Here is a 224,549-nt window from a genome sequence, read left to right as displayed (position 1 = left end):
GCCGGGCGTTCTCCTCGAGAAACGTCGCGAGGTCCGGGTGCTGGTCCGACCACCGGAGGAGCCCTCGCGGGTAGAGCGGCCCGTCGAGGATCAACAGGTCCGAGACGTTCTCGGCGTGAGCGAGGGCGTGCTCGCTCTCGGCGAGGTAGAGCGCCAGTGCGTGGACGATGCCCTCGGCGAACCGCGGCAGCCGTTGCTGGACCTTGATCGCCCGCGAGCGACTGTACCCGTCGTCGAAGTCGTCCCACGTTTCGTCGACGTGGGCCGTCTGATCGCTCGAGTGGACCGTCGCGATCATCGTCCGCGAGCGGTGGAGGTCGAGTGAGGAGGGCGTCGCACTCATCGCTGCCTGGGCGATGTCGATCACGAGGCCGTTCTTGAACACCGTCGGATTGATCGTCCCGGCGTCCAGGCCGTGTTCGGTCGCGAACGGCCGGTCACAGAGGGCGATGGCCTCCCGGTCGACGAGGTGTTTCGAGACAGAATCGAGTGGCTCGAGGACGAATCGGCCGTCGCCGTCGATCAGGGGGTCGAGAAAGTCCGCCCAGACCGTCTCGGCGAGCGCCCGGTGGTCGCGCTCGTCAGCCCCGTGATCGATCCGTCGCGCGAGTCGCGCGATGCCGTCGAAGTGGACCGGATCGAGTGTCATGCTCGATTCCACCGAGGCAATCAGCAAAAAGCCAGTGGTCGCTCGCGCGAGTAGCCGCATCGACAGCGGAGACAGCAGCGGTCCAAAGCGTGTCAACAAAACAGCTATGAACGGTGCTAGAGAGGTCGGTTACCCTGTTTTGAAGGGAACGGCGGTACTCGCCAGTTCGTACGTTACACACCTATCTGTGTAACGCTCGAGCCACGACCGACCATCGTCGAAGACACCGAAAGCGATCCTCGTCGGACGCGAACGCTTGCTGGAGTTCGGCTTCGCGTTTCGTGACGCAAGAAGATGGGGTGAACCAACCCCCGGTATCCGGTTCGGCTCATCGGTCGACGCTCGACGAAGCCCGAGTGTCCCGAAACCGCTAGATCGACGTGATCCGCGTGTACTCCTCGTCCAAGGCGGCCGCGTCCTCCGGAAGCAACGCCGTCACGAGCGTCTCCGCGTACTCGCTGAAGTAATCGACGAGCCGGGCGATCCGATTCGAGTCGATGGCCTCGAGCGAGTCCAACAGCATGAACGGCACCTCGTCGTACACCTCGTGGACGAGGTAGCCAGCCAGCGCGAACACGAGCCCCGTCACTTCCCGTTCGCTCTCGCTCAGGTGATCGATCGTGTCCTCGTAGGTCCGTCCGTCGTCGGCTTGACGAACGATGTGTAGCTCGAAGACCGGGCGGTCGACGCGCCGTCGTCCCTCCTTGACCGTCCGCTCGGTTCGCTCGATCCAGATGCGCTCGAGGTTCTCGTACTCGAGGACGTCGAGCACCGAGGCCATGTGGTCGTTGAACGCCTCGACCGACTCCCGCTCGATGCGGTCGATCCGAGTCCGGAGGTCGGTGAGTCGTTCGGACGCGCGCTCTCGCTGTGATCGCAGGTCGTCGATGCGGCCGATCTCGGTCTCGGCTTCCTCGATCTCGTCCTCGACGTCCGCGAGGTCGTCCTCGAGCCGATTCAGGCGGAACTCGAGTTCGGTCACCTCCTTCTGGTGATCGAGTGTTTCGCTCTCGCTCTCCTCCTCGAGTTCGTCGACCGTTTCCTCCAGGTCGTCGATGCGCTCCTGGAGTTCGTCCTCGCGCTCGTCGAGCGTCTCGAGCCGGTCGCGCCGTTGCTCGAGTTCGTTCTCCGTGCTCTCGATTCGCTGCGTCAGCGTCTGTCGGCGCTGGTTCGTCTCCCGTGCCTCTCGTAACGTCGATTTTCGGTCGTCGATCTGGCGCCGGAGTTCGTTGCGTTCCTGGACGTGTTCCTGCCGGAGGGAGCGAAGGCGCTCGATCGTCGACTCGATCTGGTCTGTTTCGACCGTAGAGCCACACGTCCAGCAGATGGCCGTGTCGTCCTCGAGCAACTGTTCGGTCACTGCCCCGCCATCGGTTTCGGATTCCTCACCCTGCAGTGCCTGCGTGATCCGCTGGTTCGTCCCCTCGAGCATCTCCTCGTTGAACTGGATGATGCTCTGCAACTGGTTCGTGCTCGAGTCGAGCGTCGACCGCTGGTCGCGAAGCGTCTCGAGTTCCCGTTCGAGCGCGTCGGGATCCGTTTCGAGGCCGTCGGGAAGCTCCTCGAGTTCGTCCTGCATCTCCTCGAGCTCGGACTCGAGGGTTTCGATGCTCTGTTGTTCGGTCTCACGCTGGAACTGGACGTCCTCTAGGTCGTTTCGTGCCGACTGGAGTTCGTCGAGTTTGGCCTCGAGTTCGTCGTCGTCGGTCTCGGATTCGTCCGCGCGCGAGGCCTCGAGGTCCGCGCGACGTTCCTCGAGTTCGGCTTCCGTTTCCTCGATCTCTTTTCGGAGCGACTGTCGACGTTCCTCGAGCGAGGGAAGCGACGATTTGAGCGACGTGAGCCGGTCGATCTCCTCGTCGAGGCGCCGTTTGTCCGCTTCGGCCTGGGAGATTTCGGCCTCAATCTCTTCGACGTCGATCGGCCGCATGATGACCTCGCGGAGGTCGTCTTTTTGGCTGACGGCCTGCCGTGCGGTGTTCGACTCGAGCAAGAACGCGAAGAGGTTCGCCAGCGTCGGATCCTCGAGATAGGGGTCGCCCGAACTGACGATCCCCCCTTCCCGCCGTTCGAAGTGGCGTTCGTAGGTTTCGCCCTCGAGCTCGAGCGTCACCGAGCCGTGGTCGGCGTCCGCCTTCAAGGAGACGCGGTCGCTCCCGAGTGCGCCCATGATCGATCGAAGGAAGGAGGTTCGGTTCGTCGCGTTTCGGCCCGTGAGGACGTTCACGCCTGTCGTCAGTTCTACCGTCGTCGAGTCGATTCCGCCGATGTTTTCGACGGACACTCGTGGCTGTCCAGTCGTCTCACCTGCGCTCATTGGCCCCACTTGGGGCACCACGTATTTATATGCCATCGTCTATCGCTCGCTTCAGCTGGCCAGCGATCGTTGGCTCTGGACCCTGGTCACTCGAGCAGGTTGCTCACTCGAGCAAGCTTGTCACTCGAGCGGGCTGGTTACACGTCAGAGAACCGGTCGATCACTCGCGACGGATGATCGATCACTCGCGACAGCGACAGCCGCCGCGGTCGAGGAACGTCGCGACGTCGTACTGCTCCCCGCACTCCTCACAGAGGACGTTCACGTCGACGAGCACCGACACGGACCCGCTCTCGAGGAGGTCCGTCTCTCGGTATCGCTTCACGGTATCCTCCGTGACCGCGGTCAACCGACTCGAGAGTCGCTGGATGGACGCCGCATCCCGCTCGAGGCGATCCTCCGGGGTCGTCTGGCTGGAGGGCCCCTCGAGTTCCCGGTCGCTCGTCAGGTAGGTGTGAATCGCCTGGTGGGAGACGAACTCGCGCCGGAGGGCGTCGACGTCGATGCCGGCCCGCTCGAGTTCGCGTTCGGCCTGGGTTCGCATCCCGGCGCTCACGTCGTCGTCGGTGAGGAGTCGGTACGTGTTCTCGACCTCGCCGTCGAGCGGCGACAGACCGGCGCGAGTCATCCGCTCGCCGAGGAGCCGTTCGTTGAACCGTCTCGCCAACTTGCGAAGGCTCTCCCGTTCGTACCCCTTCCCGAGCCAGCGCTGCTCGAGTTCGAGTCCGAGGCCCTCGAGGTCGTAGGTCTCGAGCAGACGTGCGACTTTAGTCGGCATACGTTCTCTGCCTCCGGACGAGTCGGTCGATCATTACCGGGTATGGGTGTGTCCGGTACGTGAAAGTATCGGCTGGGACGGGTCCGTGAGATTGCGTAGCTGAGACGTGGTCAGTGAGCCGACCGAAACTAGAAGCGTTCCAGACGGAGACGTGTGAGAACGTAGAGACGTACGTGAAACGAGGCGATTGCTGACAGTTAGTCCCGGTCCGGGAGTCGGTCGGAGAGTCGGTCGAAGCGATCCTGCAATCGGTCGCGGCGGTCGGCCTCCTCGTCGGGGCGGTACCGCATCTCGCGAACGGCTCCGTCCTCGAGAACAATCTCGAAGACGGCCCCCTCGTGGCGACCGTCCTCGGGGAGTGACTCGAGGTCGAGTTCGAGTTGCCGGCGTTTCGTAGCGTCTTCGCCGTCATCGGCTTCGGTGGCTCCGCCGCTGTCGGCTTCGGTGTCTTCGCCATCGAGTGTTTCGTATTCGATGCCATCGACGTCGTTGCCGTGTTCGTCGTTGTCTTCGCCTTCGTCGCCGGCCTCGGTCTCGAGCAGCAACACCGCGATCGATTCGTCGACGATGCGGTCGAGGACGGCAGTGACAGTCGCACTAGTCATGGGAGTGAGAGTACCTCCGTTGGGAATCCGGTCAGGCGTTGGGCCAATCGCTCGGACGTCTCCGTTTCATCGGTCGAGAACTCCTCGAGGAGGACGTGTCCGTCCGTTGGACCGGACCGCTCCGTCTCTACCGCGATCGATTCGCCATCCGTGGCGACGACCACGTGTCCGTGGACGCCCGTCCAGTAGGTTTCGGTTCCGCGCTCGCCGAAGGCCGCGAGCACCTCGTCGTGTGGGTGTCCGTACTGGCTCTCGAGGGGAGCCGAGACGACCGTCACGTCGGGATCGACGACGTCGAGAAACGGCGACGACGAACTGGTCGACGACCCGTGGTGGCCAGCCTGGTAGATCTCCGCCTCGAGGTCGTCGCCGTGGCGTTCGACCAGACGCGATTCGACCGCGCGTTCGGCGTCACCAGTCGTCAGGTAGGAGACGTCGCCGTAGGTCACCGTCAGGACGACGCTGTTGTCGTTGAGTCCGTCCCCGTCGTCCGGGCCCTCAGCAGGCGGGTTGTAGAACTCGATTTCCGCCTCGCCGAAGTCGACGGCGTCCCCTTCCCGAACCTGAAAGAGGTCGACGTCGTGTTCCTCCACGGCGTCCAGGTAGCGCTCGTAGGTCTGGCTCGTCGAGACGACGCCGGAGTCGTAGACGGCGCCGACGCCGTCGCCGTTCGTCTCGACGTGCTCGATCACCGCGGCGTGGCCGCCGATGTGATCGGCGTGGGCGTGGGTCGCGACGAGGTGGTCGACGCGGTCGATTCCCCGCTCCTCGAGGTAGGCGATGACCTGCTCACCGTCGTCTCGCCAGTCGCCACTGTCGACGAGCATCGTCTCCCCCGATGGCTCGATCAGCAGGGTTGCGTCGGCCTGTCCGACGTCGATGTGGTGTATCTCGAGTGTGCCCGTCTTCCGATCCGTTTCGCTGTCGTTGGAGTGATCGTCGCTGTCGTCAGTGTCGCCACCGTCTTCGAGTTCGCCGCCGTCTTCGAGTTCGCCGCCGTCGTCACCGTCTCCACCATCGACGTCTCGAGGACCCGTCGACGTCCCGAAGTCGAGACAGCCGCCGGTAACGAGCACGACGACGACGAGTATCAAAAGCAGGAGACGAACAGATCGCACGCGTCACCCTTCGATTCGAACGCATATGGACCTTGTCGTCACTGCAGGATGGTTCCGCGGCGACTACCAGTCGACGCTCAGCGTGCCGTCGCCGTGTGGATCCGGCGCGATCTCTTCGTCCGTCCGGCGGTCGATCACGTGGATACAGCCCTGGTCTTTCTTCGCCGGGCAGACCTCGGCCGCGCGGACGTTGTCCTCGAGGTCGTCCTCGCCGATGAAGTACGAATTCGGCCGCGCGAGACTCGTCTGGAGGTCCATCTCCCAGTTGTCGCTCACCTCGGCGCACTTGCCCGCGCCGAAGCACTTGTTCGCCTCGAAGATTATCTTGTACGGCTTCTCGTCGACCGGCGGCCCATCGCTCGAGCCGACGTCGCTGGGGCGTGGCCGTCCTTCGGCCTCGTCGGTTTCAGCGGTCTCCTCGCGTGCGTCGCTCATATCGTCACCTCGGGAGGCGACAGTCTTTCGCGTTACGGTTTCGAGGGGTGCGATCGACCCCGCGATCGATCTTACCGATCGACGGACACCGACTCGAGAACGATGTCGCGTTTTGGCTTGTCGTTCCCGTCCGTTTCTACGGAACCGATCTCGCGGACGACGTCCATCCCGTCAGTCACTTCGCCGAAGACGGAGTGGCGCCCGTCGAGGTGGGGCGTCGCGTCGAGGGTGATGAAGAACTGCGAGCCGTTCGTGTTCGGGCCGGCGTTAGCCATCGAGAGGGTGCCGGGGCTGTCGTGGGTGAGATCGTCGTGGAACTCGTCGTCGAAGGTGTAACCGGGGCCGCCGCGGCCGGTGCCGGTCGGGTCGCCGCCCTGGATCATGAACCCCTCGATGACGCGGTGGAAAGGGACGTCGTCGTACAGCGGTTCGTCGGTGACGCGCTCGTCGGTCTCCGGGTCGGTCCACTCGCGCTCGCCCGTCGCGAGGCCGATGAAGTTCCCGACCGTTCGGGGCGCTCGCTCTTCGAACAGTTCGACGGTGATGTCGCCTTCGCTCGTGTGAAGCGTCGCTGTCGGATTTGCCATACCACGGCCGACGAGGGGCGCGGTGAAAACAGTGGTGGTCTCGACTCGAGGCGTCGAGAGTCAGAACGCGCGCAACTCCTCGAGCACCGCCGCTGCGCTCCCGTCGTCGACGACCGCGCGGGCGCGATCGAGGCCGACCTCGAGATCCTCGACGTCGTCACGGGCGAGCATCCGGAACGCAGCGTTGAGCGCGACGGCGTCGGCGAAGTGGTCGTCGCGCTCGCCAGCGAGAACCGCCTCGGTGATCGCCGCGGAGTCGGCGTCGACGTCGTCGACGGCGAGGTCGTCGTTTTCCATCTCCATGCCGTACTCGGCGGTCTCGATTTCGAAGTCGTCGAACTCACCGGCTCGCCAGTCGGCGACTTTCGTGTACCCGGGGCGGATGTCGTCGTAGCCCTCCATCCCCTGGAACATGACGACGCGGGAGAACTCGAGCACCTCGCTCTCGGCGACGAGGTCGCACATTTTCTTGGCGAACGCAAGGTGGTAGAACGAGCCGAGGTGGACGTCGGCGTTGGCCGGGTTGGCGACGGTCTCGATGGTATTGACGAACGTGCGAACGCCCATCTGGTCGCGTCGGTCGTACAGCGCGTGAACGCCGGGGTTGAAGGCGGGCTGGTAGTAGAAGCCGAAGCTGGTCTCGTCGACCATCTCGGCCGACTCGGCGGGCTCGAGCTCCGTCCGGACGCCCAGTTCGTCGAGGACGTGCTTGTACGCCGTGCCCTTCTGGGTCGGGACGCGGTCGCCGGAGTGGGCAACGACGGGCGTTCCCGTGGCGGCGGCGACGATGCCGGCGGCAACGCCGAGGACGGCCGTGGTGTGCTTGCCGTCGTAGTTCGCCCCGCAGTCCACGGGGTCGCAGTCGGGTTCGGCTGTCACGACGCTCTCCTCGCGCATGACGTCCGTGAAGGCTGCCAGCTCCTCGGGTGTGTTCTTCTTCCAGCGGTTCGCCAGCCAGAACGCCCCCAGCGTAGTCGGGTCGGGTTCGTCGGCGAGAATCCGTCGGAACGCCTCTCGAGCCTGCTCGCGGGTCATGTCGTCGGCGGATTTGGGACCGGAGCCGACGATTTCGGTCATCAGGCGTTTCAGCGGCCACTCGCCGAAGTCCTGGGTAGCCTGGGCCATGGATCGAGGTTGGGATGGGGCGGGGAAAAACCTCCCGTTTGGTCCGGTCGAAGCGGCGTGGTGGCCGACTAAGTTAGAAACGAAAGCGATCCGAAGCCGCTCACGGCGCCGTGCTCGACTCCCGACGACCCGTGAACGCCGTCGGCTCGAGGCGACAGAACGCAAAGTCAATCTCTCGGGGATGAGTCCCGAAGATGTCGATCAACGGAATCTCGACGCGTTCGAGGCCCTCGAGGGCGTCGGTGCCGACGTCGTCGCGCTCGATGACCTCGAGGCGGTCCTTCGCGACGACGCTCCACCACTCGTCGTTGGCGTCATAGGTGACGAACGAGACGGCGTGGCCGTCGAACGTCTCGAGCGGGTGCTCCGGTGAGGTCGCCAGCCGGAAGTAAAAGGTCTATTCGACAGGGTCGTAGCCGTAGGACACTGGCACCGTCCGTGGCGGTTCGTCGCCCTCGGTCGAAAACGACAGCACGCCCGTGCCGCCGGTGCCGAGCGCTGACGTCCGTTCGGCCTTCTCGAGTTCGGCGACTTCGATGCGGGACATACTCCCAGTTCGTGCTCCGAGGGGATAATTCCCGCGTGGTCTGGGTGTCTCGCTCGACTGCGGGACGAGTCCGGAGAAACCGGTCTCGAGTACCTACCAACCCACACTCGAGAAACCCGAAAGCGATAGGTGCGGGTCGTCCCTACTTCGACCAATGAGTTCCACTCGATCGGCCGCGGACGACTGGCGCGAGACGATCGACGAGACGGACGCCGCCATTATCGACGGCTACCAGAGCGGGTTTCCGATCGCCGAGCGTCCATTCCGCGTCGTCGGCGACGCCCTCGAGATCGACGAGGACGAGGCCCTCGAGCGCGTCCGAGGCTTGCGCGAGGCCGGGATCTTCCGTCGCTTCGGTGCCGTTCTCAACCCGCCTGTGATCGGATCCTCGACGCTCGCGGCCGTCAAGGCGCCCGAAGATCGATTCGACGAAATTACCGAGGTGATCAACGACTACCGCCAGGTCAACCACAACTACGCCCGCGACCACGAGTGGAACATGTGGTTCGTCGTCACCGCCGGCTCCCGGGAGACGCGGGACCGCATCCTCGAGGAGATCGAGGAGCGAACCGGCTGCACTGTGTTAGTGCTCCCGATGCTGACGGATTACTACATCGACCTCGAGTTTCCCGTGGTGAACGCGGACAGTTTCGCACGGGAGAGCCTCGAGGACGGCACCGACGCCTCCGCAACTCGGATCAGCGAGGACGCCGCGGGCGATCTCTCGCCGTTCGACGCTGCGCTCTTGCTCGCGATCCAGGACGGGTTCCCGCTCTCGAGGACGCCCTACGGTGACATCGCGGCGGAACTCGCGGTCGAGCTCGAGCGCGACGTGTCCGTCGAAGAGGTGCTCGAGGCCGTTTCCCGCCTCCAAGACGAGGGCTGCATCAAGCGGATCGGCTGCATCGTCAACCACGTCGTCACCGGTTTCGACGCCAACTGCATGGTCGTCTGGGACGTTCCAGACGACCGGCTGGACGAGTGGGGCGAGCGCGCTGGTTCGCTGCCCTACGTGACCCTGTGTTACCACCGACCGCGACGACCCGACCTCGAGTGGCCCTACAACCTATTCACGATGATCCACGGGCGCGACCAGGCCGCCGTCGACGCCAAAATCGACGAACTCGCCGGGGAGTACCTGCCGGTCACCCACGAGCGCCTGTACTCGACGGAGACGTTGAAACAGACGGGAGCGCAGTACGAGGCGTTAGTCGAGACGTCCTGAGTGAGAATCTCCGTTTGGAAATCGTGGTTTTGGAGAGTTCGGTTTCCTTCTCATCGAGCATCGCCAGACCTCGAGCGACGGTCAGACGCCCTGGCCCATCAGGTGACTTCGCAGCACGTCGGCGTCCTTGTTTCCGGCCCCCGTGTTGAGGATCACAACCGTCGCGTCGTCGTCGAACGCCCCGCGCTCGCCGAGCTCCCAGGCCCCGCTGGCCGCCGCCGCGCAGGTCGGCGCCATCTCGAGGCCCTCGCTCTTCGCGACGGCGACGGCCGCCTCGAGGATCGCGTCGTCGTCGGTCGCGACCGCGCCGCCGTCGCTCTCGCGCAGGGCCTCCAGGATCCACGGGCTGGCGCCGGGATTGGGGATCTCGATGCCGCCGCAGATGGTGTCAGGATACTCGACGGGATCGTGGCGCTCGCGGCCGTCCTCGAAGGCCTCGACGATCGGCTGACAGCCCGTCGCCTGAGCGGCGTACAGCGCCGGCACGTCGTCGATGAGCCCCAGGTCGCGGAACTCCTCGGCCGCCTTGTACATTCCCACGAGGCCGACGCCGCCGCCGGTCGGGTAGACGATGGCGTCGGGGACCGCCCAATCGAGTTGCTCGACGATCTCGTACAGCATCGTCTTCTTGCCCTCGTGGCGGTAGGGCGTCACGAACGTCTTCACGGAGTACCAGTCGTCGTGTTCGGCCATCGCGTCGGCGTAAGCCGCGCCTGCGTCGCCGATTCGCCCGCCGACGACGGTCATGTCGCCGCCGTGGACGTTCACCATCGCCTTGGTCGTGAAGCCCGCTCGAGACGGGAGGAACACGTGCGAGTCGATGTCGGCACGGCCGGCGTACGCGGCGGCGGCCTGTCCGGCGTTGCCCGCCGACGCCAGCGCGACGTCGCTCGCACCGTGCTGGTTCGCGGCCGTCATCGCCAGGGTCTGGCCGCGGTCCTTGAACGTCCCCGTCGGGTTTCGGCCCTCGTCCTTGATCAAGACGCGGCCGACGCCGAGTTCGTCCGCGAGTTTCGGACAGTCGACTAACGGCGTCGCACCCTCGTCCATCGTCACCGCCGACGCCCGGGTAAAGGGGAGCAGTTCCTCGTAGCGCCACATCGAGTCGAACGGGCGAGCCTCGAGTGTCTCCCGGTCGAGGTCGACCGCGTCGTAGTCGTAGGTCGGGTCGAGGATGCCGTCGCAGTCGGGACAGCGATGGGTTCCAGTTTCGGCGTCGAACGACGCCCCACAGTCGATGCACTCGAGGCCGACGAACGCGTCCGTGGTGTCCATACCGGCCCTTGTGACGGCGAGACCAAATCCCTGTCCATCGCCTCGGGTCTCGTCTCTTTCCTGCGACCGGTAGCGAGCGAGACAGTCGGTCGAAGTCGGACGAACCTCATTCGTGCTCGTCGATAGAACTAAGTATCTGCCAATTGAAAGTATAAATAAGTGGTAAATTCAATATAAAAACAAGAATTTTCACGGAGAACCATCTATCGTCAAACGCTATGCGAGCCAACGACGTCACACTCGAGGTCGGCGAGAGCAGCTATCCTGGGCGGTTTCACGTTCCGGACGCTTCCACCGACCAGGGGGTACTGATGGTTCCCGGTGCGGGTCACGGGCCGTTCGGCGATATATTTCGGGTGTTTGCCGAAGAAGCCGCCGATGCGGGATACTCGGTGGCCAGATTCGAGACGTGGCCGTTTCCGGACGACCTCGAGAAGAGCGACGCGGAGTTCGAGGCTGAACTCGAGGCAAGCGTCGAATTTCTCCGTTCACGCGGTTGCGAAACGATTACCGTAATCGCGAAGAGCTTCGGGGGGCGAGTGGTGCTCCAGCACCGTCCAGAAGCGGTCGATCGGATGGTACTCTGGGCGCCCGCAATCAAGTTCGGCGAGCACGACGAGTACCCGTCGATAACCGCCCCAGAGTTGGCAGAATTCGACAGCCCGGTGCGGCTTCTGCGTGGCGACGAAGACGACGTCATCTCGAAAGAAGACGCCGAAAGCATCGCCGAACACGTTCCGGACGGAGAACTGGTCGAATTACCCGACGAGGACCACTCCTTCCTCCGTGATCATCGTCACGTTATTGACGAGACGATGGCTTTCTTACCGGCATCCGACTCCTGACCTGGTGGATCCCGCGAGATGGTGCTCAAATGTGCTGTCTACAATCTTCGTCGAACGGTTAGACATCCGTAAAATCGACCACAGTCTCTCGGTTTCCCCTCCTCGACCGAGTGAGTGAAAACGCCGAAATCAAGCCCCGTCTAGCGATCCTACGAAGCACTGTATTCAGCACGACCGCTGAAACGTATCATCAATCACGGCTTTCAACAGGTCACCGATAGTAAATAGTTTGACAAACAACTAATTTTAGGCGTCGCTTCCCGAGCCGAGCACCATCCGCACGTCCTGCGGATCGATCAACCCGCTGGCGAAGGCGAGTCCGGCCCAGACGACCACGCCGACGGCGATGCTCGCGAACAGCATGCCCAGACTCGAGATGAATGGCTCGAGGACGACGACCAACAGTCCCATCACGCCGGTGATGGCGACGATTTTCCCGACCGTCGCGGCGAGTTCCTCCAGGTGCAGCGAGAGTTCGGCGTGGACGACGTAGAGGTTCACGCCGACGTAGATCGAGTGGGTGGCGATCGTCGCGATGGCCGCGCCGACGACGCCGAGGGTCGGGATCAGGGCGACGTTGAGCCCGAAGTTGGCGAGGGCGGTCCCGCCTTTGGCCATCGCTCGAGCGCGGGCACGTCCGAGATAATCGAGGCTATCGCTCGTGAGGTTCGTGATCGCCTGCAGGACGACGAAGGCACAGAGCACCTGCAACACGGGGACGGCGCCGGCGTAGTCGCCGCCGAAGACGAGGGTCACGAACGGGTCGGCGACGATGGCCAGGCCGACGGCCGCGGGCACGTAGAGCAACAGTGTGTTCGTCAGCGCCGTCTCGTAGAGCGTTCGGGCGTACTCGATGTCGCCAGCGGCCTTCTGTTCGCCGAAGTTGGGCGAGATGGTGAAGCCGAGGGAATCCGCGGGCGCGAGGACGAAGTCGACGACCTGCTTCGCGAGGGTGTAGAAGGCGACGGCTACCGGGTTGAGGAAGAACCCGACGAGGACGATGTCGATCTGTTTGTCGATGACGTTCGCGCCCCGCGTCGCGGTGAGGGGGACGCTGTACTCGAGCACCCGGCGGGGGAGCCCCGGTTCGAACGACGACGCTCGCTCGAAGGTACGATAACACTGCAAGTAGAGGACGGTGATCCCGAAGACGGCGGCGACGGCGTAGCCGACGACGTAGCCGAAGAAGGCCCCGAGCGCGCCGAAGCCGGCGACGACGAACGCGACGGCGAACAGGAGCCGCGAGACGCCGCCGATCGCCTGGACGGCGGCGCTGTACCCGAGCATGTTGAACCCCTGGAAGGTGATGATGGCGAGACCGTGAAACGACATGGCCAGGACGTAGACGGCCCCGGCGGCGAGAAACGGCGCGACGGCCCCGTCGCCGAGCACCGCGGCGATCCGATCGTGGCCAACGAGCAGGATGACCGAGACGGCTGCGATACAGAGCACCTGCACGGCGACGGTCAACTCGAGGACGCGAGGAATCTGGTCGGGGGCTTTCTCTCGGTACTCGGCGAGGTAGCGGGCGGCGGACTTCCCGAGCCCGCCGCCGGCGATCAACTGGACGACGCTCAGCACGCCGATCGCCCAGAACAGCGTTCCGTAGCCGTCGGGATCGAGGAGGAATCGCGCCAGAACGACCATCAACAGCGCGCTCGAGCCCATGTAAATCGCTCGAGCGACGAGCATAGCCCTGAAGCCGCGGACGATGTGATCCAGCGTGCGTGAACTCATTGTGTGGGTCGTGATAGTGGGAGACGATGTATGGCTGGTGACAGTGGGTGGGAGACGGTGTATGGGTCGTGACTGCCGGGGGAGACGGCAGCGTCGCGAGGCGACCGTCGTTCGTTCGACTGGTCGATTCTGACTCTGGTTTGTGGCGGTCGACGGTCACCACGAGGCGACCCAGCGATCGACAGTCGGCGTCGAACCCACCGGTCGCTCGAGTCCAATGCCTGGATAGTGGTTTGTAATGCGGTCCGTTCGCCCTCGAACGAACGGACTACCGCCGGGGGGTTCGAGAACGCCTCTGGCCGTCAGTGGGGGCTCGAAACCGACGCTCGACTCCGAACGGTAGCCAGTAAGCGGATCCTATACGGAGACGTCGACGAGCTGACGACCGCTTGGCGGCTGATCGTCGCGAGAATCTGAGAGGTCCGATTACTCGAGGTCGACGTCGCCAGGACGGACGACGTCGAGAGAAACTCCCGATGGCCGAATCACGTTCGTCTCCGGATCGTACTCGAGTACGTGCATATCGGCCATCTTGGGAAGGTGATGGTGGTGGAGGGTAGTCGCAACGCGGTCGGCGCCCCCCTCGTCGGGTGCGTCGACTCCATCCTCGCGAGTGGCAATACCGGCGGCCAACTCCTCGAGATCGACTGGTGTAGTCGTTCCGGCGAGAATGTCGAGCACCAGTCGTCGTCTGTCGTCGGCAAGCAATCGATGGCGATCGCTCGTGGTGAGATCGATCGAGCGTGCATGTTCGTCCATCATATTTGGCTGTGACATTGATTCGCTCCAGCCGGCCAGCAACGCAGTTGCCAGCACGTATCGGGCAAACGGCACCGACGGCTGTAAGGTCACACTAGAAGTGATTAGGTTCCAGCCGGCCTCGGTCCCGGCGGCGTAATTCACGTCTCTCTTTTCGACGTGAACGTTACAGTCGGAACCGTCGCTCCCCGCAATTGCTTGCCGGTGACGCGAGAGACTCCATCGACGGAACATTGATGCACGTCACGCTGGTAACCGGTTGCATGCAGCCGAAGCCGCTGACCGACAGCCTTCGCGAGACGCTCGCCGTCTTCGATGGGTCGGGCGAGCCGTGGACGACCCCCGAGGTCGCCGCGGCACTCGATCTCGGTCGGCGAAGTACGTACGCTAGACTCGAACGGCTCGCGGAGCGAGACCACCTCGAGACGAAGAAGGTCGGTGCGAACGCTCGTGTGTGGTGGCGACCGACGCAGACGTCTGCCACCGACGAGCCGCCCACGGACTGGCCGAGCGGTAGCTCTGGCGCGATCGAGACGCTCCTCGAGTCGGTCGAGGAACCCGCCGTCTTCGCGCTCGACGCCGACGGCGTGGTCCGGTTCTGGACGTCGGGCGCCGAACGCACCCTCGGCTACGAATCCGACGCGATCATCGGCGAGCCCCTCTCGATACTCCACACCGACGACGACCGGGAAGCGGGCGTTCCAGAGCGTCACCTAGAGCGGGCGTTCGAACGCGGCTTAGTTCGGGACGAGGGCTGGCGCGTCCGTGCAGACGGGACGCGATTCTGGGCGGCCGTCAAGCTCGAGGCCGTTCGGGACGACGGCTCGCTTCGGGGGTACGCGGTGGTCGTCCACGACATTACCGACCGTCGCGAGCGTGAACGAGAACTGCGCCAGGAGCGAGACCTCACGGAACGACTCCTCGAGACGGCGCCAGTCGGCCTCGCGGTCGCTCGAGCGGACGGGACGGTCGAACGGATCAACACTCGAGCGAGAACTCACCTCGACGTCGAGACCGCCGACGTCTCGAGACTTACCGTCGACGACTTCGGCATCTCCGACATCTCCAATATCTCCGACGCCGACACCGACACCGACGGAAACCCGCCCGCGGCCACGGACGAACCAGTAGCACGGGCGGTCGAGACCGGCGAACCGGTTTCGGATCGACTCGTGACGCGCGAGCGCTCGGACGGAACGCAGCAATGGATTTCGGTCACGGCTACGCCGCTGCTCGAAGAAGGGGCCGTCGAACGGGTCGTGCTCGCCGGGCGGGACGTCTCGAGACTCAAACGAAAGCAACGCCAGCTCGAGCGCCAGCACGAAGAGTTACGAACGGAACTCGACGAGGTGTTCGAACGGATCAGCGACGGGTTCATGGCGGTCGACGAGCAGTGGGAGTTGACCTACCTCAACGACACTGCGGCGGCCACGTTCGACGCCAGCGAGGAGGTGCTTCTCGGCGAACCGATCTGGGAGGCGCTCCCCGGCCTCGAGGGAAGCGACTTCGAAGCCGCGTACCGCGAGGCGATGGACACCCTGCAACCGACCACTGTCGAGGCCTACTATCCGCCACACGATGCGTGGTACCGGGACGTCGTCTATCCGTCCGAATCGGGGCTGTCGATCTACTTCCAGGACATCACGGAGCGAAAGGCGGCCGAAACGGTGCTTCGTGACAGCGAAGAACGCCTCCGTCTCGCGCTCGAGGCCGGCGAGTTGGGTGCCTGGGAACTCGACCTGCAGACCGAGGACTCTCCCGAACGGTCACCTCGCCACGACCACATCTTCGGCTACGAAGAGCCCGTCGACGACTGGAGCTTCGAGCGGTTCCTCGAGCACGTTCATCCGGCCGATCGCGACCGCGTCGAACGACAGTTCGAGGCCGCGTTCGAGAGCGGCGAGTGGTCGTTCGAGTGTCGCATCCTCGGTGCGGACGACGAACGGCGCTGGATCAGGGCCCGCGGGGAGTTCTTCTTCGAGGACGGCGACCCGGTTCGCGCGGTCGGCGTCGTCGCCGACGTCACGGATCGAAAGGAACGTGAGCGGGAACTCGAGCGGTACGAACGCGCCGTCGAAACGATCGACGACGGCGTCTACATCCTCGACGACGATCGCCGGTTTACGATGGTGAACGACGGGTTCGCGTCGATGGCAGGGTACGATCGGTCGGATCTCGTCGGAGAACCCGCCGAAACCGTCTTCAGTTCGGAGTTCGTCGACCTGGCGGACGAGAAGCAGGCCGCACTCGAGTCGGGTAACCGGGAGTTCGCCGTCCTCGAGGAGGACGTTCACCGGGCCGACGGTACCTCGGTGATCGTCGAGAGTCGATTCGAGGTCTTCGAGTTCGACGACGGCTCGATAGGGCGCGTTGGAACCGTTCGAGACGTCAGCGAGCGCGTCGAGCGCGAACGGGAACTCGAGGAAGTGCGCCGGCGCTACCGGACGATCGCCGATCACTTTCCCAACGGTGCCGTCGCCCTCGTCGACGAGGATTGCCGCTACGTCACCTTCGGTGGGACGCCGGAAGGATCGACGGACGTGACCAGAGCGGACCTCGAAGGAGCGCTGCTCGAGGACGCACTTCCCGAGCAGATCGCCGAGGTCGTCGTCCCTCGCTACGAGGCCGCACTCGAGGGCGAGCACTCCACGTTCGAGGAGACGATCGACGACCGTGTCTACCAGTTTTTCTTCACTCCAGTTCGAGACGACGACGGCGACGTGTTCGCGGCCATGGGGATGTCCCAGGACGTCACGGAGCGAAAGCGCCAGCGCGACCAGCTCGAGGCGCTGAACAGTCTGAACGAGGTCGTCAGGGAGATCACGGACGCCGTCATCGACCAGTCGACGCGTGACGAGATCGAGACGACGGTCTGTGAGCGCCTCGCCGCGTCCGATTCGTACCGGTTCGCCTGGATCGGCGATGTCGACGCCAATCAGACCGTCTCCGTGCGGACCGAAGCCGGGGTCGAGGGCTACCTCGACGACATCGTCATCTCCGTCGATCCGAAAGACACCCGGAGCGAGGGGCCCACCGGCCGCGCCCTCCGAACGGGCGACGTACAGACGATGCGAGATATCGAATCCGATCTCCGATACGAGCCCTGGCGAAACTCGGTCGAGCGCTACGACTTCCGGTCGTCAGCGGCAATCCCGGTCTCGAACCAGGGGACGATCTACGGAGTCCTCAACGTTTACGCCGAACGCCCACATGCGTTCGAGGGCCAGGAAGCGGCGCTGATCGAGCAACTCGGCGAAATCGTCGGTCACGCGATCGCTGCCGCCGATCAGAAGCAGGCGCTCATGAGCGACGAACTCGTCGAACTCGAGTTCCGGATTCAGGACATCTTCGCGACGGTCGACGCACCCGTCGAGACGGCGGGAACGATCACGCTCGACCAGGCGGTTCAGATCGAAGACGACGAGTACCTCGTCTACGGTACCGCGACGTCGGACGCGGTCGACGCCGTGACCAGCCTCACCGAAGCCCTCCCCCACTGGGACGACGTAACTTTCCGCTCGGCGGGCTCTCCAACGGGATTCGTGCTCCGCCTGTCCAGCCCACCGGTGCTCTCAGTGATCGCTTCCCTCGGCGGCGTCGTCGAGGGGGTCGTCATCGAAGACGGCGAATTTCGGATGACGATCCACCTCGCCCCGACCGTCGACGTGCGTCGGGTGATCGACGCCGTCGAGGCGTCCTACCCGAACGTCGAAATGGTTAGAAGGCGACAGATTACCCGATCGCACGACGACCCACAGCGTATCCGGCGCCGGCTCGTTGCGGACCTCACCGACCGACAGCGCGCCGCCTTAGATGCTGCCTACCACGCGGGTTACTTCGAATGGCCGCGCGAATCGTCGGGCGAAGACGTCGCAGCGTCGCTGGACGTGGCGGCCCCGACCTTCCATCAACACCTCCGAAAGGCCGAACGGAAAGTGCTCGATTCGCTGTTTTCAGACGAGAGGCGAACCGAAGCGTAACCGATCCATCTCGAGGTGGCGTGAAGTCACGATCGGGCCGTCTGGTTTGGGTGAAAGAGGGCGACCGGTGGCTGGAATACTCGGCGGTCGGTTGCGGGGATACACGACGACGGCTGCACTCGAGCCAGGGTCAGAACGAGTACGAGAACGCGAACTCGATCAGAGGTACGACGCGTCCCAGCGCGTCGCCTTCCGCCGGTTGTCGCAGGAGTTGCAGATGATTCGTCCCATCGAGTCCATCGCGTTGTCCAGCGAGTCACAGTTGCCACAGAACCAGCCGTAGCGCTTGCTCGCCGCCTCGTTCTCGTACACCGTGTAGAAGGGCGCCTTCGATCCGCGCGCTGGCTCCCCGTAGCTCACGTAGCGCATCTGCCCGTCGTCATCGATCGTCTCGAGCGCGCGCCACGCGTCGTCGTCGTGGTCGCTCTCGACGTAGACGTTCTCGGTGTGGGTCTCGTCCCCGACCTCGAGTTCGCGGGAGCCGACTCGATCGAACCCGTGGGTGGCGTAGAACTCGTTGCCGACTTCGTTCGCCTCCAAGACGACGCTCTGAATCTGGTCCGCCCCGGCGTCGAGGAGGGTCTCGCGCGTGCGAGCCAGGAGCCGCGGGCCGATTCCGCTCCCGCGGTGGTCCGGATCGACGTGGATCCACTCGATGCGCCCAACGCCGTGGCTCTCGCCGACGAGTTCGCTCTGGGAGAACCCCACGGTTTCGCCGTCGTCCTCCGCAATGATATACACCTCGTGTTCGCGTTCGACGGCGTCCTCGAGGTCGCCGTACCAGTTCCCGACGGCCTCGTCGATAGTTTCGTCGTCCAGGAAGTGGGTGTAGGACTCGGCGAGCGAGTGCTGTGCGACCGACCGGATCCTCTCGCTGTCTGCGGACGTGGCTTCGCGTAGGTCCATACCCGCCGCTACCACGGCCTCCATGAAAACTTCTTGCTCGAATGACGGCGCGCGAAGGTGTCGAGATGGGAAGACGCAGGAAGGTGTCGAGGCGGGAAACGCGCGAAGGTGATTTACCGAAGGCTGACCACCGGGAGACCGCCGCGAGCGGAAGCAGGTCACATGAGTTTTACCAGTCCCCCTCTTTTTGCCGACTATGAGCGAGGATCGCGCCGACTCGAGTTCGGCCGATGGCGGGCCCGGCGAGGACGTGTTCACCTACAACGGTGGGCGCGTCGACCCGGGTGAGTCGGCGAACATTCGATACGGAATCAGCGAGACCTACCTCGGCGACCCGGTTCGCATCCCCGTGACGGTCATCAACGGCATCCACCCGGGGCCAACGGTCTTCCTGTCGGCGGCCGCCCACGGCGACGAACTGAACGGTATCGAGGTCGTCCGCGAGGTGGCACACGACTGGGACCACGCCGACCTCCACGGGACGCTGATCTGTCTCCCCGTGATGAACGTCCCCGGCTTCCTGGCACAGGAGCGGTACCTGCCGATCTACGACCGGGACCTGAACCGGTCGTTTCCCGGCCGGGAGGACAGCACCAGCGCACGCCGGATGGCCCACCGGATCTTCACGAACTTTATCGAGCCCTGCGACCTCGGCATCGACTTTCACACCTCGACCCGCGGGCGAACGAACATGCTCCACGTGCGGGCGAATATCGACGACGCCGACGTCGAACGGCTCGCGAAGGCGTTCAGTTCGAACGTCATCATCGCTGGACAGGGACCGTCCGGCACCCTCCGCCGGGAGGCGACCGACGCCGGCGTCCCGACGATCACCGTCGAGATGGGGGAAGCCCACCGCTTCCAGCGACGCCTCATCGACCGGTCGCTCACGGGCGTCGCGAGCGTGCTCGCGGAGTTCGGGTTCCACCCCCACTCTTCGGTCCACTGGCCCGGCTGGCGCGTTATCATCGACGACGCGGGCGAGAAGACCTGGCTCCGGGCCGATGCCGGCGGCATCGTCGACATGAAACACTCGAGCGGCGACCTTGTCAGGGAAGGAGAGACAATCTGCGCGATTACCAACCCGTTCAAGGAAGAAGACGTCATCGTCACCGTCGAAGCGCCGTTCACGGGACTGCTCGTGGGCGTGCTCGAGAATCCGGTGGTCTACCCCGGCAATCCGCTGTGTCACCTCGTCAAACTGGACGACACCATCTTGAACGCCCTCGAGCGCGAAATCGAGCGACAGGACCCGTTCTTAGAGACCCTCGAGTAGCCGCTTCTCGGGCGCACCCGAACGTATTCGGTTTCTCGACCGAACCGTCGCGAACGTAGCCAGGCGACCCGCCGCTCGCGGCGGCCAACGCGGCAGGATAAAAGTAACTTCTATAGCCCCACAGTCCAACCCTCGAGATGAGCGCATGAGTCAGTCTTACAATCGCGGCCTCATCGAGGACTTCGGTCGCTGGAAGGAGTTCTCGGCCGGGATGTGGGCGTGGATCTTCCACAAGTTCACCGGGTGGATCCTGATCGGTTACCTGTTTACCCACATCGCGGTGTTGAGTAGCGCCATCTCGGGAGAACAAGCGTACAACAACACCCTCCAGGGACTCGAAGCACTGTTCCTCGTCCGACTGCTCGAGGTCGGCCTGCTGGCGGTCGCCGTCTTCCACATCCTCAACGGGATTCGCCTGCTGATGGTCGACCTGAACGTCGGACTTGAGGTCCAGGACAAGACGTTCTACCTCTCCTTGCTCCTCACGGGCGCAATTACAGTCGCCAGCGTCCCGACGTTCATGACGGAGGTGGGCTTCTAATGGCGGAACGTTACTCCTCGTTCGCACCGGGCGGGACCGCGTGGTTCCTCCAGCGCGTCACGGCGGCGTTCCTGATCGTCGTGTTGGCCTTTCACTTCTTCCTCCTGCACTTCGTCAACCACGCGTGGGAGATCGATTTCGCCGGGACCCAGACGCGTATGCAGGACATCGGCTATTTCCTCACGATGGTCCTGTTCCTGATCACGGCCACGTTCCACGGCGTCAACGGCGTCTACAACGCGCTGGTCAACCAGGGACTGACCGGCACGTCGAAAAGGGTCGTCCTCGCAATCCTCGTAATCGCCGGGGGCGCGCTAATTGCCCAGGGTATCTGGGTCGCACTCGTCATGCGGGGGTTCATGTAATATGAGTACACAACAACAAGAGCAACCGGACGAACCGGAGACGCAGGAGGTACCGGCCGACCAGGAGATGAGCGGCCTGACCTCGCCACAACAACAGCGACTCCAGCGCAAGGACTCTGCACGAGTCGACCGTGAGCGGGCCGCCGAGACCGAAGACTTCGAGGAGGACTCCGTCCACCTCAAGGTATTCCGGTACGACCCCGAAGTCGAGGCCAAGCAGGAACCGCGCTTCGACGACTTCCACGTCCCCTTCACGAAGGGGATGACCGTTCTCGACGCGCTCATCTACGCACGCGACGAGTTCGACTCCTCGCTCACGTTCCGCCACTCCTGTCGCCAGGCGGTCTGTGGCTCGGACGCCTTCTTCGTCAACGGGCGTCAGCGTCTCGGGTGCAAAACGCAAATCTCGGCGCTCGAGCAACCGGTCCGCGTCGAACCCCTGCCCCACCAGGAGGTCGTCAAGGACCTGGTCGTCGAGATGGAGCACTTCTACGAGCAGATGCACGCCGTCGAGCCGTACTTCCAGCAGGAGGACCTGCCCGACGGCGACCTCGAGGAGCAACGCCAGACCCGCGAAAACCGCGAGAAGATCAAGATGTCCAGCCGGTGCATCTGGTGTGGCGCGTGCATGTCCTCGTGTAACATCGCCGCCGGGGACAACCAGTATCTCGGTCCCGCGGCCATCAACAAAGCATACAAGTTCGCGATGGACGACCGCGAGGACGAGGAGATCAAGGAGCACAGACTGCGCATCCTCGAGCAGGAACACGGCGTCTGGCGCTGTCAGACCCAGTTCTCCTGCACCGAGGTGTGTCCGAAGGACATCCCGCTCACCGAGCACATTCAGGAGCTCAAGCGTGAAGCGGTCAAGAAGAACCTGAAGTTCTGGTAATATGTACGAACACGACGTCATCGTAGTCGGCGCCGGCGGTGCCGGCCTCCGAGCGGCGGTCGCAGCGCACGAGGCGGGAGCGGACGTGGCCATGGTCACGAAACTCCACCCGGTTCGCAGTCACACCGGAGCCGCCGAGGGCGGCATCAACGCCGCTCTCCGGGAGGGCGACGACTGGGAACTCCACGCCTACGACACCATGAAGGGGTCCGACTACCTGGGCGACGCCCCCGCCATCGAAACGCTCGCCAAAGACGCCCCCGAGGACACGATCAAACTCGAGCACTGGGGGATGCCCTTCTCCCGCGAGGAGGACGGCACGGTCTCCCAGCGGCCGTTCGGCGGCCTCTCGTTCCCACGAACGACCTACGCGGGCGCGGAGACTGGACACCACCTGCTCCACACGATGTACGAGCAGGTCGTCAAGCGAGGCATCCAGGTCTACGACGAGTGGTTCGTGATGAACCTCGCCGTCAGCGACGAACCCGATCCGAAGGACCGGACCTGTCACGGCGTCGTCGCCTACGACGTCCAGTCCGGCGAGATCCAGGGCTTCAAGGCCCGCCAGGGCGTCGTCCTCGCGACTGGCGGTCCCGGCCAGGCGTTCGATCACACCACCAACGCCGTCTCCTGTACCGGCGACGGCCAGGCGATCGCCTACCGCGCGGGCGTCCCGCTCGAGGACATGGAGTTCGTCCAGTTCCACCCGACGACGCTCCCGTCGACGGGTGTCCTCATCTCCGAGGGGGTCCGCGGCGAGGGCGGTATCCTGTACAACGAAGACGGCGAGCGGTTTATGTTCGAGCACGGCTACGCGAACAACGCCGGCGAACTCGCGAGCCGCGACGTCGTCTCCCGCGCCGAGTTGACCGAGGTCAACGAAGGACGTGGCGTCAACGACGAGTACGTCCACCTCGACATGCGACACCTCGGCGAGGAGCGCATTCTCGATAGGTTAGAAAACATTCTGCACCTGGCTGAGGACTTCGAGGGCGTCGACGGCCTCGTCGAGCCGATGCCGGTCAAGCCCGGCCAGCACTACGAGATGGGCGGCATCGAGACCGACGAGAACGGCCAGACGTGCATCTCGGGACTGTATGCGGCGGGCGAGTGCGCCTGCGTCTCCGTCCATGGCGCGAATCGCTTAGGCGGGAACGCGCTGCCCGAACTCATCGTCTTCGGCAAGCGCGCGGGCGCTCACGCCGCCGGCGCGGACCTCGGCGAAGCCGAGATCCAGACGGGGTACGCCGACGACGTCGAGGACGAGACCGACACCGACCTCCCCGTGACGCCCGGCGAAGCGGGGCTCGAGCCCGCCGGTACCAGCGAGAGCGAGGACGTCGCCGCCGACGGATCCGGTCAGGTGACCGACGCCAACGGCCTCCTCGAGCGCGCCGTCGAGGCCGAGCGCGAGCGCGTCGCGCACCTGATGGGGCGCGACGACGGCGTCAAACACGCCGATATCCGCGCGAAACTGCAGAAAGCGATGACCCGGGACGTGAACGTCTTCCGCGAAGAGGAGGGGCTCAAACGCGCCCTGAAGGCGATCAAGGAGTGCCGGGAGATGTACCAGGACGTCTACGTGGAGGACCCCTCGCGGACGTTCAACACGGACCTGCAGATGACCTACGAGACGCGCAATCTGATCGACGTCGCCGAGACGATTACCCTGGGTGCGCTCGTCCGTAACGAGTTCCGCGGCGCTCACTGGCGCCTCGAGAACCAGATTCGCGACGACGAGAACTGGCTCAAGCACACGCTGATCTCCTGGAACGGCGGCAAGCCGTCGATCTGGTACAGGCCCACGATCCTCGAGGGCGAGGACAAGACCTACGAGCCGAAGGTTCGCAGTTACTGATCGGCTTTCGACTCGCCTCCGCCGTTATACCCTTCTCGCTCGACGACGGTATCCAGGACGCTATCGAAACCGGGTTTTGCTCTCGACTTCGACCTCGGCTTCGACTCCGACCTGCTGCTACGGACTCGGTGCTCCCGTTTCCGGTTCTGGCCGCTCGCCCAACGTGACGGTAACCGTCTCCTCCTCTCCGCCGCTACGCACCGTGAGCGATACTTCGTCTCCGGGTTCCGTCTGGGAGACGAGGTAGCCAACGAGTTCTTCGCCGCTCCTGATCGGCTGCTCGTCGATCGCGACAATCACGTCGCCGCCGACGGGGACGACGGTCCCGTTGACCGTCTCGCCCTCAGTGGTTCCCTCGAGTACCTCGGCCGCAGGCCCGTCGGGAACCGTCTGGTGAACGTAGGCGCCGGTAGTCGACTCGAGGTCGTTCGCCGTCGCCAGTGATGGGGAGACGTCGACGGTCGACACGCCGAGGTACGGGTGGGCGTAGTCGCCGGTCTCGATCAGGGACGGGGCGACCCGCTCGAGCAGATGAGCGCCGATAGCAAAGCCGATGTTTTCCCCGCCGCCGGCCCGGTTGACGCCGACGACCTCGCCGTCGCAGGTGACGAGCGGACCGCCGCTGTTACCCGGGTTGATCGGTGCGTCGGTCTGAATCGCGTTCGGGATGGTAAAGCCCCCCTGGAGCGGCATCGATCGATCGACTGCGCTGACGATACCTTCGGTGATCGTCCCTTCGAGACCGAACGGGCTCCCGAACGCGGCGACGCGCTCTCCCGGGGGCGGGAGTTCAGACGCGACGGGTAGGACCTCTGCCGACTCGGGTGGATCAGAGACGGCGACGACCGCGAGGTCGCTGTAAACGTCCGTACCGACGACCTCGCCGTCGCGAGACTCGCCGTTTTCGAACTCGACGGTTACGGAGGTCTGGTCCGTGACGACGTGCTGGTTCGTCACGACGTAGATCGTCTCGTTTCCGTCGGCCGTCGCGTTCGATTCGGCGTAGACGAAACCGGATCCGAGTCCACCGCCACCGCCGCCACCACCGCCGGGGCTCTCCCCGCCGGTCGCGTTCGTCGGTCGAACCCGAACCTGGACGACTCCGGGCGTCGTGTTCTCGTACAGCGAGACGTAGTCACAGGTCGCTTCCGTCGCCGTCGATTCGTTTCGCTCGTCCTGGGCGTCCTTTGTGAACACCGAAGTGGTTGCTGGCTCCGTATCCGACGTACCCCCGCTCGCCACTCCGCTTGCGGGGGCAGTGAACGCGACGAGCGACGTCACCACGACGACTACGACGACGGTTCGAACGGTCGATGGCATACCGGTGAGGGTTCCGGGAGACGGATAAACCGACACGACCGTTTCAGCGGAACGGTTCGTTCACGACCGACCTTAGCGGACGCGTCCGAAGTCGGTGTCGTAAGCGCACCAATCGATCGTTTCGACGCACTGGCTTCGTGGTCGTTTCACAGCGTTTGAACTTCCCCGTTCCCCCTCCTTCCCGCGGTAAGGGGATCTTGTACCGGTCGCACGCTCGACGGAGATTTATCGATGGCGGCCCGAAGATGGACGGTCCCACGGGTCGAAGCGATCTGGTATCGATCGGTCTCGATACGGACTCCTCGAGGCGGTTGTCTGGTCGCCGGCCACCGATCGCCGACCGGCACCCACGGTACCCCTCGTTCCGCGCGTCCTGCAACTCGAGGTGGCCGACGACGAATCGTCGGCACGTCGCCCTCGAAGCCGCTCCGTTCCACGTCGACGTTCCGAACGGTACTGATAAACCCACCCCGGCCAGTACTCGAGTCATGGACGATCCGCAGACGACAGAGAGGACGCTCCACCTCGCGTCCTGGGAGGATCGCTTCTGGGCGTGGCTGATCGACGTGCTCCTCGTCGGGGCGGCCCTCTCCGGCCTGGGCGAAGCGGTCGGGACGCTCTCGCTCGTCACCGGCGACCTGTCGTTTTCGACCTCGTTTCTCGGCGTCAACGGTCTCGGGATCTGGCTCTACTGGACCGCCCTCGAGGGGTACAACGGTCAGTCAGCCGGAAAGCTCGTGATGAACATCGCGGTCACCGACGAACGCGGCGATTCGATCGACTACCCCACGGCGGCTGTCGAGAGCTTCGGGAAGGCGTTCTTGCTCCCGCTCGACGCGCTGATCGGCTGGATCGCCATGGAGGGCGAGTACGTGCGACTGTTCAACAGACTCTCCTCGACGATCGTCGTCGAGGCTCCGGATGACGACGAACCCTCGGGTGTGACGTACGTTCCGCCCGAGTGATCCGAAACGCGAACGACATCGATCCCGACGCGATTTTGCCCCTCGAGCGCCAGCGGTAGCGTATGAGTGCCGTCCGTTTCGTCGAGCGCGATTGTGGGCTCGAGGTCGAATGCAAGTGCAAGTGCAAATCCGAGGGCGAGGGCAATGACGAGGACGAGAACTGGTTCGGATGGGGGAACGAGTGCGGAATCCGCCGATCGGCTAACCGGGTGCGACTATGAGCGGCCCGCGCCGACGACCGCGCCGAACTGGCGACGTGTCGGGTAGTCGCCGCCTCAAACTCGGATTTTTACTGCTCGTCGCCCTCTCGGGAGCCACGATGGCATTTCAGGGTGGAGCGTCGCTTCCGATCGTCGCCCTCGCCACCCTCATCGGCGGGCTGGCGGGCGGCGCGCTGCTGTGGTACGTTTCCTGGATTACGCGGTGAACTCGAGACTCTCGTTTCAGGATTTCCAGCCGAGTCACCACGGCTCGCCGGACGCCAGGTCGATCTCGCTGTCCCCTTTCTCTGACGGACAGATGTCGGCGAGGACGCACGCCTCGCAGTCGGGCGACCGGGCCGAACACACCGCGCGCCCGTGATCGATGCAGAGGTGGGTGAACTGCTGCCAGTATCCTTCGGGAACGATCGCCATCAGATCCTGCTCGATTCGCTCGGGGTACGCCTCCTCGGTCAGGTCGAGTCGTCGCGAGAGTCGCTGGACGTGCGTGTCGACGACGATACCCTCGACGACGTCGTGACCGTGCTGGAGGACGACGTTCGCCGTCTTCCGACCGACGCCGGGGAGATCGGTAAGTTCGGCCATGCTGTCGGGGACCTCGCCGTCGTGCTCGTCGACGATTTTCTCGCAGGCGGTGCGGATGTATTTGGCCTTGTTGTTGTAGTACGTAATCGAGTTCAGCGCCTCGGCGAGTTCCTCCTGGGGAGCGTTCGCGTAGTCTTCGGGCGTCTCGTAGGTCGCGAAGAGCGCCTTCGTCTCCTGGTTGACGCGCTCGTCGGTACACTGCGCCGAGAGGATCACCGCGATCAGCAACTCGAGGCGGTTCGAGTACCGAAGCGAGATGGTCGAGTCGGGGTACTCGTGCTCGAGGCGGTCGACCACTTCGGCGGCCTGCTCCTGGCGGGTCTCGAGAGGGGTTCCCATCGCCTGTGGGTTTCGAGAGCGATCATTTCAGGCGTTCGGTTCCGCGGCGGGAGTTGCAGAAATGCAAACTGAGGGACACTCTTATCATCCTCCACTTCGAGTCTCTCGAAAAGGCTCCGGGGGGAGTCCTCCAGGTGGCGGGTCCGCTATACCACCTGGCACGCGACAGACGGGGAACTCAGGTCATGACCGAAGCAAACGATCCGCTCACGATTTCGGACGAACCGTACGACAGATTCGGCGACGACTTGCTCGACGCCCTGCTCGCCCAGCTCAGCACGGACGAGGGCGGGGCCAGGCGTGACGCGCTCCGACGCGCCCTGAACATCGATACCAGCACGAGCAACGAGGTTCGCCTCGAGCACGTCGAGTCGTCGCTGACCGAACTCGAGGCCTACACCGACGCCATGCGCGAGTTCTTCGACGAGAACGGGACCGCCGAGGACGTCCTCGAATCGATCCAGGACGGACTCGAGTCGGCCCGTGCGGACCTCGAGGCGCTCGAGTCCGACGTCGGTGCCCTCGAGATATCGGACGAGGCACTCGAAGAGCGTGTCGACGACCTCGAGGAGGCGCTCGAGCGCCTCGACTCCCGGTTCGAGTACGTCGGGACGGAGACGGCGGAACTCCGTGGCGACTTCGAGGCCGCGCGGGACTCGCTCGAGGATTCGGTCGCCGAGATTGGGGCGACCACTGACGGGCTGGCCGACGACCTCGAGGCCCAGTTCGAGACCATCCAGAACCTCGACGCGCGTCAGGAGGACCTGGTCGACCGACTCGACTCGATGGCAGAGCAGCGGGAGGCCGATCGTACGGCGCTCGAGGCGCGGATCGACGAGCGAGCGGTCGAACTCGAGGCACAAATGGACGACCAGGTCGACGACCTGGAGGACCGAATCGACGAGCGAGCAGACGAACTCGAGGAGCGAATCAACGCCGTCGAACGGCACGTCGACGACCGGCTGGCGTCGCTGCGTGAGGACCTCTTCACGGAACTCGAGTCGGTGGACGCCTCGCTGACCGAGGACGTCGAGGAACTCGAAACGGACGTGAGCGACCTCGAGGAATTCGTCGACGACTCGATCGCCGACGTGCGGACGGCCGTTGCGGACGACCTCGAGTCACTCGAGTCCGACATCGGAACGCTCGAAGAAACGACCGGCGGCCGGATCGACGACCTGCGGTGCGCGCTCGAGACCGACGTCGACGACCTCGAGAGACGGGTCGACGAACTCGAGGCGACAGCGGCCGAGGCCGAGGAGTGGCGCCAGTCGTTACAGCACGCCTTTCAGTGAGCGAGGCACCCTGCCTTCCAGTGAGCGGGGCGTCGATCGGGACGGCTACGGACGGGCGCACCTGACGACCACTCCGATGCCGTGACCTTTAAGCGGTCGTCACACACCTGTGGGGGTATGAAAGCGACGGCGATGGCCCACCCAATCCAGGGCCTGATCAAGTACCATGGGATGCGCGACGACATCGAGCGACTCCCGTATCACGACAGCATCAGCGTCTGCACCGCCCCGAGTCACACCCGTACCACCGTCGAGTTCTCGATGGACTACGACGAGGATGTCTACGTCGTCGACGGCGAGGAAATCGAGGGACGGGGCTTCGAACGCCTCGAGGCCGTCGTCGACAAGGCCCGCGACATGTCGGACGCGGCTCACACCGTCTACCCGGTTCGCATCGAGAGCGAGAACAGTTTCCCCTCCAATGTGGGGCTGGGCTCGTCGTCGTCGGGCTTCGCGGCCGCGGCCCGCGCCCTCGCGGAAGCCGCCGAGCTCGACGCCTCCCTGCAGGACATCTCGACCATCGCCCGCGTGGGATCCGCCTCGGCCGCCCGATCGGTGACGGGAGCGTTCTCCCAGCTCTACACCGGGATGAACGACGAGGACTGTCGCTCTCGGCGCGTGCCGAGCAACCTCCACGAGGAGTTGAAGATCGTCGTCGGACTCGTCCCCTACCACAAGGAGACTGAGGACGCCCACGACGAGGCCGCCGACAGTCACATGTTCCAGGCGCGAAACGCCCACATCCACGGCCAGATCGCGAAGATGCGCGACGCGCTCCGCAACGACGACTTCGACCGGGCGTTCGAACTGACCGAACACGACTCGCTGTCGCTGGCGGCGACGACGATGACCGGCCCAGAGGGGTGGGTCTACTGGCAGCCGGCCACCCTCGCCATCTTCAACAAAGTTCGCGAACTCCGCGAGGAGGAAGACATTCCGGTGTACTTCTCGACTGATACCGGCGCGAGCGTCTACGTCAACACCACCGAAGAACACGCCGAAACCGTCGAGGAGGCCATCGCCGAAACCGGCGTCTCGACCACCAGGTGGGGCGTCGGCGGTCCCGCGCGGCTGCTCGAGGACGAGGACGATCACTTGTTCTAAAGAACCACCTTCTACACCCACCTTTTGCGCTGCGGTCTAACGCGCTGACGCCAGCGTAGCTGGCGCACAGCGCGTCGTCCCTCGGCAAAAGCTGGACCAAAAGCACTCCTCGCTCCCGCTGGTCGCTCGTCGGCCCGCTCGCACCGTCGGCGCTCGCGGTGAACGTCGGTGTACCGCCTGCCCTTCCCCGAGTCGCCAGAAGTCGCCGCTACGGCGACTTCTCGCTCCCGGCCGTTCGTTTTTGTAACGAAATCACGCGTGTTTACCGCTCTCACACACAATTGCTCGAGATTGTTCGAAAATACCGGTGTTGCCACTCGTCTCCTCGAACCGAGCGACGGGCTGTTACGGGTATGCGCCGCTATCGGGGTGTCTCAACAAAATGGGGTCGTCTGATCGATCACGCTCGGATAGCGCTGAACGACACTGCTCGGAGCGCCGCTCCCGTGAACAGGAGGACGACGAACGCGATGGCCAGCCACATGCCGACCTGCGTTCCGAGCGCGCCAGCGATAACACCGAGGAGATCGACACCGAATGCTTGCCCGAGCGCGAACAGCACGATCGTCAGGCCGACGACGGCGACCGCCGTCTGCAGTGCCGTCGAGGCGGCCCAGGCCCCCGCAGCGCTCTCGTCGTGGCGCTCCGCGGGTGGTCGCTCGTCACGAGCACGTGTTTCGGATCGATCGGCAGTGCGGTCTCGAGTCATCGGTCTAGTACCCCATCTGAGGCCACAAGACGGCTACACGTCAACGCTCACCCGGCAGGTGCATGGCGTACTTTATCTGGCGGACAGAAATCGCCGAGGTACCAATCCGGAATTACCGGTGGAAAAAGGTGATTACCCCTGAATCTCACGTCCACTTGTCCAGTCCGGTCTGGGTGACGCTCTCCTCGATCCGTTCGAAGCCTCGTTCGACTTCGCCGGCGTCGACGCCCCACTCGTCGACCACGTAGGCGCGGGCCGCCTCGAGGTCCGGGTCCAGGCTCGTCTCGAACTCGTAGTCGTCGGTGACGTCCGGGTCCCGGAAGAGCTGTCGAACCCGGTCGCCGTGCTCGACGTGGTCGCCGCGGGCCTCGAGGACGCTCCAGAGGTCGCCGTGTTCGGCGATCTCTTTCAGGGCCGTCTTCGGGCCGATTCCGTTCACACCCTCGTTGAAGTCCGTCCCGATCAGGATAGCCGCGTCGATCAGTTGTTCCTGCGTCAAGTCGTGTTTCGCGAGGGTCGCCTCAAGGTCCATCAGTTCGGGGTCCCCCTTGCTCGTCAGTTGCCGGAGCGTGTAGGGGGCGCCGAAGAGGAGTGCGTCGTAGTCCTCCGAGCCGACGTAGTCGGCGTCCCCGCGGCGGGCCATGTGCGCCGCCTGCGCCTCGCCCTCCGCGGGCGCCTCGACGATGGGGACGTCGAGCAGTCGGAGCAGTTCACGACTGGTCTCCTGGATCGTCGTCGTCAGCCGCTGGGTTCGGGACTCGAGTTGGGCGATAGCGACCGTGTCGCCCTCCTCGCGGGCGCGCTCGAGCTGGGCCTCGTAGGTCTCGCGCTGGTCACGCCGGGATTCGATCTCGTCGGCTTTCAGCTCCGAGGGGCCGCCGTCGAAGACCATTACGGGGGTGATGTCGTGTTCGAAGAACTTCGGCAGTCCCTGGACGATGCCGATCAGGTTCGCGACTTCGGTGCCGTCGGCGGTCGTGTACTTCCCGCTCGCGGTCCACTTGACGGTCGTCGTCAGGTACCGGTAGAGCCAGTTGTGGGCGTCGACGGCGACGATGCCCTCGACGTCCGAGAACGGAATCGACTCGATAACGGCGATGTCCCGGAGTGCTGCGTTTCCCATTGGGTGTTCTTGGAAGGAGAGGGATTTGAAACGTTCCCTCCTGATTTCGTCTTCTGTCGATCGCCGTTTGCCGTCCACCGTTCGCTGTTCGTTTTCCGTCTATCGCTCGTCACCCTCACCAGGGACTAACGGGGCCGTTTCGACCACCACGCTACGGCGAATCGATTCGCGACGGCGGCCCCACTTCGAGTCGGTGCTCCAGAAACGCGCGCTCGCCTCCGGTGAGGTCGCGCTCGAGGAAGCTCTCGAGGCCCCGGCGATACGTCTCCGTGGTCGCCCGCGTCGGATGCTCGAGGACGAGTTCGGCGATGCCGGTGGTCTCACCGGTGAATCCGAAGTCGGCCTTCCAGAGGGCGTCGTAGGCGTAGGGGTTGTTGACGGCGATCTGCAGTCGATCGTAGCCTCGCTCGAGGGCTGCGTCGCGAACGAAGGAGACGAGCTCCGGGCCGAGACCTCGGCCGCGGTGGGCGCGATCGACGGTGACGTACCGGAGCCAGAGCGTCGAGGCGTCGGTCCGGTCCTCGTTGAACGCGACGGCGGCGAGGACGTCGGTCGCGTAGGGGAGGTCGGCGCGTTCGCTCGAGTCGAGGCCGGCCGACACGATCCCTGCGTCGGCGTCCCCGGACTCGTACTCGTCGTCGTCCGTTCGAGCGCGCGCGACCGCTTTCCCGGTCGACGACATCACGAACTTGCCCGCGTAGCTGAACCGCTCGTGGTGAAGCCTGAGCGTGGGGCCGTCGGGTGGCCAGCCGAGCAGCTCGAAGGTGACCGCCGGCGTGTCGGGCATCGACCGCAGTTCGCGCGCCTCGCGGAAAAGTCCGCGCTTTCGGCGAATTGCCCGTCGTCGCTCGAGTGTCGTCTCTCCCAGACCGGGGATCGACGGGAAGTCGCGAGAGGTCTGTGACCGTCGAGTCGACCCCGACTTCAACGACCGGGCGGGCGCCAGCCGTTCGCTTTTGTCGCCGTCCGTGCTAGCACACGACATGAGTGCGAACACAGACACGACCAGCGGGTTCGGCATCGGCGGGCGCATCGGCTGGCCCATCGGTGGCGCGATTGGCGGTGCTGTCGGCGCCGCCGCGTTCGGCCTGCTCGTCTGGTTCTTCAGCCCCGACGTCATCGAGGCGACGATACCGACGGCGTACGGCCTCGAGGCGGCGGGCACGATCGGCTGGGCGATCCAGCTCGCACACGGGGCCATCCTCGGCCTGATCTTCGCGTTCGTCGTGACTCGCCAGGCCGTTCTGGGGCTGCTCCGAACGGACGTCGAGACGGACGCGATCGCTCGAACCGGCCTGACGGGTCGCTTCGTCGCTGCGGGACTCGTCTTCGGATTTGCCGTGTGGGCCATCCTCCCGATGCTCATCCTTCCCGTCTGGCTGAACGCCGTCGGGGCTGGCGAAACCACGCAGTTCTCCGCGCTCGCGACCAACGGCCTCGTCGGACACCTCCTGTTCGGGACGGTCCTCGGCGCCGTGTTCGCGCTGCTGGTCGACGTAACCAAACGCACGTCGCAAGACGTGCTCCAGGAGTGATCTCGACCGCTTACGCCGCCGGCTCGAGGGTCACCGACTTCGTCTCGTAGTCCTCGACGAACGCACCCTCGCCGCCGAGGGTGACGGTGCGGTTGCCGCCGTCCTCTCCCTCGCCCTCGTCCCCGTCGTCACCCGAACCATCGGCGGCCTCGATCTCGACGATCAGCGCGTTCTCGACCGCGAACGTGTCCCTGGTCGGCTCGAGGAGGCTCTGTCTGACCCCGACGAGTCGCCCCTCGACGGTGGCATAGTCGTCCGTCCGAACGGGACGGGCCTCGGCCCTGACGGCGATCTCGCGGCCGTCCTCGAGGTGGAGCGTCGATTGCAAGACGGCGTGGCGGAAGTCGGTGTAGGTCCGCGGAAGGTCGTCCGGGTCCGTGACGTACACCTGCTCGGCCATCGGCCAGTAGTTACCGAAGAAGGAGCCGACGATGATCGGCACGAGCTGGGCCTGCGAGATGGCGATCCCCTGGGCTCCGGCGTTCGAACGGACGATCATCTCGTTCGGGGCGAACAGGCCGAGACGGCGCTCGGCGGTCACGATGAGCGGCGCGTTCTCTCCCCAGACCCTGACGACGCTCGCGATGCCTTCGAAGCGCTCGGCAGGGAGGGTGTCGTCGCCAGTCACGAGCAGGATGACCAGCACGCCGCGATCGACCGTGCTCCGCAGTTCGTCCTCGACTTCCTCGAGCAGCGAGGCGGGAATCGAGAGGGTCACCTCCTCGGTGGCGCGCTCGAGCAACCCTTTGATTCGCTTCATGATCGTCGTCCGGGTCTTGATGACCTCGAACTCCCGTTCCTGTTCGGAGACGTTGCCGTACCGGGTGGTGAGTTCGGGTTCGAGCGACTCGAGGTCGCTCGTGAGCGCCGCGACGACCTCCTCCGGCGGGTTCGCCCGGATGGTCGTCGGCACGACGTGGTCGATGACGTCGACGAAGCCCCGTTCGTCGAGCTTCTCGCTGACGCTGTAGACGTAGCGCTTCGAGACGCCCGCGTCCTCCGCTACCGTGCTCGCCTTCGCCTCCCCGTGCTCGAGAATAGTGAGATACGTGTCGATTTCCTTCTCCGACAGGCCTAGCTGTCGGAGGTTGTCCGCGACCGTCTCGTCGTCCATACTGACTGTTGGTTAGTCGGGTACAATGAGTGTTCTGCTCGGCGGTAGAGTGAACGAGGGTGGGAAGGGTGAGGGACTGAGGATCGGCCCGTGTCTCACCTCGTCTCGAGGACGACCACGTCGTCCACGGTGATCGTCGTCTCGCTCCCATCGGTCTCGCAGTCGACCGGGGTCCTGGTGACGAGGTCCGTCGGGTTGACCGGGACCGTCGCGTCGAACGTGATCGTCGCGGGTTCCTCGCCGAAGTTCAGCGCCACGACGACGCGCTGATTCTCGTGGTCCCGAACGAACGCGGCGGCCGCGTCAGTATCGGCGTCGTACGTGAGATCTCGGAGCGTCCCTCGGGAGAGGGCGGGTTCGGATCGACGGGCGGCTACGAGCCGCCGGTGGAACGCAGTGGACTCGCCGTCGCCCTCCCATGGCATCGGTTGTCGGTAGCCGGTCGCACCCCGCTCCTGGCCGTAGTAGATCATGGGGACGCCAGGGAGCGTGAGCACTGCCGCGGCGGCCGCGCGCTGGGCGTGTGGGCCGCAGGTCTCGAGGTAGCGATCCTCGTCGTGGTTCTCGACGTAGCGCATGTGGAGCGACCAGTCCGGGAACCCCTCCCGATCCGGTGCGCGGGCGGCCTCGAGGATCGATTCGGCGGGCACCTCGCCCTTTCCGACGTCGACCAGCGTCCAGTAGAGGGTGGTGTCGTAGTGAACGTCGAACTCGGCCTCGGCGTACGCCGGATCGCGGGGAATCGTCTCGTCGAGCAGGAGGAACTCGGGGTCGCGACCCTCGAGCCGGTCGTGGACCTCCTTCCAGAAGCCGTGGGGGACGCCCCAGGCGACGTCACACCGATAGCCGTCGACCACGTCGGCCCACTCGTCGACGACGTCGAGCATGTACCGTCGAACCGCGAGCGAGTCGTAGTTGACGTTCGGAATGTTCCGCCAGTTGAAGTAGTACTGGGCGATCTCGGTGCCCCGGTCGGGGAGGTACCGTCGCGGCGGGCCGTACTCGTCTCGTCCCTTCTCGAGGTCGCGCTCGGTGAGGTGACTCTCCTCGAACGGCTCCCAGACGTACCAGTCGGCGTAGTCGTCGACCCCGGCGGCGCTCAGGTCGAAGTTCGCGTGTTCGCGGGCGGTGTGGTTGATCACGAGGTCGAAGACGACGCGGATGCCCGCCTCGTGACAGCGGTCGACGAACGACTCGAACGCGTCTCGAGAGCCCAGGTCTGAAGCCGTGTCGAAGTAGTCCGTCGTGTGGTAGCCGTGGGTCGTCGGGCTCTCGAGGACCGGCGTGAGCCAGACACAGTCGACGCCCAGCGACTCGAGGTAGGGGACGCGACGTTCGAACGACTCGAACGTCCCCTCGTCGGTGAACGACCGGACGAACACCTCGTAGACGACGGCGTCGCGAATCCACGCCGGCGGGTCGTTCACGCGGTCGACCGACCCGTCCGGCGAGACGGCGACGCAGTCCGCGACGCTGTGGCGTTCGCCGACGGCGACGGCGTGGACGCGAACCGGGTCGTCCACGGCTACGGACTCGAGGGCCCGAAGCGGAAGGCGGGCCTCGTGGCCGTCGACCTCGAGCACGCCGTCGTCCAGCCCGTCCCGGTCGTCGACCAGGAACTCGACGGCCAGGTCGTCGTCCGCGAACTCGCTGCCGGTGCCGGCCCTCGCATCGGCGTCGATTACGACCGCGTCATCCTCGACGCGGCTGTCGAGGCGAATCTGCGGGCGGGCGGGGCCCGGAACCGTCGTCTCGGTCCAGACGTCGTGTTCGCTTCCCTCACCGAGGACGAACCCGTGGCGGTGGTCGCCCGGCGGCAGTTCGACGTCGAAGACGTAGGTGCCGTCCTCGAGCCTGGGCCGATCGCGGCCGGCGAGGTGCTCGTTGAACGGCCCGATGACCGACACGTCTCCGGGGTCGTGCTCGGGGAGGTCGTCGCGCTCAAGTTCGAAGGTCGTCTCACGGCGAACGTCGGGAAACGCCCTGACGCGCTGGACCGCGGTACCATCGGGCCCGGCGCACTCGAATCGGTAGGTGCCGGGTACGTCGGGTTCGGCGTGCCAGACCGGCGCGCCGGGCGCTTCGAGGTCGCTCCCGTTCGGTTTCTCGAGGACGCGCCACCGGTAGGCGGCTGTCGGCTCGGGATCGCGAGGGGAGAGTTCGACGGATTCGCCAACGGACGCGAAGCGAGGTGGTCCGGGGTGTCGCATACCAACGCCATTTGGGGCCCCGCTCTTACGCCTTTGGTCTCCGGCCGATATCCGGTCGCCTCCGACCCGCTACGCCATGATCAACTGTGAACTAATTTTACAACATACTTTTGTACCCACCGTTCGTGGTGAGAGTCAATGACGCTACGCGCCGCGCTCGACGACTACAAGCGATACCAGGGGGCCCCGACCGCGTTCCCCGGCGAGCGCCGGACCACGAGCGGCCGTTTCTCTGGACTGGCCGGCCGAACCGTCCACGTCGGCCGAGATGGAACGCTCCGAGACTTCTCCTATCCGCTCACTGGCTGCTACGGAATCGACCGCTCTCGATTCGGCGTCCGGGTCGACGGCGAGATACGGTGGCTCGACGAACTCGAGACGACGTCCCAGACCTACGTCGACGACACAGCGCTGGTCGAGACGACCTTCGCCGGTGAGGACCGCGACCTCGAACTCGAGCGCCTGGACCTCACGCTCGATGATTTGCACGTGACCCACGTCACCGTCGCCGAGGGGAGCGCCGACGCGCTCGCGGCGTTCGTCTCGTTCGCGCCAGGGGGACGCGACGACCGGATCGGGCAACTCGTCTACGACGACCCGGGCGTCGTCGAGGTGTACCATCGAGCGGAGCACGACTTCCTGGTTAGCGAACCCCCCTTCGAGACGGTCGCCGGTCAGCTTCCCGAACGACTGGCGGACGTTCTCGACGACGAACCCGTGGACTTCCCCCGAGGCGAGGAGACGGGCCAGTACGAGGACGGCCGACTCGGCGGGTACGTGCTCGGCTTCGTACCGTTCGAGGACGGGAGCGCGACGGTCATCAGCCGTCTCACCAACGCGCCCGATTCGTCGGCCGTCGTAGAGGACCTCGTCGAACGAACGACCGCACTCGCTGACGTCGAATCGATTCGGGCGGCGGCGCCCTCGATTTCCGCGGGTCGGGAGGGAAGCGCCGATGCCGGGACAGGGACCGGGACCGGAGCCGGGACCGAGACCGAGACCAAGACGGCGGACCTCGAGCACGCAGCCGTCGTCGACGACCTCCGCGTCCTCGGCGTCCTCTCGAGCGAACGCGGCAGTCGCATGGCCGGCCCCGACTTCGACCCCCACTACGAGTACTCCGGGGGCTACGGCTACACCTGGTTCCGCGACGACGCCGAAATCGCCCGCTTCCTCCTCGAGAGCGCGGATACCCTCGACCTGGACCTCGAGACCGTCCACGAACACAGCGCGGCGTTCTACGCCGACGTCCAACTCGAGGACGGTACCTGGCCCCACCGGGTCTGGCCCGACGACGGTTCGCTCGCGCCTGGCTGGGCGAACGACCATATCGGTGGCGACGGCGTGGACTACCAGGCCGACCAGACCGCCAGCGTCCTCTCGTACCTCGCGACGTACGCGGAGACGAGCGACGAGCGAGCCCGCGAGGCTGAACCCGTGATCGAGCGGGGTCTGGCGGGTCTCGACGCCACCCTCGCCGAGGACGGCCTGCCGATCGCCTGCCAGAACGCCTGGGAGAACATGGCCGGCCGATTTACCCATACCGCCGCGACCTTCCTCCACGCCTACGCCGCCGTCGCGGGGGCCCCGATCGACGAGGAGTTGCGAGTACACGCCCGCGAGCAGGCGCGGGCCGTCTACCGCGGCCTCGATCGACTCTGGGACGACGACCGCGGCATCTACGCCCTCCGGGAACGCGACGGCGACCTCGACTCACGGCTGGACTCGAGCACGTTCGCGCTCGTCGACGCCCACGCGGCCTACGACGCGCTCGAGTCGATCGACGACGAGCGCCGTGAACGCCTGCGCCAGCACGTCGACGCGACGCTGGACGGACTCGCCCGGGAGACCGACGCCGTCTCCGGGTTGATCCGGTTCGAGGGCGACGACTGGCGCACCCGCACACAGGCGGACGAGAAGATCTGGACCGTCTCGACGGCCTGGGGGGCGAACGCCGCCGTCTCGCTCGCTCGGCTCTTCGAGGACGACGCGTACCTCGAGCGCGCCCGCGACCTCCTCGCGGAGCTGTTCCCCGGGGGGAGTCTCTGCCTCGAGTCGGGCTACCTGCCCGAACAGGTCTTCGACGACGGCACCCCCGACAGCGCGACGCCGCTCGGGTGGCCCCACGCGCTTCGGCTGGCGACGGTGGCGCAGTTGCGCGAGCTCGACGAGCCGGTTCGACGGGAGCGCTCGACGCCGGTCTCGAACTGACGGTGACGACGTCCGGGCGTGCTCGCCTCGATAACTTTTTTCTTCGGGCTGTCCAACCGCGAACGAACTGAGTCTCGATGAGCGAATCGAAGCCGATCCGCGTCTGCCCGTCCGCAACGTCGACGAACCCGTCGCCGACCAAATCCTTCGCGACCGGGGTCGATCGATCGTGAACGGGTTCGTCCTCGCCGGTACGAGTTCCGGCGTCGGCAAGACTGTCGCGACGCTCGCGACGATCCGGGTCCTCGAAGACGCCGGCTACGACGTCCAACCTGCGAAAGCGGGCCCGGACTTCATCGATCCGAGTCACCACGAGGCCACAGCGAGTCGCCCCTCGAGAACGCTCGACCCGTGGCTCGAGGGCGTCGAGGGGACGCGCCGAAATTATCACCGCGGCGAGGGGGATATCTGCGTCATCGAGGGAATGATGGGGCTGTACGACGGCGACGTCTCGAGTACGGCGAGGCTCGCCGAGGCGCTCGACCTCCCCGTCGTCCTCGTGGTCGACGCCGCTGCCGGGATGGAGAGCATGGCTGCGACGGCGCTCGGATTTCGCCGCTACGCCGAGATCGCCGACCGCGACGTCGAGGTGGCCGGAATCGTCGCCCAGCGCGCTCACGGCGGCCGTCACGAGGACGGAATCAGAAATGCACTCCCGGAAGACCTGGCGTACTTCGGCCGCGTCTCGCCGCATCCGGACCTCGAGATTCCCGACCGGCACCTCGGGTTACACACCGGGGAGGAGGCGCCGCTCGAGGCGAATGCGCTGCGAACGGCCGCCGACCTCGACGTCGACCGGTTGGTTTCGCTCGCTCGCTCACCCCCGAAACCGCCGTCGGTCGACGAACCCGCCGCCGGGGGCGACGCCCGTATCGCGGTCGCGTCTGACCGGGCGTTCTGCTTTCGGTATCCGGCGACGATCGAGCGGCTGCGCACACGTGCTGCCGTCCGAACCTTTTCCCCTGTAGCGGGCGACCCGGTCCCCGACTGCGACGGCGTCTACCTCCCCGGCGGCTATCCGGAGCTCCACGCCGCCGACCTGTCCGCCGGGGGAACGCTCGCAGAACTCGAGGCACGGGCGAGCGAGGGAGTTCCGGTATTCGGCGAGTGCGGCGGGTTGATGGCGATGGCGGAGTCGTTGACGACGGTCGACGGCGAACGCCACCGAATGGCCGGGATTTTGCCGGCGAACGTGACGATGTGCGAGCGCTACCAGGCCCTCGATCACGTCGAACTCGCGGCCACGCGCGACGGGCTCACCGCCCGGGCCGGCGACACCCTCCGCGGTCACGAGTTTCACTACTCCCGGACCGACGCGGCCACCGACGCACGGTTCGCCTTCGAGGTGCGACGCGGCGAGGGGATCACCGGCGACGCCGACGGCCTGCTCGAGTACGCGTCCCTCGGAACGTACGCGCACGTCCATCCAGAGAGCGGCGCGTTCGACCGGTTCCTCGAGGCTGTTGCGGCGAACGACGGCGGTTACAGCCGCTGAGGCCCCTGGCATCTGCGGACACTCGACCCGTCAGTGCCGGTGATCGTGGAGACCGGAGACGTCGGGCATCAGGTATCTTCGAGCAGCTGAGAGAACGCGTCCGGTTCGGGAACGGGAAACGCCACCATTTTGCGCCCGCCAGCCGAGCGAGTCAGTAATGCGTCGGACTGTGCCACCGAACGGTACGAACGTGGGCGTCGGACGACCACAGGTGCGTGCTGCCCCGTTCTCGAGGGGGTCGAACACGAATGACTGAAACCGTCCTCATCGCCGGTACCGCGAGTCACGTCGGCAAGAGCACGCTCGCGGCTGGACTCTGTCGACTCCTGGCTCGACGGGGCGTCTCCGTGGCCCCATTCAAGGCCCAGAACATGAGCAACAACGCTCGAGTGGCACTCGCGCCCGACGGGACGTGGGGCGAAATTGGGGTATCCCAGTACGTCCAGTCGCGGGCGGCCGGCGTCGTTCCGTCGACCGACGTCAACCCAGTTCTGCTGAAACCGAGAGGGGATGGCGAGAGCCAACTGATCGTTCACGGCGAGGCGGTCGCAAACGTCAGTGCCGGGGAGTACTACGACGACCACTGGTCGGTCGCCCGACGCGCCGCCGAGGAGTCCCACGAGCGTCTCGCGGCGGATCACGACGTAATCGTCGCGGAAGGGGCCGGAAGCATCGCTGAAATCAACCTCCACGACCGGGACCTGGCCAACGTCGAAACCGCGCGGTTCGCCGACGCCGACGTCGTTATCGCGGTCGATATCGAACGCGGCGGCGCGTTCGCCAGCCTGTACGGGACGCTCGAGCTCGTCCCAGACGACCTCCGGGAACGGGTCGCTGGTGCGATCATCACAAAGTTTCGGGGCGATCCGTCGCTCCTGACCTCCGGCATCGAGGAACTCGAAGCCCGGACCGGCGTGCCGATTCTCGGGGTGGTCCCCCACGACGACCCCGGGTTGCCCGCGGAGGACAGCGTCTCCGTCCCCGACCTGAACGCGAACGAGTCGCGTACCGTCGGCGACGACGATCCCGCTGGTCGATCGGTGACGATAGCGGTCCCACGGCTCCCCCGGATCTCGAACTTCACCGACCTCGAGCCCCTGAGTAGCGAACCGGGCGTTCGCGTGGAGTACGTGCCGCTCGAGGCAGATCTGACCGACGCCGATGCGGTGATCGTTCCGGGCTCGAAGAATACCGTCGACGATCTGCAGGCGCTCGTCGACGCCGGGTTCGACGACCACCTCCGGGCCTTCGAGGGACCGATCGTCGGCCTGTGTGGCGGCTATCAATTGCTCGGCGAGCGCCTCGAGAATGCCGCCCTCGAGAGCACCCGAGACGTCGACACCGCTGAGGGTGTCGGGCTCTTACCGGTCGAAACGCGGTTTTCGTCCGAGAAGCGTGTCGAGCGCGTCTCGCGGTCGGTAAGCGGCGACGGACCGTTCGGCATCGCGGGAACAGTCACCGGTTACGAGATCCGGATGGGACGAACCACGCTCACGGCACCGGCCCCCCAGCCGTTCGGTCCGGAGAGCTGTGCCTCGGGGCTGGTGGTCGGAACCTACCTGCACGGCCTGTTCGAGAACGATTGCGTCCGCGAAGCGTTCCTCGCGTCGGTGTTCGAGTCGGCGAGTGTGCCTCGGCCGCGTTCCCGGGTCGACGACGAGGAGTCGCCGTACGACCGAGCGGCGTCGCTGCTCGAGAGGCACGTCGACCTCGGACCGATCGGGTTCTGATCGACGACGGTAACGTCGAACCGTTCGACAGCACTGCGGAAACGGGGTGAGTGATCGGAAAAAACGCGATCAGGCTTCCGGGGTCGCTGGTTCACGTCGCTGAGGATGGAGCAACGACTCACCGGTATCACGGTCGAAGAGTCGGATCTTCGACTCGTCGAAGGTGATCTCGATGGTCTCGCCCACGGCGGGCTTGACGTCGGCGTTGACGCGAGCGATGAAGTCGTCGTGGACGTCGAGGTAGAGGTAGTTGTCGCTCCCGATCGGCTCGAGGACGTCGACCGTCGTCTGGATGCCGTCCGAACCGGGATCGGCCGTGTAGACGTCCTCGGGGCGGATGCCGAGCGTGACCGGCTGTCCGTCCTCGACGTCGATATCGGCGGCGTACTCGGGCGATAGCGAGTAGCGGAAGTCCTCGCCGTCGGTGAGGACCAGCGAGTTGCCGGACGTGCGAGCGACGATGTCGAGGAAGTTCATCGACGGCGAACCGACGAAGCCGCCGACGAACGCGTTCGCGGGTTCGTCGTAGACGTGAGTCGGCGCGCCGACTTGCTGGAGTTCGCCGTCGTTGAGGATGACGATTTTGTCACCCATGGTCATCGCCTCCTCCTGGTCGTGGGTGACGTAGACGGAGGTGATACCGAGTTCGTCCTGGAGGCGCTGGATCTCGGCGCGCATCGTGGTCCGGAGCTTCGCGTCGAGGTTCGAGAGCGGTTCGTCGAACAGGAAGAGTTTGGGTTCGCGGACGATCGCTCGCCCGAGGGCGACGCGCTGTTTCTGGCCGCCGGAGAGTTCGTCGGGCTTCTGGTCGAGGAGTTCCTCGATGTCCATCATCTCGGCTGCCCACTGGACTTTCTCCTCTCGCTCGGCTTTCGACAGGTCCGTGCTCATCCGCAGGCCGAAGGCCATGTTCTGGAAGACCGTCTTGTGCGGATACAGCGCGTAATTCTGAAACACCATCGCGATGTCTCGATCCCGGGCACTCTGGCTCGTGACCTCCTCGTCGCCGAGGTAGATCGACCCGGTCGTCGGTTTTTCGAGGCCAGCGATCATTCGCAGCGTCGTCGTCTTCCCACACCCCGAGGGCCCAACGACGGTGACGAACTCGCCGTCCTCGACCTCGAGATTCAGATCGTCGACGGCGACGATCTCTCCGCGGTCGTACTCCTTCCGGAGGTCCTCGACTCTCAGACTCGCCATTTCCTAGGTGTGGGTGAATCGCACATATAATTCTTTTCCTCGATTTCAAACGAATGATGCATTATTTCGTAGTATTTTTATCTGTGGCCGGGTGAGATTCGGTATCGTATTCCAGTGGCTGCTGGCACTTTCGGTCGAGACTCGCTTCACCAGTCCTCGAGAGCGGCCGCGGGTAGGTCGTCCATCGACCGACGACGCGCACGCGAGCAGACCGCATTGAGATACCCATGACGACACCGAATTCGACCCACGACGACTCGAATCGATTCCCCGCCGTGAACTGGGCGAGCGGCGAAACGTACGGGCTCGAGACGCCCCAGGACTACGACACCGACGATCCAACGCGTGTCTGGTGTACTCTGACCGACGGAGCGATCACCGAACCGCGGTTCCCGCGCGTGGACGTGATGAACCTGCGAACGCTGTCGTTCGTCGTCACCGACGGTGACGGCTACGTGGCACGAACGAGTCGACCAACCCAGCGCGCGAGCGATTCGCTCGAGCGCACCGTGACACCGACGGCCGACGACGCACTCGTCTACGAGCACCGGTTTCGTGAGACGGCGGCGGGCCACGACTGGACGCTGACCGTCGAAACCGCCGTCGATACCGAGAGCGAGGCCCTGTGCTGTTCGCTCGCCTTCGACGCGGCCGACGCGCCCACCGAGTACGACGTCTACGTCGTCGGCCAGCCGACGCCATCCGCACGAGGCGTCCACACCCGCGCCGAACGCGTGGGCGAGACTAGCGACCACGGCCTCGTCGCGTACGACACGGAAGGCGGGTCGACCGTCATCCACGACCAGGACGGCGAGCCCTACCGCGTTGCGCTAGCACTCGAGGCCGCGGACGGCTTCGACTGGGCCGCGGTCCGCGAGGGCGGCGAGAACGGGACGGAACCGCTCGAGGGGGACGACGGGGCCGCGGCTTCGGGCGAGGGAATCGTCTCGCTCGGCGCTCGCGTCGAGACGGGTGTTTCTACCCTCGAGACCGAGGTCGCGCTCGGATTCGCGACCGAGGCGGATACGGACGCGGCACGGGCGGAATCGAGGCGCGCACTCGAGCGCGGCTTCGAGACGATTCGCGAGGACTACGTCGACTCCTGGCGGTCGTATCTCGCGGACCTCGACGTCCCCGCGAGCGTCGCCGACGATCCGGACCGACGCGTCCAGTACGGCTTCGCGGCGATGACTCTCAAGGCCGTCGAGGACAAGACGTTCGCCGGGGCGGGCCTCGCGTCTCCCTCGGTCCCCTGGGGGACTGGTGTCGAGGCCACCGAAGCGGCGGACTACGGCTACAACTTCGTCTGGTCGCGCGACCTCTACCAGGTCTCGACCGCCTTCGAGGCGATGGGCGACGTCGAGAGCGCGATCGACGCCACGGCGTACCTCTTTCGCTACCAGCTCGAGGACGACGGCTTCCTCCCCCAGAACACCTACCTCGAGGGGACCACGCGATGGGGTGGCGAGCAACTGGACAATATTTCGTTCCCGGTCGTGATGGCCTACCAGCTCGCGAACCGCCACGGCCACGGGCTCGATCAGGCCAGCTACGACTACGACGACGTGCGGACCATCGCGGAGTATATCCTGCGAAGCGGGCCCGACAGCGAACAGGAGCGCTGGGAGGAAGAGGTGGGCTACTCTCCGAGCACGATCGCCGCCGAGATCGCGGGGCTCGTCTGTGCGGCGTGGTTCGCCGACCGCGCGGGCGAGGACGAGGACGCCATCCGCTACCTCGCGGTTGCCGACGACTGGTCGCGTGGCGTCGAGGAGTGGTGCGCCACGGACTCCGGAACCGACGAGCACGACGCGCCCTACTACGTTCGCGTGAGCGTTGACGGCCGGCCCGACGAGACGAGCGAGCGGACCCTCGCCAACGGCGGCCTGACGCTCGACGAGCGCGAAATCGTCGACGCGGGCTTTCTCGAGCTGGTCCGACTCGGAATCCACCCCTGGGACGACGAGGTCGTCCGCAACTCGCTCGCCGTCGTCGACGAGACGATCCGCGTCGACACGCCCCACGGCCCCGCGTGGTACCGCTACAACGGCGACGGCTACGGCGAACAGACCGCCGACGGACCGGACGGCGCGGGCGCACCCTGGTCGCTCACCCACGCGGGCAAGGGGCGACTATGGCCCATCTTCACGGGCGAACGTGGCGAGTACGAACTGCTCGCCGACGAGACCGACGCCGACCTCGAGCCGACGGCCCTCCTGGAGACGATGACCGGCTTCGCCAACAGCGGCCGAATGCTTCCAGAACAGGTCTGGGACAGCGAAGACTCGACCGAGTTCGGCTGGACGTTCGGCAGCGGAACGGCGGCTGCGACGCCCCTCGCGTGGAGCTGCGCCCAGTACGTTCGGCTCGCTCACTCGATCGACGCCGGTCGCCCAGTCGAAACGCCCGAAATAGTCGCGGACTTCTTCCGCAAACGAGGTCGTGGTCGCACCTCGAGGGACTCGGCGACCCCGACGCTCGAACTCGAGGCCGATGGCGAGACGGTGTCGGGTACCACCGATGGCGACTACGTCGTCGCGCAGACGGATGCAGGAGTCGAGACGAAAGCAGTCACGGACGGGCGGTTCTCGCTCGTGAAGGACGATGCACCGTCACCGATGCGTGTCATTGCCGTCAGCCTCGAGGAGACCGTCTGGGACCTCGACACGGCGACCGTGGTCCTCCGACCGAATCGGGACGCGCCGTGACCACGGGTGTGGTTGGCATCCGCATCCAAAGGACTAAATAGGTGAAGTCATAATTCATCACGTATTCACCATGACAATGGATAGGAGGACGCTGGTGAAGTATCTCGCGGGTGCCTCGGCGGCAGGCGCCCTGGCAGGATGTATCAGTACCGAAGATCCCAGCGGCAACGGCGATGGGAACGGGGACGGCAACGGGGACGGCAATGGAAACGGCAACGGGAACGGCAACGGAGACTACGAGGAGGACGAAGACTGGCCGACCGTCGAACCCGAGGGCGTCTCCGGCGAGGCCGAACTCTGGCACGACCTCAGCGAAGGCGAACAGGACTCCTTCACCTCGTACGTCGAGGAGTTCAACGGCAGCTACGACATCACGATCAGCCCGAACGCGGTGTCGGAACTCGAGGATCAAACGACGGCGTCGATCCCCGCCGGCGACGGCCCCGAACTGTTCGTCTGGGCCCACGACTGGGTCGGGAAGTACTACGAAAACGGCTTCCTGAGCGACCAGAGCGACAATATCAACATCGATCCCGAGGAGTACTTCGGGGAGAACGCGAACTCGGCGCGCTACGACGGCGCGACCCTCGGCCTGCCCTTCGCGGCCGAAACCGTCGCCCTCGTCTACAACAAGGAGTACGTCGACGAGGCGCCCGAAACGTTCGAGGAAGTGCTCGAGATCGCCGAGGAGCACCACGCTCCCGAGGACAACACCTACGGGTTCACTTGGCCGATGGACGCTTACCACGTCAGCGCGTTCCCACACGGCTTCGGCGGCTACTACTACGACGAGGAGTCGGGCGAACTCGGCCTCACGAACGACGAGACCATCGCCGGCTTCCAGTACGTCATTGACAACGTCTGGGACTACATGCCGGCCGATCCCGGCGGAGAGGCCCAGCAGTCGGTGTTCATCGAGGGCAACTCACCGTTCCTCATCACCGGCCCGTGGAACCTCGGCAACTTCGAGGACAACGACCTCGACTACGGCATCGCACCGTGGCCCGAGGTCGAGGGCAACGAGCCCAGCCCGTTCACGGGCGTCCAGCTGTTCTACTTCGCCGCCGCGATGGACGAAGACCAGGAGCGAGCCGACTCGGCAATCGGCTTCGCGGAGTGGTACACGACCAACACGAGCCTGATCGCCGAACAGGCGGACAAACACGGGTTCATCCCGGTCCACAACGCCTTCGCGGACGACGGCGAGGAATCGGATGCACTGTCCGACAACCTGCAGGGCTTCTCTGCGGCCGTAAACCAGGGCAACCCGATGCCGACCGCCGCCGACTTCCAGGCCGTCTGGGAGCCACTCGAGACCGAGTGGTTCGAGGCTCTCAACGGCAACAAGTCCGTCGAGGACGCGATGGCCGACGCCGAGAGTCAAATTCAGGACGCCTGGAACTGAACGTCTGACCACCAATGAGCCTTTCTTCAGTCGGAGCGCGCTCACGGGACGGGTACCGTGCGGTAGTACCGGAGTCAATGCGGGAATGGATCAGTGACAACAGCGCGTTGTTCCTGGTCTTGCCGGGCCTGTTTTTCTTCTCGCTTTTCATGTTCTTCCCGCTCCTTTTTACGATCTACCTGTCCTTTACGGACGCCGAACCGGCGACTGTCTTCCAGGACGGCCCCGGCGGAATAACCGGCTTCTTCGGCCTGCGTGGGGTGGAGAACTTCGTCGGTCTGGAAAATTACGTGTCGGTTCTGTCCGACCCCGCCTTCTGGAACTCGCTCGGAATCACGTGGCTGTTCGTCGCGATAAGCGTCACGCTCAAGGTGGCCTTCGGCATCTTCCTCGCGATGCTCGTGACGAGCGACCGTGTCCGCGGGAAGCGGTATCTCCGGTCGATCATCATCATCCCGTGGGCCCTGCCGCCGATATTCACGATCACCATCTGGAGGGGGGTGTTCAGCTCGGCTCGGTTCGGCCTGGCGAACCAGGCGATTGCCGTCTTCGGCATGGCACCGAAATCGTGGTTCAATGACCGATGGCTCGCGTTCGGGACCTACCTGCTGACCGAGATGTGGCTGGCGTACCCCTTCATGGTCATCATCACCGTGAGCGCGCTCCAGGCCGTCCCGGACGACCTGATCGACGCCGCGAAAGTCGACGGCGCCGGCTTTGTTCACCGGTTCCTGAACGTAACCGTGCCGTCGATCAAACGACCCGTAATGTTCGCGGCAATCTTGACCGCTGCGGCGTCGTTCACCCAGTTCCTGATTCCCTACGTGTTCAACCGGGGCGGACCGGGTCGAGCGAACGAACTCATCATCCTGTACGGCTACCGTGAAGCGTTCACGTTCGACGCCTACGGGGCCGGGGCCGCGATCATGATGACCGCCGTCGTCTTCATCGGCATCTTCATGCTCGCCGCGGTCTGGAAGGGACAACTGGCGGAGGGGGTGAACTAACCATGACGATGCTCGAAAGCATTCGCCGAAAACTCGCACGCGACGTACGCACGGCAATCGACAAACCAGCCGAATTCAGGGCCGACGTAGAGTACACGATCGAGGGGGTCAAGCGGGGAACGATCTCGCCGCGGGACGTGTTGATTCCCGCCCTCTCGACGCTCGCAACGCTCGTCTTCGTGTTCGTGCTGTTGATCCCCATCTACTGGGTGCTCATGATCGCTCTGCAAGGAGACGGGGCCACGCTTTACTCCACCGACAGCGCGGGCTTAATCCCCAAGGAATTCAGTCCGGAGGCGTTCGTCTGGGTCGTCGGCGACCTGTACATTCCCGGTGCAATCGTCCGGATCGCCGTTCCCTTCACCGACGTCGTGTACTACCTCGAGTGGCCGCGCATCGTCTTCCTCGACGCGAGCAACTACGTCGACACGACGTCTGACTTCCCCAGGTACTTCTGGAACAGCCTGTACATCGGCGTCGCCACTGTCGTGATCGCCATGTCGCTCATCGTCCCGGCCGCCTACGCGTTCTCCCGCCGGGAGTTCGCCGGCCGGATGAAACTGCTCTACGGCTACATTCTGTTCACCCAGATCGGCGGTGGCCTCGGCATCGCGGCGCTGATCGCCCTGTACACGATCTTCTCGAGCACCGGGCTCACCAACAACAAACTCGTGTTGGCGGTCTACTACGCGGCGATGGCCGTACCGTTCAACACCTGGCTGTTGAAGACGTACATGGACTCGATCCCGGTCTCCTACGAGGAGGCGGCGATCATGGACGGGGCCTCCCCGTTCCGCGTCGCCTGGGAGATTGTCCTGCCGCTGGCCAAGCCGGGGCTGGCGACGATCTTCATCTTCATCTTCCTCACCGGGTGGATGGAGTTTATCGTCGCCCAGCTGGTGTTACGCCCCGAGAACTACACGCTCCCAGTCGGGCTGTTCAGCCTGGTCGACACCTACACGGTGCCGTGGGGACGGTTCTCGGCGTTCGCACTGGTGTACGCCTCGCCCATCGTGTTCGTCTACATGTTCGCCCAGCGCTACATCGAGAGTGGACTCTCCTTCGGCGGCGTCTCGGGGTAGGGGTAGCCTGACCTCGAGCGACGTTCTCCAGTTTTTCACGTTCCACGGCGTCCTCAGTTTTCACGGCCCACAGTGGGACGCTCACGTGAGTTGGTTCCGACATTGTCGCCACCTGGTGGGCCTCGAGACGACCACCGCCGGCGAGTGGCGTATGCAAGTGTAGCGACTACTCCCGTGGCCCGTGAAACGAATGGACATGACCCAGTTCGGGTACACGCTCTCGAGCGAGGAACAGGGCCCCGACCGACTCGTCGATCTCGCGGTCGCCGCCGAGGAGGCCGGCTTCGACTTCGTCTCCATCTCGGATCACTTCCACCCCTGGATTAGCGCCCAGGGCGAGTCCCCGTTCGTCTGGAGCACGCTCGGCGCGATCGCCCGTGAAACCGAGGAGATCGAAATTGGCGTCGGCGTCACCTGTCCCATCGTCCGCATCCACCCGGTCAACGTCGCCCAGGCCGTCGCGACGGTCCAGGAGCTGGCCGACGGCCGGTTCACCTTCGGGGTCGGAACCGGCGAGAACCTGAACGAGCACGTCGTCGGCGAGCGCTGGCCCGAGCACTCGGTTCGCCTCGAGATGCTCGACGAGGCCATCCACGTCATGCGCGAGCTCTGGACGGGCGAGCCGATCAGCTTCCACGGGGAGCACTTCACGGTCGAGGACGCGAGGCTCTACACCGTGCCCGACGAGGACCCCGACGTGGTGGTCTCGGCGTTCGGTCCGAAAACTGCTAGGATGGCCGCCGCGGAAGGTGATGGCCTCTGGACCGTCGGCCCGCAGGAGGAGGTCATCGAGGCCTACGAGGACGCCGGCGGAGACGGACCGACCTACACCCAGCTCGACGTCTGTTACGCCGACAGCGAGGAGGAGGCGGTCGACACGGTGTATGAAATGTGGCCGAACGGCGCGCTCCCGGGCGAGTTGAGCCAGGCGCTTCCGAGTCCGGCCCACTTCGAGCAGGCCACCCAGATGGTCGAGAAGGAGGACATCGCGGAGGGATCGACAGTGACCGATCCCGACCCCGACGCACACGTCGACTCGCTCGAGGAGGCGGTGGAGGCCGGATTCGACCACGTCTACGTCCACCAGATCGGCGACGAGGAAGAGCGCGCGATCGAGTTCTACGCGGAGACGGTGCTGCCGGAAGTCAGGTAGATTTGGGTCCGAGGGCGGTGTCGGGTCGCGCTCGGTGCGATCGGTCACACCCTCGAGACGCCTCGACCGTCTCGCTAGGCAGACACTGTCAGCGAGCACCCTCGGCCGTCTCCGCTGATGGACGCCGTCACCGGGAACCTTCGGCCACGTCCACTCCGGCTGCGGTCGGCGTACGGCTCCCGGCGTAGGCGACGTAGCCGGCGAGCAGCGCCGTCAGGGCACCCGAGACGATGGTGCTCCAGTAGGCGCCGCCGGTATCGGTGCCGTACGCGAGCACGAACGGCGAGAGCAGCATCCACAGTCCCAGGATCGTCACGAGTGCCATGGCGGGCGTACTCGAGGGGTGAGCCGTCTGGATCCGGTAGTAGTTGTAGCCGGCGAGCAGGAAGATCGACGCGCCCACGAGCACGTTGTTCCAGATGGCCGTCTCGGACGTCCCGTAGACGAACGGTGAGACCGCGATCCAGAGGCCTATCAGCGAGACGAACCCGCTGAGCCACTTCTGGCCGCTCGTGTCCCCTCGCGTCGCTGTTCGTGTCGATCGGTCGTCGGCTCTCGGATCCGTCGAACCGCGTGATGAGTCGCTCATGATTGTCCTCGAGTCGGCTCCAACCAGGGCGCCAAAAAAGGCGGTCGACCGTTCGAGCTGCTAGTTCGCGGCCTCGAGGCTACGCTCTGCCGGCTACAACTACCACACGAGTCGGCGATCGGCGGTCTGGACGACTAATCCAGGATTATCGGCGACTCGAGGTACCACGAAAACGGAAGGCTCGGCGTAGACAGTCGACTGGGGCGCGTCGGGATCGATAACGGCGGGTTACTGTCCCTGGGATCACGCGCCAACGGCGACGAGCGCGTCGACCAGAATCGCCACGAGGACGGCCCCGAGGAACGCGTTCGAGGCGTGGAACGCGCGGAACGCGGCCCGTTCGGTCTGCTCGAAGTGGAGGTCGACGGCGAACCAGAGGAAGAGGCCGCCGAAGCACACGACCGTGACAGAGTAGAGCGCACCGAGGTCCGTGAGCCAGACGAGCGCGACCGCGCCGACGAGCGTCGCCCCGATGTAGTAGAGGATGTGCTTTCGCGTGACGGTTTCGCCCCGGACGACGGGCATCATCGGGAAGCCGCCGCGGGCGTAGTCGTCTCGGTAGGCCAGCGCGAGATTGTAGAAGTGTGCGGGCGTCCAGAGGAAGATCAGGCCCGCCAGCGCCAGGGCGGGGACGCCGATCTCGTTGGTGACGGCGGCCCAGCCGATCAGCGCCGGGAGTGCCCCAGCGAATCCGCCGATGACCGTGTTCTGGACGGTGTTCGGCTTGAGCAAGAGCGTGTAGACGACGCTGTAAAAGAGGATGGCCACGAGGCCGAGGGCGGCCGCCAGCGCGTTGATCGACAGGAAGACCGTCATCGAAGCGGCCGTCAGGAACAACCCGAACAGCAGGGCGTTCCGGACCGGAATCAGGTCGGTCGCCAGCGGGCGGTCGGCTGTCCGGGACATTCGCTGGTCGACGTCGCGCTCGAGGACGTGGTTGAACGTCCCCGAGGCGCCGATGGCAAGGACGCCGCCGCCGAGGGTCGCGACGATGGTCGAGGCCTCGAGGTCCGGGCCAGCGGCCAGCGCCATGCCGGCGGCGGCGACCAGGCACAGCAGCCACATGAGCCGCGGCTTCATCATCTTGAAGTAGGCATAGGCGGTGAGACGGGCTCTGGCGAGCCCGCCGTCGGGAAGCTGTCGGGGCGGGGCGTCGCCGGTGTCGATCGGTTCCGGCGGCTCCATCCGGTCGTCGCTCGAGCCGGTGGTGACCTCGAGCTCCCACGCGAGTGCGAGGACGACGAACGCGAAGATGGCGACGCCGATGGTGAGGTGTAATCCGGGGATCAGCGCCTGTGATCCCATCGTCGCCGTGAGCGCGCCGACGGCGACCTGGACCGGGTACAGGGCGACGGCGGCGTACAGGGTGTAGCGGACGCGCCGGGTGGCGTCGCCGATCGCGGCCACGAGGGTCGTGCCGATCAGCAGGAGGCCGACGAGAACGGCGGCGACGCGGTGGCCCCACGCGATCGCAAGTTCGGTCTGGCTCAGCGGGTCGGTAGGCGGGGCACACACCGGCCAGGACGTGCACGCGGTGACGGCGTCCGTCAGCGACGTGGTCGCGCCGACGATCACCAGGAGGTAGACGCCGACGGCGGTCGCTGCCAGCAATCCGGCGAATCGCGAGCGCGTCTCGATCGGACGAGGGAACGGCGGCGATGACACGTGTCTCTAGAGGAGGGTTCGTCTCCGCGTATTTAGGGGTCCCGCTTTTTCCGCTCGCCCGTCCATCGTTCGCACTCGCTCGAGTCGGCGCTTTCGCTCGAGTCGGCGCCTCCGCTCGGCCGTCCGATTCGTCACTCGGCTGTCTGTCCACTCACCGCGACGACCGTGCGTTCGACGAACGGTACTCGATATCGGGACGCATTTGCCCCTCGAGATGCCCCGTCGAGACACGTATGTTCACTCGACGAAACCCTCGCTCCTCGAGATCCGTAGCAACCGGAGAAGCACCCCGAACGGAGGCCGACCATCGATGAACGTCCTCGCCGTCATCGGCGCGGCGCTGGTGATCAGCGGCGTCGCCGGGATTCGGATGGCGCCACGGATGGTCGACGCACAGGCCGAACGCGGGCTTGGCGCCGCGGCCTCGGCCGGCGTCTCGAGGGACGACCGGATTCGCGTGATGAAGGGGTCGGGCGTGGTGATTACGCTCGTCGGATTCGGACTGGTTCTCCTGGGAGTTACCTGAGCTCACCGCAAACAGGCCGCCACGACCTCGAGCATCGACTCGCCCTTGACCTCCTCGGCGAACAGCGGCACTCGCCGCACGTCGGTCGCGCGAAAGAGGTCCTGGGCCTCCATCAGCGCGTTCTGCTGGACGTCCCAGCGGCGCTGGCAGAACGCACAGGAGTCGAGATCTGGCTGCAGAAACTCGCCCTCGACGTCGTCGGTGACTTCAGCCAGCGGCTCCATCACGCGATTGACGACGACGGTGCCGACCGGAATGTCGAACTCGTTCAACTGGGCGCGCAGGCGCTTCGACTCGAGGACGCTCATCTCTTCGGGGACCATGACGATCCGGAAGTCGGTTCGCTCGGGGTCCTGCAACACGGCACGAAGGCGTTCGATGCGCTCCCGGAGGATCTCGAGGTCCTGGAGGTCGTTTTCCCCTGCTTCGCCAGCGCCGCCGAACATTCCCTTGATCCCGTCGACCATGCTCCCGACGCGCTGGCGGAAGCTGATGATCCGGCCCATCATCGTGTCCATGATCTCCGGCAACTGGAGCAATCGGAGGGTATGGCCCGTCGGGGCGGTGTCGACCACTACGCGGTCGAACCGGTCGTCGTCGAGGTACTCGAGGAGGGTCTGCATCGCGGCGGCCTCGTCGGCGCCCGGCATCGTTCCCCCGAAGAGCATGTCCATCGGCGTGTCCTCGCCCATGAACTGGCCGAGGCCGCCCAGCGCGTCGGGGCCGCCCTCGGCCATGAACGCGGCCTGGCCCTCCTCGAGGGCGGCGTCGGGGTCGATCTCGGCGGCGAACAGCGGGATATCCTCGCGGAGGCGCTCGGGTCTGGTTCCAATCTCGGTCTCGAAGGTATCGGAGAGGGAGTGGGCCGGGTCGGTCGAGACGACGAGCGTCGCGGTTCCGCGTTTCGCGCTGTCGAGGGCCGTCGCGGCGGCCATGGTCGTCTTGCCAACGCCGCCTTTCCCACCGTAGAGGACGTACGCGGGGCCGTCGACAGGTTCGTCGGATGGCTCGACGTCGATTGTCCGTCGGCCTGTGTCCGCGCTCGCGTCCACATCCTCGTCGGCCCCGTCGTCGACCGATTCCGTCGGCGTCACTTCGATCGTGTTGTCCTCGTCTTCGGCCGCGTCGGTCTCGTCGACGGGATCGACATCGAGTCCGCTCATGCTCGAGGCTATCGGTCGGAGCCACGAGTACCCGTCGGTTGCGAGTGCTCGAGTTGAGTAGCGATTAGCGAGTTGCGAGCAGCGAATACGGAGCAGCGATCAGCCGAAGTACTCGGCCAACCGATCGGCGGCCTCCTCGAGTCGCGGCGTCACGAGCGCGAATCGGAGCCAGTCCTCGCGGGCGGTGCCGAAGGCCTCGCCGGGCATCCCGGCGACGCCGGCCTCGTCGATCAGGCGCTCGACGTTCCCGAGCGTGCCCGGATACCCCTCGAATCTGGCCAGGACGTAGAACGCACCGTCGGGACGGGTGTACTCGGCGCCGGCCGCCTCGAGCGCCGCGGTGAATGTGTCGACACGCTCGCGGAGCAGTTCGCGATTGGCCTCGTAGTACTCCGGGCCGGTCTCCCGGAGCGCCTGGAGGACGGCGTACTGGGCCGGAGCGCTTCCGGCGACGTTCACCAGCATGTGGCGACTTTTGGCGTCCTCGACGAGATGGGGCGGGAAGATGGCGTAGCCGACGCGAAAGCCCGTGATCGCCAGTGACTTCGAGAACGCGTTGGTGACGATCCGGTGGTCGGAGTCGACCTCGAGCGCGCTCGAGAACGTCCCGGAGAGGTCGTAGTGATCGTACACCTCGTCGGCGACGAGGATCGCGTCGTTCTCCTCGGCGATGGCGACGAGTTCGCGAACCGTGGACTCGGGGTAGACCGCGCCGGTGGGGTTGTTCGGGGTGTTGACGACGATGGCGGCTGTCTCCTCGTTTGCCACCTCGCGGACCGCCTCCGGCTCGAGTTGGCCATCTTCGGCCGCCTCGACGTAGCGGGGTTCGCCACCGAGCATCGTCGTCTTGCCCGGGTAGTACGAGTAGACGGGATCGGTCAGGATCACCTCGGATCCTGCGTCGCGCTCCAGCGCCCGGGCCATCGCCAGGTAGTTCGCCTCGCCGGCCCCATTCGTGACGACGACCTGCTCGAGGTCGACGCCCCGGCGGGTCGCGATCTCCTCGCGGAGGCTTCGAAGCCCTTCGCTGGGCGGGTACTGAAAATACTCGCTCTCGAGGTCGGCGTACTCGTGGAGGCCGTCCCGGAGGGCCTGCGGCGGTTCCCAGTCGGGGTTACCGCTGACCATGTCGACGACGTCCCGGTCGGCCTCGGCGGCGTAGCCCATGACGTGAAAGAAGAGGGGCGTTTCGTACTCCATGTGCGCTCGTGCGCCGTCGGAGATGGTGATTCTTTCGTCACGCGGTTCCGACCGGGGGCCGATGCCATAGAACCATTGCCCTCGAGTGCGTGTGATGTGCCATGCCTCCGCTGGATGACACGCCCAACGGCATCGACCCCGAGGCGCTCGTGCGGCGCTACTACGACCGCGTCGACGCCGACGACGTCGAGGGACTGCTCGAACTCTTCTCGGAGACGATTACCTACGAACGCCCCGGACAGGATCCGATCGAGGGCCGCGAGGAACTTCGAACCTTCTACGAGCGCGACCGCCCCCTCGAGGACGGCGAGCACCGCCTCGACGCGGTGATCGTGGACGCCAGCGATACTGGAGACGACCCTGGGGATGCTGGAGACGACGACAGCGGCGGCAATCGGGTGGCCGTCCGCGGACGGTTCTCGGGCGTTCAGGACGGCGAGACCGTTTCATTCGGCTTCGCGGACTTCCACGAACTGAGCCCCGAGGGCGTAATCGAGAACCGATGGACGTACACGGACCGCGACACGGTATAGGACCCTTGCAGGCATCGACTGATGCGTGAAACCGGACGAATGCTATCGGTTTCACCCATCAGTTCAGGCTTGAAACGCCACTAACCGTCGAGTCGCAGTCTGGCTCGGGCTCGAGCGCCTCCCGCCCTCGTCTCGACTCGTCAACCCCACTATTCACGGCAGTGGCTCCCATCTGGTAAGACATGAGCAACGCCAACGTCGATTCGGACCGACCTGCCGAATCGTCGCCGACGGATCCCGCTACCCGAACCGGTTCGGCGTCTGGAGCGGTGCAGTTCGACCCACCGCTCGACCTCGTTTCCGGGGTGGGCGAACGGCTCCGCGAGCGCGGTGACACCCTCGCCGTCGCCGAGTCCTGCACGGGGGGCCTCCTCGGGGGCGCGATCACGGCGGTTCCCGGTTCGAGCGACTACTTCGACAGCGGGCACGTCGTCTACGCCTACGACGCGAAGCGCCGCCACCTCGGCGTCTCCCGGGAGTCGCTGGACGAACACGGCGCCGTCTCCGAACCCGTGGCCCTCGAGATGGCACGGGGGGTTCGCGACGTTACGGACGCCACGTGGGGACTCTCGATCACGGGCGTCGCCGGTCCGAGCGGCGGAACCGCGGAGACACCGGTCGGGACGGTCTTCATCGGGGTCGCCTACGCTGGCCCCTGGGGGACCGAAACCTCGTTCGCGACGGCGACGCGCCACCAGTTCGACGGCGACCGACACGACGTTCGCATGCAGACGGTTCGAACCGCTCTCGAGCGGTTGCAGGCGGTGCTCGAGTCCGGGCCCGAATCCGACTCCGAATCGACTTCGTGATATAACTATACTATCGATACTGATATAGTATAGATTCTATAGTAAAGGCGAACCGCCCGGCGATGGGGACGATCCCTCGAGCGAAGGGTACGGAAACACCTGAGCGAACGGGGGCAAGTCTACTTGGCGTCACTCGTGGCGAGACGGCTTGCGATCGCCCGAACGCGAGGTCGGTTCTAACCCCGCTGACCGTCACGAAGACAGGTTTTTCTCCCTCGGCTACACAGACCGAGTCGATGAACAAGAAAGGACACGTGCTCAACGCCGCCCTCCTGGGCATCGGGCTGGCGTACCTCCTCGAGCCGACCGGGGACGAGATGACCTTCGCGACTGTGCTCGAGGTGGGCGTGCCCGTCACGCTCGGGGCACTGTTCCCGGACGTGGACACGGCGTTCGGCCGCCACCGCAAGACGCTGCACAACCTACCCATCCTGGTGGGGTTCGCCGCCTTCCCGTTCTATTTCGGCAACCTCGAGTGGGTCTGGCTCGGCATCCTGACTCACTACGTGCTCGACGTCGCCGGGAGCAAGCGCGGCATCGCCCTGTTCTATCCGGTCTGGAAGCGGGAGTTCGGTCTCCCCGTCGGCGTCGCCGTCACGAGCCGGCAGGCGGACCTGGTGACGGTCCTCGTCACGGCCGGCGAACTGCTGATCGCCGCGGCCGTCATCTACCGGGCAGACGTCTGGGCGAGTGAGACGGCGCGCGCGATGCTCGGGGTGTAGCCGGTTCTCGAAACTCGGCGCTGCTCAGAAACTCGGTGACAACGCGCATCTATGCACGAACGCGCATATTCTATCGATCGAGAACGCGGATGCGAGCACGAACACGGGGGATTTTTATCGCCCTGGCCCGGTAGGTTCAGCCATGACTGATGGGCGGGGCGAGACACCCCGGCGAACAGGGATGACCGAGAAGTGCGGCGTCGTCGGCGTCGCACTCGCGGACCGCGACGTCGCGCGGCCGCTCTACTACGGACTCTACGCGCTCCAGCACCGCGGCCAGGAGTCCGCCGGCATCGTCACCCACGACGGCTTCCAGCAACACAGCCACGTCGAACTGGGACTCGTCGGCGACGCCTTCGACGAGGACGACCTCGAGTCCCTGACCGGGTCGGCGGGCATCGGTCACGTCCGCTACCCCACCGCCGGGAGCATCGATACCTCCTGCGCCCAGCCGTTCTCGGTCTCGTTCAAGTCCGGCTCGCTCGGACTCAGCCACAACGGCAACCTCGTCAACGCCGACGAGATTCGAGACGACCTCGCCGCGCTCGGTCACGCCTTCACCTCCGACGGCGACACCGAAGTGATCGCCCACGACCTCGCGCGCAACCTGCTCGAGGAGGACCTGATCCGGGCGGTCAAGCGGACGATGCAGCGGATTCACGGCTCGTACTCGCTGACGATCATGCACGACGAGACCGTGATGGGCGTCCGGGACCCCCAGGGGAACCGGCCGCTCTGTCTCGGCGAGCTCGAGGACGGCTACGTGCTCGCCTCCGAGTCGGCAGCGATCGACACCCTCGGCGGCGAGTTCGTCCGCGACGTTCGACCCGGAGAACTCGTCGTCCTCGAGGAGGACGGCTCCGGGTTCGACTCCTACCAGCTGGTCGAGGCCGAGGCGACCGCTCACTGCTTCTTCGAACACGTCTACTTCGCCCGTCCGGACTCCCAGATCGACGGCACGCTGGTCTACGAGGCCCGACGCAGACTCGGGCGCAAACTCTGGGAGGAAAGCGGCGTCGAGACCGACGTCGTCATGCCGGTCCCCGACTCCGGGCGCGCGTTCGCCTCGGGGTACGCCGACGCCGCCGACGAGACGACTGCCCAGGGAGAGCCCCGGGAGGAGGACGACGACGGCGTCGAATTCGCGGAGGGTCTGATGAAGAACCGCTACGTCGGCCGGACGTTCATCATGCCGACCCAGGACGAGCGCGAGCGCGCCGTGCGACTCAAGCTCAACCCGATCACCTCGACGGTCGAGGGCAAGACCGTCACCCTCATCGACGACTCGATCGTCCGCGGGACGACCTCGAACCAGCTCGTCGAACTCCTCAAGAACTCGGGGGCTGAAGAGGTCCACATGCGTATCGGCGCGCCACCGATCGTCGCCCCCTGTTACATGGGGATCAACATGGCGACCCGCGAGGAACTCATCGCCTCGGACAAGACGATTCCGGAAATCGGCGACGAGATCGGTGCCGACAGCCTCGCGTACCTCTCGCCAGACGCCGTCGCCGAGGTGCTCGAGACCGACCGGGACGACCTCTGTCTGGGCTGTGTCACCGGCGAGTACCCCTACGACATCGACGGCGAGGCGACAGACCGCGACGTGACCCGCCCGCAGATTGGGCAAGCGACCGTCGACGCGGACGACTGAGCGGGCGGCTGTACTCGAATCGAGCTGTTGTGTCGGGTGTCGGTCTCGAGTGAAGCTGGTGTGCGCGTTCGTCGGGCGCCGGTCAGTAGATCACGTGCAACAACACGTAGACGACGACGCCGAGGCTGAACGAGACGAGCCAGAGCGCCGCGGCGATTCGCCCGACACGTGCGTGAGCGGTCCGTCGAAGCTCCGGCACGCTATGACTTGCGGCGAGCAGGAGGACGTAGTACAGCAGAGGAATGCAAACGATCGCCAGCAGGATGTGGATCGCCAGGACGGGCAGGTAGACGTACAGTCGGATCGCGTCCGGGCCCGGAAACGGCTGGGAGCCGCCGAGGACCACCAGCCGGTACAGGTACAGGACGAGAAAGGTCGCGAACAGCACGGCCGAGGCCATCATCAACAGGCGGTGGCGGTCGACGTTCCCGCGCCTGATCGCCCGCCACCCCGTCGTGATCGTCACGATGGCGGTCAGGCTCACGAGAACGTTCACCGTGGGAATCGCCTCGAGGAGCCACGCGGGCGGCCGCGGAACGGCCGTCTGTGGAATCACGCCGCCAGCGGCGCCGAACACGAGCGCCAGGGAAACGACCGAGAGCAGGGCCGTCAGGTGGGGAACCCGATCTCGAGAAACTGCAGTCATAGTCGGGAATCTGGCCCGAATCCCCAAATCGCTACCGTTCGCACGCCGGTGACGGGACGCACGGCTGGCGACGGGCGATATCGATCACAGACCGAGGCCGAGAGCAGGGGCCAACTATCGGCTACTCGCCCAGCGCCGCAATCTCGTCCTCGAGCCACTCGCGGAACCACTTCACCCGTTTGAGTCGGCGGTGGGCGATTCCGTCGGCGGTGTCGCTCCGAACGCGCGAGGCGGCGTCGAGGCCGCGCTCGAGGACCCGATCGACCATCTCGTCGGCGTCCATGTGCGTCCGCGCCTCGTACCCCATCCGCAACAGCATCAGCGCCGTTCCGTTGGCACCGATCTTGTCGAGCAGGTCGGCCTCGATGACACACTGACTCTCCATCGAGAGGTCGGTCACGTCCCCCTGGTAGGAGTGGTACTCGATGGCGCGAGTGACCTGGGCGATGAACGACTCCGGGTACTCGCCCTGGGCCTCGAGGTACTCGCGGGCGACGCGAGCGCCGGCCTCGGCGTGGAGCTCCTGGTCGGTCTCGAGTTTCGCGACGTCGTGAAACAGCGCGGCCACGCGCGTGACGTCGACGTCGGCGCCCTCCTTCTCGGCGATCTCGGTTGCCAGGTCGACGACGTTGAGGATGTGGTTGTGACGGTACTCGGCGGAGTGCCAGGGGTACCACCGCATCCGGCCGCCCTCATCTTCCTTCTCCACGCTGGCGGCGAGGTACTCGAAGACGAACTGTTTCATGGCCTCGAACTCGGTGTCGGTGACCGTGGTCTCGGTTATCTCGACACCCACGATAGATCCCTCCGCAATATACGAACGATAGTCATTACACGAACATTAGCGTGATTCACTCTTTAGCCTTTGGTTCGGGGCGATGGACAGACGTTGGGTTTTGTCACGATCGACGACACTCGCCAGCATATATCTCCCTCGAGCCCCTGGGCTCGCCTATGACCGACCTGTTGTATCTCGAGGACTCGAGCGTCCGAACGTTCGACGCCACCGTTGAACGGATCTTCGAGGATGGCCGCGTCGTCCTCGATCGAACGCACTTCTACCCCGAAGGTGGAGGTCAGCCGGCGGACACGGGGACCCTCCGCGTCAATTCCAACGGAGCGACGCTCGAGTGGCCCGTCGTTGACGTTCAGAAACGCGATACGGTGTACCACGCCCTGGATCTCGAGGCGGGTACGGATTCGACTGACGGGCCGATCGCGGACGTCCTCGAGCCCGGAACGACCGTGACTGGCGAACTCGACTGGGATCGACGATTCGCGCACATGCGCTATCACACTGCCCAGCACCTCCTCTCGGCGTACCTGCTCGAGGCCTACGACGCGCCGACGACGGGCAACCAGCTCTACGCCGACCGGGCCCGCCTCGACTGCGCGTACGAGCGCTTCCAGGATGACGACCTCGCGGCGATCGAGGCGGCCATTAACGACCTGATCGACGACGACCTTCCCGTTCGCTGGTACGAACTCGAGCGCGACGTCGCCGAAGCCGACCTGGACCTCGAACGCACGCGCATCGATCTCCTGCCCGCCAGTATCACGGAGATCCGAATCGTCGAGATCGGGGACGAGAACGGCCCACTCGACCGGGTGGCGTGCGCCGGCACGCACGTCCAGTCGACCGCGGACCTCGGCACGCTCGAGATCACTGGCCGCGAAACTGCCGGAAGCGGGGAGGAACGGGTCAGGTTTCGGCTCCTCGAGTAGCCGCCCAAATATTTTTGGCGGAATTATTGAGGGGGAGAGGGTGCCGATAGTAGTTATGTCAACCGTGCGAACCCCGTCGGTGGAGCCACTCTTCGAGGCGCTTGCGGACGCCCGGCGCCGGTACGTGCTGTCGCTGCTGCTGGCCCGTCCGGCGGTGAGTCTCGAGGAACTCTGCGGCGAGGTCGTCGGCTGGGAGCGAGCAGGGACCGACGGCGGCGTCGTGCGAGACTCGGTGATCACCGTTTCGCTGGTACATACCCACTTGCCGAAACTCGACGAGGTGGGGCTGGTCGACTACGACGCCGAGGACGGACGCGTCGTTCGAGCGGATGTGGACCTCGAGACGCAGCGCATCGTCGAGCGAGCGATCGAACTCGACGAGTCGGTACCGGTGGCACCCGCGTCGCCGGTCGGCAGCGATTACCGTCCGGAATCGTCGCTCGCGCTCGACGACGAGTGATCGTTCGAGCGGGCGACTGTATCCGCAGCCGCGCCGTCGGTCAGGTCTGCCTCAGTATTCGCAACTGCATCCGCGTCGTCGCTCGCAACTTCTTCAGCATCCGCACCCGAAGCCGCACCATCGACCGCATCCGCCTCAGCGTCCACGTTCGCGTAGACCACGGCGTGGTCGGCGCAAAACGCCGGCTCCACTAGCTGCGCCCGAACGACGCCCTCGTGGGTGTGGGCGTTGTACAGCCGACAGGTCGGCTCCGCACAGAACGGCTCGCCGGTCTCGAGATAGTGGACGGCTTGAAGCACGTACCCGCACATCGCGTCGGTCGTCCGGGGGTCGTCCTCGAGGAGGAAGTCGTCCGCGACGTCGCGCTCGAGAATCTCTCTCAGGGGCACGTCGCCCGAAACGAGCGCTCGACGCTGTTGTTCCTGGTAGTACGATTCGGGTTTGGCCGGCGCCTCGTACAGTCCGGGAACCGAGACGAGCGCCGGCTGGCCGGGAACCGTCACCCGTTTGTGCCAGCGCCCGTCGTGGTCGCCCCACGTCGCGAGTGCCCGATCGAGGAGGACGACGTGAGCCCACTCGAGCCCTCGCTCGTCGGCCGGCAGTTCCCGGTTGAGCGCGCGAGCGATCTGGGCGCCGTCGTAGAGCACGCCGCCTTCCCGCTCGGGGTGCTCGAGTGCTCGCTTCTCGTAGCGAACGGTTCCGAGCATCGTGTTCCCCGTCTCTCGCTCGCGCGGCCCTCGAATTCGGGCAGCCGCGAACCGCTCCGCCAGTTCGTCGGCGTCAACGTCGTCCAGAAACCGTTCTCGTACCGTTACCGACGCTTCGAGTCGCGACTCGAGCCATGCGGTGACGGCGTCGGCGTCGACGGCGGTGGTCGGTGCGCGATAGATGGCGACGTGCTCGACCATGGTACAATGTAGTGGTACCATCGGGTGTAACCGTTGTGGTCGATCCTCGAGCGGGCCGAAATACGAACCTGATCGCGTCGCTCACTCCAGAAACAGCGGTCCCGGCACCTGCTCGAGTTCGGCGTCTTCCCACGTGTGTTCGGGCCGCCAGTCGAGTTCCCGCCTCGCCTTCTCGGTGCTAAACGCCGACTGGTCTCCCTCGAGGGCACAGGAGTCGGGCAGGTCGCCGAAGACCGTCTCGATCACCTCGGCGGTCGGACGGTCGAGGAAGTTGTTCTCGGCCGCTGCGAGGTACACCTCGTGGTTCCCACGGTCGTGTCCGTCGAGTCCGGCCTCGGGGTCCGCCTCGAGCACCGCTCGAACGATCGAGACGACGTCGCGAACGTCGACGTACGACCAGAAGTTGCCGTTCGGGTCCGCCGTCTCCGGGTCGAACGTCTCCCGGCCCCGGGCCGTCCGCTGGCTCCCCGGGTACGTGATCCAGGAGGGCCGGATCGAGGTCACCGAGATGCCGTGTTTGCGGGCGGTCGCCGCGGCGAGGTCCTCGCCGACGAGTTTCGACGTGGCGTAGGGATCCTCCGGTCGTAGCGGGTGGTCCTCGTCGATCGGAAAGTACTCGGGGAGCCACGGTTCGTCCGCGAAGACCGACCCGTAGATGCTCTCGCTCGAGGCCCAGACGACGTCCGCGCCGATTTGACCCGCGGCCTCGAAGACGTGGTAGGTGCTCTCGACGTTCGTCAGGAAGGTCTCGGCTCCTGGTTTGATCTCGTTTCGCGGAATCGCCGCGAAGTGGACCACAGCGTCGGGCTCGTACGTCTGAAGAAGTTCCCACGTCTGGCCCTGCTCCCTGAGATTGGCCTCGAGGAACGTGACGTTCTCGCGGGCCCGAGGCGGACGCTCGAGGTCGACGCCGACGACGTCGTGGCCGTCTCGAGCGAGGTCCTCGACGATCCAGCTACCGGCGCCGCCGGTCGCGCCGGTGACGATGACGGTCATATCGACCGTTTCTCGAGCGGGGCCTAAATGCTGTAGCTTTCGGCGTCGATCACCGGCTCTGGAACGGGGCGGTGACCAACCGTTTCAGTCGTCCGCGGGGACTCGGCTCGTCAACTCCACCGGTTCGGCGTCCACCTCGAGTTCATCGAGGGCGACCTGGGCGGCGCGCTTGCCGGAGACGAGCATGGCGCCGAACGTCGGACCCATGCGCGGCAGGCCGTAAGCGGTCGCGGTCGCCATGCCCGTCGCGATGAGTCCGTCGTGGACGAGGCCGGTGTGTTCGACGACGGCGTCCTCGCTCTTGCCCACCCACATCGAGTCGTGACCGGGTGAGTCGTGACCGGGGGCGCCGTAGGTGTCGCCATCGGTCTGATCCATCACCGTGCCGCGCTCGCGAGCGTCCCGAATGCCGGGCGCGTCGAGGACGCCGCGCTCGTCCAGTTTGGTGATCGCCATCGCGTCGTGACCCGTCGCGTCGATCACCAGGTCCGCCTCGACGGCGATGGGGTCGACGCAGGTAATCTCCCGGGGCAGGGCGTGGACCGGCGTCCAGTTCATCACAATGCCGGCGACACGGTGGTCCTCGCGGATGACGATGTCCGTGAACTCCGTCATGTTCTGCATCTTCGCCCCCGCGTCGCAGGCGGCCTTGATCAGCGCGGAGCAGGCGTGGGGCCCGTTGGCGACGTACAGCCCCTCGGTGTCGGCCGCCGGCTTGTACTCGACGTCCAGTTCCTCGAGCACCCGCTGGGCGGGAGAGCGAACAGTGACTTTGTTCATCAGGAAGCCACCGAGCCAGAAACCGCCGCCGAGGTAGTTGTTCTTCTCGACGACCATCGTCTTTACGCCGCGCTCGGCGAGTTCCTTCGCGGCGGTCAGCCCGGAGGGGCCGCCGCCGACGATGATGACGTCCGAGTCGGAGAAGTCCATGAACTCCTCGGTCCACTCCTGTCCAATCGCTCGGGTTACGTCTGCTTCGCCAACGTCACTGAACGGTTCGAACTCGCTCATATTCACAAGTGGTACGACCAGGTAGTAAAACGTATCGAATCAGCTCTGTTACGAACCGGTTGCCGAGGAGCCGTTTGTTCGCCTCGAGACGTTCGATGGCCGCGTGGTCGGCGTCGTTCACTCGACGTGGCCGTTCCCGAAGGCTGAAGAGTCGACCCGTCGAACTGGTAGCTGACTCGCGTATGAAACGCCGCGCGCTCCTCGCGTCGACCGCCTTCGCCTCGCTGTCCCTTTCGGGGTGTCTCGACCTCCTGACGGACAACGGCGAGGACATCCTCCAGCCGACAGACCTGGTGGTCGTCTGGTCCGACCTCCTTCGGGAGAACCCCTGGACCGACGACGAGCGCGTTTCCGTCTGGGGGCTCGTCCGCAACGAGGGGGAACGTGAACCGACTTACGTCGAGATTCGGGCAACGTTCTTCGACGATGACGGCGAGGAACTCGACACCGTCATCGAACTAATCGACGACACGACGGAGGGAACCGACTGGCCGTTCGAAGTGGAGTTTCCCCACTTCGGCGAGGCGGCCAGAGAGGTCGCCAGCTACGAACTCGAACCAGCGACGAGCGTCTAAGCGAGTCGATATCTACTCCAGGTACCGACTCGAGCCGAACCGCCAACCCAGCAGTCGACTCAATACACGACTCTCGAGGACATGACCGAACACGATTCAGGGGTTTCCACGCTGGCAAAACAGGGGAGTATCACGTTCGTCGGGAACGTACTCAACGGCGTCCTCGCGTTCGCCATCGTGATGCTGATGACGCGGTTCGTCAGCCCCTCTGTCTACGGCCTGTGGGTACTCGCGACGTCGGTCATCCTCTTCATGCAGGTGTTCGCGAACCTCGGATTGCCGCTGGCCATCGATTACTTCGTCCCGCAGTACCTCGAGGCGGACGAACCCGGGAAGGCCAAGGGCGTCATCGTGCAGGTGACGGCGACCGTCCTGGTCACGTCGTCGCTGGTCGCGCTCGCCCTCGCGATGACGGCCGAGCGGTTCGGGGTCTTCTTCCGAGAGCCCTCGCTCGAGGTCGCACTCCTGTTGCTGGCAGTGACGATTCCGATGCTCGCGATGTACAACGTTCTGCTCAAATCCTTCTACAGCATCAAGAAGCTCCAGTACCGGGTCGTGATGCGCGACATCGTGCGCCCGGTGGTTCGGTTCGTCGTCACCGCGGCACTCCTCCTGGCCGGCTTCGGGTTACTCGGGCTCGTGGGCGGCTACGTTGTCGGGCTCTTCGTGTGCATCGTGGTCGGCGCCCTCCTCTTTACCTACCGCGCCTGGGAGATCATGTCGGCGACGTTCGAACCCGTCGCGCCGGGGCCGATGATCCGCTACTCGGTGCCGCTGGCAATGACGAGCGTCGTCTTCGTCCTGATGGGCCACGTCGATTACTTCGTGCTCGGCTACTTCCTCGACTCGGGCGAGGTCGGCATCTACCGCGTCGGCTACATGCTCGGCTCCGGGTTGATGATCATCTTCAACTCCCTCTCGCCCGTGTTCAAACCCCTCATCGCCGAAACGCGAGACGACACCGCTCTCGTCCAGGAGCGCTTTCGCGTCGCCGCTCGCTGGATCGCTGGCATCACCCTCCCGTTCGCGATCATCATCTCCCTCGGCGCGGAGGCATTTCTCTCCGTGATGTACACGCCCCAGTACGGCGAAGCCAGCGCCGTCGTCGCCCTTCTCGCGATGGCCTTCCTGTTCAACGTCACCTTCGGCGGTCCCGACGGCACCCTCTTGCAGGGGATGGGGTACTCCCGAATCGTCTTCGCCAACACCCTCGCACTATTCGGCACCAACCTCGTCGTCTCGTTCCTCCTCGTCCCGATCTTCGGTATCAATGGGGCGGCCGTCGGGTCGGCGTCCGCGCTCGTGGTCGTCGGCCTCCTGACCCTGGGCGAACTCCACGTCGTTGATGGCATCCACCCCTTTACTCGAGATTTCGGCACCGTCGTGTTCGCGGGGATCCCGGCCGCCCTCGCCGGGCTTCCGATCGTCCTCCTCGTCGATTCGCACCTCCTCATCGTCGCCACGCTCCCGCTCGTAGTTCTCTTCGTCTACGTGGCGACCCTCGTCGTCACTGATGCGTTCACGGACAAGGACATCCAGCTCGCCAACGAGTTCGGGTTCAATCTCCGATCCTGGTTACCGAGGCGGGGCGAACAGTGACGGATGGCGAACGTGACCGCTCGAGCCGATCCGTCTCGAGCCACTGATTCGAGCCAGCGACTCCGAACCACTAGCTCGAGCCACTACTTTTGACCACCGACCTGAGCCACGACGAGTACCAGCGTAACCGACGGTAGCCGTCCTCGAGAACGCAGACGCTCGATGAACAGATGAACAGGAAACCGAGCGGGAGCCGGAAAAAGACGCGACGAGAGATGGTTCAGTTGTTCTCGGCGTAGTGGGTTCGTACGCGCCGGCCGGCCGGAATGAGCGCCCAGAACGTGATTGCGCCCAGGATACCGAAGTAGAATGCCGCTTCCTTGACGACCAGTGCCAGCGTCGTGTACGTGCCGGGGTCTTCGGGGTTCGGTCCGACGAGCTGGGTGTCGTAGAACGATGGCGTATTGTACCAGCCCGCGAACGTCATCCACACCAGTAACCCGAGTGACAGGATTACGAAGCCCTTGACGAATTCGTCAGCCATTGTGTGATCCTTCGTCGGCGTCGTCTTTAGCGTTTCCCATTCCCGCCGTTCGAAATCGGGTCGAGAACGCGTAGGCTCCGGCACCGCACGCGATCAGCGCTACACCAAGTAACGCCAATCCGATGCTCACGTCCGAAGCCGCCGCTTGCGCTCGATCGGTCGCGACGTCGAGCACGATGAACCCGCCGAGAATCCCGACCACCGCGAGAAGCGTTGAGAAGACGGTGATCGTCTTGTACAATCGCATGGGAACGACGACCTCGCGCTGTCCCGAGGCGCCGACTCGAGGTCCCTCTTCGGCATCGTTTTCGCTCCTGTTCTCGCCGTTACTCCCGTCATCGGGGCCACCTTCGTGCTTCCCAGTCCGCGCCTCCTCCGTCGGCGGGTCCGACCCCGATTCTGAGCCGCTCATAGGCTGGCTACGCGGCGACGGAAAATGAGTACTGTGACTTCACTCGGCGGTGCGTGTCGAGTCGAGCGGCTCGATTGAATGGGTAACGCAGCGATTGGATAGGACCACGGCGAAACAGCGGTCAACGAAACAGCGAACAGGAAAACCAGCGCACGCAACAACCTACCGCGGCGGTCGTAATCGATAGTACCGTTTGTTGAGGTTGTACATATACCCCTCCCGCATCGTCTTCAACACCGCGTAGGTGATGATCGCGCCGATAACGGGCAGGAAGAACGCCATGTCGAACGTGATGTGGACGTCCCAGGGGAACATGGCCTCGATCGGCAGGAGCGATAGCGTGAACGCGAAGATGACGCCACCCACACCGATCGACGCCCAGAACGGCTCCTCGACGGGTCGCCGTGCGTTACCCTTGTTCAGGAACGGGAGGATCGCGATCGCCCCGAAGACGACGCCGTTCGCCAGCACGCCGTAAAGCTGGTCGGACATGATCTTCTCGCCTCCGGCGAGCGCCAGTTCGGGGTTCAGCGACTCGAGGTGCAGCAGACCGAACGACCAGTAGAGGTACCAGTCGGGAAGGATGACCGAGGGCGTCTCGGATGGATTTGCCGGGTCCTCGATCGTCGGCGGCAACAGCGCCGCGAGGAACAGCAACATACCGACGAAGAAACTCGCGAGTGCGAGGTTTCGGATCGTCTCGTGGGGCCAGGCAGGGAAGCCGAGCACGTCGCGCTCGACGTAACTCGACTCCTGACGGAGGTCCTGGTCCTCCCGGCGGGCCCGCTCGAAGTACTCGTAAGTGAGCCGGGAGAGCCCGGTCGTTCGCTCTTTGCGTTCGCTCCAGGTCGGCACCTCGTCGTCGGGGGCGACGATTCCGGTGCCGCTTCCGTCGGTTCGGACGTCGTTGTTTGCGTCGGTGTCTGTATCAGTCATGGTGGATCAGTGTGGTTCGGCGATGCCCTGCATCCAGACGATGCCAATGTGGAGTGCGATCAGCGCCGTGACGACGAACGGCAAGACGAACACATGCAGGATGTACATCCGTTGGAGCGTCGGTTGCCCGAGGCTGAGACCGCCGAACAGCAGGTTCGCGGCCCACTCGCCAACGATGGGGACCGAAATCGCCATCTCGACGCCGATCTGTCCCGCCCAGAACGCGAGCTGGTTCCAGGGCAGGAGGTAGCCAGTGTACCCGAAGAGGACGGTCAGCGCCAGAAGTACGACGCCGAGCAGCCAGTTGACCTCCCGGGGTTCCTTGTACGCGCCCGTGAAGTAGACGCGAAGCATGTGCAAGAAGACCGCGGCGACCATCACCTGGGCGGCCCAGCGGTGGATGCTCCGGAGCATGAACCCGAAGTTGAGATCCGCCATGATTGCCTCGACGGTCTGGTACGCAACCGGCGTTTCGCCGGCCGTCGACGGGGAGTAGTAAAAGCCCAGCAGCGCGCCGCTTATCGCGGCGACGATGTACGCGAGCAGCGAAAACGAACCCAGTGCGTAGAGCGGATACCAGTACCAGAACTTGTTGTCGAGGTTGTACTGTTCGGTGTGGCTCTTTGGCATCTGAAGGTTGATCTTGTAGTACATGTCCTCCAGCAACTCGAGGTAGTCGACGAGCCGGAGCCGTCGGTCGAGCCAGATCAGCATCGTCAGGTAGGATTTCTCGATGAGCGAGAGGTCCTTCTCGGCGAGCCACGCGCCGTGGTCGTGTTCGTCTTTGCGCTCTAGGCTCATTCTTCATCACCCGACCGCGGGAGAGCCACGAACTCCTGTTCGTTGATGCTGAACGGGTCGTAGACCGAGTTGTGGCAGTTACAGAAGATCTCGTTCGCGGCGCCGAAGGCGGCCGCGTCGTCGAGGGACCGGTACCCCGGTGCACAGCAAAAGTGCGTACACTTGTTGACGTAGCCGAGGTAACGGCCGCCGTCTTCGTCCTCGGGACAGGACGCTTCGACCCACTCACGGGTGCGGTCGTCCATGCTGTCGACGTCGAGTTGATCCGTCTTGATCACCAGCACGGGAACGGTCTGTTCCGGGGGCACGTTCTGTGACCGCCAGGTTCCCGTCGCGGGTTTGCCCTGGCCCGGTTCGCCGATGTCGTTGGTCCACTCGTCGTAGTCCTCGAAGTCCTCGGTGAGCATCGGGTCGCCGTTCTCGACGTCCGACATCCACTCGTAAGAACCGGCGTCGTAGCGAAGGACCGCATCCTCGCCGTCTGCATCGGGGACGAGTCCGCCGAAGGTCTGGAGGCCACAGTACTGGTACCACTCGGTCGTGTACTCGACACCGCCGAGTTCCATGCTCGCTTCGGTAAATTCGGACCCGTCGGGGAGCGTTTGCGTTTCCGGTTCGGGCCACACCCCGAGCAGTTGTCCCTCCTCGTCGATCTCGATGGGGATCTGCGGCAGGCCGCGGGGAGCCGGGCCAGCGAGCCGTTCTGCACCGAAGTAGTTGACGAACCCGCCGCCGCCGCTCGAGGGAGCGGTCGCGCTCGAGACGGCGACTGCGCCGGTCGTCAGCACGCCGGCGAGCACGGAGCCACCGACGACGCCCTTGACGAAGCGGCGACGATCGGATTCGACTGGATATTTGTCGTCGTTAGCCATTGGTTATCGTTTGTAGTAGGGGTAGATTGCGCGTTTGATCGTGTCCCATGCACCGGTATCGTCGGCCAGCGTCTGTCCTTCGACGTCCGATTCCCGGACGTAGAGGTCTTCCCACTTGCGACGGCGCTTCTTGACGATCATCACGTCGGGCAGGAACTCCTTGCGGTACAGCAGGAGGATGAACCCGAGGTTGAGGAAGATCGCCGACAGCAAGAAGCCGAGGAACGTGTTCCCGACGCCGGCGTCGAGTCCAGCGATCGCCCAGTTCGCCGAGAGACCGTACACGAACAGCGAGACGAAGATGATCTGGACGAACGTCAACAGGACGATCGCGATCGCCGCAGCGGTGCTCTCACGCGGGGGTTCGTAGCGGTGAATGTCGCCGTAGGTGCTTCCTGACGATGACATGGTTACTTCCTCCCTGGGCTGCTGGTGTGAGCCGATTCACCGTACTTCAGCAGGTAGAACGTGAAGACGAGGGCGATGAAAATCGCGAAGAACGACGCGACGCCGACGAAGTGCTTCTGAATCGGGACGCCGAGGTCGTGGATGTCGACGTCGGCGGCCGCTGCGCCTTCGCCGCCCGCGTCCTGGGTCACTTCGATGGAGCCAGTCATGCCAACGCTCACGTGAGGCTCACAGATGTAGTCGTACGTCCCTTCGACCTCGAATGTGTGTTCGTACGTCCCATCCGACTGGAGATCGGGGTGTCCCTCCCAGTCAGCGTCTTCTGGAATCTCGCTCGGGGCGACGTTGTGATCCGCGTCGCCAACCCACTCCCAGACGACCGTCGTGCCGGGTTGAACGGTTAGATCTGCGGGAACGAACTCGTTGTCGTCGACTTCGACGGTTTCGGTGCCGCCGCCTCCGCCACCTCCGCCACCGCCGTCGGCCGACTCGTTGCCGCCTTCTTCGCCGCCTTCGCCATTTCCGCCGGCTTCGGTGTCGTTTCCGTCGCCACCGTCACCTGTTTCGGTGTCGTTACCGTCCTCTTCTTCCTGGGCTACGACGGGTGTCGCAGCAGTGGCGGCTACGGCACCCCCGGACACGCCGCTGGCCGCTACCATAAACTCCCGCCTCTTCATACAGTGTGGACTCAGGAACGTGTTCGCTTAAACCCACCGATGCAGCCGCTGACCGTGTCCCGCGGTATCGTGGGTTTACTCCTCGAGCGGCGACCGGTTTCGGGGTGGTGCGTCGCGCTCGAAGGCCTCGTCGTCGATGGGGAGAAACGAGGGCCGGTCCCCGGAGCCGATCGTCCGCAGGCGCGACTCGTACGCTTCGGTCCGGAATCGATCCGAGAGTCGGGCGTTCGCCACCATCAAGAACAGCACGAGCGAGATGACGACGAGCACGATGCCCACGATACCGAGGACGAGCTGGGACTGGAGTCCCTGCACCAACCAGGCTCCGATCGCGACGACTCCGATGACGAGCTGGGCAGCCGCCAGCAACTGGAGCATCCAGTTGCCGAGTTCGCTGTGTTCGCCCTCGAGGTCGGCGGGTTCGGGGAGGTGCCAGTCTGCAGGCGGTTCCTCGACGTCGTAGTTCTCCATCGAGCACAGGGCGACCGTGGGTTTGACGTCGCGAACGACCGTTCCGCGACCTTCGACGGTCCCGTTCGGGAAGATAATCGCGTAGTCGGTGTCGGAATAGGCCACGAGACTTCGTCGGCCGTCGACGACGGCGTACTCGAGCATCGCGAACACCTCCCGGTAGGCGATTCGGGATTTGAGTTCCCGTTCGACGCGCTCGAGGAGTTCGTCGCCGGTGATCCAGGTGTCCGGGTCGAAGGCGACGTCCCACTCCTCCGGGGTCATTTCGGCCATGTCCGCCTCCCCGAAGTCCTCGAAGTTGTACTTCGCCTCGACCTGCCGGCGGAGGTCCTCGACGGACTGGTCGTCGTCTTCCGTCGCCGAAGTGTCGGCCGACGGCTCGGTCGTTCGGTCGGCGGGCGGTTCGTCCGAAGCGTCGGTCATCGTTCGACGATGAGACCCGTAGCCGCATAAGCGCCGCGACGTGCGCTGACGAGCACCGCCTGTGGCGCCGAGGCCCCTCTGGCCGGTAAACGGAGAGCGGAATCAGGCAACACCAATACGTACGTGGCCGTCGTACCGTCGGCTAGCAATGAGTGTCACGCTGGAGTTTACCGTCGAGAACGACCAGTTCACCCTCGGGCAGGTGCTGTCCGGGCCGCCGTCGATGCGCATCGAACTCGAGCGGATCGTACCCACGGGAACCTCCGCGATGCCATTTCTGTGGGTGTCCGGCGAGGACTACGCCTCGTTCGAGGAGAAGGTCGTCTCGCACCGCTTCGTCGACGACATCATCGCCATCGACCGCGTCGAGAACGCGGTTCTGTACCGCGTCACGTGGCACGAGGATCACACCGACCTGATTCGGGGGATCACGGACGCGCAGGGGACGGTGTTACAGGCTTTCAGCAACGGCAGCTGGGAGTTCCACGTTCGATTTCCGGACCACGACAAACTCTCGCAGTTTCACAACTACACCACCGACAGCGGCATTTCTATCCACATCAACCGAACCTACACGGTCACCGAGCGAACGGAGAGCGTCCACCAGTTCGGCCTCTCGGACGAGCAACGCGAAGCCCTCGTCCTCGGACTCCGTCGCGGTTACTTCGACACGCCGAGCGAGGCGAGCCTGGACGAGCTCGCCGACGAACTCGGCATCTCCCAGCAGGCCGTCTCCAATCGCGTTCGTCGAGGTACGAAGCAGGTGCTCAGTGAGATGTTACTCTCGACTGCCGCCGACTTCGACTGACCCCCGTCTTAAGAGGGTTGTCTCAACAATAATGACTCCTTTCTCGATGGATCAAATACGGCTAGCCAGGCCATGTCGAGACCAACCCTCGAGGACGAGTTCGACCCCGAGACGGTAGACAAACTCCAGTCGATACTCTCGAACGGGTACACCCGCGGAGTGGTAGAGTATCTCCACCGCTGCACGGACGACGTCGCCTCGCTCGACGAACTCGCCGACTACATCGTCGACGGCCAGTTCGACTGTGCGGCGGAATCGTCGCGAGATGCCGAGATCTACCTGCACCACGCCGGGCTCCCGAAATTAGCCGACGTCGGTCTCCTCGAGTACGACGAGCGGAGCAAGCACGTCAGACGGTGGGACCATCCCGTGTTCGAAGCTTCGAAGGCGTTCCACGGGTACGCCGAGTGTGACGAAAACGCCGGCGTGGCGTGATGGCGATTTCGGTCCGCGAGGCACGTTTCACACCCGATGAACGCACGTTTCGTTCACGAAGGTCGGAATCGACCTCCCTCTCGAGGGCCCTGAATCCGACGAGTCAACCCCTGCCCGCGCCCCGGTACGCTTTCGCTTCGTTTATTCGTTCACCCTCCCGACGTCCAGTATGGTCTCTGAGCTGGCGACGGCCACCGTCGCGCTCGTGATGGTCACCGCCAGTTTCCCCTTCTATCTCTACGGCGCCTGGATCATGATCGACGCGGAGATAGTCACCTGGGACGTCCTCGTCTATCATCTGAAGGTCATCGCCGTCGGCCTAGTCCTGAACACGATTCCCGTCCTCCTCTGGATGGCGCCGCGGGTGTTCGAGCAGATAAGCGGGCTGGCGGCCGTGCACGCGTTCTTCGGGCTACAGGCGTACGCGATGTTACTCGTCGCGTTGACCGGTATCGTTCGCATTCTACAGGTCAAACTCACCCACGACCTCTACGGCAATCCCGACCAAGACGTCGACCTCGACGACCTCCACGAGCACATGGGTGCCTGGCGACGGCGACTTCGCGTGGGCGTCTTCGGCTACGTGTTCTTCTGGCTGGTAGCATACCTGCTCGGGGTGGTTCGCTATCTCCTCCGGTACGACGTGTTTCGCTGATCGAAGAACGAATAAGGGTGCGTACTCAGATTTCGTCGACGATCGACGCGAAGTCGTCGGTATCGAGAATCTCCATCGTCTCGCAGTCCAGTCCGTGGCGGTGGAGGGTCAGTGCCGACGTAAATGCCTTCTCGTGGTCCGGTGCCTCGAAGATAATCAGAAAGTCGTGACTCCCGAGGACGGCGTAGGACTCCCTGAGCTCGGCGTTGTGTTCCTCGAACTCCGACTGTACCTCCCCCCAGATGGACGCGAGTTCCTGTGCGTTCTGGACGTCGCGGTCGCCGACGTCGACGAACGATGCGTAGAGCGGCATGTGTCCGACCACTTTCCCATGGAAGAAAACCGTTTGGCAGGCAGGTGCCACCGCGACCTACCCCTCGATCGCCGTCCAGGACGTGCCTTTTTTCACAGCGCTCGGCTAACTGACGGCCATGCGAAACGCGAAGATCGTCTGTACCCTGGGGCCGGCGACGAACAGTCGCTCGGCTATCCGGGAGCTCTCGGAGGCAGGGATGGCCGTCGCCCGGTTGAACGCCAGCCATGGGTCGCTCGAGGATCGCGCGGAATTGATCGATCGGGTTCGACGCGTCGACGAGGCGACCCCGAATCCCGTCGCCGTGATGCTCGACACGAAGGGGCCGGAGATTCGGACGGCGCCGCTCCCCGGCGGGGAGACGGTGACCCTCGAGAGCGGGAGCGAGATCCGGTTCGTCGAAGGGACGAACGCCTCCGCCGAGGAAGTCGGCCTGTCCGTGCCGCTCACCAGCGTCGAACCCGGCGACCAAATCCTGCTGGACGATGGGTTGATCGAGACGACCGTCACCGGGGTCGACGGGGAGGCGGTCCTCGCCCGCGTCGAGACCGGCGGCGAACTCGGCGGGCGAAGGGGAGTCAACCTCCCGGGCGTCGCCCTCGACCTCGACGTCGTCACCGAGAAGGATCGGCGCGACCTCGAGTTAGCAGCCGAGAAGGAAGTCGACTTCGTCGCGGCGAGTTTCGTCCGCGACGCCGACGACGTCTACGAGGTCAGCGAGACCCTCGAGTCCTTCGGGGCCGAGATTCCGATCATTTCGAAGATCGAACGCGCGGGCGCGGTCGAGAATCTCGACGAGATCATCGAGGCCTCATACGGGATCATGGTCGCCCGCGGGGACCTGGGCGTCGAGTGTCCGATGGAGGACGTCCCGATGATCCAGAAGCGAATCATCCGGAAGGCCAGGGAGGCGGGGCGGCCGGTCATCACGGCGACGGAGATGCTCGACTCGATGGTCCACTCCCGCCGACCGACGCGAGCGGAGGCCTCCGACGTAGCGAACGCGGTCCTCGACGGGACCGACGCGGTCATGCTCTCGGCCGAAACCGCCGTCGGCGACCACCCGACGGCCGTCGTCGAGGCTATGGACAGCATCATCCGCCAGGTCGAAGGCTCGGGGGAGTACGCCGAACTGCTCGAGCAGCGCGTACCGACCGCCGGCGAGGCCCGGACGGACGCGCTGGCGCGCTCGGCGCGATACCTGGCGCGCGACATCGGCGCCGACGCCGTCGTCGCGGCGACCGAATCCGGCTACACGGCACTGAAGACGGCGAAGTACCGGCCCGGCGTCCCCGTGGTCGCCTCGACGCCGAGCCACCGCGTCCGGCGACAACTCGCGCTCTCCTGGGGCGTGACGCCGCTCTACGCCAGCGTCTCGGACCAGGGGGCCGACGCTGTCGTCTCGCGGGCGGTTCAGTCGGCGCTCGACGCCGGGGTCGCCGAGAGCGGCGACACCGTGGTCGTCCTCTGTGGCATGATGACCGAACTCGAGGGCGCGAACACGACGAACATGATGAAGGTCCACGTCGCGGCGGACGCCCTCGAGACGGGCCGCGTGGTCGTTGACGGTCGTGCGACGGGTCCGATCGCCCGCGTCACCGACGGCGACCTCGAGGCGATTCCCGACGGTGCGATCATCGCACTCTCTGCGGACTTCGACGCCGAGTTCACCGGCGACGTCGGGAAGATCGGCGGCATCGTCGACGCCAGACCGGGCATGACGGGGTATCCGGCGCTCGTCGCGCGCGAGACCGGCGTCCCGATGGTGAGCGACGCCGACGTCACCGACCTCGAGGACGGGCGGACGGTGACGATCGACGGCGAGCGGGGCGTCGTCTACGATGGCGACGTTCGCGGACGGTCGGCGCGGGATTAGACAGGCTCGACGTCGAGAACGAAGCGAGGTGTCGAACCGCGGCTTTTTGCCTGTCGCGGTCGAAGACGGGGTATGGACGACAGGGACTCGGATCGCGGCTCGGACCGATCGAGCGAGCGAGACGAGCGTGCGCAGGTCGGGCCCGATGGACTCGAGCGAGGAGGCGACAGGGACGGCGACGCCAGCGGCGAAAGCGAAGACGAAGACGCGTGGGGCCGCATTCCCATCTCGGACCCGGCCTCGCGACGCCAGCGAACCGAGGACGACGACGCCGTCGATCCCGGCGATTCTGTCGCCCCTGGCGATCCGTCCGCCTCCGAACCCGAGCCAAACAGCCAGCCGGTCCGCTCGGGTGATCCGTCCCTCGAGGGCGCCGTCTTCGTCTTGCTCGGAGCGATCGCCATGGTCCTCGTGATGGTGAGACTCGGCTCGATCTTCGCCATCTGAGTGGCCAGCCGCGGTAAACCTTTAATCGGACTGAGACCTAACCCTCACGCATGGTCGAATTCCTCGTCGACAATCTCCCCGTGGTGCTCCTGGCGGCCGGGCTCGGATTGATGGTGCTCGAGGCGATCTCACCGGGCGCACACCTCATCGTCATCGGCGTCGCCCTCGCCGGTGCGGGGCTCGTCGGGATGCTTCTTCCGTTGTCTAGCCCGTTCATCCTCGTCGCATTGACGCTGGTCATCGGCGTGATCGCGACGTACGTCTACCGCGAGTTCGACTTCTACGGCGGGAAGGGGACCGCCCAGACCCGCGACTCGGATTCACTCGCGGGGTCGACAGGCTACGTCACCAAGACGGTCACGAACCGGAGCGGCGAGGTCAAACTCGAGGACGGCGGGTTCGCCCCATACTACTCCGCGCGGTCACAGGACGGGACGATCGAGGAAGGCGAGGAGATCATCGTCCTGGACCCCGGCGGCGGGAACGTCCTGACCGTGGCGTCACTCGAGGCGCTCGAGACAGACAGCATCGACCGAGAACTGGCCCGGGAAGCTAGGCGGGCGGACGCCGAAAATTCCTCGTCTCGAGATACCGTCTCCGAGACGGAAGGGTCAGGCTGAGGAAAATGTTAGCGAAATAAGGGAACGCTTTTAGTCCCACCGACATAAGTTCCGCGTATGGTTCCGGAGCTGATACTCGCACAAGCGGCAACGGTTGGGCTCTTCATCGGCGCCCTCCTCCTGATCGTAGTCCTCGCGGCGCTCCTGAGTGCCATCGAGATCGTCAACGCGTACGAAAAGCGCGCGCTGACGGTCTTTGGGGAATACCGAAAACTGCTCGAGCCCGGCATCAACGTGATTCCGCCGTTCGTCTCCCAGACGTACACGTTCGACATGCGGACCCAGACGCTCGACGTCCCCCGCCAGGAGGCGATCACGCGCGACAACTCGCCGGTGACCGCCGACGCTGTCGTCTACATCCGCGTGATGGACGCCAAAAAGGCGTTCCTCGAGGTCGACAACTACAAGACTGCCGTCTCGAACCTCGCCCAGACCACCCTGCGGGCCGTGCTGGGTGACATGGAACTCGACGAGACGCTGAACAAGCGCCAGGCGATCAACGCGCGCATCCGGACGGAACTCGACGAACCCACCGACGAGTGGGGGATCCGCGTCGAGTCCGTCGAGGTTCGCGAGGTCAACCCCTCGAAGGACGTCCAGCGCGCGATGGAGCAACAGACTTCCGCCGAGCGGAAACGCCGTGCCATGATCCTCGAGGCCCAGGGTGAACGCCGCAGTGCCGTCGAGAAGGCCGAAGGTGACAAACAGAGCCAGATCATCCGCGCACAGGGTGAAAAGCAGAGTCAGATCCTCGAGGCCCAGGGTGACTCCATTTCGACCGTCCTTCGTGCCCGCTCGGCCGAGTCGATGGGCGAACGCGCCGTCATCGACAAGGGTCTGGAGACGCTCGCGGAGATCGGACAGAGCGACTCGACGACGTTCGTCCTGCCCCAGGAACTGTCCTCGATGGTCGGGCGCTACGGCAAGCACCTCACCGGCAGCGACGTGAAAGCCGACGGCGAGAGCCTCGATAGCCTCGAGTTCGACGAGGAGACGCGCGAACTCATCGGCCTCGACGACATCGCCGAGATCATCGGTGAGATCGACCAGGAAGCCGAGATGGACCTCGAGGCGATGGAACAGCAGGCCCAGGCGATCAAGGAAGGGAAGGACACCGGGGCGATATCGGAGGCCGAAACCGAGGAGAGCATCGGCGGAATCGACAAGGACTTCGACTCCTCGAGTGAGGAGCCGACCTCGCCGGAAAACGACTGAGTCGAATAATACGCTCGGTCGACGGCCTTCGCCGGCCAGATGCGAACACCGCTCGATTTTCTCTACACGCGGTGGAGCGAAACGCGTTTTACCCTCCGCCGCTTTTCAAACGATACGCAGCATATGACGGGTTCCGATGGGGTCGACGAGAAGAAACGAGCCACGCTTCGGCGGTTCGCCGCCGTCGGCGCGGCTTCGCCGCTCACGCGGTTTTCGGAGTCAGCTGCCGCCGATACTGGCGAGAGCGACGCCCGAGACGCAATCGTCGGCTACCTCTCGACGACCCCCGGTGCCCACTTCTCGAAGGTCAGAGACGACCTCCAGCTGGGAACCGGCGAGACCCAGCACCACCTGCGCCGACTCGAGGACCTGGACCTCGTCGAATCGTACAGCGACGGCGACTACAAACGGTTCGTCCCCGCCGCCCGGTTCGACGGCTTCGAGAAGAACGCCCTCGGGTATCTCCGGCGAGCAACCCCCCGGGGTATGCTCGTCGAACTCCTCTCGAATCCGGACGCGACGGCGAGCGACCTGGCGGCCGCCCTGGAGGTGTCCCCACCGACGGTGAGCAAGTACGCGGGCGAACTCGAGGAGGCCGGTTTGCTCTCTCGGGAAGACGGATATGCAGTCGAGCGGCCCGAAACCGTCCTGTTGTTGCTCGTTCGCTACGCCGATTCGTTCGGTGAACGAGCGGTGACGCTGGCGCGGGACGCGGACGCGTTAATCAGCTACGACGGGTAGTCTCGCTTCTGGATTCGAGATTCGAGACTCGAGACTGAGCGACATCGCCGATCTCGATCCACTTGTCGAGAGAGTCGAATACAACGAGCAGTGTCGCTTCCGTATACGTTCGGTGAAATACAGGCGAAGTGGCGCGAAAACCGATCTATCGGTATCGAACCCGGTTATAGGAGCACTTTCCAGGTCGTACTCGAGGAGTAGCCCCACTTCTCGATCTCGATGTCGTAATCGCCGTCCTGTATCGCCGTGATGTTCGCACCGACTTCCTTCGCGGTCATCCCGAGTTCCTCGCCGATTAACCGGGACTTGAAGTACGTCTTGGTCGTGGCGTGTTCGCGGAGGTATCGCAGGATACGGGTTTGTTTGCTCGTGAGGTCGGCGGCGACTGCTGTGCTCATACCCCACTCGAGGTCGGGTGTCGACTTAGAGGGTTTGGTACACCCGGCTAACCCGCCGCAGTCTCCTGGTTTTTGGGCCGTCGATCAAGCGACCCCCCGACCCGGCGGTCGCTCTTGGTACGGCCGGTTAATACGTTCTTTTACGTGACGATCACCGGTAATTGAACGATACCCGCGTTCGCGAAGGGAGTGTCGGTGTCGGCCATCGAGTCAGCCGGTGAACCGACTCGAACGTCTCGAGATTACGCGAGCGACGGGTAATCGTGGCTTATCCGACTACTCGTAGTACGGCGTGACGAACGGCCCCGCGGCACAGGAGACGGCAGCCGCGAGCGCCGCCGTTCGGTCAGTCAATCCGTCAGTGAGTGCGCCGGCAGCGCCCTCGGTTTCGGCGATGTCGGTCGTCCCCAGCAGATCGTTCATCACGGGTCCGAGTTCGGTACCCCGCTCGAGACGCTCTGCGACGACGGCCGGGAGTCGAAGGCTGGGCCCGCTTCCGAGGCCGACTCGTTCGCCGTCCGTGACGGTTGCCCACATGATCAGGAACAGACCGTCGGTGCCGTCGATTTGGGCGACGCCGCCCTCCAGGCCGACGCCCCAGTCGGCGTCGGATCGCTCGAGGGCGCGCCTCGCTCGCGTTTTCGCGCCGGTGACGGTCTCGCGCTGGCCGGTCGGTTGTTCGGACACGCCGGAGTCGACGGCGACGCCGACGACGGACGGATCGTACCGCTCGAGGGCGTGTTCGGTAGCCTGGACTTTGACGGGGTTCGTGCTGCCCACGGCAACGTGCATTGGCTCGACGGTGGCGTTCAGCGCCTAAAGCCGGTCCGGAAATCGTGCGAGTGGGGCGCACGCACATATTTTAATGTTTGGATTGATAATGCCATTCCCGACGAATAACCAGGTTTTGCGCACTCTCGGCATATGTTTTCGAAATGTTTATATATAACACCTCTGAACCCAGTAGGTAACGAATCCGTCCGAGCTTTTCCGATTTCGTTCGGCCGGGGAGAGTTATCATCGTATGACAAACGCCCGACTATCCGCTAGAGCCCGACGCACCGAGACCGAAACCGAGACCGAAACCGAAACCGAATCAGAGGACGTTGCAGACAGCGACCTCGCCTGTCCGGAGTGTGCCGGCCAGCTGGTCGTCGACGACGAACACGGCGAGACTATCTGTGAGGACTGCGGCCTCGTCGTCGAGGAAGATTCTGTCGATCGCGGGCCCGAGTGGCGCGCGTTCGACTCCGCCGAGAAGAACAAGAAGTCCCGCGTGGGTGCGCCCACGACGAACACGATGCACGACAAGGGTCTCTCGACCAACATCGACTGGCGAAACAAGGACGCCTACGGCAACTCCCTGGGCAGTCGCCAGCGAGAGAAGATGCAGCGCCTGCGCAAGTGGAACGAGCGGTTCCGCACCCGCGACAGCAAGGAGCGCAACCTCAAGCAGGCCCTCGGCGAAATCGACCGCATGGCCAGCGCGCTCGGCCTCCCGAACAACGTTCGCGAGACCGCCAGTGTGATCTACCGTCGGGCGCTCAACGAGGACCTCCTGCCCGGTCGATCCATCGAGGGCGTCTCCACCTCCTGTGTCTACGCCGCCGCCCGCCAGGCCGGCGTCCCGCGCAGCCTCGACGAGATCGCCGACGTGAGCCGCGTCGAGAAGAACGAAATCGCGCGCACCTACCGCTACGTCGTCCGCGAACTCGGCCTTGAGGTCCAGCCAGCCGACCCCGAGAGCTACGTCCCCCGCTTTGCCTCGGGACTCGAACTGTCCGACGAGGCCGAGCACCGCGCCCGCAGCCTCCTGCGAAACGCCAAGGAGAAGGGCGTCCACAGCGGCAAGTCGCCGGTCGGCCTCGCGGCCGCCGCGGTGTACGCCGCTGCCCTGTTGACCAACGAGAAGACCACCCAGGCAGCCGTCAGCGACGTCGCCGACATCTCCGAGGTCACGATCCGCAACCGCTACCACGAGTTGCTCGAGGCCGAGGAGACGCTCGGTCTGGCCTGATCGCGGTTCCGGTTTCATTTCTCCCGTCTCAATTACTCGACGCGCGAGCATCGCCGCCGACGCGTCTTTTTTCACCGCTGCCCTCGAGCGACGCACATGGACACGAACAGGGACGGGGACGGAGACGGAGGTGGGGACGAGAACAGGAACCTCGCGTTCGAGACGTTCACGCTCGCCGCCTCGACGGTCGATTTGAGCGAGGAGCCGGCGGCTCGAGGTCGTGCGGACTGCCTCGAGTTCCGGATGGACCTCGCTGACGCACCGGTCGCGGCGCTCGAGTCTTACGACGGCGAGTTGCCGGTCCTGGCGACGAATCGAGCGGCTTGGGAGGGTGGCGAAGCCGACGACGAGGGGCGACTCGAGGCGCTCGCCGAGGCCACCGCCGTCGATGCCGTGGGAGCGATCGACGTCGAACTCGAATCGATACTCGCAGGGGAGGCGGACGACCTGCTCGAGGTGGCTCGCGAGCGCGGCGTCGCCGTCGTCGCCTCGACGCACGATTTCGAGGGCACGCCGCCGCGATCCGAGCTGGTGCGAACGCTCACCGAAGCGGGGAAGTACGCCGACGTGGCGAAGCTGGCGGTGACGGCGGAGACGAACGCCGATGCGCTGGCGCTGCTCTCGGCGACCGAACAACTGACGGCGCACGGGGATTCAGTGGCGACGATGGCGATGGGCGAGGTCGGCCGGCACACCCGGGCCGTGGCGCCGGTGTACGGTTCGAACATTGGGTACGCGCCGGTCGACCCCGAACGGGCGACCGCGCCGGGACAGTACGACCTCGAGACGCTTTCACGGCTGGTCGCGGCGCTCGAGCCGGTAACGTGAGAGACCCGGTCGAGCGCGTCGAAAGTGCGGATCAGGGGTCCGGTGTTGCAGCGACGATGGTGAGCGTCTCCTCGTACGAGTCGACTGACGCATCGAACGTCTCGATGCGAACCCCGACGTCGACGGCTGTCCCCGGCGAGAGCGTTACCGGAGCGTCTCGTAACGCCGTTCGATCCGGATCGGTCACGTCGAAGAGTTCGATCTCGAGTTGGGAACTCGTCTCGTGGTCCGCGTGTACCTCGACCGTGTTGGTCCCCTGGTTTCCGATTCGGAGCAGTCCCTTCGTTCCGCCTTCGTTCGCATCGTAGACGAACTCGTACTCCGAGTTCAGGCCCAGACCGAGGTCGGGATCGTCGACTCGTTCGACGAGCGACGGGAATCGGAATCGAACCCGTTCGGGTGTGCCATCCTCGAGGGACCGCTCGCCCGCACCGAGCTGGCGAAGGGAGAGGTAGGCGTCGTTGTCGTGGACAACCTCGACTTCGAACGGTCTGTCGGCCTCGATGCTCGAGAAGGCGCCGGGGGTCAAGATCGAACCGGACGCTATCGCCGCGCTTCCGAGACCAACGATGAATCGTCGCCGGTTCATGGTGAGGGGATCAGCGGCTGGTCACCTACGGGGAGACCTGGTTTGCCGTGTCTCCGTCGAGCGCGTTGATGGTGAACGTACCGTCGAAGTCCCACTCTTCCCCGTTGTTGGTGAAGTAGATCCCGACGGGCAGTGATTCGCCGGGCTCGAGGACGCGGTCGTCGTTACTGGGACTGCCGTAATCCAGTTCGCTGTCCATGTCTTCCTTGTCGTAGGCACTGAGCGTCTCGCCGCCGTGTTCGCCGACGAAGAAGTGGACGTGGTTCGTCGCGCCTCCTGGAAGATCCGGCCTGTCGATCTGAATTCCGACGGTGTTCGTTCCCTGATTTTCGATCGTAAACACGTGGAGGAACATCGTCGTCGCGTTCCTGTTGACGCCGGTTCCCCCGGACGACGTCGGATTGTCGCTGCTGAAGTCCAGTTCCAGCATTCCATCGGTTACTTTCGCGTAGTCGCTCGCAGACGACAGCGCAAGGTACGCGCTCGCGTCGTTCGCCGTCTCGACGGCAAACCCTCGCTCGGCCTCGACGCTCGAGAACGCGCCGCTTCCGATGAGAGTACTCAGTCCGATTGCGGTACTGCCGACACCGATCATGAATTTTCGTCGTTCCATGGGTCACTCCTCGCTCGCGGCGATTCCGGTCGGGCCTATCGTGGCGGCCGTCGGGTTCGCCGCGACAATACGTCAGCACGGGCCCACCCCTGTTTTGTATACGCCGCCAGTCGTTCCGACACGCGGTACCTGCAGTGCGATAACGGGAAGATTCGACCCGTAACGGTCGTGGGAATCGCGACTTACGGACGAAACGGTCGATCGTCGAGAGTAGGCTCTTCAGTCGCACTCGTCCGGGACGACTATCGAGCAGGTTCGTGGCGGTCACCACGCTCGTTGCCCTCATCGCCCTCTCCGGTCGATGCCGACGGCCGGTACCCGTACAGGACCCGCCCGTCGACGACGTAGTACCCATCCGAATCCTCGAGGACGCGTCGGTCGGAGTCGATGGCCACGTCCACCAGACCCTCGAGCGAACCCACATCGATCAGCGGATACTCTTTGACGCGTTCCGGGAGTGATCCCTCTGAGACCCAGTCGTCGAACTGGGCTCGTTCGTGCGATGCGGCCAGACGAGCGCGCTCTTCCGGCCCAGGAGCAAGCACGCCTCGCGATCTGGCCGTGACGATCGTTCCGAGCGCACCGAGTGCACCGACGCCAATACCGAGGGGGACGAGAACTCCGAGGAGGCCGCCGGAACTCGAAGCTTGCACGGGTTCGGGCCGCTCCTCGACTCGCCGGTCGGGGCCGACGCCCGCGAGTGCGTAGGTGTCGCCGCTCGAATCGATGCGCAGTTCGTACGTTTCGGTTCGGTCGACGCCCTCGCCGTCGATCGTTCCCGCCATCGCGACGTGAGCGACGATCACGGTTTCGACGGTCCCCGGCGACTGTCCGACGCTCGCTTCGATTCGATCTCGCTCGTCCTCGAGTGCCGAGACGTTGAGGTCGTACGCGGCCGCCTGTCCGTCGCCGGGGCCGACCCCTTCGGCACTCGTTGACTCGAGGGGTTCCGAAATCGACCAGTGCACCTCGCCCTCGTCTCCGACGGCACGGACGACACGAACGAGTTCGATGTTGACGGTCACCTCGCCCGCGGGAGCGTCGTACCGGTGGCGGAACTCCCCTTCTAGTTCGGGCGAGACGTCGGTGAAGTAGACCGGTCGATTCTCGAGCGTCGTCCCGACCTCCCAGACTTCGTTTTCCGTCTGCACGACGGCACCGTGAGTGAACTCGCCCGTAGTCGACCACGCTTCGACCGTTCGCTGAGCCGACTGGGCATCGTTCGATCCGGCAAGCGCACCGTAGGTTAGCCACCCGCCCAGGAGCGTCAGCACGAGTAAGGCGACGACGACGACGATGAATCGCTCGTCGGCAATCGTGCGTGCGCGCAGTACGAGTCGATCACTGTTCATGGCCGATTCCCCCTCCAGACGTGTGTCGATCCCTAATCATCCCGATCACCAGTCGAATCTCCTCGAGCGCGTCGTCCGTCGCGCTCGCCTCCGCGTTCTGATCGTCCCGGTACCGATGAGCAACGCGAACGGGAGCACGAACAGCGCGACGGTGACGCCGGTCACTGCGACCATCGCCACCCACGGATGGACTGCGTGCAGGGCGAGAACGATCGAGGTCGGAAGAACTGCGAAGTACCGATACTCCGCGAACGACCGCAGGTAGTAGCCCGTCTCCGGTGGTGCGGTGATTGCGACGGTCGCTTCGACCGATTCCCCGCGGTGGAGCCGATCCGGTGGGGCGTCCACCGCGATACCGTCACTTGCTGGTTCGAGCACCGTGACCACGGGCAATACGCCTGCGTTGTGTAGTTCGTAGGTGGCCACTTCGGTCTCGCCCATCGGGATCACGTTCGAGTGCTCGGACTCGAACTCCGCGCTCACGATGCCGATTTCGGTCGTTCCGGCGGACGCGGCCAGCGTACCCAGCGTGACCAGACAGAGCACGACTGCGAGTCCGAGCACGAGCGTTCGTCCGTCGAACACCCCGGAGCGCGAGCGCGTCCTCGTTCGATTTCGATTCGTTCGATCCGCTCCAGTGCCAAGCGAGAGGCCGATGCTCACGATGCCAACGCCGAGCAGGAGGAGTGCCAGGCCCTCCGTGCCGACCACTGCGGTCGTTCCGAGAACCGTCGCCAGTCGCCACTGGATCGACTCGAGTCCACTCTCGAGTGCCATCACCGTCGTGCCCAACTGGGGTATCGTGACCACGTCGCCGTTGACCTGCCAGGCTTTTGCGACGACCTGACCGTCCGTGACGTGTGGCTCGCCGCCGTCCTGGTCGGTGAACGGGTTCGCGTCGCCTCTGGTGACGTACCCGTGTTCGCGCTCCTCGACCACGCGGTGCGTGGTGAGCCCACCGCCCTCGACCGTTCTGGCCTCGTAGACGACGACGTCGCCGGGTTCGACCGGGCCGGCGATTGCGGACGGAATGGCGACGAACCCGTCACCTGCCTCGAGTGCAGGCGCCATACTCCCGGTTTCGACGTACCCGAACGCGACGGGAGTCCCGATGAGGTGCCCGACAACCATCACCGCCGTAAGTAACACCACGAGAGCCAGCACTACCCGGCCTCCCCTGCCCCATCCCGTTGCGTTCGATCCTCCCATCGTTTCGTCGCGCACCCCTGAAGCCGAGCTAGGCTCGGTCGGGGTACGTTCGTAAACACCGCTCTCGGTCGCCGGATATTGCTATGTGCCGATTTCCACCCCTGCTGGCGGTGCGTGTAGTCGCGGTACGCCGAGCCAGTCGGGTCGGGGGACTCCGTCTTCGTTCGATATCTCGACAGTACACCTCGAACGCAGCGATCTGAATCGGTAACTCTCCTCGTCGGCCCGTATCGAACGCGTTACCGAACGATAGTTTCCGATTAATTAAATTACTGTACATTGACATGCGATCGTGTTCACATCGTGGGGGGTTTCCGGATGCGAAATCGATTACCAGTAGTCGAAACGGTACACGAGGGGGACAGTATCTCTCGAGACGAGATTTTCACCGTTCTGAGTAACCGTCGACGGCGGTGGGTACTGCACTACCTCAAGCAACACGACGGACGACGAGTCGCCCTCCGAACGCTGGTCGACTCCATTTCGGCGTGGGAGTACGAGACGCCGCCAGACGAACTGCCGTGGAAGAAACGCAAGCGCGTGTACACGGCATTACGACAGTCACACCTGCCGAAGCTTGACGACGCGGGCGTGATCGAATACGACAAAAACCGCGGCGAAGTCGAACTCACCGACGACGCGCGCGAGGTGCAGATGTACCTCGAGTACGTTCCGCGCCACGATATTCCCTGGAGCCAGTGTTATCTCGGGCTTTCGGTCGTCTCGGGGGTGATCACGTCGCTCACCTGGCTATCCGTCTATCCGTTCGCGGAACTCCCCGGACTCGTGCTGTCGACGGTGCTCGTCTCGATGTTCGCCGCATCGTCGATCGTACACACGGTGTACACGCGTCGCAACCGTCTCGGGTCCGAGGCGGGGGTGATTTCGTGAACCCTCGCCTGGGGATCGCAGGCGTCACTGCCATTGCGCTCGGTCTCACGTTGCTCGTCGTTTCGAGCGGGGCTGGCTCCTCAGTCGCCCTCGAGCGACCGATCGACGTTCGAATCGGAGACGTCTCCCAGGATGCGTTCGAAGTCGGTGTCCGCGAGCCCAGAATAGCCGCCGGGTCCTCGCAAACTGTCGACCTCCTCGAGGTGACGAACCGGGAGACCGAGGCGATAACGGTTCTAATCGAGGTCGACTCGTCTGCACACACGAATGCGACTGAGATCGAGGCCGATCCGCCGGGCGAGATCGCGGTCGGACCGCACGAGACGGTCGCCGCCACGGCGACGGTGGCGTGTCCTGATCGTGGCGGGAATTTCGACGTTCCCATAACCGTCGTAGTCGAATCAGCCGGCACCGTCGTCGAGACCGATGACACCCTGGAAGTCACTTGCGAGTTGCCATCAGAAGAAACCGCACGTGACCACTCCGTTCCGTAATCGGATCGGCCGGTGCAGCACTCGTATTCTGTGCGGTCACGCTCCTGCGCTCTCGTCTCCGAGGTCGTCAAAACCTCGAGCGAAACCGGAATGTTAACGGAGTCGACACCGAACGCACACACGAATGACGCTGGTTCGTGCCCTCGTCGCCGCCGCGTGTTCGCTGCTGTTCCCCGGGATCGGCCACGCCGTTCTCCGCGAGTGGGTGCGTGCGCTCTTCTTCTCGGGGCTGTTCGTCACGGCCGTTGCGCTCTCGTTCTCGACGGACCAGCTAGCCGCGATGTCGTCGCTCGAGGGGACCTGGACGGTCGTGACCGAGGAGACGAGCGCGGTCGATCGGTTCGTCCTCGTGTCGATCGCCCTCTTCACGGCGACTGACGCGCTCTTTCGCGGGCTCGGAGCGATCGGCCGCAACGACAACGAGGGGCCGACCTGTCCTCACTGCGGCCGCCCGCTCGATACGGACCTCGAGTTCTGTCACTGGTGTACGACGCGTCTCGAGCCAGTGGAGCCGGATTCGGCGCCGTAGCTCGAGTGGAGCTCGTCACTTCTCGATGATGCTCTCCTCGACGGCCTCCCCGAAGTGGCGTGCCGTGTCCTCGTAGTAGAGGAGGAGTTCGTCGCCGGCCGAGAGGTCGGTCACCGCCCGGCGCCCGTCCCTGGTCGCCACCTTGATCGTCTCGGCGTTCTGGAGGAGCGTCTCGATCCGGTCGCCGGAGCCGGTCTCGAGGGCGACGCGGAACATCGGACGCTTCTCGATCTTTACTCGGCCGACGATCGCCTCTCGAGTGTGACCGTTCGTGTCGACGACCTGTACTTCGTCGCCGCTGGTGAGTTCCGAGAGGTACTTCGTGCCGCCGTCGGGCGTCCGGACGTAGGCGTGGACGGCGCCCGCGTTGACTCGGAACGGACGGGAGGCGACGTACGGCGACTCGGCGGTCTCGGCGTGGACGAACACGAGACCGCGGGCCATCGATCCGACGAGCATCCCCTCTTCGTGTTCGAACAGGTTTCCGGTGTCGACGCAGACCCGGTCGGCCGAGCCGACGGGTTCGATTTCGACGACGGTGCCCCACTCGAGGTCGAGCGACTCGCGCTCGGACTCGTCTCGAACCTCGACGGTTCGACGGATTTCGTCGGGATCGTCCGAATCGAGCAGGACGGCGTCGGCGCCGCGCTCGAGGGTCTCGAACGCGGTTTTGGCCTCTGCGGCGTCCGTGACGCCCGCCACGAGTTTCGTCTCGTCGCCGATCCGGGCGATCAGGTTCTCGAGGGGGATGATCGTCCAGTCGTCGCCGATGACGATGGTGTACTCCGCGGTCTCGGCGGCGGCTTCGGCGAACGACTCGTAGTCCGTCCCGAGGATGCGAACGTAGGCCGCCTGGTCGACGGCACCGTTTCGACGCAGCGTCGAGAGGTCGGCCGATCCCGAGAAGTCGTTGGGGAGGTCGATCGTGCCGTCGCCCTCGCCGTCCTTGCCGGTGACGTAGGCGTCCGGCCGTTCCTCGCGCTCCTGATTCTCGGCGTCGTCGATCAACGTCACGTCGCCGTCGGTTCGAAAGGCGGCGACCGAGACGTCGCCCAGTTCGCGCACGCGGGCGACGTCGCCCTCGTCGACCAGTACCCAGTCGGCGCCGGCCTCGAGGGCGGCGGTGATTCGTCTTCGGCGGGCGTCCCAGTCGCCGACGGTGCCGTCGGCTTTCACCCAGACTGCTCTCGTCATGGCTCCACCCTCGAAGGGAACTGGCTTCAACGTGGCGGATTCGTCAGTGCTCGCCTTCGCTCGCCGTCACGGTCACGGTGATCGATTGCGACGGTCGAGTCGAGACGGGCTATCCGGATGCGTTGGATTATGATGAAGGTAAAGAAAGTACCGATAGTTACGATGGTAACGATACTATCAAAGATATCAATAATATACGGTGGAAACGAGATGCAGATATGCTGTGGAATACCGAATTGGTGCCCACGGACGACTCGACCGTCGAACGCATCAGCCGGGACCTGGGGTGTGCCGGCGTCGCCGACGACGCTCGAGCTGTCGTCGCCCGCGCCGAAGCGGTACTCGGGTGTCAGTACGATCGCGAGGTGCTGACCGTCGCCGCGCTTTCACTGCTCACCCGCCGCAGCCGGGGTTCGCGTCCGCCCCTCGAGCGAGCGGCCGCCTGCGAAACGCTCGCGATGGACCCCGAAACGGTCGCGGAGGCCGAAGCCGTCCTCGCGGCGGCCCTCCAGTCTCCCGCTGACGAAACCGAAATCCGCGCCCTCCGACGGACGGTCGTGACCCTCCAAGAACTCCTCGCCGCGGTCGAGGCCGGTCGGTCGTGTGCCCCCTATCGGCCGGGCTCGAACCTGGTCGGACTCGATCCCGCGCTGGCGAGACTCCTCGAGCAGCCTCTCGACGAACTCGACGCCGACGCCCTCGAACGCCACCTCGAGCGACTCGAGACGGACCTCGAGGTGGCGCAACTGGGCGTCGAGCTGTACGCGTTGCTCGAGGGTGAGTCGGGATCGGCTGACGACGAGAGCGACTAGCAGAACCGAACGTCAGGGGAAGGTGCCGCCTTCCTCGAACGCGTTGACGACCCGTTGCATAGCGACGACGTAGGCCGCCGTCCGGAAGTTCTCGAGGTCGTTCGCCTCGTAGGCGCTCGTCAACTCGTCGAAGGCGTCGACGATCATCGTCTCGAGTTCGTCGTTGACGCGCTCCTCGGACCAGTAGAACCGCTGGCGGTTCTGCACCCACTCGAAGTACGAGACGGTGACGCCGCCTGCGTTCGCGAGGATGTCGGGAATGACGTGGACGTCGCGCTCGGCCAGTACGTCGTCGGCGCCCGGCGTCAGCGGTCCGTTCGCGGCTTCGACGATCAGGTCGGCAGCGACGTCGCGGGCGAGGTCCTCGTCGATCGCGTTCTCGAGGGCGGCCGGGATCAGCACGTCGACGTCGAGCGTGAGAAGGTCCTCGTTCGAGAATTCCTCGTCGGCGCCCTCGTACCCGTCGACTGTTCCGGTTTCGTTCTTGAACGTCTTGACGGCCGCCGTGTCGAAGCCGTCTTCGGCGTAGATCGCCCCGCTCGAGTCCGAGACGGCGACGACGCTCGCTCCGAGTTCTTCGAGCAGGTTCGCCGCGATCCAGCCGGCGTTGCCGTACCCCTGTACCGCCACGGTGGCGCCCTCGATGTCCCGACCGAGGTAGTCGTAGGCCTCGCGGGTCGCGAGCATCGTCGAACGCCCCGTCGCCTCGACGCGGCCCTCGCTGCCGCCCGATTCGAGGGCTTTTCCGGTGATCACGCCCGGTTCGGTCGTGTTCTCGAGGGTCTCGTAGGTGTCCTTGATCCAGTTCATCTCGCGCTGGCCGGTGTTCACGTCGGGCGCTGGAATGTCCCGGTCCTCGCCGATGAACGGACGCAGTTCCGTCGCGAACGCGCGCGTGATCCGCTCGAGTTCGCTCTCTGAGTAGTCGGCGGGGTCGATGACGATCCCCCCCTTCCCGCCACCGTAGGGGATGTTGACGACGGCACACTTGTAGGCCATCCACCCCGAGAGCGCCTTCACCTCGTCGCGGGTGACGCCGGGGTGATAGCGGATGCCGCCCTTGTACGGCCCGCGGTCGCCGTTGAACTGCGACCGGAACGCCTTGAATCGCTCGAGTGAACCGTCGTCGAGTTCAACGGTGAGGTTCGTCTCGAGGACTCGCTCGGGGTGTTTGAGGCGGTCGAGTACGTCGTCGCCGATCTCGAGGTGGGCCGCGGCATCGTCGATCTGTGACTGGAGGCTCTCGAATGGATTCACGGATTCGGTCATACGATCATATTCTGGTGAAGCCGGTAAAAGCGCGTCGACAAGGGAGAATATTAGGCGAGTAGACGGCGCCTGTCACCGATACCCGTGCCCTAGCACGGGACGGCGCCTGCACGTGCGCCCGAGACGGATCACTCTCCGCCGGCGGAATCGGCTGCCGCCTCCGCGCGCTCGAGGATTCGCTCGGCCTGGGCGATCAGCGGGGCGTCGATCATCTGCCCGTCGACCTCGAAGACCCCTCGACCGTCTGCGTCGGCTTCGCGTTTTCCCTCCAGGACGGCCTCGGCCCACTCGACGTCCACGGGTTCGGGGGTGAACGCCTCGTTGATCGGCCCGACCTGGGCCGGATGGATCGCCATCTTCCCGTCGTAGCCCAACTGAATAGCGAACTCGGTTTCCTCGATCAATCCGCGCTGGTCGCCGAAGTCGGTGTAGACGGTGTCGATAGCGTCGACGCCGTTGGCCGCCGCGGCGATCACCACGCGCTCGCGAGCGTAGAGCACCTCGAGGCCCTCGTCGGTCCGCGTCGCGCCGATGTCCGCCGAGAGGTCCTCGGCGCCGAAGACGAGGGCGTCGGTCGCCGACGCCGCAGCGACGTCAGGTGCGTTCAGGACGCCGGCGGCAGTTTCGATCAGCGCCAGGATCGGGACGGAGGCGTCGTACGTCTCTAGTACGCTCGCCAGCCGGTCGACGTCCGTCGCCGACTCGACTTTCGGCTGCATGAGAGTGTCGAGTCGCGGATTTCTATCCGCGTCGTCACCGTCACCGTCACCGCCACCGTCACCGAGGACGGCCCCGAGGTCCGCTCGCGCCTGATCCGGCGCGGCGTTGACTCGCACGCACACCTCGCAGTCGGGATCGAAGTCCGGGTCGGTGAGTACCTCACGAACGATCGTCCGCGCCTCAGCGATCCGGGCGGGTGAGACGGCGTCCTCGAGGTCGAAGACGAGGACATCGGCGCCGGCGGTCGGCGCTTTACGCAGCATCTCGGGTCTATCCCCGGGCGTGAACAGGACGCTTCGACGTGTCATACCCACCGTTTCGAAGAGAAAGAACGTGAATCTGCGGATCCGGTCAGGGCCAGAGACCGCGAGCGTCGTGACCCTCGGCGACCCGCTGGAGAGCGACGATGTAGGCGGCGTCGCGCCAGGTGACGTCGCGAGCTTCGTACTCCCTCCGAACGGCGTTCCAGGCCTGAAGCATCTCGGTCTCGAGTTCGTCGTGGACGCGTTCGAGCGACCAGGTACGGCGGTTCGTATTCTGGAGCCACTCGAAGTACGAGACGGTGACGCCCCCGGCGTTCGCGAGGATGTCTGGAATCACCGGAATCTCGCGCTGCTCGAAGACCGAGTCCGCTCGCGAGGTGGTCGGCCCGTTGGCACCCTCGACGATCATCTCCGCCCGCACGGCGTTGGCGTTATCGGCCGTGAGCACGTTTCCGATCGCCGCGGGAATCAGGACGTCGACGTCTAGCTCGAGCAACTCGGCGTTGGTGAGCTGTTCGGGGGCGTTGTATCCCGAGACCATCCCCGGACGGGCGTCGTGGTCCTCGACGTCGTTGGTGTCCAGCCCGTTGGGGTCGTAAATCGCACCGTCGACGTCACTGACGGCGACGACCCTTGCGCCGTGGTCGTCGAGGTAGCGGGCGGCGTAGGCACCGACGCTCCCGAAGCCCTGGACGGCGACGGTCGTGTCCGTGATGTCCCAGCCGTAGTGTTCGATCGCTTTCTCGGCGATGATTCCGACGCTCCGTCCGGGCGCTTCCTCGCGTCCTTCGCTGCCGCCCACGGCGGGCGGCTTCCCGGTGACGATTCCGGGCTGCGTCTCGCCTTCTTGCATCGAGTATGCGTCCATGAACCACGCCATCATCTGCGGGTTCGTGCCCATGTCCGGCGCGGGGATGTCCTTCATCGGTCCGATGACGGGGCGCAACTCTTCCGCCAGGCGTCGCGTGAGTCGTTCTTCTTCCGTCTCGCTCAGGTCCTTTGGATCGACGACGATGCCACCCTTGGCGCCGCCGAAGGGGAGATTCATGACGCCGCACTTCCAGGTCATCCACATCGAGAGCGCGACGCACTCCTCCTCGGAGACGTCCGGGTGGTACCGGATACCGCCCTTGTAGGGGCCGCGGACATCGTCGTGGTGGGCTCGGTAGCCGGTGAGGATCTCGGTCGTTCCGCTGTCGCGCTTGAGCGGAATCGCCACCCGGTAGACCGAGTCGGGGTGCCGGAGTCGCTCGATGATGCCGTCGTCGACGTCGAGGTGTGCGGCGGCGCGTTCGAGTTGCGCACGAGCGGTTTCGACGGCTGACTCTGCCTCAGATTCGTGTTCTGGTTCGGACGTGGATTCAGCGGTTACCATGGTATCTCTGGGAACGGACACGGTCCGGCCGCGGACGGTGTCTGGACCAACCCGTCGACGGCCCCGTCGAGAGCGGACGGGTGCGTCGACGCATTCGTTCGGATTTCCCGAGGCCGACGCTTAACCCTTGCTATTACTCCCCGGATAGGGCAATACTTGCACCCCGATGGCGGCCACGGTATCGACCAGGGACCGATCGGTGACATTTTACTCGCCCCCGTCGACGCTCGAGACGATGACTGGCCTGTACTACGAGGAGTTCGAGGTGGGCGAAACGATCGAACACGAGCGCAGGCGGACGATTTCCGAAGGCGACAACCAGCGGTTCTGCGATATGACGATGAACCAGCAGCCGTTGCACCTCGACGAGACCTTCGCCGCGGAGACCCAGTTCGGCGAACGACTGGTCAACGGCATCTACACGATGGCGCTGGCCGTCGGCATCTCGATTCCCGAGACGACGGACGGGACGATCGTTGCGAACCTGAGCTACGACGACGTCGAGCACCCGACACCGGTGTTTCACGGGGACACGATCCGCGTTCAGTCGACGGTGACGGACAAGCGCGAGACCAGCGACGGCGAGCGCGGCGTCGTCACGATGGACGTCGAAGTGTTCAACCAGGACGACGACCTCGTGTGTTCGTTCTCCCGAACCGTCCTCTCGCTCAAGCGCGAGTTCGCGGACGCATAACTCCGAACTCGGGCGGCGCTCGAGTTCGATTCGATTCAGTTCGGGAGACGGCTATCCAATACGCGAGTCGTCCGTCGACCGACGTCGGCCGCTATCGCGATCACTCCTCGGAGACGGTGGATGGCTGCGGACGTTCACGTTCTCGCTCGTCCTCCGGCGCTGGCGTCCATCGCCGCGGTTCTCCCTGCGGGCGCATCGTGGGGTGATCCTGGTAGTCGCGCCCCTCGTCGGCGTCGACCTCGCGCTGGTCGTCTCCACGCCGATGGCCGTACTGGCGGCGCTCGACCGCTCTAGCGCGTCGCGTCGTGTCCCAGTCCTCGAAGAGTCCGTAGTCGGTCATCGTCTCCATGCCGGCGATCGCGGCGGACAGTTTGATGCCCACGAGCGGAATCTCCGCGACGGAGACGATCACGTCGGCGCGCACGACCGCGCCGTCGCGCAGGAGCACGTCGAGGACGTCGACCAGCGCGTCGTCGTCTCGGTCGGGTTTCATTGCTGGCGATCACCCGTCTGGGTTTCCGTTTCCGTTTCCGTCTCGGGTCGCGTCCTCGTTTCCGTGCTCCCAGGCCGACCACCGCCCGCGGCAGCGTCCGTCTCCTCCCCGAGCGTGGGCGCGAACGAGTACGGCGGCCACGGCCCGGTGAACCGGACCTCGAGCCCCGGTTTCTCGGCGACGTCGTCGAGTACCGAACCGATCGTCTCCTCCTCGCTCTCCCGGGCGAGGACGGTCAGTCGGCAGAGCCGGGTTCCGTCAGTCGGTTTCCCTGCCCCGCCGGAACCGCTGGAAGCGCTAGAGAGACTCACCGACGGCTGGCGCTCGAGTACCTGTACCTCCCGCGCACACGACTCGAGCGACCGTCGCAGGGACTCCCGAATCGACGCTCGTCGGTCGCGCCGGAGGTCCCTGATCCGCTGGTCGAACTGCTTCTCGAGGAGGAACGCCCGTCCCTCCGAGGCCTCCTCCTGCTCTTCGGCCAGTGACGCGAGTTCGTCGTCACGCTCGATCAGCGTCTCTTCGTCCGGCGGATCGGTCTCGACGACCTCGATCCGGTACTCCGCGTGGCCGGCGAGGTCCGCGAGCGCCGCCTCGAGCGGGGCCCGCTGGTCGGCGAGCCATCCACGGACTGCGTCGTCGTCACCCCGGACGATGGTGTCGAACTGGAACGGCAGTGGCGTGCCAAACTGCTGGCTCGCCCGATCGATGACCGTCTGGTGGCGGACCAGCCATCGTTTGACCTGCGCGAGGTCGGCCGAATCGTACAGCGAGTCACAGGCGTGAACGACTGCGGCGAGGGTCGCGTTCCGGTCCCCGTCCCTGTCACTGCCTCCGTCCTTGTCTCCGTCCCTGTCGTCGCGCTCGAGCGAAACGACCGACACGGGTTCGTCGTCGATCCCCTCGACGTCCAGGTCGGCCTCGCCGCTCTCGAGCGTGACGACGCAGTAGACGTACCGTCCCTCGGCGAAGTCGGGGGTCGCGTCGGCGTCAGGAACGGGTTCGGCGTCGCGTCCTGTCGGGTCGTCGCGGTTCGCGCCCTGTTCCTGGGCCGTGGCCTCGCTCGGTTCACGCCCCATCGTCGTCACCTCCGAGGACGGCGTGGCCCGGTTCGACGTTCGTCGGATCGCCCTCGAGTTGCCTGATCGCGTCGCTGACCAGACCGTCGAGGTCGTTTCGGAGGTCGGCGACGCCCTCCTCGATTCCCTCGTCGGCTTTGAGTTGCTCGAGTTCGGCCTCGATGGCCGCGAGCTGGCGCCCCAGCCGGTCGATTTCTTCGTCGGTGAGATCGGGAGATTCCATCCGCCGGATCGCCTCCCGCTCGAGCGCTTCGACGAGGAGTTCCACGACGGTGATGACGAGGGTCATCAGTCCCTGGCGCGCGTTGCCGTCCTCGCCGACGTCGATCGTGGTCACGTGGTCTCGCCTCCGTCGGTTTCGGCTTCGGCCTCGGCCTTGGCTTCGTCTTCGCTCTCCTCACCGTCGTCAGTGTCCGCCCCACTCGAACCGTCGGTATCGTCGTCCAATTCGTCCTCGCTCGAGTCGTCAGCGTCCGAACGCTCCATCTGGTCGTCCTCGCCAGTCACATTCACGCCGTGGACTGGTGCGACGGGTGGGATCAGGCGCCGATCCTCCTCCGCGAGTTCCGGTTCGCCCGCGGCCTCCGCCACGCGGCGCATGTCCGTCCCCTCGGGAAACTCGAGGCCGTACTTCGCGGCCGTCTCGAAGGAGGCGATGGCGGCGCGAAGCTGGATGCCGAGTAGCTGGGTATCGCCGATGGAGACGGCGATGTCGGCGTTGATCACGATCCCCTTGTCGAGCAGCATCTCGACGACGTCCGCGAGGTCGGCCTGCTGACGGCTTGGCTGAACGGCGTCGACCATCAGCGCTCACCTCGTTGGCGTTCCCGTTCGATCTCGAACCGCCTCCCGTAGATCCGACGTCGGGCAGGCGCCGTCGACAGCTTGACCTGCTGGGGAACCGTCGAGTAGCGGTTGTCACTCCCGAGGTCCGCCCGGGCGACCGGCATGGTCGACGCCGCGGTCGGGTTCCTGGACGTGGTTCCTCGATCCTGGCGGCGCATCCGTTCCCGGTTGAACTCGTAGAGCTTCTCGAAATGCTCGTGGGTCTCGAGCAGCGTCCAGCGAACGCCATCGATGGCCTCCATCGCAGCCTGCTGGATCGAGACCTGCACGTACTCGGGGTCCTCGAGCACGTCGACGTCGAGGGCGTCCATGGTCTCCTCGGCGCTGACGTCGAGTTCGTCCTCGAGGAAGTCGTCCTCATCGTCGCCATCGTCGTCCGTTACCGTCGACGCCGCCGCGCCGACGGCCGAATCCTCCTCGCTCACGTCCTCGAGGGTGTCGGTGAGGTCGTCGCCCTCCCTGAGCACGTCGGTCACGTCGGTCGCGCCCCACGCCTCGAGCAGGTTGAGCGCGTCGAGCAAGGCCGTCACGTTGACCGCGTCGGCGATTTCCCCCGACTGCAGCGCATCCGGGATCTCGCCGACGTCGATCGCCTCGAGCAATTCTCTCGGTTCGACGACCTCGGCCAGGTCTTCGAGATCCATCGCCTCGATGAACTCGGCGAGAGCCGTCGTCACGTCCTCGAGCGCGTCGAGGTTCTGCCGCACGTCCTCGAGTGCGTCGTCGTCGAGTTCGCCGAGCGCGTCGACGTCGGCGAGGTGGTCCTCGAGCGCAGTGAGCGCGGCGCTGCCGGTTTCGACGACCGACTCGAGGTCGTCGGCCTCGATGTCGATTTCGTCACCTATTTCGCTCGTTTTGTTCGTCTCGCTCGTTTCGTTCGTTTCACTCATCGATCTCACCGTCCGCGGGGTCGGGTGAATCCACCCGGGTTACCCGCACCGTAAGGATGCCGTTGTTCACCGTCGCGTCGGCCTCCGTCTCCGGCCACGGCAGACTCACGCGCGACAGCTCGTGGCCGTCGTCGTCGGCCAGGACGAGGTCTCCGTCTTCGAACCCGACGCGGACCCGATCTTCCCCGACCGCCGAGACGTCGGCGACGACCTCGAGTTCCGTCCCGTATCGTCGCTTCGCGACGTCGATCGACGGGACCGCGTCGCGTCGAGCGCGTTCGGGCGAGCGCTCGCCGTGCAATCCGTGAGGCCGATTTCGACGGGCGTCGTCACCGGCAGGTTCGATCGAGCTGAACGTCAGGTCGACGTCGGTGTCGAACCTGAAACGGCTAGCGTCGTCGCGTCGGCTCGAGTCGCCGAAGGGCGCGTTTCCGTACGCGCCGCCGAATCCGGTCCCGCTCTCGGCTCCCGACTCGAGGAGTCGAAAGAGCCGCGACAGGAGCTGTCCACCCGGCCTGGCCTCGAATCCGGACTCCGAGTGGTGTCGGCGGGGGGACGGAGATGACGGACGACGCTCGTCTCCGTGTTCGTCGGACCGATTCGCTCGCTCGTTCGGTTGGCTGCCAGTTTCGTCGGGTTCGTCGGATTCGCTGGATTCGTCGAATCGCTCCTCCGTCTCGTCCTCGCTCGCGTCCATCTCGTCGACCTCGTCGACTTCGTCGTCTCCCGCGGTCGACTCCTGGTCGGACGGCTGGCTCGAGTCGGACACCGAATCGTCGTTCCCGTCGTTCGGTGGCGTCTCGGGTGATTCCTCGGACGGTTCCTCGGGCGGACCGTCGGGCGAATCTGGGGGGTCTGGTGGTTCGTCAGTCATTGGTTCGGATCTCCACGCGTCCGCTCGTGAGTTCCTCGTGGACCTCGCGAGCGAGTTCGAGTTCGTCTTCGATCTCGGCTTTGCGCTCCTCGTACTCGGCTTCTGACCGTTCGCCGAGTTCGTAGAGGAGCCGGTTTTCCTTGCGTTCGTCCTCGAGGGCTTCGATGTCGTACAGTTCGTCGATCGCCATCGTGTGCAACGTGTTGACGAGACCGACGAACGGGCGGACGAGCAGGTCGTCGACGATGATCGCCATCATCGCTGGGCCCCGATCTTGACGTCGACGAAACTGTACGGCGCGAACGGCCCCGAGTACCGGATCATCACGTCATCGAGGTCGGCCTCGAGTTCGCCGACGGCGGTGTCGAACGCCTCGCGCTCCGATCGGTCGACGAGGTAGGAGCGGTTGAGTACAAGCCGATCGCTGAACTCCCCGCTATCGACGCTGCTCGTGGCCAGTGGCTCGAGTTCGTCGCTCACCCGCTCGACGATCGTCTCGTCGTCGACGGTCGCGTCCTGCTCGCGAACGACCTTCAGGCCGAGTTCGACCCTGTCGTCGATGTCGTGAAGCGTTCGTCGAAACGCGCCACGGCCGCCGCGGAGGACGTTCTTGAGCGCGCGCTCGCTCTCGAAGACCATGCCGAATCGCATCGGAATGATCGTTCGGCCGCCGTTCTCGGTCAACAGCGCGCGGAGCACCGCGTCGTGGCGTTTCGCGTCCTCGTCGGTCTCCTCGGGATCGGTCACGTCGATCGGCGACGCCAGTGCGGCGAGTCGCCCGTGGGATACCGGGTACAACTCGGTCGCCCCGGCGACGCCCGTCCCCTCCACGGGTAGCGTCTCCCGGTCCGAATCGTCGTCCTCCTCGAACTCCTCGGACTCTTCGACTTCCTCGAGCGAGATCACGTTGGCGTCGCTCGAGGCGACGATCCCGTACACGTAGTGGTAACTCGAGTTCGAGTCAGCCACCGTGCCACCTCGCGGATCGTCGCCGGTCCCGGTGACCGCGACCGATCGCTCGCGGACGGTTCCACCGGCCGTCTGCGTCTGCGGTCATCGATTGTTGTCGTGTATGCATACGTCTCACCCTCTAAATGCAGCGGCGACTGTGGCCGCCGCTCACTCACTGAGAGGTTCGAGCGGGCCGTGCGTTACCATGCTGCTTGCAGATGCAGCCTAGGCTCGTCGACGAGTTCTGCTTCACGGTGTGCGGATCGGATGGTGCGAGCAAATCGCGCTCCCACATCCCTCAACTCCGCCAGTGGCACTGGCGTATCGACCATTCCCGGAATCCTTAATGGACCGTCCGGCAATACTTACGCTCATGTACGATGAGGAGGATCTCGAGACGATCCAGGACGGCGAATCCGAGTGGGAATCGGAGACGCTCGAGCCCGTGATGGACCGCTTCGGAGAGCGCAAGGACCGGTTCGCGACGGTCTCGAACCTCGAGGTCGACCGACTGTACACCCCCGACGACGTCTCGGACCTGGACTACCTCGAGGATCTGGGTTTCCCCGGCGAGGAGCCCTACACGCGAGGGCCGTACCCGACGATGTACCGCGGCCGGACGTGGACGATGCGTCAGTTCGCCGGGTTCGGGACCGTCGAGGAGACCAACGAGCGCTTTCACTACCTGATCGACCAGGGCCAGACCGGCCTCTCGACGGCGTTCGACATGCCGACGCTGATGGGGCTCGACTCGGACGACCCGATGAGCGACGGCGAGGTCGGCAGGGAGGGCGTCGCCGTAGACACGCTGCGGGACATGGAGGTGCTGTTCGACGGCATCGACGTGGGCGAGGTCTCGACGAGTTTCACGATCAACCCCTCCGCGCCCGTCATCTACGCGATGTACGTCGCGCTGGCCGACCAGCAGGGCGTGCCCCGCGACCAGGTTCGGGGCACTCTCCAGAACGACATGTTCAAGGAGTTCATCGCCCAGAAGGAGTGGGTCATTCCGCCCGAACCCGCCCTCGACCTCGTGACCGACGTCGTCGAGTTCTCGACCGAGGAGACCCCGAAGTTCCACCCCATCTCGGTCTCGGGCTATCACATCCGCGAGGCCGGTTCGACGGCCGTCCAGGAACTCGCCTTCACCCTCGCGGACGGTTTCGGCTACGTCGAGGACGCGATGGACCGGGGCCTCGAGGTCGACGAGTTCGCGCCACGTCTCTCGTTTTTCTTCAACTGCCACAACTCCTTCTTCGAAGAGATCGCCAAGTTCCGCGCTGCACGGCGAATCTACGCCCACGTGATGGACGAGTGGTACGACGCCGAGCGCGCCGAATCGAAGCGACTGAAGTTCCACACCCAGACTGCTGGCCAGTCGCTGACCGCCCAGCAGCCCATAAACAATGTCGCTCGCGTTACCGTGCAGGCCCTCGCCGGAGTGCTGGGAGGAACCCAGAGCCTCCACACCAACAGCTTCGACGAGGCGCTCGCCCTGCCCAGCGAGAAGGCCGTTCGCGTCGCCCTCCGAACCCAGCAGATCATCGCCGAGGAGTCCGGCGCCGCAGACATCGTCGACCCGCTCGGTGGCTCCTTCGCGGTCGAAGCCCTGACCAACGAGGTCGAGGAGAAAGCGATGGCCTACATCGAACACATCCGCGATCTCGGCGATGGCTCCGTTCGCGACGGTATCCTCCAGGGCATCGACGACGGCTACTTCCTCAGGGAGATCCAGGAGGCCTCCTACGAGTACCAGGAACGCGTCGAGCGCGAAGAGGAGGTCGTCGTCGGCGTTAACAAGTTCACTATCGAGGAAGACACCAGCCCCGACATCCTTCACGTGGACGAAACTGCCCAGGAAATCCAGCTCGAGCGCCTCGAGCGGACGAAAGCCGAGCGCGACGACGCGGCCGTCGAGGCCGCCCTCGAGGACCTGAAGGAAGCTATTGGGAGCGACGAAAACACCATGCCCGCCATCGTCGATGCCGTCAAGGCGTACGCGACGATGGGCGAGATCATGCAGGTGTTCGAGGACCACTACGGCGCCTACACCGAACAGATCGGGTTGGCCTGAGCGGGCCTCGAGTCGCCCATCCTGTTCGAGTCGTCCTCCTCCATCAAAATATATTTAGTGTTTTAAAACCGAGCCGAAATAATGTCCGACGACCCCGTCATCTTTCGTCTCAACGTCATCATCGTCCTCCTGATCGTGATTATCGTCGTTCTGCTGGGGCCCGTATTCACGGCGCTCGTCTACGTCGTCAGCACGCTGATCGTCCTCGCCGTCGCCGGCACGATCGGATGGGCGATGGTTCAGGGCGCCCGGTAACCGAATCAGGCCTCGTGGACCGTCACCTCGAGCTCGCCGTCCTCGACGTCGACGGTCATCATCGTCGCCTTCTCGGCGGGGTCGGCGCCCGTCACCGAACCCGGGTTGAGCAGCCGAATCCGCTCGTGGACGCGGTCTTCGACCCTGTGGGAGTGGCCGCCGATGCCGACGACTCCCTCCCCGTCCCACGCGCGGGTTCGGGTGCGAGCGGTGTCCGCGATGGCGTTCGCCCAGTCCTCGTCGGTCATGACCATCCCGTCGTGGCCGTAGACGGCCGCCTCGACTGGGTTCAGCGTGCCGTGGGTGACGACGAAGGTGACGTCCTCGAGGGTCACGTCCGCCACCGCTGGCAACTCGAGGTTGGCCGGATCGGCGTTGCCGTGGACGGCAGTCAGGTCAGCGGCGAGATCGCGAATCTCCGCGAGCGCCTCGGGGGTCTCGAAGTCGCCGGCGTGAATCGTGTGGTCCGCGTCGGCGATGCGCTCGCGGAAGTCGTCCGGGATGGCGTCTGCTCGCTCGGGAATGTGGGTATCGGAAATGACGGCGAGTCGCATACCTGTCGTGCGTTGGACGGCCAAAAAATAGTTCTGGTCGCTCGAGTCAAGGAACGCGAAACGTCGGAAACCACTCCCCGTTCTCGGACTCTCCTCCCGCGGAATCCTCCGGTCGGTGGCCGACCAGGGTCACCAGCCGCTCGCCGTCGACATCCCGCTCGGCGTAGTACCGGATCTCGAGCCTCGAGCAGGCCTCGAGCAATTCGTTCGGCTCGAAGCGGTAGCGGTTTCCGGGGCTGCCTCCGTCCGCGCCGTCCAGGTAGTGCTCGTAGACGAGCACCCCACCAGGGGCGAGGGCGTCGAGGATTGCGGGCAGACGGTCGCGGGCGTCGAAGAAACTGATCGTGACCAGGTCGTAGGCACCCGCGGGAAAGCCGTAGCGATCCACGTCGGCCAGAATCCAGTTGATCCCCAGCGTCCGCTCGAGTGCTCGCTCTCGATCCTGCTCCCGCTCTCGAGCCCGCGAGAGCACGGCGCTCGAGACGTCGATAGCGTCGACCGTCCACCTGCGCTCGGCGAGGAATCGGGCGTTTCGCCCGCCGCCGGTGGCAACGTCGAGCGCCCGACCCGTAAGGAGGTCGTCCGCGAGGGCCTCGAGAACGGCCGACGGTTCGCCGGGTGAGCGGTGTGTCGAGTCCTCGTAGCGGTCGTTCCAACGCCGTCGTTCCTCGTCGGTCACGACTCGTTCTTCGTGGCGCTCGAGCAAGAAAGGATCGCCAAGACGGACGTACTCGAGGAAGCGTCTCAGTCGTCGAAATCGTCGATGGTCGGCCGCTCGAGGTCGCCGGGGAACGCGGTAACTGGAACCTGGACCTCGTCGCCCGAGGCCATCTCCTTGACCGTGATCTCGTCGTTCTCGAGGTCGCGCTCGCCGACGATGACCGTCGTCTCGGCGTTGATCGAGTCGGCGTACCCCAGCTGGGCGCCGAAGGAGCGCCCGGCGACGTCGCTCTCGACGACGTGCCCCCGGTTTCTGAGGTCGCGAGCGATCCGCGAGGCTACCGAGCGGGTGTCGCCCACCGAGAGGACGTAGTAGTCGGTCGTCACCTCTTCGGCGGGCCAGACGCCGGCGCGTTGCATGAGAAGCGGCAGGGTCGCGTGGCCGGGGGCGACGCCAACCGCGGGCGTCGGCTGACCGCCGAAGGACTCGATCAGGTCGTCGTAGCGCCCGCCGCCGAAGATCGATCGCGAGACGTCGCCCGCGGAGTCGAAGCACTCGAAGACGACGCCTGTGTAGTAATCGAGGCCGCGCGCCGTCTCGAGCGAGATGGTGCAGTACTCGCGGGCGCCGAAGTCCTCAGTCGCCGCGAGGACGTCCTGCAGGTTCTCGACGGCCGCGGTGACGCGCTCGGTGTCGGCGAACTCGACGACCGCCTCGAGGTCGCCCCCGGCGATCAGATCGGCGACGTCCTCGGCCTCGCCTCGCGAGAGCCCGGCGTCGGCGAGCAGTCCGTGGTACTCGGCGCGTTCGAGTTTGTCCGACTTGTCGACGGCCCTGATGGCCGCCTCGACGTCGACGTCGTCGCCGTAGGTCTCGAAGATGCCGCCGAGGATGTCGCGGTGGGAGACGCGGAACTCGAAGTGCTCGCCCGTGAGCCCGAGGCCGGTGAGCGCGTCGGCGGCCCACGCCAGAATCTCGGCGTCGGCTTCCGGTTCCGAGGAGCCGAAGATGTCGACGTTGGTCTGGTAGAACTCGCGCTGGCGGCCCTGCTGGACCTGCTCGTAGCGCCAGAACGGGCGCGTCGAGAACCACTTGATCGGCTTCGAGAGTTCCTGTTGCTTGGCGACGACCATCCGGGCGACCGTCGGCGTCAGTTCCGGGGTGAGGGTGACGTGTCGGCCGCCCTGGTCCTCGAAGGCGTAGAGTTCGTCGACGATGTCGTCGCCGCTCTTGTCCGTCCACAGCTCCGCGCGCTCGAGTGCCGGCGTGCCGATCTCACGAAAGCCGTAGCGACGCGCCGTCTCCTCGAGGGTATCGATCGCCTGGCGGCGAGCGGCCATCTCGCCGGGGTAAAAGTCGCGAAAGCCCTTGATGCGGTCGTACATGGAATGTGGTTTACGGACCGAACACTTCTACTCTTTCGTTCGGTGCGGCCGCTCGAGCCTCGAGGAAACGACGATGCGGCGAAAATGACGAGTCGACGATCTACCGGCGGTTCGGCGTCCACTCCTCGCAGGCGTCCATGTCGTCCATCGTCTCCTCGAAGCGTCCACAGTAGGGCGTCATCCCGTTCGACGTTCGGACGTACTGGAAGTGCTGGCAGTTCCCGCAGTAGCGGTCGGTCGGGTCAGGGCTCGTCGGCCCGTCGACGATGACGCCGTCCGATTCGGTGGCGTCCGCCGAGGGCCCGTCGTCAAGCGGCGACCGAATGTCCTGCGTGGTCGAGCCACCGTCGCTGGCCGCCGAGGCCGGGTTTCCGGAGGTGGATGGTCCGTTCTTCTCGGCAGTCTGGGTCTCGACCTCGCCGTCGGGCGTCCCGCCGAGGAAGCCGATGCCGCCCAGGCCGCCTCTCGAGGACTCGACCTCGACGACCTTCGTCTGGTTTCGGCGGGTGACGTTCATCTCGAGCATGCCACCGGGGTCGTTTCGCGTCTTGAAGTTGACGACGCCGGTGAACAGACACCACATCGCGGTGAACAGTCCGAAGAGGTAGACGACGGACACCTGGAGCGTGAGGTTCTGGCCGTAGTTTCGCCAGTGGTCCGGGTAGGCGTAGGAGAAGAAGACGACGCCGAGCAGACAGATGCTCGTGCCAATTACGGCGGCAGCCTGCACGCGGCGACTCGCCGGAAGGACGGCGAAGACCCCCAGCAGCGCCAGTGGGACGCCGGTCCCGGCGAGTATCCCCGCCCACAGCACCGGCCCGTACTGGTCGGCGAACAGGCTCGCGAACGTCGAGGTCGTCGCGACGATGACGGCGACGACGGAGAGCAGCGCCCCGACGGCGACGAGTGCCGTTCCGGCGTACAGCCGCCGGTGGCTCGTTCCCGTTCCGGCCCCGTCGTAAACGTCCGTCAGGCTTGTCATATCCGCCCAATGGGGCTCATTCCACAAAACGATACGTCAGACACATGTAAGATATCGCATATGATTCTCGACCCGGGTTGTGCCCAATTCGACGCCCATCGGGTGTGGGGTGAAACAGTGTGAGACTCGACGCGTACTCGTCGTTTGGAACCACCGTCGAGACCAACCTCGACCCACCCTCTTACTATACTTTCTATAGGAATGCACAAGAATCCCGATACGCTTCGTTCCCGCGCTGGCGATCACCCCTCGAGGAGTGACGCTGGCACACCGAATCGATCGAGTCCCGGTGGTGACTCGAGCCACCACGATCGACGACGGCGGGGGAGGTCCCTGATCCCCCGGAAACGAAAGCTTGAATCGACGGGCTCGCGAACGCTCGCCTATGAGTGACGAGGAAGACGATTCGACGCCCGCCGTCGAGCTCGGTGAGCACACGCCCGTCGAGGGTGCCCCCCTCGCGCGCGTGACCTCTCGCCTGCACTGGCCCATCCAGAAGAGCGAAATCGATCGACTCGAGGGCCAAAGCGAGATCCGGACACCCGACGGTCCCCGGACCATTTCGACCGTCCTCGAGGACGTCGACGAGACGTACTTCGAGCGCCGCCAGGAGTTCGAGGCACACGTCCAGGACGTCGTTGGAACCGGACCCGTCGCGACGGCGGACTCGGGCACAACGGCGGACTCGAGCGCGTCGACCGCCGACGAATCGGCCTCGAGCGAGTAACGAATCGTGGAACGGGTGGACGAATCGGGCCCTCGCCGGTGGGTGCGCGAACACCTCGGTGACCTATCCTGGGTCCAGAAGTCGTTGCTCGCGGGAGCAGTTCTCACGATCGTCTGGATGACCGGCGTCCCCGAGTCCGTCGGCCGACGAGCGATCTTCGACTCGGTCGTCCTGATCGGCGGGCCGCTCGCGCTCGGCTACACCCACGGACGCCACATCGGCTGGCACGTCGACCGCGTCGCGATCCGAAACGCGGTGTTGCTCGCGCTGTTCGTCCTTCCGATCTACCTCGTCGGCTCGACGCTCCCCACGATCCGCGCGTACTACCCGATGTGGGAAACGTCGCTCGCGATGGGCGAGTTTCTCCCCCACGCAATCCAGTTGTTTACGCTCGCGCTCGCCGCCGAGACCTACTACCGGGGCCTGCTCTGCGTCGGCGTCAAGGAAATCGGCATCGTGGCCGTGTTCATCAGCCCCGTCGTCTACATGGTCCACCACGCCGCGAAGCCACCGATCGAGTTCCTGCTCTCGGGGCCGACGGACGTCCTCTTCGGCGCCGTCGACTACCACTCGAACTCGATCCTGCCCTCGGTCGTCGCCCACGGCGCCGGACTGGTGCTTCTCGACTGGCTGGTCCTCCGAGAGCCGCTGTTCGATCCCACGGGCCTGCTCGAGGCCCTCGAGTGGCTCCCGATTCCGCTCTAGGTCGTCGCAACCACCCCGTCGAAGGTGAAGACTTATGGGACTGTCACGTTAGCACTCGCTATGGATATTCGAGCCGGGTTCTTCGTGCTCTCGTTGTTAATCCTCGGCTACATAGCCGCCCTGATGGTTCTTCCCCTCTTTCCGTACGTGATGGCTGCCTGTCTGCTCGCGTTCGTCCTCTATCCCCTCCAGCGGCGCCTCGAGGCTCGCTTCGAGCCGACGTGGCTCGGGAATCGTTACGGGACGAAACTCGTCGCCCTGGCGTTGACCGTCGTCGCCGTCGTCACCGCCGTCGTGCCGCTAGTGATTTTCTCGGTTATCCTCTTTCAGACCGTGTTCTCGTTTCTCCGCGACCTGGACGGCCGCAACCTGCTCGAGGGGGTCCGAACGACGGCCGAAGACCTCGGTCTCGACCCGCAGACGGTCGCCGCCCTCGAGGAACAGGCGCTCACCGGTGTCGAAACCGACGTCCTCACCCGCGTCATCAACCTCCTGCTGGACGAATCCGTTCGCCTGCTCAACTCGGGAATGGAGATGAGCATCGGACTGATCGTCCTCGTATTCCTGCTCTATTACTTCCTGGTCGACGGCGATCGGTTCGTTCACTGGGTCGGCGCCATCGCCCCCCTCGACCCCGTCGTTCAGGACGAATTGTTCGAGGAAATTCGGGTCGTCACCTGGGCGGTCATCCGCAGTCACGTCCTGGTCGCGCTCGTCCAGGGCGCCCTCGGCGGCCTCGGACTCTGGCTCGCCGGCATCTCCAACGTCGCCTTCTGGACGCTGGTCATGATCGTCGCCGCCTTCCTGCCCGCCATCGGCGTCTGGCTAGTCTGGGGTCCGGCCGCCGCTTATCTCCTCGCTAGCGGCGAGACCGGCGCCGGACTCCTCTTGCTCGCCTACGGTGCCGCGGTCCTCTCAGTCGTCGACAACTATCTGCGCGCCATCTTCGTCGACCGCCAGTCGGGCGTCCACCCCGCGGTCGTCCTCGTCGGCGTCATCGGGGGACTCTACCTCCTCGGGATCATGGGCCTGTTCCTCGGCCCGGTCCTCCTCGCGGTGTTCAAGGCCGGCCTCAACGTCTTCGGCGAGGCCTACGGCAACCTCGAGCCGCGACCCACGCTCGCGGAGGAACCCACCCAGGGCCCAACGACGCTCGAGATGTCGGCCGCGACGGCCGCTGGCGAGGAGCCAGCAGGCGAGTCGGATTGAAAACCCACCTTTTGCGCTGCGCTCGTATCGCGTCGACGCCAGCAATGCTGGCGTACGACGCGCTGTCGCTCGGCAAAAGCTGTCTGGCGAGCACACGTGCTCGCTGACCTTGGCTCGCTGCGCTCGCCAAGAGACCAAAAGCACTCCTCCTTTCCCTTCGCTCACTTCGTTCGCTTCGGGTCAGTCGTCGGCCCGCTCGCTCACTTTGTTCGCTCCCGGTTCGATCGGGGTAAGACTAACTGCCGGATGGAACTACTCGAGCCTCGCCTCACTCACTCGAACCCGTCCACGGGACCCTTCCCACTCGGTCTCGTACTCGAGGTCCAGTCGCCGATCCATGTGCGGCCCGTCGACGACCAGTGTCTCGAACTCGCCGCCTTCTCCGAGGATGTGGACGCCGTACTCCTCGTTGAGGGCCTCGAGTTCCTCCAGTGCATCGTAATCGAGCGTCCGACCCAACCAAGACTCGTCGAGGCCCGCCGCCGCCACCTGAACGATCACTATCTCGAACCCGGCCTCGAGCATCGACTCGGCCAGTTCTCGGGGATCCTCTCGCCAGAGCGGCGCGAACAGGTCACACTCGAGTCGCTCGCACATCGCCTCGAGACGACTGGTCTGGTACTCGCTCTCGACGGCACCTGCGGTGACTCCGGCGAGCCCACCATCGCCATCGAGGTCGTCCGCGAGCTCTGCCAGTGCCGCCTCGAGCGGCTCGAGTTCGTCGTCACCCTGGGTGCTCGAGTCCGCCGCCGACTCGGCGTCGAACGAGTCGGGTTCGACGTCGATCAGCGGAACGCCCATGCTCTCCGCGACTAGCGCCGTCAGGCGTGTCTCGGGGACGTGGTACATGTAGGAGTCGCCGTCCGGATGGACCGTCAGGAGCCACTCGACGGACAGCCCGCGCTCGAGCGCTCGATATACCGCCCACGCGGAATCCTTGCCGCCCGAAAAGAGGCCGACCCAGGCGCCCGTGTCCGTCGAATCGTTGGCGTCGTCCGGTGCTGTCATACTCGATGGTTCGACTCGAGAGCCATAGGGGTGGCGAGTCGGGTCACTCGCGGTCACGCTCGCTATCGGTGTCCGTGTCGTCCCCGGTGTCGGTACCCGTGTCATCGTTGACTCCGGTGTCGGTATCGCTATCGGCGTCGGTATCCGTGTCTTCGTCGCCTCCGGTGTCGACGTAAACATTGGCGCCAGTTTCGTCCTCTACCATTGGCTCCGAGTCGGCGGGACCGTCGTCATCGCCCATCGTCCCCTCGTTTCGAGACCGTGTGGATTTCGATCCGCCGTCGGTCAACTCCGCGTCCGCCAGTCGCGACGGCTCTTCTTCGGCCGCTGACTCGTCGCTATCGACGTACTCGTTTTCAGCGGCGGAGTCAGAGATACGCGAAACGGTGAAGACACCGACCAGGCTGAGCAGAATAGCCAGTCCGACGAAGAGCGCCAGCCGTTGACCCGGCGTGAGCGCGAAACTGCCGATTCCCTGTTGGTTGATCCGGATCGAAGGAATGACTAGCGGATCGGTCCACCCCTGTTGCTCGAGGAAGAAGCCGCTGAACCCGCGAACGACCAACCCGACGGAGACGACGAGCGACGGCAGGTGGAGGTAGGAACTGCGAAGGGGACCGTCGTCGATCAGTTCGTCGAACAGCCGACCCAGGCTGGCGGTGAGCCCCGCGGCGGCCAACCAGGGGACGCTGTCGAAGACGAAGCGCATCGTCGGCACGAGCACCCCCTGCGTGTCCTCGAGGGTCGAGACGCCGAGCGCGCCGACGAAGAGGCCCACGAGGGTCAACCCGATGGCGACGACGTAGGTGACGACCGAGACCTGTCCGGAGTACAGCGACTCCCGGAGTCGTTTCGCCGTCCTGGTCAACCGTTCGTCGATACTGAATCCCTTGTACAGCAGGAACAACCCGATCACGGCCGTGATCGTGGCTGCTCCGACCGCCGGGGTGAACACGCTGGCGAGTATCGGGAAGACGAGCAGGGTCAACCCGAGCGGAACCAGGATGGTCTGGCGAAGCTCTTCGTCGGCCAGGAACTGCTTGAGCAGGTAGTACGTCGACTCGATGTCCCTGGCCTGTCGAACGACCACCCGGTCGACGGCGTCGACCTGCAATCGACTCTCGACGATGGGGACGAGTCGCTCGTCTTCGGCACTGTCGATGACGACGACCGCTGAGTCCGGTTCGTACTCGGTCATCAAATCGTCCAGCTGGCGGGCGACCGCCCGATCGGCCGAAACCATCGACTCGCGGTCCCCAGAAACCACCGCGACGACCGTCTCCTCGTCGTCGTCGCGGAGGCTCTGAGCGACCCGCAGGGACTCGAGCAGCGTGTTCACTCCCGAGTCTTCCGGATCGGCGAGGCCGACGTCGGTCACCAGGGCGCGGACGGCTTCCCACCCTACGATTGGCGTCCGAAGACCGGTCCGTCGACCGACGTCGTCGGTTCGGTCGAGACAGACCACCAGCGTTGTCACGGTTTCTGTTGCATTCTCTGCGACGATAAAACCACTCACTCGTTTGGCGGGTCGAACGGCCGTCGGGCCGCGTATCCGAGTTCGTCGGTCCCGCCATCGGCCGTACGGCCCCGAGTCGACGGTGGACTCCCGAATGGGATCAGGTCCGGAGCCGAAATCCGCGTTCGTGAGCGGTTCCAGAGAGTCCGGCCCCGAACGCGTAGGCCAGCGACCGGGCGCCTACGCCCACGCGAGCCATCAATGGTCGTTCGGGCTCGAACGCCTCGATGACGACGTCGTCGGCTCCGATCTCGAGCCGATCGGCCACGGCCTCCTCGACGTCCTCGCGTGTGCCGAGAGCGTCTACTAGCCCGATGTCGAACGCGTCGGCCCCGAGGTAGACGCGGGCTTCGGTCTCCCTGACCAGGTCGGGATCGAGCCCCCGGCCATTGCTGACTCGTTCGACGAACGACTCGTAGTAGTCGTCGACGATTCCCTGGAGGTACTCGCGCTCGTGGTCCTCGAGGTCCTTCAGGGGAATCCCGGCGTCCTTGTACGCACCTGCTGTGAACTGCTCGTAGGACAGTCCTACCCGATCGACCAGTTCGGCCGCGTTGACCCGCGAACCGACGACGCCGATAGAGCCGACGATACTGGCGTCACGCGCCCAGAGTTCGTCGCAGCCGCTGGCGATCCAGTAGCCGCCGCTGGCACAGAGATCGGTCGCGTAGGCGATCGTCGGACCGTCGAAGCGTTCTGCCGCGAGTTTGATGTCGTCGCTCGGGACGACCTGCCCGCCCGGCGTATTGAGTTTCACGAGCAGGGCGTCGACGTTTCCGTCCTCGTCCGCCCGCTCGATCTGGTCGACGAGGTCGTCCGCCGGGGTCGAGCCAGGACTGCTGAGGCCGGACCCGCCGCCATCGCGCGTGATCGGCCCCTCGACGGCGACCTCCGCGACGTTGTACGCCGGAAACACGGTTCCGGCGATATTACTCGCGAACCGAAACCCAACCAGCGTCGCCGCGAGCGCGAGCACGACGCCGAGAACGTCCGCGACCGTCGTCGGAACGACGACGAACAGGCCGACGCCGGCGACGGCGACGATAGCGGTTCCCAGTAGAACGATTCCCAGCCGAACGACGGTGTGGCTCCCCTTCATCAGTACTCACTCACACGCCCGAGTCCACCCGCTGGTGGGATAATGGTTGACCACGCCCGGCACGTGCGCACTCGAGCGTCTCAGGATCGTCGTGTGTTGTGCGCACTCGAGCGTCTCGCGAATACTGCTGTCGTACAGCCGTCGCTCGCGGTCGAAAAACGAAGAGAGAATCTCGAGAGTGAGAACCGTCGGACTTAGAGCAGGCCGGTCTTCTGGAGCTTCATCAGGTCCTCGGTGTCGAGCGTCTCGCCCTCCTTGAACTTCTGATAGATCTCCTCGGCTTCCTCTTTGGCCTCCTCCTTCTTCTTGTCGCGAGCGGACTGGCGCTGTTTCTCCTCTTTCTTGTCCATCTCGCGCAGGCGCTTCTGGACGCGGACGAAGTCCTCGTGGTGGCGGTCGGCGGCCTCCTGGGCCTCGACGAAGGACTCGTGCATCTCGTCGGCCTCGTCACGGATGTCGTCGGCCTCGCGGTAGGCCTCGATCATCTGGTTGTGGTGCTCCTGGGCCTTGTCGGCCAGCTCGGTCACCTTCTGGTGGTGCTGGGAGGCCTCGGAACGAACCTCTTCGGCTTCCTCGACGAGTTCCTCGAGTCCGTCGTTGTCCTCGAGCTTGTCCTTGCGCTCGGCGTACTCCTCGCGCTTGGATTCGATCTTCTCGATGAGTTCGCGCTCCTCTTCGGTCGAGAGCACCTCGGTCTGTTGTTTGAACTCGAGCTGTTCGATCTCGGACTCGAGTTGCTCGAGGTCCTTGCCCTCGTCGAGTTCCATGTCGGACTTGAGCGTCTCGACTTTGTCGAAGAGCTTGTTGGCCTCGGCGTTGAGTTCGTTGCGTTTCTCCTTGTGTTCCTGAACCTTCTCGTTGAGCTCGTCGCGCTTCTCGCGGTGTTCCTGGGCCTCGTCGACCTTCTCGCGAGTCTTCGCGTTGAGGTCGTCACGCTTTCCGGCGCGTTCGGAGGCCATCTGGTTCAGCTCGTTTCGTCGGTCCCGGAGCTGGCCGGCCTTCTTGATGAGCTGTCCTTTGGAGTCGTTCTCGAGATGTTCGTCTGTAAGGTCGATGTTTTTCGATTCGTCTACCATGTGTAGTTACCTTCGGTGCCATACCCGCACCGGCCGGCGCAATCGCTCATGACTCGCGAAAACCCAGTGATAAGATTTCCTGTCATCGATCATCGAGCGATACGCGCCCCGGTGGCGTTCTGGTACCCGATACTACTGGTGCGCACCATTTAAATGTACCGGTCCGCTTGACTGTGAAAATCGTTACCAGGGAGCCTGAAACGGTGTGTAATTCACTCGCATGGCCGAACGGGCAGCTTATAAACCGTATCGATTCTCGACCGTTCGGTCCGGCAACTCGAGGGACAGGACGACGACGTCGGCGTCCGACGGGACGTCGACGGTTCCGGCCGACGTACAGCCCGTCGCGTCGACGGTTACCGGCGTCTCACCCGACTGGTCGCCTGCCCGCCAGGAAACCGTCGTCTCGAGCAGTTCGGGGCCGTCGTTGACGACGGTCACGCCGACCTCCTTACCACGGGCCGACGCGTCATCGAGCACCGCCTGCACCGGTTCGTAGGCGGACGCAAGCGCTTCGAACGCCGGTTTCGCCTCGCCGTCGACGGTCAACACGCCTGTGCCGCCGCCCGGCCCACTATCGCGAAGGCTCGAGGCGACGAGCAGGCTGCTCTCGTGGCGACGGAGGGCTTCGGCGACCGTCCGTACCGTCCTGGCCTGCTCCGCGAGGGACTCCTCGGGGCTCGCCGCTCGTCCCCCGAGCGACGCGGCGTCGACCCCCGTCACTGCCGCCGGATCGACGTCGTCGGTGAGCGATCCGCTGCCGAACGCGCCGACGAACCGGCCCAGGGAGGGATACCGCTCGAGGAGCCACTCGATGTCGGTCGCCTCGAGGTAGCGCCAGCCCGGGTAGAGCGTCGTGGCGGTCGCGTCGAGTCCCGGTGCTCCCGTCAGGGGGACGGTCACGACGGAGTCGGGAATCGAGTCGGCGACCTCGAGCGCCCCGCGCTGGTCGACGCCGGCACGCCAAGTCCGCCAGCGAAATGCCAGGCGGGCCCGCCAACCGCTCCCGAGCGGGTCCGCGAACGGGTCGACCGGTTCGTTCTGAACGCCGACGAGGCCGAGGCTCGAGTGCGAGCCGTAGGTTTCGACGAGCGCCTGGGCCAGTTCCGTCGCGCGGTCGACCTCGAACTCAGGGTCGGCCCCGATGATCGGCAGGTCCTGCCAGACGAGCAACCCGGCCTCGTCGCAGGCGTCGTAGAACTCGGGACGCGGAACGTGACCTCGCGCGCGTACGAGATCCGCGTTACAGTCGACGGCGCGCTGGACGTCCTCGAGGGGGTCGCCGCCGGGGAGTCGAGCGACCCCGCGGGCTCGGATCGGCCGGTCGTTGACGAGGAGTTCATCGTCGGTGCGCTCGACCGTCCGGAGCCCGACCGTCCGTTCGGTCGCGTCCTCGCCGAGTTTCGCCCGCACCGTGTATCGGTGTTGGTCCCCGTATCCTCGCGGCCACCACAGCGACGGGTCCCGGACCTCGAGCGTCTTCGAGACCGCGACTCGTTCGCCGGGGTCGCCGTTGACGCGGACGCGGTCCATCGTTCCGCCGCCGCGAAACCCCTCCGGGCGGAGCGAGAGCGTGATCGAATCGTCGAGCGGGTCCTCGCCGACGTCGACGACGAGCTCGACGTCGATGTACGCGGTCTCTCCCTCGAGTCGAGGCGTCACCGACAGCTCGTCGATGAACGTCTGCGGGCGCACCTGCACCGCCGCACCCCACCAGATCCCCGGCAGACCGAGTTCTGGCGGTACCTCGTCGGTATCGTAGACGCCGCCGGCGGTTCGCGCCGTCGCGAACTCGAGGTGGAGTTCGGTTTCGGATTCCGGCTCGAACTCGAGTTTCGTCGGGACGAAGTACGGCGATCCCGGGTCGATCTCGCGTTCGATTCCGTCGATCCGGACCGACTCGAGACCCGAGGCGCCGTGGAGGGCGAGCAGCGTTCGGTCGTCGGGCGTCGTTCGAGGATCGGCAATCGTCGTTCGATACGCGAGGTGTTCGTCGGCCGAACGCGCCGTCTCCGCGAACCCGCTTGGTCGACCGGGGACCGAAACGGGCGTCCACCGATCGACAGTCGGCGGCCCGTCGTCCGAACGCGATTCGACGACGCCAGCCATCCACTTGCCAGCCATTACCACTGTTCACTGAACGGGGACCAAATAGGTGTTGCGACGGTTCGACCCCTCGAGGCCGCCACCCCTCGCCGATCACCCCGACCCTTGAGCGACCGCACGAATCGGATTCAGCCGACTTAAGGTGGATGGCGTCATCGACTCGAGGTAGGTGGCCACACGCAATGTCCGATCTACCGGACGACTTCAAGTGCACGATCACGAACTGGGAGTACATCTACAGCCTCTGTCGGGACGTCAGCGACGACGTTCGCCGCGACGCGTTCGAACCGGACGTCATCGTCGCGCTGGCTCGGGGGGGCTGGTTTGCGGGTCGGTGTATCTGTGACTTCCTCGGCCTCGACGACCTGACGAGCCTGAAGATGGAACACTACGTCGGCACCGCCGAGAAGTCCGGCGAGCCGACCATCCGGTACCCGATGCCCGAAGGAAGCGTCGAGGACAAGGACGTCCTCATCATCGACGACATCGCCGACACCGGCGGCTCGATTAGGCGCGCCCAGGAGTACGTCGAGGATCGCGGCGCCGGCGAGGTCCGGACGGCGACCCTGCAACTGCTCCAGACCAGCGAGTTCGACCCCGACTACGTCGGCGAGCGACTCGAGGAGTGGGCCTGGGTCGTCTACCCGTGGAACTTCATCGAAGACATGGTCGACCTCGTCTCGGGCGTCATGGAGAAAGCCGACCAGCGGTCGTTCACGAAGGCGGACGTCCGTCACTATCTCAAGGAGTACCACGACGTCGACCGAATCGGGATGGAGATCGCCCAGCCCAACCGGCTGACCGAGGTGCTGACCGAGATGGAGCGTCGGGAGGTTCTCGAGATGACGGCGCCGGGCGAGTGGACGCTGGCGGAGTAGCGTCTCGAGACTGACACCGTCGACGCGCTTGATGACGATTTCGGCCCGGAACTCTCGAGGAGGCAGTCGACGCCTCGATCGAGGCATTCACTCGTTCACTCGTCGATATCCTCGTTCAGTCGTCGCTCGAGGACGTGCTCGCCGGTTCTGGCCCCGCTTGCTCGGCTTCGCCTTCGCCCTCGTCCTCGACGATCGACTCCTTCCACGTTCCGCGGGTGAAGTAGGCGATGGCGGCGAGCGCGCCGACGACGTCGCCGGCGACGACGCCGATCCAGATTCCCATCGTTCCCCAACCGGCGACGAAGATGAGGTAGTACGCCACCGGCACCCGGGCGATCCAGAGGGTGACGACCGAGAAGACGAGCGCCGTCTTGGTATTCCCGGCCCCGCGGAACGCGCCGAGGAGGACCTGCAGGACGCCCATGAAGACGAACATCGAGGCGGCGATCCTGAGGTACGTGCTGCCGTGGGCGATCGTCTCGGCCGCCCCCTCCTCACCTGACGTCATGAACACGCCGACGATCGGTTCCGGGGCGACGAACGCGATCACTCCCGCCGCGAACATGATCGACGCGACGACGCCGGAGGCGATCCAGGTCGCACGGCCGGCGCGGTCGGGTTTTCCGGCCCCGAGGTTCTGGCCGACGATCGTGTCCGTTGCCTGCCCCATCCCCATCGCCGGGAGGAAGGCGAGCGAGATCAGTCGGTTGCCCAGGCCGTAGGCCGCGACGACGGCCACGGGAAACGTCGAGACCATCGCCGTCATCGCGATCATCGCGAGCGAACTCATCGACTGCTCGAGCGCCGTGGGGACGCCCAGTCGCGTGATCTTCGAGACGTACTCGCGCTGTGGCACGAGGTGGCTCGCCTCGATCTTCGGGCCGACATCCGTCCCGAACAGGACGTAGAGGCCGATGGCGGTCGCCACGGCGCGCGAGAAGACCGTCGCGACGGCCGCTCCCTCGATCTCGAGGGCGGGAAACGGCCCGACGCCGAAGATGAGCAGCGGGTCGAGCACGAGGTTGACGACGACGCTGACGGCCATCACGCGCATCGGGGCCCGCGTGTTCCCGTAGCCGCGCATGAGCGAGGTGAAGATGAAGAAGCCGAACAGGAACGGCGACCCGAGGAAGAAGATGCGCATGTAGTCGGCCGCCAGGGGAATCACGGTGGCCTTCGTCTCCGGATCCGCCGGAAGCAGTGCGAGCATCGGATCGGTCACGAAATAACCGAGCACGCCGAGGACGATCGCGACGATCGAGATGAACGAGAGCGTCTGGCCGGCGATCAATCCGCCTTTGCCGCTCTCGGCGCCCGTGTGCTGGGCGATGAGGATCGCCCCCGCTGCGGTGAAGCCGCCGCCGATCGAGATCAGGAAGAAGATCAGCGGGAAGGCCAGGCTCAGCGCACCGACCGATTCGGGCGACAGCGCGCCCAGCCAGAAGGTGTCGCCGATGTTGTAAGCGACCTGCAACAGCTGGATGACCATGAGTGGCCACGCGAGCCGAAACATGGGTCGGAGGAGCGGGCCGTCGGTGAGGCCGCTACCGGTCGTCGTGGTCGTCGTGGTCGTTCCCGGGGAGTCGGTGTCGGTCGTCTCGCTCTCGCTCGCACTCGAGTTCGCGTTCGCGTTCGTACTCGCGTTCACGCTCGCGTCCGTACCCGCCGTCTCCTCGAGGGGCTCGGTGCCGGAATCGTCCTCGGGAGGCATTACGAATCGAAATAGTTCTCAGGATACTTGAACTCTCGTACGACGTGATAGCGTGTCACATCGCCCTATCGTCTCGAGCGAGCGGCAGTTGGTGGTGAACTGGGCCGCACAGATTCCACACCGTTTAGGAACCTCCCCGTCGACGTCGAGGTATGACCATCGGCGTCATCGGCGGAAGCGGTATTTACGAAGCACTGCCACTCGAGAACGTCACGACAGAGTCGGCGACGACGCCCTACGGCGAGCCGAGCGACGATCTGACGATCGGCGAATTAGCGGGCAAAGAGGTCGTCTTCCTCCCACGTCACGGCGAGGACCACCAGCACACCCCCACCGAGGCAAGCTACCGGGCGAACATCTACGCGCTCAAGGACGCGGGCGTCGACCGCGTCATCTCGACGAACGCTGTCGGCAGCCTGCGCGAGGACCTGCCGCCACAGTCCCTCGTGATCCCGGATCAGATCTTCGACCGAACGAAACACCGGACGCCGACGTTCTTCGGCGACGGAATGGTCGTCCACATGGGCTTCGCCGACCCGTACTGTCCGGCGATGGTTGACCACCTCGCGGAGGCCGCCCGGGAGGCGACGGAGACTACCATCCAGGAGGGCGGCACCTACGTCTGCATCGAGGGACCCCAGTACTCCACGCGAGCCGAGAGCGAGTTCTACCGGGACCAGGGCTGGGACGTCGTCGGCATGACCACCATCCCGGAGGCCAAACTCGCCCGCGAGGCCGAGATGAGTTACGCGACGGTGACCGGAATCACCGACTACGACGTCTGGAAAACTGATAGCGAGGTCACCCTCGAGGAGGTCCTCGAGAACGCGGCGGCCAACCAGGAGTCGATCAACGCGGTGATCGAGCAGGCGGTTCGGACGATGCCTGAGGACTTCGAGAGCGAGGCCTGGTCGGCGCTCGAGGGGACGATCAACACGCCCATCGAATCGATCCCCGAGGAAACCCGCGAGCGCGTCGAGTTGCTAGCGGGGCAGTACCTCGAGTAGCCGGTCTCACCGCGCGTCAATCGTCGAACTCTCGAGCCAGTTCGCCGCGTTCGCTCGCTTCGTCCTCGTCCGTCTCATCCGCACTCACCTGGAGCGCTGCGCTGCTCGCCTCGCGCTCGAGGCAGTCCGGGCAGTAGACGTTCTCGCCTTACTCGGGGACGGCGACGGTCGTGCCGAAGAGGACCTGCCGGGTCGCGTACCGGCGCTGCTCGCCGCCTGTCGCGTTGGCACCGCACTCGTCACAGACGCTCGCTTCGTCGGTCACCCGCTCGCTCGAGACCCCGCGGCGTTTGCCGACGACGTAGACGGGATGGGTCGAGGCGGCCGCGGCCTGCCAGCAGAGCGCCAGCCCGAGGAGGAACGAGAGCGCGCCGATCCACCAGTAGCCGAACCACGTCGGGACGAAAAACAGCGAAACCAGGAGCCAGCCCCACAGCAGGGTGAACCCGAGGTTGTCCGCCAGCCGCCGGACCTGCCGGTCGAGACTGGTGGGCCGCTCGGGCATCAGGCATCGTCCTCGAGCGCGCGCTCGAGTTCGCGCTTCGCGCTGGTGTCGTTCGTTCGGACGCGCCCGACCTCCGAACTTCGGACGACGCCTGGGCCGCCACCCGGCCGGGCGCACTCGAGGCAGTAGTCGTTGATGCCCCACTCGAGGGTGTGCAGCGGGACGCCGAAGAGAACGAATTGGCGGGTGTAGCGTCGTCGGAGGCCCTGTCGGCAGGTGGTGCCACAGCCGGCGCAGTGCTTGCGGGGGCCGTCGAAGGTGTCCTCGTCGACGCGGTGTTCGACGCCGAAGGTGTGTGCTGGATAGAGCGGGATCCCGCGGGCAATCCAGAGGACGAAGAGACCGAGGAGGAGGTTCACCCAGCTGAGGGCGAAGGCCCACTCGGCCCCGAAGACGATGGGTGGCCAGACGAACAGGAAGACGAGCGCCACGACCGGGAAGAGCTTTCGAAGGAGGGTGAACGCGCCGAGGTGGGCACGATAGAGTACGTCGTCAGGTCGCGACATCTGTTTATTTGTTTTCTCGTGACTTCCTAAACTATTGCGATTGGCTCGAGTCACAGGTCGTCGCTCGTCGAACCTCCACCGTCAGTGACGTCGCGGGTCGTCGCTCACGCCCCAGAGCACCCGGTAGGCGACGTAGCCGACGAGCAGGGCGAACGCGAACATCGCGACGGTCTCGGTGAACCAGACGATCGCGTAAAGCGCTCGAGTGAGCGTTCGCACGAGGACGTACCCGCCGTAGAGGGCGACGACCACGACCAGTCCGCCGAGGGCCGCCTGTACGCGTTCCATACGCTCAGTGTGGGCGGCCACTACAAAAATTGGAACGTCAGCGCGACTCGAGCGGTACGACGTGCCACGTATCGCGCGTCGGTCAATCCGCGATCGCTTCCTCGGCCTCGGCCTCCGGCGTCACGGGTGCGATCCAGAGGTCGCCGAAGAGTTCGTCCTGCTCGAGGACCAGCCGTCCGCGATGGGCCAGAAACAGCAACGCGAGGTAGGTCATCACGCGGGTGCCGCCCACGTGATCGATCTCGGCGTACAGTACTTCGTCGCGCCCCTTCTCGTAGTGGGTCTCGAGTTCGGCCTCGACGTCGTCGATGACGGCCTCGATGTCCTCCTCGTGGGCCGTGTGGGTCACGTCGTCGGCCGTCGGCTCGTCGTCCACCCGGAAGTCGTCCCCCGAGTGGTAGCTCAGTTCCTGCATCCCGCGACCGTACCCGTGCGGGGAGCCGCTCGTGTCGTAGCTCCGGGAGGACTTCCACCAGGTGCCGCGCTCGGCGTCCCGGAGCTCTCGCACCAGCTCGTCCAGCGTCTCGGGCTTTCCGCGGGCGTGCTTGCGCTCGAGGCGGCGATCCATCTCGGCCTCGAGGCTCTCGATGGGGTCGAAGCCAGGCGCCGCGTTCTCCATCGCCGCCTCGTCGGCGAAGGGGGCTTCCCACGGCGGGAGTTCCTCCTCTTCGGGCTGGTCGGGGGCGAACAGTTCGTCGCTCTTCATCCGGAGGAGGACGCTCGCGTAGAACAGTGCCCGACCCGAGGTGCGGAGGTCGGCGTCGTCGAGCACCTCGAGGAACTTGTCGGTGACGGCGACGATGTCGATGTCCCAGGGGTCGATCTCGCCGTCTTTGGCGAGCTGGACGAGGAGTTCGACGGGTTCGACCTCGTCTTCGTCTTCGTCTTCGTTCCCAGCCTCGCCTCGGCCCTCGCCCCCGTCGTCTCCGCCATCGCCCGCCGTCTCGAGGTCCTCCCTGGTATCCGAGCCAGTGATCTCGCTTTCGTCGAACGCCAGGACCGACTCCCCGGCTCTCGAGTTCCCGTCAGACCCCGGCCGTTCGCGATCCTCGTGACTGGCGATCTGCAGGGGGATGTCGTCCTCGCCGTCAGTCATCTGCAGGGACCTCCTCACCGTCTCCGTCGCCGCTCAGGTCGATCCCCGTCACGGCCGAGACGTTGTCTTGCTGCATCGTGACGCCGATGGCTCGCTCGGACCGGTCGAGCATCGCCGAGCGGTGAGAGACGACCACGAACTGGGCCCGACCCGCGAGTTCGTCGACCATCTGGCCGACACGCTCGGCGTTGACCGCGTCGAGGAACGCGTCGACCTCGTCGAGGGCGTAAAACGGCGCCGGGTTGTGACGCTGGATGGCGAAGATAAACGCCAGCGCGGTCAGGGACTTCTCGCCCCCGGACATCGCGTCCAGGCGCTGGATGGGCTTGTCGCCTGGCTGGGCTTTCATGGTCAGCCCTCCTTCGAACGGATCGTCCTCGTCCTCGAGGTGGAGCGTCCCCGTCCCCTCCGAGAGCTTCTCGAAGATGTCGGTGAAGTGTTCGGCGATGGCGTTGTAGGACTCCATGAACGTCCGCTTCTTCTGGGTCTCGTACTGCTCGATTCGCTCGCGGATTCCCTCCGCTTCCTCGACCAACGTCTCCCGTCCCTCCTCGAGGTCGTCGAGGTCCGAGCGCACCTCGTCGTACTCGTCGATCGCCAGCATGTTCACCGGTTCGAGCGCTTCCATGTCGGCCTCGAGCAACTCGACCATCTCGACGACGGTGTCGTGGTCGGGGACGTCTTCGGGGTCGTACTCGCCAACCTCCTCTTCGAGGGCGTCGATCTCCCACTCGAGGGCGCCGGCGCGCTCGCGGGCGGACTCGAGTTTGCTCTCGACGGCGTTGACGCGATCCTGTTGCTGGTCCCGGGCCGTTCGGGCCTCCGAGACGGCCTCCTTGACCTCCGACCGTTCGCCTTTGAGTTCGGCCAGCTCGTCCTCGAGTTCCGCGACGGCCTCGCGTTTTTCCTCGAGTTTCTCGCGCTGGTCCTCGATAGCGGCCTCGCACTCCTCGATGGTCGACTCGAGTTCGGCTTTCCGGTTCTGGGCCGTCTCGATGTCGTCGTGGAGGTCCTCGATGGCGTCCTCGGCGTACTGCTTTTCGAGGCCGAGTTCGTTGAGCTTCGTGTCGAGGGCGTCCATCCGTTCCTTTCGCTCGTCGATTTCGGCCTCGAGGTCCTCGATCTGGGCGGTGAGTTCGGGGATCTTCGAGTCGGCGAGTTCGGTCTCGAGGTCGTCGATGTCGGCCTGAATCTCGTCGATCTCTCCCGTGGTCGCTTCGATCTCGTCGGCGATTTCGGTCATCCGCTCGTCGACGGACTCGCGCTCGTCCTCGAGGTCCTCGAGTTTCGTCTCGAGGTCCTCGACGTCGCCCTCGATGCGCGCTCGTTTCTCGTCTAGCTTCTCGAGTTCGGCCTCGATCGAGCGCACCTCGTCGGCGGCGTCGGTCTGCCGGTCGCGGGCGTCGTCGAGTCGCTCCTCGACCCCTCGGAGGTCGCTCCGGACGGACTGTTTCTCGTCCTGGAGCTGGGTGATCTGAGTCGCGACGCGCTCGAGTTGCCCCTTCCCGCCGCTGGTGAACGAGTACCTGGATCCCTTCCGAGAGCCACCAGTCATCGCCCCGCTCTTCTCGACGAGGTCGCCGTCGAGGGTGACCATGCGGTAGTCGCCCATGTACGCCCGGGCGGTCTCGATGTCCTCGACGACGAGGGTGTCCCCGAGGACGTACGAGAAGATGCCCGCGTACTGGTCGTCGAAGTCGACGAGGTTGTACGCGAAGTCGACGACCCCTGGATCAGAGGGCGCGTTCGGCAGCCCTCGCGAGCGCATCTTCGTGATCGGGAGGAACGTCGCCCGCCCGGCGTTTCGCGATTTGAGGTACTCGATGCACTGCTGGCCGATCACGTCGTCGTCGACGACCACGTTCGCCAGTCGGCCGCCCGCCGCGGTTTCGCAGGCGATGGCGTACTCGCCGCTCACGTTTCCTAACTCGGCGACGGGGCCGTGAACGCCGTCGATGGCCGCGTTCTGGATCGTCGTCACCGCTCGACCGAACGAGGAGTCGCCGCTCTCGCCCGCGTTGGCCTCGAGTTCGGCGTACTCGGCCTGTTTGGCCTGGAGGTCGTCGTCGATCTCCTCGAGTTTCGCCTGCAGTTCGCGCTTCTCCTCGCGCAGGTCCTCGACGACGCCCGTGATGTTCTCGCGGTTGGCCTCGGCCTTCTGGAGTTCGCGCTCGAGGTCCTTGCGCTGGGTCTCGATCTCGGGGATCGACTCCTGGAGGGCCTCGATCTCGGCCTCGGTCTCGCTCACCTCGTTCGAGCGACGACGGGCCTCGTCGAGCAGGCGGTCCTGTTCGCGCTGGAGGTCGTTCTTCTCGGTCTTCGCCGCTTCGAGTTCGTCCTTTCGCTCCCGGAGTTCGGCTTTGACCTCGTCGTACTCGGTGTCGACGTCGTCGATCTCTGCCTCGAGACGTTCGACCTCGCTCTCGCGTTCCTGCACTTCGGACGTGAGCGAGGCCTTCTCGAGTTTGTACTCGCGCATCTCGTCTTCGAGGTCGGCGACCTGCTCCTGTTTGCGGTCGATCTGGACGAACGCCTCCCGTCGCGTGGATTCGGCTTCCTCGATCCGCTCGGTCGTCGCCTCGATCCGATCCTCGAGGCGAGAGATTTCGCCCTTGACGGACTCGATCTCGCTCTTGATCCGCAGCTGTTCGTCCTCGCCCTTTCGCTCGATTTCAGCGTTGAGATCCTCGAGGTCCTCTTCGAGCCTGAGTACCGTCCCCTGGCGTTCGTCGAGTTCGCGCTGGAGCTCTTCGAGTTCTTCCTCGAGACCGTCGATCTTCTCCTCGACGCCCGCGAGTTCTTCGCGCTTGTTCTCGAGTTCGCTCGCCTTGAGATACCCCTCGTACTCCTCTTTTTCCTCGCGGAGTCGCCGGTAGCGAAGCGCCGTCTGGCGCTCGTCTTCGAGTTGTGCGAGGCGGTCGCGCTTCTCGCCGATGCGCAACTCGGCCTCGTCGATGCGCTCCTGGACGATCTCGAGTTCGCCGAAGGCGTCCTCCTTCTTGGCGTCGAACTCGGCGACGCCGGCGATTTCGTCGATGATCTGACGCCGGTTGTACGGCGTCATGTTGATTATCTCGGTGACGTCGCCCTGCATGACGACGTTGTAGCCCTCTGGTGTGACGCCGGCCTGGGCGAGTAAGTCCTGGATGTCCGAGAGGTTGACCGAGCGGTCGTTGAGATAGTAGTAGGAGTAGTAGTTGTCCTCGGTGCGCTTGATCCGTCGACGGATGCGGATCTCCTCGCAATCGCCGACGTCGTCGCTGCCGGCGGCGTTGACGACCTGCGAGCGCGTCAGCGTCTCGTCGCTATTGTCGAGAATGACCTCGACGATCGCTTCTCGTGGGCCGGAGGACTCTCCTTCGCCGTCGTGGCCCGGGTTGTAGATCAGGTCCGTCAGCTTCTCGGCTCTGATCCCGCGGGTGCGAGCCAGACCGAGCGCGAAGAGGACGGCGTCGATGATGTTCGACTTGCCGGAGCCGTTCGGGCCCGTGACGACGGTGAAGTCCTCGTAGAAGGGGATCTTCGTCTTTCGGCCGAAACTCTTGAAATTGTCCAGGACGAGCGCCTTGATGTGCATTCGAGATCTCCGTAGAGCGGATGTCGACCGCCGACGTGAGTCGGGCGAGTCGACGAGTTATGCGACAATAATGTCGTCGGTACCTGAGTCTTCTGGTTCGCCCTCGAGTGCCTCGTCTTCTTCCTCGACCCCGTCGGCTTCTGCGGCCGCCTCGGCGACGTCGTTCTGGGCGGCCTCCGGCGTTTCGTCGACCTCGGCCTCGGCGTCGGCGTCGGCCGATTGGCGACGTTCCGGAACGCGCGTCGGGATTTCAGTATCCAACTCGGCCTCGAGCACGCGGATGCGTTCTTTCGATTCGACGAGTTCTTCGGTCAGTCCCTCCACGGTGGACTCGAGTTCCTTCACGGTCGCCTCGAGTCGCTCGACGCGGTTTTTCGGCATACCTACTAGGGACTGTTCTCGATACTTAAACGTACGTCAGACACGAGTATTTTTTCTGTCAGATGGTCGGACGTCGAGTGCCGACGTGGTACCACCGCCTCGCGTGTCGGTCCGACAGCGGCGAGGCGCTATTAACATGTTCACGTTTGGCTATTTGCAGTGATGCTTGCTACCATACCTATGGCAATACAGCCACGAATGGGGGTTCCTACGCAATGACCGACGCGACGAATCCTGCTGCGGCGAACGGTGGTATCGATCGTCGAGACGCGCTCAAACTGTTCGGCGGGTCGGCGCTAGCGGTCGCGCTCGCTGGCTGTACCGAACTCCTCGGCAACGGCGACGGCGACGACTCCTCGCCGAACGAGACGGGCGACGGCGACGTTCCGGACGAGCCGATCCAGGCCGGGTTACAGACCTTCAGAGAAGGGGCACCCGCTGTTCTCGGTGTTCAGGCGGAGTACGGGGCCGAAACCGCGGTCCGACGAATCAACGAAAACGGCGGTGTCGCTGGCCGAGAGATCGAACTCGACATCGTCGAGGAAGGCTCCGAACAGCTCGAGAACTACCAGCAGTTCGTCGACCAGGGCAAGGACGTGACGTTCGGCCCGATCTCGAGCGGCGGCCACGAGGCGATGGTCCCCGAGATCGACGACCAGGGTGTGATCAACGTCGCGACCGACGGGACGGTGACGACGCTCTACGAGGAGAACTTCCCGGATACCACCTACTCGTTCCGCTTCCAGAACCACGACGTGATGGAGGCGCTGTCGGCCGCCAAGGAGGCGGTCGAGGTGCTCGGCGCGGACAACATCGACACGTACGCTGGCGTCAACCCGAACTACGCCTTCGGCGAGGACGAGATGGCGCTCTTCTCGGCCGGGATCGAGAAGCTCACCGGCGCCGAGGAGGTTTACAACGGGACGCCGGACCTCGCTACGGACGACATGTCGACCCACGTCACCAACATCAACAGCGAGGAACCGGACGTCGTCTTCACGAGTTGCTGGGGCGGCGACGCCACCTTGCTCCTCCAGCAGGCCCAGGCGAACGACATGCTCGACAACACGGAACTCGTCGTCGGCACGGTGCTGTACGGGTCGGCGAACGACTACGAGGAGGGCGACCTCGAGGGGCCGATCCACGGCGGATCGCGAAACTTCTACTGGGACCAGCCCACCACGGACCAGTGGACGCCCGCCGCGGACCTCTTCGACGAGGTCCAGAACGAGTACGGCGTGATCCCGACCGCGCACTTCATGAGCGGCTACGGCGCGGTGACCGCCTGGGCGACGGCCGCCGACAAGGCCGTCAGGCTCCTCGGGCGCTGGCCCGAACAGGAAGAACTCGCGATGGTGCTCGAGGAACACGGCTTCTTCACGCCGGCAGGCTACCACGTCATGTCGACCGACCACCAGGGCTACTCGAGCGCCCACTTTGGCGAGATGGCGTGGTCGGACGAGGTCGGCGGCGCCGTTCTCGAGAACGTCAACGTCTACGCGGCCGAGAACGTCTCGCCGCCGCCAGGAACGACGTCGCTCGACTGGATCGACAGCTGGTAGAGGGACCACGACGCATTTCACGCTATGATATTCTCAGCACAAGTACATCGGAAAGCGACAGTCGAGGGGGTGTGACGAGATGATCGAATCACTCGTCACGCACACGCTCAACGGCCTCTACTACGGCCTGATCCTGTTTATGATCGCATCTGGACTGACGATTATCTTCGGCGTCCTCGGGATTTTGAACCTCGCTCACGGCGAACTGTACGCCTTTGGCGCGTTTCTCGCGGTCAGCGTCGTCGGATTCCTGGTCGGATCGCTAACGGGGTCCGTCGCCAGTATCGCCGACTTTCTGTCCGGATTCCTCCCCGTGGCGACGGAGCCGGTAGCCGCGCTCGTCTTCGGTGTGGTGATTTTGCTCGGCTCGCTCGTCGCGGCCGCGATTATGTTACCTGTCGGCGCCATCCTCGAGTCGGTGTTCGTCAGACCGATATACGAACGCGAGGACGTCTACCAGCTCCTGTTGACCTACGCGCTGTTGTTGATCCTCGTCGACGTAATGAAGTTCGTCTGGGGAACGTCCCCGGTCAGCACCAGTTCCTACAGCCGACTCAACGAGATCCCAACGACCGAACTCGTCGGGTTCAGCTACCCCTCGTACAACGTGATCGTGATTCTCGTCGGTGTCGTGGTCTTCGCCTGGCTTCTCTGGTTCTTCGACCGGACGAAGACCGGACGCATCGTCCGGGCCACCGCGATCAACCGTGAGATGTCGACCGCTATCGGCGTCAGCACGGACCGGACGTTCACGCTCGTCTTCGCCATGGGGGCGTTCTTCGCCGCCTTCGGCGGGGCGATGAACAGCATCGGTCCGAGCGACGCCTACCTCGAGATGGGTCTGGACCCCCTCGTGCTCTCGTTCGTCGTGGTCGTCATCGGCGGCCTCGGCAGCCTGAAGGGGGCGTTCGTCGCCGCGTTGCTCGTCGGCGTCATCAGCCGGTGGACCGTCGGCGTGTTCAGCCTGCCCCAGCTCGAGCTGGCGGCGCCGTTCATCCTGATGGCCATCATCCTGCTGGTCAAACCCGAAGGCCTCTACGGGACGTGGGGTGAGATCGAATGACTCGCGTTTCCAGAAATGGGGTCCTGGCGGTACTGGGCGTCGTCGTCCTGCTGGCCGTTCCCGACATCGCCAACGTGACGCCGCTATCGTTCTCGATCATCCACCAGGGGATCCTGTTCGGAATGGCGGCTTTGGGGTTGAACCTCCTGTTGCGCCACACCGAACTGGTCTCGTTCGGACACACCGCGTTCTTCGGGGCCGGTGCCTACGGCGTCGCCGTGCTGACGGCCCACTACGAGGTCTCGAGCGGGTTGCTGTTGCTGCTTGGGGCGGCCCTGGCGGCGACGGCGATCGCCCTACTGATCGGCTACCTCGTCGCCGGTTACCTCGACATCTACTTCGCGCTGTTGACGCTCGCGTTCAACCAGGTGCTGTTCGCGTTCGTCCTCCAGAGCGGCTTCTTCAACTACAACGACGGCCTCCGGGTTCGCGTGGGATCGGACCGGCCGTCGCTACTCGGCATCGACCGCTGGCTCGTCTCGACGTTCGGTGCCGACCCAATCGTCGCCTACGACTACGTCCTGTACTATCTCACAGTCGTCGTCCTCCTCGTCATGGTTGCCGTGACGTGGAAAATCGTCAACTCGCCGTTCGGTCGGGCGCTCGACGCCATCGGTCAGGACCGGACTCGAGCGCGGTTCATCGGCATTCCGGTCGACCGATACGTCTGGATCGCGTTCACGCTCTCCGGCCTCTACGGCGGCATCGCTGGCGGGCTGTTCGCTCTCCTGCAACTTCACGTCCGGCCGGAACCGGTTCTCTTCGTCTTCGTCTCCGGCGAGATCCTGTTCATGGCGATCATCGGCGGCATCGGGACGCTCGTCGGACCGATCGTCGGTGGCATCGTGCTCATCTACTTACTCCGGTTGGCGCGATTCTACTTCGAGTACTACCACGCGCTCACCGGACTCGTGTTGCTGGTCGTCGTCTTCTTCCTGCCGGAGGGGATACTCGGCTCGCTGCCGACGCTCAGAGCGGGCCTCGAGCGGCGCCTTCGCGACCCGACGCTCGTTCGCGGGGACGCCGCCACCGTCTCGACGACGATCCGCCAGCGACTGTACCGCGCCGTGACGACCGTTCGCATTCTCGTATTCGGGGTGAAATAGATGCTCGAAGCACGCAACTTACGGAAGGAATTTGGAGTGCTCCGCGCCACCGACGACGTCTCGCTCACGTTCGGGGAGACCCCCGGGGAGATGGTGTTCATCGTCGGGCCGAACGGCGCCGGAAAGACCACGCTCATCAACCTCCTCACGGGGTTGCTCGAGCCCGATCAGGGATCGGTCGTCGTCCACGAGGACGACGGCAGCGGCTCGACGGTCGAGCGCGACATCACGGACACGCCGCCGGAAAAACGGGTGAACGAAGGACTCGTTCGGAGCTTCCAGATCGTCCACGTTTTCGAGGAGATGACCGTTCGCGAGAACCTTCGCGTCTCCGTCCTCTCGCGTCACGGCAAGACGCTGAGCATGCGAACCCGCGACGATTCACACGACGAAGTCGAGGAGACGGTCGACGGTCTGCTCGAGCAATTCCGCCTCGAGGACGTCGCCGACGAGGTGGCGGAGACGCTGCCTCACGGCGACCGAAAGCTCCTCGACGTGGCGATGTCGTTCGGCCTCGATCCGACGTACCTGCTCCTCGACGAGCCGACCTCCGGCGTCGCGACGCGGGAGAAGGAGTACGTCATCGAAACCATCGTCGAGGCGAGTGAGGCCGATGGCGTCACCACCGTCACCATCGAACACGACATGGACCTCGTCAAGGAGTACGCCGACCGACTGGTCGTCCTCCACGAGGGGAGCGTGTTCCGCGAGGGAGACCCGGACCTGCTCGAGACCGACAGCGAACTGCGGCGGGTGCTCCTGGGGGTGGACGAATGAGTCCGTCGAACCCGCTGCTCGAGGTCTCGAACCTCTCGGCGACGGTCGAAGGGTTCGAGGTCACTCATGGCGTCGATCTGACGGTACGCGAGGGCGAAGCCGTCGCGCTCGTCGGACGAAACGGCGCCGGGAAGACCTCGACGTTCCGGGCGATCATGGGACTGACGCCCATCGCGAACGGGTCGATACGGCTACACGGCGAGGAACTGACGACGCTCCGACCGGAACTCATCCCGCAGCGTGGAATCGGGTACCAGCCGGAAAATCGCGATTTGTTCACGGGTATGAGCGTCGAGGAGAATTTCCGGCTTCCGATCTGGACGGCGGGCGACGCCCGTGGCGTCGACGACGAGGACGCCATGGTCGAGGACATCTTCGACCTGTTCTCCGAACTGGAGTCGCGCCGCGACGCCGAGGTCCAGAACCTGAGCGGCGGTCAGGGGAAGATGACTGCGATCGGTCGGGCGCTCGCGCTCAACCCCGACCTGCTCATCCTCGACGAACCGCTCGAGGGGTTGGCGCCGGTCGTCGTCGAGAATCTCAAGACGTACATCCGGGAGATCATCGACCGGGACATCTCCGTGCTCGTCGCGGAGTCGAACGCGAGCCACGTCCCCGACATCGTGGACCGAATGTACGTCATGGAGCGCGGCGAGATCGTCGACAGCGGCGATCCGGACGTCCTGGTCCAGGACGAGGAGATACAGATGCTGATGCAGGGCGGTGGCGGGGAATGACGGCGGCGAACTCGAGTCCCACTACCGAGATGGCCGACCGCACCGTCTTCGTCACCGGCGCCAGCCAGGGTATCGGCCGCCGAATCGCCCTCGCGTTCGCCGACCGTGGTGCGAACGTCGCCCTCGCGGCGCGTGGCGACGGAATCGAGGAAACCGCCGGCCTCGTCGACGACCCGTCGCGGACGCTCCCGGTTCGTACCGACGTCACCGACGAGTCGTCGGTCCGGTCCGCGATCACTGAGACCGTCGACCGATTCGGCGGCCTCGACGTCCTCGTCAACAACGCGGGGATCGCCGGACCGACGGCGCCAGTCGAGGCCGTTGAGCGCGATGACTGGAACCGGACGATGGCCGTGAACGCCACCGGCCCCTACCTGACGACGAAACACGCCGTGTCTCACCTCCGTAAGAGCGACCGGGCGAGCGTCGTCAACATTTCTTCGATCAGCGGCAAGCGGCCGCTCGAAAACCGGACGCCCTACGTCGCCTCGAAGATGGCGGTGATCGGGCTCACCCGGACGCTCGCGTTCGAACTGGGCGAGGACGACATTACGGTCAACGCGATCTGTCCGGGCGCGACCAGCGGTCCGCGGATCGAGGCCGTCATCGAGGCACAGGCCGAGAGCCTCGGCGTGGAGTACGACGAGGCCAAACGGCGAGTGTTCACCGAGGACGCCGCGCTCGAGACGCTGGTCGACGCCGACGACGTGGCCGAGATGGCCCTATTCCTCGCGAGCGACGCCGCCCGCCACGTGACGGCCCAGGATGTCAACGTCGACGGCGGCACCGCCTGGTACTGACGAGTACCTGGGGAACTCCGTCGACGTCCACGACTGAGCGAACTCGGCCACATTCCGAGGTAGCGTACGGAGACCGCCACTCCATTTGCAGTCCGTGAAATGCTTGCAACCTGTGCTCGAGTGTCGGCGCTTGCACGAACGTCACCACGTAGCTATCTGGCCCTGGATTCCGTACCTTCCTCGGGGGATACCTAATGACGATCAAAACGCCAGTAGACCACCCGGAGTACGAAACGCTCGCCGAAACGACCCGCGGCGAGGTGCTCCGTCCCGACGACGACGGCTACGACGAGGCCCGATCGGTCTGGAACGGAATGATCGACCGCCGACCGGCCGTCGTCGTTCGGCCCACCGGCACGGCTGACGTAATCACCGCGGTCGAGTTCGCTCGCGACCACGGCCTTCCCCTCGCCGTGAAGGGAGGTGGCCATAACGTCGCCGGAAACGCCGTCTGCGACGACGGCCTCACGATCGACATGTCTCCGCTTTCGTCGGTGCGGGTCGATCCCGCGGCCCGAACCGCCCGGGTCGGCCCCGGCGCGACGATGGGGGATCTCGATCACGAAACGCAGGCGTTCGGCCTCGCCACCCCGGGCGGGGTCATCTCGACGACCGGGGTCGCCGGACTCACACTCGGAGGCGGGGTCGGCTGGCTCAGCCGCAAGTACGGGCTCGCGATCGACAACCTCCGGTCGGTCGACGTCGTCACCGCCGACGGAAACCTGATCACCGCGAGCGAAGCCGAGAACCCGGACCTCTTCTGGGCGATTCGCGGCGGTAGCGGTAACTTCGGCGTCGTCACGTCGTTCGAGTTCGACCTGCACGAGGTCGGTCCGGACGTGCTCTTCGGCCCGACCGTGTACGCCTACGAGGATGCCCCCGACGTCCTCTCACACTACGCGGCGTTCGCTCGAGACGCGCCGCCGGAGTGTACCGTCTGGGTGAACAGCGTGGCCGCACCGCCGCTTCCGGTCATCCCGGAAGAAATCCACGGAACCACGGTCCTGGTGCTGGTACAGTTCTACGACGGCGACTTCGAGGAAGGCGAGGCGGTGCTCGAACCGCTCCGCGAGTACGGCGACCCCATTGCCGACGCCGTCGCACCCACTCCCTACACGGCAGCCCAGAGCCTCCTGGACGATCTGTACGCCGAAGGCGCTCGAAACTACTGGAAGGCGCCGAATTTCACGGACCTCACCGAGGAGACGATCGACACCATCGTCGAGTACGCCGAACGGTTCCCGACGGGACAGTCCGAAATCCTCCTCCACCAGGTCGGCGGAGCGGTCAACGAGGTCGGACCGAACGAGACCGCCTACCCGCACCGGGAGACGGCGTTCATCGCGAGCGTCGCCGCGCGATGGGAGGATCCGGCGAACGACGAGGAGTGCATCGCTTGGGTGCGGGAGTGCCACGACGCGCTCGAGGAAGGGGCCACCGGCGGAACGTACGTGAACTTCGAGGGCGACCAGGAGGGCCGCGAGCGAAACGCCTACGGCGAGAACTACGATCGACTCGCCGAGACGAAAGCCGAGTACGATCCGAAGAACGTCTTCCGGATGAATCAGAACGTCGAGCCGGCGAGGTAAGGTTCGGTGAGGGGCGGTTTCTCGCCGAATTACTGCCGCTCCGTCTCGCCGTCGAACCGCTTCTCGGCAGAGAGTCGGTGCGCGACCGTCCCCTCGAGTTCGCAGATTTTGGCCGCGTGCGGCGCGATCGAGGCCGCTCCTTCGGCGGTCAGTTGCTGGTGGGTGAGCGTCTTCAGGTAGGTACCGATCCAGATGCCGCCGGTGTACGTCGACACCTCGAGCGTCGGTAGACAGTGGTTCGTCCCGACGGCCTTGTCCCCGAAGACGACCGGCGAGTGGTGGCCCAGAAAGAGCGAGCCGTAGTTGACGAGGTCGTCGACGTACTCGCGGGGCTCGTCGCTCATCACCTGGAGGTGCTCCATCGCGTAGTCGTTCGCGACTGCGACGGCGGCGTCGCGGTCTTCGGCGACGATCACCTCGCCGTTTTCCTCCCAGCAGGTTCGGGCGGTTTCGGCCGTCGGCAGGTCCTCGAGTTGCGCCTCGACGGCGTCGATCGTCTCGCGGGCGAGCGATTCCTCGAGCGAGACGAGCACGACCCGGGAGTCGGTGTCGTGTTCGGCCTGGGCGAGCAGGTCGGTCGCCACGAGGCCGGGATCGGCGGTGTCGTCGGCGATGACGAGCACCTCGGTCGGTCCGGCGAGGAAGTCGACGCCGACGTGGCCGAACACCTGTCGCTTCGCCTCGGTCGTGTAGGCGTTCCCGGGGCCGGTGACGACGTTCACGGTCGGCACGGAGTCGGTACCGTAGGCCATCGCTGCGATCGCCTGGGCGCCGCCCACGCAGTAGATTTCGTCCGCGCCGGCCCGGTCCATGGCGTACAGCTGTGCAGGCTGGACGCTCCCGTCGTCCTGGGGCGGCGCGCAGGCAACGACGTGCTCGACGCCGGCGACGACGGCAGGAACGATCGTCATCGCCGGCGACGCGACGAGCGGGTATCGTCCGCCGGGGACGTACACCCCAGCTCGCTCGATGGGGACCACTCGCTGTCCGAGTCGAATCCCGTCGTCGAACTCGCGCTCGAAGCCCTCGAGGTGGCCGCGCTGTTCCTCGTGGAATTCGCGAACGTTCTCGATCGTCGCGTCGATCACTGCCCGATCCTCCTCCGAGAGGCGTTCTCGAGCCGACGCCAGTTCCTCGTCCGTCACCCGGATCGACTCCCGCTCGACGCCGTCGAACCTGGCGGTGAGTTCGCGGAGGGCGTCGTCCCCGTCACTTCGGACGGCGGCGATGATCTCCGAGACGGATTCGGTCACTTCGGGTGGAAACTCGAGCGACGGTCGCTCCGCGCCCTTGATATGCGTGCTATTTTCTATCACGACGTGAATTGACGCGGCTCCCTCGGATAAACTCCGATGTTAACACGGAAACACAGGGAGGCGCCTCGAGATTTCGGATCGGTCGCGAGAACGGCGACGCTAGAGCGGGGTCTCCTCGTCGTCCAGGTCCGAGAGCGCCGACAGCGCGGCCCCGAGCAGTTTGCGCTCGCTCCGTCGGAGGTTCATCGAGACGGCCGTCTTCGAGACGTCGAAGTGGTCTGCGAGTTCGTCGAGGGTCGCCCCGCGAGGCGTCTCGTAGTAGCCGAATTGGGAAGCCGTTTCGAACGTCTTCCGTTCGGTCTCCGTGAGCGACCGGCACCCGTCGAGCAACCGCCTCGCGCTGTCGGCGTTCTCGAGGAGGTCGAACAGCGTGGACGCGCCGAACTGGTCGCGGTTTTCGACGTCGTAATCGTTGTGGCGCTCGAGGTCCGCGAGCGTCCTGTCCTCCGCGTCGTCGTCGTCGAAGCCGACGTGCCAGTGCTCGCGACCGTTTTCGATCTGGAACGGACCGGTGATGTAGCCTCCGTGTCGCTGGATCGTCTTCATCGCGTTCGTCTGTTCGATCACCGTCCCGATCTGGGCGACGTTCCCCCGCCGCGAGAGCAGATAGTAGTCGGACATGTTCCGGTGCTCTCGAAGCGTCTGGAGGCCGGTATCCAGCGTTCCGGGGGAATTACCCCTGGCGATGAGGCGAGTCTCGAGTTTTTCGGCGTCCGTATCCAGTTGCCACTGGACGGCCGAGAACGCGATGTCGACGTCGTCAGTGGTGTCGATGAACGGACAGTCGTACTGACGCATGTCGATGTTTAGGTCGATCATCGCAGGTCAGTACCCGAATGGGGCCCACCGACATTAATTGTTAGCATCTCCCTCATAGCGTTACCTTTTCCTCTCACTGGTCGTCCCCTCACGCGGCCACTCCCTTCCCTCACCCTCGCGACCGCCCATTGATATGTTAACATTCGAGTTTTAGCGTGACTCGAGTCAACTAGTCACTCGATTCAACGATGACTCAGGATCAAGTCGCCGTCCCGGCGGTCACTCGAGAGACGATTCACACGGTAGATGACGATTCGTTCGCCGAGGAAAACGTCTGTATCGTCACCGGTGCAGCGTCGGGCATCGGCCAGGCGGTCGCCCTCACCGCCGCCGAGAACGGACTCACCGTCGCCGCAACGGATTACGACGAGGGGGGTCTCGAGGAAACGGTCGATCGCGCCGACGAAATCGACGTCGCGGGGTCTGTAGAGGCAGTGGTCGGCGACCTCACCGTCGACGAGGACATCGAACGCATCGTCGAGGAGGCGGCGAATCTCGGCTCCGTGAAGTACCTCGCGAACGTCGCCGGGATGCAACACATCGATGCCATCGAGGAGTTCCCGATGGACGCTTACGACCGCATTCACCAGATCATGCTCAGGGCGCCGATCTATCTGACGAAGCTCTGTATCCCGCACTTTCGAGAAACGGCGGACGGGCGCGGATGCGTCGGGAACATGGCCTCGGTTCACGGCCACTACGTCACGAGCGACAAAGTCGCGTACAACGTCTCGAAGTTCGGCCTGCGCGGCCTCACGCAGTCGATCGCCGCCGAGGGCGAGGGCGACGTTCGGTCGTTTTCGGTCAGTACGGGGTACGTCAAGACTCCTCTCGTCACGAACCAGCTCCAGGACACCGCCGAACAGCGTGGGATCAGCGTCGACGAGGTCATCTCCGACGTGATGCTCGGACAGTCCCGCGTCAAGGAGATGATGGACCCAGTCGACGTCGCCAACCTCTTCGTCGTCGGGTTCTCGAAACTCGGGCGCCACCTCGACGGCGGCGACTTGCTCTTCGACGGCGGGATGACGCTGACCTACGAGTGAGCGGAACGACGGTGAAGTGAATGTGGACGACGGCGTCCCCTCGAGTCGTCGAAGATCGTCGGTCGCTCGAGGGAAGAACGAGGCGAGGGATCGCTGGTGATCGCTGGCACACTTCTTGCTCCGCTCTCCACGGTGACGGATTCGAAACGATCGCAATCGTGTGACCTTTCCGTCAATCAGTACAGTCCGATCGTCAATCAGTACAGTCCGATCGTCAATCAGTACAGTCCGATCGTCAATCAGTACAGTCCGACTGCCTCGATCTGCTCCTGGTACCGGTTGCGGATCGTCACCTCGGTCACCTGCGCGACGTTGGCGACCTCTCGCTGGGTCTTCTTCTCGTTACAGAGTAGGGAGGCCGCGTAGATGGCCGCGGCAGCGTAGCCCGTCGGCGATTTCCCGGAGAGAAGCCCCTTCTCGGCGGTGACGTCGATGATCTCGTTGGCCTTCGCCTGGACCTCCTCGGAGAGCTCGAGTTCGGAACAGAATCGGGGGACGTACTTCTTCGGGTCGACGGGCTCCATGCCCAGACCGAGTTCCTGAGCCACGTAGCGGTAGGTGCGGCCGATCTCCTTGCGGTCGACCCGCGAGACGGCGGCGACCTCCTCGAGGCTCCGTGGGATGCCCTCGATTCGGCAGGCGGCGTACAGCGCCGAGGTGGCGACGCCCTCGATGGACCGCCCGCGGATGAGGTCCTCCTGGAGCGCCCGGCGATAGAGCATACAGGCGACCTCGCGGACGGACCGTGGAATGCCCATCGCCGAGGACATCCGGTCGATCTCGGAGAGCGCAAACTGGAGGTTGCGCTCGCCCGCGTCCTTGGTCCGGATGCGTTCTTGCCACTTGCGCAGACGATGCATCTGGCTGCGTTTCTCCGAGGAGAGCGAACGGCCGTAGGCGTCCTTGTCCTTCCAGTCGATGGCCGTCGTCAGCCCCTTGTCGTGCATCGTCTGGGTGGTTGGCGCGCCGACGCGCGACTTGCTGTCGCGCTCGGCTGCGTTGAACGCCCGCCACTCCGGCCCGCGGTCGATCCGGGATTCCTCGACGATCAGCCCACACCGCTCGCAACTGATTTCGCTCCCCCCATCGCTCGTGACGAGCGACTCGGACTCACACTCCGGACACTGTTTGACCGTCGACTGAGTCGAGTCCGTTTCTTTCGTCGCCGACGTCGCGGATTGCTCTCGTTCGCGGGTGGGGCGTATCATCGGATACCTCCCTGAATGCGACGGGGAGGGTTAAGCCCTCTGTCCGGTCTTCTGACAGTTACTCGCCGAAACTCGCTCGTTTCCGCTCTCGAACTGTGGCCGCCGACTGCTTCTCGGGTCAACTGCCCTCGCAGCTCGAACGATACACGTGGAACCGACGGATTCGCCGTATTGACCCCGTAGACCCTCGTCTCCCAGGGACTGGGAACGCGAGCCAGGCTTAGGACCATGTAGCCCGAAGCGAACGTATGGTCACCGCCGCCGATCAGCACCGACGACCCTCGCCCCCGACGATGTTCACGGATCGGGCGGAGCGACCGATCACCGTCGACGCCTACGCTGGCGGCCCCGAACCGCTGGTCGAGATGTATACCCACTTCGACGACGAATCGCGGTCCCAGGGGCTTCCACCGCGGGGCGAATCTCGGATACGCGAGTGGATTAGCGGACTCCTCGACGGTGGGCTCCACGTCGTCGCGCGCCATCGAGGCGGCGTGGTCGGTCACGCCGTCCTGGTTCCGTTCGACGACCGAGCCGAGCTGGCTATCTTCGTCCGGCCGGCGTACCAGTCGGCGGGGATCGGGACGCGGCTCATCAGCCGTTTGCTCGAGTACGGCCGGGAAAACGGCGTGACCCACGTCTGGCTGACCGTCGACCGGAACAATCGCATCGCGATGAACCTCTACCGATTGGCCGGGTTCGAGACGATGGCGCGTAACCGCGGCGACTACGAGATGGAACGGTACCTGTAAACGCGAGACATGCGTGATTAGATCTGTTTCATCCCGGAACCACCCTTCGAGTACGCACGGGGTACTCGAGAACGCGATAACGAAGTCACCGAATGAAGGGAGTATCCGCGATGGGACTCCGAATATCGCAGCGACCCTCGTCTACAGGTTCGTCGTCGCCTCGAGCGCGATGTCGATCGCTCGAGCGACGTTGTTTTTGGCCTTCTCGGGCAGTTCGTCGTCCTCGGTGTCGGTTCCCTTCTGGGTGCCCTTCACGAGATTTCCGTCGACGGTGCAGATCGCCCCGGCGCGGAGGCCTTTGCGGCGCGCGAGGGTGAACACGGCTGCGGCTTCCATCTCGACTGACAGCAGGCCGGCGGCCTCCCAGTTCTCGACGTATTCGTCCGTCTCGGCGTAGTAGGCGTCGTCGCTGGCGATGGGGCCGACGTGGACGTCCTCTCCGTTTTCCTCCGCACCGTCGACCAGCGCCGAGAGGACCTCGTAGTCCGGAACGGCCGGGTACTCCACGTCCTCGTAGCGTTTCGAAGTGCCCTCGTTCTTGGCGGCGCCGGTCGCGACGATCATGTCGCCAATCTCGATCTCTTGCTGGAGGGCGCCGGTTGTTCCAACGCGGACGAACGTCTCGACGCCGACGTTCGACAGTTCTTCGAGCGCGATAGCCGCCGAGGGGCATCCGATGCCGGTCGAACAGATGGTCAGTTCGCGGCCGTCGTAGACGGCGTTAACGACCTTGTACTCACGGTTCTGAGCAATCGTCTCGGATTCGTCGCAGTGGCTCGCGATACGGTCGACGCGTCCCGGGTCGCCCGGAATCAGCGCGATGTCGTGGACGTCACCGTCGTCGACGAGCAGGTGCGGTTGGGTTGCCATGGACGGCGATTCTCGGACCGGCCGCAAAAAGGTCGCGTTCCGTTCGGCGGAAGCCAATCGGTTCGTGACGCCACTCGAGGTTGACGTTCCTCAGTAATCGGTGCTCGGTGCTTGGTGATCGGTAACCGGTGCTCGCCAGTACCGACGACTCGAGAGCCGTGCGCTTATCCGCCGTCGACGCTCGGAGCGCTCGAGCTCGGGCCGTGAGCCGCCGCTCAGGTTGCTGGCTATTCGCTGCTCGGTCTCCTTGCTCGCTGTCGCTGCTCGTCGTATCGCCCATACGATTCGTCACCCGGTGTCTCGCTGGACGGTGGCGCGGTTACGACGTGATCTCCTGTCGCTCGTCGTCAGGCGTGACGTGAACGGACGTCGACGTGATGACGACTAACCCGTCGGGGAGGTCGATCGTAATCCGGCCCGCTTCGCGGGGCGTCCCGTCGTGTCTATCGGCGAACAGCGCGTCGAGCGCCTCCGGGTCGACGTACTCGTACAGCTGTGTCGACGAGGAAAGTACCTCTTCGCCTCTGTACATCGCGATTGCGGACGCCGTGGCCACGCTCAGCGGCTCGTCGTCGTCTCGCTCGTACCGGACGTGATGTCGTGCCCCAGTCCCCCGGGACCGAACGGCCCCTGCTGTTCGTTCGTTCATGTCTATCAGGTATACGTCTCCGTGACGCTACTCGAATTGCCAACGACCAGCGCCATATAGCTACCGTCAGACACCACTGCCTGCAATAGTTTGGTAGTGGAGAACGTGGTAAAAAGTGGCACGAAATCAGCGGGTGCGGGCGTCGTCAAGTAGCGCCTCGACTGCACCAATCGTCGGCGCACACCGTGCCCCTTCGACGCTCGCCGCGAGCGCGCCACAGGCGTTCGCGAACTCGAGGATCCGTTCGACGTCGTCGGTCTCGAGGTACGTCGCGAGAAAGCCGGCCGCGAACGCGTCGCCGGCACCCGTCGTGTCGACGGCTTCGATGTCGAATCCGGGATGGTGAACCGATCCTCCAGGCGTGTGGACTTCGGCCCCGTCGCTGCCGTACTTGACGACCAGGATGCGGTCGCTGAAGTCCGACGTGGGGTAGGTCTCCTCGATCATCGCCTCGACCTCCCGGTCGTTGGCGAAGATCACGTCCGCGTGGGCCAGCGCCTCGTCGTAGTCGCGTTCGGCCAGCCGCCGTCCGGGATCGATGCTGACGGTCACGCCGGTGTCGTTGGCGAGACTGGCGAGACGACCGGCCGTATCGGGGCGCTGGCTCGTCAAGTGGACGTGGTCGCCGCGCTCGATGCGATCCGGGTCCAGATCGGACGGCCGAACGGCCTCGTTGACGCCGTCGTTCCCGAGGACGGCCACCTCGCCGTCGTCGTCGACCAGGATGTACTTGACCGCGGTGTCGGCGCCCTCGATAATCCGAACGCCCTCGAGGTCGACGCCCGCGGCCTCGAGTTCGCGCCTGGCGAGGAGGCCGTTGTCGTCGTCGCCGACGCTCCCGACGAGGCCGGCCTCGACCTCGAGGGTGGCGAGCGCGGCGGCGACGTTCGCGGCGCTTCCGCCGCCGGACTGGCGTTGCGAGCGGATGGCGGCCTCGCCGTCGGGTTCGGGGAAGCGGTCGACGCGGAGGGTGACGTCCCAGTTGACGTGGCCGGCGGTAAGTACGGTGACCATTCGACGATGGCGGAGAGACGAGAGCCGGTCAAAAAACGTTGTCGTCTCCTCTCGATGTGCGAGCAGTCGGTGGTTTTTCTCGATACTCGGGTGTTCGTCGGGCTCTTCACACTACTTGAGCCAACCCGACGTCACGACCCCACGCCCACGGTAAACAGGAGGATATTGTGGACGCCGGGTCCGAGACCAACGGCCGCGATCAATCCGAGGACGATCCGGGCCTGTCGCGGCTCCTCGCGGACGTACTCTTCGAACAGCGAGACGATGATCAGCGCGAGGACGATTTTCACGAGGACGAACAGCCAGCCACCGCCGATGTACCCTGCCGTCGGGAGCATTTCACCCACCTCGAGGATGAACGCCGAGGCGGGGACGTCCTCGCTGACGCCGAGAACGTCGTAACCGATTGCCGTCGACACGCCGTCGAGGGCGTGGGCGAAGACGACCAGCGCGCCGGTCACCCCCGTCACGGCCGCGACGTCGGTCCGCCAGAGGCTGAGCGCCACCCAAGCGATGGCGGCGACGACGCCGGTGACGACGACGGTGATCACCGGCCAGAAGGGTTCGAAGGTTCCCATCTGCCAGCCGATCAGGACGGTGAACGTGGCGAAGACGACGGCGAAGCCGGTCCCGACGATGCCGACGAAGCGTTCGATCGATCGTTGCAAACCGGCGGCGTACAGAAAGCTCCCGGCGATCCAGGTCAAGCCGGCGACCGTTGCCGTCGTCACGTACACCGTCGGTGCGCTGAATAGCGCTTCAAGGCTCGCGGGAAACTGCTCGAGTTGGTGCAGGACGTACAGCGTCGACCCCAGCATCATCCACGGGACGAAGGCCATCACCGTCTCGTCGGTCACCGGCGGCGCCAGCACCCACAGGAGCGCCACGGTTCCCAGAAGCACCACCGCCAGCGGCACCACCACGTACCACGGCGGCAAGACGAAACCCTCGGGTACTACCATAGCACTACTGGGACAGACCAGCGTGAAACAATTTCCGGTTATCGACGACGTTCGGCCGTAGCGCGGCCTCAGACCGCCCAGGGATCGGTCGTCGTCTCGCCGAAGAGGTCGCGCATGAGCATCACGATGCTCTCGGGCGGGTACTGCCCGTGCTCGGTGACGATGGCGTCGACGTGGCGGGGCGGGGTCACGTCGAACGCCGGGTTCTCGACGGTGAGGCCCTCGTCGGGTACGTCGCCGTCGGCCGCGACGTCCGCGTAGGCCGTCTCCTCGAGCACTTCCCGTTCGTCTCGCATCTCGATCTCGACGGTGTGACCCGTCATCGTGTCGGGGTGGAGTTTGATCGACTGGGCGGCGACCATCACGGGAACGCCGCGCTCGCGGGCGTTGACGGCCAGGCCGCTGGTCCCGATCTTGTTGATGACGCTGCCGTCGGCAGCGATGCTGTCGGCCCCGACGAGCACGTGGTCGGCCTCGTCGAGGTACCGCCGGGCGGCGTTGTCGACGATCAGCGTGACGGGGACGCCCATCGAGCGCAGTTCGCTCGCGGTGATGTGCCCCTGGAGACGGGGGCGGGTCTCCTTGACGATCGCCTCGATGTGCTTGCCGTCCTCGATGGCTGCCTCGACGCAGGCGAGCGCGTCCGTCGAGTGGCAGTGGGTCATGACGACGTCACCGTCTCGAAGCCGGTTCGCGCCGACTTCACCGAGGGTCTCCTGGGCCTGCTCGAGGTCCTCCCGGAAGGCCTCCGCGCGAGCGACCGTCGACTCGCGCATAGCCTCGACGGTTTCGCCCTCGACACCGCGGAGGACGTACCGCAGGGCGTTCGGCAGGCTCACCGCGGTCGGTCGAGTCTCGTACAGGGCCGAGGCCGCGGCCTCGAGTTCCTCGCGGAACGCTTCCGGCGAGTCCGCCTCGGAGCGCTCGGCCTGGGCGGCGAGGGCGGCCGCCGCGGCGTCGGCGATCGTGGCCGCGCCGCGAACCTCCATGTCGGCGATGTCGGTGGCGGTCTCCTCGACGACGGGGGCGACGTCGGGCGTCTCGTTGCTCATGGGTCGACGTTCGTCGGCCGAGGCCAAAAGTCCGCGGGCGTGGTCGGCCGCTGTCGTCTTAGGCGGACCAAAACCTATATAGGTTTAGGCTCGCCTAACACCTGCTAATGGACGTTCCCGTACAGCGCGACGACGGGCGCTCGTTCGAGCGCTCCGACGACGCGGACGCCGACTGTCTGGTGACCTGTCACGAGACCCGCCCCGGCAAAGCCGTTTTCACCGAGTGGAACAACACCGATGGCTGGATCGCGACCGACCTGACCGTCGACCTCGAGCGCTGAGTCGGCCCCACAGACGGCTCGGTGCTGCCCTCACGTCGACGCCGTCACCGCCGACTCGGAGTCGTTGAGATTCGATCCGCCTGGACCGATTTGTGAATCGCTCCGTCACAGATCCGTATTCCGTCACTCCTCGGTCGTCTGGAACGCCCCAAACGCACACTCCAGGGAGAACATCACGAGTCCCATCGTGAGAACCTGAACGAGGGGAAGGTCGTCGCTCAACAGAAGGCCAACCGTGAGAACGCCGACACCTGCCGACGTACCCAGTAACGCTGCGTACCGCACTCGAGAGAGTCCCTTCGCCCACTCGTCGGTGCGCCTGTAGAGGCGAGTCACGGCGTTCATACTGACGATACGGGTACTCCGGGCAAAATATGTTGTGTAACTGATATTCGTTCTCGACCGATTCACTCGCAGCCATCTCGTTTGCAGTCGTCATTTCTGACCGACGAACCGGCTCCAAGCTGCCGACGGCACGCGCGGTTCGCATACGCGATCGACGGTCCGAAAGCGGAGCCTATTCAGTTCCCCGCCACCGACGCCTCACCGTGATCGCAATCGTCGAGAGCCGCGCCGACCGCGCTTCGAGTCACGTCTGTCGGCACCTCCTCGAACTCGCTGACTGGGAGGAGCGCGTCGATCCGGGCACGCCCGACGCTGCAGGCGGCGGCACCTACTATCGTACCGACGGCGCCGAGTTGCGCTCGTTCGACGCCCTTCACCTCGACCTCGAGCGCCCCGTCGAGGCCTTCGACGCCGACCCCGAACCCGACCTGCTCGTCTTCGCCTCGCGCCACTCCGGGAACACCGGCCCGCTCCTGACGGCCCACTCGACTGGCAACTTCGGCCCCGCGGAGTTCGGCGGCGAACCGGACGCCGTCGCCGAGGCAGCTCCGAACGCCCTCTCCACGATCCTCGAGGCGTTCGACCGCTATGCACCAGACGGGTACGACACCGGCCTCGAGTGCACCCACCACGGGCCGACCGACGTCGGCTGTCCCTCGCTGTTCGCGGAACTTGGGAGCGACGACGCGCAGTGGGACGACCCGGAGGGTGCCCGCGCCGTCGCGAAGGGGATCCTCGAGTTGCGGGGCGTCCCTTTGCACCGTCGACGGACCTTCGTCGGCTTCGGCGGCAACCACTACGTCCCTCGGTTCGAACGGATCGTCCGGGAGACGCCATGGGCCGTCGGCCACGTCGCCGCCGACTGGGCGCTCGAGACGATGGGCGACCCGGCCGACCACCGCGAGGTGATCCAGGCGGCGTTCGCCGGGAGCGACGCCGACCATGCCGTCCTCGACGGCGAGTGGCCTGACCTCGAGGACACGATCGAGGATCTCGGCTACCGCGTCGTGAGCGAAACCTGGCTTCGCGAAGTCGGCGACCGACCCCTGGACCTCGTCGACGCGGTCGAGTCCAGACTGGGAGCCGTCGACGACGGCGTTCGCTTCGGGTCCCGTCGAGCGGACGACTTCGCGGTCGTCGAGCTGCCCACGAAACTGCTCGAGGCCGCGGAAGCCGTCGACGCCGGGGCCGTTCGAACGAGTCTCGAGTCCACCGCGGTCGCGTTCGAGACGCGGAACGGCGGGAGCCGAGTCGGGGGACGAGCCGCCTTCCCCGTTACCTCCGCCGATGGTGAGGGCTCGCTCGAGTCCATCGCTCGCACGGCCGCTGCGGTACTCGAGGACCGCTACGAGACCGTCGACGTCCGCGAGCGAGCAGTGGTCGTCCGCGAGGTCGCCTTCGATCCGGCGCTCGCTCGCGAAGCGGGCGTTCCGGAGGGCCCGAAGTTCGGACGACTGTCCGCGGGTGAGGACGTGACCGTCGACGGGGCGACCGTCCGGGCCGAGGACGTCTCTCGAGAACGGAGCAAATCGTTCCCGTGGAACCGTCTCGAGGGAGAGGAGTAACGATCAGTTACGGGGTTCCTCCGGCCGGTGCGTCAGTGACAACCCGATTATATGTAAGAACGAATTACTATGTCTGACGTCTGACTGACGCATGGGGGAAAGATAATAATACTCCATCTTCTAGAACGGAGCAAGAATGGATTCAATTGTCGAAAATGCCATCGACGAGGCCGAGGAGGACGCCGCCGAGGGCGTCCCCGGGGCCGAGGAACCCCACGAGGGCGGGGCCGACGCTGGCGCGAACTCCGGGACGATGACCGACGACGAACTGCTCGACGTACTCGACGACCTCCAGACGAACATCACGGTCGTCGGCTGTGGCGGTGCGGGCGGCAACACCGTCGATCGGATGAACGAGGAGGGAATCCACGGGGCGAAACTGGTCGCCGCCAACACCGACGTCCAGCACCTCGTCGAAATCGACGCCGACACCAAGATCCTGATGGGCGAGCAGAAGACCTCCGGGCGGGGCGCAGGCTCGCTCCCGCAGGTCGGCGAGGAGGCCGCCCTCGAGAGCCAGCAGGACATCTACGACGCCATCGACGGCGCCGACATGGTGTTCGTCACCGCCGGCCTCGGCGGCGGCACCGGCACCGGCTCCGCCCCCGTGGTCGCGAAGGCGGCCCGCGAGTCCGGCGCACTGACCATTTCGATCGTCACGACGCCCTTCACCGCGGAGGGCGAGGTTCGACGGACCAACGCCGAGGCCGGCCTCGAGCGCCTGCGAGACGTCTCTGATACCGTCATCGTCGTTCCGAACGATCGACTGCTCGACTCGGTCGGTAAACTGCCCGTTCGACAGGCGTTCAAGGTCAGCGACGAGGTCCTGATGCGCTCGGTCAAGGGTATCACCGAACTCATCACCAAACCCGGCCTGGTCAACCTGGACTTCGCCGACGTTCGCACCGTGATGGAGCGCGGCGGCGTCGCCATGATCGGTCTCGGGGAGTCCGATTCCGAGGCGAAAGCCGAAGACTCCGTGAAGACGGCGCTTCGGTCGCCCCTGCTCGACGTCGACATCTCCGGCGCGAACTCTGCGCTCGTAAATGTCACCGGCGGGAACGACATGTCCATCGAGGAGGCCGAAGGCGTCGTCGAGGAGATCTACGACCGGATCGACCCCGACGCCCGCATCATCTGGGGAACCTCGATCGACGAGACCCTCGAGGGCTCGATGCGCACCATGATCGTCGTCACCGGCGTCGAGTCGCCACAGATCTACGGCCGGCCGGACGGCGAGGCCGTCCAGCCCGAGGGCGACGACATCGACTTCGTCGACTGAATCGCTGATTCTCCCACGTTTCGTTCGCGTCCAGCAGTCGATCCAGAATACGACGGTCCAACTCTCTAAGAATCTCGAGCGGAGGTCGAAACCGGGCACTCGCGCTTTTCTGTCGTTTCGTCCCTGCTCTTCGTTCACATCGTGACGTTCTCACTCTTCGCTCACACCGTACGTTCTCACCCCCGTTCACACCGTGAATTCGTCTCACCGAGTGAGTACAATGTCCCTGGGGGCCAACGATCGGTCGATGCAATCACGTGCGAATCGTAGCCTCTCGAGGCGACGACTGCTTCGGACTACGGGCGTCACCGCGGCCCTCGTTCTCGGCGGTTGTCTCGACGACGTACCGATCGGTGACGCAGAAGCCGACGAAGACGGTAGCGCCAACGACGGCGGCGACAGCGACGGAACCGACAGCGGAACTGACTCGAGCGATCGCTCACAGACCGGTGATCCAGACGACGCGTCATGGAATCCCTTCGAGTTCGACCGTCCGATCACCTACACCTACGAGACCTACTCGGCCGACGAGGGAGCGGGAACGCTCGTCTGGGACGTCACCGACGTGACCGACGAGGAGGCCACGGTCACGCTCGAGTACGAGACGACGGACACGCAGTTCGAGACGACCGTCAGCGGGACGAAGGAGGATCTCCAGAGCGACCTGATCCTCACGCCGGCGGGCACGTTCGTCCTCGCGACGCTCTTCTCGCCCACGATGGGTTACTACGAGGGACGCACGCTTTCAGTCGGCGACGAGTGGTCGTACTCCTCGCCGGACGGGTCGATGCGCTTCGCGATCACCGAACGGCGAACGTACGCGGGCGTCGAGTGCTACGCATCCGTCACCGAAGTCGACGGGCGGGCCGTCCACGAGGGCTGTTTCGCACCCGATCTCGGACTGGCGCCGTACACCGTCTACTACGACGAGAACGGCGAGCGCTCCTTCGAGCTGACGCTGGTCTCCGTCGATACGTAGTGTCAGAGGACGGCTCGAGTCTCGAGTCGCTTTTGGAGACTATTCAGACGAGGCGGTCCGCATCTTCCCGATAGCGCTCGAACAACTGTTCCCCCCACTCGTACGCGTCCTCGTTATCGGTGTCGACGAACACCTCGAGGAGTCCCGTCTCGTCGTCGTAGCCCCCGATTCCGACCCGGTCGTCGAACAGCGCGAGACCGAACGGGACCTCCTCGCGGACCCAGAGCGTGAAGTTATCCCGCTCGAACGCGTCGGTCGCGAGATCGGTGTATTCGGTCGCCAAGCGTTCGACGACCGCCTGGTCGTAGACGAGTTCGACCGGCAACCCATCCGCGATGCGGTCGTAGACGTCCTCGACGTAGGTTGGTGAGACAGACGTCGTGTCGATGCCGCGGATCGAGGAGGTGTCCTCGAGCAGGTCGATGAACCGGTTGAGCGGGCGGTACGGGTCGTGGGATTCGACGGTGGTGACGGTCGCGTCGTCGAACCACGCGAAGTCGACCGAATCCGACGGCGCGGCAGTCGTGATCACGTCGTACAGCGGGGCCCGTCGGTGCGTCTCGCTTACCGTCGACCAGTACGTCGCGGCGGCTCGTCCCAGCGCCTCGCCGAATGGGGTTAGCGTGTACCCGTGCGGCGTTCGTTGGATCCAATCCTTCTCGCGGAACGACGCGAGAATGCGGTGGGCGGTGGCCGGCGAAACCTCGAGCGCCGCGGTGAGTTCGGGTTTCTCGAGGGGTTCGTCGGCCAGTACGTCGAACACGTCGTGTCGCCGGATCAGTTCGACGAGCACGTCCTCGGTGTTCGCTTCGGCCGAACGAGTATTCATTAGTAGTGTATCATATTCACGGTATAAAGTCTTTTCAGAGATTGAAATCCGATCAGGGGGTGAGTATAGATAATTCACCTTTCGAACGTATTGTATGCAACGACTGTTGGGGAGAGTGGTAGCAGTACTAGTCGTACTTTTAATTGTCGCCACGGGTCCCGTGGCGCTCACATCGAGTATAGAGGAAATCGACAGTTCGAATCTCGAGACTCGAGATGGGGCAGCCGTTGGACCTGAATACGCTTCGGGGTTCGTCGGTTCGACGAGCCTTGCATCTCTGAGCCAGTCGACAGTACAGGTGTCCGACTGCCGGGTCATCGACACCCCGGGGCACTACACGCTGGAGAACGACATCAACACCAGCGACTCGAGCAACTGTGTCAAGATCACTACTGGTGGCGTTACGTTTGACGGCAACGGTCACGTCATCACGTATACCGGAGGCAACTCCGGTCCTTCGGCCATCAGTGCGAGCAGCGGTTCGAACGTCGTCGTCCAGGACGTTACGATTCGCTACTTCTCTACCGGCGTTCGGTTTTACGACGTCGACAACGGCGAGATATCCGATGTAACCGTCGAACCGGAATCGAGCGATAACTACCCAGGTTCGTACGGAAATGGTATCACCCTGTTATCGGATTCGAACTACAACCTGGTCCAGAACAACGTTATCGACAAGCCTGGTGAATGGGGTGACGCGGGGACCACCGGGAGCGGTATCTACGTCGTGGACTCCCACCATAACGAACTGATCGCCAACGACGTTTACAATCCGTCGGACGTAGGGATTCAACTGGACGGATCCCAGGCGAACAATTTGACAGACAATCAAATCTGGGCTAACCAGTGGGATACCCAGCGAACTGTCCGCTCGGGGATTCGCCTCGATTCGGACAGTAACGAGACGGTTCTTCAGAGGAATTACGTGTACGGTCAGAGTTCGTCTCAGACGCAAGCCCTTCAGGATGGCATCTACGTCGCTTCAGAGCGCAACACGCTCACTGCTAACTACGTTCAAAGTGCACATTACTCCGGAATCGTCGTCTACGGCGACGGGAACGAACTCGATTCGAACACCGCGACAGGAAACGTCGAGCACGGGTTTGAGATCAAGAGCGGCGACATCGAGTTGATGAACAATGTCGCTACCGGAAACAGCCTATCGGGGATCTACATCGATGGAACCACGTTCGGGACGGTACTGAACAATACGGCGTCCGGCAACAGCAACTGGGACGTAACACTCGTGGACACGGCAGGACTCGACGCCGACAACACCGCACTCTCGAGTGGCGGCCCCGGCGTCACTGTCAGCGCCATTGACGCTTCGATTAAAGGCGTCGGTTCGAAACCCGTTCCCGATGGCATGGATCACGTGGGTCAGTTCGTTGAGGTCGACGGATCGCCGAGTCTCGAGATTTCGTACACCGATGCGGCGGCCACTGGCGTCGACGAGGACAACCTCTCGCTGTGGTACTACGACGACAGTTCGTGGTCGCACTCGGGAGGCAGCGTCGATACGGCGGCAAACGTTGTCTCTGGGACCACCACCTCCGGCATCTACGCGCCACTGTCAAACGATACGCTGGCGCCGACCATCTCGAATTTTGAGGCGACCAGCCCCGCCGACGGCGAGCTCCATGTGTCGTTCGATTCGACCGAATCCCTGGACGCGCTCGAGGTAACGATTTCGAACGAGTCCGGGACGGCCGAGACGCTCGCATTCGGCGACTTCACCGAAACGGAGTACAATAATTTCACCTACACCGCCGACCGCTCGATCGAACCGGGCGCGTACAACGTCACGCTCGAGAGCGCTGCTGACGCGGCAGGTAACGACGGCGCGAACGGCCACACGGACGACGCGTTCGTCACCGGACCGCTCGAGATTCCAGCGGTTCAGGCGATAGGCGAACGCGGGACCGACATCGTCAACGACGGCGACGCGGTCGAGGTGCGCGCGACCGTGGTTGGCTACGGAATTGAGTCGGTGACGGTCGACGCCTCGGTTCTGGGTGCGGGCTCGGTGAAATTGACAGATTCCAACGATGACGGCGTCTACAACGGGTCGTTCACGGTCGACGCGTACTCCCTTGGCGACGGTCGAAAATGGATCGACGTTACGGCGATCGACGGAAGCGGAAAAACGGTCTCGAACGACTCGGCCTGGCTCGACCTCGACACGTCGAACCCGTCCATTGAAAACTCCTACGCCGTCGATAACGGGGATGGTGATGACGTTGTCAGCCACGGAGACGAGGTAAAAGTCGTCGTGGCACTGTCGGACTTCTCGGGACTCGAGACCGTCGTGGCATCTCCAAACGACCTCGGTGCGAAACCGACCACGCTCGAAGAGATTGACGAGGGATTTTACGACACGTTCGAGGGGATGTTTACGGTCGACGCCGCGAACGCGACCTACGACGGTACGAAGAGAATCTCGATTCAGGCGGCCGATCGTGCAGGGAACCACGTGTGGTTCACGGTTCCTATCATCCTCGATACGAGTGACGTCGATCCGCCAACGCTGGTCGGCGCTACGGCGACGAACCTCGACGGGACGAACAACTCAGTCGGCGACGGCGACCGGATCAATGTCTCTGTGAACGCGACCGACGCGCTCGGCGTGGACGCCGTTACTGCGGACGCGTCGGACTTTGGCGCCGGAGATGTTACACTCGTTGATTCCGACGGCGACAACGTCTACGAAGCGACGTTCACCGTCGATACCCAGAATGCGTCACCGGACGGTACATACGGGATCGACATCCAAGCGACCGATATGCGAGGCAAACGGTCGACCGTGACGACGAACGAACTCACGCTCGAGACGCCGCGCGACCTCGCGGCACCAGTGATAACGGGAGTCACGGTATCCGATCCGTTCGACGACCAGATCATCACCGACGGTGATACGGTCACGGTTCGTGCGACCGTCACCGACGACAAGACCGGCGTCTCGCTCGTTCAACTCAACGCGTCGGCCTTCGGAGCAGGAACGGTCGAACTCGAGAACGTGACGGATGGCGATGTCTACGAGGGAACGTTCACCGTCGACACCGCACAGGCTGCGTCCGACGGATACCAATCATTGCCTATCCACGCGGAGGACGGGGACGGAAACGCCGCCACCGAGTGGCTCTCGCTCGAGTTGGACCGGTCGATTGCCTCCGACGTGACGCCGCCGACGATCAACGAGTTCGACGTGACCGTCGGGAGCGGTGACTCCGTATTCGTTACGGTCAACGCTAGCGAACGACTGACCGTTCTTGACGTGGCAATACGAAACGAGTCCGGAACGATCGTCAGCCGGTTGACCGAAATCGGCGTCGACTTCGACAGCGGGTCGTACGGCAACTCGTATCGCTACTTCGGCCACTACCCAGATCCGGCGGACGGAACGTACGAGGTGACCCTCGAGAGCGCCGTGGACCTCGCAGGCAACGAGGGTGCCAACAGCGAGACGGGAACGGTAATTATCGATTCGTCCGACGACGGGGACGGCGGGACTGGTGACGACGATACGAACGATACACTCACTGTCACCGGCCAGTTGACCGAGTCTGACGGGACGACTCCCGCCGCCGGTGATTGGATCCTGCTCGTCGACGAAGAAACGCTCCAGCCTGTGAGCGACACAATCTCCGACGGAACCGGTTCGTTCTCACTCACGGCGCCGAAGGGGCCGACCTACTGGGCCATCTACATTCAGATGAACGAATCGGGTTCGCTAGGGCCGGTCGACGGCTCGCCGGACCTCTTCACGGTTGAGTCTGTCGACGATAACGCGACTATCACGCGAACGCTCCCGGCAGCCTACGAAACGAGCCTGACAGCGATCAGGAGCGATACCGGCGACCCGGTCTCGAACGCCACCGCATCCATGGGTCACGAGGAAGCCTCGCTCCTGGGGCTTTTCTCCGGACTGACTGACGAGGAGGGACAGTTCGCCGTCGGAACTGGCTCGCAACCCGACCGCGGATTCGAGGTCGGCGGCACGCTCCACGTGCGCGTCGAGCCTCCCTTGGGAACCAACCTCGAGACGAACGTGACGTCGTTCGACGTTACGGGCCCGACGGACGCGGTCGTGGTCCTCAATGCGATCGACAGCGGCGAACCGCAACCGGACATCACCGTCGTTCCGCCGACTCTCGACTTCGGCACCCAGACAGTTGGTGACAACGAGCTGCGAACCGTGACGGTCGAAAACGAGGGGAACGCGACGCTCTCGGTCACCGATATCGGCCTAGCTGGCGCCACCCGTCACTTCGACGTCGTCAGTCCCGTGTCGTTCACTCTCGCGCCGGGCGACTCCAGGGACGTGACCGTCGCGTTCGAGCCTACCTCAAGCGGAACGAAGACGGCGACGTTCGAGATCTCGAGCGATGACCCCGGCGAGCCGACGGTCACGGTCGCATTGGCGGGGAGCGGTTTCAGTCCGAGTACACCCGACCCGATTGAAGGCTCGAACGATGCGCCGGTCGCGGCCGACGACGCCTACACTGTCGTCGAGGGGCAGACACTGTCGGTGAGCGCACCCGGGGTTCTCGAGAATGCTCATGACCCCGATGGCGACGAGCTGGACGTGACGATCGTCGAGCAGACGCAGAACGGGACGCTGAACGTGGACGCCGACGGGTCGTTCACGTACGCGCCGGACGATGGGTTCGTCGGCATGGATTCGTTCGACTATGAGATCAAAGACGAATACGGCGATCCCTCTGAAACGGCGACGGCGACCATCGAGGTGACCCTCGCCGGATCCGGTGACGACGGTGCGGACGATGAGACGAACGACGATTCCGAGAGCGATACGGATACCGGGAGCGACACGGACACCGAAAGTGATGCGGACACTGACAGTTCGGATCCACCGGACGGTGACGGTCCCGACGATGGGACCGACGACACCAACTCCGACCAGAATCATAGCGGCACTGACGACCCGGAAAACGGAACCGGTGCCAACGACGATTCCCAATCTAATGAAGACGACGATTCAACCGATGATGCCGACACGGTTCCCGGCTTCGGCGCCACTGGGGCACTCATCGCGGTGATCGCAACGCTCGCTCTCGTCGGTGCGAACCGCCGCACCGGACGAAACGAACCTCGTCGGTAATTGGAACCGACGGATCCACCGGGCGTGGATTCGGGATCGGACGTCGATCTCATTGACCTGATTGACCACCTATTCTCCACTCGTTCTACACTGGGTATCGAGATCGGATCGAGCGAATAGCCGCGAGCGCGAGTGCTGTATCGAATGGCCGTCACAAAGCGGAAGGCACTCTCAAAAACCTGTTTCTCGAAGACTACACGCTCCTTCAATCGTCCGCCGGGGCCGTATCGCTCGAGCCACCGGTTTCGAGATCGGCCTCGATGCTCGGCGGGTACTTCCCGCGCTCGAGTCGCAGATCCGACTGGGGTCGAGCCATGCAGGTCAACGCGTAGTTCTCGGCCTCCTCCTCGGTCAACCCACGGGCTGCCGGCTGGGTGACTTCGCCCTCGAGAATCTCTGCCGAGCACGCCAGACACATCCCGACCCGACAGGAGTACTCCTGGGCGATTCCTTCCTCGAGACAGCGGCTGAGAATCGTCTGCGTGTCGGAGCAGGTGATCGTCTCGCCCGTGCCGACGAATTCGACGGTGTACTCGGTCATACTGGACGGTACGAAAGACCGTACTAAAACTCTTTATCCCTCTCTGTCGTCTTCGCCCCGACAGAATCGGGGACGGCGACACTCTGGAGCGGTCGCCGACGCACAAAAAACGTTTTCTTACCCCAGTGTGGAGAGTCGAGTTATGAGCAGCATGGAGCAGTCGGCCGCGACGACGGGCCAGCGCGAGCAGTCACCAGACGTCGTCGTCGTCGGCGCCGGCACGGCAGGGTGTTACGCCGCCGCGACCGTCGCGAAGGCGGGCTACGAGGTCGTCGTCCTCGAGCGAAAGTCCGAGGAACAGGCTGGACACATCGCCTGCGGCGACGCGCTGAAGGGCGCGGACGCGTTCCCAGAGGCGATTCCCAAGTCCCGCCTCGAGCCGGCGTTCACCAACACCGACGTCACCCACGGCCGCTTCGAGATTCCACAAGAGGACACCGTCCTCGAGATTCCGGTCCCCGGCGAACTGGCTGTCGTCGATCGCTGGGAGTACGGCCGCCGGATCATCGAGGGGGCGAAGCACGCAGGCGCGACGTTCCACTATAACACCGTCGTCCAGGACGTGATCCAGGCGGACGACGGGCGGGTCACGGGCGTCCGGGCGATGTCCCGCGGCGATCCCTACACGTACGAGGCCGACATCGTGATCGACGGCGCCGGGTCGCTCTCGCTCCTCCAGGACAAGGTCGACTTCTCGGACTCGACGTTCGACACCAACGTCACCTACTCGCAGTTCTGTTCGGCCTACCGGGAGATCGTCCACGTCGAGGAGCCAGTCGAGTGGAGCGACGCTCTCGTCTTCAAGCCGACCGAGCGCGCCGCGGGCTACCTCTGGTACTTCCCCCGAACGGACACCGAGATCAACGCCGGCCTGGGCTTCCAGATGACCGAACAACCGATGAAACTCGTCGAGGACCTCAAGCGTGACCTCCGGGACCGACCGGAGTTCGCTGGGGCTCGCGTCGAGGACAAACTCGGCGCCGCGCTCCCCACCCGACGTCCCTACGACTCCGCGGTGCACCCCGGCTTTATGGCCGTAGGCGACGCCGCTGGCCACGTCAACCCCACGACCGGCGGCGGCATCGCGGGCGCCGCCTACGCCGGGAAGTACGCCGGCGAGCAGGCCGTCGAGGCGATCGAGGACGGCGACGTCAGCGAGCACGCCCTCTGGGCGTACAACGAGCGCGTGATGGACCACTACGGCGCCCGCTACGCCGCTCTCGACGTCTACAATATCCTCTCGACGGCCGTCGACGTCGACGACCTCATGGGCCTGCTCGCGGCCATGCCCGGCGACAAGCTCGCCGAGGCGCTCTACTCGGGGAGTACGGACATCGGCATGAAGCTCAAACTCGAGGCGTTGGTCAAGAGCCGCGGCCACTGGGGGACGATCCTGAACCTCTACCGGACGAAGCGCCGGGCCGACGAGGTGCTCGAGCAGTACGAGGGGTATCCCTCGAGACCCGACGCGCTCCCGAACTGGCAGCGCCAGCGCGACGACCTGATGGAGACGGTGTACGAGACGACGGGTGCGGATCCCAAGTACTAACACCGACCTTTTGCGCTGCGGTCTTGCGCGTTCGCGACAGTCTTGCTGTCGCGAACGCGCTGTCCCTCGGCAAAAGCTCGACCAAAAGCACTCCTCCTTCCCCTACGGGTCAGTCGTCAGCCCGCTCGCTCACTGCGCTCGCTCGCGGTGAGTGTCGGTGTGGCGCCTGCCCTTCCCCGAAAAGCGCGTCTCTCGCCGTCGCTCGAGCGACGGCGAGAGACGCGCTTCCGGCCACCAGTACTGAGTCCGGTCGCCTCGAGTGATGAGGCGCAGGTGTGGGTTGGGTGCGTCTCAAATGAACCCGAGCAGGTCGAGGAGTTTGTCGAGATACCAGCCGTAGCGATCGTCGTCATCTTCGTCGACGTCGTCCTCGCTCTCGACCCCGTTCTGTCCCTCACCTTTTGTCATCGACTGATAATCTCACGCCCGAATAGAATAGTCTGTGGGCGTACGGACGGTGTCGAGACCACGCGTGTAACGCGTTTGGAGACTCGCTGGGGCTCGAGGGACAGGGAAGCCGTTCAATCGGCGACTCGGGTGGCCGGAGGATTCACACACCGTCAGTAACCGACTCCGTCGTCGTCATCGTCGCCATCTGAGTCATCCGTATCATCCGAATTATTGTCGTCCCCCAAGCCATCACCATTGTCCGGCCGCATCGGCGTTCCGTCGGGCGCGAGCACCCACCAGACGTCGTTGACACCCTGGCCGTTCGCATCGCCCGGTTCCTCGTCAGAGGCGAAGTAATACAGCGGCCAGCCGTCGGCGGCCACCTGCATCGTCCCGTCGTCGCGTTCGAACGTGGTCAGCGTCGCGGAGACGCCGTCGCCGGCGGTGGGTTCCCCGTCCCCTTCGACCGTCAGCGGCGGCCACGCCTCGGCACAGCCGTCGTAACAGGTGCTCGCCATCTCGTCCTGCGTATCCTGGTCGAAGTTGTACAGCGTCAGCCCCTCCGGGCCGACGAGGATGTCGCCGTGGTCGGGATGGGACCGAACTCGAACCGTCGTGTCGGATTCGCCTTCGTCGTCGGTCTCGTTTTCGTTCTCGTTCCCACTTTCGCTATCGTCGTCACCCGACTCGTCGCTATCGTCCGTCTGCGCCCCGCCGTCCGTCGAATCTTCGCTCCCGCCGTCCGATTCCTCGTCGCCGAGACAGCCAGCGATAGCGACGCTCGAGCCGACCGCGAGCAGGACCGTTCGTCGTGGTATTCCCATACCACAACCGTCACCAATAGTGTAGATGAGGATTTTCCGAACTCCATCCAAAATTCGTCCCCAATCGCCCAGTTACCCGGTCATTCAATCACGCCCTCGTACCCTCGCGCCCAACCGTCCCGTCACGACCACGTGATGCGAACGAGGAACGCCAGGGCGAGCGTCTCGAGGCCACAGAGGAGCACCATCCCGACCTGGACGTCCGTTCCCGCGTTGACGAACCATCCGATGTACCCCTCGTGGAGGCGGTAGAAGTACAGCCAGACCCCGTTCTGGACGAGGAGCAACGACGCGAACACGAGCAACCCGAGGGTGTGACTCGCGCCGTGTCGCCGGTAGCCCTGCACCCAGACCCAGCCCAGAGCCGCCAGTAGCACGACGTTCACCGCCGCGGCGACCCAGGCGATCGTGAACAGGGCGCTCATCTATCCCCACCTTTCCAGTCGACGGTTATCCGTGTTGTCCAAAATTGATCCATGATTACGATTACCTCGCCTCCGAGTCCGGATCGACCGCCTCGAGAACGGTTTCGACGGTGTCCCAGTTCGACCGCAGCTGCTCGGTGAACAGGTAGACGGCCGCGTAGTCGTCGTCGGTTCGGCGGACGACGTTGTTCTCCATCAGGACGTCCAGGTGATGGCGAATCGTCGTGTAGTCGAACTCGAGGTCGGTCGCGAGCTGGTTGGCGTTCCGCGGCCGCTCGTCGAGTGCCCTGAGGATCCTGACGCGTGTCGGACCCCCGCGAGAACTGGCGAGGACGTACCACAGAACGTCTTCCATCTGCCTTCCGTTCTCACAGGAGGATTGTAAAGTCGCTGGTCGCTGGAGTCCTCGCCTCGACTCCACTGATCGGCTCAGGGCCGCTCGAGACTCACCCGCTCGATCGCACCCGCCAGGACGTCGACGCCGTGACGAAGGCTCGCCTCGTCCACGTCGAACGTCGAGGTGTGGTGGCCGCCGGGGTGATTCGTGCCGACGCCGACGTAACACGCCAGCCCGCTGTGTTGCTGGACCTCCCGCATCAGGAAGGTGGCATCCTCGCTCCCGCCGAGTTTGTCGCGCTCGAGGACCCGCTCGACGCCGTCGGTCGTGCCCGCCACCTCCGCAACGAGGTCGGCCAGCTCCGCGTCGCTCGTCGCGCTCGGCGCTTCGGCACCGAGTTCAATCTCGAGGTCGCAGTCGTGCATCTCGGCCGCGGACCTGAGCACCCGCGTGGCCTTCTCGCGCATGTACTCCATGAGTTCGGTCGTCTCGCCGCGTACCTCCGCGACCAGACGCGCCTCCTCGGCGATGATGTTCGCCGCGGAGCCACCTTCGATGACGCCGGCGTTGACCCGCGTCTCCCCGTCGGAGTGTCGCGGGATCGCGTACAGGTTCTGGACCGCTGTCGCGAGCGCCTGGTTCGCGTTGCGCCCTTCTTCCGGACGAGCGCCCGCGTGGGCCGGTTCGCCGTGGAACGTCGCCTCGAGGTGGGAAACGGCGAGGAAGCCGTCGATGCCGGCGACGATTTCGCCCGTCGGGTGGTCGAGGCCGATGTGCATCGCCAGCAGGTAGTCGACGTCCGCGAGGTGGTCGCTCTTCGCCATCGCCTTCCCGCCACCGATGACTTCCTCGGCCGGCTGGAAGAACACTTTCAACGTGCCCTGAAAGTCGCTCTCGGTGACGACGTCGAGCACGCCGATACCGATCGTCGCGTGGGCGTCGTGCCCGCAGGCGTGCATGGCCTCGTGTTCGGATCGGAAGCCGTCGGCCGCGGGTTCGTGATCCTCGCCGTCGGCCTCGATCCGCGGGAGGCCGTCGATGTCGACCCGGAGGCCGACCGTCGGACCCTCGCCCTGCTCGAGGACGGCGACGGCGCCCGTGTAGCCGCCCTCGAGCGAGGCCAGAACCTCGGGATCGACGTCGTACTCGCGGGCTTGCTCGTACCAGGCGTCGATCTCGCTATCCTCGGGCAGTGCCAGGCGGTGGTCGCCGTCGATGGCTTCGGGTCCCACGTACAGGTCCAGGTCGGCCTCGAGGCTCTCGAGGGCCTCGACGATTCGCGCGGTGGTGTAAAATTCCCGCCAGGCGGGTTCGGGTTTCCGGTGGAGGTCTCGGCGAAGCGAAACGAGTTCGTCGTCGTGCATACGGCCTCCTTCTCGGGAACGGAAAAAGAATTGATGAAAGCGGCGATGCGCGTGTGAGTCAGAACCAGACGATGACGAGAACGACGGCGAGACTGCAACGAATCCCATCAGAACCCCCGAAGACGACGCTCAGCTTCGGCCCTGGCCGACGCCCCGGACCTGCTCCACTTCGGCCTCGATGTGAACCGAATCGGGGAAATTCTGCGAGGCGATGTTCCGGGCGAGGTTGTCGTGGCCGTGAATCTCGAGTTCGCGGGTGAAGACGGTGTACGTCCACGCGGAAAAGCGGCGGTCGTCGTCCGCGTGGAGTCGGCGGTGCTGTGGAACGGTGTACTTTTCCGGCGGGTGGGAGTGTGGCCCCTTCAGCGCGGCTCCTTTCTTCTCGGCGGTCGCCTTGATGTCCTCGACGATGCCATCAAGGGCGGCCCGGTCCCCACTCTGGAGTCTGAGACGGGTGACGAAGGTCATGGTTGTATTGTGCACTAATCCACGACGGGGACAGAAAAAGGTGCTGAGTCGCGTTCACCGGAGACGAACAGTCCGATATTCTCTTAACGTCCGGCCTGCTATTTCTGGCAATGGCAGTCGAAGCTACGAGCGCAGGCGCGATCCTCTTCCGCGACACGCGGGGCCGGCGCGAGTATCTTCTACTCAAGAGCCGCCCGGGCGACTGGGAGTTTCCGAAGGGCGGTGTCGAGGGAGAGGAAGAACTACAGCAGACGGCGATCCGCGAAATCAAGGAAGAGGCAGGTATCGAACAGTTCAGACTACTCGACGGCTTCCGCGAGGACTACGACTACGTCTTCGAGGCGAACGGGAAGACGATCCACAAGACCGTCCACCTCTTCGTCGCGAAGTCGTTCGAAGCGAGTGCGGAACTCTCGAGGGAACACCGGGACCTCCAGTGGCGTGACTACGAGCAGGCGGTTAACACGGTCACCCAGGACGGGCCCCGCGAGATCCTCGAGCAGGCTCACGCCTACCTCGACGACCTCGAGGAGGACGGCGAGATTTAGGTCTCGCCGAGACGCCATCGAGAGCCGCCCCCGGGGAGCGGTTGCGCCGTCTCCGATGTCGTTCAGCACTCCGTAACCGTTCAGCAGCGAGTTCGGATGCGACCCCGGTGTCCGCCAGTCGCGGCTCGAGTAACGAGCGTTTTTGATCCCCGACCTCCTACGACGGCCGTGAACCGGGTTGCGACCGAGAGTGAGAGCGAGTTCCACTTCGAACTGCGGACCTGCCGCTGGGCCGAACGCGAGTGGGCGCCCAACTCGAGCGACGCCGCCGTCCTGGTCGCCCGGCAACTCGGGACGAAGCGGCGCCGCTGGGATACCATCGTCCTCGAGTGTGACCCCGACGCGCTCCGCCACCGCGCGAAGTTCGGCGAGAAACGCCTCGACGGGGACCTGCTGCACGTCCTCCGAAACGCGCCCGAGGAGTGGGCGTACTACCGCGACTGTCTCCCCGACCCCGGCTACCCGTGGCGCTACGTCCGCGAATCGATCCACGAGGCCGACGACCGCGGAATTCTCGAGACGCGCCGGAACGGCAACCGCATCGAGATCCGACGCACGTGGCCCTACCGCGAGTGGGTGCGCCGGATCGTCGCCATTGAGAACAAACCGGATCTCGACGCGAGCGCCGCACGCGCCCTGCGCCCGCAACTCGAGTACGACGTGGCGATGGCGCTGGCCGACGAGGTGTGGGTGGCCACCCGGAAGACGGGCGAACGGATCGAACCCGCCCTGCTCGAGCGCCTGCCGGTCGAGGCGGGCATCCTGACGCTCGATCCCGACTCGCTCGAGAGCGAGGTGGCGTGGTATCCCCGGCGTCTCGACGTCGACGGGCCGGGTACGCGCATCCTCGAACGACCGACGGGTGGCCCGCGAGACGCGTCGCCGGCGCAGTTCGAGTACGTCGATCCAGAAGCCAAGGCGCGAAAACGGCTCGAGATTGCCGAACGTGCCTACGAACGCGGCTGGCGGTCGTTCGCCGACACGATGCGCCCCGACTGCCGCCACTTCGAGTTGCGCTCAGCGGGCCAGTTTCTGCCGTGGTGTGCGGCGAAGGGTCGCTGTCAGACGGCCGCGGAGTGTAGCAGTCGCTGTTCACACGTCGAGCCCGAACCACCCGCGTGGCGGACCCGCGGCTGGCCGATCGAGGGTGGGCCCGGCAAGCGAGCGAAGGCACTGCTCGAGGAGCGGCGACGACGGCGGCGCCTGGGGCTGTAAGCCGTCGTGTGTGGCCTGGATTCGGATAGCCCTCCAGTCGCTCTGCGGATAGCCCTCGAGTTACTCGATTGCGTCGCTGCTCAAGATTCGAGAGGTAGTACCGTTGCCGGCTCAGAATGGGTCTTCGTTCGACGCACTACGGCCGTGGTGAACGGACCGACGCCGCGTCGAACTCCCCGAGAAGGTACGCCCGCCCACGATCGGTGATCCGATATCGCATCGCGTCGGAAGCGACCATTCCGGCGTCCTCGAGCGTCTCGAGTCGCTTGTCGACGTAGTCGAGACGGAGCGCGATTCCGAAATCGTTCAGTTCGTCTCGGATGTCTCGAGGGCGGCACCGATCGGTGGAACACAGCAGTTCGAGTATTCGCTCGTCGTTCTTCGACATCCACTCGCCCTGCTTCCTGACGGCGATCGTCATGGGCCGACCACCGTCCGACGATGCGGCGTTCGCGTCAGTTCGTGGAAGTGTTCGTCACAGAGACACGGGACGTCGCCGTCCTCGAGCACGCTCGTCGAGACCAACGACTGATCCCGGGTCTCTACCTGGGAGAGATATCGCGGGAGGGAGATCTGACCGTCGCGTCGACAGAGTTCGCACTCGGTGCCGTCTCGGCGGCTCGCGTACTGAAGCGTTTTGCCGAATTCGTCTTTTTCGCAGTTCATACACAGCCGACCGATTTCCGCGCCGCTGTATAGATCGATCGCAGCCCTGTTGTACCCTGCCTCATTCCCACATATAACACAATTCATACATGATCCCTGTTTCACCTTCCGGGAAATCGAGTTAAGCACCAATTTCACTTAAAGGAGGCCAGCGTGGCGAAATTGAACGGACGTGCGCGTTCACAGAGGTGAGTGTGTGTACGGCATTGACCCACACCTTCTGTCGATTCCGAGTCGTGAAACGAGCAGTTCACGTCCAGATTTTTATATGTTCGATTTATACTGGTATTCCGGTTCTCGCGATGAAGGTTGCTACGAAGTCCATCACGTCTGGTGATTTCCCGACGTTCGTCCAGTAGAAAGTTCGGTTCAACGGCTCGACGTGTGTCGATTTGAAGGTTTTATATACGCCTTCGTTTCGTGTGGTCGTCTCACATCCACCAGACTGTCTGAATTGTGAACGGTCGACTCGCTTCTTTGCACCGCAAACCTCGACAATAGATCGTTACCTTTGGTGAAACGGATTTTTCGGGGCGGACGACTGTCCGATCGAGAACAATTTCGTCGGCACCGAACGACGTCGACGCTCGAGCGTTCTACAGCCCGATCTCGCGTCCGATCACGAGGTGCTGGATCTCGCTGGTGCCCTCACCGATCTCCATCAGTTTCGCGTCGCGGTAGAAGCGCTGGGGAGCGAAATCAGTCGTGTAGCCGTAGCCGCCCAGCACCTGGACGGCGTCCTCGGCGACTTTCCGGGCCGCCTCGCTGGCGTCGAGTTTGGCGAGAGCCGACTCCTTCGTCACCGATTGCCCGTTGTCGTACCGACTGGCGGCCTTGTGGGTCAACAGTCGGGCACGCTCGGTCTTGCGGTGCATGTCGACGAGTTTGTCCCGGATCGCGTCGAACTTGCAGATCGGTTTGCCGAACTGTTCGCGCTCTTTACTGTACGCGTGGGCGTGTTCGTAAGCCCCCTGGGCGAGCCCCGTCGAGATGGCCGCGATGGAGATTCGGCCGCCATCGAGGGTCTTCTTCGTCTGGTCCCAGCCCTCGCCGACCTCACCGAGGAGGCGGTCCTCGGGGACGCGAACGTCGTCGAGGGAGATCTCGCAGGTCGGGGAGGCGTTGAGCCCCATCTTGTCCCACACCGTCGTCACCTCGAAACCGTCGTCCGCCTCGGGGTCGACGATGAACGTCGAGATGCCGTCGTAGCCCGCCCCGGGGTCGGTGACGGCCTTCACGAGCACCGAGCCCGCGACGCTCGCGTTCGTGATGAACTGTTTGGTGCCGTTGAGCACCCACTCGTCGCCCTCTTTCACGGCTCGAGTGTCCATGTCCGACGCGTCGGAGCCGCTGCCGGGCTCGGTGAGCGCCCAGCCACCGAGATACTCGCCCTCCGCGAGCGGGCGAAGCCAGCGCTCTTTCTGTTCCTCGGTGCCGAACAGCTCGAGCGGTTTCGAGGCGAGCGAGGTGTGTGCGACGTAGGAGAGCGCGACCGAGCCCGACACCCGGCCGAGTTCCTCGGCGACCACGGCGTACATCAGCGTGTCGCCGCCGAGTCCGCCGTACTCCTCGGAGATGGGGACGCCCATCACGTCGAGTTCGCCGAGCTGGGCGAAGATTTCCTCGGGGAAGCGGTGTTCGTCCTCGATCTCCTGGGCGATCGGCTCGATTTCCTCCTCACAAAACTCCCGGACGGTGTCCCGGATCATCCGGTGCTCGTCGGGCAGATCGAACTCCATGCGCAATACTTGCCGACCGGTGAAATAAACGCTCCGAAGACCAGTTGGTCGGCGGACGTCGTGGGTTACCAGCCGCGGTCGCGGTCCTGGTCCTGGTCCTCGTCGTCGTTACGTCCGCTGTCGAATCGCCCGCTGTCGTCGTCGCTCGCATCGTCGTCCCACGAACTCGAGTCGTTCCAGTCGTCGCCGTCGGACCCGCCACTCGAGCCGGGACCGGACTCAGGGCCGACCGGTCCGCCCGTCCGAACCGCGTTTCGCCGCTCCGGGATCAGATCGAGGTCCGGGCTCGTGTCGCCGAGCAGGAGAAAGCCGTAGTACCGGAAGTACGAGTCGATAGGGACGCGGAGCACGAGCGCGGCCAGGAAGATACAGAGGAGGCCGACGACGGCGACGACGGCAGCGAGATAGATGGCCGGGCCACCGACGACGACGAAGATCGCCCCGACGACCACGAACGGAATCGCGACGACCACGGCGACGATGGCGGCCAGGATCCCGTAGCCGAAACTCACCACGAGCTGCAGGATCCACACCAGGATCACGTAGACCGCGTACTCCGCCAGGTTCGATCGAAGCGTCGGCAAGAATCGGCTCCAGCCGGAGAGCACTCCGCGGTCCTCGAGCACCATGATCTGGGTGACGAAGATCGTGGTGAAGCGATTGACGAGCGCGTACGCGAGCCCCAGGACGATCGCGCCGAAGACGTACAGGGCGCCGAGGGCGGCGAGTCCCGCCGAGAACTCGGTCGCGCTCGCCACCACGAACCAGATCGGGACGAGGAGGGGAACGAGTACCGCGAGCAGCAAGGCGAGTCGAAAGCCGAACAGCCGCAGGCCGTCCCCGAGGTGGCTCCGTGTGTACCGCCTGACCTGGACGGTCTCCGTCCGGAGCGATTCGATGAAGACGAACTCCATGATCGACCCGACGAGCACGTAGAGGAGCCAGAGGATCAGCAAGGCGACGAAGAGGGCGGCGACGGCGTACAGCACCGTCTCGAACGGAGGACCGTCGGTGACCTGCGACTCGTACTCGGCCTCGAGGTCTGCGAGCGAGTCGATGTCGGTGCCAGTCGCCCCCTCCGGCGCGGTGTCCGTGCCGGTCGAGGGCGCGCCCGGTCCACCGAAGGTAGCCCCACCGATGAAGAAGAGGACGAGCGCCAGTTTGAGCCACGTGCCGGCGTCGATCGGCGTCAGTCGATCCCGCGTGACGTCGATCGCGTCGCCGAGATTATCAATCGCGTGCATGGTTTTCTGGAATTACGATTCGAGGCCGTAAAATACTGCGGTATTCGGGCGAAGAAGGGCCGGACCCCTCCGGTGCCGCTGCGCTTTCACAGCGAACTGAGCACGGCGACCGGACAGGGAGCGTTCTGTATGACGTGCTCGACGTTCGGTCCGAGGAAGGCTCGTCCGGAGATCGGTCGCGTATTCGATCCCATCACGATCACGTCGGTCCCGTTTCGACGGGCAATTTCGACGAGCTTCGCACCGGGATCGTCCGATACCGCAACTGTCGTCACCACCTTTGCCCCGAGTTGCCTGCCCAGTTCCGCCTCACGGTCGACGATCCGGCCCCCGACCTCGATCTCGCTCGAGAGGTTCGGATCGGCGGCAAACTGGTCGTCCGACTGCGGCCTATCGACGACGTGGACGACTTCGACCAGCGCGCTCTCTTCGGCCGCGATGGTAAACGCCAGTTCGGCGGCGTGTCGACTGGAGAGCGTGCCGACGGTCGGTAGGAGGATGCGGCGAATCGGCTCGTCGATCCGATCGGGTACTCGATCCATCGAGTACGGCGTGCTGACGACCATCGCTGGACACGGTGTCCGCTGGACGACCCGATCGACCGTCTCGCTGTACAGCGGTTCGCCGGGGTAGCCGCCGAGGCTTCGCTCGCCGAGGACGACGAGATCGTAGCCCACGTTGACCTCCTCGAGAATCGCATTCGACACGCTCGCGTCGGTCCGTCTGGTGAGGTGTCTGGGCTGGCGGTCCTGCTCGCCGAGGCGCGTCTCGACTCGAGAGAAGACGCGACCGATTTCGTCTGACCCCGTTGGCGTCGGCACCGTTTCGGACGACTCGTCTCCGCCGCGGGCGTAGCGACCAGGCCGGAGCCACCCGGGAAAGCCAGCCCGCTCGCGGGTTCGTCTCGATTCGTCGGCCGGGTTCACACAGAGCAGATCGAGTTCGACGTCGAGAGTTCGAATTAGCGATCCGATCAGACGGGCGGCGTACTGGGTGTCCGCGCCGCCCTGGGTCGGCAACAGGATTCGAGTGAGGTTGTTGACGAAACTCTCCTGTAAGTACTGTTCGCGCTCGAGGCGCGTTCGTTCTTCCTCGCGCATTTCGATCTTCGGGATCGACCAGCGCATGATCGCCGGGGCCATCAGCGACGTCGCGATGGCGACCGCGACGATGATGCTGTACATGTTCGTCGTCAGGATCCCGAGTCCGAGGCCGACGGTCGCGACGATGATCTCCATCGCGCCTCGGGCGTTCATCCCGCCGCCGATGGTCACGCCCTCCCACCGCGAGAGTCCGGCAAAGCCTGCGACGCCCATGATACCGGCGAATTTGCCGAAACAGGCCACCGCAAGGACGACGAGCCCGACACCGAGGACCGCCGGATCCGCCAGGGCGACGAGGTCCATTCGAAGACCGGCGATGGCGAAAAACAGCGGCGCGAAAATGGAGAGGGTAATCGTCTCGAACGCGTGACGAAGCTGGTAAGTGAACCGTTTGACCTGTCCGACCAACACCCCTACGACGAATGCACCGAGGATCGCCTCGAGCCCCAGGTACTGTGTAATCGCCCCTGCGGCGAGCGCGAAGATCATCAGCGTCGACAGCAGGGCGCTGTCGCTCCCGAGGACGTTGTCGACCCACCTGATCGCGCCGGCGACGAGGGGACGACCGACGACGAAGGCGAGGCCGAGGAAGGTCAGTACCGACAGAACGGTCGTCAGTGCCGAACTGAGGTCGACCACACCGGTTCGGGCGAGCCCGGCGACGGTCGCCAGGAGTATCCAGCCGATCGTATCGTCGACCATGCCGGCGGCGAGGATCAGCTGACCGATGTCGCGGCGGATGGCGCCGAGTTCGATGAGTACCTTCGCAATGACTGGGATGGCGGAGATGCTCATCGCCGTGGCGATGAACAGGCTGAATACGAGGCGCTGGTCGGGAGCGGCGATGAACGGAGCCGGAAGCACCCATCCCAGCGCGAACCCCGTCGAAAAGGGGACGACGATACCGCCGAGCGAGAGTATCACGGCGGTTCGCCCCTTGCTGACGATGAGGTCGATGTCCGTCTCGAGGCCCGTGACGACCAGCAGCATGATGAGACCGATCCAGGAGATGATCTCGAGGAGGTGAAACTGGCTCTCCGAAACCGCGAACACCGACTCGTAGACGCCGGGGACGACCAGGCCGAGCAGAGAAGGGCCGAGAACGACACCGGCCAGGAGTTCGCCGACGACTGCGGGCTGACCGATCGAACTGAAGGCCTCGCTGAGAACCCTGGCGACCAAGAGCAACAGCGTAAGCTGAACGATGACGAGAAGTAGTTCGTGATGCCCGATCGGGTCGATAGCCTCCATGGATTCGGTTCGGACGGTCACTGACGTCGCCGTCTCGTCACGTAATCCGCTGCGAGGGTACTTCGAACCACAGTGCTCGAGCCCGTGATATAATCGAGACGCTACAGTTCTCGTCGAGAGCCTTGAGACCGGACGGGCGCTCTCGGCAGCGGTCGGCCGATCGGGGGTCGGTCGACGTGACAATCGGGACGGTGAACCCGTTCGTCCTCGAGAAGCCGGCGACGATCTACCGAGTCCGGGAGGCATTTATGATCGTCGCGTCTGTATCACCGGTATGGACATCCGCCAGCTCGCTCGCGGTACGGTAGAGTGGGATCGACTCGAGCGAGTCGTCCGGACCCTGGCGGATCGATACGATCTCGCGGACGTTCGCGTCGACTTCTTCGAGGCCAACAACTGGCTCTCGACGCCGTGCGTGCTCGACGACGAGTACTTCGTCAAGATCGTCTCGCGACAGAACGCCCTCGTTCACGGACTGTTGACCACCGGGCGCAACGTCGGCGCGTTCTCCTCGGGAACGGAGGGCTTTTTCGACCGATTCGAGACGCCCCGCGAGATGGTCGAACACGAATTCGAGGCGACCCGACGAATGCGCGAAATCGGTCTCAACGCACCGCGTCCGATCGACGCCTTCGAGGTCAACGGCCTCGGCGTCCTCGTCCTGGAGTACCTTCCCGACTTTCACTCGCTCGACGAACTCACGGACGAGGAGATCCGCGACGTTTCCTCGACGCTCTTCGGGATGCTCCGAACGCTCCACGACCACGGACTCGCCCACGGTGACCTCCGGGCGGAGAACGTCCTCCTGCTCGAGGGGGACCTCTACTTCATCGACGCGACGAGCGTGAACGAGGGTCGGATTCGCGAAACGAGAGCGTACGACCTCGCCTGTGCGCTCGCGATGCTCGAGCCGCGAATCGGGGCTCGAGCAGCCGTTGCCGCGGCCGCGAGCGTCTACGACGCGGAGACGCTGCTGTCGGCGCGGTCCTTCCTCGATTTCGTCAGGTTGCGCCCGGATCACGAGTTCGACTCGACGCAGCTGCGAAGCGAGGTCGAGAAGGTCGCCGACATCGGGTATCCCGGTGACAGCTGACGACGTGTCGTGGCCGAGTTCCGCCGCTCGGGATTCGTTCGAGCTCAGTTCCGCTGCTCGAGAGCCGTCGGCGAGCAACCGCCAGGTACCACCCATTCACCCACCCACTCTCGTCGGCCCGACGTACACCCCCATCGCTCGCCTCGAGTAGCAGGCTTTTTCATACCGCTCGGCGAAAATATTGCCGAGCATGAGTCAAGACGACCCTTCGCAGACGTACGGCCACTACGTGGGTGGCGAGTGGACCGACGGGACCGGCGACGACACCTTCGGGAGCGAGAACCCGGCGACGGGCGAGACGCTCGCCGAATTCCACCGTGGAACCGAGGCCGACGTCGACGCCGCGCTCGAGGCCGCCGACGAGGCGTTCGACGAGTGGCGGGAACTCTCCTACATCGACCGCGCGGAGTACCTCTGGGACATCTACCACGAGCTGCGCGACCGAACCGACGAACTCGCCGAGATCGTCACGAAAGAGTGTGGCAAAGAAATCTCCGAGGGCCGTGCGGACGTCGTCGAGGCCTACCACATGGTCGAGTGGGCCGCGGGCAACGCTCGTCACCCACACGGGGACGTCGTCCCGAGCGAGGTCGGCGCGAAGGACGCCTACATGCGCCGCAAACCGCGGGGCGTCATCGGCTGTATCACGCCGTGGAACTTCCCGGTCGCCATCCCGTTCTGGCACATGGCCATCGCGCTGGTCGAGGGCAACACCGTCGTCTGGAAGCCTGCCGAGCAGACGCCGTGGTGCGGCCAGATCATCGCCGAGATGATGGAAGACGCCGGCGTCCCCGAGGGCGTCTTCAACATGGTGCAGGGCTTCGGCGACGCCGGGGCCTCGATCGTCGACGACTCCCGGGTCGACACTGTCCTCTTCACGGGATCGGCCGAGGTCGGCCACGAGATCGCCGGCAAGGTCGGCGGCGAACCCGGCAAACTCGCGGCCTGCGAGATGGGCGGGAAGAACGGCATCGTCATCACGGAGAACGCCGACCTCGACATCGCCGTCCACTCGGCGGTCATGTCGAGCTTCAAGACTACCGGCCAGCGCTGCGTCTCGAGCGAGCGCCTGATCGTTCACGAGGACGTCTACGACGAGTTCAAGGAGCGCTACGTCGAACTCGCAGAGAGCGTCGCCGTCGGCGACCCGCTCGACGAGAACACGTTCATGGGCCCGGCGATCGAGCCGGAGCACGTCGAGAAGATCCACAAACACAACGAGTTGGCGGAGAAGGAGGGCGCCGAGGTGCTGGTCGACCGCGCCGACCTCGAGGCGAGCGAGATCCCCGACGGTCACGAAGACGGCCACTGGGTCGGCCCGTTCGTCTACGAGATCGAGTACGACACCGACCTGCGCTGTCTGAAAGAGGAGTGTTTCGGTCCCCACGTCGCTCTGCTGAAGTACTCGGGTGACATCGAGGAGGCCGTCGAGATCCACAACGACACGCCCTACGGACTCGCGGGCGCGATCATCTCCGAAGACTACCGCCAGATCAACTACTTCCGCGACCGCGCCGAAATCGGGTTGGCCTACGCCAACCTGCCGTGTATCGGCGCGGAGGTCCAGTTGCCGTTCGGCGGCGTGAAGAAATCCGGGAACGGCTACCCCTCCGCCCGCGAGGCCATCGAGGCCGTCACCGAGCGCACCGCCTGGACGCTGAACAACTCGAAGAAGATCCAGATGGCCCAGGGGCTCTCGGCGGACATCACGACTCACGACGACTAGTGCAGTTCTAAGCCCGAACTGCCCGATGAAACCGGATTCGGGTACCGATTTCTCGGCAGTCGTCGCTCGGGAGCAGACGAGCGACTCGTCCGCTCCAGACGGGCGAATCGGTACGACTACTCCTCGGTTCTCCCGCTGCCACGACGCGTGAGAGCCGTCGAAGCCGCTTCTCGAGGACCGATCTCGGATCCCGACCAGTTCAGCGCTGCTCTCACGTGGGCGATCGAGAACGTCACTCGTATTGGGGAAATCGCTTATTGAGTGTCGGACAGTAGCATACGTGTTCACAGGTCTCGTACAGTACCGGACGATCACGGCACGCGGCGCGACCCATCGAAGCGCGGTCGTGCACCGATCCACGCTCGCACTCGACGCCGGTGAATCCATGCCCGAAGACGAACCCGCGATAGACGATCCGGACCGAGTCGAAACGGCACCGCTACTGGCCAGCGATTCGTTCTATCGGGCGCTCTCCGAACGCCCCCGTCGTCGCGTGCTCTACTACCTGCTCGAGCGAGACGAGTGTTCAGTCGACGAACTGGCGGACGTCCTCGCCGGGTGGGAGACGACGACCGAAACGATGGTCGCTCCCGACCGACGCCACCAGCACGAGCTCTCGCTGGTCCACAGACATCTCCCCCTGCTCTCGGAGGCCGGGCTGGTAGCGTACGATTCCGAGAGCGGGGAGGTCTCGCTCGCGACCGTTCCGGAGCCGGCAAAGGCGCTCGTCCGTCGCGCGATCGAAGCCGAGACCGCGTAGCCGTCGGAATGCCACCGTCGCCCCTCGAGCGGCCGGTTTCGGAACTCGCGACCAGCACCATCGACGGCCTATGCTCGATACGTACCTCGATGCGGTCGAACGCCGACGCAAGTGGCTCACCGTCTACAGCGACGCGGACGCGACGGACCTCTCGGATCGGCTCGCCGCGCGAAACGTGACGGTCGTCCACCGCAAACTGCCGCCTCACGGACCGTCGCCGTTCGTCACTATCTATGACGGAGAGACGTTCGTCGGCGCAATCGGACTCGAGACACTGGAGCAACTGCTCGAACCACCGGTAGTCCGACCGACGGATCGGACGGGCCTGTCCGAGGGGTATCGCGCACTCCTCGAGGTGCTCGAGGAGACGCTGTTTACCGCCCTCGATCACCGACAGCTGCTGACTACCAGCCGCGAAATCGAGGACCGGGCCTTCCGGATCGGCCGGGGGACGCTGCGCGTCGGCTTCCAGCGGCTGTCGGTCTTCGAACAGCAGGTGCCGCTGTACCGACGCCTCGGCGAGGAAACCGACCTCGAGGTGTCCGTCTACGGTCGCCCGGACTGGGAGCCACCGCCGCTCGAGAACGTGCGCTACCACCGGGACGAAGAAGGCGGCCTCGCGCCATTCTGGTGTCTGGCGTTCGATGGCGGCGGGGACCCGATGCAGGCGTGTGCACTCGTGGCTCGCGAACGCGAGTCGGGGTTTCTCGGGTTCTGGACGTACGATCCCGACCTGGTTGGGGAGATTTTGGAGGCGCTCGAGACCGTCGAGTAGTCGTTCGTATCGGTGGCGTGAGGTCCAGTCATCGTCGATGAGTGACTAACTATATTCCCTATAGTAATGGACGCCGTCTCTACAGAGTCATCTGATCGGTCAACGGCTACGACTGGGGACCGCCGACAATTCGCGGATATGGTGCCCGAAGCCGACGGAGAGGCACCGATTCGCAGAACTTTTGCTCCAGACCGAGAAACGGGTCGGTATGACTGCACCCTGGGCGGACTGGAACCACATCCTCAAACTCGACCCCGACAAGGACCTACCCGAGGGCGTGACCTACGGCGACCTCTGTGCGACCGGCACCGACGCCATCGAGGTCGGCGGGACGATGGGGATGACAGAAGAGAACATGACGGCCGTCATCGAGGCCTGCGCCGAACACGACGTGCCCCTGTACCAAGAGCCCTCGAATCCCAGCGTCGTCGTCGAGAACGACGGCCTCGAGGGGTACCTCATCCCGACCGTCTTCAACGCCGGGTCGCCGTTCTGGATCACCGGTGCCCACAAGGAGTGGGTCCGCCTGGAGGGCGACCTCGAGTGGGATCGAACGTACATGGAGGCCTACATCGTCATGAACCCCGAGGCGGACGTGGCGACGTTGACGGAGGCCGACTGCGACCTCGCAGAGGACGACGTGGCCGCCTACGCCACCATCGCCGAGCAGATGTTCGGCCAGGAGATCGTCTACGTCGAGTACTCGGGTACCTACGGCGAGGAGTCAGTCGTCGAGGCGGCCGCGGAGAGCCTCGAGGAGTCGGCGCTGTTCTACGGCGGCGGCATCCACGATTACGACTCGGCCCACCGAATGGCCACCCACGCCGACGTGATCGTCGTCGGCAACCTCGCGCACGACGAGGGGGTCGACGCGGTTCGCGAGACGGTAAAAGCGGCGAACGACGCCTGATCGGTGTACGGCGATCGCCCTCGACCCACGTCCCTCTCGGCCTCACGTGACGCCTGGACGACAAAAGGTAACCCGCCAGCGTGCTAAATTCCTCTATGGGTCCATCGACGCACTCGACCGACCGCAGACGACCACCCGGCCCTGACGGCCTCCCCTACGTCGGAACGCAGCTCTCCTTTCTCCGTCGACCCTACGAGTTCATGACCGAGACGGCCCGCGAGTACGGCGACATCGTCTCCTGGAACGATCCCATCGGCCCCGTCTACCAGCTCAACCACCCCGATTACATCGAGCACGTCCTGGTCGCGAACAACCAGCACTACGTCAAGGGAAGCCTGTTCCAGAACACCCTCCGACCGATCACCGGCAACGGCATCCTCAACAGCGAAGGCGCGGTCTGGCGACGCAACCGCCACCTCCTCCAGCCCGCGTTTCACCCGAATCGGATCCGGGAGTACGCGACGATGATGACCGACATCAGTCTCGAGACGACCGAATCCTGGACCGACGGTGAGACGCTCCAGTTCCACGAGGAGATGTCGACGCTCACGCTCAGGGTCGTCGCTCGGGCGCTCTTCGGCGTCGGCATCGACGAGCGCCTCGGCGTCGTCTCCTCGGCGCTCGACGACTTCATGCTGGCTTCCGAGACCCTCTCACACTACATCCTGCCGCCGGGAATCCCGACGCCCTCGAGGCGGCGGATCGAGCGCGCACGCGAGCGCCTCGATTCGCTGATCTACGACCTCATCGACGAACGGCGGGCGAATCCGACCGACAACGACGTCATCTCGAAACTGCTCGAGGTCGAGACTGAGGGCGGCGACCACCTTTCGGACGAGCAGATCCGCGACGAGGTAACGACCCTCCTGCTCGCGGGCCACGAGACAACCGCGCTCTCGCTGACCTTCACGGCGTACTTGCTCTCGACCCATCCCGCCGTGGAGGGGCGACTGGTCGAGGAACTCGAGACCGTCCTCGAGGGCGAGCTGCCGACGATGGCCGACCTCGAGGACCTGACCTACACCGAGCGCGTCGTGAAGGAGTCGATGCGACTGTACCCGCCGGTTCCGAGCATCGTCCGCGAGGCGGTCAAGCCGGACCTGATCGGCGGGTACGAGATTCCGCCCGGGGCGACCGTCCAGATGCACCAGTGGGTCGTCCACCGGGACCCACGGTGGTACGACGATCCGCTGGCGTTTCGGCCCGAGCGCTGGACCGACGAAATGGAATCGGAGCTACCGAAACTGGCCTACTTCCCGTTCGCGGCGGGACCGCGACGCTGTATCGGCGACCGGTTCGCGATGCTCGAGGCGCGGCTCCTATTAGCGACGATCTATCAGCGCCACCATCTCGAGCTGGTTCCCGGCACCGAACTGGACCTGATGGCGACGATCACGGCGCGGCCCAGGAGCGAGATTCCGATGACGGTTCGGGAGCGGTAGCCTACCCCTTGAGCGCCGTCGTCTGCCTCTCGAGCGAGGTCGTCCCGTCGCGTTACTCTTCTCCGTCCCAGTACTCTACCTCGTCCTCGAGTCGGTAGTACCCGTGAACCGACCGTTCGTCGCGTCCGCCGGGCGGCGAACCGGCGTAGACGCCGATTTTCCCCATCTCGGGGTAGACCGTCACGTCCGGCTCGTTCATCGTCGAGAAGAGCAGGTATCGGAGCGGTTCGTCGCCGTCGTTGACGATTCGGTGACCGCCCGTCTCGCTCGCCGGAAACGCCGCGAAGTCGCCGGACTCGAGCGGGACAGGCCCGTCTTCACACCGGAGCGTCCCCTCGCCGTCCAGGACGAACAGCGCCTCCTCGTTGCCGGTGTGGTAGTGGTACGGCCACGAGCGCTCGCCCGCCGGGAGTTCGTAGAGGCTACAGCCGAGGTCGGTGGCGTCGACGGCTTCCGAGAGCTGTTTCCGCCGGAAATGCGCGTCGCCGCGGTCGTACTCGGCCCACTCGAGGTCGGCTTCGTTGATCGGTTGCATGCAGTGTCTTCCGGTACGTGTGGGAGTGTCAAAAATGAGAACGGGCAGAGTCTCGTTTCCGACTCGAGCGCGAAAGATTGCGCTTAAGTCCCGGCTACGAGAATCGGTGGGTATGCAGGACCGAACCTACACGGCAGACGCCGAGCCAGGCGACCACGTGACGGTCGCCGGCTGGGTCCACGAGGTGCGCGACCTCGGTGGAATCGCCTTCCTGATCCTCCGGGACACCTCGGGCAAGATCCAGGTCAAGTTCGAGAAAGACGAGATGGACGAGGACCTCGTCGAGACCGGTCTCGACGTCGCCCGCGAGAGCGTCATCAGCGTCACCGGCGAGGTCGCCGAGGAACCGCGCGCGCCAACGGGCGTCGAAATCACCCCCGAGGACCTCGAGGTCGTCGCCCCCGCCGACCCGCAGCTCCCGCTCGACCCCTCTGAGAAGGTCGACGCGGAGCTCTCGACGCGACTCGACAACCGGACGCTCGACCTCCGCAAGGACGACGTGCAGGCGATCTTCGAGATCCGCGCCGAGATCCTCCGCGCGGCCCGCGAGCACTTCCGCGAGGTCGGCTGTACGGAGATCACGACGCCGAAGATCGTCGCCACCGGGACCGAGGGCGGCACCGAACTCTTCCCGATCACCTACTTCGGCGAGGAGGCGTTCATGAACCAGAGCCCGCAGCTGTTCAAGCAGCTGATGGCCGGCTCCAACCTCGAGCGGGTCTTCGAAATCGGGCCGATCTTCCGGGCCGAAGAGCACAACACGCCCCGACACCTCAACGAGGCGACCTCGATCGACTTCGAGGGGGCGTTCTGCGACCACACCGACGCGATGGACGTCGTCGAGGGCGTGGTCAAGGCGGCCTACGAGGCCGTCTCGGCGAACTGCGCCGACCAGCTCGAGACGCTGGGGCTCGCCGAGGAGTTCGACCTGCCGGAGGGCGACTTCCCGCGACTCACCTACGAGGAGGCCATCGAGCGGATCAACGCGACGGGCGAACTCGACGAGCAACTCGTCTGGGGCGACGACCTCCCGACTGAGGGCGAGAAGGCCCTGGGTGCGGACGTCGGCGGTCACTACTTCATCACCGACTGGCCCAGCGAGATCAAGCCGTTCTACATCATGGACCACGAGGACGACGAACAGCTCTCGACCGGGTTCGACCTGATGCACCCCGACATGGAGCTAGTATCGGGTGGCCAGCGCGAACACCGCTACGACGAGCTCGTCGCCGGGTTCGAGCAGCAGGGCCTCGATCCCGACCAGTTCGAGTACTACACGAAGATGTTCAAGTACGGCATGCCGCCCCACGCCGGGTTCGGCCTCGGCGGCGAGCGCCTGGTCATGACGATGCTGGGGCTCGAGAACATTCGGGAGGCTGTGCTGTTCCCGCGAGATCGGCAGCGTCTGTCGCCGTAATCGACCATCGTCCAGACGAGCGATGACAAAAACCGCGGCCTACGACCGGCCGTTGAAGCCTACTTTTGACGTCTCGAGCGGGAAACGGAACCGAAAACGGCTACCGTCGCTCGAGCACAGTCCCACCTTCTCCGACGGCAACTGCACGATTGGGACCGATCGCGACGCCGTATAGGGGGTCGCTCGCGCCGGTCACGGCGTGTTCCCAGTCGGCCGTGGGGTCAGGTCGATCGTGGACGCCACCCTGGTCGTCGATCGCCACGAGGTGGCTCCCTGCTCGAGCGAGGGCGGTGATCGCGTCGTCGCCGACGCGGTCGGGCGTCCACGTGGACGGAGACTCGTCGTATCGGTAGACGAAGCCGGCGTCGGTGCTCGCGTGGCACGCCGTTTCCTCGCCTTTGCCTTCGCCTTCGCCCTCACCCTCACCCCCGCCCGCCACGACGCCGGTCAGCGTTCCCTCTGGCCCGTCGATTCCAATCGTGTCGAACGTTCGGCCGCCGTCGGCGGTCCGAAACACGCCGTCGTTGGTGTCACAGCAGTATCCGGTCTCCGGGTCGCGCAAGGTCACACCGGACAGGCTCGAGCCGCTGCCGGGCGTGACGGGTTCGGCCCACGCGAGGTCGCCGTCCCGGTATCGGCCCCTGACGACCGCCCCCGACCCGGTGATCAGGAGGACGGTCTCGTCGCCGGTCGGGCCCGCGGCGGCCAGGCCAGCCAGGTTGTCGGTCCGGTCGTCCGGGGCGGAGAAGTCCGTGTGGCGCCCGGTCGTGACCTCGAGACGGGCGACTGCGCCGCCGTCGCCGGCGATCCAGGCCACGCCGCCGTCGTCCGTCACGTCGACGCCGTGGAGGTCCTGGTCCTGGCCGGCGGGGCCGTGCTCGAGAACTTCTTCCCACGTGTCGTCGGTGGTCACGATGACCGTACCGCCGGTTCCAACGGCGACAGCGCCCCTGCCGACGGCGACGTCGTTGAGGGTGGAATCAGTCGGGCTGTCGACGGCGGTCCAGTGGGGTTCTCCAGGACGGCTCGAGGTACCATCGCTGTCCGTATCCTCGTCACTGTCCGTATCGGTGTCTGTACCGGTGTCTGTGTCCGTATCGGTGTCTGAATCGGCGTCCGTACTATCGCCGTCATTGGAGGTCACGTCTGACCCGCCGGCGGCATCGGTGCCCCGCCCGGGGTCGAGCATCTCGCCTCGCGTCGATGGCGTCGGTTCGGCGCCGGTAGACGTGCTCGTCGCCGCGTTCGTTTCAACCGACCGTGTGGACCGCGTTCTCTCGCCGCTCGAGACTGGTTCGGATCGGTCGGCACGCAGGTCAGGTTTCGACCCGGATCGGGACACCTCGTCGTCTGCCGCGATTACGGCCTCGGACCGGCGTCGTCGAGCGACGTAGAGGGCGACCGGCGGAACGACGTAACTGGCGAGCGCCAGGACGGCGAACCCGCGGTAGAAAATCGTCAGCGTACCGAACGCGGTCAATCCGGCCGTCGCGACGGCGTGGACCCAGGTCTTCGTGTACCGCCTGAAGAACGCGCCGAAACTGTCGGTCTTCGTGTTCGTGGCCATCGTGATAGGCGCCCGGACGGGTCGCTCGGCTGGGAACCCGGTCACGGCGACTCTCGTCACCCGGGGAACGGCGACCTACCCAGTCCTCGACCTGATACTGGTCGCTCGGGACGGAAAAGCCACGCCCATGTGTTTGCCGGAACGGCTCCCGTTGGGCAGAATCTTCAACGTTATATCCGCCGGGCCGAAATGACGACCGTATGCGCGAGGAGGCGACGGCGTTCGTTCCCGGCCACATCACCGGATTTTTCAGCGCCCACCCGGACGACGATCCGACGAAAGCCGGCTCTCGAGGCGCGGGGCTGACGCTGACCGACGGGGTCGACGTGACGGTGACACGAGCCGACGACCCGACCATCTTTCTCGAGGGCGAACGCGTCGACGTCGACCCCGTCTACACGGTGCTCGAGACGCTCGAGGCGCCGGCTCGCGTCGACGTCGAGTCCTCACTCCCGCTCGGATCCGGGTTCGGCATCTCTGGAGCGACGGCGCTGGGTGCGGCGCTGGCGGCCAACCACGTCTTCGATCGACGCCTCTCGTACAACGAACTGGTGACGATCGCCCACGGCGCGGAGGTCCAGGCCGGGACCGGACTCGGCGACGTCGTCGCCCAGGCCCACGGGGGGATTCCGATTCGGCTCGAGCCCGGCGCGCCCGCTCACAACGTTCTCGATGCGATACCCGCACGGGCACGCGTGGAATACCTCTCGTTCGGTGGACTGTCGACGGCGGACGTCATCACGGGTGACACGGACGTGCTGTCGGCGGCCGGGCAGGAGGCGCTCTCGCTGGTCGTCGACGAACCGACGCTCACGTCGTTCATCTACGCGTCCCGTCGATTCGCTCGCGAGGCGGGACTGCTCACCGACGAGGTGCGCGAGGTCCTCGACGACGTCGCGGCCGTCGAGGGTCAGGCGTCGATGGCGATGCTCGGCAACACGGTGTTCGCGCTGGGGACCGGCCTCTCCGATGCAGGGTACGAGCCAACGGTGTGTGGGACCCACTCGGCCGGTGCCGTGCTGAAGTGACGAATTCGATTCCTCGTTCTTTCGTATCGCCGTCCAGCGAAGCGTCCGTGGCCGACTGGATCAAGGTAATCCAATCCGGAATTGGTGGAGAGAAACGACACCAACTTAAGTAACGGCTGAAGCTATCAGTTTCCCGGTATTGTCTCCGATACTCGAGGCCGCAATCGACGTGACTCGCCCGGTCGAGCCGTGCTGTCCGTGTGGCCGCGTCGCTCGACGGAGCGGTTCCGACCGCGGCGTCTATGGCGTCTCCGGTCGCCGTGACGGCCCCCATCGAATAAGGAACCGACCAGTTCCGAATCGCTCAAGGCCGTGTCGTCCATCGATTTTTGAATATGTAATCTCAATTAATGGTAGCCAGAAGTTTATTATGGTTGAGTGTGGTGATGCACTCGAGTTCCAGAATGTCGTCTCTCAGTGACTTTCACCAAAATTTGTTTCGGCTGTACGAACACTACGTCGGCGAGCCCGATTCACCGAAGGACGTGTACGGATTCTGGGTGTTCATTGCCGGCTATCTCCTCGGCGCGGTCGGCGTCATCGTCTTCGTGGTCGGCTACACGGGGCAGGTCGCTCAGTTCGAGTTCCGCGTCTCCGGCGTCCTGGCCGCCATCGGCCTCGCGCTCTGTCTCTTCGGCATCGTACTCCTGTTACCCGTCCGGAGACGGGGGATTCAGGCGAGCGTCGTCGGCCTCTTCATCGCACTGGCGGGCGCCGCATCCTTCGGTGCCGTCTATCCCGACCACTGGTACTCACACGGCCGCGAACTGACCGTCGAAGTCGTCGGACTCTACGCGACCGGCATCGCAATCATCGCCGGCGTAACCGCGCTCGTCCCCATCGTCACGGGGCGCAAGGGGATGTTCGTCACGGAGGAAGGTGCGACGGAAGAGCCCCCGATCATGACCGGCGACTCCCTCGAGGGAGCTCAGTTCGCCGTCTTCCGCGACGAGGAGGGCGACTGGAAGTGGCACGTGCTCCACCTCGAGGCGCTCGCCGAGAGCGTATCCAGTGCGGTCACCCGCCCGGAGACGGAGTCGGGCATCGAGAACGTCAAGTCCCAGATTGGCTCGGCAGGCCTGATGGAGTTGACGACCTCGGCGTTTCGTCTCCACGAGGACCGCGAGGGGACCTGGCAGTGGACGCTGGCTCGAGACGACGGGAGCGTCGTGGGGACCTGCGCGAGCGAGTTCGACCGACGCGACGACGCCGAACAGTCGGTGAGCTTCCTCAAAGACCGCGGCCCTGGCGCGGACGTGATCGAGATCGAGGGGGCAGCTTTCACCTACACCGAACGGCGCGACCAGTGGTACTGGCAGCTGCTCGACGACGACCGGCGTCCGCTGGCCGAGAGCGAGGAGGGCCACGCGTCGATGGACCGTGCCGAAGCGGCAGCCCAGACGTTCGCCGAGCGGTTCGACCGGGCGCGACTCCTCGACGTCGACCACGTCGGCGTCGAACTCCTCGAGGAGGCCGACGGCTGGACCTGGCGGTTCGTCGACGAGGCCGACGAGGAACTGGCCCGGGCGACGACCGACTTCGAGACCAGGCGCGCCGCGGAAGACGCCGTCGAGGCGCTCCTCTCGGTACTCGAGTCGGCGTCGGTGACCGTCGCGGGCGAGCCGACCTACGAATGCTACGAATCCGAGGCCGAAGACGGCTGGAACTGGCGACTGGTCGACGAGAACGAACACGTCGTCGCACACAGCCCGTCGGCCCACGGGAGCGAAGCGGCGACCACCGAGGAGACCACCGCGTTCGCCGACCACACGACGGCCGCGTCCGTCGTGGAGATCGACGACGCCGAGTACGAGGTCTATCCGACCCAGCGAATGGCCGCCGTGGACGGCGGCGAACTCCAACCCGTGGACGCTGACGACGCCGAGTCTGACGAATCGACCGGCACCGACGAACCGTCGGTGACCCAGGACTGGCACTGGCGCCTCGTCACGGAGGACCGGGAGGTCATCGCGGCCAGCACCGAGGCCCACGTCGGTGAGGACGCCGCCGAGGACGCCATCGAGCGCGTCCGTCAACAGGCCAGCGAGGCCGACCTTATCGAGTTCGAGAACGCGGCGTTCCAGGTCTACGAGGCCGACTCCGGCGAGTGGCGCTGGCGGCTGATCGACGAGGACGGCAACGTGCTCGCCGACTCCGGCGAGGAACACACCTCCCGCGGGGACGCCGCCGAGGCCATGATGACGCTCAAAGAGCAGGCGCCCGAGGCCGAACTCCTCGAGATCGACACCGCTGCGTTCGAGATCTTCACCGAGGACGGCGAGTGGGGATGGCGGCTGATCGACGAGGCCGGCAAGATGGTCGCGGAGGACCCGGCCAGCCACCCGACGCGGGCGGCGGCCAAAGAAGCCATGGAGCGCCTGCTCACCCACCTCGATTCGAGCGTCCGGACTATGGACGACGCCATCTTCCAGACCTACGCCGACCAGGACTGGCAGTGGCGATTCGTGCTCCCGTCGGGCGAAACCGTCGCTGTGTCCGCCGAAGAGACCTCGACTCGCGACGAACTCGAGCGGGCCATCGACGACGTCCGCGAGACGGCAGCGAACGGCCAGCCCACGACCGTCGGCGACGTCTCCGTCCAGCTGTACGGCAGCGGGAGCGGCGAGTGGCGCTGGCGGCTCCTCGACCGGGAGCGGACGGTCGTCACCGACACCACCCGAACGTACGACTCGCGCGGTCGCGTGATGTCCGTCGTCAAGGGTCTGAAAGCGCGCGCGGCCGACGCGCCGATCTTCACCATCGACACGGCGGCCATCCGGCTGACCGACGACGGCGGCTGGGCCTGGGAGCTCATCGATTCCGACCGGGAGATACTCGCGAGCGCCGTCGAGACCGAGCGCACGAAGGCGAACGCGATGTCCGTCGTCGACGAGGTCAGGCGACGGGCACCCATCGCCGGTCGCGTCGACTTCGACGTCGCTTCGTTCGAACTGTTCGCCGACGAGGACGGACGGTGGCGCTGGCGGCTGATCGACGAGAACGGACGCACCGTCGCGGTCGGGTCGGAGGGCCACGCCTCGAGCGAGTCCGCTCAGGCGGCCCTCGAGGACGTTCGCGGGCTGATCGCGAACGCGAGCATCCTCGAGATCGATAGTGTCTCCTTCGAACTCCACCGCGCAGAGGACGGCTGGGTCTGGCGGCTGATCGACACCTACGGCGACGTGTTGGCCGAGAGCACCCAGAGCTACGAGCACCGCACGGACGCTCGGGAGGCGATGATGGCGGTGAAATCGCACGCACCCGAAGGCTGGATCACGTTCACCGAGTGATCGCCGGTCCCTGAGGCGGATTTCGTTTTACTGCGAATTCTCCGTTCGGAGCGTTCGGTTCGCTCGAGGGGGATGAGTCTCTCGAGGCCGAAAGCAAGAACGAAAACGAATCTCGAGAACGAGGCCGAGATCGGGAACGGGCGAGAGCTTACGGTTCGATCACGAGTTTCCCGAACACGCTGTCTTCCATCACGGCACGCTGTGCCTCGCCGGCCTCCTCGAGCCCGTACGTCTCGGCGATCTCGATCGACAGGTTGTCCGTCTCGAGGAGGTGTGCGACCCCACGAAGTGGCACGCGGAGGTCGGGCGTATTGAACATGCTCATGAACTGGTAGTTGACGTCCTTCGACCGGGCGGCACCGTCGTTCGTGAAGCCGGGATCGGGGCTGTTCTCGCCGATTCCGACGACTCGCGCGCCGGTCGCCGCCACGTCGGCGTCGAACTGGAGGTAATCGTCGAGGCGGTGGTCGAGAATCGCGTCGACGCCGCCGTCGCTGGCCTCGAGGACGGCGTCGGCGAGGTCTGCTCGGCCGTAATCGAGGACCGTCTCCGCGCCGAGGTCGGCCAGCGCGTCGTGGTAGTCGGGGCTCGCGGTCGTGAGGACGCGGGCGCTCACTGCGGCAGCGATCTGGACGGCAGCGTGGCCGACGCCGCCGGAGCCGCCGTGGACGAGGCAGTACTCGGCGGGGTCGAGGGCGGCGTGGTCGATCAGTGCCCGCCAGGCGGTTACGGTGGCGACGCCGGCCGCGCCCGCCTGCGTGGCGTCGACGCCGTCGGGCAAGTGGACGACGCGATCGGTCGGAATCGTGGCGTACTCGGCGTAGCTCCCCTGGGCCGTCGCGTTGCCGATCCCGGTCCCGAAGACCCGGTCGCCCGGTTCGAACCCCTCGACGGAGTCGCCGGTCTCGACGACGGTTCCCGAGACGTCCACGCCGGGCGTAAACGGCAGGGAGACTGGCTCGTAGGACCCGTCCCGGAAGTAGGTGTCGACGGGGTTGACGCCCGCCGCGGCGACCTCGAGGAGGAGTTCGTCGCTCCCCGGGTCGGGGCGGTCGGCGTCGACTACTTCGAGGACGTCCGGTCCACCGTGGGTGTCGAGTCGTACGGCGCGCATGTGCCTCGAGACGGCGCAGGGCGGCATAAATGGTGGCTTCCGTTTAGCCCGACCGTGCAGGCCTGGGCTGGCGTCAGGGACCGTCTCAGTCCCACACGTTGCCCGCAATCGCGTCGTTTTTGTCCGACCCACTCGAGGTGATCGGTGTGAGCGACCACGAGACCGTCCCGGCGGAGGTCGAAGACGAGTCGGAGATCCCCGCAGACCACCCCCGGTACACCGACCTGGTGACCCGGCACCGAATCGAACGCGGCGTCGAGAAGGGCATCACCCACCTCCAGGGTATGCACGCCGAGGGCCGCGGAAGCGCGTTCGACTACCTCCTGGGCGAAGAGACCATCCCGAGCGCCGACGACGCCGAACGAGCGGCCGCGGCCCATCTCCTGCTCGCCGACCGGCCGGTCCTCTCGATCAACGGCAACGTCGCTGCGCTCGTCCCCGCCGAGATGGTCGCGCTCGCCGACGCCGTCGGCGCCGACCTCGAGGTCAACCTCTTCAACCGGACGCCCGAGCGCATCGACGCCATCGCGGGCCACCTTCGCGACCACGGCGCCGAGGACGTCAAGGGGATCGAGGCGGACGCCCACATTCCGGGTCTCGAGCACGAGCGCGCGAAGGTCGACGCCGACGGGATCTACGCGGCCGACGTCGTCCTCGTCCCGCTCGAGGACGGTGACCGGGCCGAGGCGCTCGACGCGATGGGGAAGACGGAGATCGTCATCGACCTGAATCCGCTCTCGCGGTCTCCGCGCGTGGCGGACGTCCCGATCGTCGACAATATCGTCCGGGCGGTGCCGAATATCACCGCCTACGCGAGAGAGTTGGCCGACGCCGACGAGGCGACGCTCGAAGCCATCGTCGCCGACTTCGACGCGGAAGCGGCGCTCGAGGCCGCCGAAGCGCGGATCCGGAACGGTTTCTGAGCGAGCTATCTGAAACGGTCTCTGAGCGGTCTTCAGAGATCGTGCTGCATCGAGTGCTTCCACAGCTACTCGAAGCGGAACTACCGAGAGCGGGGAGCCGCGAGGCAGGCGCTCGTCGATGACGGTCGAGGGTAGAATCGGCACGCAGCCGCCGATTCAGGGACGGGCTTATGGCCTACCAGGCGACCGAGTCCCAGAACGGGTCGAGCAGGAAGAACAACGACTGGTAGGCGATGTACGCGAGGGCGACCGCCGAAGCGGTCATCGCGGCCTTGGGCCGCTCGAGGGGCAGTTCCTGGCGGGCTTCGACCAGGCGCGCCTCGAATTCGAAGAAGTCCGCGATGAGTAGGGTGAGGGCGAGCGAGGTGAAGATGACCCCCGGATGGAGGTCGACCGTGAGGTAGTAGAAACCGCCGAGGACGATCAGGAACGACGAGATGTCGAGGATGAGCGGGCGTGCGATAGCTTCGGGGTCGTCCTCGCGGGCCGCGGAGACGGTTCGCCGGTGTGCGACCGCGCGGACGAACAGGTTCGCGACGACGAGCGCGAGCAGAACGAACTCGATGAGCATGACGCCGCCGACGACCTCCTCGGCGAGGATGTCGATCGGGCCGAGCAGCGCTGGTGATAACATACTCGAAACACGGTGGTTCGTGCATTAGAATTTTTCCAATGTCGCGCGCGACTGGTCGAGAGCGCTCGAGTGGCGAAAACGGTATTCGTGAGGTTGCTACGGCAGGTATGGCACGATCGGTCGATGCCGACTAGGGCTACGGGCCAGCGAACGGCCCGCGACTGGCCGGCGTCTCGAGACAGGCGAGGCTCCGTTCGGGATCGACCCGGATCGAGACGGCCGAGCCGACGCCGATCGTCTCGAGACAGCGATCGTCGACACAGAGCGAGACGGCGACTTCGTCGCGCTCGACGGCGAGCGTGAGGTCGTCGTCGGGCACCACCCAGTGGCGCGTTCGGGTGGTGAACGGGGCGATCGGGACCACCGAGAGGGCGTCCACGGCCGCCGACAGCGAGGGGCCGGAGGCGGCGGCCGTGTAGGCGTGGCTCCCGGCCGGCGTCGCCGCGACCACGCCATCCGCGCGGAACGCCGCGAGCGTGCTCCCGCGGCTGTGGACGCTGTACTCCGAAATCTGGGCCGGTTCGTCGGTGACGAGCGAAACGTCGAAGACGGCCCTCGAGACGACCGAATCGTCGACGACGACCGAGACGAGCGGATGGTGCGTGACGGTCGCCTCGCCGCGAGTGAGGGCGTCGACGGCCTCCCGGAGGTCGGTTAGTGCGACCGGAGCGACCCCGGCGCTGGTCGCCACGGGGAGGATCGGCGCGTCGACGGCGTTCTCGAGGCCGGCGAGCGACGACAGCGCGCGATCACCGACCGCGACGACGAGGTCCGGGCCGGCGTCGCGAACCTCGTTCGGCGTTCCAGTGACAATCTCGAAATCGCCGCCGAGTACGCTGAGTGCGTCTTCGATCGCCTCCTCGCGTTCGCCAGCCCCCGAGTTCTCGTCCGTCGCTCCGTCCCCACCGGCGAGCGTGCCGGAGTCGGCCGCTCGAGTCGAATCACCCGTCACGTCGTCCGCGACGATCCCGATCCGGGGCGCGTCGCCCAGCGTCAACCCGTCCTCGTCCATACGACTCTGTTGCCGGGGATCGACCAAAAACGTGCGGTTCCGAGCGGCGCCGTCGCACTCGCCGTCCTCGCCGTCACTCGTCGTAGGGCCAGTCGCCCGTGATCCGCATCCCCTCGGCGAGGTCCTCGGCCTCGAGTCGCTCGACGATCTCGTCGGTCGACTTCGGCTCGGTGGTCACGTCGTCGCTCGCGAGCGTGACGACGTACTCGGTGAGGAGGATGGCCTGCTCGAGGAGGTCGCGTTTCTCGAGTTTTTCGAACGTATCGGCGAAGGTGTGGCCCCAGCCGCGACCGACCTCGTCGGACGTGCTCATCACGTGGGTTCCGGGGACGCCCCACCGGACGAACGGCCAGTGATCGCTGTGCGGGCCGAGTTTGGGGATCGTCTCGATGGGGTGGCCAAAGCGGTCGGACACCTCGTCGGCGACCTCCTCGAGGGCGTCGAAGCCGTGGGTGGTCAGCGAGAGTGTCCGTCCGCGCACGACTCCGTCGTTGTTGACGATGGCCTTGATTTCGTCGTGGTCCGCGGTGTCGGCGTGGTGTGCTGAGCCGACGAGGCCGACCTCCTCGGCGCCGTACGCGACGAACTCGACGCGCGTCTCGAGGTCGTCCTCGCGGGTAGCGAGGGCATGTGCGAGTTCGACCACCATCGCGGTGCCGGCGCCGTTGTCCAGGGCACCTTCCGCGATGTCGTGGGCGTCGACGTGGCTCGTGACGAGCACGCACTCGTCGGTCTCGGGACCGAGTTCGGCGTGGACGTTCTGGCTCTCGGCGTCCTCGATCGTCGCCTCGACGGCGACCTCGATCTCCTCGCCGTCGAACCGCCGGGCCAGCCTGGCGCCGACCTCGCTCGAGACGCCGACAGCCGGAACCTCGCCGACGGGACGTTCGGGTGTGCCGACGCTTCCCGTGGGCGGGAGACACCCCTCGACGTGATTGCGGTAGACGAAACCGGCGGCGCCGTTCTCGACCGCGTGGTAGTACTTCTCGCGGCGGTGGACGTACCGGTCGTAGTAGTCCGGAATGTCGCTTCGAACCATGACGATCGCCCCCTCGAGATCGGCGTCTTCGAACTGCTCGGGGAGGCCGTACTCAAGGTCGACGAGGGGTGCCGTCGCCGATCCGGCGGGGCTACGGGGGAGCGCGATGCACTCGAGTTCCAGGTCGTTCACTCGAATCGCGCTCGAGCCGCGTTCCCAGCCCTGAATCTCGTAGGGTTCGAGTCTCGCATTTCGGGCGCCAGCAGCCTCGAGCGCGTCGCGCGTCAGTTCCGCCGCCTCGCGTTCGCCCGACGAGCCGGCCATGCGGTTGCCGACGTCGACGAGGGCCTCGAGGTGGTTCCAGCCGCGATCACTGGTGAATACGTCGCCGATCCATGTAGACATGTGCCGGAGTAGGTCGGCCCGGTAGCCTAACTGTTGGGAATCCGGCCGTCCGGAACGAGACGGGGTCGACGGATCGTCAAAAATTGCCCGAATCTTCGGGCTATTCTCGACGAATCGTTGTGGCCTTTTAAGAGGTGATGAATTATCTTTACCATACCGGGGTAAAGCCCATCATTTATTAGCTAGTGCAGCATCTTCCCTGATAGACCGTTGGAATCTACTATGGCCAGTCACGTCGATGAAATCGTTCGTGTGTTGCCGGAACTCGAAGCCGACGAGGACGAGGGCCCGCAGTACTCCCTCACCCACTCCGAGGACACGCTCCTCGAACTCTACGAGACACAGGTACTCGCCCGAACGTTCGACGAAAAAGCGATCAGCCTCCACCGACAGGGGCGGATCGGTACCTACGCCCCTATGCAGGGCCAGGAGGCCGCCCAGATCGGCGCCGCAATGGCGCTTCGCGACGAGGACTACCTCTTTCCGACCTACCGCGATCACGCGATGTATCTCTCGCGTGGGCTCCCGCTTTCGGAGGTCGTCCGTCACCTGATGGGGCGCGGAAACTACGTCGACCGCCAGGACGAGGCGGACCTCCGGACGTTCCCGATCACGATTCCCATCGCGACCCAGCTCCCACACGCCGTCGGCATGGGCATGGCCTCGAACCTCAAAGGCGACAACGTCGTCTCGATGGCCAGCCTGGGCGACGGCGCCACCAGCGAGGGCGACTTCCACGAAGCCCTCAACTTCGCAGGCGTCTTCGAGGCACCGACCGTCTTCTTCTGCCAGAACAACGGCTACGCAATCTCGGTGCCACGGGAGCGCCAGACGGCGAGTGCTACCATCGCCCAGAAGGCCGACGCCTACGGCATCGAGGGCGTCCGCGTCGACGGCAACGACGTCCTGGCCGTCTACGACGTCGTGAACGAGGCCCTCGAGCGCGCCCGGAACGGCGGCGGCGCGACCCTCATCGAGGCCGTCACCTACCGGCGCGGACCCCACACGACCACCGACGACCCCGACGTCTACCGCGACGAGGACGAAGCCGACGAGTGGACCGACCCCCTCGAGCGCACCCGCGAGTACCTCGAGTCGACCGTCGGCTGGACCGACGAGGACGAGCAGGCCGTTCGCGAGCGGGCCGAGGAGCGGGTCCAGTCGGCAGTCGAGACGGCCGAATCCGAGTCCGACCCCGACGCCGAGACGATGTTCGATCACGTGTACGCAGGCGAACATCCGCGCTACGCCCGCCAGCGTCGGCAGCTTCCCGACGACCCGTCGCTCGGACACTGAGTCGGTTCCGGGCTGTTTTCCGGTCGCTGTTCGCCGTTCACCAATCATCGTTGTCGCTGTTCGTCGCTTTCGCCAATCGTCGCCATCGCTAATCATCGAGCATATTTCCAAAATCGCGACGCGCCTCTCGATTCGATCCCGCGGTATCGTCAGCGGCACTCGAGTCTTCGCACCGTTCCGCTTTCCCGGTAATTATTAGCGCGGCACGCCCACGCTCTGGCATGGAGATCGATCTGTCACCGCTCACGGACTTCCTCGTTGCCGAGGAACTCGACGCCTACCTCATCGACGACGACGCAACCGACTCCGACCAGCGCTACGTCTCCGGATTCTCGGCGCCCGACGCCTATCAGACGCTCGTCACCCCCGACGGCGAGGTCCACCTGCTCGTCTCGGGCCTCGAGTACGGCCGGGCTGTCAAGGAGTCGGGAGCCGACACAGTCACCCGGTACGCGACGTACGACTCCCAGGAACTCATCGCCGAGTACGGCCGCTACGAGGGGTTCCTCCGCGTCCTCGATCGGTTCCTAGACGACCGGGAGATCGCCTCGGTTGCCGTCCCGCGAAGCTTCCCGACCGGGACGGCCGACGGCCTCCGCGAGCGCGGTCTCGAGGTAACCGTCGAGTCCGACGGCATCGTCGGCGAGATTCGCTCGGTCAAACACGACGAGGAGATCGAGCACGTCCACCGGACCCAGCGGGCGAACCAGGCGGCGATGGCCGTCGCCGAGAGCCTGATCGCCGGGGCTGACGTCGAGGACGACGTCCTTCACCACGAGGGCGAACCGCTGACGAGCGAGCGCGTCACCGAGGAGATCGAGGTCGCGCTCCTGCGAAATGGCTGTTCGCTCGACGAGACCATCGTCGCGTGCGGCGAACACGGCGCCGACCCCCACGACCGCGGGAGCGGCCCGCTCGAGGCGAACGAGTTGATCGTGATCGACATCTTCCCGCGCGACAAGGAGACGAAGTACTTCGGCGACATGACCAGGACGTTCTGTCGGGGCGACCCGACCGACGAGATGCGCCGTCGCTACGAGGTCACCCACGAGGCCTTCGAGGCCGCGCTCGAAGCGATCGAACCCGGCGTCACCGGTGCGGCCGTCCACGACGCCGTCTGCGACGTCATCGAGGACGCCGGCTACGCCACCTTCCGGAGCGATCCCGGCACCGAGACGGGGTTCATTCACAGCACCGGCCACGGCGTCGGCCTCGACATCCACGAGTCGCCGAGTCTCTCGCCGTCGGGCGAGGAACTCGAGGTGGGCCACGTCGTCACGGTCGAACCCGGAATCTACGATCCCGCGGTCGGCGGCGTCCGAATCGAGGACCTCGTCGTCGTCACTGAAGATGGCTACGAGAACCTCACCGACTATCCGATCGACCTCGAGCCGTCGGTACGCGCTGAATCGAGCGAGTGAGCGCAGGCCGAACCGACTCGAGTGAGGTAGTGCTCGCCGACTCAGCCGAGTAAGTCGGTGCGTGCCGAACCAACTCGAGCCAATCGATCGGCGCCCGAACCGAGTCGAGCTACGGACCGCCGTCGCCCACCGAACCGTTTTTGCGCCGGCGACGGGTAGCGGTCCCCAATGGAGGTTCTGATCGTCGGCGCCGGTGCGATGGGAACGTGGTTCGGGGAAGCGATAGCCGACGATCCGTCCGTCGACGCGACGCTGGCGTTCGCCGACGTCGACGAGGATGCCGCCGAGCGGGCCGCCAAAACCGTGGGCGGCACCACCGCCGACCTCGAGGGAACGACGACCCACGAGGCCGTCTGTGTGGCCGTCCCGATGAGACACGTCGAGGAATCGATCGAACGCCACGCGAGGCGGGCCGAGCGCGCCGTGCTCGACGTTACCGGGGTGATGGCGACCCCGCTCGAGGCGATGGCCGCGTACGCCGACGAGCTCGAGCAGGCGAGTCTGCACCCGCTGTTCGCCCCCGAGCGAGCGCCCGGGTCGATCGCGACGGTACGTGCCCGCAGGGGGCCGGTCACCGACTCGCTGCTGTCGGCGCTCGAGTCAGCGGGCAACCGCCTCGTCGAGACAACCGCTGAGGAACACGACCGGGCGATGGAGTCCGTCCAGGCGGCGGCTCACGCCGCGATCCTGTCGTTCGCGCTGGCGGCCGAGCGCGTCCCCGAGGGGTTCCAGACGCCGGTGTACGACGACCTCGAGCGACTCGCCACCTACGTCACTGGAGGCAGTCCCCGCGTGTACGCGGACGTCCAGCGGACGTTCGACGGGGCCGACGCCGTCGCCGAGGCCGCTCGAGCGATCGCCGAGGCCGACGACGAGGCGTTCGAGGCGCTGTACGACGAGGCGGCCGGCCGGTGGAGTGACCGAGACAGACTCGACGACGGTGAAACGGGCGTTCAGGACGACGGCGAAACGATAGATCAGGACGTCACCGAGAACGCGAACGGAGGTGAGCGCGAGTGACCGACCAGCGCGAAGCCATCCGGTCGAACGCGAAGTACCTGCGCCAGGTTCGGCCGATCGATCCCGAGGAGATCAGCAGCTACGTCGAGGGCGAACCGCACCCGGCGGTCGTTGCCCAGATCCTCCGCGAGGAGGCGCTCGATCTCGGCCTCGTCGAACGCGAGGACGGGACGTTCGCCCCCGTGAGCGACGAACCGGTGCCGCCGCGATCGGCGGCTACCACCGATCCCGTTCACCGACTGCCCGAGCGGTACGTCACCCGTCTCGAGGAAGTGCTGGTCGACCGCTACGGCGTGGACTGGCACGAGGGCCCCTCGGGTTCGCTCCTCCGGTCGACGATCCGGCGCATGAAGTCCCAGTACCTCGAGCGGCGGTCGGTCTCCTACGACGAGGACGTCGCCGCCGGCTACGCCATCTACCACCTGCCGGGCTACTACGCGGCGATCCAGTACGCCCTGGACGACCTCGCCGAACGCGGGTTGCTCGAGCGACGGTTGCGCGTGCTCGACGTCGGGGCCGGCGTCGGCGGCCCCGCACTGGGACTGTTCGAGTTCCTCCCCGACGATTCGCTGGTGGACTACCACGCCGTCGAGCCCGGCCAGGGCGCCGACGTGCTCGAGGCGTTGCTCGAGGAGACGGGGCAAAACGTCCACGCGACGATCCACCGGACGACCATCGAGGCGTTCGATCCGGGGTCCCTGGACGACCGGGACTCCGATGCGGACGATGCGGATCCCGCGTTCGACCTCGTGCTCGCCTGTAACGTCCTCAGCGAACTCGAGGATCCCGAAGCCGTCCTTCGACGGGCGGTCGAGTGGCTCGCTCCCGACGGCTCGCTGGTGGCGATGGCGCCCGCCGACAAGAACGCCAGCATCGAACTCCGGGAACTCGAGCGAACCCTCGAGGCCGAGGGCGTCACCGTCTACGGCCCGACCGTTCGGCTGTGGGGCGGCGAATCGCCCGAAGACCGGGGCTGGTCGTTCGACGTGCACCCCGATCTCGAGGTGCCGTCGTTCCAGCGAAAGCTCGACCGGGCGGGCGAGGGTGCGGACCCTGGCGAGTTCGTCAACGTCGACGTCCAGTTCTCCTACTCGATTCTCCGGCGGGACGGAACCCGTCGAATCGCGATCGGGCTTGAGGGGAGTGGGCAGGCGAAAATGGCCGAAATGGAACACCACGTCACGAACCGGATCGACCTGACGGCCGCGAAGCTCAGCCACTCCCTGAGCGAGGCCCGTGGAGGGGGCGGGTCTCGAGGGCGGGATACAGACGACCGCGAACCGAACCCGATCTTCAAGATCAGCGACGGCAGCGAGGCCGTCGACCACTACGCCGTCGTGACGAACGAAACCGCGCTCAATCGCCCCCTGCTCGAGGCCGAGTACGGCGACGTGCTCGCGTTCGAGAACACGCTCGTTCTCTGGAACGACGACGAGGGCGCGTACAACCTCGTCGTCGACGAGGAGACGATCGTCGATCGGATCGGCTGACCTGGCTGACCCGGCTGACCGGGACCAGTGCCAGGACCGAAACGACCGACGTTCGCCAAACGGAGCACTTTTCGATCACGACGCCGACGAACGGGTATGAGCGAGCGCGAGAGCGAGCGACATGGAAATCGAGACCGCGACCGGAATCGAAACCGGGACGACGACCTCGAGATCCTCCTGACGAACGACGACGGGATCGACAGCCCCGGCCTCCGGGCGCTGTACGACGAACTCTCCGCCCTCGGCACCGTGACGACGGTCGCCCCAGCTACCGACCAGAGCGCCATCGGTCGCGCCCTCTCGAACGACGTCGACGTCGAGGACCACGAACTCGGCTACGCCGTCCACGGCACGCCCGCCGACTGTGTCGTCGCCGGCCTCTCGGAACTCTGCCCGACCGATCCCGACCTCGTGGTATCGGGGTGTAACAAGGGCGCCAACCTCGGCGAGTACGTCCTCGGGCGCTCGGGCACCGTCAGCGCCGCCGTCGAGGCCGCGTTCTTCGACGTACCCGCGATCGCCGCGTCGATGTACGTCCCCACCGGCGACCTCGCGTTCACCGACGTCGAGACGACCACCGAGGACTACGTCCTCGCCGCCGACGCGACCCGTTACCTCGCCGAACGCGGCCTCGAGTCCGGCGTCTTCGAGACGGTCGCGTACCTCAACGTTAACGCTCCGATGCCCGACGGCGCGACCGACAGCGTCGACCTCGCCCCGCTCGAGCTCACGCGCCCGTCGAAACGCTACGAGATGGACGCGAGTCGCCACGAGACGGGCGTCACCCTCCACGACCGCGTCTGGGAGGATATGGACCCCGACGTCATCCCCGACCCCGAGGGGACCGACCGGCGAGCCGTCGCCGAGGGTCGGATCAGCGTCTCCCCGCTGACGGCTCCCCACACCGTGGCCGATCCAGACTCGCTGTCGGAACTCGTGGCTTCCTACGGTCGTCTCGAGGAGCGTTCGCGACCGGAGTTTTGAGTTCGCCTGGGGCCGCCACCGCTTTCCGTATCCACAACGCCAGTTGTGACATGGTCTCCCTCGAGATCGAGTACTGTCACCCCTGTGGGTTTCTCGACCGCGCGCTCGACGTCCAGGCGGCCGTCATGCGGTCGCTCGGCGGCGAACTCGAGTCGGCGACGCTCACCGTCGGCGACCACGGGGTGTTCGTCGTCCGCGTGGACGACGCGGTCGTCTTCGACGTCAGCGAGGAGTCGTTCGACGTCGACGAGATCGTCAGGGCCGTTCGGGCCGAACTGTGACGTGGGCTGACTGCTGAATCGGGGTCCGCAAAGCTGTCGGACTCGATGCAATTCTCGAGAAACGACTCGACACCGGACACATATAATCCTGCGAGCACAAGAGAAAGGTAGGAGCACATCCTATCAGCGATATCAACCGAGGTTGGTGATCACACAAATGGTATTCAATTCACTTCGAGACCGTCTTTCGTCCCTCTTCGGATCGGAGACTGCCGACGCTGAATCGGTCGACGGCCAGTCGGCTTCCGGGACGCCCTCCGATCCCGATGCGGCCCCCGAGGAACCGACCACAGGACCGGCCGCTCGAGAGAACAAAGAGACGTTGAGTTACGCCGAACAGGTCGAGTACGGCGCCGACGACCGCGAAATCGCCGACGAGGACAAGGTCCTCCGCCTCCTCGTCAAACGCGGCGGGCGCGTCGACGAAACGACCATCCTCGAGGAAACGGGATGGAAGGAATCACATCTCTCGGCAGTCGTCGAGGAGATGGAAGACGACAATCAGGTCAGTGCGATCACGGTCGGGCGAAAGCGCGTCATCTGTCGGCGCGGCTTCGAGCCCAAGGGGTACCGGTCGCACCTGAACGAGTAACTGGGGAATTTTACGGGGTCGGGGACTTCTCGAGAGCAACCAGCGCTAGTGCTGCCTGTCTGATTCTCGCGTTCAGGAAATATTTCGGATAGAACGTCGTCGAGCTCGAAGGAGTGCAACGTAGCCTGGTTCTGGTTGGGCGCTCCTGGTCGAGCCGTTCCACTGCGTGGATCGATGCCCCTGAGACGATAGCAGCGAGGACAGAGTAGATACAGCTACGAGATCGCCGCAGGTACACGCTCGAGCGCGCCATCTAACTGGGATTCGTGGCGGCCGAGCATCTTCCGCATTACTTCTTCAGCAGTCATATCTGAAACGACCCCGTCGGGGATCCAGTTCTGGTCCGTCGGCGCCCCTCGACCCTGTAGTTCTAACACGGCGAACTCGGCGATGTGGGCGTCTTCGATGTAATGAGTGGCGAGGTTCGCGTACTCCCACGCCGTCCGCGGGTCTTCGAAATCCACGAGCGGTTTGCGTCTTTCGTATCCCGATTCGATCCCCGTCCGGAACGAAACTGAGTAGACGGTTGTGTCTGCCTCCGCGTCGCGTTCTCGAGCGTAATTCACTCCATCTTTCGAAACGACGTGTGTGGGGGTAACGAAGACACCTATCTCCCCATTTTTGTATCCGTCCTCAGTATCCTCCCACGCTGCATGATGTGAGACCATTTAGCGTCCACTCGGTTTCCCATCGCATAGAGTTTTTGGACTGTCTCATTCACTTTCGGCGTAATGAGAGACGCACCGAAGAGCGTCCCAACGAATATCAGCAATGCACTGCACTTCCTTCGGAACTGACCATTGAACAGGAAGAAACCGTCCCGCACTTCTTAGACGGTGATTCCCACCACAGCCATAGTCAGCCCGGTCATGATACCGGGCAGGTGGGTAGAGATGTACTGAAGAGCTTCTGCTACCATGCTCATATCTGACTGGTCACTAGAAAAAAGTGTTTGACAACCAAGGTGAAAGTAAAGCCGTGCGTGCTCGGAGGTCAGATAACGAGCAGAATATAGGATGCCACCAAAACTCTAGTCGTATTTTCTTCAATCGGACAAATAGACCGCCTACGCGTCAATAGCGAGTTGTTCGGCCTTAATTTCCGTACCTGACTCGAGTAACTCCGACATGGAGTTTCGGTCGAATGTCTCAAGGAGGACAGTTACCTGTTCAATCGCTTCTCGTGCTTCTGGCTGCAGTCGATAATGGGTTTGACCGTCAATCTGCTGGCGCTCGAAAAATGCCTTCGACCCCGGCTCCCCCGCGATCTCAGCCGTCGCATTGATTCGATTTCCGAACGCGCCTAGAACACCGGGGAATCGCTCTTTGTCTCCCCATCGAATCTTGTTGATAAGTTCACTACTCGACACCCACTCGTCCTCGTCGCGCTCGTAGAGTTCTTTCAGCAGGGTGATTTGCCCACGCGGTATCGACTTCCGTCGAAGAACTTGCTCGAGAGCATGTGAGTTCATCGTTGGCCATTGTTAGTACACCACTCGCTAAAATCTTCCTGACCAACAGCTACAGTTCTCCCTTTCCCGTGAATCGCGGGGGAAATACTGTTGAAATCCGCCGCTGTACGGTCAATACGTAACGAATCGCGGGAATATGCCGCCTCCTGGATTTGAATTGGAGTCATCGTTGACTGCACAAGAATCGGAGTAGCGAGTAATATCGAAGGCACTGGGAGTGCACTTCCGAGGATTATGATATCTTATCCAAATATATTCATTAGAATAATAAATATATCATTTGAATTATAAATCCGGCACCCAACAATACCGCGCCGATTCGAGAATAGAAATGAGTGACTGCTAATTCTAGTCGGTTTTCGAACATTCGACGAGGGGAGGTATAACAAGGAGTTTTAAAACCGGAATTATTCTGAAATTCAAAAACAACGTACGGGTTTTCAAAGTACATTTCTGTCACCTCAGAGCTTGAGACAGACAACTCCCTATGATGAATGATTGAATGGACTATTTTTCTTTCTTTCTCAGTTAGGTTATCAAAATGTGTGTCCTCTCTATCATGTCGGTTCCACCCTTCCGCAAGTTTTCTTTCGATATCTTCAGTATGGGCTATTGCAGAGTTCATCCAGTAGAAGGTACGTTTGACTGGACCTTTGGGAAGGTCTGCCACAAGAAGTAGGAAAGCCCCACTTCCATTAATCACCAATCCAATGAATAGGAGCCACTTCATGGAATTCACTTCGCTACAATGTAGTTTCCTCGTAGTCTAACTTGACAGGTAATATATTTGTCGACCCAATCTTATTGCCAGAAACAGAAAATTGGGTAGCGGTTGAAGATCACGGAAAGTGACCATGAGTCTAAGTAATTCTCCGAGCTATAGGCGCAACAGAGTGAAGAACACATGGTGTTACCTCATTTCGACTCGAAAGCCGTAACGCAATTATTCTGATGACATTGCATTTCTGATTTCGGCAGCGAACTGCTCCGGTCGACCCATATTTGGCATTACGATCTCAAGTGACCGGCCGCCTCCACTGGCAACCCGGACATTGCCGAGTCCGACCAATGTCTCAATAATTGACTTCCGTTCCTGCACACCTCGAACCTTTTTAAGTGGAAGTTCATCTCTTCGAAGCGACAAAAACCGATATTCCTTTATTATTCTCTCATTCGTAACGTAATAGCGCGTAAGAAGGTTTGTCCAGTACGTGTAAAGCCCACTCGAGAATTGATACAATCCGATTATAAATGTGACAGTGGGGTACACATAGGGGGCCATCGTGAAGAATAGTAGATATACTGTTATTATTAATAGTGGAAGACCTGTAACAATTTTCACGAATGCAACGCGCTGGGTCGGATGACGAGTCGTAATTACTTTCTCAGTCTCCTGAAGATGAGGGTCCTCAGGTGCTCCCACCAGCTGTACATACGCACCAATGATTACGACGAATATTCCAAAGAAGAGGAATGGTATGCCTATGGCAGTCGGGTATTGAGACTGGCCGAGATTCAGCCACAAACCAGCAATCACAAATGGAAGACCCAAGATTGTACTCCAGAAACGGGGGTTTCCTCGAGTCATTTTATCGCCCTCGGATGAGTTGATGTGCAATTCCTCCTGCAGAGAGGACGAACCCTCCTACGGTAAGGGTGAAAGGGTCACTCAGCATACCATATTCCTCGTCAGCAGCATCATTGGAGAAAAACCCACGTGTTTCACCAGTGACCTCTTCATGTTGACTTTCATTTGAAGCACTTTCTGAATTATTGTGCGTCCCGTCTTTTTCTGAAGATTTATCTGATGTTCCCCCGGTATCTCTGTCCGATGTTTCGGTGGAGGAATCGGACGTGCTATTTGATGGTTCGTCGGAGGTCTGGTCTTCTGACCCAGAGGTACCATCGTCCGTATTGGAAGTCTGGTCATCTGGCTCAGAGGTTCCGTCATCCGTATTAGAAGTCTGGTCTTCTGACCCAGAGGTACCATCATCGGTATCAGAAGTCTGGTCATCTGAATCAGAAGACCCCTCATCTGCCGAAGAGATACTCATTCCTTCGTCAATCTGTGCCGTAATAGATAATGGTTCCTCAACGAAGAACTCTCTTGAATACTCAATATTTCCACCGTTATCATTAGGTATAGATATTGATAGCTCAACGAGCCCCGTCAACTCCATTCCAGCGTATGGTGCGTCATCTACCACAACGTATCCATTGTGGTTTGTTCTGAGGTTCCCACCAGTGCCTAAATAATGGCCTGTCTGGCCTTTTACAGTCAAGTCTGCTCCTGCGTTTCCAACTGGGTTCCCGTCAGCGTCAAGCGCTTGAGCCTGAACGAGATGTCCCTTTTCAATATGAAGTTCCCCAAGGTCAGTTTCACCGGTTCCTGTGGAAAATTCACCAATCACATACATATGTGGGACTCCATTTGGTTCAGATTCTTTTGGCCCATATTTGTACCTGTAGAACCCAATATCGCAGATTTCGTTCGAAGGTAGTTCCGCTTCAAATTTCCCCTGGCTATCAGTTGTCACTTCTTCATGACCACCTTCCCTAATCGATAACGTCACGTAGCGTTGGGGAATCGGACTGCCTGTATAGTCAACAATCTGTCCCCGAAGAGTTGTCTCACCTGCCGCTGAAACGATGGAAGAACCCATTCCAATAAGGGCGCTTGTTCCTACAGATGAGATGAATGTTCGGCGTCGGTAACTTTTCATCTACCGTGTGTGAACTATCACACCAGTAAATAATTTCTGGAAAACATCATTCCTGGTAGTAGAGTGAGAGTGCTGCGCGCGGCAAAGTGCGAGTGAGTATCACTCCGACACTCGGCGCACCTGGGGAAAATAAAATCAGAACCCTACGCTGTCCGCTCCTTGCGAAAGGAGTGGAACAAAAGTGGACTTGCCGGGATTTGAACCCGGGGCCTCTCCCATGCCAAGGGAGTGATCTACCGCTGATCTACAAGCCCTCGTACGCACCTTCTGCTTTCCGGCGGGCATAGATAAACCCCTCGAATTCTCCGCAGGGACGCTACGCTGGCACATGGTTTTCGGGCGCTCGAGTCCGCCTTTCATCCAAGAATCGATCCCACCCGCTCCTCGAGTTTAAATACCATACCGAAGCCAGAGCCGGTGTATGAAACTACATTTCAGGCGGGCGACGAGCATCTACCTCCGGACATTTCCGTTCGTCCTCCTTCGACTGGGCATCGGGCTCGCACTCGGTATCGCATCGCTCCTCTACTTCGGCGCCATCGGTTGGATGGCCTACACGTTCGTCGACGCGGGGACCATCTCGGGGTGGATCGTCATCGTGGGCCTCCTGGTTGCGCTCGCGCTGTTCGTGAAGGCCTGGCGGCTCCTGGTCAGGTACGTCCTCTACCTGGTCAAGGCGGGACACATCGCCGTCATCGCCCACGTGATCGAAACTGGTGAGGTTCCGCCGAACCAGGTCACCTATGGAATCGAGCAGGTCAAAGCGAACTTCACCGAAGCCAGCGCCCTGTTCGCCGTCGACCAGGTCGTCAAAGGGGTGATCGAGCAGTTCAACCGTCGTCTCCTGTCGGTGTCAGACCTCGTCGACTTCGCCCCGAGCCTCGAGCAGTTCGTGGAACTCCTGGGGCGGGCCCTGGCGCTCGCAGCGACGTACATCGACGAGGCGATCGTCGCCCACCTGTTCGTCACCGAGGAGGACAACCGCTGGCAGGCCGCAGGCGATGGACTGGTGTTGTACGCCAAGACCTGGAAGTCCGTCCTTGGCTCGACACTCCTCATCGTGGTGGGAATGTACGCGGTCACGGGGGCGCTCCTCCTGGCACTCACGCCCCTAGCGGGTGCGTTCGGTGGCCTCTCGACGACGGTCGAGTTCGCCGGCTGGCTCGTCGTCGGGGCCATCGTATTGACCATCTACACCGGGTTGCTCAAACCGTGGGTGAAGACGGTCGTCATCACGACGTTCCTGCTCGAGTCGCGAAATCACTCGCCGGATGCGAAGACGCGGGCGCGGATCGAAGCGCGCTCCGAGAAGTTTCGCGAGTTGCTCGGGAGGGCGGACGCGGAGGACGAAACGAAAGCTCGGGACCGCCCGGCGGCTCCGGCCTGATCGATCGGCGCCGAGTCCAGATACGGCGAGCCGCAGGTCGCAACGCTTTTGCCTCCGACCGAGAAGAAGTGAGTGGGAAGCGCGCGGCCGCAAATCTGACGTCGTCACCCCGCAGTTGTCGGGTGACTCGAGATTGCGGAAGTGCATCCAGCGAGAGCTGACAGTTGCAACGGTACGCCTCGCGGTCAGTGCGGTTCCTATCCTCGACCAATGGCACGAATGCACACCCGCCGCCGTGGCACGTCCGGTTCGGACAAGCCGGCGGCAGACGAACCACCGGAGTGGAGCGACGTCGACGCCGAGAAGATCGAATCTCGCGTCGTCGAACTGGCAGAGCAGGGGCACGATCCGAGTCAGATCGGCCTCAAACTTCGCGATGAGGGCGTCACGGGGACGCCCATCCCGGACGTCAAGCTGGCGACCGGCAAGAAGGTCACCGAGATCCTCGACGAGAACGACGCGAAAGGCGACCTCCCCGAGGACCTTCGCAACCTGATGGAGCGAGCGATTCGACTGCGCGAGCACGTCGAAGCGAACCCCCAGGACGCCCAGAACAAGCGCGCCCTGCAGAACACCGAGTCGAAGGTCCGACGCCTCGTCTCGTACTACCGCGGGACGGAAATCGACCCCGACTTCGCGTACTCCTACGACGCGGCCGTCGAACTGCTCGAGGAGTAGATGACGATGGAAGGTCGCGCCACGGTCGATTCGTCCGCCTCGTCGGTATCGGCACCGGCGCTCGAGCGTCTCCAGAGTGCCGACTTCGTCCGCATAGTCACGCGGGCGGACGGCGACGGACTGGCCGCGGCCGGCCTTCTCGCTAGAACCCTCACCGACCGCGAGACGCCGTTCCAGGTGACGGTCGGCGAGACGATCGGCGACCGGACGGCGCGCCTGCAGCCGAGCGACGATCGCACGCCGGGAACGGTATCGGTCGCGATCGGGCCGCACGACGCCGACACCGACGCCAACACCGACGCAACGGACGTCGTCTCCCTCGAGACCGAGACTCGCCCGGCGACGCTCGCCGCAGCGGAACTCGCCCGAGATCTCGAGGGCTCGCCCGATCCCGTGCTCACCCTCGCCGGAACGATCGCCGCCGGGATCGAACCCGGTGCCGGCGAGTCCGAGTGGGTGCTCGAGTCGGCTCTCGAGAGCGATCGACTGGAGCGACGACCCGGCGTCGGCGTTCCGACTGCGGACGTCATCGACGGCCTCACCGCCTCGATGGGCTGTCTCGCGTCTTGGTCGGGTGACGAGGGCGCCGTTGCGGACGCGCTCGAGGGGCTCGGGGTCGACGTCACCGGTGATGGTGGCGACAACGGCGATGATGACGACAACGGCAATGGCGACAGCGATGCTATCGACCCGGACTCGGACCCGGACCTGGACTCAAACACCCACCGAACGATCGGCTCGGCCGTCGCCCTCGACGTCGTGGGCGACGGCGACGCCAGCGAGCACGCCGCGACGGCAGTCGGGCGGTTCCTCCGCCCGTATGCGATCACCGGCGGCCGGCCGTTCGCCACACTCGAGGGCTACGCGGACGTCCTCGAGGCAACGGCAGCGCTCGAGGCCGGAACCGGCGTGGCCCTCGCGATGGGCCACGAGGCCAGAAAGCCCGCGCTCGAGGCCTGGCGGACCTGTGGACGGCGCGTCCACGCGGCTCTCGACGACGCGTCGACTGGTCGGTACGACGGCCTGTTCGTCGTCGACGTCGGTGACGCGCCGGTCCGACCGGCGGCCCGCCTCGTGCTTGCCTACCGATCACCCGAGCCTGCCGTACTCGCGCTCGGAGACGGGGAAGCAGCGCTTGCGACGCGAGACGCCAGTGGCTTCGGGCCGACGCTCGAGGCCGTCGCTCGCGACCTCGAGATCGGCGTGGCGTACGACGTTGGTCGGCGTGGCGGAACGCTGCGATACGGCGACCGCGAGCAGGACAACGAGACGGTTATCGCGGCAGTGAGGGGGCACCTATGACGGAGCCGAACGCGACGCGACGAGCGACGATTCGGACGCGACTGGCGGTCGATCCGGCGACGATTGCGGCGGCCATCGCTCCGGACAACACGTCGGAGATGGCGACGCGACTCGAGTCGGCTGACGACGAGTCGACGGCCATCGTCACGCGAATCGAACGCGAGACGACGGGTGGCCTCCACTCGACGGTCGACGATTACGTCGTCAATCTGGACGTCGCGACGGACGTTGCGACAGTGGCACAGCACGGACGAACGAACGACACAGATACCAACACACAATGAGCGAACGATCAGTTTCACGCGCGAAACAGGAGAAGCGGTGGTACACCGTGCTCGCCCCGGAGCAGTTCGACCGGGCGGAGCTCGGCGAGACCCCCGCCGACGAACCCGAACAGGTCTACGACCGAACCATCGAAACGACGCTCGGCGAACTCACGAACAACGCCAGCGAGAACAACACGAAGCTCACCTTCCAGGTGAACGACGTCGGTAGCGACGCCGCGTACACGGAGTTCAAAGAGCACTCGCTGGCTCGCGACTACCTGCGCTCGCTGGTCCGCCGCGGCGCCTCGAAGATCGAGGCCTACGTCACGGTCCTGACGACCGACGACTACCGCCTCCAGATCCAGCCGGTCGCCTTCACGACGAAGAAGGCCGACGCGAGCCAGGAGAAGGCTATCCGCCAGCAGATGGTCCAGATGGTCGAGGAAGCCGCCGCTGACCGGACCTTCGAGGAACTCATCGACAGCATCGTCGAGGGACGACTCTCCTCGGCGATCTACGGCGAAGCGAAGACGATCTACCCCCTTCGACGCGTCGAGATCCAGAAGACGACGCTCGAGGCCCACCCCGAGGAAGTCGCCGAAGAGGAGGCGACTGCGGTCGACGTCGACGAAGAAGACGTCGCCGTCGACGAGTAGATTCCCTGTCGATCGATTTTTTTGGCGCTTCGGCTATAGCGGTGCGTAGGCGGTGAGCCGGGTGTTTGCTCGAGTTGTGCGAAGCGACCTCGAAAAACGCACTGGCGAATCGCGATTCACTCGGTGACGACGACGCGGCCGACCATGCCACCGCCGACGTGGGGAACGCAGATGTAGTGATAGGTTCCGGGAACCTCGAACGTGTACTCGTAGGTCTCCCGAATGCCGATTGCGCCGCCGTGATTGTCGTGCCAGGCGTCCTCGGCCGATTTCTGATCGTCGTAGCCCCCGGTCGCGAAGTACTCGGCCCCGTCGGGCAACCTTCCCTCGATCGCGGTGATGGTGTGGATCGACTCGCTCGTGTTCTTCCAGATGACGGGTTCGCCGACGGTCGTCTCGTACTCGACGGGGAGGAACTCGTTTCGGGTCATCCCGATGTCGTACTCGGGTTCGCCGAAGACCTGCTCGCCAACGTCCCCGACGACCGTACAGCCCGCGAGCCCCGCCAGGGCCGCGCTGCCAGCCGTGGCGAGGTAAACGCGCCGGTGCATACCGGACGTTCGGACAGGCGGAACATAACCCGCTCGGTTGCTCCCGCTGGACTGGAATCGAGCGAAACGGAAACACGTAAGAGCGCTGCCGGTCGAACCCGGGTGTATGCTGCCCCGGTTCGTCGGCCGACTCGGAATCGCCGACGCAGTGACCATCGCCAACGCGGGCCTCGGATTCGTCGCCGTCGTCGTCGCGTTCGTCGACATTCGTCTCGCCGCCCGGTTGATCCTGCTCGCGGCGATCGCCGACGGACTCGACGGCATTCTCGCGCGCCGGTACGGCGGGACGGCGGCCGGCCCCTACCTCGACTCCCTGGCGGACGTGGCCTCCTTCGCCATCGCGCCTGCCGTGCTCGCGTTCGTCGTCGTCAGCGACGGACTCGGAATCGGCTTCGAGGCGGTGTCCGTCGAACTCGGGGTCGTCACCACCGTTTGTGCGCTGTTCGTCGCGATGGCCGTCGCCCGCCTCGGCCTCTACACGGCCTACGACACGGCCGACGACTACACCGAGGGCATCCAGACGACGCTCGCAGCGACGATCATGGGCGCGGCGATCCTGGCCGGTCACCCCGTCGACGACCCCTGGCTCGTCCTCGCCGTCACCGGCGCGTTCTGTTACCTGATGGTTTCGCGGATTCGGTACCCCGACCTGCTGGCTCGAGACGCGCTCATCATGGGCGTCGTGCACGCACTGGCCTTGCTCGTCCCGAACGCCGCGGGCCGGACGTTCCCCTACGCTCTACTCACGCTCGGCATCGCCTACATGACGCTGAGTCCGTGGTTCTACTGGCGCGAGGAACCCCATCCGGTCGAGGAACGTGCCGCTGGCGTGGAGTAGCCAGCGCGAGGGCGAACGGGTGCGAACCGATAACTCTCAGAAGCGTGCCTCGAGTGGCGCACTCCGTAGCCAGATGGAAACGCTTAGGAGCATCCTGACACGATTCTCCGGTATGAAGACGGAACTGCGTCACCGCACGCCGACGGGTCACCGGGTGGTTCCATGAGCGACGAGGAGTCCGAAACGGCCGACGAACAAGAACACGAACTCACCGTCGAATCACTCCGCGAGCGCCTCGAGTCCGTCGAGGCCGCCCTCGAGGACGCCGAAACCGAGTCCGATCTCGACGAAGTCGAGGCGGCACTCACCGACCTCGAGGCGGACGTCGAAGCGGCCGACCTCGACGAAGAAGACGAAGACGAATCCCTCGAGGACGACGTCGACTCCTTGTCCTCGGACCTCGAGGACGCCCGAGGTCCCTACGCGGAGGATATCGTTGCCGAAATCGACGACGCGAAGGGCGAAATCGCCGAGACGCGCTGGACTGAGCAGGGCGAGTCCGAACTGGTCGACGTCGTCGAAACCTTCGTCGCCGACGTCAACGAGGTTCTCGGGACGAACCTCACCCTCGCCGACGGCAACGGCGAGGACACCGTCGCCAGGCTGACCGCCACGCTCGAGAACGCCGGCGCCGCCGTCGAGGAAGCCGACCTCGACCCCGACGAGGACGCCGACGAAATCGCAGCCCTGCTCGAGGCCACCGAGGCGCTCGTCGACGGCATCGACGACGCACAGGCCTGGGAGGACCTCTCGGTTCGCCAGCAACTTCGCGCCCAGGGGTACTACGACGTCCTCGATCACGTGAAGGACTATCCGCCCGAGTGGCACGCCCTCAAGGTCCACGAGAAGCAACACAACGTAGACATGATCTTGCTGGCCCTCGAGACGTTCGACTCGGACTTCATGGAGGAACACGCCCTCGAGGCCCTCGAGCGAATGGGCGCCGAGGAAGCCCTCGAACCCATGCTCCAGCGAGCGACCCGTCGTGACCAGGATGCGATCACCATCATCGGCAAGATCGGCGTCGCCGACGAGGAGGTCGTCGAGACGCTCGTCGACTACGTCGACAACGACTCGAACCCGCTGCTCCAGAAGGTGACGTTCAAGGCCCTGGGAGAGATCGGCGCCGAAGAGGCCGTTCAGCCCCTCGCGGATCAACTCGTCGCCGAGAACGGCGAGATTCGAAGTGCCGCCGCGCGCGCGCTCGGCCTCATCGGCGATACCCGAGCGATCTCCCCGCTCGCGGACGTCCTCGAGGATGACGACGACGACACCGCTCGCGCCTCCGCCGCCTGGGCACTCAACCGGATCGGCACCGAAGATGCCCTCGAGGCGCTTCTCGAGTACGACGACGACCGCGCCTACCTCGTGCAGGCCGAAGCCGAGAAGGCGGGGCCGGCGCTCGAGCCGACGGCCTGAGACCGAGACGCGACCCCGTTGGATCCTTTTCTGTCCCACTGTGAGACGAGCGTTTATATACGAACGCGCGGCCAGAGCCGACCGTGCGCCCCGTCCTGCTCGTCTTCCTCGTGATCGCCCTTCTCGGCGCTTCGGTAGGCACCGTCGGAACCGCCAGCGTCAGCGTCGATTCGTCGGCCGGCCACCGTCACCTCCTGGTCGACTCGAGCGACGACCGAGTCGGGATGCCCGGGGCGTTCTCAGGAACGTTCACAGGAGACCCGTCGATGGACGTGCGCGACGACAGTCGAGCCTGTCCGGTTCGGGCGACAACGGCGTTTCCCGGCAATAGGCCTCTCTCCGACACGGTGGAGATGTCCGAGAGCGAATCCCGAACTGAACCACACGTTGCGGCCGTCTACCCGAACCCGACGACTCACGGCAACGTCGGCGAGTTCTTCGTCCTCGAGGTGCCGGCACGAACGCGACTCGAGAACTGGACGGTAACCGACGGACACACAACGGCAGCGATTCCGAACGTGACGGTCTCGGGTCCGATCGCGCTGTCGATGGACCCCGACGAAACGGCGTCGATGACGACCCTCGAGGTCCTCGAACTCGAGGGACACCTTCGGCTGGCGGCCGACGGTGATCACCTTCGAGTGTTCCAGGACGGCACCCCGATCGACGAGATTTCCTACGACCGAGCGCGAACGGCCAGGGTGTGGTACCGGTCCGGATCGAACGCGACCCACCGATCCACCGATTCGGATCAGGGAGCGTGGTGGCCGCGAGGGGCGACCTGTCTCCCGGTCGCCACCTACGACGAGACGGTAGGGACCGCGTTCGTCCTGCCGGACGCACCCGACGTCGCCCGCGACCGAATCGCGGCGGCCGAGGATCGGATTCGTCTCGCCGGCTACACGTTCACGTCCCCGGAGGTCGCGACGGCGCTCGAGGACGCCCTCGAGCGCGGCGTGGACGTCGAAATTCTCGTCGAAGCAGGACCCGTCGGCGGCGCCTCGGAACGCACCGACGAACTCCTCTCCGAACTCGAGAGCCAGGGCGCCGACGTGTACGCTCTTGGCGGACCGGGAGCGCGGTATCGATACCACCATCCCAAGTACGCCGTCGTCGACGAAACGGTCCTCGTCACCACTGAAAACTGGTCGCCGTCGGGACTCGGCGGCGCCTCGAGTCGCGGCTGGGGCGTCGTCGTCGAGAACCGTGCGCTCGCCCGCGATCTCGAGGCGGTCTTCCGGGCCGATGCGGACGGCTGGGACGTCACTCCGTGGGCCGAACACCGGCAATCCGCGACGTTCGTCGAGCCCGACCCGGCGTCGACTTCGTACCCGACGATCCACGATGCAGAGCCGGTCGCACTCGAGCAGGTAGAACTCCTGCTCGCACCGGACAACGCAGAGGGTCGGCTCCTCGAGTTGCTCGAGTGCGCCGAGGAGTCGATCGACGTTACTCAGGCCAGTATCGGCGACGACGCGTCGGTACTCGAGGCGACGATCGAGGCGGCCGAACGCGGCGTCGAGGTGCGCGTCCTCCTCGACGCCAGCTGGTACAACGAAGAGACGAATCGCGAGGTGATCGAGCGACTCGAGACGGCCGCGGCGAGGGACGACCTGCCGCTCGAGGCTCGTCTCGTCGAACCCGGCGACCGGTTCGAGAAGATTCACGCGAAGGGCGTGATCGTCGACGGCGACACGGTCGTTCTCGGGAGTTTGAACTGGAACCGGAACTCGCTCCGAAACAACCGCGAAGTCGTCCTGGCCCTCCACGGCGAGTCGGTTGCCTCGTACTACACGGCCGTCTTCGAGGCCGACTGGGAGGGAGAGGAAACAACGCCGCTTCCCGTCCCGCTCGAGTTACTCGGCGTGGCGGGTGTCGGCGTGGTCGCCGCGGGCGTACTCGGATGGCATCGGCTCGCGTTCGCGGGCCAGGATGAAGAGAGACAGCGGATGCAAGAGGAGTCAGTCGAGGACGAACGGATCTACTTCTAGACTAGTTCTCGAGGGGCGCCGCACTCGAGAGCGCCTCGTCGATGTCCGCGGCGGCCATCTTCTCGACGAGAGCGTCGATGACTTCCTCGCGCTTGCCTTTGACGAACTTGATCGAGCCGACGACGAGGTGACCGCCGCCGGAGACGCCGCCGCCGGGGATCTCCGCCTCGAGTTCCGAGACCATCCGCGGGATGTCGAGGCGGACACCGTCGCTGCGGAGGACGGCGAAATCGGGCCCGTAGCCGACCGTGATGACCGGGTCACCGGTCTCCTGGATTTTGCGGTCGTGGATCTCGCCCGTGGTTTTGCCCGGGGCAGGGTAGGTGAATCGATGGGCGTGGTTCTCGACGTCGATCCGGTAGAGGTGGACGCCGCTGTCGAGGCGCTCGTGCTGGACGTGGTTCATGGCCGCGTCGAGCTGGCGGTCGACGTCCCGGCGGGAGCGGTCGGCGAGGAACGTGACCAGTCGCCGGTGCCGGTCCTCGTCGGCGTCCGAGAGTTCGAGGACGTCCTGAATCAGGTGATCACCGGAGTTGTAGCGGAGCCAGAAGGCGGCGTAGTCGAGGGCCTCGCTGACGTCTCGCAGGCGGTCTTCGTCGTAGCCGTTCTCGGCGGCGAGTTCGAGGTACTGTTCCATCGCTTCGGCCTTCGATCGATCCGAGACGCCAGCGACGGCGGGGACGTGTCGCAGGACGTCGGTGAGGTCGGGGTCGATCATCCGGGCGAGTTCGACACAGAGCATGCCCGTCGTGATCCGGTAGTCCTCGTCGTGGAGGTACGGGTTGACGTGGGCGTCGAGCAGGTCGCCAACGGCGTCGGGGTCGGGGTGGTGATGGTCGATTGCGACGATGGGGATGTCGTAGTGGGCCAGCGTCTCGTAGGCGGGTACGTCCTCGGCCGTCGAGCCGTTGTCGAGCATGAGCACGAGGGGGAGTTGCTGGCCGTGTCGCTCGCGGTCCTCGAGCGCGAAGTTGAGGTCGCGCGTGGCGTCTTCCATCTCGTAGAACGGCGCCTTCGCGGGCAGGCGCTTGATCAGGTGCTGGGGCGCGTTCTCGTCTTGGTGAACCTCGGCGATGAAGTTCTCGAGGGCCAGCTGGAGGGGGACGGCCGCACACATACCGTCGCCGTCGGCATGGTGACGGACGCGGATGGGTCGCCCCTCGAGGACGGTTCGCCGGAGGAGGGTCGCGACCTCCATGAGGTTCGGGCGGAGTTTCTCGAACGCGGGCCAGTCGATGAGGGGGTCGACGTCGTGGGGCTGAGCGCGCTTCTCGAGGGCGGCCTCGAGTCGTTCGCGGGCCTCGGACTCGTCCTCGCCATCGAGTTTCGAGAGGCCGTCGACCTCGATCTGGACGCTCTCCTCACGGGTTTCGGGGGTCCCGGTGACGCGAACGATATCGCCCACCTCGACAGAGGGGTAGGCGCGAACGCCGGCCTCCTCGAAGGCGGCACAGGGGACGACGCCGTACTCGTCGGCGATGTGGAAGATCGTCGGGCCGCCGGTCTGTTTGATCTGGACGATTTCGCCCTCGAGGTGGACCTGCTCGCCGACGTTCGCCTCGAGGCGGTCGGTCCCGGTCAGGGGATAGTCGTGGTCGACGGGTTCGACCTCGTAGTCGTCCTCCTCGAGGTCGACGTCGGCCGGCTGGAAGGCCATGTCGCCGTTGTCGCGAACCTCCTCGAGTTTGACGGCGAGTTCCTGGCCGACGCTGAAGGTGCCCTCCAGGACGGATTCGTGGACGAGGCCGGAGACGTTCTCCGAGAGATCGACGAAAACGCCGTACTCGACGATGCCGTTGATCGAGGCGAGATACGGGCGGTCGGATTCGATGTCCGAAGCGGTGCAATCGGGAGCGAGATCGTAGATGACGGAAACATCTCCGTCTTTACTATCGCCGGAACCTCCGGCGGAGTCACGTGTCATCGGTGACGGTAGTTTGGTTTCGCCGCGTATAACGCTTGCCAAGGCGATCTGTGGGCGCTTTCGACGGGTACGGACGCAGAATCCACGGCCGGTGCCGACCCAGGCCGTCGGAGATACCGACCCGGGACGCCGGGCGTCGGCTTCCGGAACGTTTAGCAACGTCAGGACCGGACGTAGGGGCATGGGTCTGCTGGATGCGCTCTTTCGCTCGAGCGAGATTCTCGGCATCGCCGAGGAGACCCTCGAGTTCGCCCTCGAGTCCTCCGAGGCCGCCCACCCCGACGAGTACATGGGGTTTCTCCGGGGGACGGAAGCCACAGAACTGGGGCTCGACCGGGAGGGACTGGTCATCACCGACGTGCTGATCATCCCCGGAACCGAGTCCAACAGCGTGAGCGCGACCGTTCAGACCAGTTCGATCCCGAACGACGTGAAGGCCCTCGGCAGCGTCCACTCGCATCCAAACGGCGTGATCCGGCCGAGCCAGGCCGACCTCGAGACGTTCGGCCGGGGCAGCGTGCACGTCATCATCGGCGCCCCCTACCGCCGGAACGACTGGAAGGCGTTCGACTCGCAGGGACGGCGGACGCACCTCGAGGTTATCGACGTCGAGTTACCCGACAGCGAGTCGTTTTTCGACTTCACGCAGGCGGACATCGACGAGGAGTTGCGCGGATGAGCGACGCAAACGAAGCGAGCGATACGAGCGCGGGGAGCACAGTAAACACGGTGAGCAACGCAAGCATGGCGGACGCGACGAGCAGTGACGGCACCAACGCGACTGACGGTGAGAGACTACCATGACGGACACGCGAGACACCGACCGAACGGCACGAATCCGGGGACGAGAGGATCGATCCGACGGGACACTCGTCGTTGCGCAGGGAACCTTCGACCTCCTCCACCCCGGTCACGTCCACTACCTCGAGCAGGCCAGAGCGATGGGCGACGAACTCGTCGTCATCGTCGCCCGGCCGACGAACGTCGACCACAAGGAAGCGCCGATCTGTGCCGCCCGGCAGCGCCGGGAACTGGTCGCCGCCCTCGAGGTGGTCGACGAGGCCATCCTGGGGGACCGTGAGGACATCTTCCGGCCGATCGAGGAACTCGACCCCGACGTGATCGCGCTGGGTCACGACCAGCACCACGACCCCGGAGCGATCGAGGCCGAGCTCGAGTCCCGCGGCATCGACTGTGCGGTCGAGCGTGCTTCGGGGCGAGAGCCGAAGTACGACGACGAACTGTTGTCGACGCGATTGATCGTCGAGCGGATTCTTCGGCGTCGGGGATAACGGGATTCGGTTTGCGGGGTTCGGTTTGCGGGATTTGAGCGACTGCTCGAGTCAGGTCCGAAGCGCTCGAATTCTTGTCTCTGCTCGAGTTCGAATCGATGGGCGTGAACTGGGGGCCAAAACCAGTCAGAACACCGCGCGAACGGTCGTCCCACCGGCACCGGCGTTACCGACTTCGAACGTCCCGCCCGACTCGAGGACGAGAATCTGGGCCAGCCAGAGGCCGAGGCCGCTGGCGTGGACGAGTTGATCCTCGATGGCCGTCTCGAGTGCCTCGCGTTCGGCCGCCGGGATGCCAACTCCGTCGTCGACGACCTCGAAGGCGACGTGCCCGTCCGCGGACCGCTCAACTGCGAGTCGGACCGTCGGTTCGTCGGATCCGTGGTGGACGATGGCGTTCTCGAGCAACTCGTCGATGGCGAGTTCGACCTTCGGATGTGCCTCGAAACGGGCGGTCTCCGGGACGTCCGTTTCGATCCGGGCAGACGGGAACCGTCCGCGGTAGATCTCGGCGTACTCCTCGACGATCTCCGCCAGATCGACCTCCGTCCGAGATTGCGGGCCCGTTCCGATCACCGACTCCAGCGATCGCGATTTGTCGCCGATCGAAACCAGTCGCTCGGCTTCGTCCTCGATGATCTCGAGGGAGTCGTCGACGTCCTCGGTTCGCTCCTGGAGCGTCTGGGCGGTCCCCTGGATCACGTTGCAGGTGTTCCGAAGGTTGTGCCTGAGTACTCGGTGGAGCACGCTCGAGTGTCGAAGCGCGAGATCGAGGCGTCGGTTCGTCTCCTCGAGTTCGCGCCGACTCCGGGCGACGAGGGCGTAGATGATGGCCGTCGAGGCGAGGATGAAGACGAGTCCTTTCGCCGTCTGTGCGACGGACATGGCCGCGATCGTCGGGAACAGCGTCTCGAGGATCCGATCGGTGAGCACGACCCACAGCCCGCTCACGACCGCGTAGATGCCGGCGATCTGTGCGGCTGTCAGCGATCGACGATTCTCGAGAGCCATATTCTCGCTACGGGGACAATATCAATAAAACTAGGTGTGGGGCTGAAAAACGTGTGGGAATGCGCCGCCTCGAGGCCGGTCAGAGGTAGCCTTCAGCCGGCAGCCGCTCGATTCCCTCCTCGAGTCGCTCCTCGCTCGCCGCGTAGGAGATGCGGGCGTACCCGGGCGTTCCGAACGCGCTGCCGGGGACGGTCGCGACGTGGGCGTCCTCGATGGCGCCCTCGCACCAGGCCTGATCGTCGTCGTCGACGGGGAGCATCATGTAGAACGCGCCGTCCGGGACGGCCACGTCGACGCCGTGGTCTTCGAGCAAGTCGACGACGAGGTCGCGTCGGCCCTCGAACGCCTCGACCATCTGGGTGACGGCGTCGTCGGTGTTCTCGAGGGCCTCGATCCCGGCGTACTGGACGAAGTTCGTCGCCGAGGACACCGAGTGGCTGTGGAGTTTGCCGGCCTGGTCGATCAGGTCCGTCGGTCCGGCGAAGTAGCCCAGCCGCCAGCCAGTCATCGAGTAGGCCTTCGAGAAGCCGTTGACCGTAATGGTGCGATCGGCCATTCCCTCGAGCGTCCCCAGGCTCGTAGGTTCGACGCCGTAGGTGATCTCCTTGTAGATTTCGTCGGAGATGACCGTGATGTCGTGCTCGACGGCCAGGTCGCGAACGCCCTCGAGCGCCGCGTCCGAGTAGACCGCGCCCGTGGGGTTCGATGGCGAGTTGACGATCAGCAGATCGGTGTCGTCCGAGACTGCGTCGGCGAGGTCGTCGAGGGCTGGCTCGAGCCGGAAGTCAGTTTCCGAGAGGTTGACGCGGGTGAGGTCGCCGCCGGCCATCTCGACCATCGCCTCGTAGGAGACCCAGGCGGGGTCGAGCAGGACGACCTCGTCTCCTGCCTGGATCAGCGACTGGACGATTTCGTAGAGGGACTGTTTCGCACCAGGCGTGACGATAATCTCGTCGGGACCGTGATCGAGGCCGTCGGCGGCGAGTTTCTTAGAGATGGCCTCGCGAAGTTCGAGATGACCCGCGGGCGTGGTGTAGCCGGTGTGGCCGGCGTCCATCGCGTCCTTGCCAGCCTCGACGACGTTCTCGGGCGTTGGGAAGTCGGGTTCGCCGACGCTCAGGTCGACGACGTCGACGCCGTCGGCCTCGAGTTCGGTGGCGAGCGCGGAGATGGTGAGGGTTGCGGACGGTTCGACTCGGGAGACGCGGTCGGTGAATTCCATGGTCATGGCTGAAGTGGGTTTGGCTGTGAGGCGGTGTCAGTCGACTGGTTCGTGGTCTGATTCCGGTTCCGGAAGTTCCTCGACGAGTTCGATCGCGCCATCGACGGCCTTCGCGGCATTTTCGACGCGCTCGCGGGCCTCCGCGGCGGACATGCCGGGACCCGTGACGCCGAGGGTCACCGGGGTGTCACGCTCGAGGCTGACGTCGGCCAGGCGGCCGGCGGCGGCGTCGGTGATCACCTGGTCGTGGTCGGTGTCGCCGGTGATGACTGTCCCGATTACGACGACGGCGTCGACGGCCTCGAGGCGGGCGAGTCGGTCGGCAGCGAGCGGCGCGTCGTAGACGCCGGGGACCGACACCACGTCGTAGACCTCTACCTCGGCGGCCTCGGCGGCCTCGAGGGCGGCGGCTTCCATTCGTTTGGTGATCGAACGGTTGAACTGGGCGATCACCAGCCCGAGCGTGGTCATACTCGAGGCGAAGCGTGGATGCCTAAAAGAGGTACCGCTATGGGCGAGTGTAGCGAGTTAGCGCGTGCAAAAACTCGTACCCGCTTTTCGGTCCGTTCGAGCGTCCGAGAACCGGTACTCGAGGCGGACTCCGCTGAAGCGCTCGAGCGAAACGCCCTTCCCGAACGGAGGGGTGCGGTCGACGACCGGAACGCCCTAGCTGTTGTACGGCGGCTCGTCCCGGTGATTGTCGGGGTTCTCCTGCTCGAGCGCCTCGTTCTCGCGCTCGGTCGAGCCGTGCTCGATGTCCTCTTTTCGCTCCTCTTCGGCTCGACGGCGCCGGGCCTCCTTTTCCTCCTCGGTGAGTTCTTCGTCCTCGTTCGCCTCGGGATCCTCTTTGGCCAGTTCGACGTCTCGGCCGTGATCTGTCTCTTCGGACATAGGCTTCACCAGTTTGTGGTTAACGATTCGCCCAAAAGGTCGTTGGGCTTGCAACCGCCATCGCCTCGTCGCCCCGCGGCTCCACGGTCAGATGGACGTCGTTCGAACGCAGACAGTGATTTAATATATTATCTGTAGTGTTTTACTATAAATATTAAACTATTGGGTGAAGCTGCCTCGAGTCGGTGATGTCCCCCACTTGACGTCGAAGTCGAGCGTCTCGAGTTCCATCGTCGCTTCCTCGTACTCCGCTTGCACGATGGTGTATCGATGCTGATCGGTCACCGTCCCGTTCGGCCGCGGCGAGTGCTGGCGCAGTAGCCCCTCGTGGCGGCCGCCGTACTTCTCGACGTACTTCTCGATCATCCGTCGGAACGACTCGTTATCGGCGGCGCAGGTCGTGTAAAACGCCTCGAGGTCGTATCGCTCGAACGTCAGTTCGACGAACGCGGATGCCCGCTCGAGGCCGTACTCGCGACCCCAGTACGCCGGTGCGAGGACGATGTCCGATCCGGCACGGCGGGCGTCCCACTCGGGTTTGTAGGCCGTGGTCCCGACGATGTCTCCCCCTTCGTCGTTGGATCTAAGGAGGTACCGCGCCCGCTCGCGGTCAGCCCACTGCTGTTCGGCCCGGTCGACGAACTCGGCGACCTGATCGAGTCGCTGGAGCCGGAACCACGGCATGTGTTCGGTCGCATCGGTTTGCCAGTCATCTCGACTCACGAACGCATACAATTCGAACGGGTCGACGGTTTCGTGGCTGATTCGTTCGAAAATCAGTCGGTCCGTCTCGAGGCGCGTGGGAAACAGCGCGTGCATTGTGCTATTCGTGTATCCGTCGAACTCGAGGGGTATAAGATGAGGAGTGTGCACTCATCGCGAGCGAATAAAGTGAGCGAGCGAGCCAAGGAATCCCTCGAAGGCGAGGCTTTGCCGCGCCGGAGGGGGTGACGCCGTGCTTTTCATCAACGGTTTGCCGAGCGACTGAGCGAAGCGAAGGAGCGTAGCGCAAACGGTTGGCTGTCACAGGTGGCGGAGAATCTCACCGACAGCGACACCGATTGATGGCCTCAGCTAGAAGCGAAGCCAATGAGCCAGACCCGCGCGTCGCTCCACCGGCGCCTGTGGAGCACGTATCGATCCGTCCCACTCATCTACCGCATCGCCGTCGCGTTCGTCCTCGGCACCGCCCTCGGCGCCGTCGCCGGGGAACGGGCGGGCGTTCTCAGCCCACTGGGGGATCTCTTCTTGCGTCTCCTCGAGATGCTCATCATCCCGATCATCGTCTTCACGCTGCTCGGCGGGATCCGCAAGCTGACCCCGTCTCGGCTGGGTAAAGTCGGCGGGCTCACGGTCGGGCTTTACATCGCAACGACGACCGTCGCGGCCGTCATCGGCCTCGCAGTCGCGAACCTGTTCGACCCTGGTACCGCCGTGGAGTTCACCGGTGGCGAGGCTCGAGAGGCCGAGCCGCCGACGGTCACGGAGGTCCTGCTGGGGATCGTCCCGGAGAACCCGCTCGGGGCGATGGTGGAGGGCGACATCCTCGCGACGATCTTCTTCGTGATCGTCTTCGGGCTCGCGCTGACGTCGGTCCGCGAGGCCACGAGCGACGAGTCCGTCGAAGGGGCGATCGGCGGCTTCTTCGCGTTCATCGACGCCGGTACGCAGGCGCTGTTCAAGATCATCTGGGGCGTCCTGGAGTACGGCGTCATCGGCGTCTTCGCGCTGATGGCTGCGTCGATCGGGACCGAGGGACTCGGGGCGATCGTGCAACTCGGCGCGCTCGTGGGCGTCATCGCGGTGGGGATCGTGATCCACATGACCGTCACCTACCTCGGCGTGATGACGATCGGAATCCTCGGGCAGTCGCCGCTTGACTTCCTCAATGGGGCGAAAGACGCCATGCTGATGGCGTTCACGACGCGTTCCTCGACAGCCACCTTGCCCGTCACGATCACGAACGCCGAGGAGAACCTGCGGATCGACGAGTCGGTCTACGGCTTCGGGCTGCCCCTCGGGGCGACGATCAACATGGACGGCGCGGCGATCCGGCAGGCAGTTACGGCCGTCTTCGCCGCGAACATGGTTGGCATCTCGCTGGGACTGGGCGAACAGGTGCTCGTCCTCTTTACGGTGATCCTGATCAGCATCGGGACGGCCGGCGTCCCCGGGGCCGGGCTCATCATGCTCACCGTCATCCTGAACGCGCTCGGCCTGCCCCTCGAGATCGTCGGCTTCGTCGCGGGGGTCGATCCGATCCTCGGTCGGATCGCGACGACGAACAACGTCACCGGCGACCTCGCGGTCTCGTCGGTCGTCGGCAAGTGGACCGGGGCGATCGACCTCGCGGACGGGGCGTGGGCCGACGCGCCTGTTGACGGGGGGCCGGAGGAGACCGTGACGACCGATTGACGAACGAGTTGCTCTCGTCGAGTGTATTCGTCGAGTATCTTGCCAGCCGTTCTCCTCGAGTGTTCTCGCCAACGTCATTCGTGATAGATGACGACGACGCTCGCTACATGAACCCGCGATCGACCGCGTCCTCTTCGATCAGGTCCTCGAGTTCGGAATCCAGCAACTTCTCGGCGTCTTCGAACTCGTTGGACAGCCCCTCGAGTTCGTCGGGGCGGTCGTACTGGTCGTAGGCCATCGGTCCGAACGCGGGGCTCTCGAGGGCGCCCATCACGTCGTCGAAGATGTCCTGTGGCCGCGTGGGCGCGTCAGCGTGGGTCTGGACGACGGTCTCGAGGCGTCTGGCAACCGACTGGGCGTGGTCCTCGTCCTCCGGCGGGGACTGGACGGCGAACCGGCTGGGCGTCTCCTCGTTGGGGAGAAACGAGCCGATCTCGTCGTCCAGTCGGCGGGCGACCCGGCTCCCGACGCCTCTGACCTCGTAGGGATTTTTCGCATAGGTCTTCAGGACGAACAGCCCGACCCGAGGGTGGGCGAGGTACATGTCCTTACCGACCCCGCGAGCGCGGTCGCCGGCGACCGCGCGCCAGCCCTCGGGGTCGACGTCCCGTTCGACGACGTCCTCGAGCACGTCCTGCCAGTCACGAATCCGCATACTCGAGGATACGCGTCGGGAAGAAAATACGTATCGGTCGGGGCGACCTGCGCCCCGTCCGCTGCGTAAGGCGACGTTTCCAGACAAATGCGGGATTGAATCGCCGTCTCGTGATCGGTTTCGGGATCGCTCGAGAACCACAAGAGCTACGAAACCCCCGTTCCGGACTCCGGTAAGAACGGATTTCGTATGCCCGCCATCGATACATTCCCGTTGACGGAACTGTTTCGAACCGCACCCGTCGAAACCGCGCTCGTCGTCGTCACACCGGTGGTCCTCGCGTTCGCCCAGCTCGCGATCGGGGTACTCACCCACGGACCGCTCCTCCCCGTGATCGGCTTCGCAATCGTCATGGGCGCATTCGCCGCCGTCGCCGCCGGCTTTCTCGAGGCGACCCATCGGCGGCGGCGACTCGAACTCGAACTCGAAGGAGTCCCCCTCGAGCCGTAACGTGGATCGAACGGACTCCCCTCGAACCGTGACCCGAACTCAGAACCGCGATCGGGCTTCCCCCGTCACGGATCGTGCTTCTCGAGCCGTGTAGACGGTCCAGCCCGAGAGACCGACGACGAGGAGGCCGGCGGCGAACGTGCTCCAGAACAGCGCGCCGACCATTCCGAGGGCGGGAGCCGCGACGATCAGCCAGAGGCCGAGGATGGCGACCAGTGAGGCGACGACCGGGCTCAGCGGGACGTCGTGTCGGACACGATAGTAGTTGTATCCGGCCGCGAGTGCGATGACGAGGCCGACGAGGAGGTTGTTCGTGACCGCGGTCGACGTCGCTCCCACGTCGAGGAGGAGTCCCGAGAGCGCGACCCAGAGGCCCAGTCCGGCGATGATCGCGCTGAGAATCGGCGTCTGTTTCCGCCGCTCTTCGTTCGCGATTTGGGTCGACTCGTCGTGCGGGTCACGCTCCATGGTTCGGTGACTCCCGGTCGATTCGGCGTGGCGATCGGCCATGATCTCGAGCGGGGTGGGCGCTCGTCGGTTCGACTGTCTCACGGTCTCGTCGGTCGGCGAGGATCGACAAAAGCCCGTTCTACCGTTACGGCCTTCTGTGGGCAACTACTCCGGTAATACGGTGTTTCCGGGCCAGAAACGATCCGTGGGAGCGACGCGAGAGCGACCGATAGCGTTTTTCCCTCTCGGGTCCGTCAGAATAGCCGTGAACGTACGCGGAACCGTCGCCGGCGAGGTGTCGATCCGAACGGTGTCGACGAGTTACGGCGAGAGCGAACTCGCGGAGGTGCCCGTTCGCGTGGAGTCGTTCGAGGGCGAGGCGACGGGTTCGGAGGCAGCGGCTAGTACGGGGTCGAACCGGGACTCGGAATCGGACACGGACGCGGACACGGCCACGGTCACCTGCTGGGGCAAGTGGACCGAATCCGCCGAACGCCTCGAGCCGGGAATGGAACTACTGGTCACGAACGCCGAGGAGCGGGAGTACCAGGGCGAGACGCAGTACTCGACGACGAAGGAGTCCTATGTCGTCGTCGAACCGAGCTTCCTCGTGAACGTGACGGCTATTCGCAACTGGGTCGAGTGCCCGCGCCTGTACTACCTGAACAAGCTCTCGGGCGTTCCGCTCAACTATCCCGTGGTCAAGGGGACCATCGTCCACGAGGTCTTCGGCGACCTGCTCCGTGGTCGCGACCTCGAGGCCGCCATCGACGAGCGGATCGACGACCGCGGTCTCGAACTGGGCCTGCTCGGCGAGTCGCCTGCAACAGTCGAGGAGGACGTCCGGAAGAACGCCGCGGCCATCGAGGGATGGCTCGAGCAGGGTCGGCTTACGGGTGGGGATGGGGTGGCCGCTGCCGCCGAAGATGGGGTGGCCGCTGCCACCGAAGACGGGTCGGCTACTGTCGACAACTCGTCTCAATCGTTCGCCCCCGAAGCAAACGAGTGGCGCTCCGAGCAGTTGCTCATCAGCGAGACCTTCGGCATCCGCGGGCGGGCCGACGCCATCCGCCGCGGGGCGCCCGTCGAACTCAAGACCGGAAAGAACCTCCGGAAGGAACCCCGGTTCAAGGACAAGGTGCAGGCGGCCTGCTACGCCCTCCTGCTCGAGGAACACGCCGACCCCGTCGATACCGGAACCCTGCTCTACACCAAGAACTCCGCACTCGAGCGCGATGAGGAGACCGGCGACCTCACGCCCGCGAAAGACTTCTCGATGGGGGCCGGACTCCTGAAGTATGTCGTCCGCCTGCGAAACGAGATCGCGGCGATGGAGATGTCGGGGTCGATCCCGACCGGAAAGGAAGCGGACGCGAAGTGTGAGTACTGCTTCGAGCGCGACACCTGCATGGTCGTCTCCGGGCGCCTGGACCAGGAGTCGAAGGCCGGGTCCATCGGCCAGGCGCTCCCCGACGAGGAACTCGAGCACTTCGATCGCTTCTACCACGCCATCGAGGAGGAGCGCCGCGAGGTCCACCGGGAGTACGCCAAGCTCTGGGAACAGACCGCCGAGGAACGCGCCGACGACGACCGGGCGATCATCGACCTCGAGTTCGACGGCATGCGCGAACTCGAGGGCGGGCGCTGGGAGTTGCGCGCACGCCAGCGCTCCCCGGCGACCTCGAAGATCCGCGAGGGCGACCTGGTGCTCGCGAGCGACGGTCATCCCGTTCGGGGGGAGGCCGAACTCGCCCGCATCGAACGGCTGGACGAGGAGGTCGTCCTGACCGCCGACGAACCCGTCGAGGTGACTCGGCTGGACATCTACCCCTCCGAACTCACGACCGATCGATTGCTGACGGCCCTGCACGACGCCCTGCTGAAGGGCGACCAGCGGCGAAAGGACGTCCTCTTCGGTCGCGTCCAGCCGGAGTTCGACGACCTCGAGGAGACGTTCGTCGATAACAACACTGCACAGGACGAGGCGGTGCGAAAGGCCGTCGGCGCCCGGGACTGTGCGCTGATCCACGGCCCGCCGGGGACCGGGAAGACCTACACCATCGCTCGCGCGATTACCGAGATGGTCGAGCGCGGCGAGCGCGTCCTCCTGTCGGCCTTTACCAACCGCGCCGTGGACAACGCACTCGAGGCCGTCCTCGAATCGTTCGACGAGGCCGGAATCGACCCCGACTCCGTCGTCCGGGTCGGCAGCGAGAGCGGAGTCCGCGAGGACATGCAGCGCTACCGCCTCGAGCGGTCGGGCCACCCCGAGAAACGGCTCGAGGAACTCCAGAGCGCACGAGTGGTCGCGGCGACGACGGCCTCGTGCGGTTCCCGGATCATGGCCGAGCAGTCGTTCGACGTGGCGCTGGTCGACGAGGCGGCCCAGCTCACCGAACCGGGCACCTACGCCGCCATCGAACTCGCCGACCGGTTCGTTCTGGTCGGCGATCACGAGCAACTCCCGCCGGTCGTGCGTGCAGAGAACGACCTCTCGACCTCGCTGTTCGAGCGCCTCGTCGACCTCCACCCCGACGCCGGCGTGATGCTCGACCGCCAGTACCGGATGAACCAGCGCATCCAGTCGTTCGCCTCGCGAGAATTCTACGACGGGGAACTTCGCCCAGCGACGCCCGAGGTGGCCGGCCGGGCCCTCGACGACCTCGAGGGTGTCTCCCGCGACGCTCTTCCCGAATCCCTCCGCGACCCCGTCGCGTTCGTCCCGGTCGAGGGTGACGGTGAGCAATACACGGACGCCGTCGAGGCCGACCGTATCGCCCAGTTGATCGAGACCTACGAGCGGGCGGGAGTCGACCGAAGCCAGATCGGCGTCATCGCGCCCTTCCGAGCACAGGTTGCGACCATCTCGAACGCGGTCCCGGGCGACGTCACTGTCGACACCGTCGACCGATTCCAGGGCTCGAGCGAGGAGGTGATCGTCATCTCGTTTACGGCGACCGGCGACCTCGAGGGGCCGATCTTCGAGGACTACCGGCGGATAAACGTCGCGCTCACCCGACCCAAACGGGCACTCGTTCTGGTCGGTGATCCAGCGGCGCTCGAGTCCGATCAAGTCTACGCGCGGTTGCTCGAGTGGGCCTACCGGTAGCTCCCGGTTTCGGCCAGGACGAGGGTAGCTTGCAGGTGCAATCCAAGTCGTCAACCCGCATCCAGTGTATACGTAGATACAGTATGGCAGCACCACAACGCAGACCCGACTCCTCAAGTCTCGCCGAAGTACTCGACCGAATCCTCGACAAAGGCGTCGTCATCGACATCTGGGCGCGCGTCTCGGTCGTCGGGATCGAACTCCTGACCGTCGAAGCCCGCGTGGTCGTCGCCTCGGTCGACACGTTCCTCCATTATGCGGAGGAAATATCGAAGATAGAGCGGGCAAGTTCCGAGGGCGATCTCGAGGACCTCGAGGAACTCGAGATCGAGCAGCGACCTGAATCGTCGCCGAAGTCGGCGGCCGAGTGATCACCACGAATGGGCTCGGACTCCGGACGCAAGCGAAAGGTTCGCGGACGGAAGATCAGGAGCGACCGATCTGTCAAGGAGCGACGGAAGGCAGAAAAACAACGTCGTCGGGCAGCGAAGGAAAAGGGTAACGGGAGCGGCGCCACTGGTACAGCCGACGCCAGCACCGACGTCCTTCGCTCGCCCCAGTCGGCGGCACCGGAACCGTTCGTCTCGACCGACGCCGTCGAGGAACTGACGACCCGGATCGGGCGCTGGCTCGAAGCCGACCAGCCAGTCCACGTCGTCGGGCCGACCGGTTGCGGGAAGACCGCGCTGGCGCTCTCGGCGGCGGCCGAACGCGGTCGTCCGGTCGTCTGGATCGACGGCGACCAGGCGGTCGACACGGGTACCCTCGTTGGCGAGCACGCCGGTGGCGAGAGCTACGTCGAGGACGACCAGTACGTCAGTGGGGTCCACAAACGGACCGAGGTCGTGCGCGAGCGGTGGGTCGACAACCCGCTCTCGGTGGCCGCCCGCGAGGGCGCGACGCTCGTCTACAACGAGTTCTCCCGGAGCGACCCGCTCGCCCACAACGTCCTGCTGTCGGTCTTCGAGGAGGGTGTCCTCGAGCGTCCGGGAAAACGTGGCGACGATCGAAAGATCGACGTCCATCCGGAGTTCCGGGCGATCCTCACCTCGAACACGGCCGAGTACGCGGGCGTCCACGAACCGCAGGACGCCCTGCTGGATCGAATGGTCGGCGTCCACGTCGACTACTACGACGCCGAGACCGAGCGCGAGATCGTCGCTGCGCACGTTGACTTGCCGGACGACCAGATCGAGCGGGTCGTCGACGCGACGCGTGCGCTTCGCGAGGAACTCGACGTGGTCGTTGGGACCCGCGTCGCCATCACGGCGGCGAAGGGGCTCGCGGTCTTCGGCTCCGGGAACGACGACGCCGTCGACGACGAGGTACTCGTGACGGTCTTCACCGACGTCCTGGCGCCCAAGTTCGCCGGTCGCGAGGACGGGTCGGACGTCGCCACCCTCGAGGACCGCGTCGCGGACGTCATCTGATCGACGCACCCACTACCCAACGTACACCAACCACTAACTCGCTCGACGACGAAAGAAAACCTATGGCCGAAGCAGAATCCGCGTCGACCGACCAGTGTAAGGCGATCACGTCCTCCGGAGAGCGGTGTTCGCGGCCCGCCCAGGAGGATGGATTCTGCCACCAGCACGGGCCGGACGACGAGACGGTCGACGAGGAGGAGGCGAGCGAGAACGCCGACGAGTCGGCTACGGAGGGGTCGGCTACGGAGGACACCGACGAAACCGACGAAACCGGCGATACCAGCGAGGACTCACAGATGAACCAACAGGAAACCACAGACCCAGACGCGGTCGACACCGACGACGTCGACATCGAGGCCGAAACGGACGACGACCAGCTCGAGGGATTCCTCGCGATCCGACGGCGAATCGAGCGCGCTGCCGATTCGATCATCGGCCACCCCCTCGATACGATTAGCGAAATTTCGCCAACCGACGAGGGCTGGGTGGCGGTCGTCGACGTGATCGAGCGACGAGCGGTGCCCGACACCCAGGACATCCTGGGGCGGTACGAACTCACCCTCGACTCGGACGGCGCGATTCAGGGCTACCAACGCCTCGACCGGTTCCGTCGCGGCGACACGGTCGCGTTCGAGTGAGCGGACGGCCTACACGTCTGGTGTTTGGCCGGTAGCCTCGAGGCCTGCCGATACCGTCGTGTCCTGCTGGTAGCCTCGAACCCGGCCAGTACCCTCGAGTCCTGCAACTGTCGGCCCCCTCGAAACCCCGCCGACGCAACACTCTCCTTTCCAGAACTCGACGTCTCGAGCGTGTACGACTCCGATCGCAACGTACTCGTCCGAGGCGTCGACCTCGACGCCGAAACCCGCTGTGCCCACTACCGGAGCGACCGCGACGTCGTCGCCCTTCGCTTTGGCTGCTGTGGGGACTTCTTCGCGTGCTACCAGTGTCACGAGGCCGTGACTGACCACGAGGCGGTCCCGTGGCCGCGCGACCGGTTCGACGAGCCCGCGGTCTACTGCGGCGCCTGTGGATCGACCATGACGGCCCCCGAGTACCTCGACTGCGAGCACACCTGCTCGCGCTGTGGTGCGCTGTTCAACCCGGGCTGTCGACGACACGTCCACCTGTACTTCGAGGGCGTCGGCTCGCACGTGGAGGGGGTAGACTCGAGCGACCGCGCGGATACGAGCCTGACGGACGGAACTCGCTGACTCTCGACGGATAACGGCCGCCGTCCGAGACGAACCGTGGCCAACCCAGCAGGTATTTTTGCGTTCGGACGCCGCTATCGAGTATGGACTCCGCGCTTGGTCCCCCCGAATCGATGTCCGAGCGGCGCGCGGAACTCACGCCGATGATGGCCCAGTACCACGACCTCTGTGCCCGGTACGACGACGCCATCGTCCTCTTCCAGGTCGGCGACTTCTACGAGACCTTCGGCGGCGCTGCTGAGACGACCGCGCGGCTGCTCGAGCTAACCCTCACCAGCCGCGAGGATTCGACCGGCGAGTATCCCATGACCGGGATTCCCGTCGACAACGCCGCCACCTACGTCGAGGACCTGCTCGAAGCCGGCTACCGAGTCGCCATCGCCGATCAGGTCGAGGAACCGGGCGAGTCGGCGGGCGTCGTCGAACGGGCGGTAACCCGGGTGATAACGCCCGGAACACTCACGGAGGACGAACTGCTCTCGAGCGACGACAACAACTTCGTGGCAGCGGTCGCCGTTGGCGACGGTTCCGCGAACCTGAACCCGGACGCCAACGCCGACACGGACGTCGCCCTCGCCCTCCTCGACGTCTCGACCGGCGACTTCCTGACCACCAGCGCGAGCGACGCCGAACGAATCGCCGACGAGATTAGCCGCTTCACCCCCGCCGAGGCGGTCCTCGGCCCGAACGCCCCAGACGATATCCTCCCGGAGCGGTGTATGGTCACGCCGTTCGAACCCGAGGCGTTCGACCTCGAGCGGGCCACGGATCTCCTCGAGACGTACGTCGCTCGTACAGAGGCGCTCGTCGCGAGCGATGCGGAGGTTCGCGCCTGCGGCGCCGTGCTCGCCTACGCGGAGTACGTTCGTGGGGGCGTCGAGGGGGCTGTGGACGAGGACGACCACGGTCACGGGCACGAGGAGAGGGACGACAGCGAGACGGACGACGGTGGATCGGCCGAGCCCGAGCACCATGGAGACGAAAACGTAGACGGAGGTAGAGACGGAGACGAAGACGAGGGCGACGAACCAGACCGCCCACGTCTCGAGTACCTCTCGCGACTCCGCCGGTACGACCCCCGCGAGTACCTGCTACTCGACGCCGTCGCCGTCCGAAGCCTCGAACTCTTCGAACCGCGAGGCGTTCACGGCCGCGAAGAGGCCACCCTCGTCGGCGTCCTCGACCAGACGGCGAGCGCCCTCGGCGGTCGCAAACTCAGGGACTGGCTCCGGCGACCGCTGCTCGAGGCCGAACGGATCGACGGCCGCCTCGACGCCGTCGAGGAACTCTCCCGAGACCCCCGCACCCGAGAGGCGATCCAGGGCGCGCTGACGGGCGTGTACGACCTCGAGCGGCTCATCGGACGCATCTCCCGGGAGCGAGCCAACGCGCGTGATCTGCGCTCGTTGCGTGACACGCTCGCCACGGTCCCCGAAATCCGGAACGCGCTCGAGGACGCCGAGGCCGGTCGACTGAAGCGAATCCGCGAGGCACTCGACCCGCTCGAGGACGTCCGTCGGCTGATCGACCGGGCCATCGTCACCGACCCGCCCCACGAGATCACCGAAGGCGGCATCGTCGCCGACGGCTACGACGACCGCCTCGATACCCTCCGGGAGACGGCCAGGGACGGCAAGCAGTGGATCGACGACCTCGAGGACCGCGAGCGCGAACGGACGGGCGTCGACTCGCTCAAGGTCGGCTACAACTCCGTTCACGGCTACTACAT

At 64.8% G+C, this 224,549-nt stretch carries 216 protein-coding genes, 1 tRNA gene and 3 pseudogenes (2 of these 220 running past the window's edge); 107 read left to right on the top strand and 113 right to left on the bottom strand.

Features of this window, described 5'->3' with window-relative positions:
• The 8 genes from ACFQO4_RS15525 to ACFQO4_RS15490 all read right to left on the bottom strand — a co-directional run.
• Positions 1-649 carry the 5' portion of a DNA double-strand break repair nuclease NurA gene (locus ACFQO4_RS15525; protein WP_500261772.1) on the bottom strand. Its footprint begins 626 nt before the window's first position, so the window shows 649 of its 1,275 coding nt (coding positions 1-649); it begins with the start codon at positions 647-649; its stop codon lies off the left edge, out of view.
• Positions 650-1,019: 370 nt separating this feature from the next.
• Positions 1,020-2,966 (bottom strand): archaea-specific SMC-related protein, encoded by a 1,947-nt coding sequence (locus ACFQO4_RS15520; protein ID WP_500261771.1) that lies wholly within the window; start codon positions 2,964-2,966, stop codon positions 1,020-1,022.
• A 181-nt stretch (positions 2,967-3,147) separates the two neighbouring features.
• Positions 3,148-3,744: a rod-determining factor RdfA gene (gene rdfA, locus ACFQO4_RS15515; RefSeq protein ID WP_500261770.1), complete on the bottom strand. Its 597-nt coding sequence runs from the start codon at positions 3,742-3,744 to the stop codon at positions 3,148-3,150.
• A 197-nt stretch (positions 3,745-3,941) separates the two neighbouring features.
• On the bottom strand, positions 3,942-4,349 hold the full coding sequence (locus ACFQO4_RS15510; protein WP_500261769.1) for a DUF3006 domain-containing protein: 408 nt from the start codon (positions 4,347-4,349) through the stop codon (positions 3,942-3,944).
• A complete protein-coding gene (locus tag ACFQO4_RS15505; RefSeq protein ID WP_500261768.1) occupies positions 4,346-5,467 on the bottom strand; it encodes a ComEC/Rec2 family competence protein in 1,122 nt (373 codons plus the stop codon). Before ACFQO4_RS15505 ends, ACFQO4_RS15510 begins: the two co-directional genes overlap by 4 nt.
• A 63-nt stretch (positions 5,468-5,530) precedes the next feature.
• Entirely contained in the window at positions 5,531-5,902 is a 372-nt protein-coding gene (locus ACFQO4_RS15500) for a ferredoxin (RefSeq protein ID WP_500261767.1), read from the bottom strand.
• A 71-nt stretch (positions 5,903-5,973) separates the two neighbouring features.
• Positions 5,974-6,489, bottom strand: a complete 516-nt coding sequence (locus tag ACFQO4_RS15495) for a peptidylprolyl isomerase (protein WP_500195278.1) — start codon at positions 6,487-6,489, stop codon at positions 5,974-5,976.
• Positions 6,490-6,549: 60 nt separating this feature from the next.
• Positions 6,550-7,614 (bottom strand): anthranilate phosphoribosyltransferase, encoded by a 1,065-nt coding sequence (locus ACFQO4_RS15490; RefSeq protein WP_500261766.1) that lies wholly within the window; start codon positions 7,612-7,614, stop codon positions 6,550-6,552.
• Here ACFQO4_RS15490 and ACFQO4_RS15485 point away from each other — a divergent pair.
• The gene (locus tag ACFQO4_RS15485; RefSeq protein WP_500261765.1) at positions 7,613-7,987 is read left to right on the top strand and encodes a hypothetical protein; all 375 of its coding nucleotides are present in this window, start codon (positions 7,613-7,615) and stop codon (positions 7,985-7,987) included. The two genes, ACFQO4_RS15490 and ACFQO4_RS15485, sit on opposite strands and share 2 nt — an antisense overlap.
• A 24-nt stretch (positions 7,988-8,011) precedes the next feature.
• On the opposite strand, the gene ACFQO4_RS15480 is transcribed toward ACFQO4_RS15485, so the two are convergent.
• The gene (locus ACFQO4_RS15480) at positions 8,012-8,161 is read right to left on the bottom strand and encodes a hypothetical protein (RefSeq protein ID WP_500261764.1); all 150 of its coding nucleotides are present in this window, start codon (positions 8,159-8,161) and stop codon (positions 8,012-8,014) included.
• 154 nt (positions 8,162-8,315) lie between these two features.
• Between ACFQO4_RS15480 and ahbB the strand changes: the two genes are divergently transcribed.
• Positions 8,316-9,386, top strand: a complete 1,071-nt coding sequence (ahbB, locus tag ACFQO4_RS15475; protein WP_500261763.1) for a siroheme decarboxylase subunit beta — start codon at positions 8,316-8,318, stop codon at positions 9,384-9,386.
• Between the two features lie 81 nt (positions 9,387-9,467).
• Here ahbB and ACFQO4_RS15470 read toward each other — a convergent pair whose 3' ends face one another.
• On the bottom strand, positions 9,468-10,661 hold the full coding sequence (locus tag ACFQO4_RS15470; protein ID WP_500261762.1) for a threonine synthase: 1,194 nt from the start codon (positions 10,659-10,661) through the stop codon (positions 9,468-9,470).
• A 218-nt stretch (positions 10,662-10,879) separates the two neighbouring features.
• Between ACFQO4_RS15470 and ACFQO4_RS15465 the strand changes: the two genes are divergently transcribed.
• Positions 10,880-11,506, top strand: a complete 627-nt coding sequence (locus ACFQO4_RS15465) for an alpha/beta hydrolase (RefSeq protein WP_500261761.1) — start codon at positions 10,880-10,882, stop codon at positions 11,504-11,506.
• 246 nt (positions 11,507-11,752) lie between these two features.
• Here ACFQO4_RS15465 and ACFQO4_RS15460 read toward each other — a convergent pair whose 3' ends face one another.
• Entirely contained in the window at positions 11,753-13,243 is a 1,491-nt protein-coding gene (locus ACFQO4_RS15460) for a flippase (RefSeq protein ID WP_500261760.1), read from the bottom strand.
• Between the two features lie 426 nt (positions 13,244-13,669).
• Complete coding sequence (locus ACFQO4_RS15455) at positions 13,670-14,020, bottom strand: DUF7344 domain-containing protein (RefSeq protein WP_500261759.1); 351 nt, start codon at positions 14,018-14,020, stop codon at positions 13,670-13,672.
• A 245-nt stretch (positions 14,021-14,265) separates the two neighbouring features.
• Between ACFQO4_RS15455 and ACFQO4_RS15450 the strand changes: the two genes are divergently transcribed.
• The gene (locus ACFQO4_RS15450; RefSeq protein WP_500261758.1) at positions 14,266-17,982 is read left to right on the top strand and encodes a PAS domain S-box protein; all 3,717 of its coding nucleotides are present in this window, start codon (positions 14,266-14,268) and stop codon (positions 17,980-17,982) included.
• A 159-nt stretch (positions 17,983-18,141) separates the two neighbouring features.
• On the opposite strand, the gene ACFQO4_RS15445 is transcribed toward ACFQO4_RS15450, so the two are convergent.
• Entirely contained in the window at positions 18,142-18,888 is a 747-nt protein-coding gene (locus tag ACFQO4_RS15445; protein WP_500261757.1) for a GNAT family N-acetyltransferase, read from the bottom strand.
• A gap of 196 nt (positions 18,889-19,084) precedes the next feature.
• On the opposite strand from ACFQO4_RS15445, the gene ACFQO4_RS15440 reads away from it, so the two are divergent.
• From ACFQO4_RS15440 to ACFQO4_RS15420, 5 genes are all read left to right on the top strand, one after another.
• The gene (locus ACFQO4_RS15440) at positions 19,085-20,164 is read left to right on the top strand and encodes a succinylglutamate desuccinylase/aspartoacylase family protein (protein WP_500261756.1); all 1,080 of its coding nucleotides are present in this window, start codon (positions 19,085-19,087) and stop codon (positions 20,162-20,164) included.
• 145 nt (positions 20,165-20,309) lie between these two features.
• Positions 20,310-20,705 carry a succinate dehydrogenase, cytochrome b556 subunit gene (sdhC, locus tag ACFQO4_RS15435; RefSeq protein ID WP_500261755.1) on the top strand — a complete coding sequence of 132 codons (396 nt, stop codon included), beginning with the start codon at positions 20,310-20,312 and terminating at the stop codon, positions 20,703-20,705.
• Positions 20,705-21,070, top strand: coding sequence for a succinate dehydrogenase/fumarate reductase transmembrane subunit (locus ACFQO4_RS15430; protein ID WP_500261754.1), 366 nt, complete (start codon positions 20,705-20,707; stop codon positions 21,068-21,070). The genes sdhC and ACFQO4_RS15430 overlap by 1 nt, the downstream gene beginning before the upstream one ends.
• Position 21,071: 1 nt before the next feature.
• Complete coding sequence (locus ACFQO4_RS15425) at positions 21,072-21,962, top strand: succinate dehydrogenase/fumarate reductase iron-sulfur subunit (RefSeq protein WP_500261753.1); 891 nt, start codon at positions 21,072-21,074, stop codon at positions 21,960-21,962.
• Position 21,963: 1 nt separating this feature from the next.
• Positions 21,964-23,820 carry an FAD-binding protein gene (locus ACFQO4_RS15420; protein ID WP_500261752.1) on the top strand — a complete coding sequence of 619 codons (1,857 nt, stop codon included), beginning with the start codon at positions 21,964-21,966 and terminating at the stop codon, positions 23,818-23,820.
• Between the two features lie 117 nt (positions 23,821-23,937).
• Here ACFQO4_RS15420 and ACFQO4_RS15415 read toward each other — a convergent pair whose 3' ends face one another.
• Positions 23,938-25,140, bottom strand: a complete 1,203-nt coding sequence (locus ACFQO4_RS15415; RefSeq protein WP_500261751.1) for a S1C family serine protease — start codon at positions 25,138-25,140, stop codon at positions 23,938-23,940.
• A gap of 488 nt (positions 25,141-25,628) precedes the next feature.
• Here ACFQO4_RS15415 and ACFQO4_RS15410 point away from each other — a divergent pair, with 488 nt between their 5' ends.
• The 3 genes from ACFQO4_RS15410 (at position 25,629) to ACFQO4_RS15400 (ending at position 26,532) form a co-directional block, all read left to right on the top strand.
• On the top strand, positions 25,629-26,105 hold the full coding sequence (locus tag ACFQO4_RS15410) for an RDD family protein (protein WP_500261750.1): 477 nt from the start codon (positions 25,629-25,631) through the stop codon (positions 26,103-26,105).
• Between the two features lie 62 nt (positions 26,106-26,167).
• Positions 26,168-26,326 (top strand): hypothetical protein, encoded by a 159-nt coding sequence (locus tag ACFQO4_RS15405; RefSeq protein WP_500261749.1) that lies wholly within the window; start codon positions 26,168-26,170, stop codon positions 26,324-26,326.
• Positions 26,323-26,532 (top strand): DUF8527 family protein, encoded by a 210-nt coding sequence (locus tag ACFQO4_RS15400; RefSeq protein WP_500261748.1) that lies wholly within the window; start codon positions 26,323-26,325, stop codon positions 26,530-26,532. The genes ACFQO4_RS15405 and ACFQO4_RS15400 overlap by 4 nt, the downstream gene beginning before the upstream one ends.
• A gap of 34 nt (positions 26,533-26,566) precedes the next feature.
• Here the strand turns inward: ACFQO4_RS15400 and nth are convergent, their stop codons facing one another.
• Positions 26,567-27,250, bottom strand: coding sequence for an endonuclease III (gene nth, locus ACFQO4_RS15395; protein WP_500261747.1), 684 nt, complete (start codon positions 27,248-27,250; stop codon positions 26,567-26,569).
• A 185-nt stretch (positions 27,251-27,435) separates the two neighbouring features.
• On the opposite strand from nth, the gene ACFQO4_RS15390 reads away from it, so the two are divergent.
• Complete coding sequence (locus ACFQO4_RS15390) at positions 27,436-28,545, top strand: hypothetical protein (protein WP_500261746.1); 1,110 nt, start codon at positions 27,436-27,438, stop codon at positions 28,543-28,545.
• Between the two features lie 117 nt (positions 28,546-28,662).
• On the top strand, positions 28,663-29,649 hold the full coding sequence (mvaD, locus tag ACFQO4_RS15385) for a phosphomevalonate decarboxylase MvaD (RefSeq protein WP_500261745.1): 987 nt from the start codon (positions 28,663-28,665) through the stop codon (positions 29,647-29,649).
• Positions 29,650-30,049: 400 nt separating this feature from the next.
• On the opposite strand, the gene ACFQO4_RS15380 is transcribed toward mvaD, so the two are convergent.
• The 3 genes from ACFQO4_RS15380 to ACFQO4_RS15370 form a co-directional block, all read right to left on the bottom strand.
• The gene (locus tag ACFQO4_RS15380) at positions 30,050-30,358 is read right to left on the bottom strand and encodes a hypothetical protein (protein WP_500195392.1); all 309 of its coding nucleotides are present in this window, start codon (positions 30,356-30,358) and stop codon (positions 30,050-30,052) included.
• A 145-nt stretch (positions 30,359-30,503) separates the two neighbouring features.
• Positions 30,504-31,481, bottom strand: coding sequence for a flap endonuclease-1 (fen, locus tag ACFQO4_RS15375; RefSeq protein WP_500261744.1), 978 nt, complete (start codon positions 31,479-31,481; stop codon positions 30,504-30,506).
• A 151-nt stretch (positions 31,482-31,632) separates the two neighbouring features.
• Positions 31,633-32,268, bottom strand: coding sequence for a GNAT family N-acetyltransferase (locus tag ACFQO4_RS15370; RefSeq protein WP_500261847.1), 636 nt, complete (start codon positions 32,266-32,268; stop codon positions 31,633-31,635).
• 196 nt (positions 32,269-32,464) lie between these two features.
• On the opposite strand from ACFQO4_RS15370, the gene ACFQO4_RS15365 reads away from it, so the two are divergent.
• Positions 32,465-33,016: a hypothetical protein gene (locus tag ACFQO4_RS15365; RefSeq protein ID WP_500261743.1), complete on the top strand. Its 552-nt coding sequence runs from the start codon at positions 32,465-32,467 to the stop codon at positions 33,014-33,016.
• Between the two features lie 10 nt (positions 33,017-33,026).
• On the opposite strand, the gene ACFQO4_RS15360 is transcribed toward ACFQO4_RS15365, so the two are convergent.
• Positions 33,027-34,130: a TrmB family transcriptional regulator gene (locus ACFQO4_RS15360; protein ID WP_500261742.1), complete on the bottom strand. Its 1,104-nt coding sequence runs from the start codon at positions 34,128-34,130 to the stop codon at positions 33,027-33,029.
• 95 nt (positions 34,131-34,225) lie between these two features.
• A complete protein-coding gene (locus ACFQO4_RS15355) occupies positions 34,226-36,340 on the bottom strand; it encodes an alpha-amylase family glycosyl hydrolase (protein WP_500261741.1) in 2,115 nt (704 codons plus the stop codon).
• A gap of 138 nt (positions 36,341-36,478) precedes the next feature.
• On the opposite strand from ACFQO4_RS15355, the gene ACFQO4_RS15350 reads away from it, so the two are divergent.
• The 3 genes from ACFQO4_RS15350 (at position 36,479) to ACFQO4_RS15340 (ending at position 41,776) form a co-directional block, all read left to right on the top strand.
• Positions 36,479-38,551, top strand: a complete 2,073-nt coding sequence (locus tag ACFQO4_RS15350) for a DUF7997 domain-containing protein (RefSeq protein WP_500261740.1) — start codon at positions 36,479-36,481, stop codon at positions 38,549-38,551.
• Between the two features lie 169 nt (positions 38,552-38,720).
• Entirely contained in the window at positions 38,721-40,046 is a 1,326-nt protein-coding gene (locus tag ACFQO4_RS15345; RefSeq protein WP_500261739.1) for a cobyrinic acid a,c-diamide synthase, read from the top strand.
• 248 nt (positions 40,047-40,294) lie between these two features.
• Complete coding sequence (locus ACFQO4_RS15340; RefSeq protein ID WP_500261738.1) at positions 40,295-41,776, top strand: cobyric acid synthase; 1,482 nt, start codon at positions 40,295-40,297, stop codon at positions 41,774-41,776.
• A gap of 69 nt (positions 41,777-41,845) precedes the next feature.
• Here the strand turns inward: ACFQO4_RS15340 and ACFQO4_RS15335 are convergent, their stop codons facing one another.
• Entirely contained in the window at positions 41,846-42,976 is a 1,131-nt protein-coding gene (locus ACFQO4_RS15335; RefSeq protein WP_500261737.1) for an ABC transporter ATP-binding protein, read from the bottom strand.
• Positions 42,977-43,203: 227 nt separating this feature from the next.
• On the opposite strand from ACFQO4_RS15335, the gene ACFQO4_RS15330 reads away from it, so the two are divergent.
• The 5 genes from ACFQO4_RS15330 to ACFQO4_RS15310 all read left to right on the top strand — a co-directional run bounded on the left by ACFQO4_RS15330 (position 43,204) and on the right by ACFQO4_RS15310 (position 50,331).
• The gene (locus ACFQO4_RS15330) at positions 43,204-45,684 is read left to right on the top strand and encodes a glycoside hydrolase family 15 protein (RefSeq protein ID WP_500261736.1); all 2,481 of its coding nucleotides are present in this window, start codon (positions 43,204-43,206) and stop codon (positions 45,682-45,684) included.
• A 76-nt stretch (positions 45,685-45,760) separates the two neighbouring features.
• Positions 45,761-47,089: an extracellular solute-binding protein gene (locus ACFQO4_RS15325; RefSeq protein WP_500261735.1), complete on the top strand. Its 1,329-nt coding sequence runs from the start codon at positions 45,761-45,763 to the stop codon at positions 47,087-47,089.
• A gap of 77 nt (positions 47,090-47,166) precedes the next feature.
• On the top strand, positions 47,167-48,096 hold the full coding sequence (locus ACFQO4_RS15320) for a carbohydrate ABC transporter permease (RefSeq protein WP_500261734.1): 930 nt from the start codon (positions 47,167-47,169) through the stop codon (positions 48,094-48,096).
• Between the two features lie 2 nt (positions 48,097-48,098).
• Positions 48,099-49,178, top strand: coding sequence for a sugar ABC transporter permease (locus tag ACFQO4_RS15315; protein ID WP_500261733.1), 1,080 nt, complete (start codon positions 48,099-48,101; stop codon positions 49,176-49,178).
• Positions 49,179-49,374: 196 nt separating this feature from the next.
• Positions 49,375-50,331 carry a TIGR03557 family F420-dependent LLM class oxidoreductase gene (locus tag ACFQO4_RS15310; protein ID WP_253429653.1) on the top strand — a complete coding sequence of 319 codons (957 nt, stop codon included), beginning with the start codon at positions 49,375-49,377 and terminating at the stop codon, positions 50,329-50,331.
• A gap of 127 nt (positions 50,332-50,458) precedes the next feature.
• Here ACFQO4_RS15310 and ACFQO4_RS15305 read toward each other — a convergent pair whose 3' ends face one another.
• Both ACFQO4_RS15305 and ACFQO4_RS15300 read right to left on the bottom strand, forming a co-directional pair.
• Positions 50,459-50,920, bottom strand: coding sequence for an SPW repeat protein (locus ACFQO4_RS15305; RefSeq protein ID WP_500261732.1), 462 nt, complete (start codon positions 50,918-50,920; stop codon positions 50,459-50,461).
• A gap of 243 nt (positions 50,921-51,163) precedes the next feature.
• The gene (locus ACFQO4_RS15300) at positions 51,164-52,585 is read right to left on the bottom strand and encodes a heme o synthase (protein WP_500261731.1); all 1,422 of its coding nucleotides are present in this window, start codon (positions 52,583-52,585) and stop codon (positions 51,164-51,166) included.
• Between the two features lie 310 nt (positions 52,586-52,895).
• Here ACFQO4_RS15300 and ACFQO4_RS15295 point away from each other — a divergent pair, with 310 nt between their 5' ends.
• Positions 52,896-53,111 (top strand): hypothetical protein, encoded by a 216-nt coding sequence (locus tag ACFQO4_RS15295; protein ID WP_500261730.1) that lies wholly within the window; start codon positions 52,896-52,898, stop codon positions 53,109-53,111.
• A gap of 2 nt (positions 53,112-53,113) precedes the next feature.
• Here the strand turns inward: ACFQO4_RS15295 and ACFQO4_RS15290 are convergent, their stop codons facing one another.
• Together ACFQO4_RS15290 and ACFQO4_RS15285 are read right to left on the bottom strand one after the other, a co-directional pair.
• Positions 53,114-54,274: an ArsA family ATPase gene (locus ACFQO4_RS15290; RefSeq protein ID WP_500261729.1), complete on the bottom strand. Its 1,161-nt coding sequence runs from the start codon at positions 54,272-54,274 to the stop codon at positions 53,114-53,116.
• A gap of 99 nt (positions 54,275-54,373) precedes the next feature.
• Positions 54,374-55,474 (bottom strand): pyridoxal phosphate-dependent aminotransferase, encoded by a 1,101-nt coding sequence (locus ACFQO4_RS15285; RefSeq protein ID WP_500261728.1) that lies wholly within the window; start codon positions 55,472-55,474, stop codon positions 54,374-54,376.
• 101 nt (positions 55,475-55,575) lie between these two features.
• Between ACFQO4_RS15285 and ACFQO4_RS15280 the strand changes: the two genes are divergently transcribed.
• The 4 genes from ACFQO4_RS15280 (at position 55,576) to purF (ending at position 59,192) form a co-directional block, all read left to right on the top strand.
• Positions 55,576-56,007, top strand: a complete 432-nt coding sequence (locus ACFQO4_RS15280) for a nuclear transport factor 2 family protein (RefSeq protein ID WP_500261727.1) — start codon at positions 55,576-55,578, stop codon at positions 56,005-56,007.
• Between the two features lie 182 nt (positions 56,008-56,189).
• Complete coding sequence (locus ACFQO4_RS15275; RefSeq protein ID WP_500261726.1) at positions 56,190-56,816, top strand: CinA family protein; 627 nt, start codon at positions 56,190-56,192, stop codon at positions 56,814-56,816.
• 236 nt (positions 56,817-57,052) lie between these two features.
• Positions 57,053-57,538, top strand: coding sequence for a metal-dependent hydrolase (locus ACFQO4_RS15270; RefSeq protein ID WP_500261725.1), 486 nt, complete (start codon positions 57,053-57,055; stop codon positions 57,536-57,538).
• Positions 57,539-57,719: 181 nt separating this feature from the next.
• Entirely contained in the window at positions 57,720-59,192 is a 1,473-nt protein-coding gene (gene purF / locus ACFQO4_RS15265; protein WP_500261846.1) for an amidophosphoribosyltransferase, read from the top strand.
• Positions 59,193-59,274: 82 nt separating this feature from the next.
• On the opposite strand, the gene ACFQO4_RS15260 is transcribed toward purF, so the two are convergent.
• Together ACFQO4_RS15260 and ACFQO4_RS15255 are read right to left on the bottom strand one after the other, a co-directional pair.
• A complete protein-coding gene (locus ACFQO4_RS15260) occupies positions 59,275-59,838 on the bottom strand; it encodes a DUF420 domain-containing protein (RefSeq protein WP_500261724.1) in 564 nt (187 codons plus the stop codon).
• A gap of 121 nt (positions 59,839-59,959) precedes the next feature.
• Positions 59,960-60,634 (bottom strand): HD domain-containing protein, encoded by a 675-nt coding sequence (locus tag ACFQO4_RS15255; protein ID WP_500261723.1) that lies wholly within the window; start codon positions 60,632-60,634, stop codon positions 59,960-59,962.
• 158 nt (positions 60,635-60,792) lie between these two features.
• Between ACFQO4_RS15255 and ACFQO4_RS15250 the strand changes: the two genes are divergently transcribed.
• Both ACFQO4_RS15250 and ACFQO4_RS15245 read left to right on the top strand, forming a co-directional pair.
• Positions 60,793-61,563 (top strand): alanyl-tRNA editing protein, encoded by a 771-nt coding sequence (locus tag ACFQO4_RS15250; RefSeq protein ID WP_500261722.1) that lies wholly within the window; start codon positions 60,793-60,795, stop codon positions 61,561-61,563.
• A gap of 55 nt (positions 61,564-61,618) precedes the next feature.
• Positions 61,619-62,023, top strand: a complete 405-nt coding sequence (locus ACFQO4_RS15245) for a DUF7344 domain-containing protein (RefSeq protein ID WP_500261721.1) — start codon at positions 61,619-61,621, stop codon at positions 62,021-62,023.
• Between the two features lie 152 nt (positions 62,024-62,175).
• On the opposite strand, the pseudogene ACFQO4_RS15240 reads toward ACFQO4_RS15245, so the two are convergent.
• From ACFQO4_RS15240 to ACFQO4_RS15230, 3 genes and pseudogenes are all read right to left on the bottom strand, one after another.
• Positions 62,176-62,931: pseudogene (locus ACFQO4_RS15240) on the bottom strand (DUF7001 family protein); the annotation flags it as partial.
• An 81-nt stretch (positions 62,932-63,012) separates the two neighbouring features.
• Positions 63,013-63,927: an NAD-dependent epimerase/dehydratase family protein gene (locus ACFQO4_RS15235; RefSeq protein WP_500261720.1), complete on the bottom strand. Its 915-nt coding sequence runs from the start codon at positions 63,925-63,927 to the stop codon at positions 63,013-63,015.
• Positions 63,928-64,011: 84 nt separating this feature from the next.
• Positions 64,012-64,938: a sulfide-dependent adenosine diphosphate thiazole synthase gene (locus tag ACFQO4_RS15230; protein WP_312909431.1), complete on the bottom strand. Its 927-nt coding sequence runs from the start codon at positions 64,936-64,938 to the stop codon at positions 64,012-64,014.
• 182 nt (positions 64,939-65,120) lie between these two features.
• On the opposite strand from ACFQO4_RS15230, the gene ACFQO4_RS15225 reads away from it, so the two are divergent.
• Both ACFQO4_RS15225 and ACFQO4_RS15220 read left to right on the top strand, forming a co-directional pair.
• A complete protein-coding gene (locus tag ACFQO4_RS15225) occupies positions 65,121-65,513 on the top strand; it encodes an FxLYD domain-containing protein (protein ID WP_500261719.1) in 393 nt (130 codons plus the stop codon).
• An 81-nt stretch (positions 65,514-65,594) separates the two neighbouring features.
• Entirely contained in the window at positions 65,595-67,112 is a 1,518-nt protein-coding gene (locus tag ACFQO4_RS15220) for a flippase (protein ID WP_500261718.1), read from the top strand.
• A 220-nt stretch (positions 67,113-67,332) separates the two neighbouring features.
• On the opposite strand, the gene ACFQO4_RS15215 is transcribed toward ACFQO4_RS15220, so the two are convergent.
• The 8 genes and pseudogenes from ACFQO4_RS15215 to ACFQO4_RS15180 all read right to left on the bottom strand — a co-directional run bounded on the left by ACFQO4_RS15215 (position 67,333) and on the right by ACFQO4_RS15180 (position 72,596).
• The gene (locus ACFQO4_RS15215) at positions 67,333-67,596 is read right to left on the bottom strand and encodes a DUF7314 family protein (protein ID WP_500261717.1); all 264 of its coding nucleotides are present in this window, start codon (positions 67,594-67,596) and stop codon (positions 67,333-67,335) included.
• Positions 67,589-67,861, bottom strand: a pseudogene (locus ACFQO4_RS15210) (DUF7315 family membrane protein); the annotation flags it as partial. The pseudogene ACFQO4_RS15210 and the gene ACFQO4_RS15215, both read right to left, overlap by 8 nt.
• 309 nt (positions 67,862-68,170) lie before the next feature.
• A complete protein-coding gene (locus ACFQO4_RS15205; RefSeq protein WP_500261716.1) occupies positions 68,171-68,944 on the bottom strand; it encodes a cytochrome b family protein in 774 nt (257 codons plus the stop codon).
• A gap of 6 nt (positions 68,945-68,950) precedes the next feature.
• Positions 68,951-69,745 carry a cytochrome b gene (locus ACFQO4_RS15200; protein WP_500261715.1) on the bottom strand — a complete coding sequence of 265 codons (795 nt, stop codon included), beginning with the start codon at positions 69,743-69,745 and terminating at the stop codon, positions 68,951-68,953.
• Complete coding sequence (locus ACFQO4_RS15195) at positions 69,742-70,617, bottom strand: ubiquinol-cytochrome c reductase iron-sulfur subunit (protein WP_500261714.1); 876 nt, start codon at positions 70,615-70,617, stop codon at positions 69,742-69,744. The genes ACFQO4_RS15200 and ACFQO4_RS15195 overlap by 4 nt, the downstream gene beginning before the upstream one ends.
• A gap of 3 nt (positions 70,618-70,620) precedes the next feature.
• Positions 70,621-71,025: a DUF7318 family protein gene (locus ACFQO4_RS15190; RefSeq protein ID WP_500261713.1), complete on the bottom strand. Its 405-nt coding sequence runs from the start codon at positions 71,023-71,025 to the stop codon at positions 70,621-70,623.
• A 2-nt stretch (positions 71,026-71,027) separates the two neighbouring features.
• Positions 71,028-71,702, bottom strand: a complete 675-nt coding sequence (locus tag ACFQO4_RS15185) for a plastocyanin/azurin family copper-binding protein (RefSeq protein ID WP_500261712.1) — start codon at positions 71,700-71,702, stop codon at positions 71,028-71,030.
• Positions 71,703-71,777: 75 nt separating this feature from the next.
• A complete protein-coding gene (locus tag ACFQO4_RS15180; protein WP_500261711.1) occupies positions 71,778-72,596 on the bottom strand; it encodes a DUF7319 domain-containing protein in 819 nt (272 codons plus the stop codon).
• Between the two features lie 148 nt (positions 72,597-72,744).
• Here ACFQO4_RS15180 and ACFQO4_RS15175 point away from each other — a divergent pair, with 148 nt between their 5' ends.
• From ACFQO4_RS15175 to ACFQO4_RS15165, 3 genes are all read left to right on the top strand, one after another.
• Positions 72,745-73,404 (top strand): helix-turn-helix domain-containing protein, encoded by a 660-nt coding sequence (locus tag ACFQO4_RS15175; protein WP_500261710.1) that lies wholly within the window; start codon positions 72,745-72,747, stop codon positions 73,402-73,404.
• Positions 73,405-73,476: 72 nt separating this feature from the next.
• Positions 73,477-73,839, top strand: a complete 363-nt coding sequence (locus ACFQO4_RS15170) for a DUF7344 domain-containing protein (RefSeq protein WP_500261709.1) — start codon at positions 73,477-73,479, stop codon at positions 73,837-73,839.
• Between the two features lie 169 nt (positions 73,840-74,008).
• Positions 74,009-74,494, top strand: a complete 486-nt coding sequence (locus tag ACFQO4_RS15165; protein ID WP_500261708.1) for a DUF7321 family protein — start codon at positions 74,009-74,011, stop codon at positions 74,492-74,494.
• Positions 74,495-74,519: 25 nt separating this feature from the next.
• Here ACFQO4_RS15165 and ACFQO4_RS15160 read toward each other — a convergent pair whose 3' ends face one another.
• Entirely contained in the window at positions 74,520-74,807 is a 288-nt protein-coding gene (locus tag ACFQO4_RS15160) for a GYD domain-containing protein (protein WP_500261707.1), read from the bottom strand.
• 118 nt (positions 74,808-74,925) lie between these two features.
• On the opposite strand from ACFQO4_RS15160, the gene pyk reads away from it, so the two are divergent.
• The 5 genes from pyk (at position 74,926) to ACFQO4_RS15135 (ending at position 79,706) form a co-directional block, all read left to right on the top strand.
• Positions 74,926-76,683, top strand: coding sequence for a pyruvate kinase (gene pyk / locus ACFQO4_RS15155; RefSeq protein ID WP_500261706.1), 1,758 nt, complete (start codon positions 74,926-74,928; stop codon positions 76,681-76,683).
• 72 nt (positions 76,684-76,755) lie between these two features.
• Positions 76,756-77,130, top strand: a complete 375-nt coding sequence (locus tag ACFQO4_RS15150; RefSeq protein WP_500261705.1) for a DUF7312 domain-containing protein — start codon at positions 76,756-76,758, stop codon at positions 77,128-77,130.
• Positions 77,131-77,180: 50 nt separating this feature from the next.
• Positions 77,181-77,750, top strand: coding sequence for an NfeD family protein (locus ACFQO4_RS15145; RefSeq protein WP_500261704.1), 570 nt, complete (start codon positions 77,181-77,183; stop codon positions 77,748-77,750).
• Between the two features lie 57 nt (positions 77,751-77,807).
• Positions 77,808-78,965, top strand: coding sequence for an SPFH domain-containing protein (locus ACFQO4_RS15140; protein WP_312909413.1), 1,158 nt, complete (start codon positions 77,808-77,810; stop codon positions 78,963-78,965).
• 123 nt (positions 78,966-79,088) lie between these two features.
• The gene (locus tag ACFQO4_RS15135) at positions 79,089-79,706 is read left to right on the top strand and encodes a winged helix-turn-helix transcriptional regulator (RefSeq protein WP_500261703.1); all 618 of its coding nucleotides are present in this window, start codon (positions 79,089-79,091) and stop codon (positions 79,704-79,706) included.
• A gap of 164 nt (positions 79,707-79,870) precedes the next feature.
• Here ACFQO4_RS15135 and ACFQO4_RS15130 read toward each other — a convergent pair whose 3' ends face one another.
• Positions 79,871-80,104 (bottom strand): DUF7123 family protein, encoded by a 234-nt coding sequence (locus ACFQO4_RS15130; protein WP_500261702.1) that lies wholly within the window; start codon positions 80,102-80,104, stop codon positions 79,871-79,873.
• A 276-nt stretch (positions 80,105-80,380) separates the two neighbouring features.
• Positions 80,381-80,896: an inosine/xanthosine triphosphatase gene (yjjX, locus tag ACFQO4_RS15125; RefSeq protein ID WP_500261701.1), complete on the bottom strand. Its 516-nt coding sequence runs from the start codon at positions 80,894-80,896 to the stop codon at positions 80,381-80,383.
• A 232-nt stretch (positions 80,897-81,128) separates the two neighbouring features.
• On the opposite strand from yjjX, the gene ACFQO4_RS15120 reads away from it, so the two are divergent.
• Entirely contained in the window at positions 81,129-82,121 is a 993-nt protein-coding gene (locus tag ACFQO4_RS15120) for a transcription initiation factor IIB (RefSeq protein ID WP_500261700.1), read from the top strand.
• Positions 82,122-82,217: 96 nt separating this feature from the next.
• A complete protein-coding gene (locus ACFQO4_RS15115) occupies positions 82,218-82,949 on the top strand; it encodes a type I 3-dehydroquinate dehydratase (RefSeq protein ID WP_500261699.1) in 732 nt (243 codons plus the stop codon).
• Positions 82,950-82,980: 31 nt separating this feature from the next.
• On the opposite strand, the gene ACFQO4_RS15110 is transcribed toward ACFQO4_RS15115, so the two are convergent.
• The 4 genes from ACFQO4_RS15110 to ACFQO4_RS15095 all read right to left on the bottom strand — a co-directional run bounded on the left by ACFQO4_RS15110 (position 82,981) and on the right by ACFQO4_RS15095 (position 86,667).
• The gene (locus ACFQO4_RS15110; RefSeq protein WP_500261698.1) at positions 82,981-83,538 is read right to left on the bottom strand and encodes a hypothetical protein; all 558 of its coding nucleotides are present in this window, start codon (positions 83,536-83,538) and stop codon (positions 82,981-82,983) included.
• 25 nt (positions 83,539-83,563) lie between these two features.
• Positions 83,564-84,151 carry a DUF1102 domain-containing protein gene (locus ACFQO4_RS15105; RefSeq protein WP_500261697.1) on the bottom strand — a complete coding sequence of 196 codons (588 nt, stop codon included), beginning with the start codon at positions 84,149-84,151 and terminating at the stop codon, positions 83,564-83,566.
• Positions 84,152-84,393: 242 nt separating this feature from the next.
• Positions 84,394-85,503: a DUF5305 domain-containing protein gene (locus ACFQO4_RS15100; protein WP_500261696.1), complete on the bottom strand. Its 1,110-nt coding sequence runs from the start codon at positions 85,501-85,503 to the stop codon at positions 84,394-84,396.
• A 45-nt stretch (positions 85,504-85,548) separates the two neighbouring features.
• The gene (locus tag ACFQO4_RS15095) at positions 85,549-86,667 is read right to left on the bottom strand and encodes a signal peptidase I (protein ID WP_500261695.1); all 1,119 of its coding nucleotides are present in this window, start codon (positions 86,665-86,667) and stop codon (positions 85,549-85,551) included.
• Between the two features lie 363 nt (positions 86,668-87,030).
• Between ACFQO4_RS15095 and ACFQO4_RS15090 the strand changes: the two genes are divergently transcribed.
• The 3 genes from ACFQO4_RS15090 (at position 87,031) to ACFQO4_RS15080 (ending at position 88,626) form a co-directional block, all read left to right on the top strand.
• Positions 87,031-87,603 carry a DUF7344 domain-containing protein gene (locus ACFQO4_RS15090; RefSeq protein WP_500261694.1) on the top strand — a complete coding sequence of 191 codons (573 nt, stop codon included), beginning with the start codon at positions 87,031-87,033 and terminating at the stop codon, positions 87,601-87,603.
• Positions 87,600-88,097 (top strand): hypothetical protein, encoded by a 498-nt coding sequence (locus ACFQO4_RS15085; protein WP_500261693.1) that lies wholly within the window; start codon positions 87,600-87,602, stop codon positions 88,095-88,097. Before ACFQO4_RS15090 ends, ACFQO4_RS15085 begins: the two co-directional genes overlap by 4 nt.
• A gap of 124 nt (positions 88,098-88,221) precedes the next feature.
• Positions 88,222-88,626, top strand: coding sequence for a DUF7575 domain-containing protein (locus ACFQO4_RS15080; protein ID WP_500261692.1), 405 nt, complete (start codon positions 88,222-88,224; stop codon positions 88,624-88,626).
• A 15-nt stretch (positions 88,627-88,641) separates the two neighbouring features.
• Here the strand turns inward: ACFQO4_RS15080 and ACFQO4_RS15075 are convergent, their stop codons facing one another.
• Complete coding sequence (locus tag ACFQO4_RS15075) at positions 88,642-89,820, bottom strand: 3-dehydroquinate synthase II (RefSeq protein ID WP_500261691.1); 1,179 nt, start codon at positions 89,818-89,820, stop codon at positions 88,642-88,644.
• Between the two features lie 218 nt (positions 89,821-90,038).
• Here ACFQO4_RS15075 and ACFQO4_RS15070 point away from each other — a divergent pair, with 218 nt between their 5' ends.
• Positions 90,039-90,632 (top strand): hypothetical protein, encoded by a 594-nt coding sequence (locus tag ACFQO4_RS15070; RefSeq protein ID WP_500261690.1) that lies wholly within the window; start codon positions 90,039-90,041, stop codon positions 90,630-90,632.
• 12 nt (positions 90,633-90,644) lie between these two features.
• Here the strand turns inward: ACFQO4_RS15070 and ACFQO4_RS15065 are convergent, their stop codons facing one another.
• The 3 genes from ACFQO4_RS15065 to gdhB all read right to left on the bottom strand — a co-directional run bounded on the left by ACFQO4_RS15065 (position 90,645) and on the right by gdhB (position 94,259).
• Positions 90,645-91,901 (bottom strand): Glu/Leu/Phe/Val family dehydrogenase, encoded by a 1,257-nt coding sequence (locus ACFQO4_RS15065; protein WP_500261689.1) that lies wholly within the window; start codon positions 91,899-91,901, stop codon positions 90,645-90,647.
• 128 nt (positions 91,902-92,029) lie between these two features.
• Positions 92,030-92,929 (bottom strand): HpcH/HpaI aldolase/citrate lyase family protein, encoded by a 900-nt coding sequence (locus ACFQO4_RS15060; RefSeq protein ID WP_500261688.1) that lies wholly within the window; start codon positions 92,927-92,929, stop codon positions 92,030-92,032.
• Between the two features lie 43 nt (positions 92,930-92,972).
• Positions 92,973-94,259, bottom strand: coding sequence for a glutamate dehydrogenase GdhB (gdhB, locus tag ACFQO4_RS15055; RefSeq protein WP_500261687.1), 1,287 nt, complete (start codon positions 94,257-94,259; stop codon positions 92,973-92,975).
• Positions 94,260-94,494: 235 nt separating this feature from the next.
• Here gdhB and ACFQO4_RS15050 point away from each other — a divergent pair, with 235 nt between their 5' ends.
• Complete coding sequence (locus tag ACFQO4_RS15050; protein ID WP_500261686.1) at positions 94,495-94,953, top strand: MaoC family dehydratase; 459 nt, start codon at positions 94,495-94,497, stop codon at positions 94,951-94,953.
• A gap of 100 nt (positions 94,954-95,053) precedes the next feature.
• Here ACFQO4_RS15050 and gvpM read toward each other — a convergent pair whose 3' ends face one another.
• From gvpM to ACFQO4_RS15010, 8 genes are read right to left on the bottom strand one after another with little or no spacing between them, the layout of a single operon-like run.
• Positions 95,054-95,446 carry a gas vesicle protein GvpM gene (gvpM, locus tag ACFQO4_RS15045; RefSeq protein ID WP_500261685.1) on the bottom strand — a complete coding sequence of 131 codons (393 nt, stop codon included), beginning with the start codon at positions 95,444-95,446 and terminating at the stop codon, positions 95,054-95,056.
• Complete coding sequence (gene gvpL / locus ACFQO4_RS15040) at positions 95,443-96,525, bottom strand: gas vesicle protein GvpL (protein ID WP_500261684.1); 1,083 nt, start codon at positions 96,523-96,525, stop codon at positions 95,443-95,445. Before gvpL ends, gvpM begins: the two co-directional genes overlap by 4 nt.
• On the bottom strand, positions 96,515-96,862 hold the full coding sequence (locus ACFQO4_RS15035) for a gas vesicle protein K (protein WP_500261683.1): 348 nt from the start codon (positions 96,860-96,862) through the stop codon (positions 96,515-96,517). Before ACFQO4_RS15035 ends, gvpL begins: the two co-directional genes overlap by 11 nt.
• Positions 96,859-97,329, bottom strand: a complete 471-nt coding sequence (gene gvpJ / locus ACFQO4_RS15030; protein WP_500261682.1) for a gas vesicle protein GvpJ — start codon at positions 97,327-97,329, stop codon at positions 96,859-96,861. The genes ACFQO4_RS15035 and gvpJ overlap by 4 nt, the downstream gene beginning before the upstream one ends.
• Entirely contained in the window at positions 97,329-98,261 is a 933-nt protein-coding gene (locus tag ACFQO4_RS15025; protein WP_500261681.1) for a hypothetical protein, read from the bottom strand. Before ACFQO4_RS15025 ends, gvpJ begins: the two co-directional genes overlap by 1 nt.
• Complete coding sequence (locus ACFQO4_RS15020) at positions 98,254-99,135, bottom strand: hypothetical protein (protein WP_500261680.1); 882 nt, start codon at positions 99,133-99,135, stop codon at positions 98,254-98,256. Before ACFQO4_RS15020 ends, ACFQO4_RS15025 begins: the two co-directional genes overlap by 8 nt.
• Positions 99,128-99,391, bottom strand: a complete 264-nt coding sequence (gene gvpF, locus ACFQO4_RS15015; RefSeq protein WP_500261845.1) for a gas vesicle protein GvpF — start codon at positions 99,389-99,391, stop codon at positions 99,128-99,130. Before gvpF ends, ACFQO4_RS15020 begins: the two co-directional genes overlap by 8 nt.
• Positions 99,391-100,104: a GvpL/GvpF family gas vesicle protein gene (locus ACFQO4_RS15010; RefSeq protein WP_500261679.1), complete on the bottom strand. Its 714-nt coding sequence runs from the start codon at positions 100,102-100,104 to the stop codon at positions 99,391-99,393. The genes gvpF and ACFQO4_RS15010 overlap by 1 nt, the downstream gene beginning before the upstream one ends.
• A gap of 355 nt (positions 100,105-100,459) precedes the next feature.
• On the opposite strand from ACFQO4_RS15010, the gene ACFQO4_RS15005 reads away from it, so the two are divergent.
• Both ACFQO4_RS15005 and ACFQO4_RS15000 read left to right on the top strand, forming a co-directional pair.
• Complete coding sequence (locus tag ACFQO4_RS15005) at positions 100,460-102,160, top strand: methylmalonyl-CoA mutase family protein (protein WP_500261678.1); 1,701 nt, start codon at positions 100,460-100,462, stop codon at positions 102,158-102,160.
• An 81-nt stretch (positions 102,161-102,241) separates the two neighbouring features.
• Positions 102,242-102,415, top strand: a complete 174-nt coding sequence (locus ACFQO4_RS15000; protein ID WP_500261677.1) for a hypothetical protein — start codon at positions 102,242-102,244, stop codon at positions 102,413-102,415.
• A 5-nt stretch (positions 102,416-102,420) separates the two neighbouring features.
• On the opposite strand, the gene ACFQO4_RS14995 is transcribed toward ACFQO4_RS15000, so the two are convergent.
• The 4 genes from ACFQO4_RS14995 to ACFQO4_RS14980 form a co-directional block, all read right to left on the bottom strand.
• Positions 102,421-102,969 carry a metallophosphoesterase family protein gene (locus tag ACFQO4_RS14995; protein ID WP_500261676.1) on the bottom strand — a complete coding sequence of 183 codons (549 nt, stop codon included), beginning with the start codon at positions 102,967-102,969 and terminating at the stop codon, positions 102,421-102,423.
• Positions 102,970-103,015: 46 nt separating this feature from the next.
• Entirely contained in the window at positions 103,016-103,648 is a 633-nt protein-coding gene (locus tag ACFQO4_RS14990) for a class I SAM-dependent methyltransferase (protein WP_500261675.1), read from the bottom strand.
• A gap of 65 nt (positions 103,649-103,713) precedes the next feature.
• Positions 103,714-105,015 carry a histidine--tRNA ligase gene (gene hisS / locus ACFQO4_RS14985; RefSeq protein WP_500261674.1) on the bottom strand — a complete coding sequence of 434 codons (1,302 nt, stop codon included), beginning with the start codon at positions 105,013-105,015 and terminating at the stop codon, positions 103,714-103,716.
• A 100-nt stretch (positions 105,016-105,115) separates the two neighbouring features.
• On the bottom strand, positions 105,116-105,997 hold the full coding sequence (locus tag ACFQO4_RS14980; protein ID WP_500261673.1) for a cell division protein CdpA domain-containing protein: 882 nt from the start codon (positions 105,995-105,997) through the stop codon (positions 105,116-105,118).
• Between the two features lie 385 nt (positions 105,998-106,382).
• On the opposite strand from ACFQO4_RS14980, the gene ACFQO4_RS14975 reads away from it, so the two are divergent.
• Genes ACFQO4_RS14975 through ACFQO4_RS14965 form a run of 3 tightly spaced genes read left to right on the top strand, consistent with a single transcriptional unit; the run spans position 106,383 to position 108,638 of the window.
• Positions 106,383-106,724 (top strand): DUF5789 family protein, encoded by a 342-nt coding sequence (locus tag ACFQO4_RS14975; protein ID WP_500261672.1) that lies wholly within the window; start codon positions 106,383-106,385, stop codon positions 106,722-106,724.
• A gap of 6 nt (positions 106,725-106,730) precedes the next feature.
• The gene (locus ACFQO4_RS14970; protein WP_500261671.1) at positions 106,731-107,429 is read left to right on the top strand and encodes a CPBP family glutamic-type intramembrane protease; all 699 of its coding nucleotides are present in this window, start codon (positions 106,731-106,733) and stop codon (positions 107,427-107,429) included.
• 60 nt (positions 107,430-107,489) lie between these two features.
• The gene (locus ACFQO4_RS14965; protein WP_500261670.1) at positions 107,490-108,638 is read left to right on the top strand and encodes an AI-2E family transporter; all 1,149 of its coding nucleotides are present in this window, start codon (positions 107,490-107,492) and stop codon (positions 108,636-108,638) included.
• Positions 108,639-108,890: 252 nt separating this feature from the next.
• Here ACFQO4_RS14965 and ACFQO4_RS14960 read toward each other — a convergent pair whose 3' ends face one another.
• From ACFQO4_RS14960 to ACFQO4_RS14940, 5 genes are all read right to left on the bottom strand, one after another.
• Positions 108,891-109,646: a diphthine--ammonia ligase gene (locus ACFQO4_RS14960; RefSeq protein ID WP_500261669.1), complete on the bottom strand. Its 756-nt coding sequence runs from the start codon at positions 109,644-109,646 to the stop codon at positions 108,891-108,893.
• Between the two features lie 43 nt (positions 109,647-109,689).
• Entirely contained in the window at positions 109,690-111,123 is a 1,434-nt protein-coding gene (locus ACFQO4_RS14955; protein ID WP_500261668.1) for a DUF373 family protein, read from the bottom strand.
• 139 nt (positions 111,124-111,262) lie between these two features.
• Positions 111,263-112,261, bottom strand: coding sequence for a signal peptide peptidase SppA (gene sppA, locus ACFQO4_RS14950; RefSeq protein ID WP_500261667.1), 999 nt, complete (start codon positions 112,259-112,261; stop codon positions 111,263-111,265).
• A 194-nt stretch (positions 112,262-112,455) separates the two neighbouring features.
• Positions 112,456-113,337, bottom strand: coding sequence for a coiled-coil protein (locus ACFQO4_RS14945; RefSeq protein ID WP_312909383.1), 882 nt, complete (start codon positions 113,335-113,337; stop codon positions 112,456-112,458).
• 237 nt (positions 113,338-113,574) lie between these two features.
• Positions 113,575-115,461 (bottom strand): glycoside hydrolase family 2 protein, encoded by a 1,887-nt coding sequence (locus tag ACFQO4_RS14940; protein WP_500261666.1) that lies wholly within the window; start codon positions 115,459-115,461, stop codon positions 113,575-113,577.
• A gap of 164 nt (positions 115,462-115,625) precedes the next feature.
• On the opposite strand from ACFQO4_RS14940, the gene ACFQO4_RS14935 reads away from it, so the two are divergent.
• Positions 115,626-116,321, top strand: coding sequence for a phosphoribosyltransferase (locus tag ACFQO4_RS14935; protein WP_500261665.1), 696 nt, complete (start codon positions 115,626-115,628; stop codon positions 116,319-116,321).
• Positions 116,322-116,436: 115 nt separating this feature from the next.
• Here ACFQO4_RS14935 and ACFQO4_RS14930 read toward each other — a convergent pair whose 3' ends face one another.
• On the bottom strand, positions 116,437-117,834 hold the full coding sequence (locus ACFQO4_RS14930; RefSeq protein ID WP_500261844.1) for an MATE family efflux transporter: 1,398 nt from the start codon (positions 117,832-117,834) through the stop codon (positions 116,437-116,439).
• A 350-nt stretch (positions 117,835-118,184) separates the two neighbouring features.
• Here ACFQO4_RS14930 and mtnP point away from each other — a divergent pair, with 350 nt between their 5' ends.
• Complete coding sequence (mtnP, locus tag ACFQO4_RS14925; protein ID WP_500261664.1) at positions 118,185-119,039, top strand: S-methyl-5'-thioadenosine phosphorylase; 855 nt, start codon at positions 118,185-118,187, stop codon at positions 119,037-119,039.
• Between the two features lie 148 nt (positions 119,040-119,187).
• Here the strand turns inward: mtnP and ACFQO4_RS14920 are convergent, their stop codons facing one another.
• The 6 genes from ACFQO4_RS14920 to ACFQO4_RS14895 form a co-directional block, all read right to left on the bottom strand.
• Positions 119,188-119,544, bottom strand: a complete 357-nt coding sequence (locus ACFQO4_RS14920) for a DUF8108 domain-containing protein (RefSeq protein WP_500261663.1) — start codon at positions 119,542-119,544, stop codon at positions 119,188-119,190.
• The gene (locus tag ACFQO4_RS14915) at positions 119,544-120,050 is read right to left on the bottom strand and encodes a DUF8108 domain-containing protein (protein ID WP_500261662.1); all 507 of its coding nucleotides are present in this window, start codon (positions 120,048-120,050) and stop codon (positions 119,544-119,546) included. Before ACFQO4_RS14915 ends, ACFQO4_RS14920 begins: the two co-directional genes overlap by 1 nt.
• Before the next feature lie 81 nt (positions 120,051-120,131).
• On the bottom strand, positions 120,132-120,338 hold the full coding sequence (locus tag ACFQO4_RS14910) for a hypothetical protein (protein WP_253437754.1): 207 nt from the start codon (positions 120,336-120,338) through the stop codon (positions 120,132-120,134).
• A gap of 82 nt (positions 120,339-120,420) precedes the next feature.
• A complete protein-coding gene (locus tag ACFQO4_RS14905; RefSeq protein ID WP_500261661.1) occupies positions 120,421-121,434 on the bottom strand; it encodes a segregation/condensation protein A in 1,014 nt (337 codons plus the stop codon).
• A complete protein-coding gene (gene smc / locus ACFQO4_RS14900) occupies positions 121,427-125,011 on the bottom strand; it encodes a chromosome segregation protein SMC (RefSeq protein ID WP_500261660.1) in 3,585 nt (1,194 codons plus the stop codon). Before smc ends, ACFQO4_RS14905 begins: the two co-directional genes overlap by 8 nt.
• A 57-nt stretch (positions 125,012-125,068) precedes the next feature.
• Positions 125,069-125,392, bottom strand: coding sequence for a DUF7518 family protein (locus ACFQO4_RS14895; protein ID WP_500261659.1), 324 nt, complete (start codon positions 125,390-125,392; stop codon positions 125,069-125,071).
• Positions 125,393-125,607: 215 nt separating this feature from the next.
• Here ACFQO4_RS14895 and ACFQO4_RS14890 point away from each other — a divergent pair, with 215 nt between their 5' ends.
• The 7 genes and pseudogenes from ACFQO4_RS14890 (at position 125,608) to ACFQO4_RS14860 (ending at position 133,026) form a co-directional block, all read left to right on the top strand.
• Positions 125,608-126,954, top strand: a complete 1,347-nt coding sequence (locus ACFQO4_RS14890) for an ABC transporter substrate-binding protein (protein ID WP_500261658.1) — start codon at positions 125,608-125,610, stop codon at positions 126,952-126,954.
• A 79-nt stretch (positions 126,955-127,033) separates the two neighbouring features.
• A complete protein-coding gene (locus ACFQO4_RS14885; RefSeq protein ID WP_500261657.1) occupies positions 127,034-128,017 on the top strand; it encodes a branched-chain amino acid ABC transporter permease in 984 nt (327 codons plus the stop codon).
• Entirely contained in the window at positions 128,014-129,123 is a 1,110-nt protein-coding gene (locus ACFQO4_RS14880) for a branched-chain amino acid ABC transporter permease (protein ID WP_500261656.1), read from the top strand. Before ACFQO4_RS14885 ends, ACFQO4_RS14880 begins: the two co-directional genes overlap by 4 nt.
• A gap of 81 nt (positions 129,124-129,204) precedes the next feature.
• Positions 129,205-129,900 (top strand): annotated as a pseudogene (locus ACFQO4_RS14875) (ABC transporter ATP-binding protein); the annotation flags it as partial.
• Positions 129,897-130,637, top strand: a complete 741-nt coding sequence (locus ACFQO4_RS14870) for an ABC transporter ATP-binding protein (RefSeq protein ID WP_500261655.1) — start codon at positions 129,897-129,899, stop codon at positions 130,635-130,637. The pseudogene ACFQO4_RS14875 and the gene ACFQO4_RS14870, both read left to right, overlap by 4 nt.
• Positions 130,634-131,437, top strand: coding sequence for an SDR family NAD(P)-dependent oxidoreductase (locus ACFQO4_RS14865; protein ID WP_500261654.1), 804 nt, complete (start codon positions 130,634-130,636; stop codon positions 131,435-131,437). Before ACFQO4_RS14870 ends, ACFQO4_RS14865 begins: the two co-directional genes overlap by 4 nt.
• A gap of 194 nt (positions 131,438-131,631) precedes the next feature.
• Positions 131,632-133,026 (top strand): FAD-binding oxidoreductase, encoded by a 1,395-nt coding sequence (locus ACFQO4_RS14860; RefSeq protein WP_500261653.1) that lies wholly within the window; start codon positions 131,632-131,634, stop codon positions 133,024-133,026.
• Between the two features lie 29 nt (positions 133,027-133,055).
• Here ACFQO4_RS14860 and hisD read toward each other — a convergent pair whose 3' ends face one another.
• Complete coding sequence (gene hisD, locus ACFQO4_RS14855; protein ID WP_500261652.1) at positions 133,056-134,342, bottom strand: histidinol dehydrogenase; 1,287 nt, start codon at positions 134,340-134,342, stop codon at positions 133,056-133,058.
• A 99-nt stretch (positions 134,343-134,441) separates the two neighbouring features.
• Entirely contained in the window at positions 134,442-135,161 is a 720-nt protein-coding gene (locus ACFQO4_RS14850; RefSeq protein ID WP_500261651.1) for a helix-turn-helix domain-containing protein, read from the bottom strand.
• Between the two features lie 188 nt (positions 135,162-135,349).
• Between ACFQO4_RS14850 and ACFQO4_RS14845 the strand changes: the two genes are divergently transcribed.
• On the top strand, positions 135,350-136,207 hold the full coding sequence (locus ACFQO4_RS14845) for an SDR family NAD(P)-dependent oxidoreductase (protein WP_500261650.1): 858 nt from the start codon (positions 135,350-135,352) through the stop codon (positions 136,205-136,207).
• Between the two features lie 239 nt (positions 136,208-136,446).
• On the opposite strand, the gene ACFQO4_RS14840 is transcribed toward ACFQO4_RS14845, so the two are convergent.
• Entirely contained in the window at positions 136,447-137,415 is a 969-nt protein-coding gene (locus tag ACFQO4_RS14840; protein WP_312909371.1) for a transcription initiation factor IIB, read from the bottom strand.
• A 248-nt stretch (positions 137,416-137,663) separates the two neighbouring features.
• Between ACFQO4_RS14840 and ACFQO4_RS14835 the strand changes: the two genes are divergently transcribed.
• Positions 137,664-138,167 (top strand): GNAT family N-acetyltransferase, encoded by a 504-nt coding sequence (locus ACFQO4_RS14835; protein WP_500261649.1) that lies wholly within the window; start codon positions 137,664-137,666, stop codon positions 138,165-138,167.
• 141 nt (positions 138,168-138,308) lie between these two features.
• On the opposite strand, the gene ACFQO4_RS14830 is transcribed toward ACFQO4_RS14835, so the two are convergent.
• The 5 genes from ACFQO4_RS14830 to ACFQO4_RS14810 all read right to left on the bottom strand — a co-directional run bounded on the left by ACFQO4_RS14830 (position 138,309) and on the right by ACFQO4_RS14810 (position 142,714).
• On the bottom strand, positions 138,309-139,037 hold the full coding sequence (locus ACFQO4_RS14830; protein ID WP_500261648.1) for a guanosine phosphorylase: 729 nt from the start codon (positions 139,035-139,037) through the stop codon (positions 138,309-138,311).
• 319 nt (positions 139,038-139,356) lie between these two features.
• Positions 139,357-139,686 (bottom strand): HalOD1 output domain-containing protein, encoded by a 330-nt coding sequence (locus tag ACFQO4_RS14825; RefSeq protein ID WP_500261647.1) that lies wholly within the window; start codon positions 139,684-139,686, stop codon positions 139,357-139,359.
• Positions 139,687-139,812: 126 nt separating this feature from the next.
• Positions 139,813-140,700, bottom strand: a complete 888-nt coding sequence (locus ACFQO4_RS14820) for an ATP-dependent ribose-1-phosphate kinase (RefSeq protein ID WP_500261646.1) — start codon at positions 140,698-140,700, stop codon at positions 139,813-139,815.
• Between the two features lie 131 nt (positions 140,701-140,831).
• A complete protein-coding gene (locus tag ACFQO4_RS14815; protein WP_500261645.1) occupies positions 140,832-141,662 on the bottom strand; it encodes a DUF63 family protein in 831 nt (276 codons plus the stop codon).
• 68 nt (positions 141,663-141,730) lie between these two features.
• Complete coding sequence (locus ACFQO4_RS14810) at positions 141,731-142,714, bottom strand: ribose 1,5-bisphosphate isomerase (protein WP_500261644.1); 984 nt, start codon at positions 142,712-142,714, stop codon at positions 141,731-141,733.
• 107 nt (positions 142,715-142,821) lie between these two features.
• On the opposite strand from ACFQO4_RS14810, the gene ACFQO4_RS14805 reads away from it, so the two are divergent.
• Positions 142,822-142,995, top strand: a complete 174-nt coding sequence (locus ACFQO4_RS14805) for a hypothetical protein (protein ID WP_500261643.1) — start codon at positions 142,822-142,824, stop codon at positions 142,993-142,995.
• Positions 142,996-143,118: 123 nt separating this feature from the next.
• Here ACFQO4_RS14805 and ACFQO4_RS14800 read toward each other — a convergent pair whose 3' ends face one another.
• On the bottom strand, positions 143,119-143,340 hold the full coding sequence (locus ACFQO4_RS14800) for a hypothetical protein (RefSeq protein ID WP_500261642.1): 222 nt from the start codon (positions 143,338-143,340) through the stop codon (positions 143,119-143,121).
• 203 nt (positions 143,341-143,543) lie between these two features.
• Between ACFQO4_RS14800 and ACFQO4_RS14795 the strand changes: the two genes are divergently transcribed.
• The 3 genes from ACFQO4_RS14795 (at position 143,544) to ACFQO4_RS14785 (ending at position 147,166) form a co-directional block, all read left to right on the top strand.
• On the top strand, positions 143,544-144,905 hold the full coding sequence (locus ACFQO4_RS14795) for a D-aminoacyl-tRNA deacylase (protein ID WP_500261641.1): 1,362 nt from the start codon (positions 143,544-143,546) through the stop codon (positions 144,903-144,905).
• 136 nt (positions 144,906-145,041) lie between these two features.
• On the top strand, positions 145,042-146,187 hold the full coding sequence (ftsZ, locus tag ACFQO4_RS14790) for a cell division protein FtsZ (protein ID WP_500195608.1): 1,146 nt from the start codon (positions 145,042-145,044) through the stop codon (positions 146,185-146,187).
• Between the two features lie 247 nt (positions 146,188-146,434).
• Complete coding sequence (locus ACFQO4_RS14785) at positions 146,435-147,166, top strand: hypothetical protein (protein ID WP_500261640.1); 732 nt, start codon at positions 146,435-146,437, stop codon at positions 147,164-147,166.
• Positions 147,167-147,209: 43 nt separating this feature from the next.
• Here ACFQO4_RS14785 and ACFQO4_RS14780 read toward each other — a convergent pair whose 3' ends face one another.
• Positions 147,210-147,995, bottom strand: coding sequence for a helix-turn-helix transcriptional regulator (locus tag ACFQO4_RS14780; protein WP_500261639.1), 786 nt, complete (start codon positions 147,993-147,995; stop codon positions 147,210-147,212).
• A gap of 298 nt (positions 147,996-148,293) precedes the next feature.
• Between ACFQO4_RS14780 and ACFQO4_RS14775 the strand changes: the two genes are divergently transcribed.
• Positions 148,294-153,117 carry a cadherin-like domain-containing protein gene (locus ACFQO4_RS14775; RefSeq protein WP_500261638.1) on the top strand — a complete coding sequence of 1,608 codons (4,824 nt, stop codon included), beginning with the start codon at positions 148,294-148,296 and terminating at the stop codon, positions 153,115-153,117.
• Between the two features lie 205 nt (positions 153,118-153,322).
• Here ACFQO4_RS14775 and ACFQO4_RS14770 read toward each other — a convergent pair whose 3' ends face one another.
• Positions 153,323-153,658, bottom strand: coding sequence for a 2Fe-2S iron-sulfur cluster-binding protein (locus ACFQO4_RS14770; protein ID WP_312909359.1), 336 nt, complete (start codon positions 153,656-153,658; stop codon positions 153,323-153,325).
• Between the two features lie 142 nt (positions 153,659-153,800).
• On the opposite strand from ACFQO4_RS14770, the gene ACFQO4_RS14765 reads away from it, so the two are divergent.
• Positions 153,801-155,207 carry a geranylgeranyl reductase family protein gene (locus tag ACFQO4_RS14765; protein WP_500261637.1) on the top strand — a complete coding sequence of 469 codons (1,407 nt, stop codon included), beginning with the start codon at positions 153,801-153,803 and terminating at the stop codon, positions 155,205-155,207.
• Positions 155,208-155,767: 560 nt separating this feature from the next.
• Here ACFQO4_RS14765 and ACFQO4_RS14760 read toward each other — a convergent pair.
• The 5 genes from ACFQO4_RS14760 to ACFQO4_RS14740 form a co-directional block, all read right to left on the bottom strand.
• A complete protein-coding gene (locus ACFQO4_RS14760; RefSeq protein ID WP_500261636.1) occupies positions 155,768-156,421 on the bottom strand; it encodes a COG4315 family predicted lipoprotein in 654 nt (217 codons plus the stop codon).
• Positions 156,422-156,543: 122 nt separating this feature from the next.
• Positions 156,544-156,846: a DUF8036 family membrane protein gene (locus ACFQO4_RS14755; RefSeq protein WP_500261635.1), complete on the bottom strand. Its 303-nt coding sequence runs from the start codon at positions 156,844-156,846 to the stop codon at positions 156,544-156,546.
• Positions 156,847-156,907: 61 nt separating this feature from the next.
• Positions 156,908-157,201, bottom strand: a complete 294-nt coding sequence (locus ACFQO4_RS14750; RefSeq protein ID WP_500261634.1) for a winged helix-turn-helix domain-containing protein — start codon at positions 157,199-157,201, stop codon at positions 156,908-156,910.
• A 74-nt stretch (positions 157,202-157,275) separates the two neighbouring features.
• The gene (locus ACFQO4_RS14745) at positions 157,276-158,547 is read right to left on the bottom strand and encodes an amidohydrolase (RefSeq protein WP_500261633.1); all 1,272 of its coding nucleotides are present in this window, start codon (positions 158,545-158,547) and stop codon (positions 157,276-157,278) included.
• Positions 158,548-158,676: 129 nt separating this feature from the next.
• The gene (locus tag ACFQO4_RS14740) at positions 158,677-159,015 is read right to left on the bottom strand and encodes an uS10/mL48 family ribosomal protein (RefSeq protein WP_254157954.1); all 339 of its coding nucleotides are present in this window, start codon (positions 159,013-159,015) and stop codon (positions 158,677-158,679) included.
• A gap of 110 nt (positions 159,016-159,125) precedes the next feature.
• Here ACFQO4_RS14740 and ACFQO4_RS14735 point away from each other — a divergent pair, with 110 nt between their 5' ends.
• Positions 159,126-159,563 carry a bis(5'-nucleosyl)-tetraphosphatase gene (locus ACFQO4_RS14735; protein WP_500261632.1) on the top strand — a complete coding sequence of 146 codons (438 nt, stop codon included), beginning with the start codon at positions 159,126-159,128 and terminating at the stop codon, positions 159,561-159,563.
• Between the two features lie 168 nt (positions 159,564-159,731).
• Positions 159,732-160,778 carry a DUF5787 family protein gene (locus tag ACFQO4_RS14730; RefSeq protein WP_500261631.1) on the top strand — a complete coding sequence of 349 codons (1,047 nt, stop codon included), beginning with the start codon at positions 159,732-159,734 and terminating at the stop codon, positions 160,776-160,778.
• Between the two features lie 136 nt (positions 160,779-160,914).
• On the opposite strand, the gene ACFQO4_RS14725 is transcribed toward ACFQO4_RS14730, so the two are convergent.
• The 5 genes from ACFQO4_RS14725 to ACFQO4_RS14705 form a co-directional block, all read right to left on the bottom strand.
• Positions 160,915-161,199: a MarR family transcriptional regulator gene (locus ACFQO4_RS14725; protein WP_500261630.1), complete on the bottom strand. Its 285-nt coding sequence runs from the start codon at positions 161,197-161,199 to the stop codon at positions 160,915-160,917.
• Positions 161,196-161,444, bottom strand: coding sequence for a hypothetical protein (locus ACFQO4_RS14720; RefSeq protein ID WP_500261629.1), 249 nt, complete (start codon positions 161,442-161,444; stop codon positions 161,196-161,198). The genes ACFQO4_RS14725 and ACFQO4_RS14720 overlap by 4 nt, the downstream gene beginning before the upstream one ends.
• 596 nt (positions 161,445-162,040) lie before the next feature.
• Complete coding sequence (locus ACFQO4_RS14715) at positions 162,041-163,183, bottom strand: acyl-CoA dehydrogenase family protein (RefSeq protein ID WP_500261628.1); 1,143 nt, start codon at positions 163,181-163,183, stop codon at positions 162,041-162,043.
• Between the two features lie 65 nt (positions 163,184-163,248).
• On the bottom strand, positions 163,249-164,427 hold the full coding sequence (locus tag ACFQO4_RS14710) for a DUF7544 domain-containing protein (protein ID WP_500261627.1): 1,179 nt from the start codon (positions 164,425-164,427) through the stop codon (positions 163,249-163,251).
• 86 nt (positions 164,428-164,513) lie between these two features.
• Complete coding sequence (locus tag ACFQO4_RS14705; protein ID WP_500261626.1) at positions 164,514-166,802, bottom strand: cation:proton antiporter domain-containing protein; 2,289 nt, start codon at positions 166,800-166,802, stop codon at positions 164,514-164,516.
• A 253-nt stretch (positions 166,803-167,055) separates the two neighbouring features.
• Here ACFQO4_RS14705 and ACFQO4_RS14700 point away from each other — a divergent pair, with 253 nt between their 5' ends.
• From ACFQO4_RS14700 to ACFQO4_RS14675, 6 genes are all read left to right on the top strand, one after another.
• Positions 167,056-167,874 carry an RIO1 family regulatory kinase/ATPase domain-containing protein gene (locus tag ACFQO4_RS14700; protein ID WP_500261625.1) on the top strand — a complete coding sequence of 273 codons (819 nt, stop codon included), beginning with the start codon at positions 167,056-167,058 and terminating at the stop codon, positions 167,872-167,874.
• A 190-nt stretch (positions 167,875-168,064) separates the two neighbouring features.
• Positions 168,065-169,600 carry an aldehyde dehydrogenase family protein gene (locus tag ACFQO4_RS14695; protein WP_500261624.1) on the top strand — a complete coding sequence of 512 codons (1,536 nt, stop codon included), beginning with the start codon at positions 168,065-168,067 and terminating at the stop codon, positions 169,598-169,600.
• A gap of 280 nt (positions 169,601-169,880) precedes the next feature.
• Positions 169,881-170,360: a DUF7344 domain-containing protein gene (locus tag ACFQO4_RS14690; protein ID WP_500261623.1), complete on the top strand. Its 480-nt coding sequence runs from the start codon at positions 169,881-169,883 to the stop codon at positions 170,358-170,360.
• Between the two features lie 70 nt (positions 170,361-170,430).
• Complete coding sequence (locus tag ACFQO4_RS14685; protein WP_500261622.1) at positions 170,431-171,135, top strand: DICT sensory domain-containing protein; 705 nt, start codon at positions 170,431-170,433, stop codon at positions 171,133-171,135.
• A 208-nt stretch (positions 171,136-171,343) separates the two neighbouring features.
• Entirely contained in the window at positions 171,344-172,045 is a 702-nt protein-coding gene (locus ACFQO4_RS14680) for a phosphoglycerol geranylgeranyltransferase (protein WP_253437872.1), read from the top strand.
• Between the two features lie 95 nt (positions 172,046-172,140).
• Positions 172,141-173,487: a cytochrome P450 gene (locus tag ACFQO4_RS14675; RefSeq protein WP_500261621.1), complete on the top strand. Its 1,347-nt coding sequence runs from the start codon at positions 172,141-172,143 to the stop codon at positions 173,485-173,487.
• A gap of 52 nt (positions 173,488-173,539) precedes the next feature.
• Here the strand turns inward: ACFQO4_RS14675 and ACFQO4_RS14670 are convergent, their stop codons facing one another.
• Positions 173,540-174,022 (bottom strand): cupin domain-containing protein, encoded by a 483-nt coding sequence (locus ACFQO4_RS14670; RefSeq protein ID WP_500261620.1) that lies wholly within the window; start codon positions 174,020-174,022, stop codon positions 173,540-173,542.
• A 112-nt stretch (positions 174,023-174,134) separates the two neighbouring features.
• Here ACFQO4_RS14670 and aspS point away from each other — a divergent pair, with 112 nt between their 5' ends.
• Positions 174,135-175,439 (top strand): aspartate--tRNA(Asn) ligase, encoded by a 1,305-nt coding sequence (aspS, locus tag ACFQO4_RS14665; RefSeq protein ID WP_500261619.1) that lies wholly within the window; start codon positions 174,135-174,137, stop codon positions 175,437-175,439.
• 100 nt (positions 175,440-175,539) lie between these two features.
• Here the strand turns inward: aspS and ACFQO4_RS14660 are convergent, their stop codons facing one another.
• Positions 175,540-177,051, bottom strand: a complete 1,512-nt coding sequence (locus tag ACFQO4_RS14660; RefSeq protein WP_500261618.1) for a hypothetical protein — start codon at positions 177,049-177,051, stop codon at positions 175,540-175,542.
• Between the two features lie 155 nt (positions 177,052-177,206).
• On the opposite strand from ACFQO4_RS14660, the gene ACFQO4_RS14655 reads away from it, so the two are divergent.
• Both ACFQO4_RS14655 and ACFQO4_RS14650 read left to right on the top strand, forming a co-directional pair.
• Positions 177,207-178,034 (top strand): pantoate kinase, encoded by an 828-nt coding sequence (locus ACFQO4_RS14655; protein ID WP_500261617.1) that lies wholly within the window; start codon positions 177,207-177,209, stop codon positions 178,032-178,034.
• A gap of 404 nt (positions 178,035-178,438) precedes the next feature.
• Positions 178,439-181,324, top strand: coding sequence for a DUF1508 domain-containing protein (locus ACFQO4_RS14650; RefSeq protein ID WP_500261616.1), 2,886 nt, complete (start codon positions 178,439-178,441; stop codon positions 181,322-181,324).
• Positions 181,325-181,472: 148 nt separating this feature from the next.
• Here the strand turns inward: ACFQO4_RS14650 and ACFQO4_RS14645 are convergent, their stop codons facing one another.
• Positions 181,473-182,438 carry an NADPH:quinone reductase gene (locus tag ACFQO4_RS14645; RefSeq protein ID WP_500261615.1) on the bottom strand — a complete coding sequence of 322 codons (966 nt, stop codon included), beginning with the start codon at positions 182,436-182,438 and terminating at the stop codon, positions 181,473-181,475.
• Between the two features lie 146 nt (positions 182,439-182,584).
• On the opposite strand from ACFQO4_RS14645, the gene ACFQO4_RS14640 reads away from it, so the two are divergent.
• Positions 182,585-183,361, top strand: a complete 777-nt coding sequence (locus ACFQO4_RS14640) for a 4-phosphopantoate--beta-alanine ligase (RefSeq protein WP_500261614.1) — start codon at positions 182,585-182,587, stop codon at positions 183,359-183,361.
• 175 nt (positions 183,362-183,536) lie between these two features.
• On the opposite strand, the gene ACFQO4_RS14635 is transcribed toward ACFQO4_RS14640, so the two are convergent.
• The 3 genes from ACFQO4_RS14635 to ACFQO4_RS14625 all read right to left on the bottom strand — a co-directional run bounded on the left by ACFQO4_RS14635 (position 183,537) and on the right by ACFQO4_RS14625 (position 186,391).
• Positions 183,537-183,995, bottom strand: a complete 459-nt coding sequence (locus ACFQO4_RS14635; protein WP_500261613.1) for a DUF7313 family protein — start codon at positions 183,993-183,995, stop codon at positions 183,537-183,539.
• Between the two features lie 136 nt (positions 183,996-184,131).
• Positions 184,132-185,007, bottom strand: coding sequence for an NAD(+)/NADH kinase (locus ACFQO4_RS14630; protein WP_500261612.1), 876 nt, complete (start codon positions 185,005-185,007; stop codon positions 184,132-184,134).
• Positions 185,008-185,080: 73 nt separating this feature from the next.
• Positions 185,081-186,391 carry a M28 family peptidase gene (locus ACFQO4_RS14625; RefSeq protein ID WP_500261611.1) on the bottom strand — a complete coding sequence of 437 codons (1,311 nt, stop codon included), beginning with the start codon at positions 186,389-186,391 and terminating at the stop codon, positions 185,081-185,083.
• A gap of 222 nt (positions 186,392-186,613) precedes the next feature.
• On the opposite strand from ACFQO4_RS14625, the gene pdhA reads away from it, so the two are divergent.
• From pdhA to ACFQO4_RS14590, 7 genes are all read left to right on the top strand, one after another.
• Positions 186,614-187,687: a pyruvate dehydrogenase (acetyl-transferring) E1 component subunit alpha gene (gene pdhA / locus ACFQO4_RS14620; RefSeq protein WP_500261610.1), complete on the top strand. Its 1,074-nt coding sequence runs from the start codon at positions 186,614-186,616 to the stop codon at positions 187,685-187,687.
• A 221-nt stretch (positions 187,688-187,908) separates the two neighbouring features.
• A complete protein-coding gene (locus tag ACFQO4_RS14615; protein ID WP_500261609.1) occupies positions 187,909-189,108 on the top strand; it encodes a M24 family metallopeptidase in 1,200 nt (399 codons plus the stop codon).
• Positions 189,109-189,276: 168 nt separating this feature from the next.
• Positions 189,277-190,128, top strand: coding sequence for a prephenate dehydrogenase (locus tag ACFQO4_RS14610; protein WP_500261608.1), 852 nt, complete (start codon positions 189,277-189,279; stop codon positions 190,126-190,128).
• Positions 190,125-191,618 (top strand): small ribosomal subunit Rsm22 family protein, encoded by a 1,494-nt coding sequence (locus tag ACFQO4_RS14605; RefSeq protein ID WP_500261607.1) that lies wholly within the window; start codon positions 190,125-190,127, stop codon positions 191,616-191,618. The genes ACFQO4_RS14610 and ACFQO4_RS14605 overlap by 4 nt, the downstream gene beginning before the upstream one ends.
• 96 nt (positions 191,619-191,714) lie before the next feature.
• Complete coding sequence (surE, locus tag ACFQO4_RS14600; protein WP_500261606.1) at positions 191,715-192,602, top strand: 5'/3'-nucleotidase SurE; 888 nt, start codon at positions 191,715-191,717, stop codon at positions 192,600-192,602.
• Between the two features lie 50 nt (positions 192,603-192,652).
• Positions 192,653-192,883 (top strand): Rdx family protein, encoded by a 231-nt coding sequence (locus tag ACFQO4_RS14595; protein WP_500261605.1) that lies wholly within the window; start codon positions 192,653-192,655, stop codon positions 192,881-192,883.
• A gap of 157 nt (positions 192,884-193,040) precedes the next feature.
• The gene (locus ACFQO4_RS14590; protein ID WP_500261604.1) at positions 193,041-193,475 is read left to right on the top strand and encodes a helix-turn-helix transcriptional regulator; all 435 of its coding nucleotides are present in this window, start codon (positions 193,041-193,043) and stop codon (positions 193,473-193,475) included.
• Positions 193,476-193,690: 215 nt separating this feature from the next.
• On the opposite strand, the gene ACFQO4_RS14585 is transcribed toward ACFQO4_RS14590, so the two are convergent.
• The 4 genes from ACFQO4_RS14585 to ACFQO4_RS14570 all read right to left on the bottom strand — a co-directional run bounded on the left by ACFQO4_RS14585 (position 193,691) and on the right by ACFQO4_RS14570 (position 197,923).
• Complete coding sequence (locus ACFQO4_RS14585; RefSeq protein ID WP_500261603.1) at positions 193,691-194,143, bottom strand: hypothetical protein; 453 nt, start codon at positions 194,141-194,143, stop codon at positions 193,691-193,693.
• Between the two features lie 1,746 nt (positions 194,144-195,889).
• Positions 195,890-196,534, bottom strand: a complete 645-nt coding sequence (locus tag ACFQO4_RS14580; protein ID WP_500261602.1) for a PH domain-containing protein — start codon at positions 196,532-196,534, stop codon at positions 195,890-195,892.
• A 1-nt stretch (position 196,535) separates the two neighbouring features.
• Positions 196,536-197,609, bottom strand: coding sequence for a hypothetical protein (locus tag ACFQO4_RS14575; protein ID WP_500261601.1), 1,074 nt, complete (start codon positions 197,607-197,609; stop codon positions 196,536-196,538).
• A 242-nt stretch (positions 197,610-197,851) separates the two neighbouring features.
• Positions 197,852-197,923, bottom strand: a tRNA-Ala gene (locus ACFQO4_RS14570).
• A 167-nt stretch (positions 197,924-198,090) separates the two neighbouring features.
• Here ACFQO4_RS14570 and ACFQO4_RS14565 point away from each other — a divergent pair.
• The 5 genes from ACFQO4_RS14565 to ACFQO4_RS14545 all read left to right on the top strand — a co-directional run bounded on the left by ACFQO4_RS14565 (position 198,091) and on the right by ACFQO4_RS14545 (position 201,958).
• On the top strand, positions 198,091-199,056 hold the full coding sequence (locus ACFQO4_RS14565) for a hypothetical protein (protein WP_500261600.1): 966 nt from the start codon (positions 198,091-198,093) through the stop codon (positions 199,054-199,056).
• Positions 199,057-199,266: 210 nt separating this feature from the next.
• A complete protein-coding gene (locus ACFQO4_RS14560; protein WP_500261599.1) occupies positions 199,267-199,734 on the top strand; it encodes a 30S ribosomal protein S15 in 468 nt (155 codons plus the stop codon).
• Positions 199,735-201,036, top strand: a complete 1,302-nt coding sequence (locus tag ACFQO4_RS14555; protein ID WP_500261598.1) for an exonuclease — start codon at positions 199,735-199,737, stop codon at positions 201,034-201,036.
• Positions 201,033-201,320, top strand: coding sequence for a KEOPS complex subunit Pcc1 (locus ACFQO4_RS14550; RefSeq protein ID WP_500261597.1), 288 nt, complete (start codon positions 201,033-201,035; stop codon positions 201,318-201,320). The genes ACFQO4_RS14555 and ACFQO4_RS14550 overlap by 4 nt, the downstream gene beginning before the upstream one ends.
• Positions 201,317-201,958, top strand: a complete 642-nt coding sequence (locus ACFQO4_RS14545) for a 30S ribosomal protein S3ae (protein WP_253437571.1) — start codon at positions 201,317-201,319, stop codon at positions 201,956-201,958. Before ACFQO4_RS14550 ends, ACFQO4_RS14545 begins: the two co-directional genes overlap by 4 nt.
• A 116-nt stretch (positions 201,959-202,074) precedes the next feature.
• Here the strand turns inward: ACFQO4_RS14545 and ACFQO4_RS14540 are convergent, their stop codons facing one another.
• Positions 202,075-202,509, bottom strand: coding sequence for a cupredoxin domain-containing protein (locus tag ACFQO4_RS14540; protein ID WP_500261596.1), 435 nt, complete (start codon positions 202,507-202,509; stop codon positions 202,075-202,077).
• A gap of 106 nt (positions 202,510-202,615) precedes the next feature.
• Here ACFQO4_RS14540 and ACFQO4_RS14535 point away from each other — a divergent pair, with 106 nt between their 5' ends.
• The 3 genes from ACFQO4_RS14535 to ACFQO4_RS14525 all read left to right on the top strand — a co-directional run bounded on the left by ACFQO4_RS14535 (position 202,616) and on the right by ACFQO4_RS14525 (position 206,757).
• Positions 202,616-203,347 (top strand): protein sorting system archaetidylserine synthase, encoded by a 732-nt coding sequence (locus ACFQO4_RS14535; protein WP_500261595.1) that lies wholly within the window; start codon positions 202,616-202,618, stop codon positions 203,345-203,347.
• Positions 203,348-203,509: 162 nt separating this feature from the next.
• Complete coding sequence (locus ACFQO4_RS14530) at positions 203,510-204,766, top strand: HEAT repeat domain-containing protein (RefSeq protein ID WP_500261594.1); 1,257 nt, start codon at positions 203,510-203,512, stop codon at positions 204,764-204,766.
• Positions 204,767-204,849: 83 nt separating this feature from the next.
• The gene (locus ACFQO4_RS14525) at positions 204,850-206,757 is read left to right on the top strand and encodes a phospholipase D-like domain-containing protein (RefSeq protein WP_500261593.1); all 1,908 of its coding nucleotides are present in this window, start codon (positions 204,850-204,852) and stop codon (positions 206,755-206,757) included.
• A 1-nt stretch (position 206,758) separates the two neighbouring features.
• On the opposite strand, the gene han is transcribed toward ACFQO4_RS14525, so the two are convergent.
• Positions 206,759-208,681: a Hef-associated nuclease gene (gene han / locus ACFQO4_RS14520; RefSeq protein WP_500261592.1), complete on the bottom strand. Its 1,923-nt coding sequence runs from the start codon at positions 208,679-208,681 to the stop codon at positions 206,759-206,761.
• 181 nt (positions 208,682-208,862) lie between these two features.
• Between han and ACFQO4_RS14515 the strand changes: the two genes are divergently transcribed.
• The 3 genes from ACFQO4_RS14515 to ACFQO4_RS14505 are packed head-to-tail and all read left to right on the top strand — an operon-like array spanning position 208,863 to position 209,973.
• On the top strand, positions 208,863-209,360 hold the full coding sequence (locus ACFQO4_RS14515; protein WP_500261591.1) for a Mov34/MPN/PAD-1 family protein: 498 nt from the start codon (positions 208,863-208,865) through the stop codon (positions 209,358-209,360).
• Positions 209,357-209,485 carry a hypothetical protein gene (locus ACFQO4_RS14510; protein WP_500261590.1) on the top strand — a complete coding sequence of 43 codons (129 nt, stop codon included), beginning with the start codon at positions 209,357-209,359 and terminating at the stop codon, positions 209,483-209,485. The genes ACFQO4_RS14515 and ACFQO4_RS14510 overlap by 4 nt, the downstream gene beginning before the upstream one ends.
• The gene (locus ACFQO4_RS14505) at positions 209,482-209,973 is read left to right on the top strand and encodes an FAD synthase family protein (RefSeq protein ID WP_500261589.1); all 492 of its coding nucleotides are present in this window, start codon (positions 209,482-209,484) and stop codon (positions 209,971-209,973) included. The genes ACFQO4_RS14510 and ACFQO4_RS14505 overlap by 4 nt, the downstream gene beginning before the upstream one ends.
• Before the next feature lie 126 nt (positions 209,974-210,099).
• Here the strand turns inward: ACFQO4_RS14505 and ACFQO4_RS14500 are convergent, their stop codons facing one another.
• The 5 genes from ACFQO4_RS14500 to ACFQO4_RS14480 all read right to left on the bottom strand — a co-directional run bounded on the left by ACFQO4_RS14500 (position 210,100) and on the right by ACFQO4_RS14480 (position 213,916).
• Positions 210,100-210,984 (bottom strand): sensor histidine kinase, encoded by an 885-nt coding sequence (locus ACFQO4_RS14500; protein WP_500261588.1) that lies wholly within the window; start codon positions 210,982-210,984, stop codon positions 210,100-210,102.
• 79 nt (positions 210,985-211,063) lie between these two features.
• Positions 211,064-212,212 carry a pyridoxal phosphate-dependent aminotransferase gene (locus ACFQO4_RS14495; protein WP_500261587.1) on the bottom strand — a complete coding sequence of 383 codons (1,149 nt, stop codon included), beginning with the start codon at positions 212,210-212,212 and terminating at the stop codon, positions 211,064-211,066.
• 30 nt (positions 212,213-212,242) lie between these two features.
• Positions 212,243-212,677: a 6,7-dimethyl-8-ribityllumazine synthase gene (gene ribH, locus ACFQO4_RS14490; RefSeq protein ID WP_500261586.1), complete on the bottom strand. Its 435-nt coding sequence runs from the start codon at positions 212,675-212,677 to the stop codon at positions 212,243-212,245.
• Positions 212,678-212,872: 195 nt separating this feature from the next.
• Entirely contained in the window at positions 212,873-213,097 is a 225-nt protein-coding gene (locus tag ACFQO4_RS14485) for a hypothetical protein (protein WP_500261585.1), read from the bottom strand.
• Positions 213,098-213,256: 159 nt separating this feature from the next.
• On the bottom strand, positions 213,257-213,916 hold the full coding sequence (locus ACFQO4_RS14480; protein ID WP_500261584.1) for a GNAT family N-acetyltransferase: 660 nt from the start codon (positions 213,914-213,916) through the stop codon (positions 213,257-213,259).
• A gap of 270 nt (positions 213,917-214,186) precedes the next feature.
• On the opposite strand from ACFQO4_RS14480, the gene ACFQO4_RS14475 reads away from it, so the two are divergent.
• Entirely contained in the window at positions 214,187-215,512 is a 1,326-nt protein-coding gene (locus ACFQO4_RS14475; RefSeq protein WP_500261583.1) for a dicarboxylate/amino acid:cation symporter, read from the top strand.
• Between the two features lie 103 nt (positions 215,513-215,615).
• Here ACFQO4_RS14475 and ACFQO4_RS14470 read toward each other — a convergent pair whose 3' ends face one another.
• Positions 215,616-216,167 (bottom strand): hypothetical protein, encoded by a 552-nt coding sequence (locus ACFQO4_RS14470; RefSeq protein WP_500261582.1) that lies wholly within the window; start codon positions 216,165-216,167, stop codon positions 215,616-215,618.
• Between the two features lie 189 nt (positions 216,168-216,356).
• Here ACFQO4_RS14470 and ACFQO4_RS14465 point away from each other — a divergent pair, with 189 nt between their 5' ends.
• Positions 216,357-216,617, top strand: coding sequence for a hypothetical protein (locus tag ACFQO4_RS14465; protein WP_500261581.1), 261 nt, complete (start codon positions 216,357-216,359; stop codon positions 216,615-216,617).
• Between the two features lie 39 nt (positions 216,618-216,656).
• Here the strand turns inward: ACFQO4_RS14465 and ACFQO4_RS14460 are convergent, their stop codons facing one another.
• Positions 216,657-217,169 carry an SPW repeat domain-containing protein gene (locus ACFQO4_RS14460; RefSeq protein WP_500261580.1) on the bottom strand — a complete coding sequence of 171 codons (513 nt, stop codon included), beginning with the start codon at positions 217,167-217,169 and terminating at the stop codon, positions 216,657-216,659.
• A gap of 163 nt (positions 217,170-217,332) precedes the next feature.
• On the opposite strand from ACFQO4_RS14460, the gene ACFQO4_RS14455 reads away from it, so the two are divergent.
• From ACFQO4_RS14455 to mutS, 6 genes are all read left to right on the top strand, one after another.
• Entirely contained in the window at positions 217,333-220,176 is a 2,844-nt protein-coding gene (locus ACFQO4_RS14455) for an AAA domain-containing protein (RefSeq protein WP_500261579.1), read from the top strand.
• A gap of 83 nt (positions 220,177-220,259) precedes the next feature.
• On the top strand, positions 220,260-220,547 hold the full coding sequence (gene gvpA, locus ACFQO4_RS14450; protein ID WP_312909280.1) for a gas vesicle protein GvpA: 288 nt from the start codon (positions 220,260-220,262) through the stop codon (positions 220,545-220,547).
• Positions 220,548-220,556: 9 nt separating this feature from the next.
• Positions 220,557-221,606 (top strand): gas vesicle protein GvpN, encoded by a 1,050-nt coding sequence (gene gvpN, locus ACFQO4_RS14445; RefSeq protein WP_500261578.1) that lies wholly within the window; start codon positions 220,557-220,559, stop codon positions 221,604-221,606.
• A 62-nt stretch (positions 221,607-221,668) separates the two neighbouring features.
• Positions 221,669-222,244 (top strand): gas vesicle protein GvpO, halophile-type, encoded by a 576-nt coding sequence (gene gvpO, locus ACFQO4_RS14440; RefSeq protein ID WP_500261577.1) that lies wholly within the window; start codon positions 221,669-221,671, stop codon positions 222,242-222,244.
• A gap of 171 nt (positions 222,245-222,415) precedes the next feature.
• On the top strand, positions 222,416-222,820 hold the full coding sequence (locus ACFQO4_RS14435; RefSeq protein WP_500261576.1) for a CHY zinc finger protein: 405 nt from the start codon (positions 222,416-222,418) through the stop codon (positions 222,818-222,820).
• 83 nt (positions 222,821-222,903) lie between these two features.
• Positions 222,904-224,549 carry the 5' portion of a DNA mismatch repair protein MutS gene (mutS, locus tag ACFQO4_RS14430; RefSeq protein WP_500261575.1) on the top strand. Its footprint extends 1,210 nt past the window's final position, so only the first 1,646 of its 2,856 coding nucleotides appear in the window; it begins with the start codon at positions 222,904-222,906; its stop codon lies beyond the right edge, outside the window.

Origin of the sequence: Saliphagus sp. GCM10025334 (assembly GCF_042663485.1) — an archaeon.
GTDB lineage: Archaea > Halobacteriota > Halobacteria > Halobacteriales > Natrialbaceae > Natronosalvus.
Note: the sequence above shows the minus strand (reverse complement) of the source record. Positions and strands in the feature narration are given on the sequence as shown.

What these genes read in the sequence shown, in the direction of transcription:
- ACFQO4_RS15380 (WP_500195392.1), bottom strand. Translation starts at nt 30,358, where the DNA reads ATGACTCGAGACCGCACTGCCGATCGATCCGAAACACGTGCTCGTGAC.
- ACFQO4_RS14940 (WP_500261666.1), bottom strand. Translation starts at nt 115,461, where the DNA reads ATGGCTGGCAAGTGGATGGCTGGCGTCGTCGAATCGCGTTCGGACGAC.
- ACFQO4_RS14715 (WP_500261628.1), bottom strand. Translation starts at nt 163,183, where the DNA reads ATGGAGTTCGATCTGCCCGACGAGCACCGGATGATCCGGGACACCGTC.
- ACFQO4_RS15445 (WP_500261757.1), bottom strand. Translation starts at nt 18,888, where the DNA reads ATGGACCTACGCGAAGCCACGTCCGCAGACAGCGAGAGGATCCGGTCG.
- ftsZ (WP_500195608.1), top strand. Translation starts at nt 145,042, where the DNA reads ATGGATTCAATTGTCGAAAATGCCATCGACGAGGCCGAGGAGGACGCC.
- sdhC (WP_500261755.1), top strand. Translation starts at nt 20,310, where the DNA reads ATGAGTCAGTCTTACAATCGCGGCCTCATCGAGGACTTCGGTCGCTGG.
- ACFQO4_RS15130 (WP_500261702.1), bottom strand. Translation starts at nt 80,104, where the DNA reads ATGAGCACAGCAGTCGCCGCCGACCTCACGAGCAAACAAACCCGTATC.
- ACFQO4_RS15245 (WP_500261721.1), top strand. Translation starts at nt 61,619, where the DNA reads ATGTCAACCGTGCGAACCCCGTCGGTGGAGCCACTCTTCGAGGCGCTT.
- ACFQO4_RS14700 (WP_500261625.1), top strand. Translation starts at nt 167,056, where the DNA reads ATGGACATCCGCCAGCTCGCTCGCGGTACGGTAGAGTGGGATCGACTC.
- ACFQO4_RS14890 (WP_500261658.1), top strand. Translation starts at nt 125,608, where the DNA reads ATGACCGACGCGACGAATCCTGCTGCGGCGAACGGTGGTATCGATCGT.
- ACFQO4_RS15420 (WP_500261752.1), top strand. Translation starts at nt 21,964, where the DNA reads ATGTACGAACACGACGTCATCGTAGTCGGCGCCGGCGGTGCCGGCCTC.
- ACFQO4_RS14530 (WP_500261594.1), top strand. Translation starts at nt 203,510, where the DNA reads ATGAGCGACGAGGAGTCCGAAACGGCCGACGAACAAGAACACGAACTC.
- ACFQO4_RS15005 (WP_500261678.1), top strand. Translation starts at nt 100,460, where the DNA reads ATGTACGATGAGGAGGATCTCGAGACGATCCAGGACGGCGAATCCGAG.
- mtnP (WP_500261664.1), top strand. Translation starts at nt 118,185, where the DNA reads ATGACCATCGGCGTCATCGGCGGAAGCGGTATTTACGAAGCACTGCCA.
- ACFQO4_RS14635 (WP_500261613.1), bottom strand. Translation starts at nt 183,995, where the DNA reads ATGTTATCACCAGCGCTGCTCGGCCCGATCGACATCCTCGCCGAGGAG.
- ACFQO4_RS15070 (WP_500261690.1), top strand. Translation starts at nt 90,039, where the DNA reads ATGCTGTGGAATACCGAATTGGTGCCCACGGACGACTCGACCGTCGAA.
- ACFQO4_RS14655 (WP_500261617.1), top strand. Translation starts at nt 177,207, where the DNA reads ATGCGCGAGGAGGCGACGGCGTTCGTTCCCGGCCACATCACCGGATTT.
- ACFQO4_RS14980 (WP_500261673.1), bottom strand. Translation starts at nt 105,997, where the DNA reads ATGACAAGCCTGACGGACGTTTACGACGGGGCCGGAACGGGAACGAGC.
- ACFQO4_RS14995 (WP_500261676.1), bottom strand. Translation starts at nt 102,969, where the DNA reads ATGCGACTCGCCGTCATTTCCGATACCCACATTCCCGAGCGAGCAGAC.
- ACFQO4_RS14825 (WP_500261647.1), bottom strand. Translation starts at nt 139,686, where the DNA reads ATGAACGAACGAACAGCAGGGGCCGTTCGGTCCCGGGGGACTGGGGCA.
- ACFQO4_RS15470 (WP_500261762.1), bottom strand. Translation starts at nt 10,661, where the DNA reads ATGGACACCACGGACGCGTTCGTCGGCCTCGAGTGCATCGACTGTGGG.
- ACFQO4_RS14750 (WP_500261634.1), bottom strand. Translation starts at nt 157,201, where the DNA reads ATGGAAGACGTTCTGTGGTACGTCCTCGCCAGTTCTCGCGGGGGTCCG.
- ACFQO4_RS15305 (WP_500261732.1), bottom strand. Translation starts at nt 50,920, where the DNA reads ATGAGCGACTCATCACGCGGTTCGACGGATCCGAGAGCCGACGACCGA.
- ACFQO4_RS15025 (WP_500261681.1), bottom strand. Translation starts at nt 98,261, where the DNA reads ATGAGTGAAACGAACGAAACGAGCGAGACGAACAAAACGAGCGAAATA.
- ACFQO4_RS14780 (WP_500261639.1), bottom strand. Translation starts at nt 147,995, where the DNA reads ATGAATACTCGTTCGGCCGAAGCGAACACCGAGGACGTGCTCGTCGAA.
- ACFQO4_RS15200 (WP_500261715.1), bottom strand. Translation starts at nt 69,745, where the DNA reads ATGAGCCTAGAGCGCAAAGACGAACACGACCACGGCGCGTGGCTCGCC.
- ACFQO4_RS14565 (WP_500261600.1), top strand. Translation starts at nt 198,091, where the DNA reads ATGAAACTACATTTCAGGCGGGCGACGAGCATCTACCTCCGGACATTT.
- ACFQO4_RS15405 (WP_500261749.1), top strand. Translation starts at nt 26,168, where the DNA reads ATGAGTGCCGTCCGTTTCGTCGAGCGCGATTGTGGGCTCGAGGTCGAA.
- ACFQO4_RS14770 (WP_312909359.1), bottom strand. Translation starts at nt 153,658, where the DNA reads ATGACCGAGTACACCGTCGAATTCGTCGGCACGGGCGAGACGATCACC.
- ACFQO4_RS14580 (WP_500261602.1), bottom strand. Translation starts at nt 196,534, where the DNA reads ATGACTCGAGGAAACCCCCGTTTCTGGAGTACAATCTTGGGTCTTCCA.
- ACFQO4_RS14595 (WP_500261605.1), top strand. Translation starts at nt 192,653, where the DNA reads ATGGTCTCCCTCGAGATCGAGTACTGTCACCCCTGTGGGTTTCTCGAC.
- ACFQO4_RS14760 (WP_500261636.1), bottom strand. Translation starts at nt 156,421, where the DNA reads ATGGGAATACCACGACGAACGGTCCTGCTCGCGGTCGGCTCGAGCGTC.
- ACFQO4_RS14765 (WP_500261637.1), top strand. Translation starts at nt 153,801, where the DNA reads ATGAGCAGCATGGAGCAGTCGGCCGCGACGACGGGCCAGCGCGAGCAG.
- ACFQO4_RS14545 (WP_253437571.1), top strand. Translation starts at nt 201,317, where the DNA reads ATGAGCGAACGATCAGTTTCACGCGCGAAACAGGAGAAGCGGTGGTAC.
- ACFQO4_RS14915 (WP_500261662.1), bottom strand. Translation starts at nt 120,050, where the DNA reads ATGTCGCGACCTGACGACGTACTCTATCGTGCCCACCTCGGCGCGTTC.
- ACFQO4_RS15275 (WP_500261726.1), top strand. Translation starts at nt 56,190, where the DNA reads ATGAGCAACGCCAACGTCGATTCGGACCGACCTGCCGAATCGTCGCCG.
- ACFQO4_RS14835 (WP_500261649.1), top strand. Translation starts at nt 137,664, where the DNA reads ATGGTCACCGCCGCCGATCAGCACCGACGACCCTCGCCCCCGACGATG.
- ACFQO4_RS14475 (WP_500261583.1), top strand. Translation starts at nt 214,187, where the DNA reads ATGAGCCAGACCCGCGCGTCGCTCCACCGGCGCCTGTGGAGCACGTAT.
- ACFQO4_RS14755 (WP_500261635.1), bottom strand. Translation starts at nt 156,846, where the DNA reads ATGAGCGCCCTGTTCACGATCGCCTGGGTCGCCGCGGCGGTGAACGTC.
- ACFQO4_RS15000 (WP_500261677.1), top strand. Translation starts at nt 102,242, where the DNA reads ATGTCCGACGACCCCGTCATCTTTCGTCTCAACGTCATCATCGTCCTC.
- ACFQO4_RS15355 (WP_500261741.1), bottom strand. Translation starts at nt 36,340, where the DNA reads ATGCGACACCCCGGACCACCTCGCTTCGCGTCCGTTGGCGAATCCGTC.
- ACFQO4_RS14740 (WP_254157954.1), bottom strand. Translation starts at nt 159,015, where the DNA reads ATGACCTTCGTCACCCGTCTCAGACTCCAGAGTGGGGACCGGGCCGCC.
- ACFQO4_RS14845 (WP_500261650.1), top strand. Translation starts at nt 135,350, where the DNA reads ATGACTCAGGATCAAGTCGCCGTCCCGGCGGTCACTCGAGAGACGATT.
- ACFQO4_RS15065 (WP_500261689.1), bottom strand. Translation starts at nt 91,901, where the DNA reads ATGACCGAATCCGTGAATCCATTCGAGAGCCTCCAGTCACAGATCGAC.
- gvpJ (WP_500261682.1), bottom strand. Translation starts at nt 97,329, where the DNA reads ATGGTCGACGCCGTTCAGCCAAGCCGTCAGCAGGCCGACCTCGCGGAC.
- ACFQO4_RS15430 (WP_500261754.1), top strand. Translation starts at nt 20,705, where the DNA reads ATGGCGGAACGTTACTCCTCGTTCGCACCGGGCGGGACCGCGTGGTTC.
- ACFQO4_RS14815 (WP_500261645.1), bottom strand. Translation starts at nt 141,662, where the DNA reads ATGGTAGTACCCGAGGGTTTCGTCTTGCCGCCGTGGTACGTGGTGGTG.
- ACFQO4_RS14535 (WP_500261595.1), top strand. Translation starts at nt 202,616, where the DNA reads ATGCTGCCCCGGTTCGTCGGCCGACTCGGAATCGCCGACGCAGTGACC.
- ACFQO4_RS15460 (WP_500261760.1), bottom strand. Translation starts at nt 13,243, where the DNA reads ATGAGTTCACGCACGCTGGATCACATCGTCCGCGGCTTCAGGGCTATG.
- ACFQO4_RS14935 (WP_500261665.1), top strand. Translation starts at nt 115,626, where the DNA reads ATGTCCGATCTACCGGACGACTTCAAGTGCACGATCACGAACTGGGAG.
- ACFQO4_RS15325 (WP_500261735.1), top strand. Translation starts at nt 45,761, where the DNA reads ATGGATAGGAGGACGCTGGTGAAGTATCTCGCGGGTGCCTCGGCGGCA.
- ACFQO4_RS14500 (WP_500261588.1), bottom strand. Translation starts at nt 210,984, where the DNA reads ATGGCTCTCGAGAATCGTCGATCGCTGACAGCCGCACAGATCGCCGGC.
- ACFQO4_RS15450 (WP_500261758.1), top strand. Translation starts at nt 14,266, where the DNA reads ATGCAGCCGAAGCCGCTGACCGACAGCCTTCGCGAGACGCTCGCCGTC.
- ACFQO4_RS15075 (WP_500261691.1), bottom strand. Translation starts at nt 89,820, where the DNA reads ATGACGAGAGCAGTCTGGGTGAAAGCCGACGGCACCGTCGGCGACTGG.
- ACFQO4_RS14860 (WP_500261653.1), top strand. Translation starts at nt 131,632, where the DNA reads ATGACGATCAAAACGCCAGTAGACCACCCGGAGTACGAAACGCTCGCC.
- ACFQO4_RS14680 (WP_253437872.1), top strand. Translation starts at nt 171,344, where the DNA reads ATGACTGCACCCTGGGCGGACTGGAACCACATCCTCAAACTCGACCCC.
- ACFQO4_RS14820 (WP_500261646.1), bottom strand. Translation starts at nt 140,700, where the DNA reads ATGGTCACCGTACTTACCGCCGGCCACGTCAACTGGGACGTCACCCTC.
- ACFQO4_RS15335 (WP_500261737.1), bottom strand. Translation starts at nt 42,976, where the DNA reads ATGGCGAGTCTGAGAGTCGAGGACCTCCGGAAGGAGTACGACCGCGGA.
- aspS (WP_500261619.1), top strand. Translation starts at nt 174,135, where the DNA reads ATGCAGGACCGAACCTACACGGCAGACGCCGAGCCAGGCGACCACGTG.
- ACFQO4_RS14745 (WP_500261633.1), bottom strand. Translation starts at nt 158,547, where the DNA reads ATGCACGACGACGAACTCGTTTCGCTTCGCCGAGACCTCCACCGGAAA.
- ACFQO4_RS15250 (WP_500261722.1), top strand. Translation starts at nt 60,793, where the DNA reads ATGACCGACCTGTTGTATCTCGAGGACTCGAGCGTCCGAACGTTCGAC.
- ACFQO4_RS15220 (WP_500261718.1), top strand. Translation starts at nt 65,595, where the DNA reads ATGACCGAACACGATTCAGGGGTTTCCACGCTGGCAAAACAGGGGAGT.
- gvpN (WP_500261578.1), top strand. Translation starts at nt 220,557, where the DNA reads ATGGGCTCGGACTCCGGACGCAAGCGAAAGGTTCGCGGACGGAAGATC.
- ACFQO4_RS15330 (WP_500261736.1), top strand. Translation starts at nt 43,204, where the DNA reads ATGACGACACCGAATTCGACCCACGACGACTCGAATCGATTCCCCGCC.
- ACFQO4_RS14540 (WP_500261596.1), bottom strand. Translation starts at nt 202,509, where the DNA reads ATGCACCGGCGCGTTTACCTCGCCACGGCTGGCAGCGCGGCCCTGGCG.
- ACFQO4_RS15320 (WP_500261734.1), top strand. Translation starts at nt 47,167, where the DNA reads ATGCGGGAATGGATCAGTGACAACAGCGCGTTGTTCCTGGTCTTGCCG.
- ACFQO4_RS14625 (WP_500261611.1), bottom strand. Translation starts at nt 186,391, where the DNA reads ATGTCTACATGGATCGGCGACGTATTCACCAGTGATCGCGGCTGGAAC.
- gdhB (WP_500261687.1), bottom strand. Translation starts at nt 94,259, where the DNA reads ATGGTAACCGCTGAATCCACGTCCGAACCAGAACACGAATCTGAGGCA.
- ACFQO4_RS15400 (WP_500261748.1), top strand. Translation starts at nt 26,323, where the DNA reads ATGAGCGGCCCGCGCCGACGACCGCGCCGAACTGGCGACGTGTCGGGT.
- ACFQO4_RS14930 (WP_500261844.1), bottom strand. Translation starts at nt 117,834, where the DNA reads ATGTTTCGGCTCGCGTGGCCACTCATGGTCATCCAGCTGTTGCAGGTC.
- rdfA (WP_500261770.1), bottom strand. Translation starts at nt 3,744, where the DNA reads ATGCCGACTAAAGTCGCACGTCTGCTCGAGACCTACGACCTCGAGGGC.
- ACFQO4_RS15465 (WP_500261761.1), top strand. Translation starts at nt 10,880, where the DNA reads ATGCGAGCCAACGACGTCACACTCGAGGTCGGCGAGAGCAGCTATCCT.
- ACFQO4_RS14515 (WP_500261591.1), top strand. Translation starts at nt 208,863, where the DNA reads ATGGGTCTGCTGGATGCGCTCTTTCGCTCGAGCGAGATTCTCGGCATC.
- ACFQO4_RS15115 (WP_500261699.1), top strand. Translation starts at nt 82,218, where the DNA reads ATGGACACGAACAGGGACGGGGACGGAGACGGAGGTGGGGACGAGAAC.
- ACFQO4_RS15440 (WP_500261756.1), top strand. Translation starts at nt 19,085, where the DNA reads ATGAGCGAGGATCGCGCCGACTCGAGTTCGGCCGATGGCGGGCCCGGC.
- ACFQO4_RS15215 (WP_500261717.1), bottom strand. Translation starts at nt 67,596, where the DNA reads ATGGCTGACGAATTCGTCAAGGGCTTCGTAATCCTGTCACTCGGGTTA.
- ahbB (WP_500261763.1), top strand. Translation starts at nt 8,316, where the DNA reads ATGAGTTCCACTCGATCGGCCGCGGACGACTGGCGCGAGACGATCGAC.
- hisS (WP_500261674.1), bottom strand. Translation starts at nt 105,015, where the DNA reads ATGTACGACCGCATCAAGGGCTTTCGCGACTTTTACCCCGGCGAGATG.
- ACFQO4_RS14810 (WP_500261644.1), bottom strand. Translation starts at nt 142,714, where the DNA reads ATGAGCAACGAGACGCCCGACGTCGCCCCCGTCGTCGAGGAGACCGCC.
- ACFQO4_RS14735 (WP_500261632.1), top strand. Translation starts at nt 159,126, where the DNA reads ATGGCAGTCGAAGCTACGAGCGCAGGCGCGATCCTCTTCCGCGACACG.
- ACFQO4_RS15315 (WP_500261733.1), top strand. Translation starts at nt 48,099, where the DNA reads ATGACGATGCTCGAAAGCATTCGCCGAAAACTCGCACGCGACGTACGC.
- ACFQO4_RS15050 (WP_500261686.1), top strand. Translation starts at nt 94,495, where the DNA reads ATGACTGGCCTGTACTACGAGGAGTTCGAGGTGGGCGAAACGATCGAA.
- ACFQO4_RS14585 (WP_500261603.1), bottom strand. Translation starts at nt 194,143, where the DNA reads ATGGTCTCACATCATGCAGCGTGGGAGGATACTGAGGACGGATACAAA.
- ACFQO4_RS15500 (WP_500261767.1), bottom strand. Translation starts at nt 5,902, where the DNA reads ATGAGCGACGCACGCGAGGAGACCGCTGAAACCGACGAGGCCGAAGGA.
- ACFQO4_RS15165 (WP_500261708.1), top strand. Translation starts at nt 74,009, where the DNA reads ATGGTCTCTGAGCTGGCGACGGCCACCGTCGCGCTCGTGATGGTCACC.
- ACFQO4_RS15160 (WP_500261707.1), bottom strand. Translation starts at nt 74,807, where the DNA reads ATGCCGCTCTACGCATCGTTCGTCGACGTCGGCGACCGCGACGTCCAG.
- ACFQO4_RS14615 (WP_500261609.1), top strand. Translation starts at nt 187,909, where the DNA reads ATGGAGATCGATCTGTCACCGCTCACGGACTTCCTCGTTGCCGAGGAA.
- ACFQO4_RS14725 (WP_500261630.1), bottom strand. Translation starts at nt 161,199, where the DNA reads ATGACGATCGCCGTCAGGAAGCAGGGCGAGTGGATGTCGAAGAACGAC.
- purF (WP_500261846.1), top strand. Translation starts at nt 57,720, where the DNA reads ATGACCGAGAAGTGCGGCGTCGTCGGCGTCGCACTCGCGGACCGCGAC.
- mvaD (WP_500261745.1), top strand. Translation starts at nt 28,663, where the DNA reads ATGAAAGCGACGGCGATGGCCCACCCAATCCAGGGCCTGATCAAGTAC.
- ACFQO4_RS15425 (WP_500261753.1), top strand. Translation starts at nt 21,072, where the DNA reads ATGAGTACACAACAACAAGAGCAACCGGACGAACCGGAGACGCAGGAG.
- ACFQO4_RS14650 (WP_500261616.1), top strand. Translation starts at nt 178,439, where the DNA reads ATGTCGTCTCTCAGTGACTTTCACCAAAATTTGTTTCGGCTGTACGAA.
- ACFQO4_RS15285 (WP_500261728.1), bottom strand. Translation starts at nt 55,474, where the DNA reads ATGGAGTACGAAACGCCCCTCTTCTTTCACGTCATGGGCTACGCCGCC.
- ACFQO4_RS14800 (WP_500261642.1), bottom strand. Translation starts at nt 143,340, where the DNA reads ATGAACGCCGTGACTCGCCTCTACAGGCGCACCGACGAGTGGGCGAAG.
- ACFQO4_RS14720 (WP_500261629.1), bottom strand. Translation starts at nt 161,444, where the DNA reads ATGAACTGCGAAAAAGACGAATTCGGCAAAACGCTTCAGTACGCGAGC.
- ACFQO4_RS15455 (WP_500261759.1), bottom strand. Translation starts at nt 14,020, where the DNA reads ATGTCACAGCCAAATATGATGGACGAACATGCACGCTCGATCGATCTC.
- ACFQO4_RS15415 (WP_500261751.1), bottom strand. Translation starts at nt 25,140, where the DNA reads ATGCCATCGACCGTTCGAACCGTCGTCGTAGTCGTCGTGGTGACGTCG.
- ACFQO4_RS15020 (WP_500261680.1), bottom strand. Translation starts at nt 99,135, where the DNA reads ATGACTGACGAACCACCAGACCCCCCAGATTCGCCCGACGGTCCGCCC.
- ACFQO4_RS15090 (WP_500261694.1), top strand. Translation starts at nt 87,031, where the DNA reads ATGCGAAATCGATTACCAGTAGTCGAAACGGTACACGAGGGGGACAGT.
- ACFQO4_RS14510 (WP_500261590.1), top strand. Translation starts at nt 209,357, where the DNA reads ATGAGCGACGCAAACGAAGCGAGCGATACGAGCGCGGGGAGCACAGTA.
- ACFQO4_RS15270 (WP_500261725.1), top strand. Translation starts at nt 57,053, where the DNA reads ATGAACAAGAAAGGACACGTGCTCAACGCCGCCCTCCTGGGCATCGGG.
- nth (WP_500261747.1), bottom strand. Translation starts at nt 27,250, where the DNA reads ATGGGAACCCCTCTCGAGACCCGCCAGGAGCAGGCCGCCGAAGTGGTC.
- ACFQO4_RS15490 (WP_500261766.1), bottom strand. Translation starts at nt 7,614, where the DNA reads ATGGCCCAGGCTACCCAGGACTTCGGCGAGTGGCCGCTGAAACGCCTG.
- ACFQO4_RS15190 (WP_500261713.1), bottom strand. Translation starts at nt 71,025, where the DNA reads ATGTCATCGTCAGGAAGCACCTACGGCGACATTCACCGCTACGAACCC.
- ribH (WP_500261586.1), bottom strand. Translation starts at nt 212,677, where the DNA reads ATGACCACGCTCGGGCTGGTGATCGCCCAGTTCAACCGTTCGATCACC.
- ACFQO4_RS15295 (WP_500261730.1), top strand. Translation starts at nt 52,896, where the DNA reads ATGAACGTCCTCGCCGTCATCGGCGCGGCGCTGGTGATCAGCGGCGTC.
- ACFQO4_RS15520 (WP_500261771.1), bottom strand. Translation starts at nt 2,966, where the DNA reads ATGAGCGCAGGTGAGACGACTGGACAGCCACGAGTGTCCGTCGAAAAC.
- ACFQO4_RS14485 (WP_500261585.1), bottom strand. Translation starts at nt 213,097, where the DNA reads ATGTCCGAAGAGACAGATCACGGCCGAGACGTCGAACTGGCCAAAGAG.
- ACFQO4_RS14880 (WP_500261656.1), top strand. Translation starts at nt 128,014, where the DNA reads ATGACTCGCGTTTCCAGAAATGGGGTCCTGGCGGTACTGGGCGTCGTC.
- ACFQO4_RS14555 (WP_500261598.1), top strand. Translation starts at nt 199,735, where the DNA reads ATGACGATGGAAGGTCGCGCCACGGTCGATTCGTCCGCCTCGTCGGTA.
- ACFQO4_RS14645 (WP_500261615.1), bottom strand. Translation starts at nt 182,438, where the DNA reads ATGCGCGCCGTACGACTCGACACCCACGGTGGACCGGACGTCCTCGAA.
- ACFQO4_RS14590 (WP_500261604.1), top strand. Translation starts at nt 193,041, where the DNA reads ATGGTATTCAATTCACTTCGAGACCGTCTTTCGTCCCTCTTCGGATCG.
- ACFQO4_RS15230 (WP_312909431.1), bottom strand. Translation starts at nt 64,938, where the DNA reads ATGAGCGAGTTCGAACCGTTCAGTGACGTTGGCGAAGCAGACGTAACC.
- ACFQO4_RS14465 (WP_500261581.1), top strand. Translation starts at nt 216,357, where the DNA reads ATGCCCGCCATCGATACATTCCCGTTGACGGAACTGTTTCGAACCGCA.
- ACFQO4_RS14960 (WP_500261669.1), bottom strand. Translation starts at nt 109,646, where the DNA reads ATGACAGCACCGGACGACGCCAACGATTCGACGGACACGGGCGCCTGG.
- ACFQO4_RS14505 (WP_500261589.1), top strand. Translation starts at nt 209,482, where the DNA reads ATGACGGACACGCGAGACACCGACCGAACGGCACGAATCCGGGGACGA.
- fen (WP_500261744.1), bottom strand. Translation starts at nt 31,481, where the DNA reads ATGGGAAACGCAGCACTCCGGGACATCGCCGTTATCGAGTCGATTCCG.
- ACFQO4_RS15370 (WP_500261847.1), bottom strand. Translation starts at nt 32,268, where the DNA reads ATGCCCGACACGCCGGCGGTCACCTTCGAGCTGCTCGGCTGGCCACCC.
- ACFQO4_RS14675 (WP_500261621.1), top strand. Translation starts at nt 172,141, where the DNA reads ATGGGTCCATCGACGCACTCGACCGACCGCAGACGACCACCCGGCCCT.
- ACFQO4_RS14785 (WP_500261640.1), top strand. Translation starts at nt 146,435, where the DNA reads ATGCAATCACGTGCGAATCGTAGCCTCTCGAGGCGACGACTGCTTCGG.
- yjjX (WP_500261701.1), bottom strand. Translation starts at nt 80,896, where the DNA reads ATGCACGTTGCCGTGGGCAGCACGAACCCCGTCAAAGTCCAGGCTACC.
- ACFQO4_RS15390 (WP_500261746.1), top strand. Translation starts at nt 27,436, where the DNA reads ATGACCGAAGCAAACGATCCGCTCACGATTTCGGACGAACCGTACGAC.
- ACFQO4_RS14495 (WP_500261587.1), bottom strand. Translation starts at nt 212,212, where the DNA reads ATGACCATGGAATTCACCGACCGCGTCTCCCGAGTCGAACCGTCCGCA.
- pyk (WP_500261706.1), top strand. Translation starts at nt 74,926, where the DNA reads ATGCGAAACGCGAAGATCGTCTGTACCCTGGGGCCGGCGACGAACAGT.
- ACFQO4_RS14560 (WP_500261599.1), top strand. Translation starts at nt 199,267, where the DNA reads ATGGCACGAATGCACACCCGCCGCCGTGGCACGTCCGGTTCGGACAAG.
- ACFQO4_RS15105 (WP_500261697.1), bottom strand. Translation starts at nt 84,151, where the DNA reads ATGGAACGACGAAAATTCATGATCGGTGTCGGCAGTACCGCAATCGGA.
- ACFQO4_RS15365 (WP_500261743.1), top strand. Translation starts at nt 32,465, where the DNA reads ATGAGTGCGAACACAGACACGACCAGCGGGTTCGGCATCGGCGGGCGC.
- ACFQO4_RS14670 (WP_500261620.1), bottom strand. Translation starts at nt 174,022, where the DNA reads ATGCAACCGATCAACGAAGCCGACCTCGAGTGGGCCGAGTACGACCGC.
- gvpA (WP_312909280.1), top strand. Translation starts at nt 220,260, where the DNA reads ATGGCAGCACCACAACGCAGACCCGACTCCTCAAGTCTCGCCGAAGTA.
- ACFQO4_RS14575 (WP_500261601.1), bottom strand. Translation starts at nt 197,609, where the DNA reads ATGGGTTCTTCCATCGTTTCAGCGGCAGGTGAGACAACTCTTCGGGGA.
- ACFQO4_RS14910 (WP_253437754.1), bottom strand. Translation starts at nt 120,338, where the DNA reads ATGGAACGCGTACAGGCGGCCCTCGGCGGACTGGTCGTGGTCGTCGCC.
- ACFQO4_RS15510 (WP_500261769.1), bottom strand. Translation starts at nt 4,349, where the DNA reads ATGACTAGTGCGACTGTCACTGCCGTCCTCGACCGCATCGTCGACGAA.
- ACFQO4_RS14630 (WP_500261612.1), bottom strand. Translation starts at nt 185,007, where the DNA reads ATGGACGAGGACGGGTTGACGCTGGGCGACGCGCCCCGGATCGGGATC.
- ACFQO4_RS14830 (WP_500261648.1), bottom strand. Translation starts at nt 139,037, where the DNA reads ATGGCAACCCAACCGCACCTGCTCGTCGACGACGGTGACGTCCACGAC.
- ACFQO4_RS15225 (WP_500261719.1), top strand. Translation starts at nt 65,121, where the DNA reads ATGAAACGCCGCGCGCTCCTCGCGTCGACCGCCTTCGCCTCGCTGTCC.
- gvpO (WP_500261577.1), top strand. Translation starts at nt 221,669, where the DNA reads ATGGCCGAAGCAGAATCCGCGTCGACCGACCAGTGTAAGGCGATCACG.
- ACFQO4_RS14805 (WP_500261643.1), top strand. Translation starts at nt 142,822, where the DNA reads ATGGACGTTCCCGTACAGCGCGACGACGGGCGCTCGTTCGAGCGCTCC.
- ACFQO4_RS15340 (WP_500261738.1), top strand. Translation starts at nt 40,295, where the DNA reads ATGACTGAAACCGTCCTCATCGCCGGTACCGCGAGTCACGTCGGCAAG.
- ACFQO4_RS14480 (WP_500261584.1), bottom strand. Translation starts at nt 213,916, where the DNA reads ATGCACGCGCTGTTTCCCACGCGCCTCGAGACGGACCGACTGATTTTC.
- ACFQO4_RS14905 (WP_500261661.1), bottom strand. Translation starts at nt 121,434, where the DNA reads ATGACTGACGGCGAGGACGACATCCCCCTGCAGATCGCCAGTCACGAG.
- ACFQO4_RS14895 (WP_500261659.1), bottom strand. Translation starts at nt 125,392, where the DNA reads ATGCCGAAAAACCGCGTCGAGCGACTCGAGGCGACCGTGAAGGAACTC.
- gvpL (WP_500261684.1), bottom strand. Translation starts at nt 96,525, where the DNA reads ATGGGGCGTGAACCGAGCGAGGCCACGGCCCAGGAACAGGGCGCGAAC.
- ACFQO4_RS14850 (WP_500261651.1), bottom strand. Translation starts at nt 135,161, where the DNA reads ATGATCGACCTAAACATCGACATGCGTCAGTACGACTGTCCGTTCATC.
- ACFQO4_RS15180 (WP_500261711.1), bottom strand. Translation starts at nt 72,596, where the DNA reads ATGACCGACGCTTCGGACGAACCGCCCGCCGACCGAACGACCGAGCCG.
- han (WP_500261592.1), bottom strand. Translation starts at nt 208,681, where the DNA reads ATGACACGTGACTCCGCCGGAGGTTCCGGCGATAGTAAAGACGGAGAT.
- ACFQO4_RS15175 (WP_500261710.1), top strand. Translation starts at nt 72,745, where the DNA reads ATGAGTGTCACGCTGGAGTTTACCGTCGAGAACGACCAGTTCACCCTC.
- ACFQO4_RS15140 (WP_312909413.1), top strand. Translation starts at nt 77,808, where the DNA reads ATGGTTCCGGAGCTGATACTCGCACAAGCGGCAACGGTTGGGCTCTTC.
- ACFQO4_RS15170 (WP_500261709.1), top strand. Translation starts at nt 73,477, where the DNA reads ATGTCGAGACCAACCCTCGAGGACGAGTTCGACCCCGAGACGGTAGAC.
- ACFQO4_RS15120 (WP_500261700.1), top strand. Translation starts at nt 81,129, where the DNA reads ATGACAAACGCCCGACTATCCGCTAGAGCCCGACGCACCGAGACCGAA.
- ACFQO4_RS15290 (WP_500261729.1), bottom strand. Translation starts at nt 54,274, where the DNA reads ATGAGCGGACTCGATGTCGATCCCGTCGACGAGACCGACGCGGCCGAA.
- ACFQO4_RS14610 (WP_500261608.1), top strand. Translation starts at nt 189,277, where the DNA reads ATGGAGGTTCTGATCGTCGGCGCCGGTGCGATGGGAACGTGGTTCGGG.
- ACFQO4_RS15060 (WP_500261688.1), bottom strand. Translation starts at nt 92,929, where the DNA reads ATGACACGTCGAAGCGTCCTGTTCACGCCCGGGGATAGACCCGAGATG.
- smc (WP_500261660.1), bottom strand. Translation starts at nt 125,011, where the DNA reads ATGCACATCAAGGCGCTCGTCCTGGACAATTTCAAGAGTTTCGGCCGA.
- ACFQO4_RS14865 (WP_500261654.1), top strand. Translation starts at nt 130,634, where the DNA reads ATGACGGCGGCGAACTCGAGTCCCACTACCGAGATGGCCGACCGCACC.
- ACFQO4_RS15080 (WP_500261692.1), top strand. Translation starts at nt 88,222, where the DNA reads ATGACGCTGGTTCGTGCCCTCGTCGCCGCCGCGTGTTCGCTGCTGTTC.
- ACFQO4_RS15150 (WP_500261705.1), top strand. Translation starts at nt 76,756, where the DNA reads ATGGACGACAGGGACTCGGATCGCGGCTCGGACCGATCGAGCGAGCGA.
- ACFQO4_RS15185 (WP_500261712.1), bottom strand. Translation starts at nt 71,702, where the DNA reads ATGAAGAGGCGGGAGTTTATGGTAGCGGCCAGCGGCGTGTCCGGGGGT.
- ACFQO4_RS15195 (WP_500261714.1), bottom strand. Translation starts at nt 70,617, where the DNA reads ATGGCTAACGACGACAAATATCCAGTCGAATCCGATCGTCGCCGCTTC.
- ACFQO4_RS15410 (WP_500261750.1), top strand. Translation starts at nt 25,629, where the DNA reads ATGGACGATCCGCAGACGACAGAGAGGACGCTCCACCTCGCGTCCTGG.
- ACFQO4_RS14945 (WP_312909383.1), bottom strand. Translation starts at nt 113,337, where the DNA reads ATGGTAGACGAATCGAAAAACATCGACCTTACAGACGAACATCTCGAG.
- surE (WP_500261606.1), top strand. Translation starts at nt 191,715, where the DNA reads ATGAGCGAGCGCGAGAGCGAGCGACATGGAAATCGAGACCGCGACCGG.
- ACFQO4_RS15100 (WP_500261696.1), bottom strand. Translation starts at nt 85,503, where the DNA reads ATGAACAGTGATCGACTCGTACTGCGCGCACGCACGATTGCCGACGAG.
- ACFQO4_RS15205 (WP_500261716.1), bottom strand. Translation starts at nt 68,944, where the DNA reads ATGACTGATACAGACACCGACGCAAACAACGACGTCCGAACCGACGGA.
- ACFQO4_RS14920 (WP_500261663.1), bottom strand. Translation starts at nt 119,544, where the DNA reads ATGCCCGAGCGGCCCACCAGTCTCGACCGGCAGGTCCGGCGGCTGGCG.
- ACFQO4_RS15145 (WP_500261704.1), top strand. Translation starts at nt 77,181, where the DNA reads ATGGTCGAATTCCTCGTCGACAATCTCCCCGTGGTGCTCCTGGCGGCC.
- ACFQO4_RS15495 (WP_500195278.1), bottom strand. Translation starts at nt 6,489, where the DNA reads ATGGCAAATCCGACAGCGACGCTTCACACGAGCGAAGGCGACATCACC.
- ACFQO4_RS15485 (WP_500261765.1), top strand. Translation starts at nt 7,613, where the DNA reads ATGGATCGAGGTTGGGATGGGGCGGGGAAAAACCTCCCGTTTGGTCCG.
- ACFQO4_RS15360 (WP_500261742.1), bottom strand. Translation starts at nt 34,130, where the DNA reads ATGGACGACGAGACGGTCGCGGACAACCTCCGACAGCTAGGCCTGTCG.
- ACFQO4_RS14870 (WP_500261655.1), top strand. Translation starts at nt 129,897, where the DNA reads ATGAGTCCGTCGAACCCGCTGCTCGAGGTCTCGAACCTCTCGGCGACG.
- ACFQO4_RS15350 (WP_500261740.1), top strand. Translation starts at nt 36,479, where the DNA reads ATGACGCTACGCGCCGCGCTCGACGACTACAAGCGATACCAGGGGGCC.
- ACFQO4_RS15135 (WP_500261703.1), top strand. Translation starts at nt 79,089, where the DNA reads ATGACGGGTTCCGATGGGGTCGACGAGAAGAAACGAGCCACGCTTCGG.
- gvpF (WP_500261845.1), bottom strand. Translation starts at nt 99,391, where the DNA reads ATGGCGATCATCGTCGACGACCTGCTCGTCCGCCCGTTCGTCGGTCTC.
- pdhA (WP_500261610.1), top strand. Translation starts at nt 186,614, where the DNA reads ATGGCCAGTCACGTCGATGAAATCGTTCGTGTGTTGCCGGAACTCGAA.
- ACFQO4_RS15280 (WP_500261727.1), top strand. Translation starts at nt 55,576, where the DNA reads ATGCCTCCGCTGGATGACACGCCCAACGGCATCGACCCCGAGGCGCTC.
- ACFQO4_RS14710 (WP_500261627.1), bottom strand. Translation starts at nt 164,427, where the DNA reads ATGCACGCGATTGATAATCTCGGCGACGCGATCGACGTCACGCGGGAT.
- ACFQO4_RS15235 (WP_500261720.1), bottom strand. Translation starts at nt 63,927, where the DNA reads ATGACCGTCATCGTCACCGGCGCGACCGGCGGCGCCGGTAGCTGGATC.
- ACFQO4_RS15110 (WP_500261698.1), bottom strand. Translation starts at nt 83,538, where the DNA reads ATGAACCGGCGACGATTCATCGTTGGTCTCGGAAGCGCGGCGATAGCG.
- ACFQO4_RS14840 (WP_312909371.1), bottom strand. Translation starts at nt 137,415, where the DNA reads ATGATACGCCCCACCCGCGAACGAGAGCAATCCGCGACGTCGGCGACG.
- ACFQO4_RS14685 (WP_500261622.1), top strand. Translation starts at nt 170,431, where the DNA reads ATGCTCGATACGTACCTCGATGCGGTCGAACGCCGACGCAAGTGGCTC.
- sppA (WP_500261667.1), bottom strand. Translation starts at nt 112,261, where the DNA reads ATGAAGGGGAGCCACACCGTCGTTCGGCTGGGAATCGTTCTACTGGGA.
- ACFQO4_RS14695 (WP_500261624.1), top strand. Translation starts at nt 168,065, where the DNA reads ATGAGTCAAGACGACCCTTCGCAGACGTACGGCCACTACGTGGGTGGC.
- ACFQO4_RS14550 (WP_500261597.1), top strand. Translation starts at nt 201,033, where the DNA reads ATGACGGAGCCGAACGCGACGCGACGAGCGACGATTCGGACGCGACTG.
- ACFQO4_RS15260 (WP_500261724.1), bottom strand. Translation starts at nt 59,838, where the DNA reads ATGACTGCAGTTTCTCGAGATCGGGTTCCCCACCTGACGGCCCTGCTC.
- ACFQO4_RS14885 (WP_500261657.1), top strand. Translation starts at nt 127,034, where the DNA reads ATGATCGAATCACTCGTCACGCACACGCTCAACGGCCTCTACTACGGC.
- ACFQO4_RS14965 (WP_500261670.1), top strand. Translation starts at nt 107,490, where the DNA reads ATGGATATTCGAGCCGGGTTCTTCGTGCTCTCGTTGTTAATCCTCGGC.
- ACFQO4_RS14975 (WP_500261672.1), top strand. Translation starts at nt 106,383, where the DNA reads ATGAGTGACGAGGAAGACGATTCGACGCCCGCCGTCGAGCTCGGTGAG.
- ACFQO4_RS14470 (WP_500261582.1), bottom strand. Translation starts at nt 216,167, where the DNA reads ATGCGGATTCGTGACTGGCAGGACGTGCTCGAGGACGTCGTCGAACGG.
- gvpM (WP_500261685.1), bottom strand. Translation starts at nt 95,446, where the DNA reads ATGAAACCCGACCGAGACGACGACGCGCTGGTCGACGTCCTCGACGTG.
- ACFQO4_RS15310 (WP_253429653.1), top strand. Translation starts at nt 49,375, where the DNA reads ATGACCCAGTTCGGGTACACGCTCTCGAGCGAGGAACAGGGCCCCGAC.
- ACFQO4_RS15480 (WP_500261764.1), bottom strand. Translation starts at nt 8,161, where the DNA reads ATGTCCCGCATCGAAGTCGCCGAACTCGAGAAGGCCGAACGGACGTCA.